Genomic DNA, 191,230 nt, shown 5'->3' with positions numbered 1-191,230 from the left:
GTCCGCAGCATGCCGACGTTGAGGCCCTGCCAGGTCAGCTGTTCGTCCGCACCTTGCAGCACCAGGTTGCCGTTGGCCACGTTGACGTACTGGCTTTCCCGGCTCTGGCCCAGGCCTGCCTTGCCGCCCAGGGTCATCCCCAGCTGGCTCAGCGACGAACGGAAGAGACCCAGACCATTCCCGGTAAAGACGGCGACCATACAAATTCCCCTTTGATAAACAGACCGGTGCCGAATCGGGCACCGCATATCCGATCTATCCGGGGGAACCGGGGAAATGTTTAATCGGCCTGTCTGGCGGCCCCACCTGGGGCCTCATCGACCCGCCGGAATTCAAGCGAAAGCCATGACGGGCTATCCTCCGCCATCCCCTCACGAGACCCGACGATGCTTGCAACGCTGTCCGCCCTGCCCGATTCGCTGCAAGCGATCCTTCTCGGAATCATCGAAGGCATCACCGAATTCCTGCCGATCTCCAGCACGGGACACCTGCTGGTCGCCGAGCACTGGCTGGGCGCGCGCAGCGAACTGTTCAACATCGCGATCCAGGCCGGCGCCATCCTTGCCGTCGTCTTCATCTACTGGCGCAAGCTGTGGGCACTGGCGTTGGCCTTCCTCGGCCGCCGCGACATGATCGATCCCGACACCGGCACTCTCCTGCAAGTCGGCGAAGCCCGCGCCTATGTATTGAAGTTGCTCGGCGCATTCGCGGTAACCGCCGTCGGCGGCCTGCTGGTGAAGAAGCTCGGCTGGGAATTGCCCAAGGAAATCCACCCGATCGCCTGGGCCTTCATCATCGGCGCGGTGTGGATGATCGTTGCCGAACAACTGGCTGCCCGTCGCGCCCTCGCCACCGGTGAGCGCACCGAAGTGTCATGGACGACCGCCGTCCTGGTCGGCATCGCGCAAGTCGTCGCTGGCGTGTTCCCGGGCACTTCGCGCTCGGCCACCACCATCTTCATCGCCCTGCTGACCGGCACCACTTCGCGCGCCGCCGCCACCGAATTCGCCTTCTTGGTCGGCATCCCGACCATGTTCGCCGCCACCGGCTACGATCTGCTAAAGGTGTTCAAGAACGGCGAAGCGATGCACGAGGACTGGTCGTCGCTGGGCATCGCCTTCGTGGTCTCGATGATCACCGCCTTCATCGCCGTGAAATGGTTGTTGCGTTATATCCGCAGCCACCGCTTCACCGCCTTCGCGGTGTACCGCATCGTGCTGGGTGTCGCGCTGTTGTTGCTGTTGCCCGCCACTGCCTGAGGAGTTTGATCATGACGAAACTGTCCCCCATCGTCCCCGCCCTGCTCACCTGCGCGCTGGCCGCCTGCGCCGGCACCGGCTCTTCCGACAAGGCGACGTCGCAGCAGCAGACGCAAGCGACATCGCAGGCCGTCGACGCCACGCAATTGCCGCGCTACCACTGGAAGCTGCAGGATGCGCGCGCCAGCGACGGCAAGCGCATCGATGCATTGTTCGCACGCGAGGACAAGCCGCTGACGCTGGATTTCCACGACGGCAATGTGTCCGTCCGCAATGCCTGCAACGGCATCGGCGGCAGCTACAAGCTGGAAGGCGACACGCTGACCTTCGGCCCGATGATGGGCACGATGATGGCCTGCGCCGACCCCAAGCTGACCGCGCTCGACGGCGCCGTCACCACGCGCTTGAACGGCAAGTCGCAGGTCGCGCTCGCCGCCGGGGCATCTCCGTCGTTGAAGATCACGCTCGCCAGTGGCGACGTGCTCAGCTTCACCGGCGAGGAGACCGCGGAAACGAAATATGGCGGCCCCGGCAAGCAGACCTTCCTGGAAGTCGCCCCGCAGCGCGTCGCCTGCAGCCATCCGCTGATCCCCAACCATCAGTGCCTCAACGTGCGTGAGGTTGTCTACGGCGACAACGGCGTCAAGACATCGACCGGCCAGTGGCGTCCGCTGTACGAGGAGATCGAGGGCTACAGCTTCCAGCCCGGCACGCGCAACGTGCTGCGGCTGAAGCAGTTCGAGCGCAAGAACGTGCCGGCCGATGCCTCGCGCACGGTGTACGTGCTGGACATGGTGGTGGAATCGGAATTGGTGTCGCCCGCGAAGGGCTGATCGCCAATTACGCGTGCAGCGAGTAGGTCGCGTAGATCGCGACTTCGTCCAGCACGTGCCCGTGCATCGCGCGCTGCGCGTCGGCCGCGGTGAACGATGCAGGTGCATTGAGCTTGTCCACGTCCAGCGCATATAACCGGAAGAAATAGCGATGCGTGCGCAGGTCGTTCGGCGGCGGATAGGGGCCGTCGTAGCCGTGGTACTGCCCGCGCATGCCGCCGGCATCGCCGGCGAACCAGCCGGTGTAATCGTTCAAACCTTCGCGCATGCCCGCGCCATCGCGCGATGATTTTCCGCCTTTGGTCACGCCGTCGCTGGCGCTGCCCGCGGCGATTTCATCCACATCTGCCGGAATATCGATCACCGCCCAGTGGACGAAGTCGCCACGCGGATGCTCGACCGGGATTTCCACGCCTTCCTTGCCGGCCAGCGAGGCATCGGTCGGTGCATCGGTATCGATGCACAACAGGGCGAACGATTTCGTGCCCGCGGGCGCATCGCTCCACGCCAGGTGCGGATTGCGATTGCCGCCGAACCCGTCGGGGACTCCCATCGCAAACTCGGGCCGGATCGCGCCGCGATGTTCGAAACTGTCGCTGGTGATTTTCATGCCGGATCTCCGTCGTCGTCACGGGCAGTCTGCCCCAAGCCGCGTTCGTTGGCGATGACCCGTTCGGCGATCCAGCGCTCGCCATAGCCATGCATCGCCCAATCCTCGATGAAGCCGCAGTGGCCGCCGTGCTCCGCCAGTTCCAGGCGCACGTTCGCCTGCTGCGCCAGCGCATCGAAATCGGCCAACGGCACCACCGGATCATCCGCCGCCATCAGCGCGTCGACCGGTACGCCGCTCGCGCCCAGGGCCGCGACATCGACGTGATACGCGCTGAAATAGGCATCCAGCGATCCATAGTCGGTATGCGCTTCGACCATCCACGCCGTCAGCGCGCGCAGCGGCAATTTCAGGATCGCGTCGGCAAAGCCGTGGCGCTGCGGAAACAGTTCGCGTTTGCGCCGCAATGATCGCCGCCATTCCTGTTCGAAATGGCGGATATAGGGCCACCATCCGGCCTCCATCGCGTCCATGGTGCGCGCTGGATCGAGTGGCGGACAGACCGCCAGCGCCTGCACCACCGGCAACCCGGTCGAACGCGCGTGTATGGCCGTGCGCAGGGCGAAATTGCCGCCCAGCGAAAATCCCGCGATCACCAATCGCGCCGGCTGCCAGTGCGCCATCGCATCCGACGCTGCATTGAGCACGTCCTCGATGCGGCCGGAATGGAACATCTCCTCGTTGAGATGGTAGGTGTCGCCGTGATCGCGGAAATTCAGGCGCAGCACCGTGAATCCGGCGTCCAGCAACAATGCCGCGCTCAAGCGCATGTAATTGGAATCGATGCTGCCTTCCCAGCCATGCAGCAACAGCACCAGGGTATCGGAACGCGATGCGCGTGGCCGGCTGTAGATGCCCTGCAAGCGCGCATCGCCGCCAGCCGCCAAGGTCACTTCCTCGTGCGTGGCGTCGCAACGCGCGAGTTCGCGGCGGGCGAGTCGACCACGTCGGAAGCCGCTGCCGAGGAATGTCTGGAGATGACGGTTGCCCAGGCCGCGCGCAGGCCGAAATGCGCTGGTAACGGGGTTGGCGACCCGGCTCACGATCCGTGCAGCGCGCCGCCAATGCGTTCGCGCGCCAGTTCGGCGATGCGGCGACGGCCTTCGGCCTCGCCCGGCAGGATCGGCGTGAGATAGATCACGTCGACCGTGCGCGCGGGCTCACCCAGCAATCGCCAGAAGTTCTGCGCGAAGCTCTCGCGCTTGGCGAACGCCACGATGGTCTGGGCATCGCCGCCCGTGCCGTAGCACAGGGCCACCGGCTGCACCGCCACGTCCGCTTCGACCGATGCGTAGAACAAGCGTGCGTGGAACGGCCCGAGCTCGCGACCGTCGCGGGTGCCGCCTTCCGGGAAGGCGCCGACCGAATGGCCTTCGCGCAAGCGTTCCACCATCTGCTGCAACACGTCGCCCAGCGATTCCTGGCTGCCGCGCTGGTGGAAGATGGTCTGCCCCTTCTTGGCCATCCAGCCCACCACTGGCCAGCCGGCGATCTCGCGCTTGGCGACGAAGCCCATCATCCGCGTGCTGTGGAGGACCACGATGTCGGTCCAGCTGACGTGATTGGCGACGAACAGCACCGGATCCGGCAATTGGGCGCCACTGGCGCGCACGTCCAGCCCGTAGATGCGCAACAGCCAGCGCGACCACCAGCGCACCGCGCGATGATCGATGCGGACGCCGCCGATGGTTTTTTCGCCCCACGGTTCCGCCATCAGCAGGATCGCGATCGGCAGATCGACGACGGCGTGCCAGATCAGCAAGGGGATGCGCCAGATGTAGCGCAGGGCGCGGCGGAACGGAGAATTCATCCGCATTAGGTTAACGGGTTACAGAAGGAAGCGGGCGCGATTGCTCGCGCCCGCCTCTCGACACTCCTTGTCTTCTTACTCCCTCAGCGGAGCTTCGGCCGGACAAAGCTGCATCCTGCAGCCCCTCCCGAGTCCGGCCGTCGCCCTCATGGACAACTCCCCGCTCATAGACAAATAACGGATTCCGATCGCAAAACCCGACATCGGCTTGCCCGGACGGCCCCGATGGACGCAGAATCAATGGGATGAAGCGGTCCGACCCCCCAGCCGATGGCCTCCGGGACGGTCCGCTCGCAGGGGGAGGCTCGGGATGGCCGGACGTCTATGCGGCAGCCTATGAGGACCTGAAGCGGGCGGCCCATCTGCAACTGCGCCGCTCTTCCCGCGCCTTCGATACCACGGCCCTGGTCAACGAGACCTTCCTCAAGCTCTCGAGCGAGGGCGCACTCAAGCCCGAAGATCGCCGCCAGCTGCTGGCCCTGTCCGCGCGCGCGATGCGCCATGTCCTGGTGGACGAGGTGCGCCGGCTGCACGCCGGCAAGCGCAATGGCGAACAGGTCACGCTGGTCACCCAGATCGGCGGCCCGGACCCGGCCTTCGGCGTGCTGGAAGTGGACGAGATGCTGGCGACCCTGGCCCAGGCCGATCCACGCGCCGCCTCGGTGGTGGAGTTGCGTTGCTTCGGCGGCTACACCGAGGAGGAGATCGCCGAGTTGCTGGTGATCACCACCCGCACCGTGCAGCGTGACTGGCGCAAGGCCCGCGCCTTCCTGATCGCGCAACTGGCCAACGAATGACCACGAACGCCAGCCGCCTGCAACGCGCGCTGGCGCTGTTCGAGGCGGTGGCCGACCTGCCCGCCGACGAACGCAAGCGCCAGCTGGACGAGGCCTGCACCGACGATCCCGAACTGCGCAGGACGGTCGAAGCCATGCTGCTGGCGGACCGTACCGCCGACAGCCTGCCGACCGAACCCTCGGCATGGCTCGATGGAAGCTCGTCGCCACCGGTGGACGACAACGAAGACATTTCCGCGCTGCGTTTCGGGCCCTGGCAGGTCACCGGTGTACTCGGCCGCGGCGGCATGGGCGCGGTGTATCGCGTCGAACGCGCCGATGGCGCCTACCAGCAAAGCGCGGCGCTCAAGCGCATCCGCATGGGGCTGGATACCGGCGACGCGCAGCAACGCTTCCTGCGCGAACGCCAGATCCTTGCAACGCTGCGCCATCCCAACATCGCGCGCCTGATCGACGGCGGCGTCGCCGGTGAAACCCCCTACTTCGCCATGGAGCTGGTCGAGGGCGAACGCATCGACCGCTGGTGCGACGCCCGCAAGCTCAACCTGCGCGATCGCGCGCAACTGTTCCTGCAGGTGCTGGATGCTGTGAGCGAGGCGCATCGCAACCTGATCGTCCATCGCGACCTCAAGCCATCCAACGTGCTGGTCGATGATGGTGGCCAGGCCCATTTGCTCGACTTCGGCATCGCCCAACTACTCGAGGAAGACGCAGACGCGACCCAGACGCAACATCGCGCCTTCACTCCCGATTTCGCTTCGCCCGAACAACTGCGCGCCGAACCGGTCACCACCGCGTCCGACGTCTACCAGCTTGGCGTGATGCTCTACCTGCTGATCTGCGGCCGCCATCCGTTCGGAATGGAAGCCGACACGCCCTGGCATCGCAAGATCGCCTTGCTCGATCGTCCCGCGATCCCGCCGTCGCGCGCGCTCGATGGCAATGCCGCGGCCGAACGCGGCGGAACACAAAAGACCCTGTCGAAACAGATTTCCGGCGATCTCGAAGCCATCCTGCTGCGGGCGATCGCACGGGTGCCGAGCGCGCGCTATCCCTCCGTCGATGCCTTCCGCAGCGACCTGCGCGCATGGCTGGATGGGTATCGCGTGCAGGCGCGCCTGCCCAGCCGCAGCGAACGCCTGATGCGGATGATCCGCCGCAACCGCCTGCTGTTCGCCGCGGGCACGGCGGTGATCGCGGCACTCACCGTCGGCCTTGGCGTCGCCCTGCTGGAGGCACGGCGCGCGCATCGCAGCGAAACCGTCGCCCTGCAGCAGCAATCGTTGGCGGAACACAATGCGCGGCAGTCCGCGGCGATCCAGGAAACCTTCGAACGCATGCTGATGCACGCGATGGCGGTGGACGGCGGCCGCAAGACCACCGTGCGCGAAATGGCCGATGGCGCCATGCGCAGCGTCGATACCAAATCCGGGCGCGGGGACGAAGCCCGCATCTCGCTGCTACTCGATCTCATCCACGTCTATACCGTTGCCGGCCAGAAGGACGGCGCGCGCGAAATGCTGCAGAAGGTGCGCCCGCAGGCGATGGCGATGGCCGCGGAACAGCCGGTGTTCGCCTACCGCATCAAGGCGCTGGAAGCCGACCTGCTGGAGGAAACCGACCCGGACAAGATCCCGCGTTATCGCGATGCGTATGCATTCGCCGGGAAGTGGATCGGCAAGGCCGACGAATCATCGTTCGAGAGCGTCCGGACCTCGATCATCAATTACCTGTATTCGCTCGACTGGCGCGGCATGTCGATCGAGCAGAATGCCATTGCCAGCCAAATCCATGCGATGACCCTCGCACGTTATGGCGAACAGAACCCGCGCACGGTCCAGATGGCCATGTCGCATGCGCGCGCACTGGCCGCCATTGGCCGCCATCGCGATGCGGACCGCATGCTGCAGCAGCAATTGGTCTTGACCTCCAGCCATTTCGGCGCCAGCGGGCAACTCGCCATCAGCTCGCAATCCATGTTGATCGGCAACGAGATTTCAATCGACGGTCGCTGGCCGCGCGCCGAATCCGAGATCCACGACCTGTTGCAGAAGTACCGCGATCGTCGCGCCGATGTTCTCGGCGTACACAAAGTGAAATCGCGGATCATGCTGGTTCGCCTGCTGCAGCGGGAACGCAGGGACACCGAAGCCCGTACGGAACTGGCACGCATCGAATCGGATCTCGCGATGGCGATGGGCGACGATATCGACGAGATGCATCTCGACCTGCTGGTGCTTCAGTCCGAACAGGCCTGGAACGAAGGGAATGCATCGAAGTCGCTCGAGCACGCCGAGGCCGGACTGCTGATCCCGTGGAAGCCGCTCGCATTCGACGACGCCTCTTCCCACACCGCCGCACTGTTCTCGGCTGCACGCGCCCAGGCGGCGCTGGGTCGGTGCAAGGCCGCGACGCGCCGGGTCGCCGAGGCCTTGCAGATTCGTGCAGGCTTCACCCAGCGACTGGATTTCACCTCGGACTGGACGCGGGCTGCGGACATCGAGCGCGTTTGCAGCCAACCTGATGCCGCGTTGAAACTCGCGCGCCTTGCTTCCGGCAACGTGTCACGCCTGTCGGAGCCCGACAGCTGGCGCATCGGCACCGTCCAGCTTGCGCTCGCGCGCGCGCTGGTCGCAGCCAACCAGCCTGGAAGCGCATCCGCCTATCAACGCGCGGATACCGCATTCGCGCGCCTGGTTCCCGCGACGCACCCATATCGCGTGGCGATTGCCACGGAATACAAGACGGTCGACCTGCCGCACACCAGTGAAGCCCCGTGGTGATGCTTGCGGAGCTGCGGATTGCCCTAGCCGTGGCAAATATTGCACTGCGGATTGCTATCACCCGTCAGCGATTGCATTTTCGGGGCAGTCTTGCCGCCATGCAGGATCAGGATCGCCTGGGTCAGCAGTGAACGGTCCTGGTTGTCGGTCGCAGCCGCGCTTGCCTTCGGTGGTGCCGACGCTTCGGGTTTCCTCGCGGCTTCCCTGGTGTCCGTGGCCGCGTCGGCCAGCGCACCGACGCTCATCATCCCCAACACCATCGCGCAGAGCAGTGAACGCTTGAACATTGCGTGATCCTCCTCGAGATTGATCGGACGCTATACCAGCCCGGCCGTCTCCGCAACTTGAGCGCGCCAAAGCGCCCTTGGCGTCAGCGCGGCCGCTCGAAGACCTGGAAGGCCAGGTCGCGGGGCCACGGATACCACGACAGCAACGACACGCCATTGATGAGGAAGGCCTGCCCGCCTGCATAGCTGTCACCGGCTGGACCGGGCCAGAGCACACACTCGCCACCGATCGCTTCAATGGTGAAAGCGTAGTTGCCCGCCTGCATCACACGCGGCCGCTCGAACTCGATCATGCGCATGCTCTGCATGCCGTTGGTCGATGTCCAGGAATCGAGCACGTAACCGGGAACATCCTGCGTCATCGCCACTGCGCCGGATGGCACGCCGGAGCGCAGGAGGGTCTGCAGGGTCACCCGCACGCTGGTGGCCGTGGAGCAATTGATCGGCAGCATGATGTGGCTGACCATGCCGGTGCGCGGCAGGTTGAAGGTCTGTGCGTATTTGAAGTTGGCGTTGCCGTTCTGGCCCAGCGCAAAGCCGCCGCTATTGAGGTCGTGCATCACCTGTTCGGCCGCCACCTCGGGCGGGATGGTCTGCGCCATGACGGGCGGGGCCGCGGATGTCAGCAACAGCAAGAGGGAATACTTGTACATGGGGATCTCCTTCGTATCGGTTCGGTTGGGATTGATTCGCTTCGTGCGGCACAGGATCAATGCAACATTCCTTCCAGCGCCTCGGGCTCCATGTTCAGCAGCTTCCTGCTGAATCCGGTTGCCATCGTTTTCGCCTGTTCGATCTGCGCGGCGTTGTTGTTCTGCCTGCCGTCGACGTAGAACACCAGCGGCAGTCCGGCGCAGGCGAGCAAGGTGTTGTACAGCGCGGTCTTGTCCTTGCTTGATGCCTTGGAAATATCCGACTGCGCGAGCGTGGCGTTGAGCGATGCGTACAGGCTGTTCTCGGCATCGGCAGCGGGCTGCTTTCCCGTTCTCACGATGTGCACGGAAACGATGAAGAACGTCATCGCGCCGGCGATGGTGTGATCCCAGCCCTTGCCCTTGTATTTCTTCTCGAACAGCTGCTCGCCGGCCGTGGCCAGTTGCAGGATCTGCTGGCGCTCCTGTGGTGTATTGCCGAGGCTGTCGGCCAGCTGCTTCACGGAATCGTCGCCGGCCACCGGGATGAAGCGCGTTGCGGTCGGCGAAACCTTCACCGAGGCTACGGGCGTTGGCGACGCGCTGCCCTGCCGTGACTTCGCGCCGGAATATTTCGGATATTTCGCGCAAATCGACGGCAAGGGCTGGTGCTTCTTCAGCGCCGAATCGCAGATCGCCCATTCCACGATCTGGTTGTTGTTGACGCTGTTGGCCAACCAGAACTGCGCATGTGCTGCCGGGGCAGCCGACAGTGCTAGTGCAACTGCCAAACAGGCGAAAGCAAGAGGGCGCGGCTTCATGGGTTTCTCCAATCAATGGGTTCGTTTCATGCCGGCGAATCGGCATTTTGATTTCAATAGGCCCAGGTACGAACCGTTCCCGCCGCTGGGTCATAGCGGCGCAGCAGGTGATAGTCGATGACGTACAAATCGCCATCCGCGGCGAAACACATGTCCTCGCTCGTGCGGAAATTGCTGCCGCTTGCCGCGCCATCCACCGGATAACCTTCATTCCCCGGGGCGAAGCCGGTGTAGGCGGTGCCTGTCAGGAACGTGACCTTGCCGCCTGGTTCGTCCACCCGCGCGATCGCGTTGTTGCGACCGGGCCGACCGACGCCCAGGTAAAGACGCCCTTGCGCATCGAGCGCCGTCGAATAGATGCCGTCCAGTTTCAGCCCGGCGCCACCGTTCTTCTGGGCGAACAACACGCGACGCGCCTGTCCATCGGGACGAATGCGCCAGACCGCGTGGTACAGGTCATGCGGCTTGGAGCGGATGAAATGACCACCCACGACCAGTTCGCCACGATGCATATCCCAGATCATGTTGTCGGGAACGATCTGTTCCTGCGCCGATATCTGTGCGGCATTGCACAGGCGATCGGCACCCATCAGCGTGCTGACCATGCCATCGGTGGCGATCTTGCGGATTGCGCAGCCATCCTGATCCGCCAGCCAGAGATTGCCCTGATCGTCCTCGACCGGGCGCCCCGGATGCTTGAAAAGCGCCGCGCTGCCGTTTCCGTCGGCAAGCCCCTGTTGCCCGGCCTTGCCGGCCACGCGTCGCACGCGACCGTCGCGCGCAATCCGCACCACGACATCATTCGCGCCCAGCAGGATGTCGCCATTGCGTGCGAGGCCGAAACCGTCAACGTGGTAGTACGTATACCCAGGCGAGGGAAGGTTGCCGTCCGCCCAGGACTTGTCGGGCGGGTTCGCCGGCAGCATGGGCGAATTCGAACGCACGCCGCTGTCCTTGTAGCGGCGCGTCAGCAAGGGGGAAATGGCGCCATCGCCGGCGATGCGCCAATAGCCTTCGCCGATGGTGTCGCCCTTCTCGCTGAAGCCGGCATCGCCCGCGATGATCAGGCCACCCTCGACCGGGCACTGCAGGCCGCCCATGCCGGAGAAAAAAATCCTGTCCGGTTGCAGATAGGGATTGATCGCGATGATCTGCGGCCTGCCCTGTGCCGGATCGAACTTCTTGCCGACCGCAGGCTTCAGCAACAGATTCTGCGGCACGTTGCCGAGGCGCACATCGCGGCTTGGCGCGGAATAGCCACGATCGGACGACGAGGACGAACCCGTGGCCGGCGCTTTGCCGTCCAGTGCCTTTTCGGCGGGTCGAGCCACCGTCTCCTTCGCCTTGTTTTCGACCTTGTTCGTGATGTCGTCCTGCACCTGTTTCGCGGCGCGCTTCAACCAGCCGCCGATGTCCTGCGCATGCGACTGCGCCGGCGAGACCACAAGCACGCACAGCATCACGGTGATTGGCAGGGAATGTCGTTTCATTTCCCCGCTCCGCAGTCGTCGACCTTGGTCCAGATCGCGGTGCCGGTGCGTGCCGGCGTGCACACCGTCCTGCCACCGGCATGGCCGCAGGCGCTGGGCGTGGTGTACGTCGCGGTCATTTTTTCCTCGGGACCGCTCAGGGTGTACGTGCCGCTGGCGTCCACCGTGCCGCCGCCGCCCGCGAAGTGCATGGAATAGGTGCCGCCCTTGTCGCTGGTGGGCGTCTGCGTGAGCGTGATGTATTTGCAGACATGCACCGTGACCGGCTTGTCGAGGTCGCAGACGTCGTAGGACTCGTTGCAGCCACCATTGCCGATCGGCGTGACGCGATAACCGCCTTTCTTGGTATCGAACTGCAAACTCGCCTTGCCGACACCACGCTTGCTGCGCGCCTCGAAGTCGATGGTCGCGGACTGATCCTTCTTTTCCGGGTTCTGGTAATCGAATTGAGCATCCGCAGGCACTTTCTTGTCGCGCGGATTGAGCATGTGCTCTCCGCTCAACGTCGCCTTGACCGTGCCGCGGGTCGGTGCGCCATCGGATTTCGCGCGCGGCTCCGCAAACAGCGTGTATGCCGTGTTCGGCTTCGCTCCCGTGCGCTTGGCGGGATCGCTGCGCACGTCCAGCTTGACGCACCTGCCGGATTCCCAGGCTTTCTTCGCCGCATCGAGTGCGCTCATCGCGGCCATGCGGCCGACCGTCGCCAATCCTTTCGCCAACTGCACGTCTTCGTCGCTCGTGCCGTGACTGCGGCCGTTCACCTTGGCACCCATCTCGCCACGGGTGGTGGACAGCGCATCACTCACATCCACATGGCTTCCGCTGCCGGTGGTCTGTTCGACATGCACGTCGGAATCCATGTCGTCGTCGATCAGGTTGGCATCGTCGTCGAGATGCTTGACCAGCTTCGAAGTGACCTTGGTTTGCGCGCTGCCGTCGCCGCCGCTGAGGTCGGAGGTTGATTCGAACTCGACCTCGATCTTGCCCTGCGCATCGGGACAAGCGATCGACTTGACCTTGGTGACGACCTTGCCTTTCAGTCCCTCCGGCATGTTGCCTTCGAATGTCGTGGTCGTGGTGTAACTGTTCTCTGTCCAGTCCACCTTGGCGGTTCCATCGGAATTGGTATAGGAACCCGATGTTTTGCCATCCTCTTGCGCCTGCTCCCAGGCCTGTTCTCCCGCAGCGTTCTGAATGCCGGCAGTCACCGAAGACGCCGCCATGCCGCCGACCCCGGCATAACCGCCACTGCCCAAGCCTCCGCCACCACCGGATCGCTTGTCGAACAGCGTCGGCAGTTCCGCCGCGAACGCGCGGCTCTTCTGCTCATACAACACGAACAACCCCTGCAATGCAGCGTCCGCCTTGGCTTCGCCACCGAGAGCGGCATCCAACCCACCTGCTTTCATCAGGCTGCGCGCTGCCGGATATTCGATCTTCGTGATTTCGCGCGCGGTCGCATCCGCCCCCTGCTTCTGCCAGCGCGCGAATTCCGCGTTGGCCTGGGCGACGCCGGCACTCACCGGCGACTTCGACGACGTGCACGCCGCCATCGTCACGATGGCGGCCAGTACTGTGATGCCCTTGAACTTGTGCATGGATTCCCCTCCGGAATGGAATCAGTTCCTGCGGAACAGTCCCTTCAGCAACTTCTTCGCACCGCTTTCCTGCGGCTGCTCGCCCTGCGGTTGGTCGCCGCGTTGTTGCCGCATGCCCGACATGTCGACGCCGAGCAGCGCGGTGGCGGTGGATTTGGTGCGCACGCGCACGTTCCATTCCGGATTCCACGCCTGCTTGGGGTTGGCTGGTCGCGGCGGGTACGCGATGTTGGTTTCCGGCCCGTAGGCGATCATGTTGAGCGCGCCCATGCCCTGCTTGCCGCCTTCGCCGGCGAAGATGCCCTTCGGGATCGCGCAATGGCTGGCGGTGGTCGGCAGCAGCACTTTCTGCTTCACCCACTTGTCCACGCTGGAGCCGGGCAGGTAGTTGAGCAATTCGGCGCCGGCGCCCGCCACCTCCGAACTGCTCCAGACCACGAAGTGGTGTTCGTCCTGCATCGCCATCGCCGCGAGGAAATAGCCGCGCGCACGCGCCACCGGTTGCCATGACGCATCGATGCTGTCGCTCATCGCGCCGCGAGTGGACAGCGCGATCTTCGGCATGAAGTCTGCCTCCGCACCGAGATCGAACTTCAGCGATTCCGGCACGCCATCGCCGCTGATGCGATGCGTTCCCACCATGGAAGCGTCATCGGAGACGCGCTTGTCGTTCTTCTGGTTCGGCCACAGCGCGTACTTCGGCTCGGCATCGATATCGCGGTCGGGCACGAACACGCCAGGCGCAAGACCGCCTTCCGCGCTGGCCTTGCCACCCTTCATCCGCGCCGTCAGCACCTTGGGCTGGCCAGGCCGCACGCTCGCCCCGCAGCCCCAGTACTGGCGGATGGTGACTTCGACGTCCTGCACCTTGTCCGGTGCGTATTGCCTCCTGCTTTCCTCGGTCGGCGGCGGCAGCAACGGCAACGACTTGCCGACATCGAGTCCCGCCGGCACCCAGTCTTCCGCGGCGACACCTGGCTTCAGGCTGTTGTACATGGCGATGTCGAGCAACTTGCCTTGGGTGGCGGGCACCTTGCGCGACTGCGGATAGCCTTGCGGTCCATTGCCACCCGCCATTTTCCGCATCATGAAACCGCCGAGCCCGCCCATGTCGGGCATGCCGGCCATGCTGTGGGTGGCGACATCGATCCATACCTGCGTTTTCGGTGCGGATGGTGCGCTGCCGGCGGGCAGAACGACGAAGGCGGTTGCGGCTGCGAGCGCGGTGACGCGCAACAAACATTGACGTGCGTGCATGTCCATTCCCTCCTGTTGGGTGCGCTTACCAGCCGAAGCCGCCGCCGACGCCGACGGATTTGTCGCCGCCGCTGAAAGCACCGCCGATGGTCAACGTGGCGCGATCACTGATGGCGCGCTGGTAACCGATCGACAACGCCTTGCGCCCGTTCTGGAATCCCGCGCCGACACCCACGCGGTTCTGCGTGCGGATGCCCGACAGGCTCGAACTCATCGTCGCCATCGCGGTGCCCATCGCGCCCATGGTGTCGATGCGGCGATCGGTCTGGTGGAAGCGTCGATCCATGTCGGTGCGCAACTGGTCAAAGCCCGCGGTGGAGAAGGTGGAGAATTTGGCATCGGTATAGGCCTTGGCCGACGACAGCGTGGCGGCATCACCGGATTTCATCTGGCTGACGTTCACGGCATCGGTATCGGCCGTGCCGGCTGCGACATGGATCACCTGGTGCTCCGCACCGGTGGCGCCGACCGACACCGCGTAATCGCGATCTGCCACGGACTGGTAACCGATGGCGGTGCTGCCGACGTTCAACGCCTGCGACTGGAAACCGACCGCGGTGCTCTGGTTGCCGCTGGCGGTATTGCCGGCACCGATCGCGCTGCTGTTCACGCCGCTGGATTTGTTGAGCAACCCCATTGCAACGGTGCTGCTGCCGCTGGCGGTATTGAAGCGCCCGAATGCCGTGGTGCCGTCGCCGTCGGCGACATTCGTGTCGCCGTAGGCCGCGGCATGCTCCCCGGTGGCCTGGTTGTTGATGCCGACTGCATGGGCAAACGTCGCGCTTGCGGTATTGGAGACGCCGAAGGCGCCGCTCCAGTCGCCGCTGGCGGTGTTGTTGCTGCCGACGGCGGTGCTGCCATTGCCGCTGGCGGTACTCGGGCCAACTGCGGTGGCATCCGTCCCACTGGCGCCATCGTTGTTGTAGTTGGGCGCGGAACTGTTGCTGGAATTGACGCTGAAGAAATGCGATGTGGCGCTGCCGCCCGTGCCCGTTCCGCTGCCCAAGGCGGTCAGCTTGCTATCGACTGCCGCAAATGCCGAAGCGACATCGCCGTAGCTCGCACCCTGGATGGTGAACGTCGGCGCGGTGAACACGCCACCGGAGTAACCGGCACCGCCGCCGAACCAGTTCACCAACGTGTTCAACTGGCTCACGTTCACCGCGTCGGTATCGTTGATGCCGGCAGCAACGTGAATCAGACGAGCGTTGAGATCGCTGCCGAAGGGAACGCCATAGGCGGTATCCATGTCGCCCGCCGAGTGGCCGAAGGACACCACGCCGGATTCCGTTGCGGCCGCCTGGTAACCGATCGCCGTGCTCTTGTCGGCCGTGGCGATGCTGTCGTAACCGAGCGCGCTGCTGAATTCGCCGCTCGCCGTGCTCACGTAACCGAACGCACTGCTGCCGCCGCCACTGGCCGTGCTGGCATTGCCGAACACGCTGCTGGCATCTCCGCTGGCGGTATTCCAGCCGCCCATTGCACTGGCGCCGACGCCACTGGCGACATTGCCGATTCCAAACGCGCTGCCCTCCTCGCCGCTGGCGGTGCTGCCTACGCCAACTGCCGTGGCCGAGTTGCCCTTGGCCCACACGCCCGTTCCCACCGCCACTGCACTGTTGCCGCTGGCGATGGCGGTATGGCTGTTGGCATCGTTGATGCCATCGCCGTCGAGATCGAGATCGTAGTCCGTCGGCGAACCTTCGACCTGGAAGAACGTCGAGACCGCCAGGCTGCCCTTGCCGGTCGCCAGGCCGTATGCGCCTAGCGCGGAACCGTACTCGCCGCTGGCGCGACTTCCGATGCCGACCGCGGACGCATTGGCGCCCGTCGCGCCGTCATTGTTGTAATTGCCGGCAGTGGTATCGCTGGAGTTGACGCTGAAGAAATGCATCGACGTGCCACCGCCGCCGCCCACACCTGCGATGGCCGCGTTCAACTGGCCCAGGTTCACGGCATCGGTTGCTTGCGTGCCGGCGGCGACATGGATGATCTGGCGTTCCGTGCCGGTCTGTCCGACGGAAACCGCGTAGTCACGATCCGCGATCGCCTGGTAACCGATCGCGGTGCTTCCGGTATTGAGCGCCTGTGACTGGTAGCCGAAGGCGCTGCTCCACTGGCCATTGGCGATGTTGCCATTGCCGAACGCGTTGCTGCCGGAGCCGCCAGCGGTATTGCTGGTGCCGAATGCATTGCTGATGTCGCCATTCGCGGTGTTGCCGATGCCGAAGGCATTGCTGCTCCTGGCGTTGGCGTTGATCGTGTTGCCGCTGCCGAAGGCATTGCTCTCGCCGAAGTAATCGGCGAGCGCGACGTTATTGCCGCTACCGAAGGCGTTGCCGATGGTGGCGTTGTTGCCGCTGCCGAAGGCGTTGCCGTCGCTGGCGGTGTTGCCGCTGCCGAAGGCCTGGCTGCCGCCTTCACCGCCATTGGCATGGTTGTTGTAGCCCACGGCGTTGCTTTCGCGCATGACCGTTTCATTGCCGAAACCGAAGGTGCTGCTGCGATCGCCCCGCGTGGTGTTGTTCACGCCCACGGCGGTGTCGTAGTTGTAGCCGTTCGCGCCCGCCACGACGCCCGCGCCCAGCGCAACGGAAGAGGTGCCAGCGGCCACGGCGGTTTCGCTGGAGGCATCCATCGTGCCGTCGTTGTTCAGATCGAGATCGAAATCCACCCCGCCGTTGTTGTTGCGGTCGTAGAACGACGATATCGCCAGGCTGTATGCACCCCGGGCCTGTCCCCGGTAACCGAAGGCGCTGCTCCACAGGCCGGTGGCGAGGTTGAGCACGCCGAAGGCATTGCTGGCCACGCCGATCGTGGTGTTGCCCCAGCCGAATGCATTGCTGGAAATGCCGCTGGCATTGTTGCCGTTGCCGTAAGCACTGGTATCCGCAAAGCAGGTGGCATTGTCGGTGCCGTGCTCGTTGCCCTGGTTGGTCGATGGCGCCGGCGTGACCGGATTGCCGTTGGCATCCAGGCAAGGACCATCTGCGGCAAACACCGGCATCGACATCGCGCCCAGCAGGGCCAGGCTCAACACGGACAGGACCGGCAGCGGCCGGCGACGGTGATTCGATTTCATGGTTTTCCCCTCGGAATGACGTCGGCGGAATGCCGGCCTCGTACTTGGGTATGCGCAATCCGGTGGCGAAACCGGTCATCCCCCGAAAAGAACCAGGGCGCCGAAGCGCCCTGGCGATCTGCTCATGACCGGCCCCGTCAAGGGAGGGGAGCCTTCAGGGCAGCCGGCAGTCACAGATCCAGACCGAAACCGGCACCTGCGGTGCCCTTGCCGCCACTAAAGGCGGCGCCGAAGCTGATGGAACCGCGACCGACGCGCACGCCATAGCCGACCGAAATCGCCTTCTGGCCACTGGTCACGCCGAAGCCCACCGCAACGCGCCCGTTCCTCGATCCGCCATTGGTGGCATTGGCGCTCATCTGCGTCATGGCGGTGGCCATCGACGACACCTGGTTGATGTGGCGATCGGTCTGGTAGAAACGCTGGCTCACTTCGCCACGGAACTGGTCGAATCCCTGCGACAGCCCGTTGAGCTTCGAGTCGGTATAGGCATTCGCGGCGGTCAGGGCCGATGCCGACTTTGCATCGGTGTACAACTTCGACGCAGTGAGGGTGGCGGCATCGCCCGTGCTCATGTCGGTGCGAATCGCGGCTTCGCGTCCGTCGGTATAGGCATTCGCGGCGCCGACTGCATTGTTCGCGGTCGCCAACGCGGTATCCGCCGTGGCCTGCGCTGCATCCGCCTTGGTCACCGCGATATTGGCCGTCGCCTGCGCCGCATTGGCCGCCGTCAATGCCGTATTGGCGGTGGATTGCGCGGTGGCTGCGTTCGTCAGCGCGGTATTGGCGGTCGATTGCGCCGCGGCGGCGTTGCCATTGGCCGTGGCAAGACCGGCATCGAGTTGTCCCTTGTTCACGGCATCGGTGGCGACAACGCCATTGGCAACGCCACCCACCACGTTGCCGCCCATGTTGACGATCGTATTGTTGACGATGGTGAAGCTGCCACCTGCCCCACCCACGGTCAGGCCGCTGAATGTCGGGGCGCTTGCGAATCCATAGGTGATCGTGTTGCCGCTGCGGCTGACGGTCAGGTTGCCGTTGGCATCGCTCGCCCTGAAGTCCACCGTCTGGCCGCTGCCGACAACGTTCGCGGCGCCGCCGTTCGCACTCAAGCTCCAGCCGGCATAGCCGCCAATGCCGAAAATGGCCGCGTTCAATTGGCCGAGATTCACCGCATCGGTATCCGCGGTGCCAGCCGCGAGATGGATGATCTGGTGCTCGCCGCCGGTCTGGCCCACGGAGATTGCATAGTCGCGATCGGCGATTGCCTGATAGCCAATTGCCATGCCACCCGTGTTCAAGGCTTGCGAGCTGTAACCGAATGCACCGCCCCACTGGCTACTGGCCGTATTGAAGCTGCCGATGGCCGTGCTGTTGAGGCCCGAGGCCGTGTTGCCGATGCCGAAACTGCTGGCGCCGCTGGCGCTGGACAGATTGTTCACGCCCACCGCGCTGGCAACCGAAGCCGTCGCTTGCACGCCCGCGCCCACGGCGATCGAGCTGGTTCCGGTGGCGCTCGCGGTTTCGCTGGAGGCGACGCCCGAGATGTCGAGATCTTCGTGGCCGTTGCCGTTGCGGTCGAAGAAGCCTGCCAGCGCCACGCTGCCGATGCCGGTCGCATAACCGCGCAAACCGATCGCGGTGGCATATTTCGCACTGCGGCTCCACAGGCCGAACGCGTTGCTGTAATCGCCGGTGGCATAGTTGCCATCGCCGAAGGCGCTGGAATCCTGGCCCAGGGCCGTGTTGTTGTGGCCGAAAGCACTGCTGCTGACGCCCGTCGCGCTGTTCGATACCCCGAACGCACTGCTTTCCCATTGACCGGCGGTGTTCTGGTAGCCGAAGGCGTTGCCGTATGCGCCGCTGGCGATATTTTTCGCGCCAAAGGCGCTGGTGGCCTCGTTCAATGCGCTGTTTTCCCAGCCGAACGCATTGCTGATGTCGCCACTGGCGTTGTTGTATTGGCCGAATGCACTGGCGAACATGCGGCAGGTCGTGTTGTCGCCGCCGCCTTCGCTGCCCTGGTTGGTGCTGGGCGGCGGTGACATGTTGCTGCCATCCGGGTTCTTGCAGGGATCATCGGTGGCGAATGCCGGCAACGACATCGCGCTCAACATGGCCAGCGCAAGAATGGACAGCACCGGCGATCGCCGGTGACGACGCTTTGGATTCATGGTTTCCCCTCGGAATGGCGCCGGCGGAATGCCGGTCTCTCTGGGGTATGCGAAACTCGACCGCGAAACCGGTCACGCCGAGGGGGTCGTCGTGGAATCCGTTCCGTCCGCAGAAGTCACCGTCCTGCTTGCCCGCGCCCGCGCGGGCGATGCCGTTGCGCTCGGCAATGCCTACGCTGCCGTGTATGGCGAACTCAAGCGCGCCGCGCGCCTGCAGCTGCGGCGCATGCGCGATCCCATCGAGACGACGGCCCTCGTCCACGAGGCCTATCTCAAGCTGGGCGGATCGAGCCTGTCGGCCGCCGACCGCAACCACCTGCTGGCGTTGTCCGCGCGCGCGATGCGCCAGGTGCTGGTGGACGACGCCCGCGCGCGCAAGGCCGACAAGCGCGGTGGCGGTCAGGAATTGCTGTCGCTCACGGCGGCGGCGAATTCCGGCGAACTCGCCGCGATCGAGGTGTTGAAACTCGATGACCTGCTGGAAGCGCTGCACGCGCTGGACGAGCGTGCCGCGCAAATCGTCGAACTGCGCTATTTCGGCGGCTATACCGAGCCCGAGATCGCCGACATGCTCGACATCAGCGAAAGCACCCTTCGTCGCGACTGGCGCCGCGCCCGCGCCTTCCTGTTGAAAGAGATGACGTCATGACCGACCCTTCTGCACAACACTCCCGCCGGGTGCTGGAAGTCTTCGACGGCGTGGTCGATCTTGCCGGCGACGCGCGCGAGCAACGACTTCGCGAATTGTGCGGGGACGATGCCTCCCTCCTCGCGGAGGTGCGCGCCATGCTCGCCGCGGATGACAGCGCCGGCGAGCCGTTCGCCGGCGACGCGTCCGCCTGGGGCCATGCACTGAACGCGGAGCGCGAAAACGCACACGACGACACCATGCCGGGCCGCCAGCTCGGCGCCTGGCGCATCGTCGGCGTGATCGGCCATGGCGGCATGGGCGCGGTCTATGCCGTGGAACGCGACGACGGCGCCTATGCGCAACGCGCGGCGCTCAAGCTAATCCGCGCCAGTGCCGACACCCCCGTCGCCCGCGATCGCTTCCTGCGCGAACGCCAGATCCTCGCGCAGTTGCAGCACCCCAACATCGCCACCTTGCTGGACGGCGGCATCAACGCGGAAGGGGAACCGTGGTTCGTGATGGAGCGCGTCGATGGCCAGCCCATCGACCAATGGTGCGATGAACGCGGCCTCGGCCTGCGCGATCGCATCACGCTGTTCCTGCAGGTGCTGGATGCCGTGCGCTATGCCCATCGCAACCTGGTGGTGCATCGCGACCTCAAGCCCTCCAACCTGCTGGTGGATGGCGAAGGCCGGGTGAAGCTGCTCGATTTCGGCATCGCCAAGCAACTGGAAGGGAGCGACGTCACCATCGCGCAGGACCGCGCGCTGACCTTCGAATACGCATCGCCCGAGCAGTTGCACGACGCGCCGATCACCACCGCGACCGATATCTGGCAACTCGGCATCGTGCTGCATCGCCTGCTGTCGGCATCGCATCCCTTCGGCCTCAGTCGCGACACGCCCGTGGCACGCCAGTTGCAGCAACTGGAGAACGAACCCGAACCGCTGACACGTTCCGCCGCCCACGCCAGCGCGGAACAGGCGGCGCAACGCGGCGGCATGACGCCGGCGTCGCTGTCGCGGGCGCTGCGCGGCGGACTCGCCGACATCGTGCATGGCTGCCTGCGCCGCGATCCCGAAGCGCGCTACGCCTCCGCCGATGCCCTGGCCAACGACTTGCGTGCATGGCTGGACATGCGCCCCATCGCGGCGGTGCGACCGTCGCGGGGTGAACGCCTGCGCCTTTGGTTGCGGCGCAATCGTGCGCTGGCGGCGTCGGTGGCGGCGGTCGCGATCGCATTGATCGTCGGCACCGGCGTGGCCTTGTGGCAGGCGCGCGAAGCGCGCGAGCAGGCGCGGTTGGCCGAGCAACAAGCTGCACGCGCGACCGATGCCTCGGCGTTCCTGGAAGATGTCCTGAACGGGGCGACGCCGCAGCACACGCTCGACAGCAAGTTCTCGCTCAAGGACCTGCTCGCCTATGCGCGCAAATTGCTGGGCGAGCGAAAGGATCTCGATCCGCAGGTGCGCAAGGCCGTGCAGCGCAGCCTGGCCATCCTCTACGCCTCGAATGGGGATTACGCGAACTCCGAGACGATGTACACGCCGGGCATGCAGGATGTGCAGCCGTTCAATCGCAAGGACGCAATGGAGCTGGCCATCCATTTCGGCAACTACGCAGGCGTGCTGGCAATGATGGGCAAGGGGAAGGACGCCGAAGCCGCAGCGAATAACGCGCTGCAACTGCGCAAGCGCTATGCGCCGGACGACGCCTTCCAACTGGCGGCATCGCAGAAGAACCTGGCCGACGTGCAAGGACTCGTCGGCAATCTCGCAGCATCTGCGAGCAATTACGAGCAAAGCCTGGCCGTGCTGGCCAAGCTGCCCGCCCCGGATGAAATCGCCCGCAGCACCACGATCGGTGCCTATACCGGTCTGTGCAAGGTGCTGATCATGCAGGATCACTATTCACGCGCGCGGCAATTTACACAGGAAGGCCTGGCCTATGCCGACAAGCAGCGCGACCCTTCGCTGGACCAGGATCGGGTCAACCTGCTGCTGGACAAATCCATCGCGGAGCGCAGGCTTGGCCAATTCGACAGCGTCGAAGCCGACATGCACAAGGCCATTTCGCTCAACGAGAAATTGCTTGGCGCGGAAAGCCTCGAAATCGGCACGAATTATTGGCAACTGGGTGAAGCGTTGAACGACATGGCGCGTTATCCGGATGCATTGGATGCTTTTTCCCGTTCGGAGAAAATCCTGACCAAGGGCAAGCCTGCGCCCGGCCAATTGGCGACCATGTACAAGGGCATGGGCCTGGCTTGGCAGAAACAGGGCGACAAGGCGAAAGCCATCGAGTATTACCAGCGCGCATTGGCCTCCCTGGACAGGGTCGATACACCGCGCCTGCAGAAGATGAAGCAGGACATCGAGGCCCTGCTGCAGTCCGCCAGCGGCAATTCATCACCGCCGCCTTAAACTCTGCTCCCCTTTCGATCCCCGATGCCGATGCGCGCCGCTTTCGCAACCGCCCTGTTCGCCACCCTGCTCACTGCCTGCGCCAGCGCGCCGAAGACCGACACCCGCGCGCATGCAGCGCCCGTCACGGTCGCCCCGGTGAAAGTGGGCATCGCGCTGGGCGGCGGCGCAGCCAAGGGCTTTGCCCACATCGGCGTGATCAAGATGCTGGAAGCCAACGGCATCACCCCGGTGGTGGTCTCCGGAACCAGCGCCGGCAGCGTGGTCGGCGCACTCTATGCCAGCGGCATGGATGCCTATGCCATGCAGGAAAAAGCATTCGCGCTGGACGAATCGCGCATCCGCGACGTCAGCCTGTTTTCCGGCGGCGTGGTGAAGGGCCAGAAACTGCAGGATTACGTGAACGGGCTGGTCGGCGGCCGCAGCATTGAGAAGTTGCGCAAGCCGTTCGCCGCCGTGGCGACGAACCTCGCGAATGGCGAACGCACCGTGTTCGTGCGCGGCAACACCGGGCAGGCGGTGCGTGCATCCAGCTCGATCCCGGGCGTGTTCGAACCTGCCGTCATCGGCAATGCACGTTACGTCGATGGCGGCGTGGTCAGCCCGGTCCCGGTGGACGCCGCGCGCGAACTCGGCGCCGACTTCGTGATCGCGGTCGACATCAGCAGCAAGGCCGATGGCAGCGCGTCAAACGGCAGCATGCTCGGCAACATCAACCAGAGCATCAAGATCATGGGTCAGAAACTGGGCGCGCAGGAACTCGCGCGCGCCGACATCGTGATCCGCCCGAAGGTGAACGACATCGGCGCTGCCGATTTCGAGCAGAAGAACCATGCCATCCTGGAAGGCGAACGCGCCGCGCAAGCCGCGCTGCCGCAGATCAAGGCGAAACTGGCCGCGTTGCAAAACGCGCGCCAGGCCAGGGCACAACAGGCCGCCGATGCGCGCGCCGAGCAGGAGCGCAAGGCACGCTGCGCGCAGCAGGGCTGGATGGACAAGCTGCGCCGCGATCCGGAGTGCCGCGCGGACTGACTGACCGCGACGCGGCTTACGCCGCGCGTTCCCGCCTTGCGCGCGTCAAGTGGACGAGCAGCAATGAAATCGCCGCCGGGGTGACGCCGGGAATGCGCGCCGCCTGGCCGATGCTCTGCGGCTGCACGCGTGAGAGTTTTTGCAATACTTCCGCCGAAAGTCCGCGCACCGCGTCGTAGTCGAAGCCATGCGGGATCGCGGTGTCCTCGTTGCGGCGCGCGCGCGCGATCTCCTCGCGCTGGCGATCGAGGTAGCCGGAATACTTGACCTCGATCTCCACCTGTTCGGCCACCTTGGCATCGGCGACGGCAGGGCCGAGTTCTGGCACCTGCATCAATTTGGCGTAATCGAGTTCGGGACGCCGCAGCAGGTCGATGGCGCTGGTTTCGCGCGAGACCTCGACGCCGATGTGGCGCTTGAGCGCATCGCCCAACGCATTGTTCGGCGCCGCCCAGATCGTCTTCAGGCGCGCGGTTTCCCGGTCGACCATGTCGCGCTTGGCATTGAAGGCGCTCCAGCGCGCGTCATCGACCAACCCCATCTCCCAACCGACCGGCGTCAGTCGCGCGTCGGCATTGTCCTCGCGCAATTGCAGGCGATATTCCGCGCGCGAAGTGAACATGCGATACGGCTCGCTGGTGCCCTGGGTGATCAGGTCGTCGACCAGCACGCCGATGTAGGCTTCGTCGCGACGCGGCGACCATGCGTCCTGCTGTTGCACGAAACGTGCGGCGTTGACGCCCGCGAGCAATCCCTGCGCCGCGGCTTCCTCGTAGCCGGTGGTGCCATTGATCTGCCCGGCGAAGAACAGACCGGCGACCGCCTTGGTTTCCAGCGAAGCCTTCAGCCCGCGCGGATCGAAGAAGTCGTATTCGATGGCGTAGCCGGGACGGGTGATGTGCGCGTGCTCGAAGCCGGTGATGCTGCGCACCAGCTCCAACTGCACGTCGAACGGCAATGAGGTGCTGATGCCGTTGGGATAGATCTCGATGACGCCCAGGCCTTCCGGTTCGACGAAGATCTGGTGCGAGGCCTTCTCGGCGAAGCGCACCACCTTGTCCTCGATCGACGGGCAATAACGCGGACCGATGCCTTCGATCTGCCCGGAATACAGCGGCGAACGATGCAACGCATTGCGGATGATCTCGTGCGTGCGCTCGGTAGTGTGGGTGATCCAGCAACTGACCTGCGCCGGATGATCGGCCGTGCTGCCCATGAACGAGAACACCGGGCGCGGCGTGTCGCCGGGCTGCTCGTCCATCTTCGAATAATCGAGGGTGCGACCATCGATGCGCGGCGGCGTGCCGGTCTTGAGGCGATCAACGACGAAGGCACCTTCGCGCAGGCGTTGCGCCAATGCGCTGGCCGGCGGATCGCCCATGCGCCCGGCGGCATATTGGGTTTCGCCGATGTGGATCTTGCCGGCGAGGAAGGTTCCAGCGGTCAGCACCACCGCGGGTGCCGTGAAGCGGATGCCGGTATTGGTGATCGCGCCGCGTACGCTTCCCTGTTCGATGACAACGTCGTCGACCGCGGCCTGGAACACGGTGAGATTCACCTGCGTCTCCACTGCGTGGCGGATGAACTGGCGATACAGCGAACGATCGGCCTGGCAACGCGTCGCGCGTACCGCCGGGCCTTTCGATGCATTGAGCGTGCGCCACTGGATGCCGGCGGCATCGGCCGCGCGTGCCATCACGCCACCGAGCGCATCGATCTCCTTCACCAGATGGCCCTTGCCGATCCCGCCAATCGCCGGATTGCAGCTCATTGCACCGACGGTTTCGATGTTGTGGGTGAGCAGCAACGTGCGCGCACCCGCGCGCGCGGACGCAAGCGCGGCTTCGGTGCCGGAATGCCCGCCGCCAATCACGATCACGTCGAAGTTGTGGAAGTCGCTGTTCATTTCGTTTCAATCAAACGTTTTTCTTTTGCATGTGAATTGTGCGCCGATTCGCAAAACATCGCAGCGTCGCCATCGTTCATGCAACCTCATGCGGCCAATGCTGCCGAATGATGTTGCGCGTCGACGCTGTGCGTCACTTCCGTTGCGTCGTCATCTTCCGTTTCCACGGCCGCCGCGAAAACTGCGAACCCGTTGTGTGTGCGGTGTGAAACCGCTGTTGTCACATTCTCGCGCCGTTGTCGCCGAACTTGCTCGCCATCACGGTGTGCTCACCACGGCCGGCGTCAAAGTATGAACTGCCCCGCAAAAACGAAAGGCTGGTCATCGACACGCTTGCGGCTGGCACGCCGCCTGCTTGGAATACGTTTGCACCCAGGTCGGCAACGTGCTTCGCGCGGATCGGATTGGAACAGGGCCGATCGGTACGACCGGGGAAGCAAGAGGGGCTGGATGTCGGGGGACATCCAGCCCCTCACCTTTTTCCGATATCGGATAAAGGTGCCGGCACCCGGCCGAACCCGGAACAGGGGGGATCCGGAGCGGTTAGGCCGAATGCCGGCATGGCCGATGACAACGTTGGCGCAGAGAGTGCATGGAAGCCCCCACCAACGCAAGCCCTATCTGTGGTGTCAGCGTTTAGCGCCCGGGAACAGGTCGCGGAAGGTGCGCGGCGGGTTGTTGGGCGTCTTCGCCTGGCCGCTCGGCTGCGACGGCCGATGGTGATGGCGCGGCGGCAGGAACACCGGACCAGGTCCGTAGTAGCCGCCGTACCACGGCGACCCATATCCATATGCGCCATAGCCGAAGCCGCCACCGTAGTAATACGGGCCGGGATATCCGTACATGCCATAGGGAACGATGATCACCGGGCGATCCGATTCCATCTCGGCGGCACGGACGCGGGCATCGGGATCATAGGTGCCGCCGGGACGCAGGCTGGTACGCGGCGCGTCGGTGACGCAGCCGGACAACAGCACTGCTGCAAAGGCGCCGGCGGCGAGCAAGGATGTTTTCATCGTCGTATCCCCTGTGGTACCTGCGACAGCATGCGCGCAGTCGGCTGACTGCAATGTGCAAGCCGCCATCGTCGGATGGCGAAGATTCAGCTAGCGCGATCCGACGGCGTGCAGTCCGCCCGCCCAAGCCTTAGGCTGGCGCGATGCCCGAAGCCACCCCTCGCCTCCCTGCCATCGCCGATGTCCGCCAGGCCGCCGCCCGCATTGCCGGCCATGCCCATGTCACCCCGGTCCTGCGATCGCATGGCCTCGATGCCCTCGCCGGCTGCGAGCTCCTGTTCAAATGCGAGAACCTGCAGCGCGCCGGCGCGTTCAAGTTCCGCGGCGCCTGCAACGCGGTATTGGCCCTGGACGATGAAGCCGCCCGCACCGGCGTGGTCACCCAGAGTTCCGGCAACCATGGCGCGGCGATCGCCCTGGCCTGCAAGCTGCGCGGGATCCCGGCAACGGTGGTCGTGCCCGAAGGCGCGCCGCAGTCCAAGCTCGATGCCATCGTCGCCTATGGTGCACGCCTCGTGCGCTGCGCCCCCGGCATGGCCGCGCGCGACGCCGCGGTCGCCGACATCCTCGCGCGCGAGGGCGGCACCCTGATCCATCCCTTCGACAATGCCGAGGTGATTGCCGGCCAGGGCACCGCGGCGCTGGAACTGTTCGGACACGTCGGCACCTTGGACGTATTGATGACGCCGGTCGGCGGCGGCGGCCTGCTGTCGGGTTCGGCACTGGTGGCGCGGGCGCAGGCCGATCGCGTCGAAGTGCTGGGCGCGGAGCCGGAAGGCGCACGCGACGCCCACGACGCGCTTGAAATCGGCCGCCCGATCACCGATCGCAGCGCCGACACCGTCTGCGACGGACTGCGCGGCCATCTCGCGCAACGCACCTACGATCTGCTCGAACGCAACATCGACGGCATTCTCCTTGCCGACGATTCCGCCGTGCTCGCGGCGATGCGCCTGGTGTGGACGCGCATGAAGCTGCTGGTCGAGCCCTCTTCAGCGGTGCCGCTGGCCTGCGTGCTGGCGAACCCGCAGCGCTTCCGCGGGCGGCGCGTCGGTATCATTTTGAGCGGCGGCAACGTCGATCCGGCGATGGCCGGCCAGTGGTTCTCCTCCCCCGATAGCGGCGCATGAGCTCGATCCAGAAACCCTTCCAGTGGCGCGCTTGGCACGTCCTGCTCGCGGCATCGCTGCTGGCGCTGCTGTTCCTCGGCATGCGCGGACTGTGGGACCCCGATGAAGGCCGCTACACCAATGTCGCGCTCAACATGCTCGACACCGGCAACTGGCTGTTTCCGCAGCGCACCGACGACGTCGGCCACTGGACCAAGCCGCCGCTGACCTATTGGGCGATCGCCGCCAGCATCGCCACCTTCGGCGCCAACGCTTGGGCCGCGCGCCTGCCCTCGGCGCTGGCCTATCTGCTGTGCGTGCTGCTGGTGCGGCAGATTTCCTCGCGCCTGATTCCCGATCGCCGCAACGAAACGGCATTGCTGTTCGCGACGATGTTCATGCCCGCCGGCGCCTCGCAACTCATCACCACCGATTTCGTGCTCGCCGCCTGCGAAACACTGGCGATCTGCGGCTTCGTCTGCGCGCGCTTCGGCGATCCGCCGGCATTGCAGCGGCGCGCGTGGTGGTTGGCGATGTGGCTGGGCTTCGGCCTCGCCTTCCTCACCAAGGGGCCGCCCGGATTGCTGCCGGCGCTGTCGCTGGTCGCGTTCTCGCTGTGGGTGCGCGAACCCGGCCGCCCGCGCGATCCGCTGGTGCATGTCGGCGGGTTCGTGCTGTTCGCGCTGGTGGCGTTGCCCTGGTACCTGGTGGTGACGCAACGCACGCCGGGATTGCTGCAGTACTTCACCGGCAGCGAAGTGGTCGATCGCGTCGCCAGCGACGTCCATCGCCGCAACGGCGAGTGGTACGGCTGGCTGGTGGTGTACGGCCCGACGATCCTGATCGGTGCGTTGCCGTGGACGTGGCATGTCATCCGCTGGTTCGGCACGTTGCCGGCATCGTTCCGCCGTTGGTGGCGCAATTCCGCGATCCGTCGCGCCGAGGCCGGCGACGTCCTGGTCGCGTTGTGGATCCTGCTGCCGCTGCTGGTGTTCTGCCTGTCGCGCTCGCGCCTGCCGCTGTACGTGTTGCCGCTGTTCCCGGCCCTGGCGATCGCGGCGATGCGCATGCGTCGTGGCGCCGCCCTGCCCAACTGGCTGTGGATGATCGTGCTGGTCGCGGTGATGAAGATCGGTTCGCTGCTGATCCCGGCAACGCTCGATGTCCGTACCTTCGTCGCCGAAATCCACAAGCGCAGCGGCGACGTGCCGGTGAAGCGCGTGGTCTTCATCGACGACACCCAGCGTTATGCCCTGCATCTTTATCTCGGCCTGCCGGCGCGGGTCGATCGCGTCGGCATGGATGCCGTTGCGCAAGCACGTTTCAATCCGGATTTCGACCGCTCCGCCTCGGAGGAACTCGCACGCTTCCGCGGCGATCCCGGCGTGCTGTGGGTGACGAAGCTGCGCCACTGGCCGCAGGTGCAGCAGTGGATGACCGATCGTGGCGCGCGCGCGGTCATGCTCGGCGATGCCTTCGCGGAGTATCCGCAGGATATCGGCAAGGACGGCAAGCCGAAGCCGGACGATGCCCGGGTGATGTTCCGGGTGGAGTAAGTCAGCGCCGCCGGATCGGAATGCGATCGAGCGGCACCGATGCGAGCTCGCCACCGGGAACGCGGATCGGCGTGCCGGGTTCCGGCCCCCACGCCTGCGCGTAGATCGCCTCCCACGTCAGCGGAAAGCGGCCCGCGCCATCGCGCGGATAGGCGGCATCGGCGGCGGCGAAACGCGCGCGTCCGCTCAGGCTGTGGCGACGCGCATGTAGGGCATTGGTCGCGCCCATCGCCTTGAGGCCGCGCAACACGCTGGAAAAATCCGGCAGCGTTTCCACCAGCAGGTCGCGGTCGAGCACCGGCTCGCGGAATCCCGCGGCCACCAGTGCATCGCCGAATCCCGCGATGTCGACGAAGGGGCTGACGTGCGGCACCGCATCGGCAGCCGCGAAGGCTTCGCGCAATTCGTACAGGGTGTCGGTGCCGAAGGTCGTGCACAGCAGCAAGCCGCCGGGCTTCAGCACGCGCCGGAATCCGGCGAAGGCTGCGGGCAGGTCATCGATCCATTGCAAGGCGAGGTTGCAGAACAACACGTCGACACTGGCGTCGGCCAACGGCAATGCGCGCAGGTCGGCGCAAATCCGCTCGACCGTCTTGCGGCGAAGCCACTGGCCACGCGTGTTGGCATTCGCGATCTGCAGCATCGGCAAGGCGGCATCGATCGCGAGCACCCGTGCGTCCGGCAACTGCTTGCGGAACCATGCCGCCGCATGCGCCGGGCCGCAGCCGAGATCGACCACGACCTGCGGCTTGGCATCGCCATGGCGGATGGCGTAGTGATCGAACGATTCCAGCAGGCGCGATTCGATCTCGCGCTGCAAGGCCGAAGCATCCTCGTACCCGTGGGCGGCGCGGCCGAAGGCATGGCGCACCTGGCGCGTGTCGAACACCTCGTTCACGGCAGGATTCGCCCGAGCGCGGTCGCGACGACTTCGGCGTGGGTGAGGAATGGCGCGTGGCCGGCATGATCGACCACTTCGATGGCGGCATCGGGCGTCAGCTCGACCGCCGCCTGCATCGCGCGCGGATCGACCAGGCGATCGCGACGCCCGCCGATCCACAGGCTCGGCAGCGCCAACGACGGAAGGCCCGGCCGCAGGTCGCTGGTTTCCAGCAATTCCAGGCCATCGGCGAGCACCGATGTCGCCGGTTCGCCGCGCGCGAACAATTCGTCGCGCAGATGGCGCAATTCTTCCTTGGCGCGATCGGAACCGAAGGCTTCCAGCGCAAGGAAACGATCGAGCGTGCCGCGCCAATCGCTGCGCAATCCTTCGGCGAAGTCGCGGAAGATTTCCGGGGACATGCCCCAGCGCCAGTCGTCCTTGCGCACGAAGCACGGCGTCGCGCACAGCATCGCCAGCGCGCGCATCGACACCCCATGTTGCGCGGCGTGCAAGGCGATCAATCCGCCCAGCGACCAACCACACCATGTCGCGCCTTGCGGCACTTGCCCGGCGATCGCGGCAGCGCAGGCATCGAGCCGCAACGGAACATCGCTGTCGCGCGATCCGCCGTGCCCGGGCAAATCGACCACGTGCAGCGTGCAGCGGTCGCGCAGGCGCTCGACCAGCGGCGCGAACACGCCGCCATGCATTGCCCAACCGTGCAGCAGGACCAGGTCGGGGCCGCTGCCGACGCGTTCGATATGCAGGCTCATCGCGACGGCAGGCTGTCGCGCGCACGCGCCAATGCCTGCACCAGCGCATTGACTTCGCTCGGCGTGTGCAGGGCCGACAAGGTGACGCGCAGGCGCGAAGCATTGTCGGGAACCGTTGGCGGACGGATCGCCGTCACCCACAAGCCTTCGTCTTCCAGCGCCGCCGACATCGCCAACGCGCTTTGTTCGTCGCCGCAGGGCACCGGCTGGATCGGCGTATCGCTGGCGGGCAACTCGAAGCCCAGTTGCTGCATCTTTTCGCGGAAGCGCGCGATCAATGATTCTAGGCGTTCGCGGCGCCAGTGGTCGCTGCGCGCCATCTTCACCGCCTGCAGCGATGCCACCGCCAATGCCGGTGGCGGCGCGGTGGAATAGACGAACCCGCGCGCGGCTTGCACGAGATGCTCGATGTAATCCGCTTCGCCCACCACCACGGCGCCGTATCCGCCCAAAGCCTTGCCGAGCGTGACCAGTTGCAGCGGCACTTCGGTGGGCCCGAGCTTGGCGGCGGCGACGCAGCCACGCCCCTCGTCCCCGACGACGCCGATGCCATGGGCATCGTCGACATACAGGGTGGCGTGCTGCACGCGCGCGATCAGCGCCAGTTGCTTCAGTGGAGCGATGTCGCCATCCATGCTGAAAACGCCATCGGTGGCCACCATCGCGGCGCCATCGACATTGGAACGCAGTTGTCGCAACGCGCCTTCGGCATCGCCGTGCGGATACCGCCGCAACATCGCCCCGGAGAGGCGGGCGCCATCGATCAGGCTGGCGTGGTCGAGGCGATCCTGCACGCAGATGTCGCCTTCGCCGAGGAAAGCCTGCAACACCGCGAGGTTCGCCACGTACCCGCTGTCGAACAAGAGGGCGCGCGGATAGCCCAGCCATTCGGCGACCGCGCGCTCCAGCGCCGCATGCGCGGCATGGCGACCGCAGACCAGCGGCGAACCGGTGCTGCCGTAGCCATTGCGCGCGGCACCATCCTGCAACGCCGAGTTGATCGAGAAGTGTTGCGACAGCCCGAGATAATCATTGCCGCAGAAGTTCAGAAGCCAGCGGCCATCGACCTCGCAACCGATTCCATCGCGACGCACCACCGTGCGCAGCCGGCGCACGCGATGTTGCGCTTCGCGCTGCACGCGTTGTTCGGCAACGCGCGCACGGATCGAAGGCCGCGCCATCTCAGGCCGCGTTCTGGACGGTGATGTCGGCGTGCACGGTATCGCTGCATGACGACGCTTCGGTCAGCTGCATCGGACGCAGGCCGAGGCGCTCGAACAGCTTGGCGTCGTGATCGACATCGGGGTTGCCGGTGGTCAGCAGTTTTTCGCCGTGGAAGATCGAGTTGGCGCCGGCGAGGAAGCACAGCGCCTGCAATTCATCGCTCATGGTTTCGCGTCCGGCCGACAGGCGCACCATCGACTTCGGCATGATGATGCGGGCGACCGCGATCGTCCGCACGAATTCGAAGGAATCGAGTTCTGCGACGGTGTTCCTGGCGGCGAGCGGCGTGCCGGCGACCTGCACCAGGCGATTGATCGGCACCGAATCCGGATGCGCCGGCAGGTTGGCCAGCGTGCGCAGCAGGCCGGCGCGTTGCGCGCGCGATTCGCCCATGCCGACGATGCCGCCGCAGCAGGTCTTCATGCCGGCGTCGCGGACGTGCGTCAGCGTGTCGAGGCGATCCTGGTAGTCACGCGTGGTGATGACATCGCCATAGAAATCCGGGGCGGTGTCGAGATTGTGGTTGTAGTAGTCGAGGCCGGCATCCTTCAAGGCATCGGCCTGCGGCGCGCTGAGCATGCCGAGGGTGGCGCAGGTCTCGAGGCCGAGGGCCTTCACGCCGCGGATCATCTCGGCGACCTTGGGGATGTCGCGGTCCTTGGGCGAACGCCAGGCCGCGCCCATGCAGAAGCGCGAGGCGCCGGCCGCCTTGGCCGCGCGCGCGCGTTCCAGCACGTCGTCGGCATCCATCAGCTTGGTCGCCTCGACACCGGTGTGATAGCGCTGCGCCTGCGGGCAATAGCCGCAATCCTCGGGGCAGCCGCCGGTCTTCACCGACAGCAGCGTGCTGATCTGCACCTCGGCCGGATCGAAATGTTCGCGATGGGCCGTGGCGGCGCGCTGGACCAGCTCGGTGAACGGCAGCGCGAACAGGGCCTCGACCTCGGACTGGTTCCAGTCGTGGCGCAGGGCGGGGACAGGTCCGACATCAGGCATGGGGATTTTCCGAGGGTGCGGGATTGCTGGGCCTGCCAGTCTGGAAACCATGTCCAGTACTGTCAACCTGAACCCCATCACGAAAGTTGACTGGCTCGCCCGCCGGGGTGGCTGGCGGCGCGCCGTCGATGCCGCCATCGACGCTTTCTACCCCCGCCGCTGCCTGGCCTGCGACGGCGACGGCCAGTCCGGCCTCGACCTGTGCCGGCTGTGCGAGGCCGAACTGCCGTGGCTGCCACCGGCCTGCCCGCGCTGCGCCCTGCCCTCGATGTTCGGCCTGCCCTGCGAGCGCTGCAGCGGTCGCGCCTCGCCGATCCAGCGCACCCGCGCCGCCTTTCTCTACAACGCGCCGATCGACCGCCTGCTGCCGCGCCTGAAATTCCACGAGGACCTGTGCGCCGGACGGCTGGCATCGTCTTTGATGCTGCGCGTCCTGCAACACGCCGACCGTCCCGACGCCGTCATCGCGATCCCGCTGCACCGCAAGCGCCTGCGCAAGCGCGGCTACAACCAGGCATTGGAACTGGCCAAGCCGATCGCGCAGGCGTTCGACCTGCCGCTGCGTGGCGACCTGCTGCATCGGCGCCAGCACACCACCGCGCAATCGAGCCTCGACAAGGATGCCCGCGCGGTGAACATGCAGGACGTGTTCGTTGGGTTGCGGGGAAAGCGCGAGGTGCCGCGCCATGTCGCACTGGTGGATGACGTGATGACCACCGGCGCCACGCTGGAGGCCGCGGCGATCGCGCTCAAGGCGATCGGCGTGCAGCGCGTCGATGCCTGGGTCTGTGCGCGGGTTCCCTAGCTACGCCAGAAATCCAGCGCGATGCCGGCGAAGATCGCCAGCCCCACCCAGTTGTTGTGGCGGAACGCGCGGAAACAGCCGTCGCGATCGCGCTCCTTCGCCATCCGGAATTCCCACGCCACGAGCAGCGCGGCGACCAGCAGTCCGCCCCAGTACCAGATGCCGCGATGGGCATCGTGGCCGACCAGCGCCAGCGTCGCGAACATGCAGGCATACAGCACGCCCTGCGCGATCAGGTCGGCATCGCCGAACAGGATCGCCGTCGACTTCGCGCCCATGCGGATGTCGTCGTCGCGATCGACCATCGCATACCAGGTGTCGTAGGCGGTCGACCACAGGATGTTGGCGATGTAGATCAGCCATGCCAGCTTCGGCACGCCGCCGGTGACCGCCGCGAACGCCATCGGGATGCCCCAGCCAAAGGCCATGCCGAGGTAGACCTGCGGAAAATAGGTGTAGCGCTTGAGGTAGGGATAGCTCGCGGCCAGCACCACGCCGACCACGCTCATCGCGATGGTCAGGCGATTCTGCGTCAGCACCAGCGCGAATGCCGCCAGCATCAGCACCGCGAACAGCGCCAACGCCTCGCGCCCGCTCACTTCGCCGGTCGCAAGCGGTCGGCCGCGCGTGCGCTCGACCGATCCATCCAGCCAACGATCGGCGTAATCATTGATCACGCAGCCGGCCGCGCGCGTCAACCACACGCCCAGCGTGAACACGACCAGAGGCTTCCACGCCGGCATGCCGTTCGCCGCGAACCACAGCCCCCACCACGTCGGCCACAGCAACAACAGCCAGCCGATCGGCTTGTCGGCGCGCATCAACCGCAGGTAGAGACGCAACTTGCGTCGCCATTCCGGTTCCGATGGTTGCACCCAGGCGTCGGGGATTTGCGGGGATGACATGCGCATAGCCTAGCAGCGCGGATCACCCTTACAGTAGCGGTGCACGCTCGCACGCCACGGAACCCCGCGAATGAGGTTGTACCGCCCCATCTTGCCCGCCCTCCTGCTTGCCACCTGCCTGCTGCCGTCCGTGGCGATGCCGGCGCAGGCGCGCGACGCGGATGCCGAACGCATCGCGCGCTGGCAGCGCCTGGGCTACGGCATGTTCGTGCACTGGGGCCTGTATTCGGAACTCGGCGGCGTGTGGCAAGGCAAGCCGGTGACGAAGGGCTATTCCGAACAGATCCAGGGCTGGGCGAATATCCCGACGGACGATTACCTCAAGGTCGCGTCGCGCTTTTCCGCAGTGAAATTCGACGCCGACGCTATCTGCAAACTGGCGAAGGATGGCGGCGCGCGCTACATCGTCGTCACCAGCAAGCACCACGACGGCTTCGCGATGTTCGACACGAAGTCCACCGACTACAACGTGGTCAAGCGCACGCCGTTTGCACGGGACCCTCTGAAGTCGCTGTCGACCGCATGCCGGAAGATTGGCGTCGGGTTCGGCGTGTACTTCTCGCTGGTCGATTGGAATGCCGGCCATTCGCCCGAGGTGCAGCACAACAGCAATCCGATTCCATCGGCGATGGAACTCCTGATCGAACGGCAACTGACCGAACTGATGTCGAACTACGGCCCGATCACCGAAGTGTGGTTCGACATGTCGGCGCCGACGCCGGAACAGAGCCGCAAATTCGCCGCGATCGTGCGCAGGCTGCAACCGCAGGCCGCGATCAACGGGCGCATCTGGAACAACCGCGGCGATTTCGTCACCCTCGGCGACAACGAATTGCCGCCGGAAACGATGCAACCCCCGTTCGAGGTGCCGGCGTCGATCTATCACGCCACCTGGGGCTATCGCAGCTGGCAACAGCGCGACGACCTCGCCGGCAAGATCCGCGAGCTTGCCAATGGCTTGATACAGACGCGCGCCGCGGGCGGCAACTACCTGCTCAACATCGGACCCAAGGGCGATGGCAGTGTGGTGCCGTTCGAAGCCGACGTCATGCACGGCATCGGTGCGTGGTTGCGTCGTCATCCCGGGTTGCTCGATGCAATGCCCAGCGGACTGCGGCGGCAGCCATGGGGTGCGACCCTGCTGCACGGACGGACGCTCTATCTCGTCGTCCACGACTGGCATGCTGGCCCGCTTCGTGTTTCGGGGCTTGCGAATGATCCATCGGAAGCCCGCATCGATGGCGGCGCGTCGTTGCCGTGGCATCGCGATGGCGGCGACGTGGTGATCGAGTTGCCTGCGGCTGCGCCCGATGGCATGTTGCCGGTGCTGCAGCTCTCCCTGTCCACGCCGCTGCAAGCGATTCCTGCGCACATCGCGACCGCGAACGCCAATGGCGGCTATCGCATCGCTGCCAATGCCTGGCAACCGCGCACCAGCTTCAGTTTCGGCAGCGGCTACCTGACCCAGGCCACGACTAGGGTCGCCCTGGATACCGCCATTGCCTCGCCCCATGCGCAGAAAGTGATGCTGCGTTTCATCCATGCCCGTGCGCGCACGGATCGCAGCTATCGCATCTCCGTCGCCGGACGCTCGCTGGAGATTCCGGGCAGCGCGCTCGCCAATCGCGACATCGGGCCGCTCATGCTCCCGGCGTCACCGGCAGCGCGCATCGAGATTCGCCTTGCGAAACCTGCGTATCCCGCCGAGGACCTGGGCCTGTCGTTCGATTCCGTCGAAATTTCGCGTCGATTGCGGTGAGCGGCTACAATGCCCGTTCCGCTGCGGCGGACACGGCACGCGCCCGTAGCTCAGCCGGATAGAGTAGTGGCTTCCGAAGCCATTGGTCGGGGGTTCGAATCCCTCCGGGCGCGCCAATTCAACTCGAACGACGCGGCAGCTTCCAGCCCGGGCGCGGGAAGTGGCAGGTATACCCCGCGGGATAGCGCTGCAAATAGTCCTGGTGCTCGGGTTCTGCCTCCCAGAAATCGCCGGCGGGAACAACTTCCGTGACGACCTTGCCGGGCCACAGCCCGGACGCATCCACGTCCGCGATGGTGTCCAACGCAATGCGTTGCTGTTCCGGCGTGGTGTAAAAAATCGCCGATCGATAGGACGCGCCGACATCGTTGCCTTGCCTGTCGCGCGTGCTCGGATCGTGGATCTGGAAAAAGAATTCGAGCAAATCGCGGTAGTCGATGCGTTCCGGATCGAACACGATCTCGACGGCTTCCGCATGCGTTCCATGGTTCCGGTAGGTGGCATTGGGCACGTCGCCGCCGCTGTAACCCACGCGCGTATTGATCACGCCATCCATCTTGCGCAACAGTTCTTGCACGCCCCAGAAACAACCGCCGGCAAGGATCGCCCGTTCGGTACTCATCGAATTTCCTCCACCTGATCGAGGTATGCGCCGTAACCGGCGCGCTCCATTTCCTCCAGAGGGATGAAGCGCAACGATGCCGAATTGATGCAGTAGCGCAGCCCGCCCTGATCGACGGGCCCATCATTGAAGACATGGCCAAGATGGCTGTCGCCATGTGCCGAGCGCACCTCCACGCGGGTCATTCCGTGCGAGGTGTCCGTCAGCTCCTTGATGTTGGCCGGAGCAATCGGCCGGGTGAAGCTGGGCCAGCCGCATCCGGATTCATACTTGCTCGAAGATGCGAACAGCGGCTCGCCTGAAACGATGTCCACGTAAATGCCAACCTGCTTGTTGTGCAGGTATTCACCCGTTCCCGGTCGTTCGGTCGCGCCTTCCTGGGTGACCCGATATTGCTCCTGGGTCAACCGGGCAATGGCCTCGGGGTTCTTGCGATATGCGTTCATGACATCTCCTTGGATGCTTCAACACATATGGGGGACTTCGCCGGCAAACGCAAGCCGATGTCACGCACGCCTGAATCGAAGTCCCACACCCGGCTCGGTAATGATCCAGCGCGGCGATGCGGGATCGTCCCCGAGCTTGTGGCGGAGCTTGGCCAGCAGGATGCGCAGATAATGCGTGTCCTCGGCATGGGTCGGCCCCCAGACCTCGCGCAGCAGCTGCGGCTGGGTGACGACGCGATCGGCATGTTGCACGAGCAGCGCCAGCAAGGCGTATTCCTTGCGGGTGAGCGCCAGCGGCTGGCCATCGAGCGCGACTTCGCGACGCGCCAGGTCGATCCTCAATCGCCCGTCGTCGTAGACGGGAGATTCCGCAGTCGCTACGGGCGCGACGGCATCGCGCAGCAACGCGCGCACGCGCGCCATCAATTCGGGAACGCCGAACGGCTTGGTGACGTAATCGTTCGCGCCAGCATCCAGTGCGCGCACCTTGCCGCCTTCGTCGGCGCGCACGGATAGCACCAGGACCGGCACCTTCGACCATTCGCGGATCGACCGCAGCACGTCATGCCCATCCATGTCGGGAAGACCCAGATCAAGGATGACGAGGTCGGCGCCGCCGGTCGCGAGTGCATCGAGTCCGCTGCGTCCGTCTTCGGCGAGCTGCACGACGTACCCCTGCGCACGCAGGCTGATGTCGAGGAACTTCCGGATCTGCGGCTCGTCGTCGATGACGAGCACGCGGATCGCCTGTCCGGTCACGGTGTTCACTGCGGTGCTGCGTCCGGCATGGTTCGCGGCAGTGTGATGCGGATGCAGGTGCCGCGTCCATCCCGGCCCGGCAACGCCGCGACCGCGCCGCCATGCGCGCCGATCATGCCCTGCGCGATGGTGAGTCCGAGCCCGGTGCCATGGCGTCCGCGATCGCCGCGCTCGACGCTGTAGAACATGTCGAAGATGCGGGCACGATCGGCTTCGGGGATGCCCGGCCCTTCGTCGATGATGTCGACCTGCAACGCGCCATCGGGAACATCGCCGGCGCGCACGCGCACCGGCTTTCCGGGCGGCGAGAACTTGGCGGCATTCTCGATGATGTTGAACAACGCCTGCTCGACCAACGCCGGATGCACCCACAGCGGCGCCAGTCCGGGCTCGATATCGGCTTCGACCAATGCGCCGGGAACGAACTTGCGGATGCGCTCGACCGCGGCGCCCACCACTTCGTCGACGCCGATCCAGTCGCGGTTGAGCTTCAACCCGCCGTGGCCCAGCCGCGTCATGTCGAGCAGGTTCTGGATGTAACGATCGAGCCGCTGCCCTTCCAGGCGGATGGTATCCAGCAGTTCGTCGCGATCATGGGCATCCATCTGCGCGCCGTAATGCTGCAGGCTCGACGCCGAACCGATGATCGCCGCCAGCGGCGAGCGCAGGTCGTGCGAGACCGACGACAGCAGCGCCGAGCGCAGGCGTTCGGTCTCGCCGGTCATGCGCGCATCCTGCAGGTCGCCGACCAGTCGCGTGCGCAAGGCCGCCTGCGCGATGTCGTCCGCCATCGCCTCGGCCAGCCGCTGCTGCTCTGCTGCCAGGCGCGTGACCGATTCGTCGGGACGCAATCCGATCCAGCCGATGGTGTTGCCATTGCCGCGCAGCGGCAGCAGCCACCACGGACAGGTCGACAATGTCGCCGTGAAGCGTCCGGCCGGCTGGCCGTGCGCGATCACCCATTGCGCTGCCGCCCGTGCCTTGTCGTCGAACTCCTCGATGGCGGACGCGTCCGCGCCGAAATGGACGACGGCCTTGACGTCGAGCGCACGCTTCAGGGCGTTGCGACCGGCGCGCTCGACTTCCCCGGGATCCGCGGCCGCGGCGAGATCGCGCGACAGCGATTCCAATGCGGTGGCGTGCGCATTCGATGCGCGCAATGCCACCACCTGCATGCGCAGGCGCGCCGCCAACCGTCCCGCCAGCAGGGCCGTCGCCAGGAACAGCAACGCCGTGGTGACGCCGCGCTGCGCCGAAATGTAGAGCGTGAAATACGGCGGGATGAAAAAGAAGTCGTAGGCGAAGAAACACAGGACAGCCGCATACACCGCGGCGGCGACGCGCGTGCGCGTCGCGACCACCAGCACCGCGACGATGAAGATCATCGACAGGTCGCTGATGTCGAGCCAGCGCTTGGCGATCGCGGCGATACCAACGAACAACGCCGAGATCAGCGTCGCCTGCCCGAAATCGCCCAATCGCAAGGAATTTCCGACGCCATCGGCCACACGCTTGCGCGATTCCGCGCGGGCTTCCGGCGTGCTGACGATGACGATCTCGAAATGGGCGCCGCGCTCGATCAGCTGCTGGGTGATGGTGCGATTGAACAGGCGCGCCAGCGGGCGATCGCGGGTGCGTCCAATCACGATGGAGGACGCACCGAGGCGGTTGGCGTAATCGAGCAAGGCATCGACCACGCTGTCGCCATGCAGCACTTCGGTCGCGCCGCCAAGGCGTCGCGCCATCGCCAGCGCGCGATCGATTTCCAGTTGCACGTCGTGCGGCCATTCCCTGCCTTCGACACTGACCACCGTCCACGGCGCATCGCGGCGTTCGGCCAGGCGGCGGGCGACGCGCACCAGGTATTCCGATTGGCCGCGACCGTCGATGGCGACGATCACCTGTCGACGCAGGGGTACGGCGGCGATGCCGCGCGCGGTCTGGGCCTCGCGCAGGTCGGAATCGACGCGATCGGCGGCGGTCTGCATCGCCAGTTCGCGCAGGGCCGCGAGATTCGACGGCACGAAGAACGATTGCAGCGCCTGCGCCGCCTGTTCCGGCAAATAGACCTTGCCCTGGTGCAGGCGCTCGATCAATTCGCCCGGCGGCAGGTCGACCAGCACGATGTCGCGCAAGCGATCGAACACGGCATCGGGCACGGTTTCGCCGACACGCACGCCGGTGATGCGATGGACGACGTCGTTGAGACTTTCAAGATGCTGGATGTTGATGGTGCTGTAGACGTCGATGCCGGCATCCAGCAGCTCCACCACGTCCTGCCAGCGCCGTTCGTGACGACTGCCGGGCGCGTTGCGATGCGCAAGCTCGTCGACCAGCGCGACTTCCGGTTTGCGCGCCAACAGGCGATCGAGATCCATCTCCTCGACGGCATGCCCGCGATACGGGATCGCGAGACGCGGCAATACTTCGAGGCCATCGACCAGGGCTGCGGTTTCGCCACGCCCATGGGTTTCGACGATGGCGACCACCACGTCGACACCGCGCCGATGCAATTCCTGGGCGCGGCCGAGCATGGCATAGGTCTTGCCGACGCCGGGCGCGGCGCCAAGGAACAGCGTCAGCCGCCCCTGGCGCTGGCGCTGGAGCTCACCGATCAGTGCATCCGCCTGTTTGGTGCGCGCGTGTTCGGGCATGGCCACAGTATCCGCGCTCCGTCATCGCCGCGCATCCAGCGCGAGGTTGAGCCGCACCACGTTGACGCGCGCCGGCCCGAAGATCCCGAACTGCGGCGCACTCGTATTGGCGTCGAGCAGACGCCGCACCTCGGCTTCCGGTACACCACGCGCGCGGGCGACACGCGCGATCTGCTGCATCGCCGCCTGCACGCTGATGTCGGGATCGACACCACTGCCGGACTGCGTCAGCAGGTCGTCGGCGACCTGTGTCGGCGCGATTCCGTCGCGTCGCGCGATTTCGCCACGCAATCCTTCGACCTGCTTGCGCAAGTCCGGGTTGGTGCGGGCAAGATTGCTGCCGGCGGCATTCATCGGGTCGTATTTCGCCGCCGATGGACGCGGATGGAAGTAGCCGGGTGCAGCAAACGGTTGCCCCACCAGTTCCGAAGCAACGGGCTTGCCATCGTGAATGACGATGCTGCCATTCGCGTGATACGGGAACAGCGCGCCATCGATCCCGGCGGACAGCAGCGAATACGCGAAACCGAACAGGCCGAGGGTGATCGCCATCAGCGCGATCGCGGCGCGCCACAGGGTGCCTGTTGCGACGGGAAGATCCTGTTGTTGTGCGATATCCATGGTTCAGACTCCGAAGACCGCAAGGGCGAGATCGATCAACTTGATGGCGACGAACGGCAGCAGCACCCCGCCCAGGCCATAAATCAGCATGTTCCGTCGCAGCAGCGACACCGCGCTGGCCGGCTTGAAGCGCACGCCGCGCAGGGCCAGCGGAATCAGCGCCGGAATGATCAGCGCATTGAAGATCAGTGCCGACAGCACCGCCGAACGCGGGCTGGACAGATGCATCACGTTGAGAGCGGCCATCGACGGGATCGTGGCTGCGAACAGTGCCGGCAGGATGGCGAAATACTTCGAAACGTCGTTCGCCAGCGAGAACGTGGTCAACGCGCCGCGGGTGATCAACTGCTGCTTGCCGATTTCCACCACCGCCAGCAGCTTGGCCGGGTCGGAATCGAGATCGACCATGTTGCCGGCTTCCTTGGCCGCCTGCGTGCCGGAATTCATCGCCAGTCCGATGTCGGCCTGCGCCAGTGCCGGCGCGTCGTTGGTGCCGTCGCCGACCATCGCGACCAGACGCCCTTCGGCCTGCTCCTGGCGGATGCGGGCCAGCTTGTCTTCGGGTCGCGCCTCGGCGATGTAATCGTCCACGCCTGCCTCGGCGGCGATCGCCGCGGCGGTCAACGGGTTGTCGCCAGTGATCATCACCGTACGCACGCCCATCTCGCGCAGGCGGGCGAAACGCTCCTTGACGCCGTGCTTGACCACGTCGCCGAGCTCGACCACGCCGAGCACATGGCGACCTTCGGCAACGACCAGCGGCGTCGAGCCGCCGCGCGCGACTTCGCTGACGCGCGCCTGCAATTCCGGCGAGGTCACGCCACCCAGCGCTTCGACGTGTTTTGCAATCGCATCGCCGGCGCCCTTGCGGATCGAACGTTCGACATCGCCATCCGCATTCTTCAGATCGACGCCGGACATCCGCGTCTGCGCGGTGAACTGCACGAAGTGCGCGTGTTCGGGATCGACGCGTTGCGCGCCCTGCTCGACCGCCAATTGCACGATCGACTTGCCTTCCGGCGTGGGATCCGCGAGCGACGACAGCATCGCGGCATCGCGCAGCTGCGCCGGGCTCACGCCGGCCAGCGGCCAGAAGTGCGTCGCCTGGCGATCGCCGAAGGTGATCGTTCCGGTCTTGTCGAGCAGCAGCACGTCGACGTCACCGGCAATCTCCACTGCCTTGCCGGACTTGGCCAGCACGTTGGCGGACAGCGCGCGGTTCATGCCGGAGATGCCGATCGCCGGCAGCAGGCCGCCGATCGTGGTCGGGATCAGGCAGACCAGCAACGCGATCAGCAGCAGCGGGTCGAGTTTCGCGCCGACGAAGCCGGCGATGTACGGCAGCGACACCACCACCATCAGGAAGGTCAGTGTCATCGCGGCCAGCAGCATGTTCAACGCGATCTCGTTCGGCGTCTTCTGGCGGTTGGCGCCTTCGACCAGCGCGATCATGCGATCGAGGAAGCTGCCGCCGGGTTCGGCGCTGACCTCGACGATGATCTCGTCGCTCAACACCTTGGTGCCGCCGATCACGCCGGAATGGTCGGTGCCGGCCTCGCGCAGCACCGGCGCCGATTCGCCGGTCACCGCCGCTTCGTTGATGCTGGCAAGGCCGTGGATGATTTCGCCGTCGGCGGGAATCAATTCGCCTTCGGACACGATCACGCGATCGCCCTTGCGCAGTTCCGTCGCAGCAATCCGGGCTTCGCTTCCGGAATCATCGAGCCGGCGCGCGACCAGGTCCTTGCGCGCCGCGCGCAGGCTGGAGGCCTGGCCACGACCGCGCGCTTCCGCCACGGCATCGGCGAAATTGCCGAACAACACGGTGATGAAGAGGATCGCCGACACCGCGAGGCCGTAACCGAGGGCCCCTGGAATCGCGAAGCTGGTGACGACCGACAGCAGCGTGCCGAGCAGCACGATCGCCATCACCGGGTTGTGGATGATCTTGCCCGGCGCGAGCTTGAGGAAGGCATCGCGAATGGCTGGGGTGTTCATCGAATCGCTCCTTGCACGACCAGTTGCAGGTGGTCGGCGACCGGGCCGAGCACCAGTGCAGGCATGAATTGCAGGACAGTGAGGATCACCACGACCGACACCAGGGTCAGCGCGAACGTCGGTGTCTCCACATGCAGGGTGCCGGCGCCTTCCGGAGCGACGCGCTTCTTCGCCATGCTCGCGGCGATCGCCAGCGGAAAGATCAGGGCCGGCAGGCGTCCGCACAGCAGCACGATGCTGCAGGTGACGTTCCACCACACGGTGTTGTCGCCCAGCCCCTCGAAGCCCGAACCGTTGTTGGCGAAAGCCGACATGTATTCGTAAAGCACCTGGGAGATGCCGTGGTGCGCGGGATTGGAATTCGCGGCCAGCGACGGCACCGCCAGCGCGATCGCGGCAAAGCCGAGGATCACCAAGGGCTGGATCAGGATCAGCCCGGCAAGCAGGCGCACCTCATGCGCTTCGATCTTGCGCCCGAACAGTTCCGGCGTGCGTCCCGTCATCAATCCGGCGAGGAAGACCGCCAGCAGCACATAGACGAAGAACTGCAGCGCGCCGCAGCCGATGCCGCCCCAGATCCCGTTGATCAGCATGTTCACCATTTCCACGCCACCGGACAGCGGCGCGTAGGAATCGTGCATGCCGATCACCGAACCATTGGAGGTCTGGGTGGTGAGCGCCCCGTAGACCGCCGAGGCATCGACGCCGAGACGCACTTCCTTGCCTTCCATCGCCAGTGGCCCCGCGCTGGCCGCGGTATGGCTTTCCAGCGCCAGCATCGCCGCGCTGGATGCCAGCGACATCCCCAGCATCGTCGCGAACACGAAGGTCGACAGGCGCTTGCGTCCGGTGAAGGGGCCGATCATCGCCACGCAACCGATCGGAATCAGGATCAGGAAGACGGTATTGAAGAAACTGGAGAACGGTGTCGGGTTTTCCAGTGCCATCGCACCGTTCGGGCCGTACCAGCCGCCACCGTTGGTGCCGAGCTGCTTGGCCGCGACCATCGGCGCCACCGGACCGACCGGAATGTGCTGCGACGCCATGCCGGCGCTGGCGTCGATCGGCACCACGTCGGCGCCGCGCGTCAGCGTCGCCGGCACGCCCTGCCAGGTCATCAGCAACGACGCGACCAGGCACAACGGCAACATCACCCGCGTCGTGGCGCGCACGACATCCTGCCAGAAGTTGCCGACGTCGCGATCACGGCCTTCGATGCCGGGTTCGCCACGCTCGAGGACTTCACGCCCGCCGAAGAACGCGCGCAGCGTCGCCACCAGCATCGCCAGCCCGAACATCGGCGTCACCACCTGCAGGCCGACGATGGCGACCATCTGCGACAGCCACGACAGCTGCGACTGCCCGGAATAGTGCTGCTGGTTGGTATTGGTGAGAAACGACACCATGGTGTGCAACGCGAGATGCCAACTCATGCCCGGTGCGTTGTCGGGGTTGAGCGGCAAGCGGTCCTGGACCATGAATTGCAGCCAGCACACCAGTCCCACCACCAAATTGGCGGCGAGGAACGACAGCGCGTAGGTTTTCCAGCGCATGCGCAGCGACGACGCCGGGCCGATCAGCGCGTACAGCAGTTTTTCGATCGGCAGGAACACCTTGTCGAGCGGCGCCTTGCCGCCGCGCATCACCTTCGCCATGTACAGGCCGAGCGGCCAGCCGAGGACGATGGCGACGCCCATGACGAGAACGAGATTGATCATGTCGATGCCTCAGAAGCGCTCGGGACGCAGGATCACGAGCACGAGATAGATCGCGGCGGCGAAGGCCGCGAGCAGGGAAACGATGGCGAGCCAGGTGGGCATGGCGATCTCCTCAGAACGTGGTTTGCAGCGCGGCTTCGAGCCGCGAGCCGGCGTTGTCGTCGCCGAAGCGGCGACGCGCGGCGGCATCGGTGGCGTGCGCGGTGATGCGCAATTCCAGCGGCTTCTTCACCGTCCAGATCGCGCTGGCCGAAGCGCGGTTGTAATCGCCCAGGCCGTCGCGCAAGGCGTAATGCGCCGCGTCGAACTCGAAGCGCAAGCGCTCCCCGGCCGGAATGCGCACGCCGGCGTAGCCATAGGCGCCGAAGTGGCGCGTCGCCATCGCATTGCTGCTGGCGGCGATGCCGAACCAGGCGCGATCGCGCCACCCCATCGACACATTGACTTCGTTCCAGTCGATACCGACTTGCGTGTGCGGATAGTTGTAACGCACCGCACTGGCGTCGATCGACCAGTCCTTGCCGATGGCGTGGTTCCAGCCGAGCGTGGTGTCGACCTCGAGATTCGCACCGATGGCGGGGCCGAAATCGACGTTCGAGCCCCAGGCCGATGCGTAGAAGCCATTGGCCGTCGTGATCTTGAGGCCACCCTGCACCGCCGGTTTGCCCAGAGTCTGGGTGCTGCCGCGCCAGACGTCATCGCTGGTGAAGGAGACATTGCCGCTCAGGTCGGCGGCATGCGCCCGTCCAGCCAACAGCATGGATGCGGCAATGGAAAGGACGGCGACCGTGAAAGGAAGGCGTCCTTCACGAACGTGGAAGCGTATCGAGTGGTGCATGGGTGGCATCGAGCCAGTCGTGGGAAACGGTCGTCATCGTCGCGCCACGACGCGTAAAGGCTCTACATTTCCCGACCGGGATCGGCGCAAAATTTGCGTAAATTTCCGAAGCACGTATTGCCCGGCACCTGCAACAAACGAAAACGCCCGCTGCATGCAGCAGCGGGCGCTTCGATTTTCGACTTGGCAAATCGATCAGAAGTGGTAGACCACCTCCGCGGCCAACTCGCGGCCGACCGGATCGTCGATGCAGTAGGCGAAGTCGCCGCACCACTGGTCGCCATAGATCTTGTTGAGCAGGTTGGAACCGTACACGTTGATCTTGAGGTTGTCGTTGAACTGGTACCCCACGCTGCCGTTGAAGTAGCGACGCGCCGGACGATGCGACCAGACGTAGCTGGTGGATTGCTTGAAGGTCGGACTGGCCGAATCGTAATCGGTGCAGTTTTCCTGCGGGCTCGGCACGTAGCCATCGGAGAACGGCTGGCAGCCTCCCCAACGATTGTTCCGGCCGCCGGATTTCTGATACATCATCAATGTCGCGTTCCAGCGGTTGTAGGTCCAGTTGACCGTGGTCGTGAACTTGTAGGTCGGGTTCTGGGTCGTCCGGGTGTTCTGCAACGCATCCGTCGGGAACTGGCGCGACTCGTAGGTCGTCATGTTGGTCCAGCCGGCGCTGAAGCCGAACTTGCCGATGCGCGTCTTGGGCAAGTCGTAGCGAACGTTCATGTCGATGCCGCGGACATGGGTTTCGGCGCGGTTGATCGGATTGACCACGATGCGGGTGACGTTGCCGGACGCATCGCGGAAGATGCGCGAGGCGACTTCGCCACACCAGGTTCCGGTGGGCTGTGCCGCGCGCGTGGTGCCGTCCGGCGTCCAGTGGTACTTGCAATAAGCGTCATCCAGCAGCAACTGGTCGGGGCTGATGTCGTCGATGATGTTCTTGATGCGCGCGTCCCAGATGTCGGCGCTGACCGAGAAATTCTTGAACGCATCCCAGACGAAACCGTAGGACATCGACTTGCCGGTTTCGTAATTCAGATCCGGCGCACCGGTGCGATCGACCGTGACGTTATCGGCCAGGAAGGTGTCGCGCGGGCATTGGCGATTCGGCCAACCGGCCTGGTAGCAATGGTTGTAGTCGGTGAAGTCGGAAATCGACGAACTCGGCTTGGCATAGATGAAGTGCATGTCGGGGGCGCGGAAGCTGGTGCCGTAGGTCCCGCGGAACAGCAGCGACTGGATGGGACGCCATTCGATGCCGATCTGGTAGGTCGGCTTGGCGCCGTTGCGCACCGCCTGGTACTTGTCGTAGCGACCGGCAAGATCGACGGTCAGCGTCTTCACCACCGGCACCTTCAATTCCACGCCGGCGCCATAGTGGCTGCGGCTGCCGCCGCCCTGCATCACGTTGCCGAACGGCGTGTACCAGCCATCCACGTCCGCATTCAACACCTTCGGATCCGGCGTCAGGGTATAGCCCTGCTTGCCGTAGTCGAGCACGCCGGCGAAACCGATCGGGCCCGCCCAACCCTTGAACAGATCACCGCTGACGACGAACTGCGCCTGGTTCAACCACGAGCGCGCCTTGTTCTCGCCGCGCTTGCTGAAGGGCGCCGTCGCGGATGCGGGCACGGGATTCCACAGCTTGTTGTAGTCCGGCTGGTAAATGGGATTGCCGTTGGCCGCGGTGCCGAGCTGCGGACCCATGTAGTAATCGAACATCTGCCCCTGGTTGAGGGTCGGATAGCTTTCGTTGTCGGTATACGTGGCGCGTCCGACCGATGCTTCCCAGTCGAAGTGATCGGCCATGCGGCCCTTGAGGCCGGCGCTGAAATCGATCGAGACTTCCCGCGACAGGGTCAGCACGTTCTTCTCGCCACCCAGTTCACCGGGCGACTGGAACTTGAGGAAACTGCGATTGCCGCCGGTGCCGTTGTTGGCGCGCGGATCCCAGTAAACGGGGCTGGAGAAACCGTCGAGGAAGGTATTGAAGGCGCCCGTGGTCTTCCAGTACCCCAAGGCTGCCCAGCCTTCGAGATTGTCGTTGAAGTCGTAGGTACCGCGCAGATAGACCGAGTCGTTCTTGCTGCCGGTGCGCAACGCCCAGTTGGCGAATACGCGTTGTGCGCAGTATTGGCCGCCGTTGCCCGCGGTGCCGGTGTTGCGGTCATAGCTGAGACGGTTGGCGAGGTAGTAAAGACTGCCGTACTGGTCGCACGCGCCCGGCGGCGGCGCGATGTAAGTGCGCCCTGTCGGATTCGCCGGCGCATCGCGGTCACGCAGGTACAAGCCGGGATAGGGTGTCAGCGTCGCGACGCCGAAGTGGCGTTCGCCCGGCCCCCACGTCGCGTAGTTCTTGTCGTCCTCGGCATCCATGAACGGACGATCCTTCGCCAGCAACTGGCCGCGATCGTAGTGCTGCAGGTCGTAGATCAGGTTCCACTTGTTGCCGCTGAAGCCGCCCGACGCCTCGAGGTCGAGGTCGCGGCGTCCGCCGCGGGTCGCTTCGCCCCATTTGGCGCGCAGAGTATGTCCGCTGACGTTCTTCTTGAGGATGACATTGACCACGCCCGCCATCGCATCCGACCCGTAGATCGCCGAGGCACTGCCCGTCAGCACTTCGATGCGCTCGACCACGCCGGTCGGGATGTTGTTGTAGTTGGAGAAATTGCTCTTGCCCTGGTACGGCATCGGGTAATCGGCAACGCGATGGCCGTTGATCAGCAGCAGGCTGCGACCGGGACCGAGGTTGCGCAGATTGAGCGGCTTGCCGTTGACCGCGGACTGGCCCCAGTCATAGTCGTTCTGGACGCTGCCGATCGCCTCGGTCAGGCTGCGCACCGCTTCGTACACCGTCGCGAAGCCCTGCTTCTTCATCTGCTCGCCGGTCAGGACCGTGACCGGCGCCGGACCTTCCGCCTGCGACCGCTTGATGCGCGAACCGGTGACCACGACCTTGTCGAGTTCGTTCTTGTCCTTGGCCGCATCGTCTTTTTTCGGCTGCGCCGTTTGCGCCTGCCCCTGATCCTGGGCAGCGGCGGGAGCAGCCGGGGCGGCAGGCGTCTCTTCCGCCTGCACGGCCAAGGGTGCGTATAGCACCAGCGACAACGCGCCGCATAACGCGGTGCACCGGAACGACTTGGAACGGGTCATGCGAGGTTCTCCTGGAAGGGTGAGGCGCGAATGGCGGCGGACGACGAGTTGGCCCAATGGTCCAACCAGATTCTTATCCCGAATCCGGGCCCGAAACGCATTCCGGGTCGAAATATCGGGTTACGAAAATATGTATTTGTGACTGGAATCACTTTTTATTTCGATCCAAACAGCGCATTTCGAAGATGAATACGTATTCGCAGGTCAACCCTCGATGAGTCGGCTGCAGCAAATCGTCGCCAGAAGCGGTCGATTTTTGTTCCCACGAAGGCAATGACCACGCTAGGATTGGTCCAACCAATTTGATGACCCGGCCATGGCTCGACCTTCCCGCCACCGCTGTCGGCCACTGATCGCATCGCTGCTCGCGCTCGCCCTGGTCGCCCCCCTCGTGCAGGCGCAAGGCAATACCGCAACCGCGCTGCCGCAGGAAACCGCCACGCAGAAAGCCCAGCGCATGCAGTGGTTCGCCGACGCCAAGCTCGGGATCTTCATCCACTGGGGCATTTATGCCGTCGATGGCATCGACGAATCGTGGTCGTTCTTCAACGGCAAGATTTCCCACGCCGACTACATGAAGCAGCTCGCGGGCTTCAACGCGCGCGCCTACGATCCGCAGGCCTGGGCCGACGCGATCAAGCGCAGCGGCGCGCGCTATTCGGTGCTGACCACGCGCCACCATGACGGCGTCGCGTTGTGGGATTCGAAGCAGGGCATCAACGTGGTGCGCGACTCGCCCGCGAAACGCGACCTGGTCGGTCCCTTCGTCAAGGCATTGCGCAAGGACGGCCTGAAAATCGGCCTGTACTACTCGCTGCCGGACTGGTCGTACAACGACTACGACGTCTTCACCCGCAAGGAGAAGCGTTACGACAGCAAGCAGGATCCGGCACGCTGGCAGCGTTATCTCGCCTATTACCAGGGCCAGATCGCGGACCTGCAGCATCGCTACAACCCGGACCTGATCTGGTTCGACGGCGACTGGGAACATTCCGCCAGCGAATGGCAGTCGCCGAAGCTGCGCGCCGACATGTTGGCGCGCAACCCGAAGATGATCATCAATTCGCGCCTCAACGAATACGGCGACTACGCCACGCCCGAACTCGGGCTTCCGGTCATCAAGCCGACGCAACCCTATTGGGAGCTGTGCCTGACGATGAACCGGTCCTGGGGCTACCAGCCGCGCGACAACGACTACAAGACGCCGAACCAGGTGTTGCAGATCTTCGCGCAGACGATTTCCATGGGCGGCAACCTGTTGCTCGACATCGGTCCCAAGCCCGACGGCAGCATCGACGCGCGCCAGATGGAGATCCTCGACGCACTCGGACGCTGGACCGGCAAGCACGGCGAAGCGATCTACGGCACCACCGCCGGCATCGGCCTCGATCATTACGCCGGCGCCAGCACGCTGTCGAAGGATCGCAAGACGATCTATCTGTTCGTCGATGGCCAGCCCAATGGCGACCTGCTGGTGAAGGGGCTGGTCAACAAAGTGGTCCGTGCGCGCGTGGTCGGTGGCGGGCAATCCGTCGCAGCGAAGGTGGTCGGCAAATACGACTGGGCGAAGCAGCCGGGCTTGCTGTTCCTGATGGTGCCGCGCGATGCCGTCGATCGCGACATCACCGTGGTCGCGCTGGAACTGGACGCGCCGGTCCAGTTGTACCAGGAAGAATCGAAACCGATCGAGAGCAACGGATGATGAAGCCGACCACCTCCCTGGCCCGCATGAAGGCCACTACCCTCGCCGCCATGCTGCTTGCCGCGTTGCCATTGTCGGTGCATGCCGATGACGACTACGCAGTCGGCAGCTACGTTCCCGAAACCGATCCGCTGGTCGTGCGCAAGCTCGAGCAATGGCAGGACTGGAAATTCGGTTTCATGATGCACTGGGGTGCGTACAGCCAATGGGGTGTGGTCGAATCGTGGTCGATCTGCTCCGAAGACGTCGACTGGTGCGGTCCGCCCAAGCACAACGCGTTCACCGCGAAATACGCCAACGATTACGTCGGTTACAAGCAGGCCTACGAGAAGTTGCCCACGACCTTCAATCCGGTGAAATTCGACCCGGGCAAGTGGGCGAGCATCGCCAAGGATGCCGGCACCAAATACGTCGTGTTCACCACCAAGCACCATGACGGTTTCTCGATGTTCGATACCCGGCAGAGCGACTACAAGATCACCGCCGCCAACGTGCCCTTCCACGCCAATCCCCATGCCAACGTAGTGAAGGAAGTCTTCGGCGCATTCCGCAAGCAGGGTTTCGGCATCGGCGCCTATTTCTCCAAGGCCGACTGGCACAGTCCGTATTACTGGTGGCCGCGTTTCGCCACGCCCAATCGCTACGCCAATTACGACACCCGCAAATATCCGCAACGCTGGCAGGACTTCGTCAAATTCACCCACGCCCAGATCGACGAACTGACCAGTGGCGCCTATGGTCCGATCGATATCCTGTGGCTGGATGCCGGCTGGGTGCGCGCGCCGCGTCCCGACGACAACAAGAACCTCACCGGGATCGACGGATTCCGCCAGGGCCCGGAAGACATCGACATGCCGGGGCTGGCGAAGATCGCGCGCGGCAACCAGCCGGGGCTAATCGTCGTCGATCGCGCGGTCGGCGGCCGCTACGAGAACTACCGCACGCCCGAACAGAAAGTCCCGGACAAGCCGCTGCCGTATCCGTGGGAAACCTGCATGACGCTGGGCGATTCCTGGTCGTTCGCAGCGCACGACAACTACAAGAGCGCACGCAAGGTCGTGCACTTGCTGGTGGATGTCGTCGCCAAGGGCGGCAACTTCCTGCTCAACGTCGGCCCCGACGGCAATGGCGAACTTCCGCCGGAAGCGGTGAAGCGCCTGCATCAGATTGGCCAGTGGATGCACGTCAACGGCGAGGCGATCTACGCCAGTCGTGCGGTCGCGCCCTACAGCAGCGGCAAGCTCCGCTACACGCGCCTGCGCGACGGCAGCGTCTATGCGATCTACCTTCCCGACGACAACGAACAGCAACTCCCCGCGACGTTGAAGATTCCCGGGCCGCCGCCGGCAGCTGGCGCACAAGTGCGCCTGCTCGGCAGCACTGCTTCCCTGGCGTGGGCGCGCGATGGCGATGCCACCGTCGTCGCCGTTCCCGATGCGGTGCGGACCAAAACTTCCGGCGCATATGCCTGGGCATTCCGCCTGCCCGGCGCGGCAACACAACCCCGTTGATGATGACGACGATGCGAACCCCTCTCCTCCCAGGCGTCGTGTTGTGCGTCGTCTCCGTGGCATCCGTGCTCGCCGCCGATGCCCCGGCCCGTTTCAACGATGGCCACGACGATCCGCGCACCGCCTATCCGGTGCTCAGCCGCGACGGCGACGGCGCCTGCACGGTCGAAGTCCTGCAACATGGCTTCGACAGTTTCGATCCCGCGCGCGCCACGCTGGATGCGTCGCGTCAGTGCCCGGGTCCGTGGTCGAAAGTGGTGCTGGTGTTGGACGGCAAGGTCAAGGGACGCCAGTACGACCGCATCGGCGACATCGAGATCGGCGGCGTCACCGTGCTGCGCACCAGCACGCCGGAACCGTCGCGACAGGGCATCGCCTGGCAGGTGCAGAAGGACGTCAGCGGTTACGCGCCGTTGTTCACGCGCACGCAACCGGTGGAGATGCATCTCGGCAATGTCGTCAACGCCACCTATACCGGCGTGTTCGACGTGCGCGTCGCGCTGAAGTTCTATCCCGTCGCTGCCAACCGCACGGCAATCGCCAGCGCCGACATGGTGATGCCGCTCGACGGCCTGCACGAGGATGGTCGCGACACCGTCGGCAGCTTCGTGCTGCCGGGCAATACCGAACGACTGGTGGCCGAGGTCTACGCGACCGGCTCGGGTGGCGGTTGCGAGGAATTCTGGTACTACGCGACACCGGTGAAGAAGGATTATTTCTGCCGCGCCGAACAGGGGCCGTATCGCGAGGTGCAGGTCTTGCTCGATGGTCGCCTGGTCGGCGTCGCCGCGCCCTATCCGCACATCTATACCGGCGGCTGGAGCAATCCCTACCTGTGGTACGCGATTCCGTCGCCGCGCGCCTTCGACATCCATCCGCTGCGCTATGAACTGACCCCGTTCATCGCGCTGGCCAATGACGGCAAGCCGCATGCGTTGCGCCTGCAGGTCGCCGGCCTCACCGAAGGTCGCGAGGGCTGGAAGCTGCTGCCCAGCCTGCATGTCTGGCGCGATGCCGGCAGTACGCGCACGCGCGGCGAGCTGGTCACGCTTGAAGCCGGCCAGGCGACGCTGAAGAACGATGTCGACGAACGCGACGAGAATGCGCAAACCCTGCAGTCGCGTTGGCAGCATCGGTTCCTCGCGCGCGGTCGCGTCGTCACTTCGCATGGCGTGGTGGAAACAACGGTCGAGCGCACGCTCGAGGGACGCGTCGGCCATCGCTGGACCAAGGTCGAGGATGGCGACGACCATCTCGACGTCGATTGGCGCGATCGAGAAACGATCACCCGCTTGCAACGCGGGAGAAAGGACAGCGATACGCACGACCAACGCTTCGGGCTGGTCGGTGGCATCGGCACCCGCGATGTCGGCGGCCAGCCGCGCCTGACCACGACCATTTCCATCCACGACGATGCCGATCGCGAAACGCGACGCGGCGCGAAGACCAGCTCGAGCCAGACCCGCGATCGCTTCGAGGGCAACGCCGGCTACTTCACCAAGCTCGCACGCGATCAGCGCGATGCGACGGCCAGCACCCGCCAGGACTACCGCCGTGCGAGCAGCGACGGCAGCTGTTTCCAGCGCACCCTGGTGAGTCGCAATGGTCGCTTCACCAACGATGAAAGCGCGGACTGTACAAAGACGCATTGACGGAGCCGCCATGAACGGTCGCGTATTCACTCGCCGGAATTTCCTTGCTTCCCTCGGGGCAGGCGGACTGGTTGCCGCACTGCCTCCGCGCGCCAAGGGTGCGGCCGCTTCGGCAATGCGTCCGCGCCCGACCGCATCGCAACTGGCATGGCAGCGCGAAGAACTGGCGATGTTCGTGCACTTCGGCATGAACACCTTCAACGATCGCGAATGGGGGGATGGTCGCGAAGACCCGCGCACGTTCGCGCCGGCACGGCTGGATGCGCGGCAATGGGCACGGGCGGCGAAACAGGCTGGCTTCCGCAGCATGATCCTCACTGCAAAACACCACGACGGCTTCTGCCTGTGGCCAAGCGCGACCACGTCGCACACGGTCGCGGCGAGCCCGTGGCGCGATGGCCGCGGCGACCTGGTGCGTGAGTTCACCGATGCCTGTCGCGCGGAAGGCTTGCGTGCCGGCCTCTACCTGTCGCCGTGGGATCGCAACCATCCGACGTATGGCCAGGGGCAGGCCTACAACGACGTCTACATCGCCCAGCTGACGGAACTGCTGACGCACTACGGCCCGCTGTTCGAGCTGTGGTTCGACGGTGCCAATGGCGAAGGCCCGAACGGCCGTCACCAGCAGTACGACTGGACGCGCATCCACGCCACCGTGCGCAGGCTGCAACCCGATGCGGTGATGTTCTCCGATGCCGGTCCCGACCTGCGCTGGGTCGGAAACGAGAGCGGCAGCGCCGGCGTCACCAACTGGAGCACGGTCGATCCCGCGCGCGTGCCTGCGCCCGGTGCCAACGATCCGTGGACCACCGAAGCACTGCAGCAGGGCGATCCCGATGGCGCGGTCTGGCGTCCGGCGGAAACCGATGTGTCGATCCGGCCCGGCTGGTTCTGGCATGCGAACGAAGCGGCCAAGGTGCGCTCGCCCGACAACCTTCTCGGGCTGTATTTCAGTTCGGTCGGCCGCAACAGCAAATTGCTGCTCAATGTCCCGCCGAATCGCGAGGGACTGATTGACGCGCCCGATCTCGCCGCGCTCGAGGGTTTTCGCGCCCGCCGCGACGGAATATTCGCGCACGACCTGATGCGCAGCGCCAAGATCGCCACGCACATGCAAGCGCACGGCGGCCGCATGGAATTCGAGCTGCCTTCCTCCGTGGAATTCGACGTGATCCGCCTGGAAGAAGACATCGCGTACGGGCAATCAGTCGCCGGCTATCGCCTGCAGGCCCATGACGGCTCCGGTTGGCGCACCCTCCACTGGGGCGGCACCATCGGCAATGCGCGGTTGGCACGCATCGCACCGACCCGTGCGCGGAAACTGCGCCTGCTGATCGATTTCGCCTACGCCAGTCCGCGCATCGCGCGGGTCGCGTTGTTCCGCGATCCGCGCACCACCGGCATGGGACGCCGCGACGACGATCACGGCGCGGACTGAGCGCCGCTCATTCGACGATTTCGAATTCTCCCTGCTGGCGGATATCGTCCGAGGCCGAACCGACCATCACCCGGAACATGCCAAGCTCGACCACCCGCTGCATCTTTCGGTTCAACAGCGCAAGATCGGCCGGCTTCAGGGTGAAACGGATCGTGCGCGTTTCGCCCGGCGCCAGGTGCACGCGCTCGAAGCCGCGCAGGTTCTTTTCGTAGGTGGTGACCGAACTCACCACGTCGCGCGTGTACAGCTGCACCACTTCGTCGCCGGCGCGCGCGCCGCTGTTGCGCACGTCGACCGCCACGTCGACATTGCCGCCATTGCGCTGCTTCGCCGGCGTGATCCGCAAATTGTCGTAGGCGAACGTGGTGTAGCTCAGGCCGTGGCCGAAGTTGTAGAGCGCGCCGTTGACGCGCGAACGCTCGCCTTCCCATTGGGCATTCGGCTTGGTCGGGAAGTTGAAGGGAATCTGGCCGGCGGTTTTGGGGAACGTCACCGTCAGCTTGCCGCCCGGGTTGTAATCGCCAAACAAGGCATCGGCCACCGCGGTGCCGCCCTGGTTGCCCGGGAACCACGCCTCGAGGATCGCCGGCACATGCGCGTCGGCCCAGTTCACCGACATCGGCCGGCCATTGATCAACACCAGTACCACCGGCGTTCCCGTCGCGGCCACCGCTTCCAACAAGGCTTCCTGGCGCCCGGGCAGGTCGAGACTGGTGCGGCTGCGGCTTTCGCCAACCGTGCGGCGACCATCGCCCAGCACCACGACCGCGACATCCGCGCCTTTCGCCGCACGCACCGCCTCGTCGATGCCGGCCTGCTCTTCCGCCGTCAACGGTTCCGGCAGGATTTCGATCGAAGGCCAGTTCTTGCCGGCGATCTCCACGCCTTTCGCATACCGCACATCGACGCCTGGACCGAGTTTCGTGGCGATGCCTTCTCGCACGCTGATCGCATGCCCGCCCGAGGGACCGTACTGGCGATGCGCATAACTCGCGTCGTCGGCATTGGGCCCGATCACCGCGATCGTCTTCAAGTCCTTGCGCAGCGGCAGTGCGCCCTCCTTGTTCTTGAGCAGCACCAGGCTCTCGCGCGCGGCACGCAATGCCAGCGCGCGATCCTCCTCGGTGTCGACCTTTGCCCGCGCAGTCTTTGCATCGCCGATGTAGGGGTGATCGAACAGACCGAGCATGAACTTCACCCGCAGCACGTCGCGCACGCGTGCGTCGATCGTCGCCATCGGCAACTTGCCTTCGCGCACCAGCGCGCGCAACGGCGTCAGGTAGACCTCGGGCGGGGTGAAGGTCGTGCGCACGTTCAATCCCGCGTCCACCGCCTGGCGCACCGCTTCCTTGTAGTCGCCGGCAACCGCGTGCTTGCTGTGCAGGAACTCGACCGCATCGCTGTCCGAGACCACGTAGCCGCGGAAACCGAACTCCTTGCGCAGGCGGTCGGTGAGCCAGTATTTGCTGCCGGTGATCGGCACGCCGTCGTAATCGTTGTACGAACTCATCACCCCGAGCAGGCCGGCCTCGCGGATCGCGGCCTTGAACGGCGGCAGCAGCACGTCCTCGACCTCGCGCGGCGCGACCTGCGGATCGGTGCGGGCATCGCCTTCGCGCGCGCCCTTGTTGGCGCTGTACACGGCGAAGTGCTTGGCCGTCGACGCGATCCGGTGGTCGCGTTGCATGCCCTTCACCATCGCCACGCCCATGCGCGATGCAAGGAAAGGATCCTCGCCATACGATTCTTCGGTGCGTCCCCAACGCTGGTCGCGCACTACGTCGAGTACCGGCGCGTAGATGTTGGTGTAGCCAAGCGCGCGCGCTTCGATCGCCATCACGCCGCCGATGCGTCCGGCCAGCTCCGGATCCCAGGTATGGCCGACACCGAGTTCCGACGGGAAGTTGGTGCTGAATGCCGAGGGCACGCCACGCAAGCCTTCGTTGGTGAAATCGGCGGGAATGCCCAGCCGCGTCTGTTCGATGAAGAAACGCTGGACCTGGTCCATCGCCCACACGTGCTTGTCGAAATCGAGGGCGTACTGCGACTTCGAACCATCGCCGTGTTCGTTGCCATCGCCGAAGGCATTGAGGTGCTCGTCGATGTTGGCGATGCCGTCCTTCCACGGCTGTTGTTTCCAGCGCAGGGTCGGCAGCTCGTCGTCGAGTACGCGCCCGTAGCCGTACAGCGTGACCATCTGCGCGGTCTTCTCATCCACCGTCATCCGCGCGAGCAGGTCGTCGATGCGCGCGTCGATCGGCGCCGCCGGATCCTCGTACACGTCCTTGCGACCGTTCTTGTCGAGATCGATCCAGCCCGGGTGGTACAACTCCGGGCGTGGCGCGAACGGGACCGCCGTGCCCGGCTTGGAGGTCTGGGCCGAAGTCGCGGCGGCAGCCAAGGCCGCGACCAGGGCCACGATCCGCAGGCTGGAACGCGGGCAATTCGGGGGGAGCGAGGGCTTCATCGGCATTGGGGGCGCTGGGACTCACCCGACCTTAACATTTGGTCCAACCAATTTGGGGCCTGTACGCCCCGGAATTTCTGATTTCCGGGCCGGAGCATTGTGGATTCATTCGAATTACTATAGGTTCATTGGTTGGACCTTTTGGAATGCATATGCGACTTCAAGGCAAACGGGCGCTGGTGACTGCGGCGGGCCAGGGCATCGGCTGGGCGACCGCCCTCGCCTTCATCCGCGAAGGCGCCCAGGTCATCGCCGCCGACATCAACCAGGACGCGCTGAACGCACTGGCGGCAGAGGCCGGTCCGGCGCTCACCCCGCTGTGGCTGGACGTGACCGATGTCGAAGCGATCGCCACGTTCGCCGCCAACCACGCTGACGCGACTACCGCGCTGGACGTGCTGTGCAATGGCGCCGGCTACGTCCACAGCGGCAGCATCCTCGACGCCAGCGACGACGAATGGAACTTCGCGTGGCGGCTCAACGTCGACGCGATGTTCCACCTCATTCGCGCCTTGCTGCCCGGCATGTTGGCGCGCGGCGGCGGCTCGATCATCAACGTCGCCTCGGTCGCATCCAGCATCAAGGGCGTGCCCAATCGCTTCATCTACGGCACCACCAAGGCGGCGGTGATCGGTTTGACCAAAGCGGTCGCGGCGGATTTCGTGGGTCGCGGCATCCGCTGCAACGCGATCTGCCCGGGCACGGTGGAATCACCGTCGTTGCAGCAACGCATCGCCGAACAGGCGCAGGCCCAGGGCGCGACCACCGACGCGGTGCACGCCGCGTTCGTCTCGCGCCAACCGATGGGACGCCTCGGCACGCCGGAGGAAATCGCCGCGCTCGCGGTCTATCTCGCCAGCGACGAATCGGCCTTCACCACCGGCACCACGCACGTGATCGACGGCGGCTGGATCAATTGATTGCTGGCATTACGGGGATTCGCATGCGCATGAAGATCCATCATGTTCTCCTGCTCGCAGCGCTGTGCGCGCAGACGCCCGCATTTGCAGCGGCACCGCCCGCGGAAACGGCGCAACAGAAAGCCGCGCGCATGCAGTGGTGGAGCGATGCGCGTTTCGGCATGTTCATCCATTGGGGGCTGTACGCCGTTCCTGCCGGCGAATGGAAGGATCGCAAGGATCTCGCGGAGTGGTACATGGAAGAAACCGGCATGCCCCGCGCCGAGTACGAGCAGTTTGCCAAGCGCTTCAATCCCACCCAATACGATCCGGATCAATGGGTGCGCGTCGCCAAGGACGCAGGCATGAAATACATCGTGATCACCTCCAAGCATCACGAGGGATTCGCGATGTGGGACACGAAAGGCACCGACTACAACATCGTCAAGCGCACCCCGTACGCCAAAGGCGTGCTCAAGCCGCTTGCCGACGCGGCGCATCGGGCCGGCCTGCATTTCGGCACGTACTACTCGATCATGGACTGGCACGATCCGTCGCAACACGGTGCAAAGCAAGGGCATTACAACCCGACAGCCATCGATCCCGCCCGCAAGCGCGCATACATCAATGCGATGAAAGTCGAGCTCAGGGAGCTCGTGCAGGACGTCGGCACGGAAGTGCTGTGGTTCGACGGCGAATGGCTCGACTGGTGGGACACCCGGGATGGGCAGGAGATCTACGACTATCTCAAGTCGCTCAATCCGAAGCTGATCATCAACAATCGCGTGGCCAATTCGCGCAAAGGCGCGATGTCCGGGATGGACGCGGGCGCCGGCGTCGGTGATTTCGGCACGCCCGAACAGCAGATTCCGGCCAGGGGCTTCGCCCCCGGCGTGTACTGGGAATCGTGCATGACGCTCAACGACCACTGGGGCTACAACAAGCACGACAACCACTGGAAAACGCCGCAGACCGTGATCCGCAACCTGATCGACATCGCGAGCAAAGGCGGCAACTATCTGCTCAATGTCGGGCCGACCGCAGAGGGGACCTTCTCGTCAGGCGCCGTCGCCAACCTCGAACAGGTCGGTGCATGGATGAAGGTCAACGGCGAGGCGATCTACGCGACATCGGCGAGTCCGTTCGCGGAAGCGCCGCCGTGGGGGCGCGCCACGCAGAAGGGCAATCGCCTGTACCTCGAAGTGTTCGACTGGCCAAGCGACGGCGCTTTGCAGGTGCCGCTGCACAAGGCCGTCAGCAAGGCTTACCTCCTCGCATCGCCAGGCAAGACCCTGGAAATGCAACCCGATCAAAACGGCATCAAGATCCGTTTGCCCGCGACGGCGCCGGATCCGAACGCAAGTGTCGTCGTACTGATCCTGGAATGACCTGAAGGCATGAAATGAAATTGCTGCGCTACGGCGACAAGGGCCGGGAAAAACCCGGAATGCTCGATCGCGAGGGACGCCTCCGTGATCTCTCGGGAATCGTCGACGACATTGCCGGCGACACGCTGACGCCGGAAGGCTTGCAGCGCCTGCGCACGCTTGATCCGGAAACGCTGCCGCCAGTGACCGGCGGACCGCGCATCGGTGCCTGCGTCGGCAAGATCGGCAAGTTCGTCTGCATCGGCCTCAACTACGCCGACCATGCCGCCGAAACCGGGGTGGAACCGCCGAAGGAACCGGTGATCTTCAACAAATGGACCAGCGCGGTCTGCGGTCCGGACGACGAGATCGAGATCCCGCGCGGCTCGCGCAAGACCGATTGGGAAGTGGAGCTCGGCGTGGTGATCGGGCGCGGCGGCCGTTACATCGCCGAAGCCGATGCGATGACGCATGTCGCCGGCTACTGCGTGATCAACGACGTGTCCGAACGCGAATTCCAGCTCGAAGGCACCGGCACCTGGGACAAGGGCAAGGGCTGCGACACCTTCGGGCCGATCGGTCCGTGGCTGGTGACCGCCGACGAAATCCTCGATCCGCACGCGCTGGGCCTGTGGCTGGAAGTCGACGGCCATCGCTACCAGGATGGCAATACCCGCACGATGATCTTCCGCATCCCGTTCCTGATCAGCTATCTCAGCCGTTTCATGAGCCTGCAACCGGGCGACGTGATTTCCACCGGCACGCCGCCGGGCGTCGGCCTCGGGCAGAAACCGCAGCCGGTGTACCTGCGTGCGGGACAGACGATGCGACTGGGCATCGACGGACTTGGCCAACAGCGGCAACAGGTGGTGCAGGCATGAGTGCAAGCGTGCGGATCACGGGAATGCGCGTCGAGGACTTGCGCTTCCCGACCTCGCAACACCTCGACGGATCGGACGCGATGAATCCCGATCCCGACTATTCCGCTGCCTACGTGATCCTGGAAACGTCGCGCGACGGACTGGAAGGCCACGGCCTCACCTTCACCATCGGGCGCGGCAATGAAGTGTGCTGCGCGGCGATCGAAGCCCTGCGCCACCTGGTGGTCGGACTCGACCTCGACTGGATCGCCGCGGACATGGGCCGTTTCTGGCGCCACGTCACCGGCGACAGTCAGCTGCGCTGGATCGGGCCCGACAAGGGTGCGATGCATCTGGCGATCGGCGCGGTGGTCAACGCGGTATGGGACCTGTGGGCGAAGTCGGAAAACAAGCCGGTGTGGCGACTGGTCGCCGAGATGACGCCGGAAGAACTGGTGCGCTGCGTCGATTTCCGCTACCTCACCGACGCGATCACGCCCGACGAGGCGTTGGTGCTGCTGCGCGAACGCGCCGGCGGCAAGGCCGAACGCATCGCCATCCTCGAACGCGAAGGCTATCCCTGCTACACCACGTCGGCCGGCTGGCTTGGTTATTCCGACGACAAGCTGCGTCGCCTGTGCCAGCAGGCGATCGATGCTGGCTTCGACCACGTCAAGCTCAAGGTCGGGCGCGACCTCGACGACGACATCCGCCGCGTGCGCATCGCCCGCGAGGTGATCGGCCCGCAGCGCAAATTGATGATCGACGCCAACCAGATCTGGGAAGTCGACCAGGCGATCGACTGGGTGCGGCAGCTCGCATTCGCATCGCCGTGGTTCATCGAGGAGCCGACCAGCCCCGACGACATCGCCGGCCATCGCGCGATCCGCGCCGGCGTCGCCCCGATCAAGGTCGCGACCGGCGAGATGTGCCAGAACCGCATCATGTGGAAGCAGTTCATCGCCGGTGGCGCGGTTGATGTGGTGCAGATCGATGCCTGCCGCGTCGGTGGCGTCAACGAAGTGCTGGCGATCCTGCTGCTGGCGGCGAAGTACGGCCTGCCGGTATGCCCGCACGCCGGTGGCGTCGGCCTCTGCGAATACGTGCAGCATCTGGCGATGATCGATTTCGTCTGCATCGCCGGCACCCGCGAAGATCGCGTGGTCGAATACGTTGACCATCTGCACGAGCATTTCGTCGATCCCTGCGTGATTCGCGATGCCTCCTACATGCCGCCGAGCGCACCGGGCTTCTCGATCACGATGCTGCCGCAGACGCTGCGCGGGTATCGTCATCCTCCCGTCGCCCAGGTCGCCTGAGCCCCGACACGATGATGCGGATCGACGCCCATCAGCATTTCTGGCGCTATGCCGCGGAGGCCTATCCGTGGATCGGCGACGACATGCCGGCGTTGAAGCGCGATCGCCTGCCGCAGGACCTCAAGCCCGAACTGGATGCAGCGCACATCGATGGCTGCATCGCCGTGCAAGCCCGCGCCGATGAAGCGGAAAACGCCTTCCTGCTCGAACTCGCGGCTGCGCATCCATGGATCGTCGCGGTGGTCGGCTGGATCGACCTGTTTGCCGCTGATGCCAGCGCGCGCCTCGATCATTGGTGCGCGCATCCGGAATTCCGCGGCGTGCGCCATCTGTTGCAGGACGATCCCGATGTCGTCGCGACGCTTGCCGACCCGCGCTTCAATGCCGGCATCGATGACATCCAGCGGCGCCGTCTGGTTTACGACGTGCTGGTCCGCGGATCGGCACAACTGGCGGCGGCTGTCCCGTTCTGCGCCCGTCATGATCGCCACTGGCTGGTCCTGGATCATCTCGGCAAGCCGGTGATCGACGCGACGATAGATCCCGACTGGCGCAAGGCCATTGCTGCGCTCGGCGCATTGCCGCATGTGCTGTGCAAATTGTCCGGACTGGTGACCGAGCTGGCGACGCCCGCGATCGATGCCGACGCGATCCACCGCCACCTCGACGTGGTGCTGGAAGCGTTCGGTGCGGAACGACTGATGTTCGGTTCCGACTGGCCGGTGTGCGAGTTGCGCGCCGACTACGCGGAGGTCGCCGCGATCGTGCGCGATTGGGCCGGACGCCTGTCCGCGAACGAGCAAGCGCAATTGTGGGGCGGCAGCGCGGCGCGCTGCTATGGTTTCACGGCCTGAGTACGGAGCAAAACGGCAATGGATCTCGAATTGCAGCGCAAGGTGGTGATCGTGACCGGTGGCGGTTCCGGTATTGGTGCTGCCATCACCCTGGCGCTGGCGCACGAGGGCGCGATCCCGGTCATCTTCGGCCACAGTCCGCTGGCGGACGATTTCTCGATCGCGCTGCGGCAATTGCAGCCGTCGTTCCGCTTCCACCAGCTCGATCTCGCCAACGCCGATGCCTGCGCGCACGCGGTGTCCTCGACGCTGGCCGAATTCGGCGAACTGCACGGCCTCGTCAACAATGCCGGCGTCAACGACAACGTCGGACTCGATGCCGGCCGCGCCGCCTTCGTGCGGTCGCTCGAGAACAACCTCATCCATTACTACGTGATGGCGCACCTGTGCGTGGATGCCTTGAAGGCCTCGCACGGCAGCATCGTCAACATCTCGTCCAAGACCGCGGTGACCGGCCAGGGCGGCACCAGCGGGTACTGCGCCGCCAAGGGCGCGCAACTGTCACTGACGCGCGAATGGGCGGCGTCGCTGCTCGACGACGGCGTGCGCGTCAACGCGGTGATCCCGGCCGAAGTGATGACGCCGCTCTACCGCAGCTGGCTGGCCGAATTCGACGATCCCGAGGCCAAACTCGCCAACATCACCCGCCATGTTCCGCTGGGCAAGCGCATGACCCGCGCCGATGAGGTCGCCGACCTGGTGCTGTTCCTGCTGTCCACGCGCGCCTCGCACATCACCGGGCAATGGATGTTCGTCGACGGCGGCTATACCCATCTCGACCGGGCGCTGACCTGATGCGCCATTGCCTCGCCCTCGATCTCCAGGACGATCCTGCGCTGATCGCGGAATACGAACGCCATCACCGCGACGTGTGGCCGGAAGTGCTCGCGCATCTGCGCGACCACGGCGTCACCGAACTGGAAATCTTCCGGCTCGGCACGCGCCTGGTGATGGTGATGGACACCGACGATGCCCGCTTCGACGCCGCGGCGATGTCCGCCGCCGAGCGCGACGATCCGCGCCTGATCGCCTGGGAAACCCTCATGTGGACTTTCCAGAAGGCGACGCCATGGACGCCGGCCGGCAGCAAATGGACGCCGATGCCGTCGATCTTCCGTCTTTCCGACACCACTTCCGACTGAGCGTACGCCGGGGATTCCGCCATGCAGACTGCACCGACCCGTGACAATGCCGCACTCCCCGCCGCTTCCGGCAGCAATGTCCGCCTCGCCTTCGTGCTGGTGACCAGCCTGTTCTTCCTGTGGGGCCTGTCCTACGGATTGCTCGACGTCCTCAACAAGCATTTCCAGGAATCGTTGCACATCAGCCGCGCACGCTCCGGCCTGCTGCAGATGGCCTACTTCGGCGCCTATTTCCTGATGGCCTTGCCGGCGGCATGGTTGATGCAGCGGCGTGGCTACAAGTTCGGCATCCTGTTCGGGCTGCTGCTGTTCGCGACCGGCGCATTGCTGTTCATCCCCGCGACCGCGCTGCTCGATTTCAACGTCTTCCTGTTCGCGCTGTTCGTGATCGCCTGCGGCGCGGCCTGCCTGGAAACCGCCGCCAATCCCTATGTCACCGTGCTCGGCGATCCCGCCAACGGCGCGCGCCGGCTCAACTTCGCGCAATCGTTCAATGGCCTCGCTTCGTTCATCGGCCCGCTGATTGGCGGAGCACTGTTCTTCAAGGGCAGCAGCGGACAGGCCGCGCAAGCCGGCTTCTCCGGCGTGCAGGGAACATATGTGGTGATCGCCGCGGTGGTCGTCGCGCTCGGCGTGCTGATCGCACGCACGCCCATGCCCGACGTCCGCGAAGCCGACGCTTCCGGCAGCACCGGCCACGACGGCTCGCTGTGGTCGAACCGCCATTTCAGCGGCGCGGTGATCGCGCAGTTCTTCTACGTCGCGGCGCAGGTCGGGGTCAACGCCTACTTCATCAACTACGTCACCGAACAGGTCGGCGTGAGTTCGCAGGCCGGTGCCTTCCTGTTGTCGATGCCGATGCTGTGCTTCGTGGCCGGTCGTTTCGCCGGCACCGCGGTGATGGGCAAATTCGGACCGGTGCGACTGCTGACCTGGTATGCATTGATCAGCATCGCGCTCGCACTGGCGGTAGTCGCCGGTTTCGGCTGGCTGTCGGTCGCGGCGCTGGTGGCGATCTCGTTCTTCATGTCGATCATGTTCCCGACCATCTTCGCGCTCGGCGTCGAAGGCCTGGGCGCGCAAACCAAGCGCGGCGCTTCCTTCATCGTGATGGCGGTGGTCGGCGGCGCGATCGCGCCGCCCATCATGGGCTGGATCGCCGATCGCTCCGGCACCCACATCGCCTACCTCGTTCCCGTCGCCTGTTTCGTGGTCGTGGCGTGGTACGGCCGCGTCGCGGCATCGCGTGCCTGAGGGACACGGACGATGGCTGCCCCGATCACCTGCAACGAGGACCTGCGCCTGCTGGCGAAGCGCCGCGCCCCGCGCGCGATCTTCGACTACGTCGATTGCGGCAGCTATGACGAAGCGACCCTGCGTTCCAACCGCGCCGCCTTCGATGCATTGAAACTGCGCCAGCGGGTGATGATCGACGTCGACCAGCGATCGACCGCAACCACCATGATCGGCCAGGCCGTGACGATGCCGGTCGCGATCGCGCCGACCGGGCTGACCGGCATCCTCCACCCCGACGGCGAGATCCACGCCGCGCGCGCCGCGCAGAAGTTCGGCGTGCCATTCACCCTCAGCACGGTGTCGATCTGCTCGATCGAGGACATCCGCGCGGCGACAAACCACCCCTTCTGGTTCCAGCTGTACGTGATGCGCGATCGCGGTTTCGCCGCGTCGTTGATCGAGCGCGCCAAGGCTGCGCAATGCTCGGCGCTGATGCTCACCGCCGATCTGCAGATCCAGGGCCAGCGTCATCGCGACATCAAGAACGGACTCACCGTTCCGCCCAAGCTCACGCTTGCCAACGCGATCGACGTGATGACGAAACCGCGCTGGGCCTTCGGCATGCTGGCGACGCCACGGCGCAATTTCGGCAATCTCGCCGGCTTCATTCCCGGCGGCGGCAAGGGCCTGACCACGCTGTCGCAATGGATCGGCAGCCAGTTCGATCCGACGCTGAGCTGGAAGGACGTCGAATGGGTGCGTTCGTTGTGGCCGGGCAAGTTGATCGTCAAGGGCATCCTCGATCCCGAGGACGCGCGCCATGCCGTCGACGCCGGCGCCGATGCCGTGGTGGTGTCGAACCACGGCGGTCGCCAGCTGGATGGCGCGCCTTCATCGCTCGAGGTGCTGCCGCGAATCGTCGACGCCATTGGCGGGCGCAGCGAACTGTGGCTGGACAGTGGCGTGCGCAGCGGCCAAGACGTGCTGAAAGCACTGGCGATGGGCGCACACGCGACGCTGATCGGGAAGGCGTTTCTCTACGGGCTGGGCGCGATGGGCGAACGCGGCGTCACCACCGCGCTGGAACTCATCCGCAAGGAACTCGACGTGAGCATGGCGCTGACCGGCACCCGCGACGTGCGCGACATCGACCGCCAGTCGTTGTGGAATCCGCCGGCATGAAGGCGGCGATGCGTCCGGGAATCAGGTCTTGAGCCGCGAGAAGATCCGGATCACCGAATCGAGATGCGCCCGCATCGCCTTGCGCGCGGCGGCCGCATCGCGGGCGCTGATCGCCTCGACGATCAGGCGGTGCTCGTGCTCAGAGCGGTGCGGCATGTCCTTGGTGGAATACAGCCGCTGCAGATGCTGGAACATGGAGCCGTACTTGTGACCGAGCAGGTGGCGGATCAGCAAGGCATAGGCGGGATTTCCGCTGGCGTCGGCGATGCGCACGTGCAACAGGCGGTCGCCGGGGTGCGTGGTCGAACCCGCCATGTTGTCGCTGATGTTCTGCTGATAGGCCTCGCGAATGCCGACCAATTCCTCTTCACTGGCGTTTTCCGCGGCCAGCGCGGCGGCTTCCGGCTCGACCAGGCGTCGCGCCTGCAGCAACGAGAACGGCGGCACTTCGGCGCCGAAATCCGGCTCCACCGACAGTTCGGGATCCAGTTCCCACGGCCGCGCATGCGCCGCCTGTTCGATCACGCCGGCGCCGCCGTTGGCGGCCGCAGGCTTGACGTCCAGCACCTGCACGCCATCGCCCACGCGTACCCGCACGCGCCCGATCACCTCGAGTGCGATCAAGGCCTCGCGCAAGGACGTGCGGCTCACGCCGAACTGCTGCGACAACTCGCGTTCCGGCGGCAGGTAACTGCCCGGCGGGTATTCGCCGCGATCGATCATGCCGCGCAACTGATCGGCGATCTGCTGATAGAGGCGGCGATTCTGGATGCTCTTGACCGGCATCTGGCCAGTATAGGCCAGCCTCCTTCCCCCACGCATTGCCACCATCACGGGATGTCCACCCCATGAAATCCACCTATCGCGCATCGTCGTTGTCGCGTCTTGTCGCCTGCACGTTCGCACTGCTGCTTCCCGCCGCCACGCTGCACGCCAGCGACACCACGGGCGTGCCCGCGCTGGTGCCGCTGCCCGCCGCGGTCGCAGTGCAGGAAGGCCGCTTCGTGCCCAAGGGCACGCTGCGCATCGCTTTCTCCGGCACCACACCGGACCGCGCCGCCCTGCTGAAACTGGCCGGCGACACGTTGCGCCAAGCCTGGCACCGTCCTGTCGTCGTTGTCGGCACACGTGCGCATGCCGATGTTCGCATCACGCGCGCGCAGGACGACAGCAACCCCGAGGGCTATGCGCTCGACGTCGCACGCGACGGCATCGCGCTGCGTGCATCCGGCGATGCCGGCCTGTTCTACGGACTGCAGACACTGCGACAACTGGCCCCGCCTGACAGCGACGCGAAGCAGGGCATCGCCGCCATCCGCATCAACGACCAGCCGCGCTTCGGCTACCGCGGCGTGATGCTCGACTCGGCGCGCCACATGCAATCGGTCGCCAGCATCCACCAGCTGATCGACCTGATGGCGCGCTACAAGTTCAACACCTTGCACTGGCACATCACCGACGACCAGGGCTGGCGTCTCGAGATCAAACGTTATCCCGAACTGACCAGCATCGGCGGCTGGCGCAAGGAGACTGTCGGCTACAACCGCGAGCAGAAGACATTCGTCGGCGACGGCATCCGCTACGGCGGCTTCTACACCCAGGCGCAGGCGCGCGAAATCGTCGCCTATGCCAGGGCGCGCCACATCCAGGTGATTCCGGAAATCGACATGCCCGGCCACATGGTCGCGGCGATCACCGCATACCCCCAACTTGCCTGCACGCCGGGCCCGTTCGAAGTGCGCACGACCTGGGGCGTGGCCGACGACATCCTGTGCCCGAGCGAACAGACCTTCGACTTCCTCAAGAACGTGTTGAGCGAAGTGATGGCGATCTTCCCCGCGCGCGAAATCCACCTCGGTGGCGACGAAGCGCCGACCACGCGCTGGAAGCAGAGCGCGCTGGTGCAGGACATCATCCGCCGCGAAGGCCTGAAGGACGAACATGCGGTGCAGGGCTGGTTCCTGCGCCGTGTCGAGAATTTCGTGGAATCGCACGGTCGCCGCATCATCGGCTGGGACGAAATCCTCGATGGCGATCCCTCGCGCAGCGCGATCGTGATGTCCTGGCGTGGCGAAAGCGGCGGCATCCGCGCGGCGCAACGCGGCCAGGACGTGATCATGTCGCCGACCGGATATTCGTATTTCGATTACTGCCAGGCGCACGGCGGCGATGAACCCTACTGCCCGGGCAGCCTGCCGCTGAAGCAGGTCTATCGCTTCGAGCCGGTGCCCAGGGAGCTGACGCCCACGGAAGCCACGCACATCCTCGGCGGCCAGGCCAACCTGTGGACCGAGCACATTTCCAGCGACGCGAACTTGCAATACATGTTGTGGCCGCGCCTGCTGGCCATGAGCGAAGCGGTGTGGTCGCCGCGCGACGCCCGCGACTGGACCGATTTCAATCGCCGCCTCGGTCCGCAACTGGCGCAGCTCGATCGACTGAACGTGAATTACCGCATTCCCGACGTCGAGGGCCTCGATGGCCCGGTCGCCACGCTGGATGCGCAGACGACGCTCGCGCTGAAGGCGCCGGCGATTCCCGGCGCGCGCATCGTCTATACCACCGACGGCAGCATCCCGGATGCGCGCTCGCCGGTGTATTCCCAGCCATTGACGCTGTCCCCCACCACCACGCCAACGCAAGTCGGCGCGCGCCTGCTGCTCGCCGATGGTCGCCTCGGGCCCGTGCGTCGCAGCAGCATCGTCCGCACCGAACTGATGCCGGCGCAGGCCATCGATGCGGCGTCCCTGTCTCCCGGACTGCAGCGCGCGTATTTCGAGCTGGCGATGGAACGCACCACGCCGTTGCTGTCCGCCACGCCGCTGCGCAGCGACATCGCCAATGTCATCGAGATTCCGACAGACGCGCGCGCGGAGCAATTCGGATTGCGCTACCAGGGCGACCTGGTCGTTCCCGCCGACGATGTCTATCGCTTCGTGCTCGGATCCGACGACGGCGCGCAACTCTACATCGACGGCAAGCTGGTAGTCGACCGCGACGGCCTGCAATCACCGGGCGACACCAGCGCCGATGTCGCCCTGGCGCGCGGCGTGCATCGCTTCGACCTGCGCTATTTCCAGGGCGGCGGCGATCGCCTGCTGCAACTGAAACTGGGTCGCGCCGGGCAAACGCCGGCGGTCATCCCGCCGGCTTGGCTGCGTCATTGAGCCTCAGTGCATCAATGCGTCGTGGCCGGACACGCCGGTGCCGGCGCATCCTGCACCCGGGTGCCCCAGCCATTCGGATCTGGCGTGTCGCTCAGCGTGTATTGCAGCGTGCCGCCGCGACGCAGCGCGTCGACGTCCAGCCAGACGTTGCTCACCGGCTTGCCATCGAACTTCACGGACGACACGGCACTCGCCGCGCCCGGTTTGGCCGTCGGCGCTTCGACGCGCAACATGCGGCCTTCACCGAGATCGAGGGTGATGCGCGGATAGCGCGGCGGCAGCAGCAGCATTTCGCCGGTGCCCGACATCAATGGCGAGAAGCCGAGCGTGCTGAACAGATACCAGGCCGACATGGTGCCGAGGTCGTCGTTGCCGGTCACGCCATTCGGCGCGTTGGTGAACAACGTCTGCGCCGCGCGCAACACGCCGGCGGTCTTCCATGGCTGGCCGATCAGGCTGTACAGGCTCGGCACCAGCATGGTCGGTTCGTTGTTGGGATTGAAGCGGTACTGGCCGTAGTAGTCGTAGGCGCCACCGACCCAGGTCTTGCGCGCGGCCTGCGGATCGGCGCCGATGGCGTCCCAGGCGAAGAAGGCATCGAGGCGCTTGCCCATCTGTTCGCGACCACCCATCGCCGCCGCCAGCGCGGGCACGTCCTGCGGCACCATCCACTGGTACTGCCATGCCGTGCCTTCATGGAATCCGTAATGCGAGCGCGGGCTGTACTGGCCACTCGGCGGCGTGAACCAGTCGCCACCTTCCAGCTTCGGGCGCGGGAAGCCGACGAACGCAGACTCCGGTTCGCTCAATTTCGCATCCCACAGGTTGCGCCAGTTGCCGGCGCGCGACTGCAGCGCCTTGGCGTCATCGCCATGCCCCAGCGCCTGCGCCATCTGCGCAAGAGAACAATCGGCGGCGGCGTATTCGAACGTGGCCGAACCCCCGTTGCCGGGATCGACATCCATGCCCTTGGCCGGGAAGGTGCGATCGAACATCACGAAGCCATGCGCGAGATAGTTGACGTTGCCGGCGCGGCCTTCGCTGCGCGAGCTCAGCGGCGGCACTCCCCAAGCGTTCTTGCGCAGCGCCGTCCACGCTTCGTTTTCCATGCCCTTCAGCGCGCCGTAGCGCCACAGGTCGACGAGGAAGGGCGTCACCGGATCACCGGTCATGGTGTTGGTGTCGAAATCCGCATAGCCCCACTTTGGCAGCCAACCGTTTTGCGCATCGATCGCGATCAGCGTGCGTCCGATGTCACGCGCACGCTGCGGTTGCAGCAGGGCCAGCAACTGGTTCTGCGCGCGATAGGTGTCCCACAGCGAGAAGTACTCGTAGTAGGTCCAGCCATCGGCGCGATGGATCTTGTCGTCATAGCCGCGATAGCGACCATCGGCATCGTTGCCGGTCATCGGCTGCAGGAAGGTGTGGTAGAGCGCGGTGTAGAACACGCTGCGATCGTCGGCGGAGCCGCCATCGATCTTCACCTTCGCCAGTTCCTTCTCCCAGTCGCGCTGCACCGAAGCGCGCATCGCGTCGAAGCCGATCAGCTTGCCGCCCTGCATGCCTTCGGCGCGCAGGTTGTTGCGCGCGCCCTCGATGTCGACGTGCGAGATCGCGGTGGTCGCGGTGACGCTGCGCCCGCCCTTCAATCCGAAGCTCAGCCAGGCGCCGTTCAACGGTTCGTATTCGCTCTCCATGCTGTAGCGCGCGCCCGGCGTGCCGCCGGCCTGGCCCCAGACGCCGAAGGCGGTGAACGGACGATCGAATTCGATGCGGAACCAGGTCGAATACTGGTGTCCGCCGCAGAAACTCACGGTGGTGATCTTGCCTTCCACCGCATGATCGCCGACCACGCGCACTTCGCTGCCAATCACACGATGCTTGGCATTCGCCTGCGAAACGTTGACCAGCACGTGGCCGGTATCGACGTTCGCGGCCCAGGTATAGCGCTCGGCGGAGGCACGCGGCATCGCTGTGGTCTCGACATCGATGCCGCCGTAATCGGTCAAACGCGCCTTGAAGTAACCGGCCTCGTGGGCGCCGCCTTCCAGCGTGTAGCGCGCGCCGTAGGTTTTCTGGTCGAAGGCCTTGCTGGTCTTGGTGTCGAAGCTGCCGCCCGGCGCGATGCTGCCGGTCACCGGCAGCACCGACACCTGGCCGCCCTGCTCCCAGCAGCCTGCACCGGACAGGAAGGAGTGCCCGATGCCGAGGATTTTTTCGTCGCCGTAGCGCCAGCCGGCGTAATGCGAGCCGATCGGGCTGGCCTGGATCATCCCGAACGGCGCCGATGCGCCGGGGAAGGTATTGCCCTCGTCCTGGGTTCCGATCAAGGTGTTCACGGTCGCGGCGAGCGACGTGCGCGACTGTGTCGCAGCGGTCATGCTTGCCGGAAGCGTCAACACCAGGGCGGCAACGAACGTTGCCAGCGGACGGGAGGGGAAATGCAGTCGGGACAGGTTGGGCATGCGGGCCTCGGGACTGTACGAACACGGGTCGTCCGGGATGATATGCTCGATTTGAATCGATTTAAAAGCCCGATCCCGTCATGAGTGCCCGGCAACGCGTCACCGTCGAAGACATCGCCCGTGCTTGTGGCGTTTCCCGTGCCACCGTGTCGCTGGTGCTGCGCGGCAGCCCGCTGGTGCATCGCGACACCCGCCAGCGCGTCGAAGAGGAAATGAAGCGCCAGGGCTACGTCTACAACCGCGCGGCCGCCAACCTGCGCCGTCGCGTGTCCAACAGCATCGCCCTGGTTATCAACGATCTCTCCAACCCGTTCTTCGCCGAATTCGCGACCGGCGTCGATGAGGCATTGGGCGGCAAGGGTTACGTCACCCTGCTTGGCTGCAGCAACGAATCCCCGCAGCGCCAGCTGCAAGTGCTCAATTCGCTGATGGAGCACCACCCCGCCGCGATCATCCTGTCGCCGGCGGAAAACACCGATGCCCGCGACGTCGCCCGCGTGGTCGGCAATACCCCGGTGGTGGTGTTCAACCGCATGCTCGACCACGACGACAACGGTTTCGACCACGATTTCCTCGGCCTCGACAACCGCGGCGGCGCCATGCAGGCAACCGCGCACCTGATCGAACGCGGCCATCGCGACATCGCCTTCTTCGGTGGCCATGCCAACTCCAGTTCGTGCCAGGAACGTCGCGAAGGCTATCGCGATGCCCTGAAAAAAGCCGGCTTGCGCGTGCGCAACGAATGGATGATCGAATCGGCGCCGACCCGCGTCGATGCCTGCGCGCGCAGCGAAGCGCTGTTTTCCGGCAATGCCAAGCCGACCGCCGCGGTCTGCTACAACGATGCCGTCGCGCTCGGCCTGATGCTCGGCCTCGCCCATCACGGCCTGCGACCCGGCTTCGATTTCGCCGTCACCGGGTTCGACGACATCCCCGAAGCGGCGATGAGCATGCCGGCGCTTACCACGCTCGTTGCCGATCCCCGCGCGCGCGGCCGCCAAGCCGCCGACATGGTCTTGCGCCGCGTCGAACACGCGACGCCCGTATCGCCCCCCAACATCGTGCCGGTGCGGCTGATCGAACGCACCAGCAGTCCACAACCAGGATCCATCCCTTGAGCACCATCGTCTGTTTCGGCGAAGCCCTGATCGATTTCCTCGCCGCACCCGAAGGCGGACAAGGCCGCGTGTTCCGTCAATTCGCCGGCGGTGCGCCAGCCAATGCCGCGGTCGCGATCGCGCGCCTCGGCGGCAGCTGCGAATTCGTCGGCATGCTCGGCCGCGACATGTTCGGCGACTTCCTGCTCGACAGCCTGCACGAATCCGGCGTCGGCACGCGTTATGTACGTCGCACCGACCACGCCAATACCGCACTTGCATTCGTCTCGCTCGATGCCCGCGGCGAACGTAGTTTCAGCTTCTATCGCCCGCCCGCGGCCGACCTGTTGTTCGCGCAAAACGACTTCGACGACGCCTGCTTCCGCGATCTCGGCATCTTCCATGTCTGCAGCAACAGCATGACCGATGCGCAAATCGCCGAGACCACCTTGTCCGGCCTGCAGCGCGCGCGCGCCGCAGGCGCGCTCACCAGCATCGACGTCAACCTGCGGCCGGCGCTGTGGCCGGAAGGCAAGCCGGTGATCGAACGCCTGTGGCAGGCATTGGCACTGGCCGACATGGTCAAGCTCGCGCGCGAGGAACTGGAATTCCTGCAGCAAGGCACGGCATCCGCGGATGCCGTGATCGAACGCCTGCTGCGCGATGCACGCCTTGTCCTCGTCACCGACGGCGGCGAACCGATCCGCTGGCATACCCGCAACGCGAATGGCGTGTTGCCGACGCAGACGGTGACCGCGATCGACACCACGGCCGCCGGCGACGCCTTCATCGGCGGATTGCTGTGCGGGTTGCAGCGCGACGACATCGACACCACGCGCTTCGATGCGTTCCTCGCCGATACCGAAACGCTGCAGCGCGCGCTGCGTTATGCCGCCGCCTGTGGTGCATTCGCGGTGACCCGCCATGGTTCGTTCGCGTCGCTGCCGACGCATGAGGAAGCCCTGGCCCTGCTCGCCGCCGGCTGATTTTTCTGAATGCGGGAAGTGTTGCGGGGCAGCATGCATCCGCCTCGTACCCGTGTTATTAATCCGTTGCCGTGACATTAGATCGATCTAAATCGATCGCTCACGGCTGCAGGGAAGGGTCTGAAGTCTGACGGCGGGGCGGCTGTGGCAATCCAGAACAGTCGAAGCGGTTCCCCCACGATTTGGATCGATCCATATCCTCCCCGCGCTCGTCGCCGATCCAATCCCAGCAGAGAGAACGGAATGAAACTGTCCACCCGCCCGCAGCACCGGAACCCGCTGTCCGCCGCAATCGCCGTCGTCCTCGCCGCCGCCACGATGTCGCCGGCCATCGCCTTCGCCCAACAGGCGACCGCCCCCGCCGACAGCGCCGCAACCAGCGCGCAGGCGGAACAGAAGAAAGCCGGGGAACTCGACAAGGTCACGGTCACCGGCTTCCGCTATTCGATCGAGAAGAGCCTCGACCAGAAGCGCGATGCCAACGCGATCGTCGAGGTGATCACGGCGGAAGACGTCAGCAAGTTCCCGGACAAGAACGTCGCCGATGCACTGCAGCGCGTGCCCGGCGTGGTGATCAATCGCAGTGGTGGCGAAGGCAAGTCGGTGAGCGTGCGCGGCCTGCAGCCGGGTCTCACCCTGACCGAATTGAACGGCAACTTCATCGCCTCCTCCGAAACCAACAGCGAAGCGACGCGCTCGTTCAACTACACGCTGATGCCGGCGAACATGCTGTCCAGCGCGGAACTGTTCAAGACGCCGGAAGCCCGCCTTGATGAAGGCGGAATCGGCGGCACGGTGATCCTGCACACGCGCAAGCCGCTCGACCTGAAGCCGAACTCGGGCTATGTCTCGCTGGAAGGCACCATGTCCGATACCCGGGCCAACGAACGCGTCGATACCCAGGCGTCGGCGATGTACTCCTGGCACAGCAAGGACAACCGCTTCGGCGTGCTGATCGGTGCGACCAAGCAGAAGCGCACCAATCGCAGCATGGAAGTCAGCACCGAGGATTGGCAGTGGTACGGCGACGATTACACCAACCATCCGGCCACTGACGTCAATGGCCATCCCTTCACCAAATCGGTGGACGACCAGATCCACTACTGGTGGGGCGAATCCGGCTTCTACGACCAGAACGGCGGTTACCACTCCAATTTCTTCATGCCGACCTCGGTCGATTTCGCCGTCCGCAACGAGCATCGCGAACGCACCGGCGGCCAGTTCACCTTCCAGTTCCGCCCGATCGACAACCTGACGCTGACGGCCAACTATTTCCGCTTCCAGTTAAAGGGCGACTACAGCCTCAACATGCTGAAGATCCCGGAATGGAACCTCGCTCGCTATTCGGGTGACGGCAACTGGCCGGGCGGTCGCATGCTCGATCACCTGAACTTCGATCCCAGCGGCAGCATCGTCACCGGCGCCCAATACTCGATGCACCCTGGCAAGGCTTACTACTGCAACGAGGCCCAGGCTGCCGCGGCAGGCAAGAGCCCGGGCGGCTGGGGTCCGGACGACTGCACCATCCCGACACCGCAACTCACCGGCGGCTACAGCGTCGAAAAGACGACATCGCAAACGGCGGACCTCGGCGCCGAATGGAAGATCAGCCCGCTGTTCAGCGCGAGCTTCAAGGGTGGCCGCACCTGGTCGTCGGGTGGCCCGTCGATGAACTTCCGCATGTCGGCCAAGCCGCGTCGCCTGGTCAATGGCGTGTGGCAGGCTGGCAATACCAGCAGCGCTTGGGACCTGACCGGCACGCCGTCGATGACGTTCTCGCCCAACCTGCAGCAGAACCTGATGAACGGCATCGCCGAAGTCGACACCGGCTCGACCGATTCCTCGTGGGTCCAGACCAGCGTCAAGCAGAACTACTTCCAGGCCGATTTCAGCAAGCTGTTCGACAAGGGCTGGGTGGACTCGATCCAGTTCGGCGCGAAATTCACCGACAGCAAGGTCCATCGCAATACCGGCAACAACTACTGGGCATGCCAGGGCACGGATCCGTCCAATTACAACAACCGCTACCAGGCCGGTTGCGATCCGAATGCCGGCGTGGCCCAACCCTATTTCTTCCTCGACCAGCCACTCGGCAACATCGCCGGCGGCTTCAATGCCAACGTCTTCCCGGGGATCAATTTCCCGGGCTACATCAACTATCTGAACAACCACTACGGTCCGATGCAGACGCGCATCGAGCCCGACTTCATCTACAACGTCGGCGAGAAGGCGATGGCTGGTTACTTCCAGCTCAACTTCAAGACCGAACGCCTGCGCGGCAACATCGGCCTTCGCGTCGTGCGTACCAAGCAGCATGCGGAGTCGACCGACTCGATCGAGAAGTTCAACGACTACTTCGCGAACAACACCGCCGGCACCCCGATGTCCTGCACCGACGCCGGAGCGGCCGCGCTGCTGGGCAGCGGCAATGGCTACACCTGCGAAAGCGGCTTCGTGCGGTTGCCCGACAACCTCGCGCGATCGAAGACGTTCGCCTACGCATCGCTGGACAAGACCTATAACGACATCCTGCCGAGCTTCAACATCGCCTACGACCTCGCCAAGAACGTGGTGCTGCGTGGCGCAGCGTCCAAGGTGATTTCGCGTCCGGCGTATACCGACATTGCCTATCCGGGCAATCTCAGCTACTACAGCCCCGAATACGCCGCCGACCGCCGCGTTGCCGGCGGCACCGTCAACCCCGGCTGGTACGGATCGGGCAGCAACAAGGACCTGGAACCGTTCCAGGCAACCCAGTACGACCTCGGCCTCGAGTGGTACTTCCATCCGGGCTCGGTGGTGGGCTTGGGCCTGTTCCGCAAGGACGCCAAGAACTTCGTGGTTCCGGTGACGCTCAACCAGCAGATGAATGTTGGTGGTCAGTCGGTCCTGGTGCAGCAGTACAGCACCCAGGCCAACGGTCGCAACGGCACTTCGCAGGGCGCCGAACTGTACGCCCAGTACACCTTCGATTTCGGCCTCGGCTTCCAGGCCAATTACACCTACAACAAGACCAACTACGCCGCGATCACGCTCAATGGCGTGCAGGTCGGCAGTTCGCCGCTGCCTGGCAGCGCCAAGAACCAGGCCAACTTCACCGTGTTCTATGAAACCAAGAAGTTCTTGGCGCGCGCGTCCTACAACCGCCGCGGCGAACTGGTGGGAGACATCGTCAACGGCCTCAGCGTCTATTCCGAACCGTATGACCAGCTCGACCTCAACCTCGGCTACAACTTCACCGACCAGCTGACCTTGACCGGCTCGGTGTTGAACGCGACCAAGTCGGAGCAGCGCGCCCACCTCGGCAACGACACCAAGGATCGCTTCTACTCCAACAACTATTCCGGCCGCCAGATGTATCTTGGCGTGACGTACAAGTTCTGAAGTCCTCCCCGCCCCGCGTCGCCCACGGCGATGCGGGGCACTCCGGTGCCGGCAGCCTGCCTCCCCGGGCTGCCGGCTTTTCTTTATCAAGGAATGCACGATGACGACCAGCGACAACCGGATCAGGAAGGTCGTCGTCGTCGGTGGTGGCAGCGCGGGCTGGATGGCGGCCGCGGCGCTGGTCACCTATCTCGACAAGTCGGTGTCGGTGCGCCTGGTCGAATCCGAGGAGATCGGCATCGTCGGCGTCGGCGAATCCACCGTTCCCTTCATGAAGACCTTCAACACCCAGATGCTGGGCATCGATGAAGCCGACTTCATCCGCGAGACCGAAGGGACGTTCAAACTCGGCATCCAGTTCAACGACTGGGCGCGCATCGGCGACAGCTACGTCCACGGCTTCGGCACCATCGGCCGTTCGCTGGGGCCGCTGCCCTTCCATCAATACTGGTTGAAACTGTTCCTTGCCGGGCGCGCACCGGAGATCGGCGCATATTCGCTGCCGACGGTCGCCGCGCCGCTCGACAAGTTCGCAATCAGCCCGCCCGATGCATCATCGGGTTCGTCGTTGGCGGACATCGCCTACGGCTATCAGTTCGACGCCGGTCTCTATGCGCGCTACCTGCGTGGCCTGGCGGAGCGCCGTGGCGTGCAACGCACCGAAGGCAAGGTCGTTGATGTCGTCCAGCGCGGCGAAGACGGGTTCATCGAAGCGATCGTCATGGAAAATGGCGAGCGCATCGAAGGCGAGTTGTTCATCGATTGCTCGGGCTTCCGCGGCCTGCTGATCGAGCAGACACTCAAGACCGGTTACGAAGCCTGGACCCGGTGGCTGCCCTGCGATCGCGCGATGGTCGCGCCCAGCGCAAGCGCCGGACCATTGACGCCGTACACGCGCGTGAGCGCGCGCCCGGCGGGCTGGCAATGGCGAATCCCGACACAGTCGCGCGTCGGCAACGGCTACGTCTATTCCAGCAACCACATCAGCGACGACGAAGCCGCCGCGACCCTGCTCGCGCACCTCGATGGCCCCGCGCTGGCCGACCCGCGCCCGTTGCGCTTCACACCCGGTCGCCGCAAGCAGTTCTGGAACAGGAACGTGGTCGCCGTCGGCCTGGCCGGCGGTTTCATGGAGCCGCTGGAATCCACCGCGATCTACCTGGCGCAGTCGGGCGTCCAGCGCCTGCTCGGCCTGTTCCCCGATCGCGACTGCGATCCGCTGCTGCGCGACCGCTTCAATCGCGAATCGGCGTTCGAACACGAGCGCGTCCGCGATTTCCTCGTCCTCCACTACAACGCCACCGAACGCGACGACACGCCGTTCTGGAACCACTGCCGGACGATGGCGATTCCGGATCCGCTGCGGGAAACGATCGACCTGTTCCGCCTCGATGGCCGCTATTTCCGCAACGCCGAGGATTTCTTCGCGTTGCCGAGCTGGGTGCAGGTGATGCTGGGCCAGCGCATCGTCCCGCGTGGCTATCATCCGATCGTGGATACGTTGCCCGCCGACCGGCTGGAACAATTCGTCGATCGCACGCGCCAGGACGTCGCGCGCGCCGTCAACGCGATGCCCGACCACCAGGTCTTCATCGATCACTACTGCAAGGCGATGCCGTGATGACACTGCGCAATTGGCTCGGGTTGGCGCTCACGACGACGTTGTCCCTTTCCGCGCACGCGAAGGATGCGGCGAACGGCGTATCGATCCAGCCGCTCGACGGTGCCTGGTCGTTCCGCCTGCAACCCGACGACAAGCAGGCCGCCGACCATCGCGCGATGACGACATGGCGGCGCGCGACGGTGCCGGGGACGGTGCATACCGATCTCCTCGCCAACCACCAGATTCCCGATCCCTATGCCGGTGCACCCGAAGCGGGATTGCAGTGGATCGGACTGGCCGGCTGGGAATATCGCCGCAGCTTCGATGTCGATGCCGCGGCCTTGCGCGCGCGCCGCAACGACCTGGTCTTCGCGGGTCTCGATACCCTTGCCGATGTCTGGCTCAACGGCGAACGCATCCTTTCCGCCGACAACAGTTTCCGCACCTGGCGCGTGCCGGTGCATGGCCGCCTGAAGGCGCGCGGCAACGAATTGCGCGTCGTCTTCCATTCGCCGATCGCCACCCTGCTGCCGCAGGTGCAGGCGATGCCGCACAAGATCGCCGGCAATTACACCTCGCCCTATGGCGATGAACCGAAGGACGCGATGACCGCGAACTTCGTGCGCAAGCCCGGCTACCACTACGGTTGGGACTGGGGTCCGCGCTACGTCACCTCCGGCATCTGGCAGCCGGTGACGCTTCAGAGCTGGAACGGGGCGCGCATCGACGACCTGCAGATCCGCCAGGACCACGTCGACGGCGAACGTGCCGACCTCACCGCGCGCGTGCGCATCGATCCCGCAGCATCCGCGCACTATCGCGTGCGCCTGTGGCAGATCGCGCCGGATGGCAAGCGTTCCGCGGCTGGCGATCGCGAGGTCGATGCCACGGCAATGACGACCGTCGACATTCCGGTGCGCATCGACCGCCCGCAGCGCTGGTATCCGAACGGCTATGGCGCCCAGCCGCTGTATCGTTTCGAAGCGGAAGTGCTGGCGGACGGTCATGTGAGCGATCGTTTCGCTCGCCGCACGGGATTGCGCAACGTCGAATTGCGTCGCGAGAAGGACGCCTCCGGCCGCAGTTTCGAATTCGTGGTCAACGGCATCCCGGTGTTCGCCAAGGGCGCGAACTCGATTCCCTTCGACATGTTCGCGCCGCGGCCCAGCGATGCGCAGATCCGTCGCATCCTGCAATCGGCACGCGACGCCAACATGAACATGTTGCGCAGCTGGGGTGGCGGCTACTACGAACGCGACGCCTTCTTCGATGCCGCCGACGAACTCGGGTTGATGGTGTGGCAGGACTTCATGTTCGGTGGTGGCATGCAGCCGGCCTACGATCCCGCCTTCCGGGCGAATGTGGTCGCCGAAGCGCACGACCAGCTGCAACGCCTGCGCAACCACCCCAGCATCGTCCTGTGGTGCGGCAACAACGAGGAAGAGATCGCCTGGAAATACTGGGGCCACGGCAAGGAGCTGACTGCCGCCGATCCGGCATTCGCGAAGAAGGTCTGGGACGGCTGGCAGCAACTGTTCGATCGCGATCTGCGCGACGTGGTGCAACAGGAAAGCGGCGGCATCGCCTACTGGCCAAGCAGCCCGAGCGCCGACGATCTCGCCGGCAAGGCCGACATCAACGACTCCGGCGATCGCCATTACTGGGAAGTCTGGGGCGGCCCGGCCCACCCCTATGAAAAGTATCTGGAGATCACGCCGCGCTTCATGTCCGAGTACGGCCTGCAGGCGTGGCCGCAGATGCGCACGATCCGCGCCTTCGCCGGCAAGCAGGCGTTGGCCATCGACAGTCCGGTGGTGACCGCGCACCAGAAGTTCATGGCCGGCAAGGGCAACGAACGCCTGATGCACTACATCACCATGGAATACGGTATACCGCGCGATTTCTCCGATTTCGTCTACCTGAGCCAGGTGATGCAGATGGACGGCATTTCGCTGGCGGCGCTGCACCACCGCGCCAGCCGTCCGGTGACGATGGGGTCGCTGTACTGGCAGCTCAACGATGTCTGGCCGGGGGCGTCGTGGTCGAGCATCGACTGGTTCGGCCGCTGGAAGCCGCTGAACTACGCCGCTCGCCGTTTCTATGCGCCAGTGGCGGTGGCCGCGTTGCGCCAGAACGGACGCACCACGGTGACCCTGCTGTCGGATCGCACCACGCAGCGCCAGGGCCAGTTGCGGACGCGCCTGTTCGATCTCGACGGCAAACTGCTGCGTGACGAGACCACGAACGTGACGTTGCCGCCGCTAAGTGCTTCGGCAGGACTGACGCTGGACGATGCGCAGCTGCTGCGCGGTATCGATGCGAAACGGACAGTCGCCACCTTCGATCTTGCCGTCGCTGGTGAACCGGCCTCCCGCGGCCTGGTGTATTTCGCGCATGCGAAAGACATCGCCTGGCCCGATCCCGGCCTGCACCGCGAGTGGTCGCGCGATGGCAAGACGCTGCGCCTGACCGCCACCCGTCTCGCCCGCAGCATCTGGCTCGATTTCGGCGATCTCGACGCCACGCCTTCCGACAACGCATTCACCCTGTTGCCGGGCGAAACGGTCACGCTGCGGGTCCGCGGCAATGCCTCGCCCAAACAGTTGCAGGCCGCCCTCCACATCCGCAGCCTCGCCGACGCGCTTTCCTCAACGCCTTCCTCGAATTGATGCCATGAACATGTCCGAACACGCCATTCCGCCCCTGCCCGACTTCCGCGATCCGGAGGCTCTGCGCGCGCACATCCGCCAGACGATGGCCTTCTACCATCCGCATTGCATCGATCCCGATGGCGGCTTCTTCCATTACTACATGGACGACGGCACGATCTACGACCGCAGCCATCGCCACCTGGTCAGCAGCACGCGCTTCGTCTTCAATTACGCGATGGCGGCCAACGAGTTCCGCGAGGATGCGGCGTTGCGCCAGCAATATCTCGACGCTGTCCGCCACGGCCTGCGCTACCTGCGCGATGTGCATTTCGATCCACAGAGCGGCGGTTACGCCTGGACGATTCGCGACGGCAAACCGGAAGATCTGAGCCAGCAATGCTACGGCGCGGCGTTCGTGCTGCTGGCCTACAGCTGCGGCCTGAAGGCCGGCGTGGAGGAAGCACGGGCGTGGATGGGTGATGTCTGGGATCTGCTGGAACAACGGTATTGGGAAGCAGGCCCCGGCCTCTATCGCGACGAGGCGACCCGCGACTGGACGTTCTCCGACTATCGCGGCCAGAACGCCAACATGCACATGTGCGAGGCGATGCTGGCGGCATACGAGGCCAGCGGCGAACAACGCTATCTCGATCGCGCGTTGCTGCTCGCCGACCACATGACGCGCCGCCAGGCCGACAAGGCCGATGGCCTGGTGTGGGAGCACTACGACAAGGATTGGAACGTCGACTGGGATTTCCATCGCGACGATCCCAAGCACCTGTTCAAGCCGTGGGGATTCCAGCCCGGCCACCAAACCGAATGGGCCAAGCTGCTGATGATCCTGCACGCGCACCTGTCGAAACATGGCGCTGCGCCGGAATGGCTGGTTCCCAAGGCGCGCTTCCTGTTCGACGAAGCGATTCGCAAATCCTGGGACGATGAATTCGGCGGCATGGTCTACGGCTTCGCGCCGGACAAACTGCGCGCGCCCGGCGTCGAAGGTCGCTTGCTCGCCGATGGCGAAACCTTCGTCTGCGACGAGGACAAATACTTCTGGGTGCAGGCGGAATCGATCGCCACCGCGGCGCGCCTCGCTGCCGTAACCGGCGACGCGCGTTACTGGGATTGGTACGCCAAGCTCTGGCAGTACGCCTGGCAGCACATGATCGACCATCGCTACGGCGCCTGGTATCGCATCCTCGATCGCGAGAACCGCAAGTACAGCGACGAGAAGAGTCCGGCCGGCAAGACCGATTACCACACCATGGGCGCCTGCCACGACGTGTTGTCGGTGCTGCGCGCGCACGGATAAGGAAGAACGACATGGCGATGCGCGCACGAACACTTTCCGTCTTCATCCTCGCCGCGCTCGCCGCCCATGCCGGCGCGCAATCGCGCCCGGCGCCGGCATTCGCGAGTTCGTTCGAATCGAATGATCCGCAGCCGCTGCTCAAGACCGATGGCGGCATCGCGCTCGCCATCGGCAACGGACCGGAGGCGCCTTACAACGCCAAGGCCAAGGCCGGCTACAGCGGGCTGCATGCATTGCGCTACCAAGGCCGGGGTGCCGGTGGCCGCACACGCTTGTTCGCGGTCGACATCCCGGTTGACGCCGACACCGCGTTGTCGTGGCTGGTGCTTCCTGAAATCACTGGTGGCATCGTCGATGGCGATACCGTCGCCTCCACCGGCATCGGCATCGACCTGGTGTTCGACGATGGTCGTCGCCTGTCGCAACTCGATGCCCGCGACCAGCACGGCGCCGGCATCACTGCGGCAGGACAAGCCGCATCGAAAACGCTGTACCCGCAACAGTGGGCGCGCAAACAGGTGCGCGTGGGAGATATCGCTTCGTTGCGCGGCCACCGCATCCACGCGATCGAACTGGAACTGCAGCCGGTGGGCGGCGCAACGGCGCAAGGCTGGATCGACGACATCGCGATCACCTCGTCGCCACGCGTCGTCAGTACCCGCCCTTCCGACGACGTGCTCACCACGCGTGGCACCCAGTCGAACGGCACCTTCTCGCGCGGCAACAATTTCCCCGCGACCGCGCTGCCGCACGGCTTCAACTTCTGGACGCCGGTGACCGATGCCGGAACGCTCGGCTGGCTGTATCGCTGGAACGAAGGCAACGACGGCGACAACCATCCGCGCCTGCAGGCGTTGGCACTGAGCCATGAGCCGAGTCCGTGGATGGGCGATCGCCAGACCTTCCAGGTGATGCCGTCGCTGGCGACGGGCGAACCGGAAGCCGATCGCAAGAAGCGTGCATTGTCGTTCCGTCACGACGACGAAATCGCGCGCCCCTATCTCTACGGCGTGCACTTCGACAACGGCATCGCCGCCGAGATCGCCCCCACCGATCATGCCGCACTGTTCCGTTTCCGTTTCCCGGCCAACGACGGCAAAAGCGGCAGCACGCTGCTGTTCGACAACGTCGACGCTCGCGGCGGATTGACGCTGGATTCCGCGACGCAAACATTGAGCGGTTACACCGATACCCGCAGCGGCCTGTCCAACGGTGCCGGGCGGATGTATGTCTATGCGCGCTTCGACCAGCCATGGCAGGGCAGCGGCACGATCAAGACCGGTCGCCCGACCGGCTACGTCAACTTCACGGTCGGCGCCGATCGCGAGGTGCGCATGCGCATCGCGACTTCGCTGATTTCGGTCGAGCAGGCGAAACACAACCTCGAACTGGAAATCGGCAACGCTACGTTCGACGCCATTCGCGATCGCGGGCAGGCAGCATGGGATGCAGTGCTCGGTCGCGTCCACATCGCCGGCGCCAGCGACGACCAGCGCACGACGACATATTCCAACCTCTACCGACTGTTCCTCTATCCCAACAGTGCGCACGAGAACACCGGCAGCAGTGCGCAGCCGCGCTGGATGCATGCCGACCAGAGCAGCTGGGCCAAGGACAATGCCGGTGGCGACGCGCAACGCACGTCCGCGCGCATCCTGCCCGGCAAGCTCTACGTCAACAACGGCTTCTGGGATACCTACCGCACCGCCTGGCCGGCCTATGCGTTGATCGCGCCGAAGCAGGCCGGCGAGATGGTCGATGGCTTCCTCCAGCAATACCGCGACGGTGGCTGGGTCGCACGCTGGTCCTCGCCCGGTTACGCCGACCTGATGGTGGGCACCAGTTCCGACGTCGCCTTCGCCGACGCCTGGTTGAAAGGCGTGCGCGGCTTCGATCCGCGCGAGGCCTATGCCGCGGCGCTGCGCAATGCGACCACGATCGCGCCGGCGCCGAACGTCGGTCGCAAGGGCATGGCGGCATCGCCCTATCGCGGATACATCGATACTGGTGTTGGCGAGGGATTGTCGTGGAGCCTGGAGGGCGGACCCAACGATTTCGGCATCGCCCAGCTGGCCGAAGCGCTGGCCAAGACGTCGCGCAACCCCAGGGAAGCGCGCCGTTACAACGACGAAGCCGCCTACTTCCGTGGTCGCGCGCTCGACTACGCGCATTTGTTCGATCCGGCGACGGGTTTCTTCCGCGGTCGCGAGGCCAATGGCGGCTGGCAGAAGCCGGCGAATGCATTCGATCCGCGCGTCTGGGGCGGCGACTACACCGAAGGCAACGCCTGGACCTACGCTTTTCCCGCTGTCTATGACAGCCATGGCCTCGCCGCGTTGTATGGCGGCCGCGACGGCTTGGCGAAAAAGCTCGATGCCCTGTTCTCGACGCCGGAAACCGCGGGCAAGGAATTCTCCGGCAGTTACGGCGAAGTGATCCACGAGATGACCGAAGCGCGCGACGTGCGCTTGGGGATGTATGCACACAGCAACCAGCCCTCGCATCACCTCGCCTGGTTGTACGACAGCGTTGGCCAGCCATGGAAGACCCAGGCATTGACGCGCGAGATCCAGCGCCGGCTCTATCTCGGCAGCGAGATCGGCCAGGGCTATCCCGGCGACGAAGACAACGGCGAGATGTCGGCGTGGTACGTGTTCGCAATGCTCGGCCTGTATCCGTTGCGGATGGGGGCACCGGAATACGCGATCGGCTCGCCGGCGTTCGATCGCGTCGACGTCACCATGGACAACGGCCGCACCCTGCACGTGATCGCGCGCGGCAACAGCCTGCAAAACGTCTACGTGCAGTCGTTGAAGGTCAACGGCAAGCCATGGACGAAAGCATGGTTGCCGCACGCGGCGATCGCCAACGGCGGCACGCTGGAGTTCACCATGGGCCCGAAACCCTCGCGCTGGGGCAGCGGCGAACGCGATCTCGCGCCATCGCTGACGAATGCCGGCCAGGCGCCCAAGCCGCTGTGCGACCTCGCGTCGCAGCTGGCATCTTCAACGTTCGCGAACGGCGCTTCCGCGAAAGCGCTGGTCGATGGTGATGCGATGATCGGCGCGGCGATTGCCGGCGAAAATCGCGACGTGCGCCTGCGTTTCGATCAGCCACAGAAAATCGATTTCTACACCCTGACGACCGGTGAGCATGCGGATACGCTCACGCTCGGTTGGACACTGCAGGGTCGCAACGATGCAGGCACCTGGCACGATATCGACCACCGCACGGGAGAGACCTTCCCGTGGTCGCGACAGTTGCGCCCGTTCCGCATCACGCATCCGCAGGCGTGGCGGGAACTGCGGTTGCGTTTCGACGGCAGTGCGCAGTTCGATCTCGGCGAAGTCGGGTTGATGCAGGCGCGGCGCTTTGATGTTGCTTGTTCGAAATAAAGCGCGCCGGGAAAAGCATCGCCCGGCTTTGCGTCTGCTGCGGTTATCCATATCGCCGACACGCCGTGAATACGTCCATGTAGGCTCATCCGCCGCATCCATGCGGCGGAATGGTCGGCGATACGGACGAACCGCACAGACGCTGCCGGTGACGGGCTTTTCGCTTCTCTCTCAGAAAGCAACAACACGCGCGCGGCGGGCGGGTGCGCCAGTCCGGGGCGTGGGCATTGCGCCGCATGGATGCGGCGCATGAGCCTACATGGATGTACTTGCGGCGTCCCACGCACCGGAGCTGGCCTCCCGCCAAGCCAGCGCGTGCGATGTTGTTACTTCTCCTTCCGCCAATTCACCGATGCACGGTTCTCGACCGTGCTCGACTCGATCTGGATGTCGAAGCCCTTGCGTAGCAGGTATTTCAGCATCAGCACCTGGCCGGTGCCGAGCAGCGACACGCCGTAGCCGACGTACATCTTCGGCGACAGATACTTGCCGACGCCGAGCACGCTGCCACCCAGCGCGCGCGACTGCATCACGCCGGCATCGTCGAGGCCGATCTTCGATCCCAGCTGCGAGGCCAACAGGCCCTCACCCGCGTTCAGCGCGGCCGACATCGCGCTCACTTCGCTCTGTGCGTTGCTGTCGAGCCCGGACAAGGAATGACCGGTCACCAGCAGCGCCAGCGCATCGTCCTGGCTGCTGGCGGGATCGCTCCACACGTCCGCCTGCGGTCGTGACGCGCGGCCGCTCACCGAAATGCCGGCGGTGACATCGCCGAGTGCGCGTTCGGCACGCACGTCCAGCACCGGATTGCCGACCGGATCGTTCGACCACACCAGGCGTCCGCGGGTGATGGTGAGGTTCTGCCCATAGGCGCGATAGCGTCCGCTGACATCGAGGGTACCGGTCGCCAGCGTGTCGCGACCGGGCCGCGCACGCACGCGCAGGCTGCCGCCGAGCTGACCCTTCAGTCCGAAGCCGTTGATGTTGACGTTGTCGCCGAGCGCGAGCTTGAGATCGAGATCGAGCGGCAGTCCGGAACTGGTGCGCTCGGGATCAACCGGATCGAGGATCACCACGTCGCTGGATCGCGTCGCGCCACCGCTCAGGCGTTCGAGATCGATGGTCGCCGATGGCAGGCCGACGGTGCCGGTGACCGTCAACGGTTGGCCGGCGCGGAACTTCACCAGCACGTCGGGATCGGCAACCGCCTTGAGTTCGCGCGTGTCCGACACCAGGACGTTGCGACCCTTCACCGACAACTGCAGCGGCGTGTCCTGGCCCAGCCAGCCCAGCGTGCCGTCGACGTTCAAGGTGCCTTCGCCGGAACGCAGGTTGCCGCTGATGCGCGCATTGCCATCGGCCTGCGCTTCCATCTTGATCGTGCCGTTGTCGATCACCAGGCCGAGTGCCGGCAGGTCGGTGCGGAACTCGCTGAGCACGGCATTACCGCCGATGCGCGGCGCGGCGCGCGAACCCGCCAGCAGGATGTGACCGGCGAGATGCCCCTGCGGATCGACGATGTCGGGCGAGAACAGCTCGATCAGGGTGAGGTCGCGAGTATCGACATCGATGCTGCCGGCGAGTGGCGCGTGTTCGTCCCAACCGGTCGAGACATCCGCGATGATGTGGCCGTTGCCGTTGTAGCCGGCGTTCAATTTCCCTTGCAGGCGGTTGGGATCGAAGGTCGCATCGAGCGTCAGGTTCTGCCACTCGAACGCGGTCACATGGCGTTGCACCGGAACGCGCACGCCACCGCGCGGCGATGTCAGGTGCACGTTGCCGCGCCAGCTGCCGCCCACCGGCTGCACCGCGCCGGTCAATGCGATCTCGCCCTCGAGATCCCACGGCTTGCCGTCCTTGCGCGGCGGCAGATACGGCAACGCCAGCGCCAGCGGCAAGCCATGCCCGTCGACCTGCACGCCACGGCGCGGCCATTCGGCATTCGCGCACAGGCTGCCGCCGGCAGTGGAACTGAAACAGCTCTGCGACAGCGTCCAGTTGCTGCCGTGCTGCGCGAACTGCGCGGGCGCTTGCAACTGCCACGCCGCGCCCTTGACCGGCGCAAGATGCAGCGACGACAAGGTGCCGCGCCAGTCGTTGCCCTGCTTCAAGGCATTGCCGGTGACGGAGAGTTGGCCCATGCCGCCGCTGGCGTTCGCGGTGAGCGCGAGATGCTCCATCGCGCCGGTCGCGTGCGCTTCGAGGCGATCGAAGGTCATGCCCGCTTCGATGCCGCTGCCGGTGATCGCGAGATTGCCGTTGCCGTTCTGCCACGGCAGGCGTCCGCGCGCGCTCAAGGTCGCCGCGCGATAACTGCCGTAGCGCAGGCCGGTTCCGTTGAGATCGGCATCGATGTCGGGACCATTGCGCGGCCCGGTGATCTTCAGCGTGCCCGCCAGCGTGCCGGCGGCGTTCGGCAACAGATCGTCGAGACGCAGTGGATTCAACTTGGCATCGACATTGAAGGCGCGATCAACGCGACCCTTGGCATCGATGCGGCTGCCACCGAGCGTGAGCGCGACATCGCCACCGAATTCCATCACGTCCTTGGCGGTCGCTGCCGTGCGCAATTCCATCTTCGCGCGCCCGGAGATGGCGCGATCGCGCAGCTTGCCGCCGAGCTGCTGCGCGTCCACCACGATGTCTATGCGACGATCGCTGCGCGTCGTCCCGGTGGTTGCGATGCGACCGTTCAACGCGCCCTTCCACTCCGGCAGGAAATAGCCGGGATCGAATCCCGCCAGCGTGGCATCGGCCTTCCAGTTCAGGCTCGGCGCCCAGGCGACGCGACCGCGCGCATCCAGCCGTCCCTGCGGCATCGTCGCGCGCAGCGAATTGAAGTTCACGCCTTCGCCATCGCCGATGCCGTCGAACGTGACCTGGGCGCTGTCCTTGCCGCGCACCGCGACACCGGTTCCGGTCGCATTCCACTTGCTGGTGACGCCCGAGAAACGGAAGTCGGCGCTGGCGCCGATCGCGTCCGCATCCTTGCCCCAACGCAGTCCGCGGGCGACGACCGCGAAATCGAATTGCCCGTTCTTGGCGGGGCTGAAATCGCCATGCCCGGTCGCGGCGATGCGCCCGCCGAAGATATCGACGACCACGGGCTTGAGTTCCAGCACCTGGTTGGCGAGCCGCACCTTCGATGGCTGGATCACCGCATGCAGGTCGCCGCGATCGAATTTGCCATGCAACGTCGCCTCGTAATCCTTGCCATCGCCCTGCAGGTCGAAACTCAGCGGCGTCGTGGGTTCCGATGTCCCGGCAAGCAGGCCGGGATCGAGCGACTCGGCATTCGCGCGCAGGCTCCACACCGGATTGCGTTCGCCGTCCTTCAAGGTGAGGTGCGCGTAAAGCGGCGCCGGCGCGTTGCCGGACAGCGCGATATCCATGCGATCGAGATCGCCACGCGCGGCCAGGCCGATCACCGGGCGCGTGCGCCCCAGCGGCGCCGGCATCAGCGCGGATGCCGTCAGCGCCATGCGGTAGCGATCGGCCGGTGCGTAATCGCCGTGCACCTTGAAGTCGCCGCGATCGGTTTCCGCGACCAGGTGGTCGGCGTGCAGCCGCCCCTCTTCCACTTCCAGCGCGCCACGCACGCTGCGGATGTCGACCAGCGGCACGCCGACGCGCGTCACCGCGAGATTGTCGATGGCGATGGCATCGAAACGGATCGGCAACGGCGTGCCGATCTGCGGCAGCGATTGCGGCCAGCGCGGCAATTCGAACGGCTTATCGCTGTGCGGAAGATCGAGCGTGGCGTCGGTGATCGCGATCGAATCCAGGCGCAGCTTGCGACCGAGCAAGGGCTGCAACATCGGCCTGATCGTCACCGTATTCGCGTTGAAGGTGGTGACCAGGGGCGTCTTGCACGCCGGATACGTCACCGGCTTGCCATCCTCGTCGGGACAACCGCGATAGACGACGTGGACGCCATGCAGCGTCATCGGGCCCGACACCGGGCCTTCAGCGCTCTTCCAGCTCAGCTCGGTGCCGATCGGCAACAGGCCGCGGATGCGCGCGAGCAGGAAGTCGCGACCGGCGATCGTGGTCAGCAGCCAGTACAGGCCCGCGACCGCGAGCACGGCCAGCAGCAACATGCCCAGTCCGCTGCGCCAGGCGATCTTGCGCGCGCGCTTGCGGCGCAGGCCGCGCAAGTCGGCGATGCGCGCCTCGCGCTGTTCCGGCGTCGCATCGTCCGGCAGCGGTTCCAGCCCATAGCGTTTTTCGAGATCGCGACTCACAGGTCGGCGCCGATGTTGAGGTGAAGCGTGAACGGCGAATCGGGATGCTTCAATCCACGTGCGATGTCGATGCGCACCGGGCCGACCGGCGAACGCCAACGCACGCCGAAGCCGACGCCGGTATGCCAGTCGAGCTTGCGATCATCGAAGGCGCTGCCGCCATCGACGAATGCCGCCGCGCCCCAGCTCGCGTTGAAGTAGCGTTCGTATTCGACGCTGCTGGTCACGACATTCTTGGCGCCATAGGCGAACAGATAGCGTCCCTTCGGATCCACGAGGCGCGGACCGACTTCGCGCCAGTTGTAACCGCGGATGCTGCGATCGCCACCGGCGAAGAAACGCAGCGACGGCGGCAACGCCAGCGCGTCCTTGGCGACGGTGTAACCGAGTTCGCCGCGCAGGATCAGGCGATCCTGCGGACCCAGGCCGTGAAACCACTGCGCGCGCGCATGGCCCTGGAGGAATCCCCCGCCTGCACCGGCCGAACCACCACGCAAGGTGAAATTCGCGCCGATGCCGCGCCGCGGATACAGGCGATCGTCGACGCTGACGTAGTGCATGTCGAGTTGCGGGAAGCTCAGGCTGGCGGTCTGGTACGGCGTCTTCAAGGTGCCGTCGGTATAGGCCCAGCGTTCGCGCAGCACGTGCAGCGAGATCGCGGCGTCGAGCTTGGTGTTGATCTGCCCGGTCCGGCTGAACACCAGCTCGGTGCGACGGTTGTCGATGTAGCGGCTCTGCTCGTCGCCGAACTGCAGACCGGCGGTGTACCAGCCATCCAGCCATTTGAAGGCCGGCACGCGATATTGCAGCGTCGCCACCTTGCGCTTCTGGGCGTAGTCGACCTGCGCCAGCGCCTTGTGGCCGCGCTTGTTGAGATAGCGACGCTCCAGTCCGAAACGCGCGCCGGGACCACTGTCGGTGCCGTAGCTCACGCCAGCGGTATAGATGCTGCGTTTGGCCGGTTCCAGCGTGACCTGCACCGGCACGCGCAGGTCCTTGGCGTCGCCGGGCAGCGGTTCGATGTCGACGCGGCTGAAGTAATCGAGCGAGGTCAGCGATTTGCGCAGGCGATCGAGACGGCCCTGATGGTAGTAATCGCCTTCGTTCCAGTACACCAGGCGTTCCAGCAACTTCTGGTTGATGATCTCGTTCGGCGTCTGCTCGAACGTCACCGGTCCCATTTCATAGCGTTCGCCGCTGGCCCAGCGCAGGTCGACATCGGCGGCGTGCGCGGCGCGTGTCACCTCGACCTTGTGGCTGATGAAATCGGAATCGAAATAGCCGCGCTGGGCCAGGCGCTGGGTGATCGCGGTCTTGCCGGCTTCATAGGCGCTCTGGTCGAACACGCGGCCCGGCACCGGCTGCACCTTCTGGATGTCCTGCGTCAGGTACTGGTCCTGGGCACCCGGGCCTTCGATGCCGTAGGCGACCTTGCGCACGATCACCGGATCGCCGCGCTGGACGTCGATGGTGACGACCAGCGCGTTGCGATCGCTCGATGGCGTCACCTTGATCTGCGGCGAGTAATAGCCATACGGTTCCAGCGCGTTGCGCGTTTCCGTCTCGGCCTCCTCGAGCAGGTAATCGAGGCGGCGATCCGACACCTGCTTGCCGATCGCATCCTCCAGCGACAGCGCCGCGCGAACGTCGTTCGCCATCGCCCCGTCGATGCCGCGGACCTCCACGCGCTTCACCTGCGCCGCCTGGGCGCTGGCGCAGGACAGGCAGAACAACACCGGCAGGAGTCGAGGGAAGCGCATCGCCCACAGGATACCGTCCGGGATGCGTCGGGCGTTAACGCATCCCCCACATTCGCCTGGCTTCCGTCAGCTGCGCATGCCGACGCCGCGCTTGAGCAACCACAGCGCGAGCGTGGTCAGGCCGATGACGAACAGCAGCATCAGGCCGAAGGCCGCGCCCATCGCCACGTCGCTCTGTCCGAGCAGGCCATAGCGGAACGCATTCACCATGTAGAAGATCGGATTGAGATGGGTCAGCGTCTGGGCCCATTCCGGCAGGAGCTTGACCGAATAGAACACGCCGCCGAGATAGGTCAGCGGGGTGAGGATGAAGGTCGGCACGATGGCGACATCATCGAACTTCTTGGCGTAGACCGCGTTGATGAAGCCGGCCAGCGAGAAGATGGTCGCACCCAGCAGCACCGATGCGATCGTCACCAGCGGATGCGGTACCCGCACATGGGTGAAGAACATCGCGATCACCAGCACGATCGCGCCGACCATCAGGCCGCGCAGCACCGCGCCGGCGACGTAGCCCGCCAGCATGACCCAGTTCGGCATCGGCGAGACCAGCAGTTCCTCGATGTGGCGGCCGAACTTGGCGCCGAAGAAACTCGAACTGATGTTGCCGTAGCTGTTCTGGATGATCGACATCATCACCAGGCCCGGCACGATGAAGTCCATGTAGCGGATGCCGTCCATGGTCCCCACCCGCGAACCGATCAGCCCGCCGAAGATCAGGAAGTACAGCGTCATGGTGATCGCCGGCGGCATCAGGGTCTGGCCCCAGATGCGCAGGATCCGCATCACTTCGCGTCGCGCGACGGTAAAGAAGGCGACCAGATTCGGGTTCGCGCCACTCATGCCTGCGCCTCCTTGGGATCGGCAACCATGCGCACGAACAATTCCTCCAGTCGATTCGATTTGGTGCGCATCGAGCGCACGCGGATGCCGGCGTCGGCGAAGGCGGCGAACACGCGGTTGAGATCCATCGCCCGCGGCATCTCGAGATCGATGGTGTGGCCGTCGATCGCCACCAGCGTGGTGCCTTCGATCTGCGGCAACTGTGCCGGCAGTTCGCCATCGATGTCGAACAGGAAGCCCTCGACGTCGAGCTTGGCCAGCAACGCCTTCATCGGTCCCTCGGCGACGATCTGGCCGCGGTTGATGATGGCGAGGTTGCGGCACAGGCTTTCCGCTTCCTCCAGGTAGTGCGTGGTGAGGATGATGGTGGTGCCGGCGGCGTTGATCCGCTTCAGGGTTTCCCACATGCCGCGACGGATCTCGATGTCGACGCCGGCGGTCGGTTCGTCGAGGATCAAGAGACGCGGCTCGGTCATCAGCGCGCGCGCGATCATCAGGCGGCGCTTCATGCCGCCGGACAGCGTGCGGCTCATCTTGTCGTGCTTGTCCCACAGCAGCGCGTCCTTCAGCACCGCCTCGGCGCGCGGCAGGGCGACTTCGCGCGGAATGCCGTAGAAGCCCGCATAGTTCACGCAGATGTCGAGCGGCTTCTCGAACATGTTGAAGTTGAGTTCCTGCGGCACCAGCCCGATCAGGCGCATCGCGGCGTCGCGATGGCGATCGATATCGACGCCGAACACCTCGACGCTGCCCGAGGTCTTGTTGACCAGCGAGCTGATGATGCCGATCAGGGTCGACTTGCCGGCGCCATTGGGGCCGAGCAGCGCGTAGAAATCGCCGGGTTGAACGTCCAGCGAGATGCCCTTGAGGGCTTCGACGCCGTTGTCGTAGGTCTTGCGGAGGTCATGCACGCTCAGGGCGGGCACGCGGGCGGAATCCGTCATTGCAGCGAAGGATCGCAAAGGAGAGACCCGTTATTATAGGAGTCTTATGTCGAAGTTCTTCCCAATCCGGCTGCTCGAACGCCGGCAGATCGCTGCCTCCGTCCTCCACCTCGCCTTCGTCCGCGACGACGGCGAAGCCCTGGACTACACCCCCGGGCAGTTCATCCAGATCCATTTCCCGCTGGCCGATGGCAGCACCGCGCGCCGCAGCTATTCCTGCGCCACCCGCCACGACCACCGCATCGCCTGCGGCGAGGCGGTCGAGTTCGTCGCCAGCATCGTGCCCGGCGGCGCCGCCACCGCGCTGTTCCAGGGCATGGAGATCGGCGACCACCTGCAGGCCAGCGGCCCGCTCGGCCTGTTCACCCTCAAGCCGGACGACGCCAACCGCCGCTACCTGCTGATCGCCACCGGCACCGGCGTCGCCAGCTATCGCTCGATGCTGCCGCAGCTCGACGCGTTGATCCGCGAACGCGGCATCGAAGTCGTCTTGGTCCACGGCGCCCGCGTGCCCTCGGAACTGCTGTTCGCCGACGAATTCCTGGCGATGGTCGACAAGCATCCGGGCAAGTTCCGCTACCTGCCCTGCCTGTCGCGGGAAGCGTTGAGTGGCGACGATGTCGCGGCCTTCGCCCATGCCGAACCCGCGCACGGTTACGTGCAGAACCGCCTGGCCGAACTCGCGCCGACCGCCGGCGACGACATCGCCTACATGTGCGGCAATCCCAACATGGTCGATGCCGTGGTCGCCGCGCTGAAGGAACACGGCCTGCCGATGAAGGACATCCGCCGCGAGAAGTACATCAGCCTGAAGTGACCGGCTCTATTTGACGAGCCGCTTCAACGGAACCACGTTCGCGGAATTCGTCCCGTTGTGCTCCGCCTGCTGCAGCAATGGCGACAGGACGCGCTCGAGGATGGCCATGCCTTCACGGATATCGGGCACGCTCATCGACGAGAAGCCGAGGATCAGGCCCAATGCTTCCGGCGGTTGCACGTAGCAGGGATCGACCGTGTAGAGCGCGAGTCCTTCCTGATGGCCGCGCCTGACCAGCATCGCGCCCGCATCCGCGCCAAGACTCTTGAACGTCGCCAGCAGGTGCATCCCCGATCTGGGCAGGGCGAAACTCGCGGTCGTGCCGAAGCGCGCCATCAGTTCGGAGGCGAGCGCGGTGCGTCGGCTCAGCAACTCCTCCGACACCCAGCGCAGGTGCCGGGCGTAGGCGCCGCTCTGGATCAGTCCGGCTAGGGCCATTTGCTCCAGCGTGGGCGAGCCGAAATCGAGCGTCCATTTCGCCGCCAGCAGGTCCTGCTGCAAGGCCGGTGGCGCCACGATGTATCCCAGGCGAATTCCGGCGGAGAACGATTTCGACAACGTGCCGACATAGATCGTGCGTCCGTTGCGATCGGACGCATGCAGCGACAGCAATGCCGGGCCGTTGATCCTGAATTCGCCGTCGTAATCGTCTTCGATCACCCAGGCCCCGCTGCGCTGCGCATAGTCCAGCAGCGCCGTTCGCCGCGCTTCCGACAACACCGTGCCGGTCGGGAACTGGTGCGACGGCGTGGTGTAGATCAGTTGCACGCCGGGCGGAATCTCGTCCACCACCATGCCATCGCGATCGACCGGCACCGGAACGATCCTGGCGCCGGCGATCTGGAACAGCTTGCGCGCACTGAAGTATCCCGGCTCCTCGAACGCCACGCTATCGCCGGCATTCAACAACGCCTGGATGCAGACCTGGATCGCCTGCTGCACGCCCGCCACGATGAGGATGTCGTCGGCATCGCAGACGATGCCGCGACTGCGCTCGATGTGGTGCGCCAGCGCGCTCCGGAGTTCCGGGTTTCCCTGTACCCGCGGATAGCGGTTGGCCGCGCGCGGGATCGCCTTGCGGATCTCCTTCGCCCACAACGCGTCCATGTTCTTGTTGCGGATGGGTTGCCCGTACTCGAAGGCATGCCGGATTCCATCCGGCCGGCGCCCCGGCATGTTCTTGAGATCGAAGACGCTGCGCGCGATCCGGCTGCGCTCGTTCTGCGGCGGAATCGCCGATTGCAGGTGGCTGCCGCGATCCTTGGCGAACCGGCTCTTCGCGACAAAACTGCCGGAACCGGTGACGGTATTGGTGTAACCCTCCGCTCTCAGGAGTTCATAGGCCGCGACCACCGTGGTCCTGGAGATGCCCAACTGGCGGCACAGGTCGCGCGACGGCGGCAATCGTTCGCCTTCCGCCAACCGCCCGCTGGCGATGGCGTTCTTCAGTCCGCGCACCAGTTGCTGGTAGATCGCGCCTTCACCATCCAGAAAGATGTCCATGCCTTGCATCCACTCGGACGGGTTCGCACCGTTGGTCCGGAGTATGCGACCAAAGCAGGCATGGCGAGCTGGTCCAATTGCCGCTGGCAACCGCGAAAATTGGACTTATGCCGCTGGCGCCTTCAGGTCCTGCCACTGGCGGAAATTCAGGATCATCGCCGGATCCCGGCGACGCCCCTTGGGGAAAACACTGCCCTGCGCCCGCGCGATCGTACGCAAGCTCGTCAGCAACAGATGGACCTCGAGATTGCTGCAGACATAGCCGCGCGCATGCCCGCGCCTGACCGGCTTGATCCAGCCGCCCGCGATCAGTCGCTTCAGGTGCTGGTATGCATGCGGCTTGCTGACCTGGATGGCCTCGGCGATATCCGTCGCCGTGATGCCGTTCCCGGTCGCGATCATGAACAGGATCATCGTGCGTTCGATGTTGCCGAAAATCTGGAATACGCGAACGAGCGAGCGCGCCTCGAGCAGCAACCCCGTCTCTTCCGTCGTGGCTGTTCTCATGTCCACCGGGCTAGCGCAATGCCTGCAGCCATTGGAGCAACGTCGTCGCGAGCGCGATCCGCGAATCCGACCACGAATGATCCGTCGCCCGATGCAGGGTGGTGATCTGCGCATTGCCTTCGGCCTTGAGCTTTGCCGCCAGGCCATCGCCGAACATCGCGAATCCGTCGTCGGAGGTCAGGACCAGCATCGGCATCTTTGCCAGCCGCGGCGCCGCGGCATCGAAGGTCCAGCGCGCGGACCCGGTGGCGAGCTCATCCGCCATCCGTTCCGGCGTGGTGCCCGTCAGTGATTCCATCCCATCGCGCATGCCCGCGACGACCTGCGCGCGCGGCATCGTGCCGATGCGCCCCATGTCGGCGGCGGAGATCAGTGCGGCCCCGATCAACTCCGGATGGTGCGAGGCCACCTGCGCGGCGACCCATCCGCCCATGCTGTGCCCGACCACAACCACGCGCTTGGCATCGATGCCGTATTTGCGCGCATTGGCGGAATCCTCGACATACGCGAGCACGGCATCGGCGTCTTCCAGATTGCCTGCAAAGCTGAACTTCCCGGGGCTGCCCCAGGAACCGCGATAGCTGAAGACCACCGCATTCCAGCCCGCCCGCCGCACGGCCTGCGCAAGGTCCTGGTTCTTCTCGTTGCCGGGCAGGCCATGGAAGAACACCACGGTCGGATGCGTCCCGCTTCCGGCCGCGAGATAGGCGATGCCGTTGATGATGTTCCCGTGCGTCGGAATGTGCAGCACTTCCATGCGCGCGGGATGGGTACTGTCCCGCGGCGGATCCGTCGCGATCGCCTGCGCAACGGAAGATTGCGCAGGCAATGACGAGGTTGCGGACAGCAGGATCGCGGTAACGACGACATGCAGGCGCATTCGGGAATCCCGTCAGTAGTCGTAGCTCACGCTCAATTGTACGTAACGCGGCTGCTGGAAGAACAACGGCCCACCGTAGGTGCTCAGCACCGTGCCGTCGCCTGGACTCCCGGTCGCGCTGGTTTCCAGCCGTGCGCTGTACTGGAGCGGCTTGCGTTCGTTGGTGACGTTGAACACGTTCGCCGCGACCGTCAGCTTCTTGTTGAAGTACCTCGGGCGATAGACGATGCCCAGGTCCAGCTGCTTCGTCCACGGGCCGTGTTCCTTGCCCGGCGCCGAGTCCTTGTTGAAGCAGGTGTGGTAGGACGAGCCGTAGCCGATCGGATCGGCATCGTTGAAGAAGAAGCCCAGGCAGTTCTTTGGCACACCCGACTGCACGAGCAGTTTGCCGGTCAACAGCCATTCCGGCGTGAGCTGATACATGCCGCGCATGCGCAGGGCATGACGACGGTCGTTCGCCATCATGCCGTAGGCGTTGTACATCAGTCCGGCGGAATCCCAGTCCTGGGTCTTGGAAATGTCGCCTTGGCCGATATCGGACTTGACCTGTCCCTCGGTATTGCCCGGGTTGCGACTCCAGGTGTAGTCGATGCGTGCCTGCCACTTGCCGTCGAACGGATGTTCCAGGTACAGGTCCAGCGCCATGTACTTGCGGATCGGTTTCAGGTTGCCGAAGCCGAGCTCCTCGTTGGTCATCGTCACGTCGGTATAGCCGGAACCGTTGGCCTTGGCGACGTGGAACACGTTGGTGCGGCCGGGATTGATGATGTAGCAGCCGGGGATGGTGTAGTTCGTGGAGCCGAGGCCGGACGCATCCAGTTTGTCGGCGATGAAACTGGTGTCGCACCAGTCGTCGATCACGGTGCCCAGCTTGCGGTAGGTGCCCTTCACACCGGCGATCCAGTTCTTGCGGAACTGCCAGTCGAAGCCGAGGATCGCTTCATCCTGATACTGCGGCTTCAGGTTCTTGGACGCGATCGAAGCCGGATCGACCGGCTGGCCGAACTCGCCGTTCGCCGAGAAAGGCGCACCGCAATTGGACAGGCCAAGCGGCTGGCCATTGATGTCGACACTCGCGTAGTTGCATGAAATCCGGTAGTTGGTGGACGGCGATGCACCGCGGATGGCGACTTCGTTCGGCAACGCCAGGTAGTAACGACCCAGATTGCCGTACAGCTTCATCGACGAGTCGCCATGGAGATCCCAGGCGAAGCCGAGGCGCGGCGCGATCTGGTGCTTCTCGTGGACATAGCTCTGGCCGGCGTTGTTCTTGTTGTTGAAGTCGTCGCTGCGCAGGCCGGCCTTCAGCATGAAGCGGTCGTTGACCTGCCAGACGTCCTCGAGATACATCGCCTTCTGCACCACCGACATCGATGCCAGCGAGTTGAAGTAGAGCTTGCGCACCACATTGCCGCCGGCGCGGTACTGCCAGAAATAACCGGGGCCGCTGGTCGTGCCGCCCTGATCGAACGCCTTGTACGTCATGTTGTCGATGCCACCGGTCAGTTGGTGGGACCCGATCTTGTATTCGACGTCGAAGCGCACGCCGGTGGCCGTCATCCTGGCGCCCGGCGTCGCGCCGACGTTCGACAGCTGCGGCAGCACCAGCTGGCTGGGATTGGTTACGCCCGCAGGCAGCTTCGCTACCGGAATCAGGTCGGGACGATTGATGTTCGGCAGCGCGCTGACGGTGGCCACCATCGTCGGATTGCGCACCGTGTCCTTGCCGTAGGTCACCGAGAAGTTCAGGTTGTCGGTCAGGTAGTTGGTGTACTTGGCGATATAGACCGTCGTGTTGAGCTTGCTCGGCGTCGAGGGCGACAGGAATTTCCCCTGGCTGAACGTGGAATAGTCGTACGCGTACGTCGAGCCGTGGGTATTGTCGTTTTCCTTGATCCCGGTCAGTTCGAGGATGTTGGAATCATTGATGTTCCAGTCGATCTTGCTGTAGATCTTCCTTGATGCATTGTCGTTGTGCGCACGCGTCGGTGCCCCTGCCTTGCTGGTTGTCGCGATCAGGGAATCCTTCGACTTCTCCGCCGACAGGAAGAAATACAGCCGGTCGGGAACCAGCGGACCGCCGACGTAGGCCGAGTAGATCGTGTTCCACAACTTGTCGTCGTTGCGCTTCTGGAACAACGTGCCCGGATTGTTCGGGTTGTCGTAGTGCCACGCGCTGACAAGAACGCCATCCGCGTTGACCGTGCCGATCGCGCTCGCCGGATCACCGGTATTGGTGCCACCCGGAAGACTCATCGCCTTCGGGTAATAGACATCCTTCGGCGCCGAAGCCAGCGCCTTCGGACGCATGGAAATCTGTCCGCCGAAGTGCCATTCCTTGGTGCCGCGCTTGCCGACCTGGTTGATCACCCCGCCATCGGAACGACCATACATGGCGCTGTAACCGCCGGTATAGGTTTCCTGTTGGGAGATCGATCCGTAAGGCAGGCTGAGGCCGCCGATGTTGGCCAGCGGATCGGACACGTTGAAGCCGTTGATGTAGTACGCGTTCTCGGTCACGCTGGAGCCGCCGAACGACACCGCGCTACCGAAGAAACCGCTGCCTTGGACCGTGCCCGGCGCCAGCAGCGCAATGGCTTCGGCACTGCGCGCGATTGGCAGCACGGCGAGATCCTTCGCGGTAATCACCGTGCGCGAATCGACCTGCGTCACGTCGATGCCGGCACCGGTCGACGTCACGGTGATCGTACCGAGTTCGTTGCCCGCCGTCGCCTGCGCACCGGCGAACGATGCTTCCGTGCCCGAACTCACTTTCACCAACACCTGCTTGGTGCCGACGACCTGGTCGCCTTTCTTCGCGGTGACGGTGTAGTTGCCGATCGGCAGATTGCCCGCGTTGTAGCGTCCCGTGCTGTCGGCGGTGACCGTGCGTGCGAAGCCGGTTTCACTGACCAGGGTGATGGTTTCTCCGGGCGCTGCGTTGCCGAAGACCGTGCCGGTGGTCGATTGCGCGTGGACGTTTCCTGCAAAGCAGATGCCGAGGGCAATCACCAGCGCACTGCGCTTGAAACCGGTCTTGTCTGAAATCGAATCGAATGCCATTGCAGTGGACTCTCGTGGATGACGTTTCGACTATGTGTCGGAAAAATTCATCGAACAAGACGTTTACAACCCATTTTTGGATTGGCATCGACGCATGGTTTCGAATTGGATTTGCGCATCTTGTCGTCGATGCGAAATGATGGGTGCGTGCGAAGTCGTGCGTGTCATCGCCGCGAGAGATAGCGCGATCCGCACCAGGCGCACCACATCCCGAACAGCAGGTGCATGAACACGCTCGCTTCGATCCATTCCGGATTGGCGAACTTGGGCCAGCCAACTGGCGTCATCGGCAGCAACACGAAATTCATGAAGAGATAGAGCAGCAACCCGTACAACGCGCCCCACAAAATCCAGCGCCTGTTGAACGTCGGTTTGCATGAAACGAACACGATCCAGGCGCCGACCATGCAGCTGGCGATGAAGAAATGACAGAGCACACCGACGGCGATGCTGGTGCTTCCGAGCGATGCCGCCTGTTTGCCGTAGATGCCGCGCGCAATCGACTGGAACACGCCCGCAATCGTCAGGCCCTGGTCGCGCCAGAACAGCCAGGCAAAAAGAATGTCAACGCATCCCAGAACGATGCCGCCGATGATGGCGTAGCGAACGATGCGTCCGATGCGTGGGTACTGCGGTTGTTTTTGCGCTGTCGCAAGCACTGACATGTGATGTTCCGGGAAAAGTCCCGTGAACTATCGTGCCTGCGCCCTGGCGAGGCCAAGCCAATTCCGCACCCCGGATCTGGACCAATCCGTCAAACCGGCACGTGCACCTGGCCGCTCATCAGCACGCGCGCACTGCGCGACATCACCGCCTTGGTCGCGACCCACCGGCCATTCATCTGTTTTACCTCGGCGCCCACGCGCAGGGTTCCGGACGGATGACCGAAACGCACGACATCGCGCGTTCCTCCGCCTGCCGCGGCATTGACCACCGTGCCCGGCACCGCCGCGGCCGTCGCGATCGCGACCGAGGCTGTGCCCATCATCGCGTGATGCAGCTTGCCCATCGAGATCGCCCGTGCCAGCAGTGCGATGTCGGCGGCATGCACGTGCTTGCCGCTGGACGAGACGTAATCCTTCGGCGGCGCGACGAATGCGACCTTCGGTGTGAGTGGTCGCCGCGCGGCTTCGCTCACGTCGTGGATCAGGCCCATGCGCACCGCGCCGGCGGCACGGATCGCTTCCAGCTTCGCCAGCAGCGCTGCGTTCTCGTTGATCGCCGATTGCAGTTCGGTGCCGTCGAGACCCAGCGCAGACGCCTCGACAAAAACCACCGGCACGCCGGCATTGATCATCGTCGCCTTGAATATGCCGACGCCGGGCACATCGAGTTCGTCGACCAGGTTGCCGGTCGGGAACATGCTGCCTCCGTCCTCACCTTCATCGGCGGGGTCGAGGAATTCCAGCGCGACCTCGGCAGCGGGAAACGTCACGCCATCCAGTTCGAAGTCACCGGTTTCCTGCACTTCGCCGTTCGCGACGGGCACGTGGGCGACAATGGTCTTGCCGATATTGGCCTGCCAGATGCGCACTGTGCAGACGCCATCGCTCGGCACCCGCGCGGGATCGAGGAATCCGTTGGCGATCGCGAACGGACCGACTGCCGAGGATAGATTGCCGCAATTGCCGCTCCAGTCGATGAAGTCGGCATCAAGGGGGACCTGGCCATACAGGTAGTCGACGTCGTGGTTGTGCACCGACGATGGGGAGATGATCACCACCTTGCTGGTGCTTGACGTCGCGCCACCCATGCCGTCTGTCTGCTTGCCGTATGGGTCGGGCGAACCCATGACCCGTTGCAGCAATGCATCGCGCGCGTTGCCCGGCGTCCGCGCGAATTCCGGCAAATCCTGGAGGCGGAAAAACACGCCCTTCGACGTGCCGCCGCGCATGTAGGTAGCGGGAATCTTGGTCTGTTTCATCGTCGTCATCATGCGGCGCGGTGTTCGAGGAAATCCTGGGCGAAGCGCTGCAGTACCCCACCCGCTTCGTAGATCGACACTTCCTCGTCGGAATCGAGGCGGCACAGCATCGGCACGTCCACGCGCTCGCCGTTCCTGCGATGGATCACCAGCGTCAACGTCGCGCGCGGCGTGCGTTCGCCGACCACGTCGTAGGTTTCGGTGCCATCGATCGCCAGCGTCTTGCGGTTGGTGCCGGGCAGGAATTCCAGCGGCAGCACGCCCATGCCGATCAGGTTGGTGCGATGGATGCGTTCGAAGCCTTCGGCGGCGATCACTTCCACGCCGGCAAGGCGCACGCCCTTGGCCGCCCAGTCGCGCGAACTGCCCTGGCCGTAATCGGCACCGGCGATGATGATCAGCGGTTGGCCGCGATCCATGTAGGTTTCGATCGCTTCCCACATCCGCATCACCTTGCCGTCGGGTTCGACACGCGCCAGCGATCCCTGTTTCACCGCGCCGTCGACCACCGCCATCTCGTTGATCGTTTTCGGATTGGCGAAGGTCGCGCGTTGCGCGGTGAGGTGATCGCCGCGATGCGTCGCATAGGAATTGAAGTCTTCTTCCGGCAAACCCATCTTGGCGAGATATTCGCCGGCGGCGCTGTTGAGAAGAATCGCATTCGAAGGCGACAGGTGGTCGGTGGTGATGTTGTCGCCGAGCACCGCCAGCGGACGCATTCCGCTCAGCGTGCGGGTCCCGGCCAAGGCGCCTTCCCAGTACGGCGGACGGCGGATGTAGGTGGACTGCGGGCGCCACTCGTACAGCGGCGCAACCTGCACGCCGTCATCGCCATGGCGACGGAACATCGGTTCGTAGACGGCATTGAACTGTTCCGGCTTCACCGCCGACTTCACGATCGCGTCGATCTCGGCGTCGTCCGGCCAGATGTCCTTGAGATAGACCGGCGTCCCGTCGGCGCGGTGGCCGAGCGCATCCTTCTCGATGTCGAAACGTACGGTGCCGGCGATCGCGTAGGCAACGACCAGTGGCGGCGACGCGAGAAAGGCCTGCTTGGCATAGGGATGGATGCGGCCATCGAAGTTGCGGTTGCCCGACAACACTGCCACCGCATACAAATCGCGATCGATCACTTCCTGCTGGATCTTCGGGTCGAGCGCGCCGCTCATGCCGTTGCAGGTGGTGCAGGCGAAGGCGACGATGCCGAAACCGAGTTTTTCCAGTTCCGACTTCAATCCGGCCTCTTCCAGGTACAGCGCCACCGCCTTCGATCCCGGTGCCAGCGACGATTTCACCCACGGCTTGCGGATGAGTCCAGCGCGATTGGCATTGCGCGCGATCAGGCCCGCGGCGATCACGTTGCGTGGATTCGAGGTGTTGGTGCAGCTGGTGATGGCGGCGATGATGACCGCGCCATCCGGCATCAAGCCTTGTGCTTCCTCGCCACGACCGGCTTGCAGTTTTGCTTCGTCGGCGATGCCGCGCGACTGCAGTTCGTTCACCGGCAGGTGCGCATGCGGATTCGACGGTCCGGCCAGCGAGCGTACCACGCTCGAGAGATCGAACGTCAGCGTGCGTTCGTATTGCACGTTCGCCAACGTGTCGGCCCACAGGCCGGCGGTCCTGGCATAGGTCTCGACCAGGGCGACCTGCTTGTCGCCACGCCCGGTCAGGCGCAGGTAGTCCAGCGTGTTCTGGTCGATGAAGAACATCGCCGCGGTCGCGCCGTATTCCGGCGCCATGTTGGAGATCGTCGCGCGATCGCCGAGCGTGAGCGCGGCGGCGCCTTCGCCACGGAATTCGAGGAAGGCGCCGACCACCTTCTGCTTGCGCAGGAATTCGGTGAGCGCGAGCACGACGTCCGTCGCGGTAATGCCCGGCTGTGGCTTGCCGGTCAGTTCGACGCCGATGATGTCGGGCAGGCGCATCCACGACGCGCGGCCGAGCATCACGTTCTCGGCTTCCAGCCCACCGACGCCGACCGCGATCACGCCCAGCGCATCGACATGCGGCGTATGCGAATCGGTGCCGACGCAGGTATCGGGATAGGCGACGCCATCGCTGACGCCCACCACCGGCGACATCCGCTCCAGATTGATCTGATGCATGATCCCGTTGCCCGGCGGGATCACGTCGACGTTGCGGAACGCGTGCTTGGTCCAGTCGATGAAGTGGAAGCGATCGTCGTTGCGACGATTCTCCACCGCGCGATTCTTGGCGAACGCGTTGGGGTCGTTGCCGTCGAATTCGACCGCCAGCGAGTGGTCGACGATCAGCTGCACCGGCACCACCGGGTTCACCTGCGCCGGATCGCCGCCCTGGTCGGCGATGGCGTCGCGCAGTCCGGCGAGGTCGACCAGGGCGGTCTGGCCGAGGATGTCGTGGCAGACCACGCGCGCCGGGAACCACGGGAAATCGAGGTCGCGGCGGCGACCGACCAGCTGGCCGAGATAGTCGGCGATCCTCGCCGGTTCGGCGCGGCGGACGATGTTTTCGGCGAACACCCGCGAGGTATAGGGCAATCCGGCCCAGGCGCCGGGCTGGATCGCCTCGACCGCCGCGGAGGCGTCGAAATAGGCCAGATCGGTGCCCGGCAACGGTTTCTTGTGGCTGCTGTTCATGGCGCAAATGGTACTCCAGCGCCCCTCCCGGCTTCGAGCCGAAACGCCAGATTGTCAAGGACGCTTGACAACCCGGATTTGCCGGGCTTAGTGTGTTGTCAAGGTCACTTGACACACCGCCATGAACGACAAGCCCCGCTCCACCCGCAGCCCCGGCCTCGTGTTCCTGATCGTCGGGATCGTTTTCCTTGCCGCCGGCCTTGCGACCCGCAACACCGGCCTGTGGGCGCCCGGACCGGCCTTCATCGCCCTCGGCGTCGCCCTGATGGCCAGCGCGCGGAGGAAGCCGCAGTGACCAGCATGAGCTTCCAGAATCGTCTGCGCCTGGCCTGCGCCGGCATCGTGGTGTCGTTCGGCTTGGCGCTGTATGGCAACCATGCCGGCTGGCCGGATAGCCGCGTCGGCTTCCTCACCGGAATGGGCGCGGGCCTGGTCGCGCTCGTCGCCTTCCTCTACCTCGCACCGCGCTGGTGGCGCGACCACTGCGAGGAGGAATATTCCAGTCGCGCCAGCCGCGATTACCGCCGCCGCCTGTGGCCGGCGATGCTGCTGTACGTCGCGATCGTGTTCGCATCGACCTGGCTGCTGAAGCATTACCAGATGGCGATGCCGCTGCGCGCGGTGATCGCCATCGCCCCGGCGCTGCCGATTTCCTTCGTCATGTTCGCCTTCCTGCGCTACCTGCGCACGGTCGACGAGATGCAGCGCCGCATCGAGATGGAAGCCGTCGGCGTCGCCGCGCTGGTCGTCTCGCAGGTCTATCTCGCCGGCGGTTTCCTCCAGCTCGGCAAGATCATCGACGTTCCATCCGGCGTCGCCATGATCTGGGTCTTCCCGTTGATGTGCTTCACCTACGCCATCGGCAAGTTCCTCGCGACCCGGCGCTACCGCTGATGGACAACCGCCTGCGCGAATTGCGCGAACAGATGGGCTGGTCGCAGGCCGCGCTGGCCGAGCGCCTCGAGGTTTCGCGCCAGACCATCAACGCGCTGGAAACCGGCAAATACGATCCGTCGTTGCCGCTGGCGTTCCGCATCGCGAAGTTGTTCGACGAACCCATCGAATCCGTTTTCATCTACCAGGAACCTTGAGGAGGGGGCACATGTCCAGAAAGATCCGCATCATTCTTGCGGTGCTGGCAGCCGTTGCACTGTTCGGCTACCAGTCATGGCGCAAGCACCAACCGGCTGCGCAAGCGGCCAATTCCAACGCATCCGCGCAACCCGCGCATGTCGAACCCGCGCAGTTGCGCAAGCTTGGGCAGTTGAGTTTCAAGCCCTGCACCTTGCCGGGCGCGGCGGGACGCGAAGGCCTGCCCGCGCAGTGCACGACGCTGTCGGTGCCGGAAAACCGTTCCGAACCGAACGGCCGCAAGATCGACCTGCGCATCGCCTGGGTCCCGGCTGACGAAGATGCCGAGCAGCATGACGATCCGGTGTTCCTGATCGCCGGCGGTCCCGGGCAATCCGCGGTCGACAGTTACGCCATGCTCGCGCCGGTGTTCCAGGGCGTGCTCAACCAGCGCGACGTGATCCTGGTCGACCAGCGCGGCACCGGCGGTTCCAACAAACTCGCCTGCGATGTCGGCGACGAAAGCGCATCGGCGCCGGACGCCGCCGCCATGCTGCACCTCACCACCAGCTGCATCGACACGCTGTCGAAGCGCGCCGACCTGCGCCAGTACGGCACCACCGAGGCGGTCGCCGATCTCGACGCCGTGCGCACCGCCATCGGCGCGAAGCAGATCAACCTCTACGGCGTGAGCTACGGCACCCGCGTGGCGCAGCAATACGCGATGCGCCATCCGCAACAAACCCGCAGCATCGTGCTCGATTCCGTCGTGCCCAACACCTTGCACCTGTCCAACATCTGGGCGCGCAACCTCGACGACGCGCTGGCGCTGCAATTCGGCGTCTGCACCAAGGACGCGCAGTGCAAGGCGAAGTTCGGCGATCCGCGCGCCGAGCTCGGCAACCTGCTGGCGACGCTGCGCAACGCACCGCCGCAGGTCAGCTATCGCGATCCCCTGTCCGGCGAGCAGAAGACCGAAGCGCTGACCGCCGATGAAGTGGCCGGCCTCGTGCGCATGTTCGCCTACATGCCGGCGATCGCCTCGATCCTGCCGCTGCAGATCCATGAAGCCGCGCAAGGCCGCTACGCCGGGCTCAAGGCGCTGACGTCGATGCTGCGCACGCAGATGAAGGACCAGATGGCGATGGGCATGCAGCTGTCGGTGGTGTGCAGCGAGGATGCCGACCAGGCGCCCGCGACCGTGCAGGACGACAGCGGCACGGTGCTCGGCAACGACATGGCCCGCTTCATGACGCAGGCCTGCACGCAGTGGCCGAAAGGCAAGGTGCCAGCCGATTTCCACAACGCATTGACGACGCCGGTGCCGGCGCTGGTGCTGGAAGGCCAGTTCGATCCGGTGACGCCGCCGCGCTATGGCGAGGAAGTGGCGAAGTCGCTGCCCAACGGCCGCCTGCTGGTGCTCAATGGCCAGGGCCACAACGTGATCGCCTCCGGCTGCATGCCGCGCCTGTTTGCGAAGTTCATCGAAACCGCCGACGCCAAGTCGCTCGATGCCAAGTGCCTCGATGCGCTCAGCCCGACGCCTTCCTTCATCGACTACAACGGATGGACGCCATGATCGTCGCCGAACATCTCCGCAAGACTTTTCCCGGCAAGGGCAAGAACGACGCCCCGGTGGTCGCCGTCGACGACGTCAGCTTCACCGCGCGCGATGGCCAGATCACCGGCCTGCTCGGCCCCAACGGCGCCGGCAAGACCACCACCATGCGCATGCTCTACACGCTGATGACGCCGGAAAGCGGCAGCGTCACCGTCGACGGCATCGATAGCCGCATCGATGCGAACGCCGTTCGTCGCGCGCTCGGCGTGCTGCCGGATGCGCGCGGCGTCTACAAGCGCCTGACCGCGCGCGAGAACATCCGTTACTTCGGCGAACTGCACGGACTCTCGCCGCAGCAATCGGACCAGCGCATCGCATCGCTGGCGTCGGCGCTGCAGATGGAGGATTTCCTCGATCGCCGCACCGAAGGTTTCTCGCAGGGCCAACGCACCAAGACCGCGATCGCGCGTGCACTGATCCATTCTCCACGCAACGTCATCCTCGATGAACCGACCAACGGCCTCGACGTGATGACCACCCGCGGCCTGCGCAGCTTCCTCAAGCACCTGCGCGACGAAGGCCATTGCGTGGTGTTCTCCAGCCACATCATGCAGGAGGTCGCCGCGCTCTGCGATCGCATCGTCATCATCGCCCACGGCCGCGTCATGGCCGAAGGCAGTCCCGACGAGCTGCGCGAACAAGCCCATGAATCCAACCTCGAAGACGCTTTCGTCCGCCTGATCGGCAGCGAAGAAGGACTGCACGCATGAATGCCCTGAAAGCTATCGTCGGCAAGGAACTGCTCGACTTCTCCCGTGATCGCAAGACCATGCTGCTGACGTTGCTGATGACGCCGGTGCTGATGTTGCTGCTGATCTTCGGACTTGGCACCTTCATGCAGCACAAGATGAAGGAGCTCAACGACAAGCCGCTGGAAATCGCCATCGTCGGCGGGCAGCACGCGCCCAACCTGGTCAAGTGGCTGGCCGGGCACGGCGTCACCGCGAAGAACGTCGCCGATCCCGATGCCGCCATCCGCAGCCAGAGCGAGGACGTCTACATCCGCATCGGCGACAAGTTCGAGGAACAGTGGCGCAAGGGCGAACCCGCGCTGGTCGAAGTGGTCAACGATTCCACCCGCCAGGACGCGCGCATTCCCACCGAACGCGTGACGACGCTGCTCAACATCTACACCCAGCAGATGGGTGCGCTGCGCCTGCTCGCCCGCGGCATGAATCCGCAGGTCGCGGCGCCGGTCATGGTGGCGAACAAGGACCTGTCGACGCCGGAAGCGCGCCGTGGCCGGGTGATGTCGTTCCTGCCCTACCTGCTGATCCTCGGCGGATTCCTCGGCGGCGCGGCATTGGTGATCGACATGACCGCCGGCGAACGCGAACGCCAGTCGCTGGAACCGCTGCTCACCAATCCGGTCGCGCGCAGCACCATGGTCAGCGGCAAGGTGATCGCCGCCGTGATGATCGGCATCGTCTCCGTCACCCTCACCTGCCTGTCGTTCAAGCTTGGCGCGCAACTCACGCCCGGCATCGGCAAGGCGATGGACATCAGCACGCCCGCGGTATTGAAGATGCTGCTGATCCTGTTGCCGCTGGTGGCGCTCGGCTGCAGCCTGCTGACGCTGATCGCCTCGGGCGCGAAGTCGGTGAAGGAAGCGCAGAGCTTCATGTCGATCCTGATGCTGCTGCCGATGATCCCGACCATCTTCCTGATGGTGAATCCGGTGAAGAACGCGCTGTGGCAATTCGCGGTCCCGTTCCTCGCGCAGAACCAGATCATCCTCAAGGTGCTGCGCAGCGAAGCCATCCAGCCGCTGGAATGGCTGGTGTATTTCGCTTCCGCGATCGGCGTAACCGCCTTGCTGTGGTGGATGGCGGTGCGCCGCTACGGCCAGGAGAAACTCGCGGTCGCCTCCTGACCGGCGCGGATGACAGGCAACAAAAAAGCCCGGCGCAAGCCGGGCTTTTTCTTGTGCGTCGAAACGATCATTCGCTCGGCTTGAACTGCATCGTGCGGCGCGTGGTCACCGGCGAACCGACCGGTTCGAAGCGCCACTTGCGGACCGCGTTCAGCGCTTCGCGATCGAACACACGCGGCGGATTGGCGTCGACCACGCGCGCCGCGCCGACCGAGCCATCCTGCGACACGGTGAACTCCACGGTCACGCTGCCGCTCTGGCCGCTGCGCAATGCTTCGACCGGGAAACGCGGGCTCGGCGTGCTGATCGCGCGCAATTCGCTGCTTGCGCTGCGCGCCGGCGCGGCGGCCGCACGCTGCTGTTGCTGTTCGGCGGCGCGATCGGCGGCGGCCTTGCGGTCTGCTTCCGCCTTGCGATCGGCTTCGGCCTTGCGGTCCGCTTCCGCCTTGCGATCGGCATCCGCCTTCGCGGCGGCGTCCTGCTGCTGCTTCTGGGCCGTCTGCGTGGCCTTGTCCTGCGCCTGCTTGGCCGCCAGTTCCTTCGCCGCCTGTTCCTGCAACTTCTTCTGGTCTTCCAGGCGCTTCTTCTCGAGCTCGGCCTGCTTGGCCTGTTCCTGCGGCGTCAGCACCGGCGTGGTGCCGGAAGCCGCAGCCGCGGCGGCGGCCTTCTCGCCATCGGCGATCGCGTTCTTCAGGCGCGGCAGTGCCGGCGCCGCGGAATCGGCCTTCTCCAGCAGTGCATAGAGACGGTCGGCTTCGCTGAAGTCCTTGCGGGCGATGGCCTGCTCGGTGGCGATGGTCGCGTAGGGCTGGAGATCGGTCAGCGCGCTGGCGACCGAAGGATCGCTCGCCGACTTGTCGCGCAGCGCGAGGTAATACTCCATGGCGTTGTTGCCGGCCGGCGCGTACAGGCGCTGTTCGCTCAGGGCCTTTGCAGCGGCATCACGCAGCTGGTCGGCGCCCATCGCGGCAACCGCCGACGACACCGCCTGCGCGGGTGCTGCGGCCGGCGTCGCAGCCGGGGTACCGGCAGCGGGCGCTGCGTTTTCGTCCTTCTTGCAGGCGGTCATGCCCAGCGCAAGCACGATGGCGACGCCACCGGCAAGCAGCGAGCGGGACAGGAGAGTGGGCGCGGGCCTTGCGGCGGCGGTCGATTGCATGTGGATTTCCCCGGGGAGGCGTAACCGGACGAATACAAGCCACGGGCAGGCACCTTGTCAACACCCCGATGTCCGGATATGTCGGGCGCGTCACAGCGCAGGCGCTATTTGCCGATGCAGAAGCTCGTGAAGATGTGCCCGAGCAGGTCATCGGCCAGCACACGACCGGTGATTTCACCAAGGGCATCGTGGCCCAGGCGGAGATCCTCGGCAGCCAGTTCCAGCTGGCCATGCTCGAAAGCTGAACCAGCCGCGGACAGATGTTCGCGCGCACGCTGCAAGGCTTCGACGTGGCGCGCGCGCGCGCTGAATGCGCCCTCGCCCGCCTGATGCCCGGCCATGCCCGCGAGCCGTTCGCGCAGGCTGGCGAGTCCTTCCCCGGTTCTCGCGGAAACGACGATGGCGTCGTCGCCGACCATCATCGGCGCGTACAGGTCGCCCTTGTTGTGGATCCACAGCACCTGCGGAACACCAGCCAGCAACGGCCGCAACTGTTCGCGCTGGTCGTCGGCATCGCGCCCATCCAGCACCGCGATCGCAAGATCGGCGCGCTCGAGCTCGGCGCGTGCGCGGCGCATGCCTTCGCGTTCGATCGCATCGCCGTCGTCGCGTTGCCCCGCGGTATCCACCAATGTCAGTTCGACGCCATCGACGCGAATGGTTTCGTGCAAGAGGTCGCGCGTCGTGCCGGGCACATCGGTGACGATGGCGCGATCGCTGCCGGCCAATGCATTGAGCAAGGAACTCTTGCCGGCGTTGGGCAGGCCGACCAGCACCGCATGCAGGCCATCGCGCAGGCGACGCCCCTGCTCCGCCGCGGTCAACAACGCGTCGAGTTCACGCGATGCCGCGGCGATGCCGCCCTGCAAGGCGTCACCGCCGAGCGTCTCGATCGGCTCGTCGGCGAAATCGATCGCCGCTTCCATGTGCACGCGCAGATGCAGCAGCCGCGCCGCCAAGGCATCGACGCGTATGGAGAACGCGCCATCCAGCGAACGTCGCGCCGCCCGGGCAGCCTGCACGTCGCGCGCGGCGATCAGGTCGGCGATCGCTTCGGCCTGCGCGAGGTCGAGCTTGCCGTTGTGGAACGCCCGCTCGCTGAATTCGCCGGGACGCGCACGTCGTGCCCCCAGCTGCACCGCCGCCTGCAGCACCTGTTCCAGCAGCACCGGGCTGCCGTGCAGCTGCAGTTCCACCACGTCTTCGCCGGTGAAACTCGCCGGCGTGACGAAGCGCAGCGCGATGCCATCGTCGATGAGATCGTCGTCATCGACGGCGCGCACCTGCACGCGGATCGCCTGTCGCGGAACCAGTGGTTTCCCGCACAGGCGCGCGGCGATGTCGTGCGCGCGCGAACCCGACAGACGCACGATGCCAACGCCACCCTGTCCGGGGGCGCTGGCGATCGCGACGATCGTTGTCGTGCTGGCGGACGTGCTCATGCGCACATCATGCCGCCATGCCGATTACTTTTTCTTGGCTTCGTGCGTGCCGGGCGACGGCTTGTCGGCGTACTTGCGCAGCATGTAGGTCTGCTGGATCAGGCCCAGCGCACCGTTCGCCACCTGGTACAGCACGAGGCCAGCCGGCAGGAAGGCGAGGATGACGCCGAAGATCACCGGCATCGCCTTCATCATCTTCTGCTGCGTCGGGTCCATGCCCGGCGCCGGCGGCGTCAGGTGCTGGGTGAAGAACATGATCGCGGCGTTGAGGATCGGCAGCACGAAATAGGGATCGCGCGCGGTGAGGTCGTGGATCCAGCCCATCCACGGCGCATGGCGCAGTTCCACCGATTCCGACAGCACCCAGTACAGCGTCATGAAGATGATGGTCTGCGGGATGATGGGCAGGCAGCCGCCGATCGGATTGATCTTCTCGGTCTTGTACAGCTCCATCATCGCCATCTGGAGCTTCTGCTTGTCGTCGCCGTAGCGTTCCTGCAGCGCCTTCATCCGCGGCTGCACGCGACGCATCTGCGCGGTCGACTTGTACTGCGCGTTCGACAGCGGGAACAGCGCGAGTTTCAGCAGGAACACCAGCCCGATGATCGACCAGCCCCAGTTGCCGAACAGCGCGTGGATCTTCGAGAGCAGCCAGAACAGCCCCGTCCCGAGATAGGCAAGCCAGTCCCAGCGGCTGTAGTCGATGACGCGATCGAGGCCGGGCACGCCGAGCGCTTCCAGCGCCTTGACGTCCTTCGGTCCCACCCACAGGCGGGCATTGGTCGTCACCGTTTGGCCGGCCTGCACGGTGAACCCCGGACCCATCGCCGCGATGCTGTCGGCCGGGCCGTTCTGGCTCAGCGAGAACTTCGCCTGCTGGTCGGCTTCGGGAATCCACACGCTCAGGAAGTGGTGCTGCGGCATCGCCAGCCAGCCGCCCTGGATGGTCTGGTCGACGCTGCCGCCATCCATGTAGTCCTTGAACGGGCGGCGTTCGTAATGCTTGCCATCCGACCAGGTCGCACCGACGAAGCTGTAGGACTCCGGATGCATCATCCCGGTCTGCAAGGTCGGCGGCACGCGCACCAGCTGGCGGTAGATGTAGCCCTGCCACGGCGTGCCGCCACCGTTGGTCACACTGTCGCGCACGTCCACCGCGTAGCTGCCGCGGGTGAAGCGCACGTTCCGATGGATCGCAACGCCATTGGCGCCGGTCCAGGTGAACGGCACGTCCAGCGTCTTGGCGCCGGCGGCCAGCTTGAATTGCGTGGCGCCACCATCGACAACGAAACCGGTGTGGTTCGGCGCCTGCGAACCGCCCTGCCCGTTCCAGCCGCTCTGCGCCATGTAGTAGTCGGCGTTGTCGGCCGAGAACAGGCGCACCGGATCATTGCCGCCCAGGGTCTTGGGGTACTGCAACAGATCGACCTGGCGGAAGCTGCCGCCATCGAGCTGCACGCGCAGCACGTCGGTCTCGACCTGCACGGACGCAGGCGCGGCGCTGGCCTGCGCATTCGCCGGAGTGGCCGCGTTTGCCGCGGTCGGTGCAGCCGTCGTCGCGGCATTTGCGGGCGCTGCTGCCGGCAGTGCACCCGGCACCACTTGCGGAACGACCTGCGCGGCCGGCGTCACCGGTGGCGGCGCCAGCTTGGCGGCTTGCTCCTTGCCCCACTCCATCCACAACAGGACGGCCACCATCAGCCAGGCGAACAAAAGGAAGAGGCGGGTCTGCTGGTTCATGCGATCAGTCGGAATGGGACGCCGGCGATGCGGCGTCGGGAACAGAAGGGGTGGATGAAGCGTCGCGCGGCATTGTGCCGATGGCAGGGTGTCCCGGCAATCTGGCGGCGCGCGCCAGCAATTCAAGCAAGGCCGCGCGCAGCGCCGGATTGTCCGCCTGCGCCGCGGGCGGCTTGGCGACCGCGACATAGGTGCCGGCGGGGAGATGCATGCGCTGGTGGCGGAAGGTTTCGCGCCAGACGCGCTTGATGCGGTTGCGGCCAACCGCATTGCCGTCGACCTTGCGCGAAACCGCGATGCCCAGTCGTGCGCCGGTTTCCGCCGCGACTTCGCGCTTCACCGCGAGCTGCAGCAACGGTCCGTGCAGGCGTTTCGCGCCATCGAACGCGCACGAATAATCGGCCCGCGTTCGCACGCGAGCCGATTTGGAAAATTTCCGGGTATCCGCAAGGGACGGCATCAGTCCGTCCCGGTCAAAGCGCCGATCAGGCGCAGAGACGCTTGCGACCCTTGGCGCGGCGGCGAGCCAGCACCTTGCGGCCATCGGCCGTCTTCATGCGGGCACGGAAACCGTGATCGCGCTTGCGCTTGAGGTTGCTGGGTTGGTAGGTGCGCTTGGTGGCCATGGTGTCGGCGCCATCGATATAAACGTGGAACCGGAAATTCTAGCGGGGGTCCCGGGCGCCTGTCAAATGCGGGCGGACGTGCCGATGGCGGCCCCCGCCCCCCGATGATAGTCTGGACGTTCCCTCCTCCAGTCCGGATTCCCGCACGTCGGGCCGAACGCACGTCCACGAGCCCGATGAGCCTGTTGCCTCCGACCGCCACCCTGGAAGCCTGGCCCCGCTGCCTGGCCCAGCTCGAGCACGAATTCCCGAGCGAGGACATCCATACCTGGTTGCGTCCGCTGCAGGCCGATGCCCGCGAACGCGCGCTGGTGCTGTACGCGCCCAACCAGTTCGTGGTCGATACGGTGCGCGATCGCTTCCTGCCACGCATCCGCGAACTGCTCGACCACTACGCCGGCAGCCGCGACGTCGCGGTCGAAGTCGGCGCGCTCAAGCGCGCCGCGGCGCCTTCGGCGACACCGTCTTCGGCCACGCCCGCGCGTGTCGCCGAGCCAGCATTCCACGGCAATCTCGACAACCAGTACATTTTCGAGAATTTCGTCGAAGGACGCAGCAACCAGCTGGCGCGCGCCGCGGCCTGGCAGGCCTCGCAATCGCCGGGCGATCGTGCCCACAACCCGTTGCTGCTGTACGGCGGCACGGGGCTCGGCAAGACCCACCTGATGTTCGCCGCCGGCAACGAATTGCTGGCGAAAAATCCGGCCGCCAAGGTCCTGTACCTGCGTTCCAAGGACTTCATGGATGGCTTCACCAAGGCGTTGTACGACCCCGCCGCCACCGGCGGCATGGACGCGTTCCGCAAGCAGTTCCAGGGCCTCGACGCGCTGCTGATCGACGACATCCAGTTCTTCGCCGGCAAGGACCGCACCCAGGAAGAGTTCTTCCACACCTTCAACGCGCTGTTCGACGGCCGCCAGCAGATCATCATGACCTGCGACCGCTACCCGCGCGAAGTCGACGGGCTCGAACCGCGCTTGAAATCGCGACTGGGCTGGGGCCTGCCGGTGGCGATCGATCCACCCGATTACGAAACGCGCGCGCAGATCGTGCTGTCGAAGGCGCGCGAACGCGGCGTGCCGATTCCGGACGACGTCGCCAGCCTGCTCGCCAAGAAGATGCGCTCCTCGGTGCGCGACCTCGAAGGTGCGCTCAACACGCTGATCGCACGCGCCAATTTCACCGGCCGCCCGATCACCCTCGAATTCGCCCAGGAAACCCTGCGCGATGTCCTGCGCGACCATTCGGTCGGCATCAGCCAGATCCAGAAGGTCGTCACCGACTACTTCGGCCTGCAGGTCAAGGACCTGATCGGGCCGAAGCGGACGCGTTCGTTGGCGCGCCCGCGCCAGATCGCGATGGCCCTGGCCAAGGAGCTGACCGACCACAGCCTGCCGGAAATCGGCGACGCCTTTGGCGGGCGCGACCACACCACCGTGTTGCATGCCTGCCGCCAGATCCGGACATTGCTCGAGACCGATGGCAAACTCCACGAGGATTGGGAGAAACTGTTGCGCAAACTCAGTGAATGAGCCCCGGGGAATCCTGTGGACAACTTTTGGACAATTTGGCGCCCCCGAGTTGTCCACAACTTGCCCCAGAGGTTCCCGGTGACTTGTCCACGGCCTGTTTCGAACAAAATATTGTTTTAAATCAATACGTTGAACTGCTTTTCCACAGCCTGACGCGACACAACAACCACCATCGTTTTTGATTTATCCACTACTTAAAAGCAGTGGATGGATCCCGAACCCGGAACTGCATCCATGCGCTTGACCCTGCAACGCGAAGCCCTGCTGAAACCCCTGGCGCAAGTGGTGAACGTGGTTGAACGTCGCCAGACCCTGCCCGTGCTCGCCAACCTGCTGGTCCAGGTCAAGCAAGGCGGTCTGTCCCTGACCGGTACCGATCTCGAAGTCGAGATGGTGTCGCGCTCGGCACTGGACGAAGGCGCCGAGGATGGCGAGATCACCATTCCCGCCCGCAAGTGGTTCGACATCGTCCGCGCCCTGCCCGATGGCAGCAAGGTGACGATGACCCAGTCCGGCGACAAGATGACTGTGCAGGCTGGCCGCAGCCGCTTCAGTCTCGCCACCCTGCCGGCAAACGACTTCCCCTCGATCGACGAGGTCGATGCCACCGAACGCGTCGAGATCAGCGAATCCGCGCTCAAGGAACTGATCGACCGTACCGCCTTCGCGATGGCCCAGCAGGACGTCCGTTACTACCTCAACGGCCTGCTGTTCGATCTCCGCGACGGACTGCTGCGCTGCGTCGCCACCGACGGCCACCGCCTCGCCCTGTGCGAAGCCCAGCTCAATGGCGAGAGCCGTTCCAAGCGCCAGATCATCGTGCCCCGCAAGGGCGTGCACGAGCTGCAGCGTTTGCTGGAAGGCGGCGATCGCGTGCTGGAACTGGAACTTGGCCGCAACCACCTGCGGGTCAAGCGCGACGATGTCACCTTCACCAGCAAGCTGATCGACGGGAAGTTCCCGGATTACGAGGCGGTGATCCCGATCGGCGCCGACAAGCTGGTGACGATGGATCGCGAGGAATTGCGCGCCGCCCTGCAGCGCGTCGCCATCCTTTCGAACGAGAAGTACCGCGGCGTGCGCCTGGAAGTCACCCCGGGCCAGCTCCACATCAGCTCGCACAATCCGGAGCAGGAAGAAGCCCAGGAAGAAGTCGAGGCCGATACCCGCGTCGAAGGCGTGACCATCGGGTTCAACGTCACCTACCTGCTGGAAGCCCTGTCCTCCCTGCGCGACGAGAAGGTCGTGCTGGCCCTGCGCGATGCCAACTCCTCGGCGCTGGTGCGCGAAGCCAGCAACGAGCGTTGCCGTCACGTGGTGATGCCGCTGCGCCTGTGACAGGATCGGGTTCCACGTGGAACACCTGCAACGCCCGGCTTGTCCGGGCGTTGTTGATTGCGGGGTGTGCAGTATGAGGCTGGAACACCTCGACATCGCAGACGTTCGCAGCATCCGGGAGGTCCGCCTGGAACCGGGTCCGGGGCTGAATCTGCTGATCGGCAGCAATGGCGCCGGAAAGACCAGCGTGCTGGAAGCCCTGCATCTGTTGGCCTATGGCCGCAGTTTCCGTGGCCGGGTGCGCGATGGCCTGATCCGCACGGGAGCCCCCGCCTTGCAGCTCTTCGCCCGCTGGTCGGAACAGGAAGGAACCCGACGACACCAAGTGGGCCTTCGCCATGCCGGCAGCGAATGGCAGGGCCGGCTGGATGGTGCGGAAGTCGCCCAGCTCAGCGAGCTTTGCACGGCGCTTGCCGCCGTGACCTTCGAACCCGGGAGCCATGCCCTGCTCTCCGGAGGTGGCGAGCCGCGACGGCGCCTGCTGGATTGGGGCTTGTTCCACGTGGAACCTGAGTTCCTGCCGGTCTGGCGTCGCCATGCCCGCGCCCTCAAGCAGCGCAATGCCCTGCTCAAGGCTGGGGGCACCAACGCCGCGCTGGATGTGTGGGATTTCGAGTTGGCGCAGGCTGGGGAATCGCTGGATCGCCATCGTCGCAGTTACGTCGAGGCGCTGGAACCCAAGGTCGAGCAATGGGCGCATGAACTGATCCCCGAGCTGGGATCGGCGCAACACGGCTATCTCCCGGGCTGGCGGCGCGAAGAGCTGACCCTGGCGGATGCCCTGCTCGTCAATCGCGAGCGCGACCGCCAACTGGGCCACACCACGGCCGGGCCGCATCGTGCCGATCTGTTGCTGGGTTTTGCCGCCCGCCCCGCCCGTGAACCGCTGTCGCGTGGCCAGAGCAAGCTGGCGGCCCTCGCCCTGCTCCTGGCCCAGGCCGAGGACTTCCGTGCCCGCCGCGGCGAATGGCCACTGATCCTGCTGGATGACCTCGCCTCCGAGCTCGATCGTGGACACCGCCATGCCCTGCTGACGGCCCTGGTCGCCAGTGGCGCCCAGGTCTTCATCACTGGCACCGAGCTGGAGGCATTGGAGCTGGATCCGGCTTGGCCGGCAGCCATGTTCCACGTGGAACATGGAGCGATTCGACCGGCCTGAAAAACGTGTTTCCCGACACCTGAATCGGACCCGCGAAACGGGCGCAAACCAAGGCAAAACAAGCCCTTCCGCTCGATCCCGGACCCCTTGGATGGTATGATCAGGGCATCGAATGATCGGCGCTGGCGGCTCACCCACGAGCGGCCTCGCCCAGACATGGGACCTGCATGACGGATACCTCCGAGGGCGCCTCGAACGCCCCCCAGAACACCAATTACGACTCCTCCAAGATCACCGTCCTGCGCGGCCTGGAAGCGGTCCGCAAGCGTCCGGGCATGTACATCGGCGACGTCCACGACGGTACCGGCCTGCACCACATGGTGTTCGAAGTGGTCGACAACGGCGTCGACGAGGCGCTGGCCGGCCACGCCGACGACATCGTCGTCACCATCCATCACGATGGCTCGGTCTCGGTCTACGACAACGGTCGCGGCATCCCGGTCGATATTCACAAGGAAGAAGGCGTCTCGGCGGCGGAAGTCATCATGACCGTGCTGCACGCCGGCGGTAAGTTCGACGACAACAGCTACAAGGTTTCGGGCGGCCTGCACGGCGTCGGTGTCAGCGTGGTCAACGCGCTGTCCGACAAGCTGACGCTGGATATCTGGCGCGATGGCGGCCACTACCAGCAGGAATACCGCCTGGGTGAGCCAGTGGCTCCGCTGAAGCGGCTGGGCGACCAGGGCGACAAACGCGGCACCTTGCTGCGGTTCTGGCCTTCGGCCGACATCTTCACCGACGTCGAATTCCACTACGACATCCTGGCGCGCCGCCTGCGCGAACTCAGCTTCCTCAACTCGGGCGTCAAGATCATCCTGACCGACGAGCGCGGGGAAGGGGAGAGCACCACCTTCCAGTACGAGGGCGGCATCCGCTCCTTCGTCGAGCATCTGGCCCAACTCAAGACGCCGCTGCATCCGAACGTGATCTCGGTGACCGGCGAGCAGAGCGGCATCACCGTGGACGTCGCCCTGCAATGGACCGACGCCTACCAGGAAACGATGTTCTGCTTCACCAACAACATCCCGCAGAAGGACGGCGGCACCCACCTGCAGGGTTTCCGCGCGGCGCTGACGCGCACCCTGACCAATTACATCGAACAGAACGGCATCGCCAAGCAGGCCAAGGTATCGCTGTCCGGCGACGACATGCGCGAAGGCCTGATCGCCGTGCTGTCGGTCAAGGTGCCGGACCCCAGCTTCTCCAGCCAGACCAAGGAGAAGCTCGTCTCATCCGAGGTGAGACCGGTTGTTGAGAGCACGTTCGGTGCACGTTTGGAGGAGTTCCTGCAGGAACACCCCAACGAAGCCCGTTCGATCGCTGGCAAGATCGTCGATGCCGCCCGCGCCCGCGAGGCTGCGCGCAAGGCCCGCGACCTGACCCGCCGCAAGGGCGCGCTCGATATCGCCGGCTTGCCCGGCAAGCTCGCCGACTGCCAGGAAAAGGATCCGGCGCTGTCGGAACTCTTCATCGTCGAGGGTGACTCGGCCGGCGGCTCGGCCAAGCAGGGCCGCAACCGCAAGACGCAGGCGATCCTGCCGCTCAAGGGCAAGATCCTCAACGTCGAGCGCGCGCGTTTCGATCGCATGCTCGCCAGCGCCGAAGTCGGCACGCTGATCACTGCGCTTGGCACCGGCATCGGCAAGGACGAATACAACCCGGACAAGCTGCGCTACCACCGCATCATCCTGATGACCGACGCCGACGTCGACGGCTCGCACATCCGCACGTTGTTGCTGACGTTCTTCTATCGGCAGATGCCGGAGCTGATCGAACGCGGCCACGTCTACATCGGCCTGCCGCCGTTGTACAAGATCAAGCAGGGCAAGAACGAGTTGTACCTGAAGGACGATGCCGCGCTCGATGCCTATCTCGCCAACAACGCGGTTGAAGGCGCGCAGCTGGTTCCGGCAACGGGCGAGCCGGCGATCGAAGGCGCTGCGCTGGAAAAACTGCTGATGGCATTCGCCGATGCGCGCGCATCGATCACGCGCAACGCGCATCGCTACGATCCGGCGGTGCTGGAAGCGTTGGTCGATTTCGTGCCGCTGTCTTCCGAGGCCACTATTGCACCGGGCGATCTCGATGCGCTGGCCACCAAGCTCAACCAGAGCGGATTGGGCAAGCCGCGTTACACATTGAAGCTGCAGCCGGCGACGGAATCGCGTCCCGCAGCGCTGGTGATCACGCGCCTGCACATGGGCGAAGAATTGATCCAGATCCTGCCAGTCACGGTGTTCGAGCAAGGCGAATTGAGGCCGCTGCGCGATGCCGCCATGCAGCTGCACGGACTGGTACGCGATGGCGCGCAGATCGTCCGCGGCAATCGCGCGCAGGCGATCGCATCCTTCGCCGACGCCCAGGCGTGGTTGCTCGAGGAAGCGAAGAAGGGTCGCCAGATCCAGCGCTTCAAGGGCCTTGGCGAAATGAACCCGGAACAGTTGTGGGAGACCACGGTGAACCCGGATACCCGCCGCCTGTTGCAGGTGAAGGTCGAGGATGCGGTTGCCGCCGACCAGATTTTCACCACGCTGATGGGCGACGTGGTCGAGCCGCGCCGCGAATTCATCGAGGACAATGCGCTGAAGGTCGCGAATCTCGACGTCTGACGTCGTTGACATGGCCTTCAACCGCCGTCGCCTAAAAGCTGAACCACCCACTGCAGGGAAGCCCGCCATGCCCAAGCCGAACTTCCGTGTTGCCGCGCTCGCTGCTGCCTTCGGGCTGTTGAGCAGTTGCGCCACCACCACGACGTCGCCCACCGGGCGCCAGCAGATGGTGGGTGGTGTGTCCCAGCAGGAACTGGACCAGATGGGCGCGCAGGAGTTCGCCAAGCTCAAGGCGCAGAAACCGCAGACGCAGAACCCGCGCGAGCGCGCCTACGTCAATTGCGTGGTCGGTGATTTGGTGCAGCAGTTGCCGCCGCAGTGGCAGCGCTACAACTGGGAAACCGCGGTCTTCGTCGATCCCGAACCCAATGCGTTCGCGTTGCCCGGGGCGAAAGTCGGCGTGAATACCGGGATCTTCAAGGTCGCGCGCGACCAGGACGAACTCGCGACCGTGATCGCCCATGAAATCGGCCACGTCATCTCCAACCACCACAACGAGCGCATCACCCGCACGCAGACCGCGCAGGGCGGATTGATGGTGGCGCAGGTGCTGGCGGCGATGGCCGGAATCAATCCCGACACCGTCGGTCAGCTGGGCGGCACCGCGGCACAACTGGTGCTGTTGCGTTTCAGCCGCGAACAGGAAAGCGAGGCGGATGTCGTCGGTCAGCAACTGATGGCGCGCGCCGGTTTCGATCCGCGCAAGGCGGTCAATCTCTGGCAGAACATGATCTCCGCGGGATCCGCGCGTCCGCCGCAATGGCTATCCACCCACCCGGATCCGCAGGCGCGCCTCGGGGAATTGGGCAAGCGGGCAGGGGGGTTGATGCCGACCTATGAACAGGCCCGCGCTGCTGGCCGCAGGCCAAAATGCGGTTAAGCTAGGCACCCTCAAGATTGAACCGCCGCCGCACCGGGGAAACGAAAGTGGTTCGCTGCAACTCGCCGGGGCATCGCGCCTTGGCGGCAACCTTTCGTCATTCAGTCAGGAGTCGTTTCATGCGTTACGCAGCCAGTCTGTTGTCGTTGTCCATTGCCGCGGTTCTGGCCTGTTCCGCAGTCGCATTGCCTGCATCAGCCCAGGACAGTTCCTCGCGCGCCAGCCATGGCAAGGATGCGCAGGAAGCACCGCGCTATCCGAATGCGACGCGCAAGGAGCCCAAGCCGAAGATTTCGGACGAAGGCAAGAAGAAGCTCGATGAAATCAGCAAGGCGTACGCCGCGCAGGATTACGCCAAGACGCTGACCCTCGCCAACGCATATGCGCCGACTGCCAGCTCGCCGTACGAAAAGGCATTGGCTTACGAAATTGCCGGCAGCGCCGCGTTCTCGCAGAAGGACTACGTGACCGCGTCCAGCGATTTCCAGCAGGTGATCGCCGCGAACGGCCTCGACAACAACGGCCATTACGATTCGATGAGCAATCTGGTCGCCAGCCTCAGCAACGCCGGCAAGTATCCGGACGCGTTGAAGGCACTGGACCAGTTCATCGCCGAGACCAAGACCACCGATCCGCAGTACGCGAACATGCGCCTGTCGCTGCTGTCGCACACCGGCAATGCGGGTGATGCCGAGTCCGCGTTCAAGCAGCGCCTGGCCAAGGATCCCAACGACCACAACGCGTTCCAGAACCTGCTGGCGACCTACCAACAGCAGAACAAGAACGCCGAGATGCTGGCGTTGCTGCGCGATCGCTACAAGCAGGGGCTGTTGGCTTCCGCCGACGATCTCCACGCCTATTACGTGACCTTGCTGCAGAATCCCGGTCCCAACTGGAAGGAAGCGCAGGAAGTGCTCGACAGCAGCGTGGCCAAGGGCACGCTCCCGAAGAACGACCAGACGGCGACCGCCTACAGCGTGGTCGCGCAGACCGCGTTCGGCCAGGACCAGTGGAATATCGCACTGGCCAACTACGCCAAGGCCGCGAGCATGTCCACCACCGGCGATGCCGACTTGAACCGTGCACGCATCTTCTTTGGCCAGGGCAAGAAGGCCGAAGCCAAGGCTGCCGCGCTCGAAGCCCAGAAAAAGGGCGTGAAGGATCCCGCGGCATTGCAACGGTATCTGAAGTAACAAATTCTTAAGCACCTACAATCGATTTCCGCTTGCAGGACATATGGAATGCAGACCCGGAGTTGGTATAAGCTTCGGGGTCCCCGTCGCCCGATGGATGGCGGGGAAATGCAATATCCAGTCAGTGTCGTGCCCCCTCCCAGAGTTCTCGAATGACGGAAACCATCGCCCCCCACAACTATCGACACGACGACGATGCCGCCGTCGGCCTGAACTGGCCACGCATCGCCGGCATGTCGGCTGCGCTGGCGGTGCACGTTGCTGCCCTGTTGCTGCTGATGGCGCCGGTGTCGCCACCGCAGGGTGATGCCGACAAGACCGAGCGCGTGGCCGTGCAGCTGATCAAGCCGCCGCCGCCGCCGCCGCCGCCGCCGCCGAAGGAAATCGTCCCGCCGCCGCCGGCGCCGAACCTGCCGCCGCAGCCGCCGCGTCCGTCGCCGCCGGTTCCGCCGACGCCGCAGCCGCCCATCGTCAGCGATACCGCCAACGCGGTGTCCTACCAGGCGCCGCCGCCGGCACCTCCGGCACCTCCGGCTCCGCCGCCGCCGCCGGCACCCCCGGCACCGTCCGGCCCGAAGGTCAACAACAACGACTTGCGCGGCAACCTCTGCGGCCAGCCGTCGCAGACGCCGTTGCAGATCGCGATCAACAAGGCCTCGGCCAAGGGCTTCAGTGGCGGCACCGCCCGCATCTCGGTGACCTATACGGCCGAGGGTGGCGTGACCGCGACCAGCGTTTCGGGTTCCTCGGGCGACCGTGACCTCGACCGCGCCGCCGCCAGCTGGGCGCGTGGCGTCAAGATCTGCGCCGGCGCCGCCGGTACGGGTACCCTTCCCATCGTGCTCAACGTCGGCGAATAAGCCGCGAGCGCTCCATTCACCATTCCCCACTTTTCGTCGACAAAGGTAAGCGCAATGCTCCTTCAACAAGCCGCTCCCGCCGCCGCTGGCGGTAACAACGCCGCTGCTCTGCAGCAGATGGGCTTCGCCCAGCTGATCCACGGTTTCGATGCCGTGGGTTGGATCGTGTTCCTCACCCTGATGATTTTCTCGTTGCTGTCGATCTATTGGATCGTCATGAACTTCATCAAGAACGCCCGCATCCGTGGCAGCGCCGATCGCGTCGTCAACACGTTCTGGGAAACCCCGAACGCGCAGGACGCCGTCCGCTACATGGAAGAGCAGCCGCGCAACGAGCCGTTCTCCAAGATCGCGCTCGACGCCGCCCAGGCTGCCGCCCACCACCAGCGCAGCGAAGGCTCGCGTCTGGCCGAGTCGCTGAACCGTTCCGAGTTCGTCGACCGCGCCCTGCGCCAGGCCGTGACCCGCGAATCGATGGTTCTCGAGTCCGGCCTGACCGTGCTCGCCACCGTCGGTGCGACCGCTCCGTTCGTCGGTCTGCTCGGTACGGTGTGGGGCATCTACCACGCCCTGATCCGCATCGGCGCCAGTGGCGACGCCTCGATCTCGGCCGTGGCCGGTCCGGTGGGTGAAGCCCTGATCATGACCGCCATCGGTCTGTTCGTGGCGATCCCGGCGGTGTTGGCGTACAACTTCTTCAGCCGCCTGAACCGCACCACGAACGCGAAGTTCGATTCGTTCGCGCACGACCTGCACGACTTCTTCGCGACCGGTTCGCGCGTCGGCGGCTAATCCCCGCCCACGCACGACAGAAGCATCGATCCACGAGGACGCCCGAAAATGGCATTCAGTACCGGCAACAGCAGCAGTGGACCCATGGCGGAAATCAACGTCACGCCCCTCGTGGACGTGATGTTGGTGCTGTTGATCATCTTCATGATCACCACGCCGCTGATGAACCACAAAACCAAGGTCGAATTGCCGCGGGTGCTCCTCGCGCCGACGCACAAGCCTGCGGAAGAGAAGACCGCGCCGGTGACGCTGTTCGTGCGTGAAAACGGCGCCCTGCTCCTCGATGATCAGCCGATCACCGAGGGCGGGCTCCAGGATCGCCTGGCCGTGATCGCCCAGAAGAAGCCGCAGCCGGTGCTGAACATCCGTGCCGACCGCGATACCAAGATGCAGATTCTCAAGAAGATGACTGCCATCGCGACCCAGTCCGGCATGCTCAACGTCGGTTACGTCACTGTCCGGCCGAAGCCGGGCGAGCAGCAGTAAGGAGGCCGACACATGGCATTTGCATCCAATTCCGGTGGCGGCGCGATGTCCGACATCAATGTCACGCCCCTGGTGGACGTGCTATTGGTGTTGCTGATCATCTTCATGGTGACCATGCCGACCCAGACGTACCCGATCAAGCTCGACCTGCCGCAGGCAACTACCACGCCACCGCCGCCGCCGAAGAAGGCGCCGATCAAGCTCAGCATCGACGCAGCCGGCACGGTGACGTGGAACGGGACCATCGTCGACATGAAGGGCCTCGAGGCCCAGATGAAGGACACCGTGGCGGAAGACCCGACCGATACGCCGCTGCTGCAGATCGAATCCGCCAATGACACGCCTTACGACGTGTTCGCCAAGGTGCTGGCGGCTGCAAAGAACGCCGACATGGAAAAGATCGGCTTCGTGCAGAACTAAAATTCAAGCGGGGACTTTGTCCCCGGTCTTGTCGACGATGCCGCCTTCTTGTTGATCAAGGGGCGGCATTTTTTATGCAGTCGAGATAGGCGCGGACGGTGCGATCCAGTCCCGCGTACAGCGCTTCCGAGATCAGCGCATGGCCGATCGAGACCTCTTGCACGCCGGGAACGCCGCGCAGGAAATCCGTCAGGTTGGCTTGCGAGAGATCGTGACCGGCGTTGACCCCCATGCCGACCGACCGCGCGATCCGCGCCGACTGTGCGCAGGCATCGAGCGCGGCTGAGGCATTGCCGGCAGCATGTGCTTCGGCGAATGGGCCGGTATAGAGCTCGATGCGATCGGCACCGCAATCGCGCGCGCGCGCGGTGCCCGGATGTCCGGCATCGGCGAACAGGCTGACGCGACATCCGATCGCCTTGAGTTGCGCGACCAGTGGCGCGAGCGCGTCGATATCGCGATCGAAATCGAAGCCGTGGTCGGAGGTGAGCTGGCCGTCGCTGTCCGGGACCAGTGTCGCCTGCGCGGGACGCACCGCTTCGCACAGGGCAATGAAGCCCGGATAGCCGGGACGCGGTGGCGCGAACGGATTGCCCTCTAGGTTGTACTCGACGCGATAGTCGGCGCAGACGCGGGCGAGGGCATGGACATCGGCTTCGCGGATGTGGCGGGCGTCGGGACGCGGATGCACGGTGATGCCTTGCGCGCCGGCATCGAGGCAGGTGCGCGCGGCGCGGACGACGTCGGGCTCGCCACTACCGCGTGAATTGCGCAGGACCGCGATCTTGTTGACGTTGACGCTGAGTGCGGTCATGTCGTGCGTACTCAAGATGGATCCGGTTCGTCGCGCAGGGGCGTCAGCATCGGAATGTCGAGGCCGGCCGCCTTGGGATCGATCGATCGTTTCGCCGGCACATGCACTTCGCCGGCGTAGGGATTCCAGCCTTCGTCACGCAGATTGGGTTGCGGCCTCGGCGGCAACGCTGGTGGCATCACCGCGGCGGGCGCGGCTTCGACGGCTGCCGGCGCATTGTTCGCGACGGTCTGTTGAACGGGTGCGGGCTGTCCTTCGCGCTGCTGAAGATCGGCGAGGCGCTGCGCCATGTCGGCCGCGCGCTGTTCGGCTTCGGCGGCGCGACGTTCCATCTCGGCGATCCGGCGTTGCGCTTCTTCCTGTTGTTGCAGCAAGGCGTCGCGTTCGGCCACGCGCTCGCCGGCTGCGCGCAGCTGGCCGATATCCGGGTTCGAGGTCGCAGGCAACGGTGTCGGCGCGAGAGGCGCGGCAGCGGCGAGTTGTGCTTCGCGCATGCGACGCACGTCTTCCGCCGTCAGCGGCGTGTCGACGATGGCGACGCTGCGCGCGGGGAACAGGAGCTTGTAGCGCAGCCAGGCGAATCCGACCAATGCCGCCAGCGCCGCCAGCGTGCAGAGCACCATCAGCACCGGGGAGTGGACGCTCCAGGCGACGCAGAAGATGGCCAGCGACAGTGCGAGCAACAACCAGGACATGGGAACCTCCGGGGGCCGTATTCGTCGATCTTGGGGCGGAGTGTATCGGGCCGCGATCAGAGGAGCGGGGAGAACAGACGAGCAAGCGCTTCCGGCAGACGTTCGGTCAGGAAGGCCTGCGGGCGTGGCGCGCGGACGCGCGGGGCATGGGCGAATTCGCCCTCGATCTGGCGCGCCAGTTCGGCGGCGACGCCGGCGTCCTCGAACAGGACCGACACTTCGAAGTTGAGGCGGAAGCTGCGATTGTCGAAATTGGCGCTGCCGATGATGGCGACGTCGTCGTCCTTCAGCAGCGCCTTGGTGTGGAGCATGCGCGGACCGTATTCGTAGATCTTGACGCCGGCATCCAGCAAGCGGTCATAGTAGGAACGCGCGGCGAGGGTGACCCAGCGGCTGTCGCTCATCTTCGGCACCATCAGGCGCACGTCGAGGCCCGAGAGCGCGGCGGACGAAAGCGCCATCAACGCCGCTTCGCCCGGCACGAAGTAGGGCGTGACCAGCCACGCGCGCTGGCGCGCGGCATGGATGGCGCTGACGTGCAGGCGATGGATCGCTTCCCAGTTGGAGTCGGGGCCGGAACTCAGCACCTGTGCGCAGATCGGTCCGGGTTCGAGGGGCGGCAGGTCGCGCGCGATCTCGGAAATGAAATCGTGCTGGCCGGTGGCGTAGATCCAGTCCTCGACGAAGACCTGCTGCAATTCCAGCACCACGTCGCCGGTCAGGCGCAGGTGCAGGTCGCGATAGGCATCGGTGCGCAGGGCATCGTTTTCCTCGTCGGTGATGTTGATGCCGCCGGTGTAGCCGATGCGGCTGTCGATCACCACGATCTTGCGGTGGGTGCGCAGGTTGAGTGGCGGTCGCTTCCAGAATTTCCACACGCGGCGGAAGCGGATCGGATGGAACCAGGAAATCTCGCCGCCGGCTTCGACGAGGTCATGGAAGAAATGCGTTGGCGTGCGCGAGGAACCGACGGCGTCCATCAGCAAGCGGACCTTGACGCCGGCACGCGCGCGCTCGAGCAGGGCATCGCGCAGGGCCGTGCCGCTGCGATCCGACTGGTAGATGTAGTACTCGAGATGGATATGCGACCGCGCCTTGCGGATGTCGTCGATCAGGGCGGCGTAGGTCGCGCTGCCATCGACCAGCATGCGGACGTCGCGCGCGGTGACGGCGCGGAACCCGGTCACCGCCTTGGCCAGGACATGCAACAAGGCATCCTGGGCATTGCCGTTGGTGTCGGCGGCGTCCGGATAGACCTGGTGCGAGCGCGGACGTCGCAGCCGTTGGCGGCTGATCTTCTGCGGCCCGAACAGGTAATAGATGGCGAAGCCGAGATAGGGCAGCAGGGCGAGGCTGAACAGCCAGCTCAGAGTGGCGGCGGGTTCGCGTTTCTGCAGGATGATGTAGATGCCCAGCGCGATGACGTAGCCAACCCAGAAGATGGCGAGCCAGATCCCGATATTGGGAATGGCCGACAGCGCGTTCCATGCCTGGTGAATGGGATGCCACATCGTGTCTGTCCCGCCGTTCCCGTTCGCGTCCGGTGCGACGCCCGGGGACTAGGCTAGCGTGATGGACAGTCATCGCAAAGTGAGGTTCGAGCAGAACGCCGCGATCAAGGGGCGTGGCGCGGCGTCGCGGGTGCCGGGACGCTTCGAGAAGCGCGCGGCGGTCGCCGAGGACGATGGCTGGGACTCGCTGGCCAACGAGCAGGCCGCCGATCTCGAATCGCGTCCACAGACGACGGTCACCGTGGAACGTGCGCGCACCATCATCAGTCGCAACGATTCGCCCGACATCGCCTTCGGGCAATCGCTGAATCCGTATCGCGGTTGCGAACATGGCTGCGTCTACTGTTTCGCGCGGCCGAGCCACGCCTATCTCGACCTCTCGCCCGGGCTGGACTTCGAGACGCGGCTGTACGCCAAGCGCAATGCCGCCGAATTGCTGCGCAAGGAACTGGCGAAACCCGGCCACGTGCCATCCCCGATCGCACTCGGCATCAATACCGACGGCTGGCAACCGATCGAGCGCGACGAGGGCATCAGCCGCGCCTGCCTGGAAGTGCTGCTGGAAACGCGTCACCCGGTGGGCATCGTCACCAAGGGCTCGGCGATCCTGCGCGATCTCGACCTGCTGGCCGAGTTGGCGAAACTGCGCCTCGTTCACATCATGGTCTCGGTGACGTCGCTCGACAACCAGCTATCGTCGAAACTGGAACCGCGCGCGGCAGCGCCCCACACGCGCATCAAGATGATCGCCAAACTGCGCGAGGCCGGTGTTCCCGCCGGCGTGCTGGTGGCGCCGGTGATCCCGATGATCACCGACATGGAGCTGGAACACATTCTCGAAGCCGCGCGCGAGGCCGATGCCTTGTCGGCGGGCTACGTGCTGTTGCGCCTGCCGCACGAATTGAAGGAAGTCTGGCGCGAATGGTTGCAGCTGCACTATCCGCAGCGTGCCGCGCACGTGATGAGCCTGATCCGGCAGATGTATGGCGACAAGGATTACGACAGTCGCTACGGCGTGCGCGGACGCGGCGAAGGGCCATTCGCCGATTTGCTGGCGACGCGTTTCCGCAAGGCGAAGCAACGCATCGGGTTCCCCGGAATGCCGCCGGTCGATACGCGCCTGTTTACGCCGCCGCGCGAGGACTCGTCCCAGGGCGCGCTGTTCTGATCGTTCAGTTCGCGGAGCCAGGCGCGGCCAGCTGTTCCAGGGCGATGGTGGCGGAAGCATCCACCGGCAGATAGACCACCAGGCGCGTGCCGTTGCGTGGCGCCGACCACCAATTGGTCTGGCGCACACGGATCTTCCCGAAGGAGGGGTGATCGAAGGTCTTCTCGTGGTTTTCCGGGCTGCGCACTTGATAACGTTCCCAGGCATCGCGGAAAGCCGACGAATGCTGCAGGAAATATTCCAGCCGCGACGACCATGCATGGTCGCCACCATGTTGGGTGGATGCGGCGCGGAACATCGCCACCATGCGCGGAATGGCCTGCGGTTCGAGTCGCAGGCGTCGTTGCCAGCGGGGATCGAACAGGCTGAGATACAGGCAATTGCGTTGCAGGTCGCTCAGTTCGTCGAACGAAAACCCCATCAGGCGCTCGTACGCGACATTGCAGGCCATCAGGTCGAGTGCGTTGTTTTGCAGCAGGGCTGGATAGGGCAGCAATTTCTCCAGCAGGATCGAGTGACCCTGCGGGAACGGGCAGAGCGCATCGGGTGGCGCAGGCAGTCGTGTCTCGTTTTCGAGCCCTGCCAACGTCAGCAGATATTGCAGCTCGTCGTCATTGCATTGCAGGGCGTTGGCGATGGCTTCCATCGTTTGGCGTGATGGCCGCACATCCCGTCCCTGCTCCAGTTTCGTGTACCAGGTGACGCCAATTCCGGCCAACTGCGCCACCTCTTCCCGACGCAATCCGGGGGTCCGTACCCGGCCGCTGCGCGCCAGGCCCATCGCCGCCGCAGCCAGGGTTTCCCGACGGGTGCGCAGGAACTGCCCCAGTTCCGAGGATCGTTCCGGGGAGGTTGTTGCCGGAAGGGATGTGGCGGCTGGCATGGCAAGGTCCGGGCGGGAGGCCGCGCCATTGTAACCCTTTCAAGCCTAGGCTAACTGGAATCTTGTACCAGTCTAAATGCGGACGCATAGTGCCGACCCGCGACCTGTCATCGGAACGTGCGATGCGAAGAATCACAGCCGACAACGCCCGCTTTGGCGTGTTCCTGGCCTTTCTGCTGATCCCGCTTTCGGGGATCGGGACCGACATCTACCTGCCGTCGATGCCGTCGATGGCGGGCAGCCTGGCGACCACGCCGGCGCGCATCCAGCTTACGCTGACGATGTTCGTCGCCGGCTACGGCCTCGGCCAACTGGTGATCGGCGTCTTCCTGGACCGTTTCGGGCGCTGGCGGCCCACCCTGATCGCCCTGGCATTGTTCGCGCTGTCCAGTGTCGCGATCGCGATGAGCGACAACATCGTCTGGATCTGTCTGCTGCGCCTGTTGCAGGGGGTACTGGGCGCCGTGGCGGTGGTCGCCAAGCGGACCTTCTTCGTCGATGTTTTCAGCGGCCCCGCACTTCGGCGTTATCTCACCTGGCTCACCGTGGTGTGGTCGCTGGGCCCGATCTGCGCACCGTTCCTTGGCGGTTTCATCCAGGTCCATTGGGGTTGGCGCGCCAGCTTCCTGGTGTTGGCCCTGTTCTCGGTCCTCGCATTGGTGCTGGAGCTGATTGGCGGGGGAGAAACGCTGGCGCAGCCACAAGCGCTCGATGTGCGCGAGGTGATCGCGCGAGCGCGGCAGATTCTCGGTCACCGCGCCTACCAGCGCGGGGTGCTGTGCATCAGCGCCGCCTATGCAATGGTGATGGCCTGGAACATGGCGGCGCCTTTCATCGTGGAAGACGTGTTCCATCATTCGCCGACCACCACCGGTTCGCTGGCGTTGCTGATGGGGTTGGCATGGATGTGCGGCGGTCTCATCGCGCGCGCCTTGATCGCGCAACCCGCATGGCGCAAGCACCAGGGCGGGGTGATGATGATGGCGGTCTTCATCGTGTTGCTGGCGTTGCTGCCCGCGCATTGGCAGTCGCTTGCGGCGTTGGCCGTCGCGGCCTTTGCCATCCACATGGCGGCCGGGTTGGTGTTCAACATCCACTTCGCCGACGTGCTGTCGATGTTCCCGCAAAGCGCCGCACTCGCAGGCGGGATCGCGGGGGGAATTGCTTTCCTCGCCACCTCGGTCCTGTCTTCGCTATCGGTGAACGTGGTGCATCCGCATTCCACGGCGAGCATGTCGCTGGTCTACGGATTGCTGGCGTTGATCCTGTTGCCGGCGGCGGTCACGCTGGGCAGGGCGCGTGCCGGGCAACAGGCCCGACAGCCGTCGTGATGGATATGCGGTTAGTGCGATAGCGGCAGCAAGGGGCCGCCCAGCCACAACCAGCGCGCCATCCATGCGCAGACGAAGGCGACCATGATGGTCAGTGGCAATCCGATGCGCAGGAAGTCCGAGAATTTGTACTGCCCGGGCCCGAGGATGAGCAGGCTGCCGTGGTGTCCGATCGGGGTGATGAAGGCGACGACCGCACCCAGCGCGGTGCACACCACGAAGGGTGTCGGCGGCAGATGCAGGGCGTGTGCGAGCGACAACGCGATCGGGCCGAGCAGTGCGGTGGACGCGGCATCCGACATCGGCTGCGTCAGCAATGCGCCGGCGGCGAACAGCATCACCAGGATGGCGAGCGGCGACCAGTCGTGGACCAAGTGCATCAGGCCGCCGGCGAGCAGGGCCGCGGTGCCGGTCTTTTCCATGGCGATGCCGAGCGGAATCACGCCGGCGATCATCACGAAGATGCGCACGTCGATCTCGCGATAGGCGCGCTTGAGGTCGACGCAGCGCGTCACCACCATCAGCACCGCGCCCATCAGGAAGGCCAGCGGCGGATCCACCCATTCGGTTGCCGCGCAGACGATCGTCACCAGCATGATCAGCAATGCCAATGGCGCGCGCAGCCGGCGCATGCCTTCGCCGCGGAACGGCACCAGCATCAGGAAACCGTGGTGCGCGGCGAGTTCGCTGAAGCGTGCGGGCCGGCCCCACAGCACCAGCACGTCGCCTTCCTGCAGGCGGGTATCGATCAGTCGCGCCGCCGCCGCGCCGCTACGTCGCCACAGGCCGGCGATCACCGCGCGGAACTGCCGCGAGAAATCGAGATCGCGCACCGATCGGCCGATGAATTCGGAACCGGGCGCAACGACCGCTTGCACCAGTTGCGGCTCGCCTTCGCCCTCGCCGTTGGCCTTGGCGCCGAAGCGGGCGATCGGATAGAGATCGAGACCGGGATCGTCGTGTAGCGACTTCAGTTCGTCGGCGCCGGCTTCGATCAGCAGGATGTCGCCGCCGAGCAACGGACTTGCATCGCCGAGATCGTTGCGTTCCTCATGATCGCGCAGCCAGCCGATCACGTGCACTTCCGGGCCGATCGCGCGCTTGAGTTCCGCCAGCGTACGCGTGGCCCAGCGGCCGCCGGACATCACCAGCAATTCGGTGCGATAGCGGTCGATGCGCAAGTAATCGCCTTCGCCATGTTCGCCACTGCGTCGCGGCAGCAGCCAACGCATCAACTGGATGTAGACCATCGAGAACAGCACCAGTGCGATGCCGATCGGCGTGATCGAAAAGATGCCGAGCCCCTCGCCGCCGCCACGTTGCAGCATGTTGTCGGCAAGCAGGAAGGCAGGCGCACTGACCAGCGTGAGGGTCGTCCCCATCGATGCCGCCAATGCCATCGGCATCAGCAGGCGCGACGCCGGCATGCCGTTCTGGCGCGCGTGGCGCAGCAGGATCGGCATCAGCATCGCCGTCACCATCACGTGATGGGTGAAGGCGGCGAGCACTGCGACCGTCGGCATCACCACCGCGATCGTCCGCCATTCGTTACCGCCGGACATGCGGCCGATCCATTGGCCAATGCGCTCGGTGATGCCGGTTGCCGCAAGGCCGGCGGAAATCACGAATACCGCGGCGATGATGATCGCCGGTTCGCTGGAGAAGCCGGAAAGCGCCTGCTTCGGCTCGATCACCCGCGTCAGGACCAACGCCAGCAGGATCAGCATCGCGGTGACGTCGACCCGCAGCCGCTCGCTCACGAACAGATACAGGCCGCCGGCAAGGATCAGCAGGAACAGGATCTGCGACATGGCCATGGTCACATTGTGCCGTGGTCGCAGTGGTGGCGCCTCCACGCAGGCATCGCGCGTGCGATTTACACTCCAGAATTGGTTATCGTGGTTCCGGCATGGACGACAGCAATCATCGCGAAGACAAGGACACGCAGGCGCTGCGCGTGAATCTCGCGCGCGTCGTCTCGCACGACCTGCGTGCACAGGTGCGCGCGATCAAGGGCTTCGGGAAGTTGCTCGACAAGAGCGCTGGCCTCGGCATCGGCGATTGCGAACACCTGGCCCGCATTCGCGATGCGGCGGAACGCCTCGACACGATGATGGTCGACCTGGTCGACTGGCTGCGGGTGGACGCGGCCGAGGCGAAACGCGTGCCGGTCGACCTCAGCCTGCTGGCGGACTGGGCCATCATGGATCTGCGCGATGCCCATCCCGGTCGCGATGCGCAGGTCGACGTGCAACCGGAAATGCAGGCGATCGGGGACGAGCATCTGCTGCGGCAGATGATGCAGCGGTTGATCGGCGCGGCATGGCAGCGCGCGGGAGCCGACGCGCTGGTTCGGATCACGGTCAGCGCCAGCGATGATGTCGGGGCCACGCTATTGCGGATTCACGATGCGGGGCATGGTGCGGCCGAAGCCGCGAGCGAATTTGCCGCGTTGCGCGACCCGCACGATGCCGACATCGGCATGACGATCGCGCGACTGGCCGTCGAGCGTCACGGCGGCGAACTGCAATCGCAGTCCGATGCCGATGGAACGACGGTGCGGGTGCGACTGCCCGATTGAGCGAAGCGCGTGATCAGCCGCGATCGTGGTCGAGGTGGTAGCGCGTTGCCTCTTCGACTTCCTTCTTCGATCCCAGGAACACCGGCACGCGCTGGTGCAGGCCATCCGGCACGATATCCATGATCCGTTTGCGGCCATCGGTCGCGGCGCCGCCGGCCTGCTCCACCAGGAAGCTCATTGGATTCGCTTCGTACATCAGCCGCAGCTTGCCGGCCTTGCCCGGATCCTTGCGATCCCACGGATAGATGAAGATGCCGCCACGGGTCAGGATGCGATGCACGTCGGCGACCATGCTGGCGATCCAGCGCATGTTGAAATCCTTGCCGCGCGGGCCTTCCTTGCCGACCAGCAGGTCGTTGACGTACTGCTGCATCGGCGCGTCCCAGTGACGCTGGTTCGACATGTTGATGGCGAACTCCTTCGTCTCTTCCGGCACACTCATTCCGCGCTGGGTCATCACGAAACTGCCGTGTTCGCGATCGAGCGTGAACGCGTGAGTGCCGTGGCCGACGGTCAGCACCATCATCGTCGACGGTCCGTAGATGCAGTAACCGGCGGCAACCTGTTCGGTGCCCGCCTGCAGGTAGTGCTGGTCCTGCGCGGTGGTGACGCCGTCCGGGCAACGCAGCACCGAGAAGATGGTGCCCACCGACACGTTGACGTCGATGTTGGAGGAACCGTCGAGGGGATCGAACAACAGCAGGTAGTTGCCGCGCGGATACATGTCCGGGATCGGCTGGCTGTGCTCCATTTCCTCCGACGCGAGGCCCGCAAGATGGCCGCCCCAGGCGTTGGCTTCCAGCAGCACGTCGTTGGCGATGACGTCGAGTTTCTTCTGCGCCTCGCCCTGGATGTTGCCGGTGCCGGCATCGCCGAGCACGCCACCCAGCGCGCCCTTGCCCACCGCGACCGAAATGGTCTTGCAGGCGCGAGCGACGACCTCGATCAACAGGCGCAGGTCGGCATTGACGTGGCCGGCGCGCTGCTCGTCGATCAGGTAATGGGTGAGGGAGATGGGCTTTGGATCAGGCGACATGGCGCGGCTCCGCGGGCGAAGCCGTCATTGTCCCATGCGCGGGCCGCAGGCCGCGCGTAGTGGCACGCGTCAGACGTCGCCGTCGGTGGACCAGCCCTCGCCGGTGCCGCGATGGATCACCGCATCGCTGTCCAGCACGGTGCCGGCCGGGATCGAATCGAGCGCCGACAGGCGCGTGTAGATCGGGGTGAAGTCCGGGCGCGTCGCCTCGATCAGCTGTTCGTAGCTGTCGATCACGAAGTAGGTCTTCTGGTAGGTGTCGATGCGGTAGCGCGTGCGCATGATCCGCTCGAGGTCGAAAGCAATCCGGTTGGGCGCATCGCTTTCCAGGCAATGGATCGATTCGCCCTTCGACGAGACGATGCCGCTGCCGTAGATGCGCAGGCCGTCCTTCTGCCGGATCAACCCGAATTCCACCGTGTACCAGTACAGGCGCGTCAGCATCTGCAAGGCTTCCGGACCGATGCCGTGGGCCTTCACCCCGCCACGGCCATAGGCCTGCATGTAATCGGCGAACACCGGCAACATCAGCAGCGGCACGTGGCCGAACAGGTCGTGGAAGAGATCCGGCTCCTCGATGTAGTCGATCTGGTCGGGACGACGGATCCACCAGCTCACCGGAAAACGGCGGTTGGCGAGGTGATCGAAGAAATCGAGTTCCGGCAACAGCCCTTCGACGCCGATCAGGGTCCAGCCGCTGGTCGCTTCGAGGATCTTGTTGAGATCGGAGAATTTCGGGATGGCGTCCGGCGTCATCCCCATTGCGTCCTGCGCCTGCAGGAATTCGTCGCTGGCGCGGCCGGCCAGCACTTCGCGTTGGCGCTGGTAGAGCTGGCGCCAGACATCGTGATCGGCGGCGGTGTAATCGTCCCACGGCTGTTCGACGATGCCGGTCGCATAGACCGGGACCTTGCCCTTGTCGGTGACGATGTTTTCCAGGCGCTGCGGTTTCGCGTTCATGTTGCGGATTTTACGCCCGTGTGCTGTCGCGGCGGTTGATCGGAAACAAAAAACGGCCACCCGAAGGTGGCCGTTGGTCTCCACAACCAAAGTTGTGCCGGATCAGACCGTATACCGATCAGAAGCGGTATTCGAAATCCGCACCCAGGGTCTGGGCGTTGTAGCTGACCTTGTTGCCGGTGGTCGGCACGCGCACGCGGCCATGGAAGTAGTCGTAGTTCAGACCGACGCCCATGTTGCGGTTGAAGTCGTAGCCGATGCCCACGCCGTAGTACGGCTGGTTGCTGTTGCTCGACACCGAGTAGTTGGTGGTGATGCCGCCGGTGGTGTTGGTGGCGCTCGCCTTGTAGTTGGCGTGCATCAGGCCGACGCGGCCGCTGCCGTAGAAGCCGGTATCGAGGGCCTGCTCGCCGAAGCGCACCTTGCCGACCACGCCAGCGCCGTAACCGTCGAGCTTGGTGTTCTGGTCGAAGCCGAGGTTGTGGCTGTTCTTGTCGTAGTAACGGCCGTAGAAGCCTTCAACACCGAAGTTGCGGTTGAACATATAACCGCCGCGGATGTTGTAGGAGGTGTCCTTGACGTTGTCGGAGCTGCTGGTGTCCTTCAGCTTGGTCTTGCCCAACTCGCCACGCACGAAGCCCTGGCCGACGGTGTCAGTCGAGGACTGGGCGAACGCGGCCGGGGCGGCCAGAGCGGCAGCCAGCGCGGTCAGGGCGAGGGTGGTCTGGAACTTCTTCATGGTCTTTCCTTTTTCACATTGAAACGCTCGTTGGAGCGCGGTGAGGCCATGCTGCGTTGCAAGGCCCGGAAAGGGAAGAGTTGTGAAGTTTTTATAAATCAGAGAGTTAAATAGTTTTCTGGAACCTGTACAGGAAATTCGAGTTCCATGGGGGCGACAGATTTCATTCAGATTTAACGTGAGCGGAGATGGCGAAGTTTTCGCCAAACCCCATTCAGATTGAATGATTCGAATTGTGCCCGGTGCTTATTCTCTCTGCCCGGAGGGAGGCGGATCGGAGTCCGCGCTTTCCTCTTCTTCCAGCTCGTAGCTGTAGACGCGACGCAGCTGCGCAGGATCCGCGTGCCGGAACAGGAAGGCCGAGATCACGCCGGCGATCGCGCCACCGAGATGGGACTGCCAGGACACGCCTTCCTGCAACGGCAGCACCGCCATCACCATGCCGCCGTACAGGAGGAACACGATCATCGCGGCGGCGACCGCGGAACGCTCCTTGCGCAGGATGCCGAGCGTCAGCGTGAGATACATCAATCCGTGGGTGACGCCACTGGCGCCAAGATGGTGTTCGCCGGCATGGCCGAGCAGCCACGCGCCGATCCCCGAGCCCAGCCACAGCAGCGGCAGCGCGCGCAGGCTGGCGCGCGGATAGACGCTGCCGGCGAGGGTGCCAAGAATGAGGATGGCGATCGCGTTGGACAGCACGTGGTCCCACGAACCGTGCAGCAGTGGCGCGGTCAGGATGCCGACCAGCCCGATGGCCGCATGCGGCTGGACCGCGAACGGCGCCACGGCATCGCTGCTGCCGACCATGGCGTGGATGCCCAGCAACAGGAGGATGGCGGCGAGGCTGCAAGTCAGCGCCCGGCGCAGGCGGCCGGCATCGAGGCGGCGCTGACGACGCGGATCGGTGGGGGCGGCGATGTCCTGGAGTTCCATCCCCCCGACATGGCGACGGGGGCGGCATTGCGCAAGCCGGCGCGGGCGCTTCGCCCGCTAAAATAGTGGGATGAACGAAGCCTTGCCCGTGGTACGCCTGAAGAATGCGTGGAATTCCTCGCACCCGTGGATTTTCCAGCGTCTGGTCGAAAAGCCCGCCCAGCGCCCGAAGCCGGGTTCGATCGTCGACGTGCTGAGCGTGGATGGCGAATGGATCGGCCGCGGTTTCTACAACGGGCATTCGCGGATCGCGGTGCGCATCCTCGAGCGCGATCCCGCCGTCACGGTCGACCAGGCCTGGTTCGAGGCCAAGATCGGCGAGGCGATCCGGCTGCGTCGCGAGATCCTCAAGCTCGATGACATCAGCAATGCCTGGCGCGTGGTCCACAGCGAAGGCGACGGAATTTCCGGACTGGTGGTCGATCGCTACGACGACCTGATCGTCGTCGAATTCTTCAGCGCCGGCGCCTGGCGCCACCGCGAAATCATCTTCAACGCGTTGCGCAGCCATTTCCCCGGGTGCCGCTTCCACAGCTTCGCCGACGAGCATGTGCAGAAGCAGGAGAGCTTCGATTACCGCGACACCCTAGGCACCGAAGCTGCGGTCGTTACCGAATATGGCGTGAAGTTCCGCGCCGATCCCGCGGGCGCGCACAAGACCGGCTTCTTCGCCGACCAGCGCGAGAATCGCCAGTGGCTGTCGCAGCTGTGCGCAGGCCAGCGCGTGCTCGATCTCTGCTGCAATACCGGCGGTTTCGGTGTGTACGCTGCGGTGCGTGGTGCGAGCGAAGTGGTCGGCATTGACATCGATCCGGCGGTGCTCGACATCGCGCGCGCCAACGGCAAGCTCAATGGCGTCAAGCCGCGTTTCGTGCAGGCCGACATTTTCCCGTGGCTCCGCGATGCCGCCGCCAATGGCGAACAGTTCGACGTGGTGATCCTCGATCCCGCCAAGATGACCCGCGATCGCGAGCAGGTGATCCCGGCGCTGAAGAAGTACCTCGACATGAACAAGCTGGCGTTGGGCGTGGTCAAGCCGGGCGGCCTGTTCGCGACCTTCAGCTGCACCGGGTTGGTGAGCGAGGAGCAATTCACCGACATGCTGCGGCGCGCGGCCTTCTATGCCGGCCGCACGGTGCAGGTGTTGAAGGTCGCCGGTGCGGGCCCCGATCATCCGTGGCTGGCGCAGGTGCAGGAATCGCGTTACCTCAAGGCGGTGTTCTGCCGCGTCCTGGACTGACGCGTTCGCGTATCGGTTTTACTCGGCGATGACGTAGCCGTCGGCATTGGCGCGCTTCGGCTTGTCGCCGACGCGCACGCAGACCTGGTCGCCGCACATGGTGATCGCACCGCTGCGGGTTGCTTCGAGGATGCCTTGGGCGAATTCCGCGCGTTTCAATTCCTGCTGGCTGCGCCAGACCATCCACGCACTGCCGGCGGCTGCGATCGCCGCAGCGACGACCAGCGCCAGCGATGCGGTGGTCGCGAAGCGGCGTTGCGCGGAGCGTGAAGCTGCGATATCGGCGTGCAGCGCCTGCATCGCGTTGCGGGTTTCATCGCGGATGGCGCTGATCGCGGAAGCCGAGAGATCGCGTCCCTGCTCGGTGAGCGTGACCGCGGCCGATTCCACGGCATGCGCATTCGCTTCGGTGATGTCGGCGACGCGATCGGCGCGTTGTTCCAGGAGATCGGTGAACGCCGCCAGTCGCAGTGCGAGTTCCTGCAGGTCGTTGTTGTCCATGCGCGCGTTCATCGATGCAGCACCGGCGCGGCTTGCTGTTGCGCCTGTTGCGATTGTTGTTGCGCCAATTGCGCGGCCAGCTCCGATTCGCGTTGTTGCGTGTTGTAGTCGCGACCCTGCTGCAGCCAATCCTGCGCGGCGCCGCTGTTGAGCCACGTCGAACCGGCGGCCCGCATGTCCAATGCATCGCCACGCAATGCGGCATCGCTCATCGACCGGAAGATGTCGTTACTGGATGTCGCCTGCGACTTCGCCTGTTCGTTACCCGGAGATGGCATCGGCGGAGGCGCCTGCTGCTCCGACATCCGGATCGGCCGGTAGTCGACTTGTTTGGCCAATTCGGGATCGACGGGCGCCTTGTGCGTGCAGTCGGATAGCGGCTGCGCGACCCGGCATTGCGAATCGCCACCGAGCTGGTCGGTTTCACCACGCTGGTGGTGCTGGTCGTAGTAGCGCGTGGTGTAGAGCACCATGTGCTCTTCGGAATGGTAGATCTGGTATTTCGCGGGATCCTGCGGCACGGCTTGCGGTTTCAGGAAGTCGCGATCCGACAGGCTGTTGAGGAAGTCCACGCCCATGTTGGCGTTGAGTACGCCGAGGCCGTTCTGGGTATAGGTATCGCCGATATTGCTGTGTGCGCCAGGCACGGTGATGCTGAGGAAACGACTGTCCTCGGACAATCCGTGCGGCAGCAGCTGATCGCCCTTGAACTGGTCGCGATGGTCGGTGGAGAGGATCTGGAACGCACCCACCGTGGATGGCGCAAGGCGGCGATCGAACTCGGTGTTGTTGGTCGAGACCGGATCGAACAGCATCGCGGCTTGCAGGGTCTTGCCGGGGGGGATCAGTTGTTCTCCGGAGTATTTGATCGAGGTGATGAGGCCGTATTTGTCCTGATGGACAATGGCACCGACTGGATCGCGGATACCGCGTTCTTCGACCATCCGATTCAACGCGGCTACTTCTTCCGCACCACGACTGAAACCGACACCGGCGACGCGGATTCGGGCTTCGGGGTCCTGATCAATCCAGATTTTGGCTTGTTTGCACAGTTTGAAATAGGCAGTCTCGACACGCTCGTCGAAGCTGTAGGCGCGCCAACCATCGACAGCGCGCGGAAGAAAGCCGTCCTGAGTTCCGATGCCCTCTTCGTATCCGCTGACGATGTGCTGATTTTTTGCCTTGACGACCTGATCATGGATCTTGGCGACGGCGCTCCAATGTTCGGGGGCATCCTTGCGCATGCTGTTGCCGGTGCCATCGAGCGAGGCGATGTACAGGCGCTCATGCGGATTGTCGGCGTGCAGCAGGACCGGCACCTGCAATTCAGTCAGTTGATTGCGCGCTGCTTCGTACTGTTGCAGATCAGCCGTGGTGGCCTGGTCCTTGTGGACCTGGGCGTCATTTTTGCCAAACACACTCCCCATCTCGTCCCCCCTCAGGAACTCAATACGTCTTGCTGTAGACCTTGATCAGATCGTTGCGGAAATTGCTGTTCTTGTTGTTCGGATTTCGCAAGTGTTTGGTTGGGACGAAGGCCAGCATGTAGACATTGACAGTGCGGTCATCGACCTCAAGCGCGATCGTGGGATTGCCGATGCTCACGCCCTCCGCCACTTCTTCCCGCGGCACGTTGTGGCGGATCATCCGATCCTTGAATATCTCGGCCATGTCAACTATGGCGTGATGCGAGCTTCCATCCTTCGACACCCAATCCAGCACTGCCGGCGGCGGGAAATTGGCGATCGACAATTCTGCGGACTGAAAAAAATTGGCATGGTCGTAGCCATAGGACTGCCATGATCGCTGCGGTTCGTCCCAGTGGTGCGGAAAACCCGAATAGACGATCTTGCAATCGCGGGTGTTGAAGCACTGGGCAGAAAAGTCATGGCGCAAAAACCGCAACGGCCAGTCCTTGACGGTATTGGTGAAGTCATCCGACGACGAAGCGCTGCCGGGAGACATGTGGTCGGTTGGTGCGGTCATGGCGGAAGAACACCCCTGTGTGGCCAGCAGGAACGCGGCGATGGCGGACAGACTGCCCCGGCGGCCTGAATGCGATATGTGACGGCTGTCGCGATTCCCCATGCCGGAAAACTCGCATGGCCGGAGAGGCCTGTCAATCGGGATCCTCCGGCGGCAGGGCACAATGGCGCGTCCCGATCCCGCGACTCCAAGCATGGCAAAACTCTCCCGCCCCCACCATGAAGGCCACCGCAGCGACAGCATCGGCTGGTTGCGGGCGACGGTACTCGGCGCCAATGACGGCCTGATTTCCACCAGTTCGCTGCTGATCGGCGTGGCCGCTGCCGGGGCGTCGCCGCGTGCGCTGGTGATGACCGGGGTGGCCGGGCTGGTGGCGGGGGCGTTGTCGATGGCGGCGGGCGAGTACGTTTCGGTGAGCTCGCAGGCCGATACCGAGCGCGCCGATACCGAGAAGGAGCGGCGCGAGCTGGAGGAGATGCCGGCCGCCGAGCTCAAGGAGCTCACCCATATCTACATGCAGCGTGGTCTGTCGCGCGAGTTGGCGATGCAGGTTGCCGAAGAGATGACCGCGCACGATGCGTTGGGCACCCATCTGCGCGACGAGCTTGGCATCGTCGGCCATCTGTCGGCGAACCCGGTACAGGCGGCATTGGCTTCGGCCGCGGCATTCTCGGTCGGTGCGTTGTTGCCGATCGTGGTGGCGTGGCTGTTCGCCGGACAAGCCAGCTTTGGCTGGATCCTCACCCCCGCGACATTGGTTTTGCTTGCCGTGCTCGGCGCGCTGGCTGGCTGGCTCGGCGGTGCATCGAAATGGAAGGGCGCCATGCGCGTGCTGTTCTGGGGGGCGGCGGCGATGGCGGCGACGGCTGGCATTGGCCATTTGTTTGGTGTGGCAGCCGGCTGATCTCTGCGCCTGAGACGGCGCCGACTACACTGCCTCCATGCCCGAAGTCTCCACACTCATTCTCATTCTCCTGGTCGCGGTGGTGGTCGCGATCGTTTTGTTGGTCATGTTGCTGTTGCGCAAGCCCAATGCCGGTCTCGCCAATCTCCGCGACGATCTCGAGCGCGCGCTGCGTGACGAACAGCGCGAGGGCCGTGGCGAGTTGCGCGATTCGCTGGAGAAACAGACGACGGCGCAGTCGCATCACCAGCAGGCGTTGTCGCAAAACATCGGCGACCTGACCGAACGCACCGATCGCCGCCTCGACGAATTCCGCATCGCAATTGCCGAGGATGGACGCAAGAGCCGCGAGGAACAGCGCGGCCAGCAGCAGCAATTCTCGCAGGCGTTGTCGGACCGGCTGCGCGATCTTTCCGAACGCAACACCCAGGTATTGGGCGAATTGCGCGCGACGCTGGAAACCCAGCTCAAGGCCCTGCAGGACGACAGCGCCAAGAAGCTGGAGCAGATGCGTGCGACGGTCGACGAGAAACTGCAGAGCACGTTGGAGACGCGCCTCGGCGAATCGTTCCGACTGGTGTCCGAGCGGCTGGAAGCAGTGCAGCGCGGGCTTGGCGAGATGCAGCAACTGGCGACCGGCGTCGGCGATCTCAAGCGCGTGCTCACCAACGTCAAGACGCGCGGTACCTTCGGCGAAGTGCAACTGGGCGCCTTGCTGGAACAGGTGCTGACGCTGGAGCAATACGCCGGCAACGTGGTGACGCGGCCGGGTAGCAGCGAGCGCGTCGAATACGCGGTGCGCCTGCCGGGCGGACAGGAAGGTGGAACGGTGTGGCTGCCGATCGACGCCAAGTTTCCGCACGAGGACTACGAGCGCCTGCTCGATGCGCAGGAACGTGCCGATCTTGGCGCAGCGAACGATGCCGGTGCCGCGCTGGAACGGCGCATCCGCGACGAGGCGAAGAAGATCCGCGACAAATACGTCGAGCCGCCGCACACTACCGATTTCGCTTTACTGTTTCTGCCGACCGAAGGCCTGTACGCGGAAGTGCTGCGCCGCCCCGGCCTGTTCGACCTGCTGCAACGCGAACTGCGCGTCACTCCGGTCGGGCCGACCACGCTGCTGGCGGTGCTCAACAGCCTGCAGATGGGCTTCCGCACCCTGGCGATCGAGAAGCGTTCGAGCGAAGTGTGGCAAACGCTGGGCGCGGTCAAGAACGAGTTCGGCAAGTTCGGCGCTTCACTCGATGCGGTGAAGAAGAAGCTCGCCGAAGCCAGCAACAAGATCGAGGAAACCGGTGTGCGCAGCCGCGCGATCGAGCGCAAGTTGCGTGGCGTGGAAACCCTGCCGCAGGACGGCGAGGATCAATCGCTCCTTGGATTCGACGGCGTCGATCCTGACCGCGAGTGATCAGTCCGGCTTGGCCGGCGCCGGTGTCGTCTGCAGGTAGTCCGGCAACTGCGACGAAGCATCCGGGTTGTTTTCGCCCCAGATCTGGTAGTTGCGGCGCTGCCACCAGGCATCGCGCAGCAGGCGGTAATCGTCGACCGCGCCTTCGCGAAGCGCGTCGGTGGACAGCAGTTGCGCGCGGATGTTGACCACGTTGATGGTGCGCAATGCCACTTGTCCGACCACGCTGCGGCTGGCGGGCAGCGGCGTCAGCGGGATGTCGCCGACCATGCCGGCGGCATCGCGCACGGTGCGCGGTCCGAACACCGGCAATTCGAGATAGCGAGAATTCTTCCAGCCCCAGGTCGCGAACGTCTTTCCGAAGTCGTTGCTCTTGTCGGGGATGTGCATCTTGGTGGCGACATCGAACAGGCCGCCGATGCCGAAGGTGCTGTTGACCAGGAAACGGAACAGCGAGTTGCCGGCCTGCGAGGGCCTGCCCTGCAGCAGCGAGTTGACGATGTTGCTGGGACCGGTGATGTTGTGGAAGAAGTTGCTGACACCGGTGCGCAGCGGACGCGGCACGACGTGCACATAGGTCACCGCGACCGGATGGATCATCGCGTGGTCGACCGTGCTGTTGATCGCGTGCATCTTGCGGTTGAACTTCTCCCACGGATCCCAGGGCTGCAATGCGCCCTGCGCGACCGCGCCGGCATTGACGCCCGCAGCATCGCCATAGAGCGCCTGGAAATCGGCATCGGCACTGGTGGCGGGCGCGGCATTTCCGGTCGTTGCATTTTGCGCTGGCGCTGCCGGGGGGTCCGCAACGGCAGTGGCTGTCGAGGCAGGCAACGTTGCATCCGCGGCGGCAGGCGTCGCCGTTGGTGCAGCGGGGTTGTCCGCCTGCGCAGGAACCACGGTGCCGGTGGATGCGGCATCGGGACGGGTGCCGCCCTGCTGCGCGCAGGCCGACAACGCCAGTGCGAACGCGGCGACAAGGATTCGGGGCAGGGCGCGGGCGTGGATCATGACGATACGAAGCAGTTGGGGGTCAGCGCTCGAAACGCAAGTGGTCGTCGAGGCGATAGGCGATCCGCAACTCCTCGTAGCCTGCGGGCGTCCCGGTGAGCGCGGCCTGCGGATGATTATCCGCCAGCCAGCCGATCAGGGCGATGCCGGCGCTGTCGATGCGCGGGACGCGGGTCAGGTCGATCGTCGAGATCGCGCCGGCCTTGGCCAGTCGCGGCCACAGCGCGGCCAGTGCCGGACGCAGCAACGCCCCGTCGAAGACGAGGCGTCCATCCTGCAACTCGACACTGGCGGCCGAATCGGTCATTTCGACTTGGTACTGGCCTGCATCTGGCCGCTGGCGAGATCCGCCGCCACCGCCTTGATGCCCTTCTGCGCCAGCGGGGCATCGAACTGGTTGCGGAAGGTCTGCACGAAGGACACGCCTTCGACCATCACGTCGAAGACCTTCCATTGGCCGCCGACCTGGTGCATCAGGTAGGTCACCGGTACCGGATCGCCGCCGCCGCGCACCAGCTCGCTGTTGACGCGCACGCCGAGGCCGTTCGGCAGCGCCGCTTCCGACTTCACGCGCGGCGTCAGCTTGGTGTTGAAGTCGAGCAGCGAGGAGCCGTAGCGCTGCATCAGGTTGTCGCCGAGCGCGGTCGAGAATGCGCTGACATCGGCCGGCGAAGCGCCGCGGGCGTGACGGCCCAGCACCAGTTTCGCGGCGTAGTCGCGATCGAACATCTGGTTGAATTCGCTGTTGACGTAGGCGCGCAGCGCGGCGCGGTTCTTGGTGAATTCCGGACGGCGCTTTTCCAGCGTCGAGATGACGCGCTGGCTGTTGGACAGCACCATTTGGCTCGGCACGCCGAGTTGCGCGCTGGCAGCGGCAGCGGGCTGGGCGGCCGTGGCGATCATGGGCGTGGCGATGGCCAGCGTCGCGGTAGCGATGGTGAGCGTCGCGGCGGCAAGGACATTGCGGATCATGGCTTGGATTCCTGTGTGGATTTGGCGTCGGTGGACGCAGCCGGCGCATCATTGCCCGGCTTGGCACCACCGCCGCTGAACATGTATTTGCCGACCAGCTGGAGCAGGTCGACCGCCGGCTGGGTGAAGGCGATCTCGCCGCCCGGCTTCAGCACGTTGGGGTCGCCGCCCGGAGTCAGGCCGATGTAGGACTCGCCCAGCAGGCCACTGGTGAAGACGCCGGCAGTGGTGTCGGCCGGCAGGTCCTTGTACTTCGACTGCATGGCGAGGGTGACCACGGCGTCGTACTTCTGCGGATCGAGCTGGATGTCCGAAACCGCGCCGACGGTGACGCCACCGATCTTCACCGGCGCCTGCGGACGCAGCTGGCCGATGGCCGAGAAGTGCGCCTTCAGCGGATAGGTGCCGTTGCCGCCGATGCCGAACTTGCCGTTGGTGGAGGCGAATGCCAACACCAGCAAGGTGCCGAGCGCGAGCAGCAGGAAGGCGCCGACGGCGAATTCGAGGCGTGGGCCGCGAATGCTCATGGCCGAATCTCCAAGTGATACTTCTTTGTTGATTGAATGCTCATCGGAACATCAGCGCCGAGAGCACGAAGTTGAACATCAGCACCAGCAGCGAGGCGTTGACCACCGCGCGGGTGGTGGCCACCGAGGTGCCCTCGATGGTGGGTTCGGCGTGGAAGCCGACATGGGCCGAGACCAGCGCGGCGGTCGCGCCGAATACCGCGGCCTTGAGGAAGGCCGGCAGGAAATCGTGGCGGACGTCGACCGCATCCTTCATCACCTGCCAGAAGGTGCCGCCATCGAGGCCGATCACGTGCACCGATTCGAACCAGCCGGCGGCGATCGCGGCCGAGCAGAAGAACGCGACCAGCAACGGCACCGCAAGCACCGCCGCCCAGAAGCGCGGCACCACGACCTTCGCCACCGGATCGATCGCCATCAGGCCGAGCGCGGTGATCTGGTCGGTGGCGCGCATCAGCCCGAGTTCGGCGGCGATCGACGAACCGGCGCGACCGATGAAGAGCAGTGCGGTCAGCACCGGCGCCAGTTCGCGATAGAGGCCGAGGCCGAGCATCGCGCTGACCTGGTTGCTGGCGCCGTAGGTATCGAGGGCGCGATAGCCGAGCAGCGTCACCGACAGGCCGACGAAGGCGCCGCCGACCAGGATGATCGGCAACGAGCGCGCGCCGATCTTGTAGATCTCGCGGACGAACTCCGCGAACATGTCGCGGGTCGGCGGGAACGTCGCGCGCAGCACGCTGGCGGCGAAAAGGCCCGCCTGCCCCAGCGAACGCAGGATGTCGGTCACCGGCGTCATGCCGCCACCGGCCGCGCCGCGGCATCGAAGGGAATCGGGCCGTCCGGTGCGCCATCGAGGAACTGGCGGACGAAGGGATCGTCGCTGGCCTGCAGTTCCGCTGGCGTGCCGGTGAAGACGATGCGGCCGTCGGCGATCACCACCGCCTGGTCGGTGATCGGCAGGGTTTCGTGCACGTGGTGGCTGACGATGATGCTGGTGAGTCCGAGCGTGGCGTTGAGGCGCGCGATCAGGCTCATGATCACGCCCGACGCGATCGGGTCGAGGCCGGTCAGCGGTTCGTCGTAGATCATCAGCGGCGGATCGAGCGCGATCGCACGCGCGAGTGCGACGCGACGGGCCATGCCGCCGGAGAGTTCGCGCGGAAACAGCGGGGCAGCATGACGCAGGCCGACCGCGTGAAGCTTCATCGCCACCAGCCGATCGATCACCGGCGCCGGCAGATCGGTATGCGCCTGCAGTGGCAGCGCGACGTTGTCGGCTGCGGTGAGGTCGGTGAGCAGGCCGTTGCCCTGCAACAGCACGCCGACCTGCTTGCGCAACTCCAGCAGTGCGCGGCGGTCCTGCGGAACGGGGTAGCCGAACAGTTCGACCGTGCCCGCGCTGGGCGCGAGTTCGCCAGTGAGCGCGGCCAGCATCGTCGACTTGCCGCTGCCCGACGGACCCAGCACGGCAGTGACGCTGCCGCGCGGCACGGTCAGGTTGATGTCGTCCAGCACCACGCGGCCGCCGCGCATCAGGCGCAGGTCGGTCAGCTGGACGGCAGGGGCGGCAAAGTCGCGCACGCGTATATAGATGGAATTCCCCGAAGCGTACAGAGTGCGTCGGGCAAGCTGAATGGAACCCCGCCGGTCCATGTGCCACGGATCGATGCGAACGCCCGGCAGGTCTCAATTGCCGCGGGCGATCTCAATAAATGCGATATCGCTCCGGCACAATGCCGTCATCGATGAGCCACGCCGCCGCACCCGACTTCCGCCTCTACCACTCGAACGCGCTCGACGTGCTGGCGGGATTGCTCGCGGACGCACTGCGGTCACCGGCGGAAGGGCAGTCGCTGCTGGCGCCGGACACCATCCTGATTCCGCAAGCCGCGATGCGCCGCTGGTTGCAGGCGACGCTGGCGCAACGCCACGGCGTCGCCGCCAATCTGGAATTCCTCACTCCCGGCGAATTCGTCGCGCGCGCACTCGAAGCCAACCTCGGTCCGATCGACGACGATCTCGATGCGGCGACCCTGCGCTGGCGCCTGTACGCGGCGCTGCGCGATCCGGCATTGATGGCGCGGCCGGCGCTTGCGCAACTTTCCGGTTATCTCGCCGATGGCGACGTGGTGAAGCCATGGGCGCTGGCTGGTGAACTCGCCAACGTGTTCGAGAAATATCAGGCGTGGCGCCGCGACTGGCTATTGCGCTGGGAAGGCGGCGCCGATCCCGAGGATCCGCAGGCGATCCTGTGGCGGGCGGTGGCCGAGGGGCATTCGCACCGCGCGCGGCGCATCCAGGACTATCTCGCCCGTTACGCGAATGGCGATGCCTTGCCGTCCGGGTTGCCCTCGCGATTGTTCGTCTTCGCCACGCTCAACGTCTCGCCCGACGTGTTGCGGGTGATCGCGACACAGGCCCGCATCGGCACATTGCATTTCTACCTGCCGACGCCCAGCGCGGAATACTGGGGAGACCTGCAATCGCTCGGCGCGCGCCTGCGTGCGGGCGAGGACCCCTTCGCCGACGCCAACGAGAATCCCCTGCTGCGCGATTGGGGCGCGGCCGGCCGCGATTTCATGGCCCTGCTGGGCAGCGGCGAGGTGGTGCATCCCTCTGGCGAGATCACCGCGTATGCCGATCCCGCGGAAGGTGGTGGCGACCTGCACGACAGCCTCCTGCGACGCATGCAGGGCGATCTCTTCCATCGGCGCGCCGCACAGGCCGGTGGCGAACGCATCGCCGACGATCCCAGCCTGCAGTTCCACGCCTGCCACACCCGCCTGCGCGAATTGCAGGTCTTGCACGATCGCCTGCGCGCGCTGCTGGACGACACACGGTTTGATCCGCCGCTGCAGCCGCGCGAGATCGCGGTGATGGCGCCCGATATCGATCCCTACCTGCCCTATCTCGATGCGGTGTTCGGTGGCCAACGCCAGGGCGATGCGATTCCCTATGCCGTCGCCGACGCCAGTCCATTGGCGGAGGAAGCGCTGGCCGAAGTGTTCCTGCACCTGCTGGCATTGCCGACCTCGCGTTTCGGGCTGGAGGAAATCCTCGACCTGTTGGCGAGCGCGCCCCTGGCCGAAGCGGCGCAACTCGATGCCGGCGACTTCGAGCGCCTGCATGCGTGGTTGCAGGATGCCGGCGCGCGCTGGGGCATCGATGCCGCGCATCGCGCGCGCAATGGCGCGCCGGCCGATGACGCCTACACCTGGCAATTCGCGCTGGACCGCATGTTGCTCGGCCACGCCAGCGGCAGCGACGCCGAGATCTCCGGCGTCGCGCCGTGGGCGGAGCTGGAAGGCAGCGCGCTGGATGCGCTCGATGTCGTGTTGCGGTTGCTGCGCGTGCTTGCGCGTCATGAACGCCTGTTTGGCGAGGCGATGGCGCCGGCGCAGTGGCGCGAACACCTGTTGGCGTTGCTCGATGCCTTGTTGCCGCGACCGCCCGCAACCGCGCAGGGACAGCGCGCGCTGGACCGCTTGCGCACGACGATCAATGCATTTGCCGAACAGGCCGGGCGCGCCGGTTACCTCGAAGCGATCCCTGGCGAAGTCGTGCGCGCGCATTTCACCGCCGAGCTGGGCGAATCCGACACGCGTGCACCGCTGCTGACCGGCGGCGTCAGCTTCGCGCGGATGGTGCCGATGCGCCTGCTGCCGTTCCGGGTGATCTGCCTGCTCGGCATGAACGATGGCGATTTTCCGCGTCGAGATCCCGCGGCCGGACTCAACCGCCTCACCGCCGAGCTTGGAAGCAACAGGCGCCGGCGCGGCGATCGTTCCACCCGCGATGACGACCGCTTCCTCTTCCTGCAATTGTTCGCGTCCGCGCAGGACGTGTTCTATCTGAGCTGGCTGGGCGCCGATCCGCGCGATGGCAGCGCGCGCGAACCGTCGGTGCTGGTGACGGAACTGCTGGCGATGGCGAAGGCATACGGTGAGCAGTCCGCGGAGCGATGGGTCCTGCATCATCCGTTGCAGCCGTTCTCGCCGACGGCATTCGGTGCCGGCGACGACCGCTTCTTCAGTTATCGCGACGATTGGCGGGCGGCAGCCACGACTCTCTCCACGGCACGGACGCGGTTGGCGCCGTGGATGGACGCGGCGATCGCGTTCGCGCCTGTCGCGGAGAAAGAAAGCGAGCTGTCGCTGGATGCGTTGCGGCGCTTCCTGCTGGATCCGGCCAGGACCTTCCTGGAGCAGCGGTTGCAGGTGCGCCTGCCCGAGATCGAGGAGACGGGCGAGGACATCGAACCGTTGCAGGCGCCAGCGGATGGATTGCAGCGCCATCGCCTGCAGCGCGAGGTGTTCGATGGCGTGCTCGCGGGAACGAGCGCCCCGGTATTGCAGGCGTCACTGCGCGCACAGGGCCTGTTGCCATCGGGTGCGCCTGGACGCCGCGTGCTGGACGAACTGGTGGCGGAAATCGAGCCGTATGCGCGCGCGTTCAAGGACTGGCGGGGCGATGCCGCGGCGAAGCCTTTGATGGCTGAAGTCGATATCGATGGCATCCGCTTGCATGGACGCATCGCCGATGCATACCCGCAAGGCATCGCGCGGATTCGCCTTGGCGCACCGAACGGGCCGTCTTCGATCCGCAACGGCCTCGACTGGTTGTTGGCCGCTGCTGCGGGCATCGACCTTCCCTTCATGGAATTGCACGACGACAAGGACGCGGGTATCGGCCTGCATCCGCGCGCGCCGATCGATCGTGCCGTCGCCGTCGACGCCTTGCGTGCGCTGTTGGCGATTCGCGAAGAAGGTCTGCGCCGACCGCTGCCGTTCGCGCCCTATAGCGGGTGGGAACTGTTCCGGGACGAAGACCGGCAACGTGGCGTGCGTGCCGCCGCATCCAGATGGAACGGCAACAGCAGCGGTCGTGGTTGGGCCGAAGGCGGCAGCGAAGTCTTGCGACTGGCATTGCGCGGACGCGACCCCTTTGCCGATGCCGTGGCCCTGGGCGATTTCGTGCGCCTGGCCGGCACGATCTACGGCGCGGTGACCAAGGCAGTGCCGGTATCGATCGAGATCGACGGCATCGCGTTGCCGGAACGCGACGATGCGGAGGATCCGGCATGAGTATCGAAGCGACGCGCGATCCCTGGCTGGCGTTGCCGCTCGATGGCGTGCGCCTGATCGAGGCTAGCGCCGGCACCGGCAAGACCTACACCCTGGCGACGCTGGTGACGCGGTTGGTGGTCGAGCGCAGCCTGCGCATCGGCGAGATCCTGGCGGTGACCTACACCGAAGCGGCGACGCAGGAATTGCGCAAGCGCATCCGCGAACGATTGCAACTTGCACTCGATGTGCTGGACGCATCGCCGGCCGGTGCTGAAACGCCGGACGCTGCGTTGACGCGCGCGATTCTCGACGGGCATCTCGCTCAGGGCACGGAAAGCCGCGATGCGCTGCGCCTGCGTTTGCGCCAAGCCGTGCTCGAGACCGATCTTGCCGCCATCTTCACCATCCACGGTTTCTGCCTGCGCGTGTTGCGCGAACACGCGCTGGAGGCAGGGCGCGTGTTCGACGCTCCGGAACTTCTGGCCAGCGATCGCGACCTGCGCGAGGAAGTCGCCGCCGATCTCTGGCGCGCACATGCCGTCGATGACGACGCGATGAATGATCTTGCCGCGCTATGGGGCCAGGGCCATGCCGCGCTGGCAGACGATCTGCCGGCGTTGTTGCGCGAGCCGATCCTGTTGCCGCCGGAACACGCCTTGTCGGAGGATCCTGCGCCTGCATTGCGCGATGCCGCAACCGTGTTGTCGGAAGCGTTCCGCCTGCACGGCGAAGATTTCCGTGCCGCATTGCTGGCGGCGCTTGCCGACAAGATCCTCAACGGCCAAAGTTACAAGGCGGACTGGATCAATGCGCTGTTCGATGCGGCGATGCGGTGGGCCGGCTCCGGGGATGTCGGTATCGCGTTTGAACACGACAAGCTCGCCAACCTAACGCGCGAAGCGTTGCTGGCGAAGACCAACAAGGCGCAACTCGGCAAGACGCCGGATTCGCCGTTGTGCGCGGTGATTCCGCCTTATCTGGATGCCTTGCAGGCGCAGGACGAATACGTCGTCCGGCGCCGTGTCATGTTGCTGCATCGCATCCGCGGCGACGCCCGCCTGCGCATGGCCGCACTCAAGCGCCTACGCCGCGTGCAAACCTACGACGACCTGATCGACGGCGTCGCCGACGTGCTCTCTGGCCCGAATGGCGAGTTGCTGGCGACGCGACTGCGCGCGCAATACAAGGTCGCGCTGGTCGACGAGTTCCAGGACACCGATGCACGGCAGTGGGCGATATTCGATCGCGTCTTCGGTGGGGCCGCGTTGAAAAACGATCGCGATCGTGGAGATCCGGCCAACGGGCATAGCCCGTCGGCGCTCGAAAGCGCGCGAACCAGTGGTTCGCAAGCGCGCTTTCTCGCCCTGATCGGCGATCCCAAGCAGGCGATCTACGGCTTCCGTGGCGGCGATGTCCACGCCTACCTTGCTGCACGCGCAAGCACGGAGGAAGCGCCGGCGTTGTCGCACAACTTCCGCTCGCGGCCGTCCGTGCTGGCTGCGATCGATGCGATGTACGCGCAGGCGGGCGACGAGGCTTTCATCGATAAACGTATCGGCTTCCATCCGGTCGAGCCGGGCGGTTCGATCCATGATGACGATTTCCTTCGCAACGACAAAATCGCGCCGGCGTTGACCTTGTGGCAGGCGCCATCGCCGCCCATGGACGCCAAGGACAGGCAGAAACCGTGGAGTGCCGGCGAATCGCGCGATCTCGCCACCCGCGCCTGTGTCGCCGCGATCCACGGCGTGCTGTCCGATGCACGCAGCGGCAAGGCCTTGCTGAAGGATGGCGATGGCATGCGCGCAGTCCAGCCCGGCGATATCGCCGTGTTGGTGCGTTCGCATTTCGAGGCGACGATGATCCGGCAGGCGCTGGCCGAAGTCGGCATCCCCGCCGTCGCTGCCGGCAAGCTGAGCCTGTTCGCCACGACCGAAGCGCGCGAATTGCATGCGTTGCTGCTGGCGCTGCTGCACATCGGCGACGATCGTCGCCGGCGCGCCGCGCTGTCGACGGTACTGGTGGGTGCCGATGCCGTGACGATCGAACGACTGGACCACGATGCTGCCACCAGTCATGCGCGACAACAGGATGCGCAGGCGTGGCGCGAACGCTGGGATCGTGCCGGCACGCTTGCACTGGTCGGCGACCTCGCCGCGGGCGCGGCCGAGCGCCTGCTCGGCCTGTTCGATGGCGAACGCCGGCTCAGCAACTACCTGCAATTGGCCGAACTGTTGCAGGAGGCGGAGCCGAATGCGCTCGGCCTGCATGGACTGGTCGATTGGCTCGAGCATCGCATCGCCGATGCCGACCACAACGACGAAACGCAATTGTTGCGCCTGGAATCCGATGCGCGACGGGTGCAGATCGTCACCCTGCACAAGAGCAAGGGCCTGGAATATCCGCTGGTCTTCCTGCCGTTCGCCGGAATCGGTCGCAAGGAATCGTCACCGGGGCGGCATTGCGTGGTGCACGATGAGAACGATGGCCGGCGCCTGCATTGGAAACTCGATTTGCCCGAGGCGCAGTGGGATCAGGCCAAACAGCAGTGGCAGGAAGATCAGCGCGCCGAAGACGCACGCCTGTTGTATGTCGGCCTGACCCGCGCCGAACACGCACTGTGGATCGCCACCGGTGCGTTCTACAACCACGACAAGACCGCATTGGCGAAGATGCTGCGCCATGTCGAGATGCTTGCCGACGTCGACGGCATCGTGATCGATGACGAGTTGTCGCAAGACGATCTGCCACGCCTGCCGCCGGAGAACGATGCCGAAGTGCCGGCCGCGCGCAAGGTCGCGCGACATCTCGTCAACGACTGGTGGGTCTACAGTTTCAGCCAGTTGGCGAAAGCCGACGCCGGCGATGCCAGCACCTCATCGACATTGCCCGCCAATGGCGGCAACGACGAGCCGGACACGGCGGAAGACGTGGTCGATGACGGATACGATCCGCGCTTCGCGGGCAACCGCTACGGTGTCGCCCTGCACGCTGCATTCGAGCATGCCGATTTCGCCGCATGGCGCGATTGGCGTGCAGGAGATATCGCGCCGATGCGCGAAGCCGACATCATCGCCAGGGCTCTGCGCGATGAGGGTTACGGCGCCGACGTGCTGGATGAAGGCGTCGCGCTGACGACACGGCTGGTCGGCCAGACGTTGACGGTCGGAATGCCGGAAGGCGTGCGCCTGTGCGATATCCCGGCAGGCCAGCGTCGCCCGGAAATCGAGTTCCAGTTCGCGTTGCAGCCTGTGCGCGTCGACGCGATGCTGGAATTGCTGCATGCCCATGGCGTGGTCCGCGATCGCCACGGTTTTGGCCTGCGCCAGCGGCTGGAAGGCCTGATGACTGGCCTCATCGACTTGACCTATTGCGTCGACGGCAAGTGGTACGTGCTGGATTACAAATCCAACCGCCTGCCGGCGTACGACGGTGCGTCGCTGCAGCGCGCGATGGCGCACAGCGAATACGACCTGCAGGCATTGATCTATACCCTGGCCCTGCATCGCTGGCTGCGCTTCCGCCTCGGCGCGGCTTACGACTACGACCGCGATTTTGGCGGCATCCGCTATCTGTTCTGTCGCGGGCTCGATGCCACGCGCAGCGACTCCCCGGGCATCTTCGCCCAGCGTTTCGCACCGGAACTGGTGCATGCGCTCGACGCCCTGTTCGGTTACGTCGCCGCGGGAGCCGCGGCATGAGCCTGTTGCGCGCGTTGCGACAGAGTGGAGCGTTGCGGACACTGGACGATGCGCTGGCGCAAAGCCTGCGTCGCCTCGACCCATCAACGCCGGACGACGTGCTGGCCGCGGCAGCGCTGGCGTCGCTGGCGGTGGCGCAAGGCCACGCCGCGTTCGATCCGGTGCAACCGCGCCAATTCGTCGATGCCGACCTGCCATGGCCGGACGCTGGGGCATGGCTGCAGGCATTGCAGGCATCGGGCCTTGTCTCCATGCCGGAATTTCCGGAAACGGAATCAGTCGCCGCGCCGCTCGTCCTCGAAGGGGGTTTGCTCTACCTGCGTCGTTATCGCGAATACGAACGGCGACTGGCCTTGGGGTTGCAACGCATCGCCGCGCAGTCGCTTGAAGGCGATAAGGCGGCCATCCAATCATTGTTCGCGACGCTCTTCCCTGATGCGGCGAATGGCGATCTCCAGGCCCGCGTTGCCGAATTGGCCTTGCAACGCGCGCTGGTGTTGATCACCGGTGGCCCCGGAACCGGCAAGACCACCACGATTGCCCGCTTGCTTGTCCTGCGCATCGCCCAGGCGATCGCTGCCGGCAAACCGGCGCCGCGCATCGCGCTTGCTGCGCCGACGGGCCGTGCCGCCGAACGCATGTCGGAAAGCCTGCTTCGCGCCGCGCGCCAGCTGGAAACATCGGGTGTCGATCGCGATCTGCTCGCGGCCTTGCCGTCCACCGCCAGCACGCTGCATCGGTTGCTCGGCACCATCGCGGACACGGCACGCTTCCGCCACGATGCCGACAATCCGCTGCCTTGCGACATCGTGGTGGTGGACGAGGCTTCGATGGTCGATCTGCCGCTGATGTGCAAGCTGGTCGAAGCCGTCGCCGATGGCGCGCAATTGATCCTGCTCGGCGATGCCGACCAATTGCCCTCGGTGGAAGCCGGCGACGTGCTGTCGGCAATCCTCAGTGCCGACACCCTGCGCGATCATCGCGTCCATCTGCGGCGCGGCTGGCGCCAGAGCGCGGCATTGCAGCTGGCGCCGCTGGCGGAAGCCGTGCGCGAGGGTGCGTCCGCGGAAGCGCTCGCGTTGCTGCGCGGCGGCGGCCTGTCCAACGTGCATTTCCACGAAGGCGTCGACGATCCGCTGCAGGCACGACCACGGCTCCTCGAACACTGGCGTGCACTCGCCTCGCTGGATGATCCTGCCGAAGCGCTGAAGCATGCCAATCACCTGCGCCTGCTCACGGCATTGCGCGAAGGCCCGCAGGGCGCACGCGGACTCAATGCGCGGATCGAGGCGTCGCTGTCCGGTCGTCGCATCGGCACGCCACCGGCCTGGTTCCCCGGGCGGTTGCTGCTGATCACCCGCAACCATTACCAGCAACGCCTGTTCAATGGCGATGTCGGCATCTGCCTGCCGGACGAACACGGCGTGCCGCTGGCATGGTTCGCCGGCGAAGGCGGCGTGCGCGCCTTCCATCCGGCGGCATTGCCCGCGCATGAATCGGCATTCGCGATGACCGTGCACAAGGCCCAGGGCAGCGAGTTCGACGAGGTCTGGCTGCAGCTGCCGCGCGCGGACAGTCGCGTCCTCAGTCGCGAACTGTTCTATACCGCGATCACCCGCGCCCGCGAGGTGCTGCACATCGCCGGCAGCGCCGAGGTGATCTCCGCCGCATTGTCGCGCCATGCCAGCCGCGTCTCGGGATTGGGCCGTAGACTCTCCGCATTTTCCACACACCAGGAACCACAATGAGCCAGCGCAACGCAGACGACATCGACTTCCGCATCGTCGGCCACGACATGCAGTTCGTCGAAGTGGAGCTTGATCCGGGCGAAAGCGCGGTGGCCGAAGCCGGCGCGCTGATGTTCAAGGATTCCAGCGTGCAGATGGAAACCATCTTCGGCGACGGCTCGCAAGGCAGCGGCGGCGGCCTGATGGACAAACTGCTGTCGGCGGGCAAGCGCGTCGTGACCGGCGAAAGCCTGTTCACCACCGTCTATACCCATACCGGAAGCGGCAAGGCCAAGGTGGCGTTCGCGGCGCCGTATCCGGGCACGGTGCTGGCGCTGAAACTTTCGGATCTCGGCGGTCGCCTGATCTGCCAGAAGGACAGCTTCCTCGCCGGCGCCCGCGGCGTTTCGCTCGGCATCGCCTTCCAGCGCAAGATCCTCACCGGCCTGTTCGGCGGCGAAGGCTTCCTGATGCAGAAGCTCGAAGGCGACGGCTGGGTGTTCGTCCATGCCGGCGGCACGCTGGTGGAGCGCGAGCTGGCCGCGGGCGAACGCATCGATGTCGATACCGGTTGCGTGGTCGCCTATACCGGCGGCGTGGACATGGATATCCGCCGCGTTCCCGGCCTCAAGAGCATGTTCTTCGGTGGCGAAGGCGTGTTCCTGGCCACGCTTACCGGTCCCGGCAAGATCTGGCTGCAATCGCTGCCGTTCTCGCGCCTGGCCGGACGCATGTTCGCTGCGGCGCCCCAGGGTGGCGGGCAATCGCGCGGCGAGGGCTCGGTGCTCGGCAGCCTCGGGCGCATCCTCGACGGCGACAATTCGTTCTGATCGCCACGCGGTCGCCGCGTTACCATTCCCGCATGGACGAATCCAATTCCCCCGACCAGCGCCACGGCGTCGCCCGTGCCGATGCCGAAGCCGCCGTGCGCACCCTGCTGCGCTGGGCTGGCGATGACCCGACCCGCGAAGGCCTGCTCGACACGCCCAAGCGCGTGGTCAAGGCCTATGGCGACTGGTTCAGCGGCTATGCCATCGATCCCGACGACTACCTGCAGCGCACCTTCGAGGAAGTCGAGGGCTACGACGAGATGATCGTGCTGCGCGACATCGAATACGAAAGCCATTGCGAGCACCACATGGCGCCGATCATCGGTCGCGTCCACGTCGGTTACCTGCCCAAGGGCCGCGTGGTCGGCATCAGCAAGCTCGCGCGCGTGGTCGAGGCCTATGCCCGGCGCTTCCAGGTGCAGGAGAAGATGACCGCGCAGATCGCCCAGTGCATTCAGCGCGCGCTGCAACCGCAAGGTGTCGCAGTGGTGGTGGAAGGCGCGCACGAATGCATGACCACCCGCGGCATCCACAAGCGTGGCGTCAGCATGCTGACGTCGAGCATGCTTGGCACCTTCCGCGAGGACGCCCGCACCCGCAACGAATTCCTCGGCTTCATCCAGTCGGGCCGACGCTGAATGGGGTGAAGCTTCGTTCAGTCAGGGCACTTGCGTCCTTGTATGCTCTGCGCGAGATTTGCTCAGGAAAGACTTGATTCGCAGGGGAAAGCGTGATGACCGGCAAGAATGGAAAGCAAAATCCGGGCACCGTGGCCGAAGCGGCCACCGGTTCCGCCAGCCCGCCTGGCGAGCACAAGATGGAGCAGATCCGCGAGCTGATGTTCGGCAGCGTGGTCCGCGACTTCGAACGTCGTCTGGGCGAGCTCCATGACCGCTTCGAAGCCGAATCCGCCCGCATTCTTGCCGATGGCCAGAAACGCGTCGCCGAGCTCGAAGCGCGGCAGGCCGCGAACATGGAACGCCTGCAGAACCAGCTGCGACAGGAATCGGCGGCCCGCACCGGCGCGCTTGAGGACGTCGACAGCCGCTTCAGCCAGTCCCTGCGCACGCAGTCGAACGAATTCACCGCCGCCCTGCAGCGCCACGAAGACGACGCCGTCGCCAGCGAAGCCCGGCTCCGCGAAACGATGGCAAGGCTGGAAGAACAGCTGACACAGGCCTTGCAAGGCGCCAAGGAACAGTTCGCAGCCGGCCATCGCCGCCTTGGCGACGAAAAGGTGGCGCGCGAGGACATGGCCGACATGCTGGCGGAACTGGCGCTGCGCCTGCGCGGCGCGGATGGTAGCGGAAACAGCTGAGGCGCCCGCCATGAGCGGCGACTACGACCGACTGCGCCATCTGCTGGTCGATACCGAGAGCAATCGCCTCGACGCGCTCGAAGAAAAGCTGGACGGCGCCACGGCGGAATTGGGCCGGGTCCCGGACATCCTCGCCGAGGACATCGAACAGAACCTGCAGGACGGGCGGCGCACGCGACTCGGCGATGCCCTTGCGGAAGCGACCACCGGCTCGCTGGAGCTGGCGGTACGCCGCAAGCCGGAAACGGTGGTGAATGCCGTCTATCCGGTGATCGGTCCGGCGATCCGCCGCTCCATCGCCGAAGCCTTGCGCGAAATGGCGGACGGTTTCGACAGCTCCATGCGCGAGACCTTCAGCCTGCGCGCGCTGCGTTGGCGTTTCGAAGCGTGGCGCACCGGCATTCCCTATGCGTGGGTGGTGTTGCGGCATACCACGCGATACCAGGTCGAACACCTGTTCCTGATCGAACCGGAGAGCGGCCTGCTGCTCGGCCATGTCACCGCCGAAGGCCTGCCCGAGCTTGATGCCGATGCCGTGGCCGGAATGTTCACAGCGATCAACCAGTTCGTCCGCGATTCGGTATCGGTGGACGGTCGCGATGGCGGCATCGGTTCGGCGATGGTCGGTGGTTACCACCTCGCGGTCAGCGAAGGCCCGCATGCCCGTCTTGTTGCCTTCGTGCGCGGCGTTCCCGACCAGCATTTCGGCGTTCGCCTCGACGAAACCAACGAAGCGCTGCACGCGTACCACGGCGGCCAGCTGGGCCTGGATGCCGGCATAAACGATCCGGAACGCACCTTCATCGACCAATCCCAGCTGGAGGCGTTGAATCCGCTCGACCAGCCGCAGGCCGGTCAACAGCAGGGACAACGCAGGATTGCCTCTCGCGTGCTCGGGGTCATTGCCGTCGTGGCGCTGATCTACGGGGTGCTGCAGCTGCGCTGGTACCTGCGGTCGTCGGCACTGCATGAACATCTGGCGGCTGAGCCGGGGCTGCTGATCACCGGTTGGGACGACAGCCATCGCAACAAGCTGGTGATCGACGGCTTGATGGATCCCCAGGCCGAAAGCGCCAAGGCATGGGTTGCCGCACATGCCGCTGACGTTGGCGTCACCTGGAACGTGCGACCGTATGCTTCGCTCGAGCCGGCCATCATCCGTCGTCGTGTCGCTGGGCGTCTGGGTTTGAATGAGGCAAACGTGGAATACCGACAGACTGAAGGATCGGTCCGATTGCGCGGCGAAGTGCCGTTCACGCAGTGGTATGCCGCGACACAGCCGGGCGCCGTGCAACTGGATTCCGCGCGACTCGATGCCAGTGGCCTCGCCTATCCGGGAAAGCCGCAAATCGATGCATTGATCCAGCGCATCGAATCGGCACAGGTCACCTTCGACAGCGGGACCGCGCAGCCCAGCACCGGCATGGACCAGAAGGTCGGCGATCTGATGCATGACATCGACGCGCTGGTGGCGGAAGGCCAGTCGCGCGGGATTGCATTCCGCCTCAAGGCCTCCGGTTTCACCGACGAAGCGGGCAGCTACGAACAGAACCGCAGCCTGCGCCAGCAGCGTTCGGAATGGCTGGCCACGCGCGCGATGAAGGCGCTCAAGTCGCCATCGACGGTCACCATCGACCAGTCCGCCATCTATATCCTGCCCGGCTCCAGCGTGCGAGCCACGTCGCTCACCGTTGAACCTTTCCCGGCAAAGCCATGAAATCGATTTCCCGCAAAATCATCCTTCTTGGCGATTTTGCCGTCGGCAAGACCAGCACGGTCGCGCGCAGCGTGCGCAACACCTTCTCCGATTCCTACCTGACCACGGTGGGCGTGCGCGTGGACAGCAAGGCGATGACGCTCGACGGCGATCTGCAGTTGCGACTGGTGCTGTGGGACATCGCCGGCGCCAATGCGCTGGACCAGCTGCGCAGCAACTACGTGGTGGGTGCCCAGGGCATCTTGCTGGTGGCCGATGGCACGCGCGAAGACACCGTGGACACCGCGCTGGGATTGCGCGACCAGGCGTGGCGCCTGCTTGGCCGCCAGGTCCCGAGCGTATTGATGCTCAACAAGTCCGATCTCGCCGATGCATGGACGATCTCGCAGGACAGGATCCGTGAATTGCAGGTGCAGCTGCCCACCTTCACCAGCAGCGCCAAGTTGGCGACCGGGGTCGAGGAAGCATTCGCCGCGCTCGTGCAGGAGCTGATGTCGTGATGGCGAAACGCCAGCGCGCACCTGCTGGCATGGCAGCGCGCGACGAGAGCATGCTGCCCGTCGTGGTCACGCTCAATGCGAACGACGAGCTTGTCGATGTCGTCGGCGACTTCGAATCCTTCGTGGCCGAAGGCGACACCACCGACGCCGTGGTGGCGCGCCTGTCGATGCTTGCGTACGGTGAAGGCGGCTTGCCCGAACGCCTGGGCGCGGTCGAGGTCTCGGACAACCATTTCGCCGACATCAACATGTTCCTGGAGGACGAGTTCCGCCATTTCGTGTTGCGCGACGTGTCCGCGGCCATGCGATCGTTGCGCGCGCGCCAGCAACTCGGCCACGAAGCCGAACTCGAGCAGTGGCGCATCTCGAAACCGACGGACAGGAAGACTCCCGGTAGTGCTGGCATTTTTCCGCGGTCGGACCGGGTCTTCCGGCAGGGCGCGGGACTGTTCGAGATGGTGTCGGCGGAAATGCGCGAATCGTTGCTGCTGCTCACGGGACATGTCCAGCTCCTGGCGCGCCGGTTGCAGGACAATCCCGCCTTGCTGGCTTCGGTGGCGGCGATGCAGCATGCGGTGATGCGCCTCGATGCGTTGTCCTCGAACGCGATGATCGGCCTGGGCGAAATGACGACGGGCAAGGACCAGCGCGGCAGGATCAACCTCGACGGCCTTGCGGGATTCCTGCAGGACTCGTTTGCGCTCCAGGCCAGCATGCGCGGGATCATCCTCGAACTGCGGGTTCCGGAAAAGCCGGTCCTGATCGAAGTGGACGACCTGGCCTTGCGCAGGCTGCTGGTCAACCTGATCGTGCATGCCCTGGATGGCATGGATCGCGGCGAATTGCGGGTCCAGCTGAGGGCGAAGGATGACGAGCTCGAAATCGAACTCGAAGCCGAGCCGGGCGGATTGTCGGTGGCGCGCTTCGGCGAACTGGTGACAACCGTCGACCTGCTGCATTCCAATGCGCACGGGAACCTCCTGCTCGCCGCCAGCCAGACGCTGCTGCAGCGGTTGAATGCCGACATCGAATTGGTCGAACGCGTCGAAGGTGGCCATCTGCTCTGGGTGCGCATTCCGATCGCGATCGGGACCGCCGAAGCGACGGATTCCGTGGTGGCAAGGCCGGAGGACGATGCCCTGGACGCACGGCTGGTCACCGTCTCGCTGGCCGATCGCGGATTGGCGCAGCGCGTGATCGCCATGCTGCGGACCCAGGGTGTCCCGGCCATCGAAATCGGGACGCTTGGGCGCATCAAGGCGCTGGCGCGCAACGGCGATCTGCGCGCCGCGGTGGTCGCGGACAATGGACAGGATGCAGCGGCATTGGTCGGGCATCCGATGCTGGTCGTGGCGGCAAGCGACGACGGGCGGGATGACGATGGCTGGACGCACGATGGCAGCGTGATTCGAGTGTCCGCGACGATTGGTGACGAAGCTTTGCGGGAAGCGCTCGATACGATGCTGATTGGCTGATGGGGCAGGGATGATCCAGATTGATGACATGGCTACGTTCGTCGCCGTGGTCGAAACCGGCAGCGTGACTGCGGCGGCCAACCGGCTCAATACCACCAAGTCGGTGGTCAGCCGGCGTCTCAGCGATCTGGAAAGAGAGCTCGGCACGACGCTGACCGAACGCAGTGCGCGTGGCGCCAGAACCACCGAGGTGGGCGCGGTCTACTACGCGAAGTGCCTGCGCATCCTCGAATCCATCTACGCCGCGAACGATTTCGTTGCCGGGTTCAACAATGTCGTGTCCGGACCGTTGAAGCTCGTCCTCTCGCGCACCATGCACGACGGATTGATCGAATCCGCGCTCAACCGGTTCGTGCTCGAGCATCCCGAACTGGTCCTCCAGATCGATGTTCCGGGGCCGGCAGGCTTGGCCGAACTGGATTTCGACGCCGTCCTTCAATCGGGCGAACCTGAAGGCGCCGACCTGATCGCGCGCCCGCTGTTCGAATTCACCAACGTGATTTGCGCGAGCCCCGACTACCTGCAACTTCGTGGCATTCCGCAGACGGCGGACGACATGGTCGACCACGACGTATTGCTGGACGCCACGAGCGGCATGGAAGACTGGTGCTACCTCACCCACGGGAAATGGACGGCGCTCAGGTTCCGGACCCGTATGTCATGCAGGGAGCCCAGGCAGTTGCTCTCGGCGGCACTGGCGGGCGTCGGGCTGTACATGGCGCCGGAGTCCATCGTCGCCGGACTTGTTTCCGCAGGACGGCTGCAGCGCGTCCTTCCCGAACTCACGCTGCCGCGCAACCAGTTCTCGGTCTTCTATCCCCGCAGCAGGCGGACATCGAGGAAGGTCCAGTTGCTGCTCTCGTTCCTGCGGGATGCATTTGAGACCGAAAGTGCGATTCCGGTTTCGGACTGAACCTTGCCCGTCATTGCCCTCGCGTTGAACTGCACGGTGCAGTAAGCGGCAAGTCGGCGGAATCGCTTTTGCGATCGCCGTTCGCGATACAGGAACGGCAGGTTCCTGATTTTGATCTTGTTCGAGGATCAAATGAAAGCGATAGTTTGAACTGGTTGGAAGTCGCATTTGGAGCCTCGGGGGAGATCTTCCCGATACGACTTCCACAACCACTCTTCGCCTGAACCCCCAGGCAAGAGCGCCGGCCTGAAGTTACCCCTTTTTCTTCAGCTCCGGTAGGTCCGTCGCCTTCCAACAGCGGCGGGCCTTTTTTATGCGCGTACGAAACAGATAGTTTCCCGCGAAACAAAGCCTTTCAGCGCGATTCAAGGAAACCTGACTGACACGTTCACCGAGGAAATCTCTGAAACGTGATGTCGTTCAGAAATTAAGAATTGCCCTGATTTGCCATCGAACACACGGAACAAACGAGATAAAACCTGCATTACACGCGCGAAATTGCGGATGCAGTTCATGCTTCAACGTTCCCTGTTTCTGCAGTTCGTGAAACACGAACAGACAGTTCGTGTTTGAAAGCCGAATTTGCGAGTGGCCTTCTGAAAAATTGATGGCTCAGGAGCTGGACGATCACGGACAGAGTGGTGGTGCCTTCCTGGAATCTGTTTTGAACAATCGGGAAGGGACATGAACAAGATCTATCGTCTGGTCTGGAACAAGGCCACGGGCTGTGTTGTCGTCGCGAGTGAACTGGCTTCCGGCGGTTCTGCCGGCGCGACTGTCGACAAACGTCATGGCGGATTCCGCCTCACTGCTCTGGCGCTTGCGCTGATCAGTGGCTTGGGCATCACAGTTCCTGCATCCGCGGATGTGCAGAACACCACGAGCGGCGTATGCACGCGTCAGGGAACGGGCGGTGGCGGGACATGGACCTGCTTGGTGCCGGCGAACAATGGTGGTTTCGCGACCGTCAGCAACATCCCTTCCGACGTATCCGGCAACGTCGACCAGACAGCGTTGAACAACTGGGTATCCAGCAATCTGGGAGCCAATGTCATTGCCTTGGGCGATATCAACACCAAGGCCGCAGGGGTCAATTCGCTGGCCATCGGAACCAGCGCCGTGGCGGGCGACAACAGCATTGCCGTGGGTAATGCGGCAAAGGCGCAAGCCACCCGCGCCATCGCCATCGGCATGCAGGCCGGCAATGGTTCGACGGGCATCGACAGCCTCGCGATCGGCACCCAGTCGGGGCAAAACAACAGCAATATTTCGAACATCGCCATCGGCACCAGTGTCGGCAACAACGTCTCCAGCCAGCACAATGTGGCGCTTGGTGCCACGAATGCAGGCAGCAGCGTCGCCGATACCAGCACGCAGCCGACCGTGATCGTCGGCGTTTCGGGCTCCAATGTGGCTGTCGGTGAATCCGCTGGGCAGAACGTGAAGGGGCAGCTGAATATCGGCATGGGCTGGAACGCCGGTAGCAGCCTTGATGGCAACAGCAATATCGGCCTGGGCGCGGAAGCGACCCGGTTCGCCGTCGGCAATCTCAATGTCGGTATCGGTCGAAGCGCCGGCTATGGCGTGAATGGCATGTACAACGTGGGCGTGGGCTTTTCCACGGGCGCGTTGGTGAAGGGTTCTTCCAATACTTCGATTGGCGATCGCTCGGGAATCAGCGTCACAGGGGACACCAATTTCGCCGGAGGCTACAGTTCCGGCGCCACGGTGACCGGTTCCAAGAACATCGCCGTGGGCGACAGCGCGGGCAACTACGTGACGGGGAGCGGCAACATCGCTGTCGGTAGCTCCGCCGGCAACGGCAGCTCCGCCGCCAATGCAGTGAACGCGAGCGACACGACCGCCATCGGCACCAACGCGAAGGCGACCAAGAACAATGCCATCGCCATGGGAACCGGTGCGCAGGCCACCGGTAGTAGCAGCATCAGCATCGGTACGGGCAATGTGGTGTCCGGCAACAATTCCGGTGCCATTGGTGATCCGAGCATCATCAATGGTGCCAACAGCTACAGCGTCGGCAATAACAACCATGTTGGCTCGACCACCAACGATGCCTTTGCATTGGGCAACCGCGTCAACCTCGGTGCGACATCCCTCGGTGCGGATACCACCAGTGTCAACGGTGCGGTGGCGCTGGGCAGTGACAGCAACGTGACGGTGGCAGGTGGCGTGGCCCTCGGTCAGGGCAGCGTGGCGAATACCGCGTCCGGCGTGGCCGGCTACGACCTGACGACCAACGCAGCCTCGACCAATACTTCGGCGACGTGGAAGAGCACTCTGGCGGCCGTAAGCGTGGGTGCTTCCGGCGGCACGCGCCAGATCACCAATGTGGCTGCAGGTGCAGCGGATACCGATGCCGTCAATGTGGCGCAGTTGAAGCAAGCCGCGGCAGGCGCACAAACGCATTACTACAGCGTCAACGATGGCGGTGTGGTTGGTCTGGGCAACTACAACAATGACGGCGCGACGGCGCAGAATTCGCTGGCTGCGGGTGTTGGTGCATCGGCTACCGCAATCGAGACGGTGGCAATGGGTCTCAATGCGAAGGCAACGGGCGTCAGATCCAACGCCATTGGCGCCAATGCCAAGGCGACCGCGCTCGATTCAAACGCGATAGGTCATACGGCGGCTGCCTATGGTGTCAATAGTACGGCGGTCGGTGATGAGGCGATCGCTTTCAACGACAACAGCACGGCACTTGGCGCCAATGGCCGCACGTTTGGCGTTGGCGCGATTGGCATCAATCAGGCAGCCGCGCTGGGCGACAACAGCATCGCGATCGGCTTCAATGCAGGACTCAATAGCGGCGTGACCAACGGCTATCTGGCGCCGCTGAATTGGGCCTACCACGACAACCTCGCGCTTGGTGGCGCGGCTGGCCAGAACGTCAATGGCAATTACAACATTGCCATCGGCGCCAGCGCTGGCGATCTGGCCGGGGGCGCGACCCTGGCGGCCAACAACACCATCGCGGTTGGCAATGCGGCAGTGGCCAGCAAGGACGGTGCGGTTGCGATCGGCCAGACCGCCGCAGCCAGCGGTATCGACTCCATCGCCATCGGCCATGGCTCGGTCGCAACCGGATCGGTGGCCACGGGTGCGTTTGCCCAGGCGGGCAATGGCGGTTCGGCGTATGGCGATGGCGCTACTGCAACCTATCTGGGCGGCGCAACCGTCGCCGGAACGGTTGCGGGTTCGGCGCTCGGCAAAAATGCAAGCGCGGATATCAGCGGCGCAACTGCACTGGGGACAAACAGCAAGGTAACGGTGGCCGATGCGGTGGCCATCGGCTCCGGTTCGATGGCTTCTGTCGCTGGCGGTGCGTCGGGCTATAACCCGGTCAACGCCACGGCAGCGCAAATCACCGCAATTCAGAATACAAATAGCACCAACCTTGGCGCTGTCAGTGTCGGTACGGGCGCGGCTGGCGGCAATCGTCAGATCGTCAACCTAGCGGCGGGGACTAACGACAGCGATGCTGTGAACGTGGCGCAGTTGAAGGCGGCGTCCGCCGCGTCCGCGTCGCATGACTACAGCGTCAACTCGGTAACGCCGGGAACCGATACCAATTACAACAACGCCGGCGCCACGGGCGCCAATGCGCTGGCGGCGGGCGTGAATGCATCGGCCACCGGTGATGGCAATGTGGCCATTGGCAACAATGCGGTCGCTGACTCGGCAAGCACAACGTTCTTCCAGAACGCATCGGTCGCCGTCGGCAACAATTCGCATTCCACCGGCGTGCGCAGCGTGGCCGTGGGCAATGGCGCAACCGCTGCGGGGACGGGCGATGTCTATGTCGGCGACAGTGCTGGCGTGGGTGGTGCGACGACCAACTTCAACAATACTGCCGTCGGCCTCAATGCCGGCCAGAACGTCGCCGGCAGCGACAACCAGGCCTTTGGCGCCAATTCGGGCCAGAACGTCACGGGCGTCAACAACTTCGGCGGCGGCGTGAACGCCGGAAACAACGTAACCGGTGGCAACAACACTGCGCTGGGTTCAAACGCGGCGATGAACGTCACCGGCAACAACAACACGGGGATTGGTGGGTTGGCTGGCACCGGCGTTGTCGGCAATGCCAACCTTGCCTTGGGGACCGGGGCCGGCCTTTCGGTGAAGGGCAACACCAATATTTCCATGGGGACCTTGGCAAATTTGGGAGCCGCCGCCGACAATTCAGTCGCGATTGGTACGGCATCCCGTGCGGCGGCCAACAACGCTGTCGCCATTGGTAGCGGCACCGTCGATCTGACTACCGGTGCCGTGACCACGCCCGGGGCGAATGCCACCTTGGCAGATAGCGTGGCCCTGGGCAGTCGTTCGGTGGCCAATACTGCGGCCGGGATTGCCGGCTACGTCCCGCCGGGGGCGGCTGCGGCGCAAACCAGCGCGATCAATGCCACCACGAGCACCTTGGCTGCAGTCAGCGTGGGCGACGCCGCCAATGGGCAGTTCCGCCAGATCACTGGCGTGGCAGCCGGCACGGCGGACAGCGATGCGGTGAACGTGTCGCAGCTGAAGGCGGTATCCAACGCCGCTGCTGCGAGTGCGGTGCACTACTACAGCGTCAACGACAACGGTGTTGTAAGTGGCAATTACAACAACAATGGCGCGACCGGCGTGAATGCGCTTGCGGCAGGCGTCAATGCCCAAGCCAATGGCGAAAGCAGCGTTTCCATCGGTGACGGGGCTGGTGTCGGCGCTAGCGCGGGTCAGGCAGGTCAGGTCAATGTCAGCATCGGCAAGGGCGCAGGCAGCAATGTCGTCGGCGATGCCAATACCGCTATCGGCTCTGCTGCGGGCACGGGTGTCAAGGGCAGCAGCAATGCCGCATTCGGCATCGCGGCGGGCCAGGACGTCCAGGGTGATTTCAATACCTCGATGGGCATCTACAGCGGTATCGGCACCAAGGGGACTTACAACACCGCAGTGGGCGGCAGCGCGGGCCAAGGCGTCGTCGGAAACGACAATATCGCCATGGGCGATATCGCCGGCAACGGCGTTGTCGGCAATGCGAACATCGGCATTGGCGGGCTGGCTGGCAGCGCAGCGACGGGCGACAACAACGTCGCCATAGGCACCCTGGCGGGATTCAATTTGGGGACCTTCACGGGCGTTACCGCCAACAACACGGTCAGCATCGGAAGCAACGCATTCGCCAACGCCCAGGATGGCGACGTGGCATTGGGCTCCAATTCGACGACGTCGACCGTGGTCGCCACGCCGACCGGCACCATCAACGGCGTGACCTACAACTACGCTGGCACCGCACCGACCAGCACGGTCAGCGTGGGTGCCGCCGGCGCCGAACGCACCATCACCAATGTGGCGGCAGGTCGCGTCAGCAGCACCAGTACTGACGCCATCAACGGTTCGCAGCTGTACGCGACCAACCAGGCGATTACCACTCTGGCGGCCGGGCAGACGCACTACTACAGCGTCAACGACAATGGGACGCAGCAAGGCAACTACAACAATGATGGTGCAACTGGGGCGAATGCTTTGGCTGCCGGCGCGGGAGCTGCTGCTGCGGGAGACAATGCGGTAGCCGTTGGCTTGAACGCGAATGCCTCGGCGCAAAATGCCAATGCGCTTGGCAATGGTGCGCTCGCTTCCGCGGTTGATGCCACTGCAATTGGAACCAGAAGCCAGGCCACGGGCGAGAAGTCGGTTGCGATCGGTGAGAACAGCCAAGCGACCAATCTGAGCAGTACCGCAATCGGTCAGGACAGCCAGGCGACTGCGGATTATTCGCTTGCGATCGGCACCAACAGTCTTGCCACGCAGACGTCGGCAACGGCAGTGGGTCAGAACAGCCAGGCCACTGGTCAATTTTCCGCTGCGTTCGGCAATTCCAGTGTTGCCAGCAATTTTGCGACGACAGCGATTGGCCAAAATGCACAAGCGACCGATCAATTCGCGACCGCTATCGGCAACAGTGCGAATGCCGCTGCATTGGGCGGTACTGCGCTCGGCGCAAATGCTTCGGCAAGCGGTGTGCGTGGCACGGCCACCGGCGCCGATGCGCTTGCGGTCGGCGCCAACAGCACGGCGCTGGGACAAGGGGCAACGGCAAACAATGCGTTTGACGTCGCGCTGGGCTCTGGTTCGACAACGAGCGCGCCTGTTCCCACGGCGTCTGGTGTCATCAACGGCGTGACCTACAACTACGCCGGTGCCAATCCGACCAGCGTGGTCTCGGTTGGGGCCGTCGGCAGCGAGCGCCAGATCCAGAACGTCGCTGCGGGCCAGGTGACGGCGACTTCGACCGACGCCATCAACGGCTCTCAGCTGTACGCGACCAATTCGGCCATCACCAATATTGGGATCATCGCCAACGCGGGCTGGAACATCAGTGCGCAGGGCGCCAACGTCACCAATGTGGGTCCGACCAGCACGACCGGCACCAATGTCGACCTGAACAATGCCGACGGCAACATCAAGGTCACCAAGAGCACGGCCAGCAACAACGTCACTTTCGATCTCAATCCGGATCTGAACATCAACAGTGTCACCACCGGCAACACGGTGATGAACACCAACGGCCTGACCATCCTGGGCGGTCCCAGCATCACCAACCTCGGCATCAACGCCGGCAACATGGTGATCACCAATGTCGCGGCGGGCGTGAACCCGACCGATGCGGTGAACGTGAGCCAGTTGACGACGGCGATCGGTGGAGTGGGATTGAACTTCTCCGGCAACACCGGCACACCAGTGACGCGCACCAATGGCCAGACCCTGGCGATTCAGGGCGATGCCACCACCGCAGGCACCTATAGCGGCGGCAACATCAAGACGGTCACTGATCCGGCGACCGGTGCGGTGAACATCCAGATGGCGGATTCGCCGAAGTTCGGCAACGTGACCATCAACGACGGCGGCAGCGGCAAGATCACCGGCGTCACCGCGGGCGATGTGTCGGCGACGAGTACGGATGCGGTCAACGGTTCGCAGCTGTACCAGATCAGTCAGCTCGCGAGCGCGGGTTGGAACGTGACCACTGCCGCGACCGGTACCGGCACCGTCAGCGGAACGACGGTGGCGAATGTCGCACCCGGTGCAACGCAGACGGTGACCGCGGGCAACAACATCGCGATTACCCAGAACGGCGCCAACCTGACCATCGCCACCAACCCCGATCTGGTCTCGAACAGCCTGACGACCGGCAACACCGTGACCAACAACAACGGCGTCACCGTGAGCGGTGGTCCGAACGGAACGGTGACGCTGACCAACACCGGTTTGAACAACGGCGGCAACACCATCACCAATGTTGCTGCGGGCGTGAATGGCACCGACGCCGTGAACGTCAATCAATTGAAGGGAGTGACATCCGGCGGCGTGCAGTACGACAAGAACGCCAATGGCACGGTCAACTACAACAGCGTAACGTTGAACCCGGGTGGCACGGGCACGACCGTCATCCACAACGTCGGAGCGGGCACTGCTCCGACCGATGGAGTGAATGTCGGTCAACTGCAGAGTGGTTTGAGCCAGACGCTGACGCAGGCCAACAGCTACACCGATGCGCGCGTCAATGCACTGCAAGGCGACATCTGGGCGATGAAGCGTGGGTACCGTGGGGCAGCGGCTTCCGCGATGGCGGCAGCGGGATTGCCGCAGGCCTACTTGCCCGGCAAGAGCATGTTGTCCGGCGCGGTGGGTGGCTACCAGGGGCAGTACGGCATTGCCGTTGGCTTGTCCGCCATCTCCGACAACGGCCGCTGGGTCTACAAGGCGCAGTTGAGCGGCAACACTCAACACGACTGGGGCTTCTCGGTCGGTGCCGGCATCCAGTGGTAATGGGGAAGACAAAGATGAAAAAGACATACGTACTCAAAATCGTTGCGGCGGTGGCGACGCTGTTCGCGCTCACCGGTTGCGGTACCTACACCGTCAGCAAGGATGTTTCGTCGGAAGGCAAGGCGGGAGAAGTGATCTTCCCGACCCTGGACAGCATCGTGATGAAGGAAGGCACCTTCCCCAATCGCGCCAACCTGCGTTCGATCGGTTCCGGCATGACCAAGGATCAGCTGTACGACCTGCTCGGTCGTCCGCATTTCCGCGAAGCCTTCCATGCCCACGAATGGGATTACCTGTTCAACTTCCGCCAGCCCGATGGCAGCGTGGTGCGTTGCCAGTACAAGGTGTTGTTCGACAAGGATTACCTGGGCCAGAGTTTCTTCTGGTCGCCGGCGAGCTGCGTCGACCAGCTGATCATGGAAAAACCGGCTGTTGCAACGGCCACGCCGGCGAAGGAACCGACCATTCGCCGCATTAATCTTGATGCCGATGCGTTGTTTGCGTTCGACAAATACAACCGCGGCGACATTCTGCCGGGCGGGCGCGAGAAGGTGGACGCGCTGGCCAGGCAATTGACCTCCAAGGTGCTCCTGATCCAGGTGGTCGGTCATACCGATCGCCTGGGCAGCGAAATCTACAACGCGATCCTGTCGCAACACCGTGCCGAAACGATTCGCAGCATCCTGATCGAAGACGGGGTGAGCGCCGACATCATCAGCGCCATCGGCCTGGGTGAAGCGCGCCCGGTCAAGGAGTGTTCCGACAGCCTTGCCCGTCCGGAGCTGATCCGTTGCCTGCAGCCCAACCGTCGCGTTGAGGTTGTGGTCTCCGCGGTGGAGTGAGTGCAGATGAAGAGGTTCTCGATCGCAATTCTCATCGCAGCGGGGTTTGTCGGAATGGCAGATGCACAACAATCAAAGCCGATGCCGCAGTCGCAACAATCGGCTCCCGCACATGCGCCGGCCGCCGCCGCGGCCATTCATCCTGGTGTGTTGTACGACGCCGGATTGAAGTTCGCGCAGATGATCGACGCCGGGCAGGCGGCAACGCTCTGGGACAACGGTTCGACCCTGATCAAGCGCACCGTCAAGCGGGACAACTTCGTGGCGACGGTCGCCAAGGCACGAGCCGCGATTGGTCCGTTGTCCGTGCGCAACTGGCGGGCAATCCAGCATCAGTACAGCAATGGCGGGCAGGCACAGATTCCGGCAGGCGAATATGCCTCTGTCAATTTCGCGATCGTCGCCGGCGGCAAGCCGGCAAACGAGGCAGTGACGTTCCGCCACGACGAGGATGGCGCCTGGCGTTTCGTGGGCTATGTCGTCCAGCGTTGATGCACTGGAGGTCGCTTCATTCGAACAGCCATTCCAGCATGCGTTTCGTCACCTTGGGCGTCCATGGCGTGCCATCGGTACGACCATAGAGCAGGGAGCCTTTCATCGCGCATAGCAGGAGGCGTGCACCTTCTTCCGCGGGAACGCTCAGGCGTTTCCCGTGATGCTTGGCATGGCCGCGCAGGAGATCGGCCACGGTGGCGACTTCGCGTTGTGACAGGGCCTTGAGCCGCGCTTGCATCACGGCAGGCAACACGTTGAATTCCGCCTGCATGGAGGAGAGCGGGCAGATCTTGTCCTCCCAGGGCCGGCTCGCCATGTGCTGCATCAACGGGATGAGGGCGGCATCGCCGAATTGTTCGACGCATGCCTGCGCCAGGGTTTGCTGGCTGGTCCCGATCACATCGAGTACCGCCAAGCCCAGGTCTTCCTTCGCCGGAAAGTGGTAGTGGATCGCAGCCTTGGTCAAGCCGGGCGCGACCAAATCGGCATAGCTGAAGCTGTCGTAGCCCTGGCGCGCAACCAACTCGGTTGCACGCTGAACCAGTTCAGTTTTTCGATCGGAATGTTCTTTCGGTTTCATGCGTTAAATATTGACTTACCAGTTGGTAAGTTGTTAGGTTCGTTCGAAGGGACACGAACCTGCTTGTCATGGAAATTCTGCGATGAATCTGACTCTGCACTATGCCATTCCCTCCACCTATTCACAAAAAGTGCTGCTGGCTTTTTACGAGAAGGGGATTGCGTTCACGCCGGCATTGGTCAACCCATTCGATCCCGAGCAGATCGCGGCATATCGCAAGCTGTACCCCCTCGGGAAAATCCCGTTGCTGACAGGCGATGACCTGTTCATCCCCGAGTCGACGATCATCATCGAGTTCCTCGAAAACGAATTTCCGGACTGGGGGACGAAACTGATCCCCGATGACAAGACGGCTGCGCGGCGTGTCCGCTTCAAGGATCGCATCCACGATCTCTATCTCAACAATCCGATTTCAACGATCTTCTTCGACTCGCTGAGGCCCCCGGAGAAACGCAACCCCGATGCGGTCGCCAAGGCGCACGAGACGCTCGATATCGTCTACGGCTTCATGGATGCGTTCTATGGCAACAACCCGAATGCGGGCGGCCGCGAATTCAACATGTCCGATTGCGCGGCGTTCCCTCCACTGTTCTATGCGCAAAAGCTGCATCCGTTCAGTGAGCGCAAGAACATCCAGGCCTACTTCGGCCGGGTGATGGAACGCCCGAGCGTTCAGAAATTGCTGAAGGACGTCTTGCCGGCGATCGAACGCTTCAACAACAAGTGATCGTGAAGTAAACCGAGGAGTAGGCAATTCTCCAAGGCGCAAAAAGGGGTTGGATATGGATTCGACAGATTCACCTGGTCCTCCTCAGGACGACGGGGAATGCATCGAGCGGTCGTTCAAAACGGAAATAGGCGAGGTGCAGATTTTCGTGTCGGCGACGAATGCGATGGACAGGAAGACGCTGGACATGCTTTGCAAGATCGGCATCCGGGCGGCATTGAGCGGGCTGTTGAAGGACACCTAGGAAGCGCGGGACGAGCGGCAGCGGAGCGTGTTTTTGAGATGTTCGCAAATTGCGAACATCGAGTTTCCGAAAATGGGCTTTCAGGAAGCTGACGCTGCTTCAGAATCACGCTCCGGCAGCGGGTTCCAATGGATGGAGCTTGTCTGCCACAAATTCCAGATGCAGCCCTCATGGGCGCAAGTCCGGTGAATGCGGGGAGTCCCTGCACGATCTGGCAGGTTCGTCTCCCTCCCATACAGACGAATCCTTGATCGCTGTCCTCGGCGATCCTGATCAGGGGAGAGGTGTGAGCCTCTCCCCTGTTCTTTTTTAGAGCCCCTCTTGGATGTTCGCGAAATGCGAACGAAGTGTTCGCGAATCCGGCAAGTCAATCTCGCGAAATGTCCAGACAATGCCGACATTGAAAAAAGGGGGCGGCCATGAGCGTCGTCGATCCACTCGAGTCCATGCCAATGACGATGACCATCGATCGGCTGTTCAAGTCGGAGTTCGGGGAAGTGCGCCTGATCGTCAAGGGGCTGAATGCCGTGGAGGCGAAGACGCTCTACACCCTTTGCAAGATCGGCATGCAGGCCGCGATGGACGATGCACTTCTTGAAGTGGAAGACACAGCAGCGCTGGAGGCCTGAGGCCGGGCTGCGTCGGGATATCCGGGGAGAGCGGTAGAGAGCAGGGGGTATGTCGGGGGAGGCGCTGGGGGGAGCGCCTCTCCTTGACATTTTAATCCGGGTATAAAAGAATGCATGGACCCCGGATTCCGTGCCTGCGCATGTCTTATAGCCCCAACACTCGTTGCACAGCCTTCGTAGACGGTCGTCGCGTCGCTGCCGGCGAACTGCGCCATGTCGCCATCAAGGCCAAGCAGGCGGTGGATGCCCGCGCGAATGCGCAGTTGCTGGTCTTCGATGATCGCGACGGCAGCCAGATCGAGCTGGACCTGCGCGGCAACATGTCCGACCTGATGCAGCGCCTGAGCGGCGAGGCACCGATCGCGGCCCCGCAGGACGAAACACCTGCGCGTCGTGGCCGCGGCCGTCCGCGCCTGGGCGTGGTCGCGCGCGAAGTCACGCTGCTGCCGCGGCATTGGCAGTGGTTGAACGCGCAGCCCGGCGGCGCATCGGTGGCCTTGCGCAAGCTGGTGGAGGATGCACGCCGCAACCGCGCGCAATCCGATCGCGCCCGCGGTTGCCAGGAAGCCGCATACCGCTTCATGCACGCGATGGCCGGCAACCTGCCGGGCTTCGAGGAAGCGACGCGCGCATTGTTCGCACAGGATGTCGCCGGACTCGAACAACACATGGCCGGCTGGCCCGACGACATCCGCGAGCATGCCTTGATGCTCGCGGCCGACGCCCTGCATCACTGAGCGCATCGATGGACGCAACCACGCAACCGCAGGTGCGGCGCGCCGCCGTCATCTTCATCTTCATCACCGTGATGCTCGACGTGCTGGCGATCGGCGTGATCATCCCGGTGCTGCCGCACATCATCAAGGACATGGCGGGAGGCAGCTTCATCGAGGCCACGCGCTGGAGCGGCTGGTTCGGCACCGCCTTCATGGTGATGCAGTTCGTGTTCACGCCGGTGCAGGGCGCGTTGTCCGATCACTTCGGCCGCCGCCCGATCATCCTGTTGTCGAACCTCGGTCTCGGCCTCGATTTCATGCTGATGGCGCTGGTCAACACGCTGCCGCTGCTGTTCATCGGACGCATCATTTCCGGCATCACTTCGGCCAGCTTCAGCACTGCCAACGCCTATATCGCCGACGTCACGCCGTTCGACAAGCGCGCCGCCGCGTTTGGCATGATCGGTGCGGCGTTCGGACTCGGCTTCATCATCGGGCCCGCGCTCGGCAGCACCTTGTCGCACTGGGGCGCGCGCGCGCCGTTCTGGGCCGCGGCCGTCCTTTCGCTCGCCAACTTCTGCTACGGCCTGTTCGTGCTGCCGGAATCGCTGCCGAAGGACCGCCGCGTCGCCACCAACTGGAAACAGGCCAACCCGGTCGGCGCCCTGATCGGTTCGGCAAAGTTGCTCAAGCGCTATCCGCAGGTCTCCGCGATGGCCTTCGTGGTGTTCCTGTTCGCGCTGGCGCAGTACGCCTACAACGCCACCTTCGTGCTCAACGTCGACTACCGCTTCCATTGGGGCGAGCAGCAGGTCGGCTATGTGCTCGGACTGGTCGGCGTGCTCACCGCGATCGTCCAGGGCTGGCTCGTCGGCAAACTCATTCCGAAGCTCGGCGAACGTCGCGCGCTGTTGCTCGGCACGTTGTGCGGACTGATCGCGCTCACCGGTTACGGCCTGACGCCGCACGGCTGGGTGTTCATCGCGTTGATGCCGCTGGGTGCGTTGATGGGCATGGCCGGGCCGGTGGTGCAGTCGGTAATGACGCGCCAGGTCGATCCCCACGAACAGGGCCGGTTGCAGGGCGCGCTGGCGTCGCTGCAGAGCGTTGCCGGGATGATCGGGCCGCTGCTGTTCACCCGGGTGTTCGCCCATTTCATCGATCCCAAGACGCCGCTGCAGATTCCGGGCTCGCCCTTCCTGCTGTCGGCCCTGCTGGTCGCGATGGCGTTGGTGGTGGCGTGGCGGAGCACGCAGGCGATGACTTCCGGCACGGGTGCGGAGGCTGCCGCTGCGTAGGATGGGACGGTTATCCGCCGGAGCCTCTCATCCATGTTGCGTCGCAGCCTGCCCGCCCTCGCCATCCTCCCCCTCGCGCTCGCGTCCGCCCTCGCCTCGGCGCAGACGGTGCCGGAGCCCAAGGACGTCGATTTCCCCGGTGGCCCCGTCACCATCGAAGTCGATGCCACCGATCTTTCCCAGCGCATCTTCAAGGTCAAGGAAGTCATTCCCGCCAGCCAGGGCACCCTGACCCTGCTGTATTCGCAGTGGATTCCCGGCCAGCACAGCCCGAGCGGCCCGATCGACAAGATGGCCGGCTTCGTGTTCACCGCCAACGGCAAGCGCCTGACCTGGAAGCGCGATCCCGCCAACGTCTACGCCTTCCATGTCGAAGTGCCGGCGGGCGTGTCCAGCGTGACTGCCGAATACCAGTACCTGTCGCCGACGACCAGCGCCGAAGGCGGCGCGCAGATGACGCCTAAGCTGCTCAACCTGAAGTGGAACACCGTGCTGCTGTATCCGGCCGGTTACTACGGTGCGCGCATTCCGTTCGTCGCCAAGGTGCGTTACCCGACGGGCTGGACCGCGTTCACCGCGCTTGATGTCGCATCGAAGGCTGGCGACGTCGTCACTTACAAGCAGGAGCCGTTCGACATCCTGGTCGATTCGCCGGTGTTCGCCGGTCGCTACGCCAAGGACTACGACCTGACGCCGGAAGGCAGCAAGGTGCCGGTGCATCTCAGCGTCGTTGCCGATGCGCCCGACATGCTGGTCGCCAAGCCCAAGCACCTCGACCAGCACAAGGAGCTGGTGCGCCAGGCACTCAAGCTTTACGGCGCCCAGCACTACGACCACTACAACCTGCTGTTCTCGCTGTCCGACCAGTTGACCGGCAACGGCCTGGAACACCAGCGTTCCAGCGAGAACGGCGTCGACACCGGTTACTTCAAGGACTGGAACGAGAAGGACGGCAGCTACGACCTGTTGCCGCACGAATACACCCACTCCTGGAACGGCAAGTACCGCCGCGGCGCCGACCTGTGGGTGCCGAACCTCAACACGCCGATGCAGGATTCGTTGCTGTGGGTGTACGAAGGCCAGACCCAGTACTGGGGCAACGTGCTGGCCGCGCGTTCCGGCCTGCGTCCGCTGGATCGTTCGCGCGACACCCTCGCGATGGTCGTCGCGACCTACCAGGACAACCGTCCCGGCCTGCAGTGGCGCAGCGTGCAGGACACCACCAACGATCCGACCATCGCCCAGCGCCGTCCCAAGCCGTATCGCGGCTACCAGATGAGCGAGGACTACTATTCCGCCGGCCAGCTGATCTGGTTGGGCGCGGACGCCATCATCCGCCAGAAGACCAACAACCAGAAGTCGCTGGACGATTTCGCCAAGGCCTTCTTCGGCGTCAACGATGGCGAATGGCGCAAGCAGAACACCTACAAGTTCGAAGACGTGGTCGCCACGCTCAACGGCGTGGTGCCGTACGACTGGGCGAGTTACCTGCGTGATCGCCTCGACGGCCGCGTGCCGTTCGCCAACACCATCGAATCCACCGGCTGGAAGCTGGTCTACAAGGACGAGCCGAATGCCGCCGCCAAGGCGGGCGGTCGTCGCGGTGGCGGCGGCGGTGGCGACTTCGTCTATTCGATCGGCCTGGCGCTGGACAAGGACGGCAAGGTCGGCGAAGCCCGTTGGGACAGCCCGGCCTTCAATGCCGGCATCGGCACCGGCAACACGATCGTCGCGGTCAACGATGTCGAGTACAGCAAGGACGCGCTCAGCGATGCGATCAAGGCCGCCAAGGCCGACAAGGCGCCGATCCGCCTGCTGGTCAAGGATTTCAACCAGTACCGCAACGTCAGCCTCGACTACCACGATGGCCTGCGTTACCCGGCCCTCGAGCGCATCCCCAATACTCAGGATTATCTGACGGACATCTTCTCGCCGAAGAAGTAATCTATTGCCGGAGGGGACCACCGGAGCGGTCCGTATGTGGGGCTGATCTAATCAGGCATTCACGTACGGACTGCTACCGTGGAAACGGCAATATCCGGGGATATGAAAATGCGTACGTGGTGGTTGGCGATCGCGATGGCACTGGCTGCTGCCGGTGCCCATGCGGACGTCCAGAAGACAGCGCCCAAGGCGAAGACCAAACCGGCGGCGACGGCGGCCAAGGCCAGTGCCGTGCCGATTCCGGCGACCCAGCAGGACATCGATGCCGATGCGGCGATCCTGCAGCCCGGCAGTTTTTCGTGGGCGCCCGACCGCTCGCCGAGCGGTCCCGTGGTGTTGGTGGTGAGCCTGCCCGAACAGCGCATGCATGTGTACCGCAATGGCGTGCGCATCGCCGTCTCCACCGTCAGCACCGGCATCAAGGGTCGCGATACCCCGCCCGGCAGCTACGAAATCCTGCAAAAGCAGCTGATGCACCATTCCAACCTGTATGACGACGCGCCGATGCCGTTCATGCAGCGCATCACCTGGGATGGACTCGCGCTGCACGCCGGTCGCCTGCCCGGCCATCCGGCCAGCCACGGCTGCGTGCGCCTGCCGCGCGCTTTCGCCGAGAAGCTTTATGGCATCACCAAGCTGGGCGCCCGCGTGGTGATCAGCGAGGACAGCGGTCTCGGCGATCTCGACAACCTGGTGCATCCGGGTCCGGACGCGCCGATCGATGCGGTCAGCGGCCTGCCGATCCTCGATGCCTCCCCGGGCGTGTTGCCGCCACCCAAGCAGCTGGCGAAAAAGGACGATGCAAAGTCCGGCAAGAAGGCCAAGGCGGACGCCGACAGCACCGATCAGGTGTCTGCTCCGGCGGCCGCGGATGCCGCAGCCACACCGGCTGCGGACCCGAAGCCTGAACCATTGCCAACTCCGATCGATGACCCGGCGATGAAGGTCCAGAAGCCGGCCGAGGACACCAAAAATCAGGAAGTTCCAGTCGCTCCAGCGCCCGCCAAGCCCACGCGCTGAGCCGCTTCCAGCCGTCTGAATGCGGGGTCGGGCCCCGTTTCCGATTACGCATTCAGACAAATCAAGAGCTTGTGCGTGTATTGTCACGCACATGAGGAAACTTCACGCGGTCTTCATCTCGCTCGCGGCGTCCACGTTGATGAGCTGTTCCACGGTCCCCGAGCATGGTGCATCCGCGTCAGCCGTCGTCGTGCCCCCGGCGCGTGCGGCCCAAGGCGTGATCGAACGCCTCCCCGATGCCTCGTCCACCCAGCTCGATCCCAACGCCGCCACCCTGGCGCGCCTGGAAACGCTGGCGCCGGAAGCCGATCCCGGCGTGCTGGCGCTGGCACTGGAAGCGCGCAACTGCGCCATCCGCAGTGGCGAGGTCGACCAGGACGCCAAGCTGGCGGTGATCGACTATTCGCGGCCGTCCACCGACAAGCGCCTGTGGGTGTTCGACGTCGCCCATGACCAGTTGCTGTTCCGCGAGCTGGTGGCCCATGGCCAGGGCAGCGGCGACAACTACGCGACGCATTTCTCCAACCAGGACAACAGCCACCAGACCAGTCTCGGGCTGTTCCTGACCGCCGAAACCTATATCGGCAACAACGGCTATTCGCTCAAGCTCGATGGCGTCGAACGCGGCTTCAACGACAACGCCCGTTCGCGCGCGATCGTGATGCATGGCGCGTGGTATGTGAATCCCGAGATGGTGGCGAGCAAGGGCCGCATCGGTCGCAGCCATGGCTGCCCGGCGCTGAACCAGGGCATCGCGCGCCGGGTGATCGACACCATGAAGGGCCGCCAGTTGCTGTTCTCCTACGCCAACGATGCGGCGTGGTTGCATCGTGGACAGTCGTTCGCCTGCGATGGCCGCAGTGCCGACCAGATCGTGGCCGCGGCGCGCGCGCTGCGTGGCGGCATGCAGCGGATGGCTGCCGCTTCGGCGCCGTAAGCGCGCTCTGCCCTAGCTACTTCGCGAAAGCATCGCCCGGCTGTGCGCCTTTAGCGGTTATCCGCAGCGTCCGACACGCCGTGAATCCATCCATGGAGGCTCGACTCGGCATCCATGCCTCGTATGGTCGGCCACTGCGGACGAACCGCACGGCGCCGCCGGTGGGAGCTTTTCGCTCTTTCTCCTGAAAGCAACAACACGCGCCCGCCAAGCCAGCGCGTGCGATGCTTTACGCCACCTGCACGACGCGCAGCGGGTTGTTCCATTCCTTGAGCAGCTCCGCTTCGCGCGCCTTGGCCTTGGCGAAGTTCGCTTCCTTGACGTGGCCGTAGCCGCGGATGTGTTCCGGCACGCTGGCGATTTCGGCGGCGAGGCCGACGTTGCCGGCATCGAGCGTCTTCAGCAGCGTTTCGATGGTCGCGCGGTAGTCCTCGATCAGCTTGCGTTCCATCTTGCGTTCTTCGGTGTAGCCGAACACGTCGAAGGTGCCGCCACGCAGCGACTTCAGCTTCGCCAGCTGCTTGAACGCCTTCATCATCCACGGGCCGTACTGCTTCTTGACCAGGCGACCCTTGGCGTCCTTCTTCGCGAACAGCGGCGGCGCGAGATGGAACTTCAGGGTGACGTCGCCTTCGAACTGCTGGGCGATGCGACGCTGGAAGTCGCCACTGGTGTACAGGCGCGCGACTTCGTATTCGTCCTTGTACGCCATCAGCTTGAACAGGTAGCGTGCGACGGCTTCGGTCAGCGCGGTGGAACCCGGTGCGTGGCGATGCTCGAAATCGCGGACGTTGTTGACGAAGCCGCGGTAACGCTCGGCGTAGGCGCCGTCCTGGTAGTCGGTGAGGAAGCCGACGCGACGCGCGATCACTTCGTCGAGCGAACGCGACAGGCGGGCATCGTCCAGCGGCAGGAAAGCCACGCCTTCGTCGAAGTGGGCGGGCACGCGACGGATTTCGCTTTCCGAGTACGTCGCGGTCGGCGACAGGCCCGATTCGTGGCCTTCGTTGGCGGTCGGCGCGAGCATCGGCAACTTGTGCGGCGTCGCTTCGGCCTTGGTCGGCGCGTTGCGGACGATGCCGGCGGCTTCGACCACGGCCGGCATGTCGACGGCAGCAAGGCGGCCCCAGGCGAACGCGGTCTTGTTCATCGCGACCGCGGCGCCATTCAATTCGACCGCGCGCATCAGCGCCTCGAACGAGATCGGTACCAGTCCCTTCTGCCATGCGTAGCCGAGGATGAAGAGGTTGGCGGCGATGGCATCGCCCATCAGTGCGGTCGCGAGTTCGGTGGCGTCGACCGTCAGCGGGGCTTCGCCGTCGAGCGCGGTGCGCACGGCAGCGACGATGTCGGCGGCCGGGAACTGCATGTCGGGACGGGTGGTGAAGGTGCCCGGCATCGCCTCGTAGGTGTTCAACACCACCGAGGTGCGGCCGGCGCGGATCTTCGACAACGCCCAGTAGTCGTTGACCACCACCATGTCGCAGCCGAGCACGAGGTCGGCTTCGCCGGCGGCGATGCGCACGGCGTGCAAATCATTCGGCGTGCGCGCGATGCGGATGTGGGTGGTGACCGCACCGCCCTTCTGGGCGAGACCGGTCTGGTCCAGCACCGTCGCGCCCTTGGCTTCGAGGTGTCCGGCCATGCCGAGCAACGCGCCGATGGTCACGACGCCGGTGCCGCCGACGCCGGTGATCAGGATGTTCCAGGGCTTGTCGAGATCGGTCGCGAACCGCGGTTCCGGCAGGTCTTCGAGGCGATGCGCGACGTTGGCGCGCTTGCCCTTCTTCAGCTGGCCGCCTTCGACGGTGACGAAGCTCGGGCAGAAGCCCTCGACGCAGCTGAAATCCTTGTTGCAGTTCGACTGGTCGATGTCGCGCTTGCGACCGAACTCGGTTTCCTTGGGCAGCACCGAGACGCAGAACGACTTCTCGCCGCAGTCGCCGCAGCCTTCGCAGACCAGCGAGTTGATGACGACGCGCTTGTTGGGGTCGACCATCTTGCCGCGCTTGCGACGACGACGCTTCTCGGTGGCGCAGGTCTGGTCGTAGATCAGCACGGACACGCCCTTGACCGTGCGCAGCTGTTCCTGCACGGCTTCCAGTTCGCGGCGGTCGTGGAATTCCACTTCCTTCGGGAACAGGTAGCGCTGGCGCGTCCACTTGGTGATGTCGTCGGACACCAGCGCGATGGTGTGCACGCCTTCGGCCAGCATCTGGTGGGCGATCTGCGGAACGGTGAGCGTGCCGTCCACCGGCTGGCCGCCGGTCATCGCCACCGCGTCGTTGTAGAGGATCTTGTAGGTGATGTTGACGCCGGCCGCGATCGACTGGCGGATCGCCAGCGAGCCGCTGTGGAAATAGGTGCCGTCGCCGAGGTTCTGGAAGATGTGCGGCGTCTCGGTGAAGTTGGCCTGGCCCGCCCACGTCACGCCTTCGCCACCCATGTGGGTGAAGGTGTCGGTGTTGCGATCCATCCACGTCACCATGTAGTGGCAGCCGATGCCCGCCGATGCGCGCGAGCCTTCCGGTACCTTGGTCGACGAGTTGTGCGGGCAACCCGAGCAGTAGTGCGGCACGCGCGGGAAGTTGGCGCGCGGCAGGGCGAGTTCGCCTTCCTTGCCTTCCATCCACGCCAGCACGTTGCGGATCTGTTCGGAATCATGGAAACGCTGGATGCGCTTGGCGATGACGCCGGCGATGCGCGCGGGCGTCAGTTCGCCGGTCGAGGGCAGGATCCATTCGCCGGATTCGTCGAACTTGCCGACGATGCTCGGGCGCTGCCCGTCGAAGTTGTAGAACAGTTCCTTCATCTGCGACTCGATGAAGCTGTGCTTTTCCTCGACGACGAGGATGTCCTGCAGGCCGCGGGCAAAGGCGCGGATGCCCTGCGGTTCCAGCGGCCAGGTCATCGCCACCTTGTAGACGCGGATGCCGAGATCGGCGCAGGCCTTGGCATCGAGTCCGAGGTATTCGAGCGCCTGGAGCACGTCAAGGTAGCTCTTGCCGGTGGTGACGATGCCGAGACGCGCGTTGGGCGAATCGATGACGACGCGATCGAGCTTGTTCGCCCGCGCGAACGCCTGCGCGGCCTTGACCGCGTAGCGATGCAGGCGCATTTCCTGATCGAGCGGCGGGTCCGGCCAGCGGATGTTCAAGCCGCCCGGCGGCATCTCGAATTCGTCGTCACCCGGCAGGATGATCTGCTGCGCGAACGGATTGACGTCGACCGAGGCCGACGACTCCACCGTCTCGGCGATGGTCTTGAAGCCGACCCAGCGGCCGGTGAAACGCGACATCGCGAAGCCGAGCAGGCCCATCTCGAGAATGTCCTGCACGCCGGCCGGATTGAGCACCGGCATCATCGCACTGACGAATTCGTGTTCGCTGCCGTGCGGTAGGGTCGAGCTGCGGCAGGCGTGGTCGTCGGCGGCCAGGGCCAGCACGCCGCCATGCTTCGAGGTGCCGGCGGCGTTGGCGTGCTTGAACACGTCGCCGCAGCGATCCACGCCCGGCCCCTTGCCGTACCACATGCCGAACACGCCATCGACCTTGGCGCCCGGGAACAGGTTGGTCTGCTGGGTGCCCCAGACCATGGTCGCGCCGAGGTCTTCATTGAGGCCCGGCTGGAAGCGCACGCCGTTCTTGTCGAGGTATTTGCGGGCGCGCCACAGCTCGAGGTCGAAGCCGCCCAGCGGCGAGCCGCGGTAGCCGCTGACGAAGCCGGCGGTGTTCAACCCGGCGGCGGTGTCGCGCAGGCGCTGCATCATCGGCAGGCGTACCAGCGCCTGGACCCCGGACAGGTAGATGCGGCCCTCGGTACGCGTGTACTTGTCGTCGAGGGTGTAGTCGCGGTCGTTGACGCCGTGGGTCAGGGTGCCCTTGGCGGATTCGGGGGAGGAAAGTTCCGCGGTACTGGTCATGCTTGTGCCTCGCGCAGGCCCGGTCGCGCCGTGATGGCGGAGCCGGGCAGTCAGGAAAACCGCAATTTTACCAGCCCGCGATCTTTCGACCGTTCGGCGGCGAACGGCAAAGCCCGTTTTGCGGGGCCGATGCTAAGCTCCGGGCAGAGCCCAAAACAGGTGTTGGTGGATGAAGACCGTACTAGTGGCAAGCTCCAAGGGTGGCGTCGGCAAGACGACACTTGCAACGAACCTGGCCGCCCACGCGGCCGTGCACGGCAAGAATGCCGTGCTGATCGACGCCGACCCGCAGCATTCCGGGATGCGCTGGGCCGAGCGCCGTGCCCATTTCGACCATGCGGTGCTGCCGGTCGACGGCACCCGCAAGCAGTGGACCAAGCGCATTCCCGAAGACACCCAGCGGGTGGTGGTGGATACCCCGGCCGGTTCCCACCGCGACCTGCTCGACGAATTCCTCGAAACCGCCGACGCCGTGGTGGTGCCGATCGGCCCGTCGGCGCTCGATATCGAAGCGACCGTGCATTTCCTCAACGACCTCGCCGGCCATCCGCAGATCAAGAAGGGCAAGGTGCCGGTTGGCGTCGTCGCCAACCGCTTGCGGCCGTGGACCAATGCCTCGCAGCAGGCGGTCGAGGTGATGCAGGGCTGGTCGATCCCGGTGGTCGGGCAACTGCGCGACAGCCAGGGCTACGTGATGATGGCCGGGCTGGGTCGCAGCCTCTTCGACTACAACTCCGCGCAGATCCGCGAGCACCAGGCCGACTGGGCCCCCTTACTCCAATGGTTGAATCGCGCGCGCTGAGGAATCAGCGCCCGCCGATCCACGTTCCTTTGACCTGAAGGTCGCGATCGAGCCAGACCAGGTCGGCGCGGTAGCCGGGCGCGATCTTGCCGAGTTCGTCGCCCAGCCGGAGGAATTCCGCCGGATATTGCGCGGCCATGCGGCAGGCTTCGTCCAGCGGCAGGCCGAGGCGTTGCACGGTGTTGCGCACGGCGCCGGCCATGTCGAGCGCCGAGCCGGCCAGTCCGCCTTCGGCGGTGGTGCACTTGCCGTCGCGGCAGGTCATCGGAATGCCGTAGAGCGTGAAGTCCTCGCGTTCGCCGCCGACCGGCGGCATCGCGTCGGTGACCAGCATCATCTTGCCGCGCGGCTTGGCCGCGATGGCGATGCGCAGCGGCGCGTCGTCGACGTGGTAACCGTCGACGATGATCCCGCACCAGCTGTCGGGATCGTCGATCGAGGCGCCGACGCCGCCCGGCGCGCGGCTGCCCATCGGGGTCATCGCGTTGAACAGGTGGGTGACGCCACGGACGCCGGCGGCGAAGGCGTCGCTCAATTGTTCGTAAGTCGCCGCGGTATGCCCGGCGCAGACCAGCACGCCGCGTTCGGCCAGGGCGTGCAGCGTGTCCGGCGCGAAGCGTTCCGGCGCCAGCGTGACCATGGTGGCGCCGTTGCCGAGCGAGGCGACGAGGTCGAGCTCCGAGGCGTCAGGGGTGTGGAACTTGTGCGGATCGTGCACGCCTTTGCGCGCTTCGGCCAGCCATGGGCCTTCGAGATGGATGCCGAGCACGCCAGGCACGCCTTGTTCGATCGCGTCATGCACGGCGGCGATCGCGTCGCGCATCACCGACACATCGTCGCTGATCAGCGTCGGCATCAGGCCGGTGGTGCCGTACTTGCGATGCGCTTCGGCGATGCGGCGCACGCCGTCGACCGTCGGCGTGTCGTTGAGCAGGACGTCGCCGCCACCGTTGACTTGCGTATCGATGAAGCCGGGGACGAGGAAGCCGTCCTCGAGATCGACCACCGTCGCGCCGGCGACATGCAGGCCGCGCGCGAGGGTGACGATGCGGCCATCTTCGACCAGTACGTCGAGGCCGCGCTCGAAACCGCGCGGCGTGAGGACTTGTCCATTGCGGAAGACGAGAGCGTTCATGGCATCAGACCGTTTCGGTGACCTTGTTGAGATGCGGCGGCACGTCGGGATTGTGTCCGCGCGCGATCGCCAATGCGTTGGCGGCGCGATAGAACGCCTGCACCGTCAGCAGTGGCGTCACCGCGGGATGCGGCGAGCGCGGCAGCGGCAGCACGCCATCGCCGATCGTGCCCGGTCGAGCGAGCCAGACCGGCGCGCCGCGCGCGCGGAATTCCTCGGCGACCGCCGCCGTGCTGGCGCCGGTGTCGTCGTCCTGCGCGAACACCAGCACCGGGAAATCGGGGCCGACGATCGCCATCGGGCCGTGTTTCACTTCCGCCGACGAGAATGCTTCGGCGTGCAATCCGCAGGTTTCCTTGAATTTGAGCGCGGCTTCCTGCGCGGCGGCGAGTCCGAGGCCGCGTCCGATCACGAACAGGCTGCGCGCCAGGCGCAGTCCGCCGACCAGCGACGACCAATCCTCCCGCCATGCATCGCGCAGTGCGTCGGGCAGCGATTGCGTTGCCGCCAGCAGGTCGACGTCGCCGCTCCAGTGCGCGGTGAGTTGCAGCAGCGCCGCCAGCGAACACAGATAGCTCTTGGTCGCGGCCACGCTGTTCTCGGGTCCCGCGTGCAGCGGGATCACGGTGTCGGCGAGCTTGGCCAGTGGCGAATCGGCGACATTGACCAGCGCGACCACCATGGCGCCGGCGGCTTTGGCGATTTCGGCGTTGCGCAGCAGGTCGGGACTCTTGCCCGACTGCGAGATGGCGATGAACAGTGCGCCATCCAGTTTCGGCGCGACCGCGTAGACCGATCCCACCGACGGCGAAGCCGATGCGGTCACGAGGCCGAGCGTGGTCTCGAACAGGTATTTGCCATAGGTGGCGGCGTGGTCGGAACTGCCGCGCGCGCAGGTGACGATGAAGCGCGGCGGTTGCGCGCGCAGCCGCGTGACCAGCGCCTCGATCGCCGGGGCGTTGGCGGCGAACTGGCGGGCCACGGCGTCGGCGGTTTCCGCGGCCTCTGCGTGCATCTGGGTGGTGTCGGGATCGGGCAGTCGAGTCATCGGGTTCGATTCGGAAATGAAGAAAGTGGAATCATTCGGCGTGCAGTTCGGCCACGAAGTCGTAGGCATCGCCGCGATAGAAGGAACGGGTGAACTCGACCACGCGGCCATCGGCGAGGAAGGCGCGGCGTTCGATGAACAATCCCGGACTGCCTTCCGGCAACTGCATCAGGCGCGCCTGTTCGGCATCGAAGGCGATCGCGCGCAGTCGCTGCAATGCGCGTACCGGACGGATGCCGCGTGCGGCGAAGGCTTCGTACAACGACAGGCCGATTTCGGCGGAATCGGGCAGCACCGATTGCGGCACCGTGGTGCGTTCGAGTGCAAGCGGTTGCCCGGATGCGGTGCGCAGGCGGTAACTGCGCACCACCAGCGCGCCGGGCGACAGGTTGAGCGCCATCGCTTCTTCCGGCGTGACTTCGCCGATGCCGTGTTCGATCACCTGCGAGCGCGGATCGAGGCCGCGTGCGCGCAGGTCGTTGGTGAAGCTGGTGAGCAGCGAGAACGATTTGACGATGCGCTCGGCAACGAAGGTTCCGGCGCCCTGGCGCTGCACCAGCAAGCCTTCGGCGACCAGTCCCGAGATCGCCTTGCGCACGGTGACGCGCGAGACATCGAGCAGTTTCGCCAGATCGCGTTCGCCGGGCAGGGCCTGCTGCGGCTCCAGCTCGCCGTTCTCGATCGCGTGCTGCAGGGTCCGCCGCAGGTGCTGGTAGGCCGGCGCCCGGCGGGCGTCGCGCTGGCGCTGGAATTCGGCGGCGAGATAGGGCTCCATCCAGAAACAATACCAATGAGATACCAAAATGGCAAATCATGGCCGTATTGTGACAATTGGTATTTGATTGGTCTGATTCGTGCTAGGATGATCTATCGCGACAAATCAGGAGTCCAGATGCGCGCCGCCCGGACCAGTTTCCTGTTCGACCTCGACGGCACCCTCGTCGACAGCGTCTACCAGCACGTGATGGCATGGAAGGAGGCCCTCGACGCCGAAGGCATCCCGCTGTCGGTCTGGCGCATCCATCGCAAGATCGGCATGAGCGGCGGACTGTTCGCGCGGATGCTGTTGCGTGAAACCGACCTCGAACTCGACGAGGACCGCCTCGATCGCCTGCGTCGCTTGCATGCCGCGGCCTACGTGCGCCAACCGGTCGCGGTGCGACCGCTGCCGGGTGCAGTCGAATTGCTGCGCTATCTCGACGAGGCCGGCATCGCCTGGGCGATCGCCACCAGCGGACGCATGGAAACCGCGAAGGTCAATCTCGATGCGCTCGGGGTCGATCCCGACAAGGTGCCGGTGATCACCCGCGACATGGTCGCGCATGCCAAGCCCGATCCCGATCTGTTCCTCGCCGCGGCGGCGCGTCTCGACGTGGATATCCGCAACGCGCTGGTCGTCGGCGACAGCATCTGGGACCTGCTGGCGGCGCAGCGCGCGAATGCACTCGGCATCGGCCTGCTCAGTGGTGGCTATGGCCGCGAGGAGTTGGAGCGCGCAGGCGGCTTCCGCGTCTACGACGATCCCGCCGACCTGCTGCACCACATCGACGAGGTCTGCTCGCGGCCGTAATCGCACGCGCTGTCTCAGCGGGTAGCCAGATCCGGTGCGCGGGACGCCGCCAGTACGTCCATGTAGGCTCGTGCGCCGCATCCATGCGGCGCAACGCCCGCTTACCGGACTGGCCACCCACTGAGCGCGCGTGTTGTTGCTTCTTAGTAAAGAGCGAAAAAACCGCCACCGGC

147 protein-coding genes, 1 tRNA gene and 3 pseudogenes are annotated in these 191,230 nt (G+C 64.9%); 79 read left to right on the top strand and 72 right to left on the bottom strand.

Annotation, left to right across the window (positions count from 1 at the left end; genetic code table 11):
- A partial coding sequence (locus ABE093_RS10210; RefSeq protein WP_430760780.1) for a hypothetical protein occupies window positions 1-200 on the bottom strand: 200 nt, incomplete at its 3' end.
- A 207-nt stretch (window positions 201-407) separates the two neighbouring features.
- Between ABE093_RS10210 and ABE093_RS10205 the strand changes: the two genes are divergently transcribed.
- A complete protein-coding gene (locus tag ABE093_RS10205) occupies window positions 408-1,259 on the top strand; it encodes an undecaprenyl-diphosphate phosphatase (RefSeq protein ID WP_430760789.1) in 852 nt (283 codons plus the stop codon).
- An 11-nt stretch (window positions 1,260-1,270) separates the two neighbouring features.
- On the top strand, window positions 1,271-2,092 hold the full coding sequence (locus ABE093_RS10200; RefSeq protein WP_430760779.1) for a DUF4377 domain-containing protein: 822 nt from the start codon (window positions 1,271-1,273) through the stop codon (window positions 2,090-2,092).
- Window positions 2,093-2,099: 7 nt separating this feature from the next.
- On the opposite strand, the gene ABE093_RS10195 is transcribed toward ABE093_RS10200, so the two are convergent.
- Genes ABE093_RS10195 through ABE093_RS10185 form a run of 3 tightly spaced genes read right to left on the bottom strand, consistent with a single transcriptional unit; the run spans window position 2,100 to window position 4,518 of the window.
- Window positions 2,100-2,702: a YbhB/YbcL family Raf kinase inhibitor-like protein gene (locus tag ABE093_RS10195; protein WP_430760778.1), complete on the bottom strand. Its 603-nt coding sequence runs from the start codon at window positions 2,700-2,702 to the stop codon at window positions 2,100-2,102.
- The gene (locus ABE093_RS10190) at window positions 2,699-3,745 is read right to left on the bottom strand and encodes a YheT family hydrolase (protein ID WP_430760777.1); all 1,047 of its coding nucleotides are present in this window, start codon (window positions 3,743-3,745) and stop codon (window positions 2,699-2,701) included. The genes ABE093_RS10195 and ABE093_RS10190 overlap by 4 nt, the downstream gene beginning before the upstream one ends.
- A complete protein-coding gene (locus ABE093_RS10185) occupies window positions 3,742-4,518 on the bottom strand; it encodes a lysophospholipid acyltransferase family protein (protein ID WP_430760776.1) in 777 nt (258 codons plus the stop codon). The genes ABE093_RS10190 and ABE093_RS10185 overlap by 4 nt, the downstream gene beginning before the upstream one ends.
- 239 nt (window positions 4,519-4,757) lie before the next feature.
- Between ABE093_RS10185 and ABE093_RS10180 the strand changes: the two genes are divergently transcribed.
- Both ABE093_RS10180 and ABE093_RS10175 read left to right on the top strand, forming a co-directional pair.
- Window positions 4,758-5,309 carry an ECF-type sigma factor gene (locus ABE093_RS10180; RefSeq protein WP_430760775.1) on the top strand — a complete coding sequence of 184 codons (552 nt, stop codon included), beginning with the start codon at window positions 4,758-4,760 and terminating at the stop codon, window positions 5,307-5,309.
- Window positions 5,306-8,092, top strand: coding sequence for a serine/threonine protein kinase (locus ABE093_RS10175; protein ID WP_430760774.1), 2,787 nt, complete (start codon window positions 5,306-5,308; stop codon window positions 8,090-8,092). Before ABE093_RS10180 ends, ABE093_RS10175 begins: the two co-directional genes overlap by 4 nt.
- A 23-nt stretch (window positions 8,093-8,115) precedes the next feature.
- On the opposite strand, the gene ABE093_RS10170 is transcribed toward ABE093_RS10175, so the two are convergent.
- The 8 genes from ABE093_RS10170 to ABE093_RS10135 form a co-directional block, all read right to left on the bottom strand.
- Window positions 8,116-8,379 carry a hypothetical protein gene (locus tag ABE093_RS10170; RefSeq protein WP_430760773.1) on the bottom strand — a complete coding sequence of 88 codons (264 nt, stop codon included), beginning with the start codon at window positions 8,377-8,379 and terminating at the stop codon, window positions 8,116-8,118.
- 83 nt (window positions 8,380-8,462) lie between these two features.
- Window positions 8,463-9,032 (bottom strand): hypothetical protein, encoded by a 570-nt coding sequence (locus tag ABE093_RS10165; RefSeq protein ID WP_430760772.1) that lies wholly within the window; start codon window positions 9,030-9,032, stop codon window positions 8,463-8,465.
- Between the two features lie 56 nt (window positions 9,033-9,088).
- Window positions 9,089-9,832: a DUF6683 family protein gene (locus tag ABE093_RS10160; protein ID WP_430760771.1), complete on the bottom strand. Its 744-nt coding sequence runs from the start codon at window positions 9,830-9,832 to the stop codon at window positions 9,089-9,091.
- Window positions 9,833-9,885: 53 nt separating this feature from the next.
- Entirely contained in the window at window positions 9,886-11,322 is a 1,437-nt protein-coding gene (locus ABE093_RS10155) for a hypothetical protein (protein ID WP_430760770.1), read from the bottom strand.
- Complete coding sequence (locus tag ABE093_RS10150) at window positions 11,319-12,920, bottom strand: hypothetical protein (protein ID WP_430760769.1); 1,602 nt, start codon at window positions 12,918-12,920, stop codon at window positions 11,319-11,321. Before ABE093_RS10150 ends, ABE093_RS10155 begins: the two co-directional genes overlap by 4 nt.
- Before the next feature lie 21 nt (window positions 12,921-12,941).
- Window positions 12,942-14,177 carry a hypothetical protein gene (locus tag ABE093_RS10145; protein ID WP_430760768.1) on the bottom strand — a complete coding sequence of 412 codons (1,236 nt, stop codon included), beginning with the start codon at window positions 14,175-14,177 and terminating at the stop codon, window positions 12,942-12,944.
- A gap of 25 nt (window positions 14,178-14,202) precedes the next feature.
- Window positions 14,203-17,259: a hypothetical protein gene (locus ABE093_RS10140; protein WP_430760767.1), complete on the bottom strand. Its 3,057-nt coding sequence runs from the start codon at window positions 17,257-17,259 to the stop codon at window positions 14,203-14,205.
- Between the two features lie 170 nt (window positions 17,260-17,429).
- Window positions 17,430-19,436: a hypothetical protein gene (locus ABE093_RS10135; RefSeq protein WP_430760766.1), complete on the bottom strand. Its 2,007-nt coding sequence runs from the start codon at window positions 19,434-19,436 to the stop codon at window positions 17,430-17,432.
- A 28-nt stretch (window positions 19,437-19,464) separates the two neighbouring features.
- Here ABE093_RS10135 and ABE093_RS10130 point away from each other — a divergent pair, with 28 nt between their 5' ends.
- The 3 genes from ABE093_RS10130 to ABE093_RS10120 are packed head-to-tail and all read left to right on the top strand — an operon-like array spanning window position 19,465 to window position 23,522.
- Complete coding sequence (locus ABE093_RS10130; RefSeq protein WP_430760765.1) at window positions 19,465-20,085, top strand: ECF-type sigma factor; 621 nt, start codon at window positions 19,465-19,467, stop codon at window positions 20,083-20,085.
- Window positions 20,082-22,490, top strand: a complete 2,409-nt coding sequence (locus ABE093_RS10125) for a protein kinase domain-containing protein (protein WP_430760764.1) — start codon at window positions 20,082-20,084, stop codon at window positions 22,488-22,490. The genes ABE093_RS10130 and ABE093_RS10125 overlap by 4 nt, the downstream gene beginning before the upstream one ends.
- A 24-nt stretch (window positions 22,491-22,514) precedes the next feature.
- Window positions 22,515-23,522: a patatin-like phospholipase family protein gene (locus ABE093_RS10120; protein ID WP_430760763.1), complete on the top strand. Its 1,008-nt coding sequence runs from the start codon at window positions 22,515-22,517 to the stop codon at window positions 23,520-23,522.
- A 16-nt stretch (window positions 23,523-23,538) separates the two neighbouring features.
- On the opposite strand, the gene mnmG is transcribed toward ABE093_RS10120, so the two are convergent.
- Window positions 23,539-25,428 carry a tRNA uridine-5-carboxymethylaminomethyl(34) synthesis enzyme MnmG gene (mnmG, locus tag ABE093_RS10115; protein WP_430760762.1) on the bottom strand — a complete coding sequence of 630 codons (1,890 nt, stop codon included), beginning with the start codon at window positions 25,426-25,428 and terminating at the stop codon, window positions 23,539-23,541.
- A 629-nt stretch (window positions 25,429-26,057) separates the two neighbouring features.
- Entirely contained in the window at window positions 26,058-26,444 is a 387-nt protein-coding gene (locus ABE093_RS10110; protein ID WP_430760761.1) for a hypothetical protein, read from the bottom strand.
- A gap of 143 nt (window positions 26,445-26,587) precedes the next feature.
- Here ABE093_RS10110 and ABE093_RS10105 point away from each other — a divergent pair, with 143 nt between their 5' ends.
- Together ABE093_RS10105 and ABE093_RS10100 are read left to right on the top strand one after the other, a co-directional pair.
- A complete protein-coding gene (locus ABE093_RS10105) occupies window positions 26,588-27,574 on the top strand; it encodes a pyridoxal-phosphate dependent enzyme (protein WP_430760760.1) in 987 nt (328 codons plus the stop codon).
- Window positions 27,571-29,109, top strand: a complete 1,539-nt coding sequence (locus ABE093_RS10100) for an ArnT family glycosyltransferase (protein WP_430760759.1) — start codon at window positions 27,571-27,573, stop codon at window positions 29,107-29,109. Before ABE093_RS10105 ends, ABE093_RS10100 begins: the two co-directional genes overlap by 4 nt.
- Before the next feature lies 1 nt (window position 29,110).
- On the opposite strand, the gene bioC is transcribed toward ABE093_RS10100, so the two are convergent.
- From bioC to bioB, 4 genes are read right to left on the bottom strand one after another with little or no spacing between them, the layout of a single operon-like run.
- Complete coding sequence (bioC, locus tag ABE093_RS10095; protein ID WP_430760758.1) at window positions 29,111-30,007, bottom strand: malonyl-ACP O-methyltransferase BioC; 897 nt, start codon at window positions 30,005-30,007, stop codon at window positions 29,111-29,113.
- Window positions 30,004-30,759, bottom strand: coding sequence for a pimeloyl-ACP methyl ester esterase BioH (gene bioH, locus ABE093_RS10090; protein ID WP_430760788.1), 756 nt, complete (start codon window positions 30,757-30,759; stop codon window positions 30,004-30,006). Before bioH ends, bioC begins: the two co-directional genes overlap by 4 nt.
- Window positions 30,760-30,761: 2 nt before the next feature.
- The gene (bioF, locus tag ABE093_RS10085; RefSeq protein WP_430760757.1) at window positions 30,762-31,946 is read right to left on the bottom strand and encodes an 8-amino-7-oxononanoate synthase; all 1,185 of its coding nucleotides are present in this window, start codon (window positions 31,944-31,946) and stop codon (window positions 30,762-30,764) included.
- A gap of 1 nt (window position 31,947) precedes the next feature.
- Entirely contained in the window at window positions 31,948-32,985 is a 1,038-nt protein-coding gene (gene bioB, locus ABE093_RS10080) for a biotin synthase BioB (RefSeq protein WP_430760756.1), read from the bottom strand.
- Between the two features lie 49 nt (window positions 32,986-33,034).
- Between bioB and ABE093_RS10075 the strand changes: the two genes are divergently transcribed.
- Window positions 33,035-33,790: a ComF family protein gene (locus ABE093_RS10075; protein WP_430760755.1), complete on the top strand. Its 756-nt coding sequence runs from the start codon at window positions 33,035-33,037 to the stop codon at window positions 33,788-33,790.
- On the opposite strand, the gene ubiA is transcribed toward ABE093_RS10075, so the two are convergent.
- Window positions 33,787-34,695: a 4-hydroxybenzoate octaprenyltransferase gene (ubiA, locus tag ABE093_RS10070; RefSeq protein ID WP_430760754.1), complete on the bottom strand. Its 909-nt coding sequence runs from the start codon at window positions 34,693-34,695 to the stop codon at window positions 33,787-33,789. The genes ABE093_RS10075 and ubiA overlap by 4 nt on opposite strands.
- 76 nt (window positions 34,696-34,771) lie before the next feature.
- Between ubiA and ABE093_RS10065 the strand changes: the two genes are divergently transcribed.
- Window positions 34,772-36,454: an alpha-L-fucosidase gene (locus ABE093_RS10065; RefSeq protein WP_430760753.1), complete on the top strand. Its 1,683-nt coding sequence runs from the start codon at window positions 34,772-34,774 to the stop codon at window positions 36,452-36,454.
- Between the two features lie 39 nt (window positions 36,455-36,493).
- A tRNA-Arg gene (locus tag ABE093_RS10060) sits at window positions 36,494-36,570 on the top strand.
- A 2-nt stretch (window positions 36,571-36,572) separates the two neighbouring features.
- On the opposite strand, the gene msrA is transcribed toward ABE093_RS10060, so the two are convergent.
- The 10 genes from msrA to ABE093_RS10010 all read right to left on the bottom strand — a co-directional run bounded on the left by msrA (window position 36,573) and on the right by ABE093_RS10010 (window position 49,269).
- A complete protein-coding gene (msrA, locus tag ABE093_RS10055) occupies window positions 36,573-37,076 on the bottom strand; it encodes a peptide-methionine (S)-S-oxide reductase MsrA (protein ID WP_430760752.1) in 504 nt (167 codons plus the stop codon).
- Window positions 37,073-37,522, bottom strand: a complete 450-nt coding sequence (gene msrB, locus ABE093_RS10050; RefSeq protein ID WP_430760751.1) for a peptide-methionine (R)-S-oxide reductase MsrB — start codon at window positions 37,520-37,522, stop codon at window positions 37,073-37,075. Before msrB ends, msrA begins: the two co-directional genes overlap by 4 nt.
- A 60-nt stretch (window positions 37,523-37,582) precedes the next feature.
- A complete protein-coding gene (locus ABE093_RS10045; protein ID WP_430760750.1) occupies window positions 37,583-38,290 on the bottom strand; it encodes a response regulator in 708 nt (235 codons plus the stop codon).
- Window positions 38,287-40,935 (bottom strand): ATP-binding protein, encoded by a 2,649-nt coding sequence (locus ABE093_RS10040; protein ID WP_430760749.1) that lies wholly within the window; start codon window positions 40,933-40,935, stop codon window positions 38,287-38,289. Before ABE093_RS10040 ends, ABE093_RS10045 begins: the two co-directional genes overlap by 4 nt.
- A 21-nt stretch (window positions 40,936-40,956) precedes the next feature.
- Window positions 40,957-41,556 (bottom strand): potassium-transporting ATPase subunit KdpC, encoded by a 600-nt coding sequence (gene kdpC, locus ABE093_RS10035; RefSeq protein ID WP_430760748.1) that lies wholly within the window; start codon window positions 41,554-41,556, stop codon window positions 40,957-40,959.
- Window positions 41,557-41,559: 3 nt separating this feature from the next.
- Complete coding sequence (gene kdpB / locus ABE093_RS10030; protein WP_430760747.1) at window positions 41,560-43,554, bottom strand: potassium-transporting ATPase subunit KdpB; 1,995 nt, start codon at window positions 43,552-43,554, stop codon at window positions 41,560-41,562.
- Entirely contained in the window at window positions 43,551-45,272 is a 1,722-nt protein-coding gene (gene kdpA, locus ABE093_RS10025; protein WP_430760746.1) for a potassium-transporting ATPase subunit KdpA, read from the bottom strand. Before kdpA ends, kdpB begins: the two co-directional genes overlap by 4 nt.
- A gap of 9 nt (window positions 45,273-45,281) precedes the next feature.
- The gene (locus tag ABE093_RS10020; RefSeq protein WP_430760745.1) at window positions 45,282-45,374 is read right to left on the bottom strand and encodes a potassium-transporting ATPase subunit F; all 93 of its coding nucleotides are present in this window, start codon (window positions 45,372-45,374) and stop codon (window positions 45,282-45,284) included.
- Between the two features lie 10 nt (window positions 45,375-45,384).
- Window positions 45,385-46,110: a TorF family putative porin gene (locus ABE093_RS10015; protein ID WP_430760787.1), complete on the bottom strand. Its 726-nt coding sequence runs from the start codon at window positions 46,108-46,110 to the stop codon at window positions 45,385-45,387.
- A gap of 195 nt (window positions 46,111-46,305) precedes the next feature.
- On the bottom strand, window positions 46,306-49,269 hold the full coding sequence (locus ABE093_RS10010; RefSeq protein ID WP_430760744.1) for a TonB-dependent receptor plug domain-containing protein: 2,964 nt from the start codon (window positions 49,267-49,269) through the stop codon (window positions 46,306-46,308).
- Window positions 49,270-49,585: 316 nt separating this feature from the next.
- Here ABE093_RS10010 and ABE093_RS10005 point away from each other — a divergent pair, with 316 nt between their 5' ends.
- Genes ABE093_RS10005 through ABE093_RS09990 form a run of 4 tightly spaced genes read left to right on the top strand, consistent with a single transcriptional unit; the run spans window position 49,586 to window position 55,572 of the window.
- Window positions 49,586-50,971 carry an alpha-L-fucosidase gene (locus tag ABE093_RS10005; RefSeq protein ID WP_430760742.1) on the top strand — a complete coding sequence of 462 codons (1,386 nt, stop codon included), beginning with the start codon at window positions 49,586-49,588 and terminating at the stop codon, window positions 50,969-50,971.
- The gene (locus ABE093_RS10000; RefSeq protein WP_430760741.1) at window positions 50,971-52,482 is read left to right on the top strand and encodes an alpha-L-fucosidase; all 1,512 of its coding nucleotides are present in this window, start codon (window positions 50,971-50,973) and stop codon (window positions 52,480-52,482) included. Before ABE093_RS10005 ends, ABE093_RS10000 begins: the two co-directional genes overlap by 1 nt.
- An 11-nt stretch (window positions 52,483-52,493) precedes the next feature.
- Window positions 52,494-54,134, top strand: a complete 1,641-nt coding sequence (locus ABE093_RS09995; protein ID WP_430760740.1) for a peptide-N4-asparagine amidase — start codon at window positions 52,494-52,496, stop codon at window positions 54,132-54,134.
- A 10-nt stretch (window positions 54,135-54,144) separates the two neighbouring features.
- A complete protein-coding gene (locus tag ABE093_RS09990; RefSeq protein ID WP_430760739.1) occupies window positions 54,145-55,572 on the top strand; it encodes an alpha-L-fucosidase in 1,428 nt (475 codons plus the stop codon).
- A 7-nt stretch (window positions 55,573-55,579) separates the two neighbouring features.
- Here the strand turns inward: ABE093_RS09990 and ABE093_RS09985 are convergent, their stop codons facing one another.
- A complete protein-coding gene (locus ABE093_RS09985) occupies window positions 55,580-58,039 on the bottom strand; it encodes a glycoside hydrolase family 3 N-terminal domain-containing protein (RefSeq protein WP_430760738.1) in 2,460 nt (819 codons plus the stop codon).
- Between the two features lie 146 nt (window positions 58,040-58,185).
- Between ABE093_RS09985 and ABE093_RS09980 the strand changes: the two genes are divergently transcribed.
- The 9 genes from ABE093_RS09980 to ABE093_RS09940 are packed head-to-tail and all read left to right on the top strand — an operon-like array spanning window position 58,186 to window position 66,898.
- Window positions 58,186-58,959 carry an SDR family oxidoreductase gene (locus ABE093_RS09980; RefSeq protein ID WP_430760737.1) on the top strand — a complete coding sequence of 258 codons (774 nt, stop codon included), beginning with the start codon at window positions 58,186-58,188 and terminating at the stop codon, window positions 58,957-58,959.
- Window positions 58,960-58,982: 23 nt separating this feature from the next.
- Window positions 58,983-60,326 carry an alpha-L-fucosidase gene (locus tag ABE093_RS09975; RefSeq protein ID WP_430760736.1) on the top strand — a complete coding sequence of 448 codons (1,344 nt, stop codon included), beginning with the start codon at window positions 58,983-58,985 and terminating at the stop codon, window positions 60,324-60,326.
- 14 nt (window positions 60,327-60,340) lie between these two features.
- On the top strand, window positions 60,341-61,186 hold the full coding sequence (locus ABE093_RS09970; protein ID WP_430760735.1) for a fumarylacetoacetate hydrolase family protein: 846 nt from the start codon (window positions 60,341-60,343) through the stop codon (window positions 61,184-61,186).
- Window positions 61,183-62,484 (top strand): L-fuconate dehydratase, encoded by a 1,302-nt coding sequence (locus ABE093_RS09965; protein WP_430760734.1) that lies wholly within the window; start codon window positions 61,183-61,185, stop codon window positions 62,482-62,484. The genes ABE093_RS09970 and ABE093_RS09965 overlap by 4 nt, the downstream gene beginning before the upstream one ends.
- Before the next feature lie 11 nt (window positions 62,485-62,495).
- The gene (locus ABE093_RS09960; protein WP_430760733.1) at window positions 62,496-63,338 is read left to right on the top strand and encodes an amidohydrolase family protein; all 843 of its coding nucleotides are present in this window, start codon (window positions 62,496-62,498) and stop codon (window positions 63,336-63,338) included.
- Window positions 63,339-63,356: 18 nt separating this feature from the next.
- Window positions 63,357-64,133, top strand: coding sequence for an SDR family oxidoreductase (locus ABE093_RS09955; protein WP_430760732.1), 777 nt, complete (start codon window positions 63,357-63,359; stop codon window positions 64,131-64,133).
- Entirely contained in the window at window positions 64,133-64,480 is a 348-nt protein-coding gene (locus ABE093_RS09950) for an L-rhamnose mutarotase (RefSeq protein WP_430760731.1), read from the top strand. Before ABE093_RS09955 ends, ABE093_RS09950 begins: the two co-directional genes overlap by 1 nt.
- A gap of 21 nt (window positions 64,481-64,501) precedes the next feature.
- Window positions 64,502-65,734, top strand: coding sequence for an L-fucose:H+ symporter permease (gene fucP, locus ABE093_RS09945; protein ID WP_430760730.1), 1,233 nt, complete (start codon window positions 64,502-64,504; stop codon window positions 65,732-65,734).
- Window positions 65,735-65,746: 12 nt separating this feature from the next.
- Window positions 65,747-66,898, top strand: coding sequence for an alpha-hydroxy acid oxidase (locus ABE093_RS09940; protein ID WP_430760729.1), 1,152 nt, complete (start codon window positions 65,747-65,749; stop codon window positions 66,896-66,898).
- A 21-nt stretch (window positions 66,899-66,919) separates the two neighbouring features.
- Here the strand turns inward: ABE093_RS09940 and ABE093_RS09935 are convergent, their stop codons facing one another.
- Window positions 66,920-67,684: a FadR/GntR family transcriptional regulator gene (locus tag ABE093_RS09935; RefSeq protein WP_430760728.1), complete on the bottom strand. Its 765-nt coding sequence runs from the start codon at window positions 67,682-67,684 to the stop codon at window positions 66,920-66,922.
- Between the two features lie 62 nt (window positions 67,685-67,746).
- Between ABE093_RS09935 and ABE093_RS09930 the strand changes: the two genes are divergently transcribed.
- Window positions 67,747-70,065 (top strand): family 20 glycosylhydrolase, encoded by a 2,319-nt coding sequence (locus ABE093_RS09930; RefSeq protein ID WP_430760727.1) that lies wholly within the window; start codon window positions 67,747-67,749, stop codon window positions 70,063-70,065.
- A gap of 11 nt (window positions 70,066-70,076) precedes the next feature.
- Here ABE093_RS09930 and ABE093_RS09925 read toward each other — a convergent pair whose 3' ends face one another.
- Entirely contained in the window at window positions 70,077-72,530 is a 2,454-nt protein-coding gene (locus ABE093_RS09925) for a GH92 family glycosyl hydrolase (protein WP_430760726.1), read from the bottom strand.
- Between the two features lie 80 nt (window positions 72,531-72,610).
- On the opposite strand from ABE093_RS09925, the gene ABE093_RS09920 reads away from it, so the two are divergent.
- The 7 genes from ABE093_RS09920 to ABE093_RS09890 all read left to right on the top strand — a co-directional run bounded on the left by ABE093_RS09920 (window position 72,611) and on the right by ABE093_RS09890 (window position 86,958).
- Window positions 72,611-73,648, top strand: coding sequence for a LacI family DNA-binding transcriptional regulator (locus ABE093_RS09920; protein ID WP_430760725.1), 1,038 nt, complete (start codon window positions 72,611-72,613; stop codon window positions 73,646-73,648).
- A complete protein-coding gene (locus ABE093_RS09915; protein ID WP_430760724.1) occupies window positions 73,645-74,613 on the top strand; it encodes a carbohydrate kinase family protein in 969 nt (322 codons plus the stop codon). Before ABE093_RS09920 ends, ABE093_RS09915 begins: the two co-directional genes overlap by 4 nt.
- A gap of 243 nt (window positions 74,614-74,856) precedes the next feature.
- Entirely contained in the window at window positions 74,857-77,997 is a 3,141-nt protein-coding gene (locus ABE093_RS09910; RefSeq protein WP_430760723.1) for a TonB-dependent receptor, read from the top strand.
- Between the two features lie 100 nt (window positions 77,998-78,097).
- Entirely contained in the window at window positions 78,098-79,618 is a 1,521-nt protein-coding gene (locus tag ABE093_RS09905) for a tryptophan halogenase family protein (RefSeq protein WP_430760722.1), read from the top strand.
- Window positions 79,618-82,269 (top strand): beta-mannosidase, encoded by a 2,652-nt coding sequence (locus ABE093_RS09900; RefSeq protein ID WP_430760721.1) that lies wholly within the window; start codon window positions 79,618-79,620, stop codon window positions 82,267-82,269. Before ABE093_RS09905 ends, ABE093_RS09900 begins: the two co-directional genes overlap by 1 nt.
- Before the next feature lie 25 nt (window positions 82,270-82,294).
- Window positions 82,295-83,563, top strand: a complete 1,269-nt coding sequence (locus ABE093_RS09895; protein ID WP_430760786.1) for an AGE family epimerase/isomerase — start codon at window positions 82,295-82,297, stop codon at window positions 83,561-83,563.
- A gap of 11 nt (window positions 83,564-83,574) precedes the next feature.
- Window positions 83,575-86,958 (top strand): GH92 family glycosyl hydrolase, encoded by a 3,384-nt coding sequence (locus tag ABE093_RS09890; RefSeq protein ID WP_430760720.1) that lies wholly within the window; start codon window positions 83,575-83,577, stop codon window positions 86,956-86,958.
- 326 nt (window positions 86,959-87,284) lie between these two features.
- Here ABE093_RS09890 and ABE093_RS09885 read toward each other — a convergent pair whose 3' ends face one another.
- The 4 genes from ABE093_RS09885 to ABE093_RS09870 all read right to left on the bottom strand — a co-directional run bounded on the left by ABE093_RS09885 (window position 87,285) and on the right by ABE093_RS09870 (window position 94,749).
- Window positions 87,285-91,202: a translocation/assembly module TamB domain-containing protein gene (locus ABE093_RS09885; protein WP_430760719.1), complete on the bottom strand. Its 3,918-nt coding sequence runs from the start codon at window positions 91,200-91,202 to the stop codon at window positions 87,285-87,287.
- On the bottom strand, window positions 91,199-92,962 hold the full coding sequence (locus ABE093_RS09880) for an autotransporter assembly complex protein TamA (RefSeq protein WP_430760718.1): 1,764 nt from the start codon (window positions 92,960-92,962) through the stop codon (window positions 91,199-91,201). The genes ABE093_RS09885 and ABE093_RS09880 overlap by 4 nt, the downstream gene beginning before the upstream one ends.
- Before the next feature lie 66 nt (window positions 92,963-93,028).
- Window positions 93,029-93,805 (bottom strand): ABC transporter permease, encoded by a 777-nt coding sequence (locus ABE093_RS09875; protein WP_430760717.1) that lies wholly within the window; start codon window positions 93,803-93,805, stop codon window positions 93,029-93,031.
- Window positions 93,802-94,749, bottom strand: a complete 948-nt coding sequence (locus ABE093_RS09870) for an ABC transporter ATP-binding protein (RefSeq protein WP_430760716.1) — start codon at window positions 94,747-94,749, stop codon at window positions 93,802-93,804. Before ABE093_RS09870 ends, ABE093_RS09875 begins: the two co-directional genes overlap by 4 nt.
- Window positions 94,750-94,795: 46 nt before the next feature.
- Between ABE093_RS09870 and ABE093_RS09865 the strand changes: the two genes are divergently transcribed.
- Entirely contained in the window at window positions 94,796-95,566 is a 771-nt protein-coding gene (locus ABE093_RS09865; protein WP_430760715.1) for an FAD-binding oxidoreductase, read from the top strand.
- Window positions 95,567-95,572: 6 nt separating this feature from the next.
- On the opposite strand, the gene ABE093_RS09860 is transcribed toward ABE093_RS09865, so the two are convergent.
- From ABE093_RS09860 to acnD, 7 genes are all read right to left on the bottom strand, one after another.
- On the bottom strand, window positions 95,573-97,069 hold the full coding sequence (locus tag ABE093_RS09860) for a PLP-dependent aminotransferase family protein (protein ID WP_430760714.1): 1,497 nt from the start codon (window positions 97,067-97,069) through the stop codon (window positions 95,573-95,575).
- A 105-nt stretch (window positions 97,070-97,174) separates the two neighbouring features.
- Entirely contained in the window at window positions 97,175-97,576 is a 402-nt protein-coding gene (locus ABE093_RS09855) for a winged helix-turn-helix domain-containing protein (protein WP_430760713.1), read from the bottom strand.
- Between the two features lie 10 nt (window positions 97,577-97,586).
- Window positions 97,587-98,456 (bottom strand): alpha/beta hydrolase family protein, encoded by an 870-nt coding sequence (locus ABE093_RS09850; protein ID WP_430760712.1) that lies wholly within the window; start codon window positions 98,454-98,456, stop codon window positions 97,587-97,589.
- Between the two features lie 12 nt (window positions 98,457-98,468).
- Window positions 98,469-101,519 (bottom strand): TonB-dependent receptor, encoded by a 3,051-nt coding sequence (locus ABE093_RS09845; protein WP_430760711.1) that lies wholly within the window; start codon window positions 101,517-101,519, stop codon window positions 98,469-98,471.
- Between the two features lie 164 nt (window positions 101,520-101,683).
- Window positions 101,684-102,184 carry a hypothetical protein gene (locus ABE093_RS09840; protein ID WP_430760710.1) on the bottom strand — a complete coding sequence of 167 codons (501 nt, stop codon included), beginning with the start codon at window positions 102,182-102,184 and terminating at the stop codon, window positions 101,684-101,686.
- An 89-nt stretch (window positions 102,185-102,273) separates the two neighbouring features.
- On the bottom strand, window positions 102,274-103,443 hold the full coding sequence (gene prpF / locus ABE093_RS09835) for a 2-methylaconitate cis-trans isomerase PrpF (protein WP_430760709.1): 1,170 nt from the start codon (window positions 103,441-103,443) through the stop codon (window positions 102,274-102,276).
- An 8-nt stretch (window positions 103,444-103,451) separates the two neighbouring features.
- The gene (gene acnD, locus ABE093_RS09830) at window positions 103,452-106,064 is read right to left on the bottom strand and encodes a Fe/S-dependent 2-methylisocitrate dehydratase AcnD (protein WP_430760708.1); all 2,613 of its coding nucleotides are present in this window, start codon (window positions 106,062-106,064) and stop codon (window positions 103,452-103,454) included.
- Window positions 106,065-106,185: 121 nt separating this feature from the next.
- On the opposite strand from acnD, the gene ABE093_RS09825 reads away from it, so the two are divergent.
- Genes ABE093_RS09825 through ABE093_RS09800 form a run of 6 tightly spaced genes read left to right on the top strand, consistent with a single transcriptional unit; the run spans window position 106,186 to window position 110,629 of the window.
- On the top strand, window positions 106,186-106,359 hold the full coding sequence (locus tag ABE093_RS09825) for a hypothetical protein (RefSeq protein WP_430760707.1): 174 nt from the start codon (window positions 106,186-106,188) through the stop codon (window positions 106,357-106,359).
- Window positions 106,360-106,364: 5 nt separating this feature from the next.
- Window positions 106,365-106,958, top strand: a complete 594-nt coding sequence (locus tag ABE093_RS09820) for a hypothetical protein (RefSeq protein ID WP_430760706.1) — start codon at window positions 106,365-106,367, stop codon at window positions 106,956-106,958.
- Window positions 106,958-107,155, top strand: coding sequence for a helix-turn-helix transcriptional regulator (locus ABE093_RS09815; RefSeq protein ID WP_430760705.1), 198 nt, complete (start codon window positions 106,958-106,960; stop codon window positions 107,153-107,155). Before ABE093_RS09820 ends, ABE093_RS09815 begins: the two co-directional genes overlap by 1 nt.
- A gap of 11 nt (window positions 107,156-107,166) precedes the next feature.
- A complete protein-coding gene (locus tag ABE093_RS09810; RefSeq protein WP_430760704.1) occupies window positions 107,167-108,714 on the top strand; it encodes an alpha/beta hydrolase in 1,548 nt (515 codons plus the stop codon).
- A complete protein-coding gene (locus ABE093_RS09805; RefSeq protein ID WP_430760703.1) occupies window positions 108,711-109,466 on the top strand; it encodes an ATP-binding cassette domain-containing protein in 756 nt (251 codons plus the stop codon). The genes ABE093_RS09810 and ABE093_RS09805 overlap by 4 nt, the downstream gene beginning before the upstream one ends.
- Complete coding sequence (locus ABE093_RS09800) at window positions 109,463-110,629, top strand: ABC transporter permease (RefSeq protein ID WP_430760702.1); 1,167 nt, start codon at window positions 109,463-109,465, stop codon at window positions 110,627-110,629. The genes ABE093_RS09805 and ABE093_RS09800 overlap by 4 nt, the downstream gene beginning before the upstream one ends.
- A 67-nt stretch (window positions 110,630-110,696) precedes the next feature.
- Here ABE093_RS09800 and ABE093_RS09795 read toward each other — a convergent pair whose 3' ends face one another.
- The 5 genes from ABE093_RS09795 to rpmH form a co-directional block, all read right to left on the bottom strand.
- Window positions 110,697-111,788 carry a TonB family protein gene (locus ABE093_RS09795; RefSeq protein WP_430760701.1) on the bottom strand — a complete coding sequence of 364 codons (1,092 nt, stop codon included), beginning with the start codon at window positions 111,786-111,788 and terminating at the stop codon, window positions 110,697-110,699.
- A 104-nt stretch (window positions 111,789-111,892) separates the two neighbouring features.
- Window positions 111,893-113,230 (bottom strand): tRNA uridine-5-carboxymethylaminomethyl(34) synthesis GTPase MnmE, encoded by a 1,338-nt coding sequence (gene mnmE / locus ABE093_RS09790; protein WP_430760700.1) that lies wholly within the window; start codon window positions 113,228-113,230, stop codon window positions 111,893-111,895.
- A gap of 24 nt (window positions 113,231-113,254) precedes the next feature.
- Window positions 113,255-114,970, bottom strand: a complete 1,716-nt coding sequence (gene yidC, locus ABE093_RS09785; protein WP_430760699.1) for a membrane protein insertase YidC — start codon at window positions 114,968-114,970, stop codon at window positions 113,255-113,257.
- A gap of 4 nt (window positions 114,971-114,974) precedes the next feature.
- Window positions 114,975-115,430 carry a ribonuclease P protein component gene (gene rnpA / locus ABE093_RS09780; protein WP_430760698.1) on the bottom strand — a complete coding sequence of 152 codons (456 nt, stop codon included), beginning with the start codon at window positions 115,428-115,430 and terminating at the stop codon, window positions 114,975-114,977.
- A gap of 25 nt (window positions 115,431-115,455) precedes the next feature.
- The gene (rpmH, locus tag ABE093_RS09775) at window positions 115,456-115,596 is read right to left on the bottom strand and encodes a 50S ribosomal protein L34 (protein WP_024868391.1); all 141 of its coding nucleotides are present in this window, start codon (window positions 115,594-115,596) and stop codon (window positions 115,456-115,458) included.
- A gap of 203 nt (window positions 115,597-115,799) precedes the next feature.
- Here rpmH and dnaA point away from each other — a divergent pair, with 203 nt between their 5' ends.
- The 10 genes from dnaA (at window position 115,800) to ABE093_RS09725 (ending at window position 126,865) form a co-directional block, all read left to right on the top strand.
- Window positions 115,800-117,128 carry a chromosomal replication initiator protein DnaA gene (gene dnaA, locus ABE093_RS09770; protein WP_430760785.1) on the top strand — a complete coding sequence of 443 codons (1,329 nt, stop codon included), beginning with the start codon at window positions 115,800-115,802 and terminating at the stop codon, window positions 117,126-117,128.
- A 234-nt stretch (window positions 117,129-117,362) separates the two neighbouring features.
- On the top strand, window positions 117,363-118,466 hold the full coding sequence (dnaN, locus tag ABE093_RS09765; protein WP_430760697.1) for a DNA polymerase III subunit beta: 1,104 nt from the start codon (window positions 117,363-117,365) through the stop codon (window positions 118,464-118,466).
- Between the two features lie 73 nt (window positions 118,467-118,539).
- Window positions 118,540-119,625: a DNA replication/repair protein RecF gene (recF, locus tag ABE093_RS09760; RefSeq protein ID WP_430760696.1), complete on the top strand. Its 1,086-nt coding sequence runs from the start codon at window positions 118,540-118,542 to the stop codon at window positions 119,623-119,625.
- Window positions 119,626-119,792: 167 nt separating this feature from the next.
- Window positions 119,793-122,234 carry a DNA topoisomerase (ATP-hydrolyzing) subunit B gene (gene gyrB / locus ABE093_RS09755; protein WP_430760695.1) on the top strand — a complete coding sequence of 814 codons (2,442 nt, stop codon included), beginning with the start codon at window positions 119,793-119,795 and terminating at the stop codon, window positions 122,232-122,234.
- 67 nt (window positions 122,235-122,301) lie between these two features.
- The gene (locus ABE093_RS09750; RefSeq protein ID WP_430760694.1) at window positions 122,302-123,114 is read left to right on the top strand and encodes a M48 family metallopeptidase; all 813 of its coding nucleotides are present in this window, start codon (window positions 122,302-122,304) and stop codon (window positions 123,112-123,114) included.
- 119 nt (window positions 123,115-123,233) lie between these two features.
- Window positions 123,234-124,307 (top strand): hypothetical protein, encoded by a 1,074-nt coding sequence (locus tag ABE093_RS09745; protein ID WP_430760693.1) that lies wholly within the window; start codon window positions 123,234-123,236, stop codon window positions 124,305-124,307.
- Between the two features lie 152 nt (window positions 124,308-124,459).
- Window positions 124,460-125,167 carry an energy transducer TonB family protein gene (locus tag ABE093_RS09740; RefSeq protein WP_430760692.1) on the top strand — a complete coding sequence of 236 codons (708 nt, stop codon included), beginning with the start codon at window positions 124,460-124,462 and terminating at the stop codon, window positions 125,165-125,167.
- Between the two features lie 54 nt (window positions 125,168-125,221).
- Window positions 125,222-125,959, top strand: a complete 738-nt coding sequence (locus ABE093_RS09735; protein WP_430760691.1) for a MotA/TolQ/ExbB proton channel family protein — start codon at window positions 125,222-125,224, stop codon at window positions 125,957-125,959.
- A 48-nt stretch (window positions 125,960-126,007) separates the two neighbouring features.
- Complete coding sequence (locus ABE093_RS09730; RefSeq protein WP_430760690.1) at window positions 126,008-126,445, top strand: ExbD/TolR family protein; 438 nt, start codon at window positions 126,008-126,010, stop codon at window positions 126,443-126,445.
- A gap of 12 nt (window positions 126,446-126,457) precedes the next feature.
- A complete protein-coding gene (locus tag ABE093_RS09725; protein WP_430760689.1) occupies window positions 126,458-126,865 on the top strand; it encodes an ExbD/TolR family protein in 408 nt (135 codons plus the stop codon).
- Between the two features lie 55 nt (window positions 126,866-126,920).
- On the opposite strand, the gene ABE093_RS09720 is transcribed toward ABE093_RS09725, so the two are convergent.
- From ABE093_RS09720 to cls, 3 genes are read right to left on the bottom strand one after another with little or no spacing between them, the layout of a single operon-like run.
- Window positions 126,921-127,679 carry a pyridoxine 5'-phosphate synthase gene (locus ABE093_RS09720; RefSeq protein ID WP_430760784.1) on the bottom strand — a complete coding sequence of 253 codons (759 nt, stop codon included), beginning with the start codon at window positions 127,677-127,679 and terminating at the stop codon, window positions 126,921-126,923.
- Window positions 127,680-127,690: 11 nt separating this feature from the next.
- Window positions 127,691-128,374, bottom strand: a complete 684-nt coding sequence (locus ABE093_RS09715) for a hypothetical protein (protein WP_430760688.1) — start codon at window positions 128,372-128,374, stop codon at window positions 127,691-127,693.
- A gap of 56 nt (window positions 128,375-128,430) precedes the next feature.
- Complete coding sequence (cls, locus tag ABE093_RS09710; RefSeq protein WP_430760687.1) at window positions 128,431-129,885, bottom strand: cardiolipin synthase; 1,455 nt, start codon at window positions 129,883-129,885, stop codon at window positions 128,431-128,433.
- Window positions 129,886-129,946: 61 nt separating this feature from the next.
- Between cls and ABE093_RS09705 the strand changes: the two genes are divergently transcribed.
- The gene (locus ABE093_RS09705) at window positions 129,947-131,053 is read left to right on the top strand and encodes a PA0069 family radical SAM protein (RefSeq protein WP_430760686.1); all 1,107 of its coding nucleotides are present in this window, start codon (window positions 129,947-129,949) and stop codon (window positions 131,051-131,053) included.
- Window positions 131,054-131,057: 4 nt separating this feature from the next.
- Here ABE093_RS09705 and ABE093_RS09700 read toward each other — a convergent pair whose 3' ends face one another.
- Window positions 131,058-131,936 (bottom strand): helix-turn-helix transcriptional regulator, encoded by an 879-nt coding sequence (locus tag ABE093_RS09700; RefSeq protein ID WP_430760685.1) that lies wholly within the window; start codon window positions 131,934-131,936, stop codon window positions 131,058-131,060.
- Between the two features lie 122 nt (window positions 131,937-132,058).
- Between ABE093_RS09700 and ABE093_RS09695 the strand changes: the two genes are divergently transcribed.
- Complete coding sequence (locus tag ABE093_RS09695) at window positions 132,059-133,267, top strand: MFS transporter (protein WP_430760684.1); 1,209 nt, start codon at window positions 132,059-132,061, stop codon at window positions 133,265-133,267.
- An 11-nt stretch (window positions 133,268-133,278) separates the two neighbouring features.
- Here the strand turns inward: ABE093_RS09695 and ABE093_RS09690 are convergent, their stop codons facing one another.
- On the bottom strand, window positions 133,279-135,084 hold the full coding sequence (locus ABE093_RS09690) for an SLC13 family permease (protein WP_430760683.1): 1,806 nt from the start codon (window positions 135,082-135,084) through the stop codon (window positions 133,279-133,281).
- A gap of 92 nt (window positions 135,085-135,176) precedes the next feature.
- Here ABE093_RS09690 and ABE093_RS09685 point away from each other — a divergent pair, with 92 nt between their 5' ends.
- The gene (locus ABE093_RS09685; RefSeq protein ID WP_430760682.1) at window positions 135,177-135,848 is read left to right on the top strand and encodes a sensor histidine kinase; all 672 of its coding nucleotides are present in this window, start codon (window positions 135,177-135,179) and stop codon (window positions 135,846-135,848) included.
- A 13-nt stretch (window positions 135,849-135,861) separates the two neighbouring features.
- Here ABE093_RS09685 and ABE093_RS09680 read toward each other — a convergent pair whose 3' ends face one another.
- The 4 genes and pseudogenes from ABE093_RS09680 to ABE093_RS09665 form a co-directional block, all read right to left on the bottom strand.
- On the bottom strand, window positions 135,862-136,884 hold the full coding sequence (locus ABE093_RS09680) for a class 1 fructose-bisphosphatase (RefSeq protein WP_430760681.1): 1,023 nt from the start codon (window positions 136,882-136,884) through the stop codon (window positions 135,862-135,864).
- Between the two features lie 69 nt (window positions 136,885-136,953).
- Complete coding sequence (phhA, locus tag ABE093_RS09675) at window positions 136,954-137,844, bottom strand: phenylalanine 4-monooxygenase (protein ID WP_430760680.1); 891 nt, start codon at window positions 137,842-137,844, stop codon at window positions 136,954-136,956.
- Window positions 137,845-137,962: 118 nt separating this feature from the next.
- On the bottom strand, window positions 137,963-138,583 hold the full coding sequence (locus ABE093_RS09670) for an outer membrane protein (RefSeq protein WP_430760679.1): 621 nt from the start codon (window positions 138,581-138,583) through the stop codon (window positions 137,963-137,965).
- 255 nt (window positions 138,584-138,838) lie between these two features.
- Window positions 138,839-139,519: pseudogene (locus ABE093_RS09665) on the bottom strand (rhomboid family intramembrane serine protease); the annotation flags it as partial.
- A 70-nt stretch (window positions 139,520-139,589) separates the two neighbouring features.
- On the opposite strand from ABE093_RS09665, the gene ABE093_RS09660 reads away from it, so the two are divergent.
- Window positions 139,590-140,759, top strand: a complete 1,170-nt coding sequence (locus ABE093_RS09660; protein WP_430760678.1) for a class I SAM-dependent rRNA methyltransferase — start codon at window positions 139,590-139,592, stop codon at window positions 140,757-140,759.
- 18 nt (window positions 140,760-140,777) lie between these two features.
- On the opposite strand, the gene ABE093_RS09655 is transcribed toward ABE093_RS09660, so the two are convergent.
- The 4 genes and pseudogenes from ABE093_RS09655 to ABE093_RS09640 all read right to left on the bottom strand — a co-directional run bounded on the left by ABE093_RS09655 (window position 140,778) and on the right by ABE093_RS09640 (window position 143,348).
- Window positions 140,778-141,272 carry a hypothetical protein gene (locus tag ABE093_RS09655; RefSeq protein ID WP_430760677.1) on the bottom strand — a complete coding sequence of 165 codons (495 nt, stop codon included), beginning with the start codon at window positions 141,270-141,272 and terminating at the stop codon, window positions 140,778-140,780.
- A complete protein-coding gene (locus ABE093_RS09650; protein WP_430760790.1) occupies window positions 141,269-142,204 on the bottom strand; it encodes a hypothetical protein in 936 nt (311 codons plus the stop codon). The genes ABE093_RS09655 and ABE093_RS09650 overlap by 4 nt, the downstream gene beginning before the upstream one ends.
- A 36-nt stretch (window positions 142,205-142,240) precedes the next feature.
- Window positions 142,241-142,504 (bottom strand): annotated as a pseudogene (locus ABE093_RS09645) (hypothetical protein); the annotation flags it as partial.
- A gap of 202 nt (window positions 142,505-142,706) precedes the next feature.
- On the bottom strand, window positions 142,707-143,348 hold the full coding sequence (locus tag ABE093_RS09640; RefSeq protein ID WP_430760676.1) for a hypothetical protein: 642 nt from the start codon (window positions 143,346-143,348) through the stop codon (window positions 142,707-142,709).
- A 91-nt stretch (window positions 143,349-143,439) separates the two neighbouring features.
- On the opposite strand from ABE093_RS09640, the gene ABE093_RS09635 reads away from it, so the two are divergent.
- Both ABE093_RS09635 and ABE093_RS09630 read left to right on the top strand, forming a co-directional pair.
- Window positions 143,440-144,150, top strand: a complete 711-nt coding sequence (locus tag ABE093_RS09635) for a VIT1/CCC1 transporter family protein (RefSeq protein WP_430760675.1) — start codon at window positions 143,440-143,442, stop codon at window positions 144,148-144,150.
- A 37-nt stretch (window positions 144,151-144,187) separates the two neighbouring features.
- Window positions 144,188-145,561: a DNA recombination protein RmuC gene (locus tag ABE093_RS09630; RefSeq protein WP_430760674.1), complete on the top strand. Its 1,374-nt coding sequence runs from the start codon at window positions 144,188-144,190 to the stop codon at window positions 145,559-145,561.
- On the opposite strand, the gene ABE093_RS09625 is transcribed toward ABE093_RS09630, so the two are convergent.
- The 6 genes from ABE093_RS09625 to ABE093_RS09600 are packed head-to-tail and all read right to left on the bottom strand — an operon-like array spanning window position 145,562 to window position 149,604.
- Window positions 145,562-146,572 carry an MlaA family lipoprotein gene (locus tag ABE093_RS09625; RefSeq protein ID WP_430760673.1) on the bottom strand — a complete coding sequence of 337 codons (1,011 nt, stop codon included), beginning with the start codon at window positions 146,570-146,572 and terminating at the stop codon, window positions 145,562-145,564.
- A 22-nt stretch (window positions 146,573-146,594) separates the two neighbouring features.
- A complete protein-coding gene (locus tag ABE093_RS09620; RefSeq protein ID WP_430760672.1) occupies window positions 146,595-146,879 on the bottom strand; it encodes an STAS domain-containing protein in 285 nt (94 codons plus the stop codon).
- Window positions 146,876-147,544, bottom strand: a complete 669-nt coding sequence (locus ABE093_RS09615; RefSeq protein ID WP_430760671.1) for an MlaC/ttg2D family ABC transporter substrate-binding protein — start codon at window positions 147,542-147,544, stop codon at window positions 146,876-146,878. The genes ABE093_RS09620 and ABE093_RS09615 overlap by 4 nt, the downstream gene beginning before the upstream one ends.
- Window positions 147,541-148,071: an outer membrane lipid asymmetry maintenance protein MlaD gene (gene mlaD, locus ABE093_RS09610; protein WP_430760670.1), complete on the bottom strand. Its 531-nt coding sequence runs from the start codon at window positions 148,069-148,071 to the stop codon at window positions 147,541-147,543. The genes ABE093_RS09615 and mlaD overlap by 4 nt, the downstream gene beginning before the upstream one ends.
- A gap of 40 nt (window positions 148,072-148,111) precedes the next feature.
- The gene (locus ABE093_RS09605) at window positions 148,112-148,867 is read right to left on the bottom strand and encodes an MlaE family lipid ABC transporter permease subunit (protein ID WP_430760669.1); all 756 of its coding nucleotides are present in this window, start codon (window positions 148,865-148,867) and stop codon (window positions 148,112-148,114) included.
- On the bottom strand, window positions 148,864-149,604 hold the full coding sequence (locus ABE093_RS09600) for an ABC transporter ATP-binding protein (RefSeq protein ID WP_430760783.1): 741 nt from the start codon (window positions 149,602-149,604) through the stop codon (window positions 148,864-148,866). The genes ABE093_RS09605 and ABE093_RS09600 overlap by 4 nt, the downstream gene beginning before the upstream one ends.
- 212 nt (window positions 149,605-149,816) lie before the next feature.
- Between ABE093_RS09600 and recC the strand changes: the two genes are divergently transcribed.
- The 13 genes and pseudogenes from recC to ABE093_RS09535 all read left to right on the top strand — a co-directional run bounded on the left by recC (window position 149,817) and on the right by ABE093_RS09535 (window position 174,482).
- On the top strand, window positions 149,817-153,155 hold the full coding sequence (gene recC, locus ABE093_RS09595) for an exodeoxyribonuclease V subunit gamma (RefSeq protein WP_430760668.1): 3,339 nt from the start codon (window positions 149,817-149,819) through the stop codon (window positions 153,153-153,155).
- Window positions 153,152-156,838 carry a UvrD-helicase domain-containing protein gene (locus ABE093_RS09590; RefSeq protein WP_430760667.1) on the top strand — a complete coding sequence of 1,229 codons (3,687 nt, stop codon included), beginning with the start codon at window positions 153,152-153,154 and terminating at the stop codon, window positions 156,836-156,838. The genes recC and ABE093_RS09590 overlap by 4 nt, the downstream gene beginning before the upstream one ends.
- Window positions 156,835-158,586 (top strand): exodeoxyribonuclease V subunit alpha, encoded by a 1,752-nt coding sequence (gene recD / locus ABE093_RS09585; protein WP_430760666.1) that lies wholly within the window; start codon window positions 156,835-156,837, stop codon window positions 158,584-158,586. The genes ABE093_RS09590 and recD overlap by 4 nt, the downstream gene beginning before the upstream one ends.
- Window positions 158,587-158,597: 11 nt before the next feature.
- Window positions 158,598-159,395, top strand: a pseudogene (locus ABE093_RS09580) (TIGR00266 family protein); the annotation flags it as partial.
- 32 nt (window positions 159,396-159,427) lie between these two features.
- Window positions 159,428-160,033 (top strand): GTP cyclohydrolase I FolE, encoded by a 606-nt coding sequence (folE, locus tag ABE093_RS09575; RefSeq protein ID WP_430760665.1) that lies wholly within the window; start codon window positions 159,428-159,430, stop codon window positions 160,031-160,033.
- Between the two features lie 95 nt (window positions 160,034-160,128).
- Window positions 160,129-160,713: a hypothetical protein gene (locus tag ABE093_RS09570; RefSeq protein WP_430760664.1), complete on the top strand. Its 585-nt coding sequence runs from the start codon at window positions 160,129-160,131 to the stop codon at window positions 160,711-160,713.
- A gap of 10 nt (window positions 160,714-160,723) precedes the next feature.
- A complete protein-coding gene (locus tag ABE093_RS09565) occupies window positions 160,724-162,430 on the top strand; it encodes a hypothetical protein (protein WP_430760663.1) in 1,707 nt (568 codons plus the stop codon).
- Window positions 162,427-162,930, top strand: coding sequence for a GTP-binding protein (locus ABE093_RS09560; protein ID WP_430760662.1), 504 nt, complete (start codon window positions 162,427-162,429; stop codon window positions 162,928-162,930). The genes ABE093_RS09565 and ABE093_RS09560 overlap by 4 nt, the downstream gene beginning before the upstream one ends.
- Window positions 162,927-164,405, top strand: a complete 1,479-nt coding sequence (locus ABE093_RS09555) for a sensor histidine kinase (RefSeq protein ID WP_430760661.1) — start codon at window positions 162,927-162,929, stop codon at window positions 164,403-164,405. The genes ABE093_RS09560 and ABE093_RS09555 overlap by 4 nt, the downstream gene beginning before the upstream one ends.
- 28 nt (window positions 164,406-164,433) lie before the next feature.
- Window positions 164,434-165,318: a LysR family transcriptional regulator gene (locus ABE093_RS09550; protein WP_430760660.1), complete on the top strand. Its 885-nt coding sequence runs from the start codon at window positions 164,434-164,436 to the stop codon at window positions 165,316-165,318.
- Between the two features lie 684 nt (window positions 165,319-166,002).
- Window positions 166,003-173,148, top strand: a complete 7,146-nt coding sequence (locus tag ABE093_RS09545) for an ESPR-type extended signal peptide-containing protein (protein ID WP_430760659.1) — start codon at window positions 166,003-166,005, stop codon at window positions 173,146-173,148.
- A 14-nt stretch (window positions 173,149-173,162) separates the two neighbouring features.
- Entirely contained in the window at window positions 173,163-173,990 is an 828-nt protein-coding gene (gene bamE / locus ABE093_RS09540; RefSeq protein WP_430760658.1) for an outer membrane protein assembly factor BamE domain-containing protein, read from the top strand.
- An 81-nt stretch (window positions 173,991-174,071) separates the two neighbouring features.
- On the top strand, window positions 174,072-174,482 hold the full coding sequence (locus ABE093_RS09535; protein WP_430760657.1) for a DUF4019 domain-containing protein: 411 nt from the start codon (window positions 174,072-174,074) through the stop codon (window positions 174,480-174,482).
- A 16-nt stretch (window positions 174,483-174,498) separates the two neighbouring features.
- Here ABE093_RS09535 and ABE093_RS09530 read toward each other — a convergent pair whose 3' ends face one another.
- Complete coding sequence (locus ABE093_RS09530; RefSeq protein WP_430760656.1) at window positions 174,499-175,065, bottom strand: TetR/AcrR family transcriptional regulator; 567 nt, start codon at window positions 175,063-175,065, stop codon at window positions 174,499-174,501.
- Window positions 175,066-175,147: 82 nt separating this feature from the next.
- Here ABE093_RS09530 and ABE093_RS09525 point away from each other — a divergent pair, with 82 nt between their 5' ends.
- The 8 genes from ABE093_RS09525 to ABE093_RS09490 all read left to right on the top strand — a co-directional run bounded on the left by ABE093_RS09525 (window position 175,148) and on the right by ABE093_RS09490 (window position 182,580).
- Window positions 175,148-175,792 carry a glutathione S-transferase family protein gene (locus tag ABE093_RS09525; protein ID WP_430760655.1) on the top strand — a complete coding sequence of 215 codons (645 nt, stop codon included), beginning with the start codon at window positions 175,148-175,150 and terminating at the stop codon, window positions 175,790-175,792.
- 55 nt (window positions 175,793-175,847) lie between these two features.
- A complete protein-coding gene (locus tag ABE093_RS09520) occupies window positions 175,848-176,036 on the top strand; it encodes a hypothetical protein (RefSeq protein ID WP_430760654.1) in 189 nt (62 codons plus the stop codon).
- A 419-nt stretch (window positions 176,037-176,455) separates the two neighbouring features.
- The gene (locus tag ABE093_RS09515) at window positions 176,456-176,665 is read left to right on the top strand and encodes a hypothetical protein (protein ID WP_430760653.1); all 210 of its coding nucleotides are present in this window, start codon (window positions 176,456-176,458) and stop codon (window positions 176,663-176,665) included.
- 140 nt (window positions 176,666-176,805) lie between these two features.
- Window positions 176,806-177,402, top strand: a complete 597-nt coding sequence (locus ABE093_RS09510; RefSeq protein WP_430760652.1) for a DUF2239 family protein — start codon at window positions 176,806-176,808, stop codon at window positions 177,400-177,402.
- Window positions 177,399-178,679, top strand: a complete 1,281-nt coding sequence (locus ABE093_RS09505) for a TCR/Tet family MFS transporter (protein ID WP_430760782.1) — start codon at window positions 177,399-177,401, stop codon at window positions 178,677-178,679. The genes ABE093_RS09510 and ABE093_RS09505 overlap by 4 nt, the downstream gene beginning before the upstream one ends.
- A 33-nt stretch (window positions 178,680-178,712) precedes the next feature.
- Window positions 178,713-180,623 carry a M61 family metallopeptidase gene (locus tag ABE093_RS09500; RefSeq protein ID WP_430760651.1) on the top strand — a complete coding sequence of 637 codons (1,911 nt, stop codon included), beginning with the start codon at window positions 178,713-178,715 and terminating at the stop codon, window positions 180,621-180,623.
- A gap of 108 nt (window positions 180,624-180,731) precedes the next feature.
- Window positions 180,732-181,643, top strand: a complete 912-nt coding sequence (locus ABE093_RS09495) for a L,D-transpeptidase family protein (RefSeq protein WP_430760650.1) — start codon at window positions 180,732-180,734, stop codon at window positions 181,641-181,643.
- Between the two features lie 91 nt (window positions 181,644-181,734).
- Entirely contained in the window at window positions 181,735-182,580 is an 846-nt protein-coding gene (locus tag ABE093_RS09490) for a murein L,D-transpeptidase catalytic domain family protein (RefSeq protein ID WP_430760649.1), read from the top strand.
- A gap of 229 nt (window positions 182,581-182,809) precedes the next feature.
- Here ABE093_RS09490 and ABE093_RS09485 read toward each other — a convergent pair whose 3' ends face one another.
- A complete protein-coding gene (locus ABE093_RS09485) occupies window positions 182,810-186,454 on the bottom strand; it encodes an indolepyruvate ferredoxin oxidoreductase family protein (protein ID WP_430760781.1) in 3,645 nt (1,214 codons plus the stop codon).
- A gap of 217 nt (window positions 186,455-186,671) precedes the next feature.
- Between ABE093_RS09485 and ABE093_RS09480 the strand changes: the two genes are divergently transcribed.
- The gene (locus tag ABE093_RS09480; protein ID WP_430760648.1) at window positions 186,672-187,304 is read left to right on the top strand and encodes a ParA family protein; all 633 of its coding nucleotides are present in this window, start codon (window positions 186,672-186,674) and stop codon (window positions 187,302-187,304) included.
- A gap of 4 nt (window positions 187,305-187,308) precedes the next feature.
- Here the strand turns inward: ABE093_RS09480 and nagA are convergent, their stop codons facing one another.
- Genes nagA through ABE093_RS09465 form a run of 3 tightly spaced genes read right to left on the bottom strand, consistent with a single transcriptional unit; the run spans window position 187,309 to window position 190,262 of the window.
- On the bottom strand, window positions 187,309-188,439 hold the full coding sequence (gene nagA / locus ABE093_RS09475; protein WP_430760647.1) for an N-acetylglucosamine-6-phosphate deacetylase: 1,131 nt from the start codon (window positions 188,437-188,439) through the stop codon (window positions 187,309-187,311).
- 4 nt (window positions 188,440-188,443) lie between these two features.
- Window positions 188,444-189,487 (bottom strand): SIS domain-containing protein, encoded by a 1,044-nt coding sequence (locus tag ABE093_RS09470; RefSeq protein WP_430760646.1) that lies wholly within the window; start codon window positions 189,485-189,487, stop codon window positions 188,444-188,446.
- A 31-nt stretch (window positions 189,488-189,518) separates the two neighbouring features.
- Window positions 189,519-190,262 carry a GntR family transcriptional regulator gene (locus ABE093_RS09465; protein ID WP_430760645.1) on the bottom strand — a complete coding sequence of 248 codons (744 nt, stop codon included), beginning with the start codon at window positions 190,260-190,262 and terminating at the stop codon, window positions 189,519-189,521.
- A gap of 117 nt (window positions 190,263-190,379) precedes the next feature.
- Here ABE093_RS09465 and ABE093_RS09460 point away from each other — a divergent pair, with 117 nt between their 5' ends.
- On the top strand, window positions 190,380-191,057 hold the full coding sequence (locus ABE093_RS09460) for an HAD family hydrolase (RefSeq protein ID WP_430760644.1): 678 nt from the start codon (window positions 190,380-190,382) through the stop codon (window positions 191,055-191,057).
- Window positions 191,058-191,230: the final 173 nt, after the last annotated feature.

It is taken from the genome of Solilutibacter silvestris (assembly GCF_050574925.1).
GTDB classification, from domain to species: Bacteria; Pseudomonadota; Gammaproteobacteria; order Xanthomonadales; family Xanthomonadaceae; genus Solilutibacter; species Solilutibacter silvestris_A.
This window is presented reverse-complemented; position numbering and strand designations above follow the sequence as displayed.

Coding starts and splice junctions, on each gene's coding strand:
- ABE093_RS09715 (WP_430760688.1), bottom strand. CDS start 128,374: ATGTCCTGGTTGTTGCTCGCACTGTCGCTGGCCATCTTCTGCGTCGCC.
- ABE093_RS09480 (WP_430760648.1), top strand. CDS start 186,672: ATGAAGACCGTACTAGTGGCAAGCTCCAAGGGTGGCGTCGGCAAGACG.
- nagA (WP_430760647.1), bottom strand. CDS start 188,439: ATGAACGCTCTCGTCTTCCGCAATGGACAAGTCCTCACGCCGCGCGGT.
- ABE093_RS09490 (WP_430760649.1), top strand. CDS start 181,735: ATGAGGAAACTTCACGCGGTCTTCATCTCGCTCGCGGCGTCCACGTTG.
- dnaN (WP_430760697.1), top strand. CDS start 117,363: ATGCGCTTGACCCTGCAACGCGAAGCCCTGCTGAAACCCCTGGCGCAA.
- mnmG (WP_430760762.1), bottom strand. CDS start 25,428: ATGAACAGCGACTTCCACAACTTCGACGTGATCGTGATTGGCGGCGGG.
- ABE093_RS09965 (WP_430760734.1), top strand. CDS start 61,183: ATGAGTGCAAGCGTGCGGATCACGGGAATGCGCGTCGAGGACTTGCGC.
- ABE093_RS09620 (WP_430760672.1), bottom strand. CDS start 146,879: ATGACCGATTCGGCCGCCAGTGTCGAGTTGCAGGATGGACGCCTCGTC.
- mnmE (WP_430760700.1), bottom strand. CDS start 113,230: ATGAGCACGTCCGCCAGCACGACAACGATCGTCGCGATCGCCAGCGCC.
- ABE093_RS09975 (WP_430760736.1), top strand. CDS start 58,983: ATGCGCATGAAGATCCATCATGTTCTCCTGCTCGCAGCGCTGTGCGCG.
- ABE093_RS10145 (WP_430760768.1), bottom strand. CDS start 14,177: ATGCACGCACGTCAATGTTTGTTGCGCGTCACCGCGCTCGCAGCCGCA.
- ABE093_RS10000 (WP_430760741.1), top strand. CDS start 50,971: ATGAAGCCGACCACCTCCCTGGCCCGCATGAAGGCCACTACCCTCGCC.
- ABE093_RS09930 (WP_430760727.1), top strand. CDS start 67,747: ATGAAATCCACCTATCGCGCATCGTCGTTGTCGCGTCTTGTCGCCTGC.
- ABE093_RS09730 (WP_430760690.1), top strand. CDS start 126,008: ATGGCATTCAGTACCGGCAACAGCAGCAGTGGACCCATGGCGGAAATC.
- ABE093_RS09545 (WP_430760659.1), top strand. CDS start 166,003: ATGAACAAGATCTATCGTCTGGTCTGGAACAAGGCCACGGGCTGTGTT.
- ABE093_RS09905 (WP_430760722.1), top strand. CDS start 78,098: ATGACGACCAGCGACAACCGGATCAGGAAGGTCGTCGTCGTCGGTGGT.
- ABE093_RS10155 (WP_430760770.1), bottom strand. CDS start 11,322: ATGAAACGACATTCCCTGCCAATCACCGTGATGCTGTGCGTGCTTGTG.
- mlaD (WP_430760670.1), bottom strand. CDS start 148,071: ATGAGCATTCGCGGCCCACGCCTCGAATTCGCCGTCGGCGCCTTCCTG.
- ABE093_RS09925 (WP_430760726.1), bottom strand. CDS start 72,530: ATGCCCAACCTGTCCCGACTGCATTTCCCCTCCCGTCCGCTGGCAACG.
- ABE093_RS09735 (WP_430760691.1), top strand. CDS start 125,222: ATGCTCCTTCAACAAGCCGCTCCCGCCGCCGCTGGCGGTAACAACGCC.
- ABE093_RS09750 (WP_430760694.1), top strand. CDS start 122,302: ATGCCCAAGCCGAACTTCCGTGTTGCCGCGCTCGCTGCTGCCTTCGGG.
- ABE093_RS09570 (WP_430760664.1), top strand. CDS start 160,129: ATGACCGGCAAGAATGGAAAGCAAAATCCGGGCACCGTGGCCGAAGCG.
- ABE093_RS10180 (WP_430760775.1), top strand. CDS start 4,758: ATGAAGCGGTCCGACCCCCCAGCCGATGGCCTCCGGGACGGTCCGCTC.
- ABE093_RS09705 (WP_430760686.1), top strand. CDS start 129,947: ATGGACAGTCATCGCAAAGTGAGGTTCGAGCAGAACGCCGCGATCAAG.
- ABE093_RS09650 (WP_430760790.1), bottom strand. CDS start 142,204: ATGGTCGAAGAACGCGGTATCCGCGATCCAGTCGGTGCCATTGTCCAT.
- recF (WP_430760696.1), top strand. CDS start 118,540: ATGAGGCTGGAACACCTCGACATCGCAGACGTTCGCAGCATCCGGGAG.
- ABE093_RS09465 (WP_430760645.1), bottom strand. CDS start 190,262: ATGGAGCCCTATCTCGCCGCCGAATTCCAGCGCCAGCGCGACGCCCGC.
- bioF (WP_430760757.1), bottom strand. CDS start 31,946: ATGGCGCGGCCTTCGATCCGTGCGCGCGTTGCCGAACAACGCGTGCAG.
- ABE093_RS09515 (WP_430760653.1), top strand. CDS start 176,456: ATGAGCGTCGTCGATCCACTCGAGTCCATGCCAATGACGATGACCATC.
- ABE093_RS09880 (WP_430760718.1), bottom strand. CDS start 92,962: ATGCGCTTCCCTCGACTCCTGCCGGTGTTGTTCTGCCTGTCCTGCGCC.
- ABE093_RS09590 (WP_430760667.1), top strand. CDS start 153,152: ATGAGTATCGAAGCGACGCGCGATCCCTGGCTGGCGTTGCCGCTCGAT.
- ABE093_RS10125 (WP_430760764.1), top strand. CDS start 20,082: ATGACCGACCCTTCTGCACAACACTCCCGCCGGGTGCTGGAAGTCTTC.
- ABE093_RS09875 (WP_430760717.1), bottom strand. CDS start 93,805: ATGAGTGGCGCGAACCCGAATCTGGTCGCCTTCTTTACCGTCGCGCGA.
- kdpA (WP_430760746.1), bottom strand. CDS start 45,272: ATGATCAATCTCGTTCTCGTCATGGGCGTCGCCATCGTCCTCGGCTGG.
- ABE093_RS09600 (WP_430760783.1), bottom strand. CDS start 149,604: ATGCGCGGCGGCCGCGTGGTGCTGGACGACATCAACCTGACCGTGCCG.
- ABE093_RS09460 (WP_430760644.1), top strand. CDS start 190,380: ATGCGCGCCGCCCGGACCAGTTTCCTGTTCGACCTCGACGGCACCCTC.
- ABE093_RS09470 (WP_430760646.1), bottom strand. CDS start 189,487: ATGACTCGACTGCCCGATCCCGACACCACCCAGATGCACGCAGAGGCC.
- acnD (WP_430760708.1), bottom strand. CDS start 106,064: ATGAACAGCAGCCACAAGAAACCGTTGCCGGGCACCGATCTGGCCTAT.
- ABE093_RS09900 (WP_430760721.1), top strand. CDS start 79,618: ATGACACTGCGCAATTGGCTCGGGTTGGCGCTCACGACGACGTTGTCC.
- ABE093_RS09520 (WP_430760654.1), top strand. CDS start 175,848: ATGGATTCGACAGATTCACCTGGTCCTCCTCAGGACGACGGGGAATGC.
- rnpA (WP_430760698.1), bottom strand. CDS start 115,430: ATGCCGTCCCTTGCGGATACCCGGAAATTTTCCAAATCGGCTCGCGTG.
- ABE093_RS09860 (WP_430760714.1), bottom strand. CDS start 97,069: ATGGACATCTTTCTGGATGGTGAAGGCGCGATCTACCAGCAACTGGTG.
- ABE093_RS09970 (WP_430760735.1), top strand. CDS start 60,341: ATGAAATTGCTGCGCTACGGCGACAAGGGCCGGGAAAAACCCGGAATG.
- ABE093_RS09805 (WP_430760703.1), top strand. CDS start 108,711: ATGATCGTCGCCGAACATCTCCGCAAGACTTTTCCCGGCAAGGGCAAG.
- ABE093_RS09910 (WP_430760723.1), top strand. CDS start 74,857: ATGAAACTGTCCACCCGCCCGCAGCACCGGAACCCGCTGTCCGCCGCA.
- ABE093_RS09690 (WP_430760683.1), bottom strand. CDS start 135,084: ATGGCCATGTCGCAGATCCTGTTCCTGCTGATCCTTGCCGGCGGCCTG.
- ABE093_RS10040 (WP_430760749.1), bottom strand. CDS start 40,935: ATGCCCGAACACGCGCGCACCAAACAGGCGGATGCACTGATCGGTGAG.
- ABE093_RS10130 (WP_430760765.1), top strand. CDS start 19,465: ATGCCGGTCTCTCTGGGGTATGCGAAACTCGACCGCGAAACCGGTCAC.
- bioB (WP_430760756.1), bottom strand. CDS start 32,985: ATGCCTGATGTCGGACCTGTCCCCGCCCTGCGCCACGACTGGAACCAG.
- recD (WP_430760666.1), top strand. CDS start 156,835: ATGAGCCTGTTGCGCGCGTTGCGACAGAGTGGAGCGTTGCGGACACTG.
- ABE093_RS09695 (WP_430760684.1), top strand. CDS start 132,059: ATGCGAAGAATCACAGCCGACAACGCCCGCTTTGGCGTGTTCCTGGCC.
- ABE093_RS10150 (WP_430760769.1), bottom strand. CDS start 12,920: ATGCACAAGTTCAAGGGCATCACAGTACTGGCCGCCATCGTGACGATG.
- ABE093_RS09720 (WP_430760784.1), bottom strand. CDS start 127,679: ATGACCGCACTCAGCGTCAACGTCAACAAGATCGCGGTCCTGCGCAAT.
- ABE093_RS09745 (WP_430760693.1), top strand. CDS start 123,234: ATGCGTTACGCAGCCAGTCTGTTGTCGTTGTCCATTGCCGCGGTTCTG.
- bamE (WP_430760658.1), top strand. CDS start 173,163: ATGAAAAAGACATACGTACTCAAAATCGTTGCGGCGGTGGCGACGCTG.
- ABE093_RS09865 (WP_430760715.1), top strand. CDS start 94,796: ATGTCGAAGTTCTTCCCAATCCGGCTGCTCGAACGCCGGCAGATCGCT.
- ABE093_RS09740 (WP_430760692.1), top strand. CDS start 124,460: ATGACGGAAACCATCGCCCCCCACAACTATCGACACGACGACGATGCC.
- ABE093_RS09510 (WP_430760652.1), top strand. CDS start 176,806: ATGTCTTATAGCCCCAACACTCGTTGCACAGCCTTCGTAGACGGTCGT.
- ABE093_RS10110 (WP_430760761.1), bottom strand. CDS start 26,444: ATGAAAACATCCTTGCTCGCCGCCGGCGCCTTTGCAGCAGTGCTGTTG.
- ABE093_RS09800 (WP_430760702.1), top strand. CDS start 109,463: ATGAATGCCCTGAAAGCTATCGTCGGCAAGGAACTGCTCGACTTCTCC.
- ABE093_RS10100 (WP_430760759.1), top strand. CDS start 27,571: ATGAGCTCGATCCAGAAACCCTTCCAGTGGCGCGCTTGGCACGTCCTG.
- msrB (WP_430760751.1), bottom strand. CDS start 37,522: ATGAACGCATATCGCAAGAACCCCGAGGCCATTGCCCGGTTGACCCAG.
- folE (WP_430760665.1), top strand. CDS start 159,428: ATGGACGAATCCAATTCCCCCGACCAGCGCCACGGCGTCGCCCGTGCC.
- ABE093_RS10010 (WP_430760744.1), bottom strand. CDS start 49,269: ATGACCCGTTCCAAGTCGTTCCGGTGCACCGCGTTATGCGGCGCGTTG.
- cls (WP_430760687.1), bottom strand. CDS start 129,885: ATGTGGCATCCCATTCACCAGGCATGGAACGCGCTGTCGGCCATTCCC.
- ABE093_RS09560 (WP_430760662.1), top strand. CDS start 162,427: ATGAAATCGATTTCCCGCAAAATCATCCTTCTTGGCGATTTTGCCGTC.
- ubiA (WP_430760754.1), bottom strand. CDS start 34,695: ATGTCATCCCCGCAAATCCCCGACGCCTGGGTGCAACCATCGGAACCG.
- rpmH (WP_024868391.1), bottom strand. CDS start 115,596: ATGGCCACCAAGCGCACCTACCAACCCAGCAACCTCAAGCGCAAGCGC.
- ABE093_RS10015 (WP_430760787.1), bottom strand. CDS start 46,110: ATGCACCACTCGATACGCTTCCACGTTCGTGAAGGACGCCTTCCTTTC.
- recC (WP_430760668.1), top strand. CDS start 149,817: ATGAGCCACGCCGCCGCACCCGACTTCCGCCTCTACCACTCGAACGCG.
- ABE093_RS09670 (WP_430760679.1), bottom strand. CDS start 138,583: ATGAAGAAGTTCCAGACCACCCTCGCCCTGACCGCGCTGGCTGCCGCT.
- ABE093_RS09525 (WP_430760655.1), top strand. CDS start 175,148: ATGAATCTGACTCTGCACTATGCCATTCCCTCCACCTATTCACAAAAA.
- ABE093_RS10195 (WP_430760778.1), bottom strand. CDS start 2,702: ATGAAAATCACCAGCGACAGTTTCGAACATCGCGGCGCGATCCGGCCC.
- ABE093_RS10135 (WP_430760766.1), bottom strand. CDS start 19,436: ATGAATCCAAAGCGTCGTCACCGGCGATCGCCGGTGCTGTCCATTCTT.
- ABE093_RS09655 (WP_430760677.1), bottom strand. CDS start 141,272: ATGAACGCGCGCATGGACAACAACGACCTGCAGGAACTCGCACTGCGA.
- ABE093_RS09960 (WP_430760733.1), top strand. CDS start 62,496: ATGATGCGGATCGACGCCCATCAGCATTTCTGGCGCTATGCCGCGGAG.
- ABE093_RS09935 (WP_430760728.1), bottom strand. CDS start 67,684: ATGCCGGTCAAGAGCATCCAGAATCGCCGCCTCTATCAGCAGATCGCC.
- ABE093_RS10140 (WP_430760767.1), bottom strand. CDS start 17,259: ATGAAATCGAATCACCGTCGCCGGCCGCTGCCGGTCCTGTCCGTGTTG.
- ABE093_RS10165 (WP_430760772.1), bottom strand. CDS start 9,032: ATGTACAAGTATTCCCTCTTGCTGTTGCTGACATCCGCGGCCCCGCCC.
- ABE093_RS10020 (WP_430760745.1), bottom strand. CDS start 45,374: ATGCCCACCTGGCTCGCCATCGTTTCCCTGCTCGCGGCCTTCGCCGCC.
- ABE093_RS09870 (WP_430760716.1), bottom strand. CDS start 94,749: ATGACGGATTCCGCCCGCGTGCCCGCCCTGAGCGTGCATGACCTCCGC.
- ABE093_RS09630 (WP_430760674.1), top strand. CDS start 144,188: ATGCCCGAAGTCTCCACACTCATTCTCATTCTCCTGGTCGCGGTGGTG.
- ABE093_RS09680 (WP_430760681.1), bottom strand. CDS start 136,884: ATGTCGCCTGATCCAAAGCCCATCTCCCTCACCCATTACCTGATCGAC.
- ABE093_RS09685 (WP_430760682.1), top strand. CDS start 135,177: ATGGACGACAGCAATCATCGCGAAGACAAGGACACGCAGGCGCTGCGC.
- ABE093_RS09940 (WP_430760729.1), top strand. CDS start 65,747: ATGGCTGCCCCGATCACCTGCAACGAGGACCTGCGCCTGCTGGCGAAG.
- ABE093_RS09990 (WP_430760739.1), top strand. CDS start 54,145: ATGAACGGTCGCGTATTCACTCGCCGGAATTTCCTTGCTTCCCTCGGG.
- ABE093_RS09985 (WP_430760738.1), bottom strand. CDS start 58,039: ATGAAGCCCTCGCTCCCCCCGAATTGCCCGCGTTCCAGCCTGCGGATC.
- ABE093_RS09920 (WP_430760725.1), top strand. CDS start 72,611: ATGAGTGCCCGGCAACGCGTCACCGTCGAAGACATCGCCCGTGCTTGT.
- ABE093_RS09660 (WP_430760678.1), top strand. CDS start 139,590: ATGAACGAAGCCTTGCCCGTGGTACGCCTGAAGAATGCGTGGAATTCC.
- ABE093_RS10075 (WP_430760755.1), top strand. CDS start 33,035: ATGTCCAGTACTGTCAACCTGAACCCCATCACGAAAGTTGACTGGCTC.
- ABE093_RS09700 (WP_430760685.1), bottom strand. CDS start 131,936: ATGCCAGCCGCCACATCCCTTCCGGCAACAACCTCCCCGGAACGATCC.
- ABE093_RS10120 (WP_430760763.1), top strand. CDS start 22,515: ATGCCGATGCGCGCCGCTTTCGCAACCGCCCTGTTCGCCACCCTGCTC.
- ABE093_RS09795 (WP_430760701.1), bottom strand. CDS start 111,788: ATGCAATCGACCGCCGCCGCAAGGCCCGCGCCCACTCTCCTGTCCCGC.
- fucP (WP_430760730.1), top strand. CDS start 64,502: ATGCAGACTGCACCGACCCGTGACAATGCCGCACTCCCCGCCGCTTCC.
- ABE093_RS09565 (WP_430760663.1), top strand. CDS start 160,724: ATGAGCGGCGACTACGACCGACTGCGCCATCTGCTGGTCGATACCGAG.
- ABE093_RS09725 (WP_430760689.1), top strand. CDS start 126,458: ATGGCATTTGCATCCAATTCCGGTGGCGGCGCGATGTCCGACATCAAT.
- ABE093_RS09840 (WP_430760710.1), bottom strand. CDS start 102,184: ATGTCAGTGCTTGCGACAGCGCAAAAACAACCGCAGTACCCACGCATC.
- ABE093_RS09955 (WP_430760732.1), top strand. CDS start 63,357: ATGGATCTCGAATTGCAGCGCAAGGTGGTGATCGTGACCGGTGGCGGT.
- ABE093_RS09640 (WP_430760676.1), bottom strand. CDS start 143,348: ATGGGGAATCGCGACAGCCGTCACATATCGCATTCAGGCCGCCGGGGC.
- msrA (WP_430760752.1), bottom strand. CDS start 37,076: ATGAGTACCGAACGGGCGATCCTTGCCGGCGGTTGTTTCTGGGGCGTG.
- gyrB (WP_430760695.1), top strand. CDS start 119,793: ATGACGGATACCTCCGAGGGCGCCTCGAACGCCCCCCAGAACACCAAT.
- ABE093_RS10160 (WP_430760771.1), bottom strand. CDS start 9,832: ATGAAGCCGCGCCCTCTTGCTTTCGCCTGTTTGGCAGTTGCACTAGCA.
- ABE093_RS10105 (WP_430760760.1), top strand. CDS start 26,588: ATGCCCGAAGCCACCCCTCGCCTCCCTGCCATCGCCGATGTCCGCCAG.
- ABE093_RS09890 (WP_430760720.1), top strand. CDS start 83,575: ATGGCGATGCGCGCACGAACACTTTCCGTCTTCATCCTCGCCGCGCTC.
- ABE093_RS09995 (WP_430760740.1), top strand. CDS start 52,494: ATGCGAACCCCTCTCCTCCCAGGCGTCGTGTTGTGCGTCGTCTCCGTG.
- ABE093_RS09530 (WP_430760656.1), bottom strand. CDS start 175,065: ATGAAACCGAAAGAACATTCCGATCGAAAAACTGAACTGGTTCAGCGT.
- ABE093_RS09500 (WP_430760651.1), top strand. CDS start 178,713: ATGTTGCGTCGCAGCCTGCCCGCCCTCGCCATCCTCCCCCTCGCGCTC.
- yidC (WP_430760699.1), bottom strand. CDS start 114,970: ATGAACCAGCAGACCCGCCTCTTCCTTTTGTTCGCCTGGCTGATGGTG.
- ABE093_RS09850 (WP_430760712.1), bottom strand. CDS start 98,456: ATGCGCCTGCATGTCGTCGTTACCGCGATCCTGCTGTCCGCAACCTCG.
- ABE093_RS09625 (WP_430760673.1), bottom strand. CDS start 146,572: ATGATCCACGCCCGCGCCCTGCCCCGAATCCTTGTCGCCGCGTTCGCA.
- ABE093_RS10170 (WP_430760773.1), bottom strand. CDS start 8,379: ATGTTCAAGCGTTCACTGCTCTGCGCGATGGTGTTGGGGATGATGAGC.
- ABE093_RS09950 (WP_430760731.1), top strand. CDS start 64,133: ATGCGCCATTGCCTCGCCCTCGATCTCCAGGACGATCCTGCGCTGATC.
- ABE093_RS09825 (WP_430760707.1), top strand. CDS start 106,186: ATGAACGACAAGCCCCGCTCCACCCGCAGCCCCGGCCTCGTGTTCCTG.
- ABE093_RS09535 (WP_430760657.1), top strand. CDS start 174,072: ATGCCGCAGTCGCAACAATCGGCTCCCGCACATGCGCCGGCCGCCGCC.
- ABE093_RS09550 (WP_430760660.1), top strand. CDS start 164,434: ATGGCTACGTTCGTCGCCGTGGTCGAAACCGGCAGCGTGACTGCGGCG.
- ABE093_RS09845 (WP_430760711.1), bottom strand. CDS start 101,519: ATGGCATTCGATTCGATTTCAGACAAGACCGGTTTCAAGCGCAGTGCG.
- ABE093_RS09815 (WP_430760705.1), top strand. CDS start 106,958: ATGGACAACCGCCTGCGCGAATTGCGCGAACAGATGGGCTGGTCGCAG.
- ABE093_RS10175 (WP_430760774.1), top strand. CDS start 5,306: ATGACCACGAACGCCAGCCGCCTGCAACGCGCGCTGGCGCTGTTCGAG.
- ABE093_RS10200 (WP_430760779.1), top strand. CDS start 1,271: ATGACGAAACTGTCCCCCATCGTCCCCGCCCTGCTCACCTGCGCGCTG.
- phhA (WP_430760680.1), bottom strand. CDS start 137,844: ATGAACGCGAAACCGCAGCGCCTGGAAAACATCGTCACCGACAAGGGC.
- kdpB (WP_430760747.1), bottom strand. CDS start 43,554: ATGAACACCCCAGCCATTCGCGATGCCTTCCTCAAGCTCGCGCCGGGC.
- ABE093_RS10185 (WP_430760776.1), bottom strand. CDS start 4,518: ATGCGGATGAATTCTCCGTTCCGCCGCGCCCTGCGCTACATCTGGCGC.
- prpF (WP_430760709.1), bottom strand. CDS start 103,443: ATGAAACAGACCAAGATTCCCGCTACCTACATGCGCGGCGGCACGTCG.
- ABE093_RS09810 (WP_430760704.1), top strand. CDS start 107,167: ATGTCCAGAAAGATCCGCATCATTCTTGCGGTGCTGGCAGCCGTTGCA.
- ABE093_RS09635 (WP_430760675.1), top strand. CDS start 143,440: ATGGCAAAACTCTCCCGCCCCCACCATGAAGGCCACCGCAGCGACAGC.
- ABE093_RS09615 (WP_430760671.1), bottom strand. CDS start 147,544: ATGATCCGCAATGTCCTTGCCGCCGCGACGCTCACCATCGCTACCGCG.
- ABE093_RS09980 (WP_430760737.1), top strand. CDS start 58,186: ATGCATATGCGACTTCAAGGCAAACGGGCGCTGGTGACTGCGGCGGGC.
- kdpC (WP_430760748.1), bottom strand. CDS start 41,556: ATGGATATCGCACAACAACAGGATCTTCCCGTCGCAACAGGCACCCTG.
- ABE093_RS09820 (WP_430760706.1), top strand. CDS start 106,365: ATGAGCTTCCAGAATCGTCTGCGCCTGGCCTGCGCCGGCATCGTGGTG.
- ABE093_RS09855 (WP_430760713.1), bottom strand. CDS start 97,576: ATGAGAACAGCCACGACGGAAGAGACGGGGTTGCTGCTCGAGGCGCGC.
- ABE093_RS10005 (WP_430760742.1), top strand. CDS start 49,586: ATGGCTCGACCTTCCCGCCACCGCTGTCGGCCACTGATCGCATCGCTG.
- ABE093_RS09605 (WP_430760669.1), bottom strand. CDS start 148,867: ATGACGCCGGTGACCGACATCCTGCGTTCGCTGGGGCAGGCGGGCCTT.
- ABE093_RS09495 (WP_430760650.1), top strand. CDS start 180,732: ATGCGTACGTGGTGGTTGGCGATCGCGATGGCACTGGCTGCTGCCGGT.